This is a genomic window from Cellulophaga sp. RHA19 (genome assembly GCF_002813425.1).
Taxonomy (GTDB): Bacteria; Bacteroidota; Bacteroidia; order Flavobacteriales; family Flavobacteriaceae; genus Cellulophaga.
Window position 1 is genome coordinate 3,640,343 of record NZ_PHUL01000001.1, and the last position, 230,686, is coordinate 3,871,028.

The window sequence follows — 230,686 nt, forward strand, 5'->3', positions numbered from 1 at the left end:
CTACAACATAAATAAAACATACGGCAAGCATTACATATAGTAGGTAAGCCCAAGTTGTTTTCCAAAAAGGAGGTAAAATCTCTATTTTTAGTTTTTTAGGAGCTGTCCATTCATTTAAAGAGTTAGACGCCATTACGCTTAACTCATATTCCCCTGGTTGCAAACCATTATAGTAAATTGTTTTTTGGTTAGACGGTACTTCTATCCATTGTTTATTTATAGGTAACAACCTGTATTTTATACTATGATTTTGAGTATTAGAGAAATGTAAACTGGCAGCCTCTAAAGAAAAAACATTTTCATTGTGTTTTAATTTTAATGTATTAATATCTCCAATACGCTTATCTAACAATACCCTATTATTTACTGTATCACCCGGAAAAATGTTTTTATTAAATATTTTAAAATCATCAAACTGTAATTTAGGTAAGTTTTCTTTGCTTGATATTTTACTAGGATCAAAAAAACAAAAACCATCTAAACCAGAAAATAAAAATTTACCATTGTTTAATTTTGCACTAGCATACCAAAAATCTTCAAAAGGCAATCCATCAGACTTATTAAAGTTTCTAAAGCTCTTGTCTTTAACATTAAACTTACTTAATCCTATGTTTGTAGAAATCCACAGGTTATTATCTTTATCTGACTGAAGACCTTTAACTACGTTATTAGACAAGCCTTGTTTTTCTGTGTAAGGTATAAACTTAGGTTGCAAAGTACTACTTTCTAAAACGTGACTAATACCACCACCTTCTGTACCCAACCAAAGCTCATCATTTGGCAATCTTATTAAAGATGTAACAAAATTGTTAGGAAGAGATAGGCTATCATTTTTATTGTTTGAAAAGTGTTTTACTTCTGCCTCATTTAAGTCTTTTCCAGAGTTATTTATCCTGTACAAGCCATCTAAATCTGTACCCAACCAAACATAGTTATATAACGGATCTACATATACTACCCTTGACAATGTTGGTTTATTTTTTTTAAAGAATGGATTATTAAAAAGATACTCTACCTTTAGAATATCACCATCTTGATTTGTTTTTATTTTAAAAACTTCATCTACAAAAGCCATCCAAATGTTGCCATCCTTATCTTCTGCTATTCTTCTGGGTCTAATAAAATCATTATCCAAATCACTATTAATTAAAATCTTAGATAGTTTTGTTTCTCCTTTTTTTATTCTAAAAAGACCTCTATTAGTAATTTGTATCCATAAATTTTTTCTGGAGTCTACAAAAAAACCGGCTACTTTACGCTCATACTCTTTAGGTAAATTAAAGGGTAAAGGCTCAAACCTATTAGTTTTTGTGTTAAACAAGCCCACACCTCCTCTACTAGCTGTAACATAAACCCTGTCTTCATCTAAAGGAGAAATAGAAGAAATATTATTAGAAAATAAACCGTATTTATAATTTAAGTCTGTATTGTAATTTTTAAAAGGATTTTCATCAACATCAAACTTATAAATACCTTCATTAAAAGTAGCCACCCAACAACCCGTACTAGTTGCTGCTGCAATGGCACTAACACGCATTAAACCTTTTTCAAAATAAAATGATGATGTCTTAGCTTCTTTCTTTTTTATAAAGTCTAAGGTATTATCTATACGAATTATACCGTTTGTAAATGTACCCAACCATAAATTACCAAGTTCATCTTTAGAAATACTGTTAAACTGATTTTCGTTTAACTTTTTCTCTACAAATTTTAAAGAGATTGTATTATTTTCTTTTTGAAATTCAACAATAGAGACTCCGTTAGAACACGCTGCAATTATTGTCTTTTTATTCAGCTTTAAAATAGCTGGACTAGAATTAATGTGTTTACTTAAAACCTTTTTAAACTTTGCTTTTTCTATATTATAAAGCACTAAACCGCCAGAGGTAGCAAAAAGGTAGTTATCCTCATCTAGAGCTACCGCATCAAAAAAAGTAATTTCTTTATTGTCTGAGCTTCCTGGTAAAAAAAACTGATTTAAAAAAGTGTAATCATCCTTAAAAATTAAAATTCCGTTGCCCTCTGTGGCACAAAAGACTAACTTATGCTTTTTGTTTATTAGAATTTTACGAACTACTGGCCCGTTGTTACCTTTGCCTAATTCTTTATTGGAGTATAATTTATTAAAAGCTTCTTTATCATAATTGTAAATAGAAACACCTTGGTCTGTACCAATCCAAATATTACCCTTTAAATCCTCATTAATAGTACGTACACGGTTGCTAGTTAATATATTTTGATCTAGCGTATTTTTGTAAACCTTAAACTCGTACCCATTGTATTTATTTAACCCCTCATAAGTACCAAGCCATAAAAAACCTCTAGAATCCTCTAAAACAGAAGTTACTCCATTATGAGCTAAGCCTTCTGAAATTGTTAATTTTTGAGAATAATTAAGTGTTTTTTCTTGCGCATTAGAAACGCAAAAAACACACAAAAATAATGCTATTAATATGTTTACTTTTTTACCCATATAAAATTTAGAACGTCTTTTCTTTGTTGAAAATACGGCAGCCCACAAGATAAAAATTATACATCACATATTAAGAAAGATTCTCTTAAGGATTGTATTTTATTTTTTGATAAAGGCATAAACTCTTGTGCTACATACCCTTTAAAACCAGTGTCTACAATGGTTTTCATAACTGCAGAATAATTTATCTCTTGGGTATGGTCTATTTCATTACGACCAGGAACACCTGCGGTATGGTAATGACCAAAATACTTATGATTTTCTTTAATTGTTCTTATAATATCCCCTTCTTGTATTTGCATATGATAAATATCAAAAAGAAGTTTAAAACTAGTAGAATCTAACTTTTTGCACAAATTTACTCCCCATTCAGACGAGTCGCACATATAATCTGGATGATCTACTTGGTTAAACAATTCCATTTGTAAAACCACATTATGCTTTTCTGCTAAAGGCAGTATTTTAGACAAGCCATCTATACAATTTTGCAAACCGATTTCCTTATCTAAACCATCATTATTACCACTAAAACAAATTAAATTTGTGTAGCCTGCCACTGCTACCTGTGGTATTAATTCTGTATAGTTTTTTATAAGTTGATGGTGATACTTTGGATTGTTCCAACCTTGTTCCAAACTAATTTCTGCACCATTACACATAGCACAATGTACACCGTGCTTAGCAAGTAAAGGCCAATCTTTAGGTCCTATTAAATCTATAGCAGTAACCCCTAGATCTTTAATTATAATTAAAAAATCTTCTAAAGGAGTGTCGTTAAAACACCATTGACAAACACTGTGGTTTATATTATTTCTCATGGCACTATAGTTTACTTGCTAAACAGGTTTTATATTGTTTTAAATTAAATCTCTTAATCTTGTTGCTGCTTGTTCTGCTGTTATGTCTCTTTGTGGAGAACCAAACATCTCATAACCAACCATAAACTTTTTAACTGTTGCACTACGTAACAATGGTGGGTAAAAACTCATATGCCAATGCCAATGACTATTATCTTTACCATTTGTTGGCGCTTGGTGTATACCACTAGAATAAGGAAAAGAAGTATTAAACAACTTATCATACGCCTTAGTAATTGCAGAAATTGCATCTGCAAACGCTGTAGCCTCTTTATCTGATAATTTACTAATATCCTGAGTTTGTTTTTTAGGTACAATCATAGCCTCAAAAGGCCAAACTGCCCAAAAAGGAGTAAGCACAACAAAGTCATCATTACTATAAATAATACGCTCGTTTGCTTCTATTTCTTGCTTTAAATAATCTCCTAAAAGGCTTCTTTTATTTTTAGCGTAGTACTCTTTTTGCTCCTTCTCTTTTTTTATAATTTCGTTAGGTAAAGTAGATTGTGACCAAATTTGTCCGTGCGGATGCGGATTACTACACCCCATAACAGCTCCTTTGTTTTCAAAAATTTGAACATAATTAATGGTGTCATTACTACCCAACTCTACATATTCTTTTTGCCAAGTTGTAACAACTTTATTAATGTCTTCTACAGCCATATCTGCCAAACTTTTAGAGTGGTCTGGACTAAAGCAAATTACTTTACAAATACCTTGCTCACTCTCTGCCTTAAACAAACCATCATTAACAGAGAATGTTTTTGAGTCTGTTTGTAAAGCAGCAAAATCGTTTGTAAAAACAAAAACGTCTTTATAATCTGGATTTATTTCGCCGTTAATTCTAGTGTTTCCTGCACATAAATAACAATTAGGATCGTGCGCTGGCCTAACTTCATTAGAAACAGCTTCGTTTTGCCCTTGCCAAGGTCTTTTTGCCCTGTGCGGAGAAACTAAAACCCACTCACCAGTTAATATATTAAAACGTTTATGTGAAAAATCTTGTAAATCTGTATTCATTATATAATAGAATTGTGATTGTGTTATTTTATTTTTTGTGTTCCGTCTGATAATTTTACGTTGTAAATAGAGCAATCTTTACCAAACTCTCTTTTAAAAAGACTTGAGATTTCTTTTTTAAACGATTTAACTTCAGACTTTAAAATTAAATTAATTGTACAGCCACCAAAGCCGCCACCCATCATCCTAGCTCCTAAAATATTTGGGTTATTTTTTGTGTGGTCAACTAAAAAATCTAGTTCTTTACAACTTACTTTAAATTGCGTGCTTAACCCATTATGAGACTTGTACAACAATTCTCCTAGTTGCTTTATATCATCTGCCTTTATAGCTTTAGAAAACTCTTTAACACGTAAATTTTCTTCAATTATATACAATGCCTTTTGGTAATCTTCATCTGTAATATCTGACTTAATTGTATCTAAATCTGATATTGTAGCATCTCTCAAAGCTTTTATGTTAAGCTTAGCCGATACTTTTTCACAAACCTCTCTCCTGTCATTGTAAGCACTTTCAGATAGGTCATGCTTTACATTTGTATTAATTAAAAGCAGCTTATAATCTCCAAAATTAATTTTATATAATTTAGATTTTATAGTTCTACAGTCTAACAATAATGCACTTTTTTTAACACCAAACATACTAGCGTATTGGTCCATTATTCCGCATTTAACACCAGCGTAATTGTGCTCTGCCTGTTGTGAAATTAGAATCATCTCCTTTTTAGAAATACCTAACTTAAACAGTTTATTAAGTCCATAAACAACACTGTTTTCTAATGCTGCGGAAGAAGACATACCTGCACCACCAGGAATATTACCTGCAAAAACAATATTAAAATTACCTAGTTCTATGCCTCGCTTTTTTATTTCTGCAACAACACCCAAAATATAGTTACGCCATCCTCCGTTCTCTAACGGAGAAACAGTATCTAAACTAAATTGATATGTCTCTTCTTTATTTAAAGCATAAACTGTAGATACTTTATTTTTACTTTTTTGTATGGCTAAAGCAATACCCTTATTTATAGCTGCAGGAAAAACAAAACCATCATTATAATCTGTATGTTCACCAATTAAATTAATTCTACCTGGAGAAAAAACCATAAGTGGTTTAGTTTTAAATGTCTGTTTAAAACTATTTTTAACCTCTTTTATTAACTTCTTATTCATCTTATAATGAGTTTCTGACTATTAAACTATTTGGGTTCTCTATTTGTATATTTTCATTAGACAAAATCATTTGTGCCAAGCGTGCTCCCATTGTATTAAAATTGGTAGATATTGTAGTAATACCACCTTCTACAACCTCCTTTAAAAGGCTGTCGTTATAACAAATAATACCTATATCCATACCTAAAACAAGCTGTTGCTGCTGTATCTTTTTTAGTAAAAAAATTAGGCTTCTATCATCTAAAATAAAATACAATTCTCCTTTGGCTGGCGTTCTGTTTTGCAAACTACTAAGTTGTTCTTGTGCTATTGTTTTTGTATCACAAAATGCATTAAAACCTTCTAATATTCCTTGTGGTTGCTTGTCTTCAGAAAACAACAATATCATTTTCTGATATTTAGAAATTAACGAAGCACTTTCTTGCAACCCACTAAATACATTCTTTTTAAAATTTTGATAAATAGATGGGTATGAAGCTAACTCTTTATTAGTTTGGTCTAAAATATACACCTTATCCTTTGGCAACTTTTCTACAATATGACCTATATTTTTAAGGTTAGCAGGCATAAGAACATAATAAGAATACGCTCCTATGTTGTCATAAATTAATTTGCTAAAAATATCTGGATTAAAGTGATGAAAAAAGATATCTACTTGCACATTATCTCCTAGGGTTTCTAAAAAAGAATTATATAAATCTTCTTTAAAAGAGTTTAGCTCATCAAATAGCAAAAAAACCTTTTGAGATACAGTAACATCTTCACTAATTAAGTAATACCCTTTACCTGCAACAGACTGTACTATACCACGAGTTTTTAACTCATTAAAAGCCATTAAAACAGTATCTCTAGACAGTTTATGTTTATCTCTTATACTATTTATAGACGGTAATTTACCTCCTTTTTTTAGCACACCGCCACGTATTGCTTCTTCTATAGAAACTATAATTTGCTTGTACTTTGGTATTCCAGAATTACCTTTTATAGAAACTATACCCATAAGGCAAATATAAAATAAAAACTCAAAAAAACAAACTAGTAGGTACTAGTATGGTTAATTGAAAAAAAATTCTTAATATAGCTACTTCAAACTAAATACAACTAAATTCAAAAAAAGATGAAAAACAAAATAATAGTAACTGGAGGCTGTGGTTATATAGGATCTCACACAGTTATTGAGCTACTAGAAAGTAATTTTGAAGTTGTAATTTTTGATGATTTATCTAATTCTACAGAGAAAACAATTGACAGAATTTCACAAATTACAGGTAAAACACCAATTTTTGTAAAAGTAGATTTAAAAGATGAAGCAGAAACAAATAAAGTTTTTAAAGCTCATAAAGATGCATTAGCAGTTATACATTTTGCAGCACACAAAGCAGTAGGAGAATCTGTAAAGGAGCCTTTAAAATATTATCAGAATAATTTTTACTCGTTAATAAATTCACTTAGTTCACAAACTAAAAACAATATTAATAATTTTATATTTTCCTCTTCGGCAACAGTATATGGCTTACCAAAGACATTACCTATTACAGAAAAAAACAAAACTAAGCGCCCTTTTTCCCCTTATGGCAATACTAAAAAAGTAGCTGAAGAAATACTAGAAGATTTAACAAATTCTGACCCTAATTTTACTGCAATATCTCTACGCTACTTTAACCCTATAGGTGCACACGAGTCTGGCTTAATAGGAGAATTACCAACAGGTATACCAAATAACCTAATGCCTTATGTTACGCAAACTGCAGCAGGAATTAGAGAAAAACTAATGGTTTATGGTAATGATTACCCAACTAAAGATGGTACACCTATTAGAGATTATATACACGTTGTAGACCTTGCAAAAGCACATGTATTAGCCGTAAAAAGACTTGTTAATAAGGAGCAAGAAAAATCTTTTGAGTATTTTAATTTAGGTACAGGTATTGGATACTCTGTACTAGATATTATAAAAACTTTTGAAACCGTAACTAACTCTAAACTTAATTATGAAATTACAAGCAGAAGAGAAGGTGATGTACCTAGATTGTATGCCGCTACCAAATTAGCAACCAAAAAATTAGGGTGGACACCAACAAGAGAGCTTAACGAGATGATTAGCTCTTCATGGAAATGGGAACAAAACGTAAGAAAAGAAAAAGAGTAATGATACAAGCAAGACCCACATTATCACAAATTTCTAAAGCCTTAGATTTATCTATTTCTACCATATCTAAGTCACTGTCTGACAGTCCTGAAATTAGTATTAGCACAAAAGAAAAAGTACAGGCTTTTGCACGTAAATGCAACTACAGACCTAATAGTTTTGCTGCTAGTTTAAGAAAAGGATACACCAATAATATAGGTTTAATTATACCTAGTGTACTAAATCCGTTTTACGCAAAAGTATTGGTTGGCATAGAAAAACATTTAGATGAAAATGGTTATAAATTAATAACCAGTATAAGCAATGAGTCTGCCGAAAAAGAATCTAAATACTTAAGTATTTTAGGTGGCGGGTATGTAGATGGTGTAATTATTTGCGTATCTAAAGAAACAGCTATAAGTAACAAGTACAAACAAATAGATACACTTATAGGAGAAGGTACGCCACTTGTTTTGTTTGACAGAATAAGTGATTTAAAACGATGTGATAGCGTTATTGTAGACGACTACAAAGCATCATTTAATGCTACTGAACATTTAATAATTAATAAGAACTGTAAAAACCCTATAATGGTTACTTTAATTCACCAATTACAACACGGTAAATTAAGAGCTAAAGGTTTTATAGATGCACTTAAAAAACATAACTTTTCTACAGACAATTGCATTGTAGACGCCACCAATACTGATGAGTTAAATACCAAACTTAAAGCTATATTAGAACTTAAAAATGTAGATGGAGTTTACGGTGCTAATGATATTGCCTTGGTGCAAGCTATGAACATTAACCGTAGCTTAAATACAGAAGATATTGCCTACACAGGTTTTTGTAATAACTCTAAAATAGCATGGAACCCTGGTCTTAGAATTATAGATCAGAATGCAAAAAAAATGGGTGAAGAAGCTGCTAAATTAGTACTGCAGCGTATAAAAAACAACAATATTAAAGAGTATCATACACGTACAATTACAACAGAATTTGTATAAAATTTAATTAATTAATTAATTAAGCTATTGTAACAAGAGTGTGTTTCCTAAACACTCTTGTTACATATATTTAAAAACAGCTTATATCATTTGTCCTCCAGACACCTCTATACGTTGGGCATTAATCCATTTAGCATCATCTGTGCATAAAAAAGCAACAACACTACCTATATCACTAGCAACTCCTACTCTACCTAATGCTGTTTGCGAACCTATAAAATCGTTTAAATTCTTATTATCTCTAACAGCTCCGCCACCAAAGTCGGTTTCAATAGCACCTGGAGCAACTGTATTTACTCTTATTTTACTTTTTCCTAATTCCTTTGCTAAATATAATGACAATACTTCTACGGCTCCTTTTGATGCTGCATACGCTGCATAACCAGGCAAAGTAAACCTAGTTAAACCTGTAGATATATTTACTATTCCGCCTTCATTATTTAAATATGGCAATACTTTTTGTGCAAGAAAAAATGGTGCTTTAAAATGGATGTTTACCATTTTATCAAACTGATCTTCAGTAGTTGCTTTAATAGACTCATTAATACCAATACCGGCATTATTAACTAAAAAGTCTAATTTATCTACATTAAAAACCTCTCTTAATGCAGTTTTTAAGTCTAAAAAAAACGAATCAAAATTTTTAGTATCATCAACATTTAAGTGTAAAACAGCGGCTTTACTCCCTAATGTTTCTATTTCTTTAACAACAGCTAAGGCACCGTCTTTACTACTATTATAAGTTAAAATAATATCTAATCCCTTTTTAGCTAAACTTATAGCCATATTTTTACCCAAACCACGGCTACCACCTGTTACCAAAACTATTTTATTTTGCATCATAATATTCTATTTTTATTAAATACAAAGGTCTTAAAACAGTAAAAGCGTTAACTTACAAAAAACAAAGAGATAGTTGTAAATTTCAAATAACTAGTTTAATTTCTAAATTTATTAGGAGAAAAAGAGGTTTGCTTTTTAAAGAAGTTTGAAAAATGAGCTACTTCATCAAAACCTAAGGAGTATGCAATTTCTGATACAGTCCAATTTGTTTGTTTTAATAAAAATTTTGCTTCTTGTGTTATTCTTTTAGATATAAAATAAGTTGTAGTATTACCTGTACTCTCTTTTAAAGTTGTGTTTAAGTGGTTTACGTGTATCGCTAATCTATTTGCAAAATCTTTAGCAGACTTAAGCTTTAATTGTTGCTGTGTAATCTCTATAGGAAATTGCCTTTCTAACAATTCTAAAAACAAGGATGTTATTCTTTTTGATGCTGTTTGCGCAGAATACAGAGCAGTGTTAGGCTGCAACTTTTGTCCAAAATGAATAATTTCTAAAATATAGTTCCTAATTAAGTCATATTTATAAGCGTAAGACGAATCTATTTCTGTTTGCATTTTTTTAAATAACACAGCCAATTCTTTATACTCTTTTTTGCTTAATTGAAATATTGGATAACCATTAGAGTTAAAAATAGGTAAGTCATCTAACACCACTCCACTTTTAGATTTTATTAAAAATTCATCTGTAAAAACACAAAACTTTCCTTTTTGTTTATCATCTAATGGCTCGTACTTATAAGGTACTTTAGGAGACCCAAACAACAATGCATACTTATCTATATTTACAACCTTATCTGCGTATTCAGCTCTATTTCTTCCGTTGATAAGGCTAATTTTATAATACATTCGCCTATTGTAGGGCATCACATTATCTGTCTTTAAATTAGCTAACATATCTGCTATATTAAAAATATTAAAGTGTCCAATATACTTACCTATTGCTTCAGGAAGCTCGGCATTTATCTCTCTGTAAAAATCTTTAATAGTAGTAGCCTTCATTCTTAATTAATTGTAAAATTCAAATATAAAAATATTCTTAATAATCAATTTCTAATTATAGATTAAAGCAAATATGAATAGGAAAAATATAACCTTTTAACATTAATTTAAGCTATTAGTTTAAATTCTTTAGTAACTAAATTTTAATTTATAAATTGTACTTGTAAAAAATTGTTCAGCCCCATATGAAGAAATTACTACTTATTGTCTTTTTATTAATTTACTGTACTACCACATATTCACAAGATATTACCAAAGAATATAACTTTGTAAGTATTAAAGAAGGCATATCTAAAGTTGGTGTATCTACTATAATACAAGATCATAATGGTTATGTTTGGATGGGCACTAACGGTGTTGGGCTTTACCGTTATGATGGTATAGATTACACTTACTACAAACATATTTTAAACGACACAACCTCTATAAGTAGTAGTTTAGTTTATTGCTCTTACCTAGATAAAACAAACCGACTTTGGTTTGGAACAGAAGAAGGATTAAATGTATATGACAGAGATAAAGATCAGTTTAAAAAAGTACATTTAACTACCGACGAAAAAGAAAATAAGATAAACATATCTATACGTAGTTTAGAAGGTGATAGTAATGGAAATTTATTTATAGGTACTTATGATTTAGGATTGTTTAAACTAAATCTAAAAACCTTAAAAGCTGAAAAAATTGAAAATCAATACAAATATTTACCTATAAGTATTTATGCTTTAAAACTAGACCATAACAATAAAATTTACGCTGGCACAAATGTAGGTTTGCAAGAGTACGATACAAATACCAACAAACTAAAACAGTCCTTATTAAATACAGATGACAACTCTTCTGCAATAAAAGAAGGCATACAGTCATTATTAGTTGATAAAAAAAATAATATTTGGGTTGGTACTATTAATAATGGTTTGTACAAAATTGATGATTTACTAAACACGCGTAACTACCCTATTGCAAATACTAAGATTTTCTCTATTATTCAGTTACCAGACAATACAATTATGTTAGGTTCTGAAAACAATGGCCTTTTTCATATAAACACAAATGGTAACATTATAAAAAACTACTTATCTAGTAAAACAGATGAAAAAAGTATTCTGTACAATTCTATTTGGTCTTTATTTTTAGATAAAAATGAGCGTATTTGGATGGGGTATTACAACTCTGGCGTTGCTGTTTATGATAAGTTATATGACAAGTTTAATAATATAGAAAGCCTTAACAACACTCCCAATTCACTACAAATTGGTTCTGTTACTGGTATTGCGCAAGATAAAAACGGTAAACTTTGGATTAGTATGGATGGTGGCGGCATAGACATTTTAAATCCAAAAACAAACAAGTTTACCCACATTAATATTAAGGATAAAAGTACATATAGCGGACTAACTAGCGATTATATTGAAGCTATTTTTATAGATAGTAAAGAAAATATTTGGGCCACCAGTTGGGACAATGGTATTTATATGCTAAAAAAGGGCTCTAACAAATTCATTAATTTTAATATAGAAAATACAGCTGGTAAATTAAGCTCTAATACTATTTTAAGTATAGATGAAGATTCTGAAGGAACCATTTGGATTGGATCTTTTTACAAAGGTCTACACTCTTACAACCCTAAAACAGAGAAAATATCCCACCACAACACAGAGATTTTTGTTAAAAATGATATTACCGTTAGTGATGTTTGGAAAGTGTTAGTGGACAAGGAAGATAATATTTGGCTAGGAACAACAGTTGGTTTATTTCGTGTTAAAAAAATGACCAACGGTAATTTTATAGTTACGCCTATGTCTTCACGTATGTCTAAAGAATATAAAAACCAAGCTAGCGCTAACCATATTTTAACATTACACGAAGATACTCTTGGTAATATTTGGATAGGTACCAAAGGAGCTGGTTTAAGTAAATACAATCCAAAATTAGACACCTTTAAATGGTATAATAAATTTAACGGGCTAACCGAAGAAAATGTATGTGGTATTATAGAATGTAAAGAAGGTAATATATGGGTTACTGGAAACTCAGGAATTTCTAAAATAAACGTAACAGACAATAACATTACCAATTACACCAGCAATGACGGCTTATTGTCTAACGATTTTAATATTAATGCAACCTTTAAAGACTATAAAGGGCAACTGTATTTTGGTAATTACAAAGGAGTGGATTACTTTGACCCTAAAAAAATACAGACGAATAAAAACTTAACCTCTATATACTTAACAGACTTTAAGTTATTTAATAAAAAAGTAACTCCTACACAACACAAGTCACCATTAAAAAAAGTTATATCAGAAACAGATAGTATTAGTCTTACCAGTAAACAGGCTGTATTTACTATAGAGTATTCTGGTATAAACTACACAAGACCAGAAAAAAATGAATATGCATATTACTTAGAAGGATATGAAAAAAATTGGAACTATGTAGGTGCAGTTAGAAGCGCAACTTACACAAATTTAGATCCAGGTAATTATATATTTAAACTAAAAGCATCTAACAATGATGGTGTTTGGAACGAAGATCATTTAGAGTTAAAAATTACTATTTTACCACCTTGGTGGAAAAGCGTCTGGGCAGTAATAGCTTATATTCTACTGTTTTTATTGGGCATTTATATGCTTAATAAAATGACACAAAGTAGAATTAAAGAAAAGCAAATAATTAATAATGAAAGAGATAAGCGTTTACAAGAAAAAGATTTAGACGAGAAAAAATTTCAATTCTTTACCAATATATCGCATGAATTTAGAACTCCGCTAACACTTATTTTAAATCCTTTAAAAGATATTTTAAGTGATACTAGTCTTAATTTACCAACAAGAACTAAGGAAAAACTAAATATAATACATAAAAACACAGACCGACTTTACCGTTTAATAAACGAACTTTTAGATTTTAGAAAATTAGAATTAAACAAAGTAAACATAAAGGTTAGAGAACTTAATTTAGTTGCTTTTACAAAAGAAATAGCTAGTCATTTTACAGAGGAAGCCAACTCTAAAAATATAAACTTATGGGTAAGTTCTGTCTTAGATGACATTCCTATTTGGGCAGATGAAAACAAACTTGAAAAAATAATTTTCAATATTTTGTCTAACGCAATGAAAGTTACACCAAACGGAGGCGCAATAAAAATTAAGTTAGAACCTAAAAACAAATTAGCAATACTGCCTTTAGTAAACCCTATAACTCCGGTTAAAGCAATAAAAATTACAGTATCAGATACTGGGCCTGGACTTAAAAAAGAACAAGTAAAACGTATTTTTGAGCGCTTTTATCAGGTAGATAATTTAAACAAGACCTATTATGACGGTACAGGTATTGGTTTAGAAGTAGTAAAAAGTTTTGTGCAATTACACAAAGGAAAAGTAGAAGTTAATAGTACTGTTGGTAAAGGCACCAAGTTTAAAATTATACTACCAGCAGGTAAGTCGCACTTTACTACTGAAGAAATTGTACCAGATATTGCAAACACAACTATTAACAAAAATGACCAAATAAAAAAAGAAAGTACCACAAATGATACTGAAAATGAATTAGATAGTGCTCCTAATTTACACACACTATTAATTGTAGAAGACAACACAGAGTTAAGAAATTATATTAAAAATGAATTTAAACACTTATACAAAGTACTTACTGCTGTTAATGGTGCCGAAGGATTAAAAATTGCAAAAGAATCTTTACCAGACGTTATTATTACAGATGTTATTATGCCAGAAATGAATGGTTATAAGTTTTGTAAAAGCATAAAAAACGATCTTAGAACAAGTCATATTCCTTTATTAATGCTTACCGCAAAAGCAAGAATTGACGACCGTATAGAAGGTATAGAGACCGGAGCAGATGCTTATATGGTAAAGCCTTTTGATATGAGACTTTTAAAACTAAGAGTATCACAGTTAATTACAAGCAGGCAACTTATTTTTAATAAATATTTTAGTTTGATAAATGATGTACCTAAAAATATAAACACTACATCTTTAGACAAAGAGTTTATTCAAAAAGTATTGGTATATATAAATGATAATATAGACGATCCCGAATTAAATGTAGAGTCTTTAGCATCTGAGTTAAATTTAAGTAGAAGTCAGTTTTACCGCAAAATAAAGGCACTCACAAACCAAACCGCTAGCGAATTTTTACGTAACATACGTTTACAAAAAGCAAGACAAATAATAGAAATGGGCAACTCTAACATAAGTGAGGTATCATACAAAGTTGGTTTTTCATCACCATCTTACTTTACTAAATGCTTTAAAAACTATTTTGATTTATTACCTACAGACATTAAACCAACCAATCCTAAATAGCTTAATTGCAGTCTTATTACAAACGAGTATAGTATCATTTTAAAAACAATAATTATGCATTTTAAAGTGGCATAATTCTTCTATTACTACCCTTTTATATCTTAATGTTTTTATAAAATAGGAATAAGTATCTGTTAAAAAACACGTAGAAATATGTTAAAATTAACTGCTTTTTACTTGTTTACTATAACATATAAAGCACAAATTGGTAATTAAACATACTACACAGCTACAACTTTAACATTTTAAAGTACTACAATGCTACAACATACACCTATTCGATAAAACGTATGTTGCATACAATGCTACAAATGTTGCAAATAAGCGTATTTACTAGTGTTTGCTACATATTTTGTAGTGAACGCTTTAAATGTTTTAACAACTAATTTACATCTGTAGGTATATTTGAAAGTATGAAAGTTAACTACACTAAATGGAGGCGCCTTGTAGAAATAGGCTTAATTATTGCAATTATTGCCCTCCTCATATTTATAATAATGTACATCGTATAATACCAAGCATAAACCACAACAATTAAAACCAAACACAATAATTACTAACAACACATAAAAGAAAAAAAACGTATGAAGAACTAAGACAAAATCAAAAAAAAATAAACATTAAAACTAACAAAAAAACTATTTTACTAACTTAAACTTTTTAATATGATAATAAGGTTAAAACACGTGATTGCTACACTTGTAATTATTATTACTCAAACAGCATTTGCGCAGACAAAGACTATTAGTGGTCTTGTTACAGACCAAGCCGGTATACCACTTGGTGGTGTAACCGTTATTGTATCTGGAACCACAAATGGTACCAGTACAGATTTTGATGGTAACTACACTATAGATAATGTAAAAGCTACAGACAAATTAGACTTTACATATATAGGTATGGTTGCACAAACCATAACTGTAGGAGCTAAAACAACAATTAATGTTACTCTACAAGAAGATGCACAAGCCTTAGACGAGGTTGTAATTGTAGGTTATGGGTCTAAGAAAAAGAGCTTAGTAACAGGTGCAATTTCTAGTATAGACAGTAAAGATATTAAAAGCACATCAGGACAAAGGGTAGAACAAGTTTTACAAGGTAGAACTTCTGGTGTTACTGTTTCTTCTTCTTCTGGTGCGCCAGGTTCTGGAGCTAAAATTAGAATTAGAGGTGCTGGATCAAGTGGTAACTCAGATCCTTTATACATTGTAGATGGTATGAAAACTTCTTCAATTGTAGATATTGCTCCTGGTGATATTGCTAACCTTGAAATTTTAAAAGATGCTGCTTCTGCTGCAATTTATGGTACAGAAGGTGCAAACGGTGTTGTAATTATAACTACTAAAAGAGGTAAGCAAGGTGGTTTAAAAGTTGGTTTTAACTCACAACTAGCTATACAAACCGTTAAAACCAATATGGAGTTAATGAATGCTGAACAATTTGTACAGTATATGAATGAAGCCGGACAAGCTAATGTTGCCTTAAATGGTTATGATACAGATTGGATAGACGAAACATTTAATAATGCATTAATGTTTAGAAATGATGTTAACCTTTCTGGTGCTACAGAAAAATTATCATACTATATGTCTGCATCTAACTTAAACCAAGACGGTATAGTTGGTAAAGGCAATTCTTCTTTTGAGCGTTCTACTTTTAGAGCAAACATTAAAGCAGATATTACAGACTGGTTAGAGGCTGGTGTAAATGCAACTTACTCTATTACAGACAAAAACGGTATTCAAGAAAATAGTGATACCAGAGGTGTTATTCAAAATATGCTAATTATAGATCCGTTAACTCCTGTAACTTATTCAAATGGTCAAGTACCACAGTCTGTGTATGACAGAGCTACAGATAATGGTGTTCCTGTATTAACAGCAAATAATGGTAGTGTTTACGGTTACCCAAGCTATTCTACTGGTGAGGTAATTAATCCTGTTGCTTTTGCTAATGATATTAATAAAACTATAACAGACACAGATCAGTTTTTAGGATCTGCTTACTTAAAGTTTAATTTGTTTGAAGGTTTTAACTTTACATCTAGATTTGGTTATGAAAACGGAAAAACAGAAGTTAGAAACAACGTAATTCCTTACTACGTATCTTCTGAAGCTGCAAATACAAAGTATACTACATCACAAACTAAGTATGAAACTAAAAAGTGGTTATGGGAAAACTTTGCTACATACACTAAAGCATTTAACGATCATAACTTTACATTATTAGCTGGTTACTCTGCAGAAGAAACAAGGTTTGAAACTGTTTTGTCTAGAAACGGTTCTGTAGATATAGACCAATTTACTGGTTTTGATTTAGACTTGCCTGGTTACACTGTAGAGGTTAAAGATATTTTACCTGCTCCAGATAATATGGTTTCTATGTACGGTAGATTATCTTATGATTTTGCTGGTAAATATTTATTTGAAACATCTATAAGAAGAGATAAGTCTGATAAATTCCCAGAAGCTAATAGAGCTGGTACATTCCCTGCTTTTTCTGCTGGTTGGGTATTATCTAAAGAAGATTTTTGGAAAGAAGATTCTAAATTAAACTACGCTAAATTAAGAGCCAGTTGGGGACAAAATGGTAGTAGAAGTAACTTAATAGGTAATGCAGATAAAACGTATGTTATTAGAGCTATTAATGGTGTAGGTATTAATTATGAAGGTGCAACGGGTGCTCAAATCTCTGGATACTCTAACCCTAACTTAGTTTGGGAAACATCTGAGCAGTTAGATTTTGGTGCAGACTTTAGAGCTTTTGAAAACAGATTAAATTTCTCTGTAGATTACTACAAAAAAACTACAAAAGATGCTATTGTTAACAATGGTGGTTTAATTACTCCTGGTTCTGCAGGTTTTCAATCTAACGAATTTAACGCTGGTACTATAGAAAATAAAGGATGGGAATTTGAACTTGGTTATGGAGACACAACAAGTGGTGGTTTTAGATATGATTTTAACGCTAACCTATCAACTTTAAAAAATGAAGTAACAGAGATATTATTTGTTCCAGAAGGAGCTTCTATTATTGGTGCTGGTGCACAACAAAATCCAGATGGTGTTACTCGTTTTACAGAAGGGCAACCATCTTGGTATTTCTACGGTTATAAAACAGATGGTATAGATACTGCTACCGGAGAAGTTATAAAAGTAGATACTAACGGAGATAATATTGTAAATAACGCAGATAAAGTAAAGGTAGGTTCTCCTCACCCAGATGTTTTATTTGGTGGTAACATTGCTTTAGGTTACAAGGCATTTGATTTTAACTTACAATTTCAAGGTACAATTGGTAATGATATTTTTGCTACCTACCACCAACCATCTAGACCTATTACTAACAAGCCAGTACATTTTTATAACGAAAGATGGACACAACCTGGTGATGTAGCTACTTTTCCTGGTGCTGCCAATGTAATAGATTCTTATGATACAGATTTAATGGTAGAAGATGGTTCTTATATGAGAATTAAGCAAATACAAGTTGGTTACACACTACCTAAGAAGATTGCAGAAAGACTAAAAATAAACAATTTAAGAATCTATGTATCTTTAGATGACTACTTTACGTTTACAGACTATAAAGGCTTAGACCCAGAAATTGGTAACTTTAGCTATAATTCTATTGGTGTAGATAGAGGTTTTTATCCAACTGCTGCTAAAACAGTATTTGGCTTATCATTAGACTTTTAATAAATAGATATATTATTATGAAAAAAATTATAATCGCAATGGTAACTATCCTTTTTATTGGAGGAGTTACTGCATGTAGTGAGGATTTTACAACAAATCCGCGAGAAGACGGAGAAGATTTGGAAACGTTTTTTCTTGAAGAAGAAAACGTAGACGCAGCCATAATTGGTATTTATGACTTAATGCAACACACCTACTCTGTAGATTGGCATAGTGCATTTTTAGTAAAACAATTACCTGGTGATGATATGAATGCTGCTGGTGGTAATAGCGGTGATCAACCACAATTACAAGATATAGATGATTATGCAAACGTATCTACATCTAACCAATCTATAGAAAGTGTATGGAACTTGTTTTACAGAACAATTTCATTATCAAACTTAGTAATAGAAAACATTAAAGACAGTGATTTAAGTAACAAAGAATTAGCATTAGCTGAAGCTAAATTTTTAAGAGCTTGGTCTTATTTTGAGCTTACTACAATGTTTGGTGATATCCCTTTAAGATTAACAATACCATCTACAGCAGATGAATTTGGAATTGCTAAGTCTCCCAGAGCTGATATTTACACACAAGTAAAAGCAGATTTAACAGATGCAATTGCTGGCCTACCAGATAAAACAGCTTTAGCAGAAGACTTTAGAGTATCTAAAGGTGCTGCACAAGCCTTAATGGGTAAAGTATTAGTTTTTGAAGGCTTATACGGAGAAGCTATTCCGTTTTTTGAAGCTGTAATTTCTAATCCAGCACACGACTTAGAAGCAACTGCTGCAGATGCGTGGGCTATAGATTATGAGTTTGGAAAGGAATCTTTATTTGAAATTGGTTTTATTTCTACTACCGGAAGAGACTGGGGTAACTTTGCTTGGGGCGGAAGAAATGAAAACAACATACATATACAGTTAATGGGACCTAGAGGTGATGGTATTTTTGATGTATCTACAGTAGGTTTAATTAATGGTTGGGGCTTTAACCTACCAACAGCTAAACTTATGGATGCTTTTGATGCAGCTGGTGATACAGACCGTAAATTAGCTACTGTTATGACAGAAGAAGAGTTAATTGCTGCTGGTGGTAGCGTAGATGAGTCTGCAGCAACTGGAGGTTCTATTTGGGATTATGAAGGTGGTATTAGAATTAAGTATGCTACAAAAGAAGAAGATACTAGTGCAGATGGCGTAAAAGAATTAAACTATGGTACAAACTATAAATTATTCCGTTACGCAGAACTATTGTTATTAGCTGCCGAAGCTTATAATAAAGACAACAAAGATGGTTTGGCAAGAGCCGAGTTAAATAAAGTTAGAAACAGAGCTGGTTTAGCAGATGTAGATGCATCTTTAGCTGGTGATGATTTATTTGAGGCTATTGTAAATGAAAAGTTCTTAGAGTTAGCTCATGAAGGACAACGTTTTTGGGATTTAGTTCGTTGGGGTAAAGCTGCAACAGAATTAGCAGGAACAGGATATTCGTCTAAAAATGATTTATTCCCTATTCCAGAAACAGAAATAGAAAAGAATTCTGAATTGACACAAGCAGATCAGAATCCAGGATATTAGTAGTTAGATTTTTAGTTCATTTAATACGGCGGTATAAGTTTTCTTATATCGCCGTATTTTTTTATCTAGTTTTAAATCGCATATAGAGCACGTTACTCTTTATGCGATTTTTTACATATACAAAGGTTAATATGTAAAAAAACAAGCGTTTTATCTTCATAAAATAAACAAAAAAAGTAGTTAAAATTTAGCAATAACACAATTTAATATGCTGATAATTAACAATATAAACAAATAATTTCCTTTAACATTTAATTAACTTCGTTTAGTTCGGAACTTACCGAACCAATCATATCTTTGCACTTCTTTTTAAATCTAAAAAAGAGAAAATAAAATAAATACTAATAAAAAAAAGGGTATTGCAAATGAAGAAGAATATGTGCAGCAAAAAAGGTACACTAGTAGAAAAGCTAGGAGTGCATATAGAATCTAACAATGGATATTCTCCTATAGCTTCTAGGGTGCTTGCTTATATTATCCTAACAGGAAAAACAGGGACAACTTTTGAAGATTTAGTATCATTATTATGCGCTAGTAAAAGTACCATATCAACTCAGCTAAATTATTTAACAGATATAAAAGAGATAGAATATTTTACCAAAACTGGTGATCGTAAAAAATACTATGTTATTACTTCCAATAAAATTAAAAGTCACATTTCTAATATGATTCAGAAATGGGAAGTAGAAAAAGAGCTACACCAAGAAGTTAGAGATTATAAAAATGAAATTAATGATTTAGAAACCACTGCAGAAGATGAAAAATTTGATTTAACATTTCACAACAATTACATACAATTTTTAAACCAAGCAATTACGTCCATTTCAAAACTAAACGTGGACAACATTAACCTATAAAGACAGAATTAAGATGAAAAAGAGAACTATTAGTAGAATTATAATTCCAATGGCAGCATTCCTAGTCATTGTTAGCTGTGGAAGCAAGCAAGAACAGCAAGCACCACAGGCACCACCAGCACCGTTTCCGGTTGCACAATTACAAACTAAAACAGTAACAAGTTACAAAGAGTACCCTACTACAATAGAAGGTATTATAAATAGTGATGTTAGGGCAAAAACATCTGGTTACATACAAAAAGTATTAGTAGACGAAGGGCAAAAAGTACGTAAAGGTCAGGTTTTATTTAGATTAGAAACACAGTCTTTAAGTCAAGATGCTGGTGCTGCAAAAGCACGTATTAACGTTGCCCAAGTAGAGGTTAACAAATTAATACCACTAGTAGAAAAAAATATTATTAGTGCAGTACAACTAGAAACAGCAAAAGCTAATTTAGCACAAGCAAAAGCTAATTACAGTAGTGTAAGTGCAAATATTGGCTATGCTACAATTAAAAGTCCTGTAGATGGTTATGTTGGTGCTATTAATTTTAGAGAAGGAGCGTTAATTAGTCCAAGTGACCCTACTCCACTTACTACAGTTAGTGACATTAGCAAAGTTTATGCATTTTTCAGCTTAAACGAAACACAATATTTAGACTTTTTAGAAAAAGCAGAAGGTAAAACCTTGAATGAAAAATTAGCAAATTACCCAGAGGTAAGCTTAATTTTAGCAAATGGCAGTACGTATTCTGAAAAAGGTAAAATACAAACTAGTACAGGACAAATAAACCCTAACACTGGTACCGTAAGTTTAAGAGCCATATTTAACAACCCTAACCGTTTAATAACAAATGGTAACAGTGGTAAAATACAAATACCAAATACGTTTAAAAATGCAATTGTTGTACCACAACAAGCAACTTACGAACAACAAGGTAATGTAATGATATTTAAAGTAGGAGAAGATAATAAGGTAACTACATCTATCATTAAAATAAAGTCTACTGTAGATAATTTATATGTTGTAGAATCTGGTTTAGATCTTAAAGACAAAATTGTTACAACTGGTGTAGGCAAATTAAAAAATGGTGTGGTAATAGCTCCTCAAGAAACTTCTTTTGATGATGCCATAAAACCTATAGCTACATTATTTAAAAACTAAAAACTCTAAATTTATTTAGTTATGTTAAAAACATTTATTGAAAGGCCCGTTCTTTCAACAGTAATATCTATTATAATTGTTGTACTTGGTGTTATAAGTATAACAAGTTTACCAATAGAAGAATACCCAGATATTGCGCCACCAACAATTAAGGTGTCGGCATCATATACAGGAGCCAATGCAGAAACTGTATTAGAGAGTGTAATTATTCCTATAGAGGAGCAAATTAACGGTGTAGAAGGTATGAGTTATATTACCTCTACAGCATCAAACAATGGTACTGCTGAAATTACAGTTTATTTTGATCAGGAAATAGATGCAGATATTGCTGCTGTAAACGTACAAAACCGTGTTGCAAGAGCAAATCCGCTATTACCGCAAGAAGTAATACAAACAGGTGTAACTACGCAAAAGCAAGAAACTAGTGCTTTAATGTTTATATCTATGTATTCTGAGAATGAAGATTATGATGCTACATTTATTCAGAATTACCTAAAAATAAACGTTATACCAGCAATGCAACGTATTAGTGGGGTTGGTGATGTATCTGTATTTTCTCAGCAAGACTATGCTATGCGTATTTGGTTAAAACCAGAAAAGCTAGCTGCTTATAATCTAATACCATCAGATATTTCTGCTGCTTTAGCAGAACAAAATTTAGAAGCTGCTGCTGGTTCTTTAGGAGAAAATAATGGTGAAGCATTTACATACACATTAACATATAGTGGACGTTTTAAAGAGCAAAAACAATATGGAGATATTATAATTAAAGCATTAGGTAACGGAGAATTTTTACGTTTAAATGATGTTGCTACAATAGAATTAGATGCACAATCTTACTCTTCTAACGCAATGAGTTTAGGAAACCCTGCTGTATTTATGGGTATTTTTCAAACAAAAGGTTCTAATGCTCAGGAGATTATAGAGAATATTAAAACTACTTTAACCTCTGTAGAAAAAGACCTACCAGAAGGTTTAAATATATTTGTTCCTTATGACACAAGTTTATTCTTAAACGCATCTATAGAAAAAGTAATTAGTACACTTGTTGAAGCCTTTTTATTGGTTTTCTTAGTTGTATTTATCTTTTTGCAAGATTTTAGATCTACTTTAATTCCTGCAATTGCAGTTCCTGTATCTATTATTGGTACATTCTTTTTCCTTAATGTTTTTGGGTACTCAATTAACCTTTTAACATTATTTGCTTTAGTGCTGGCTATTGGTATTGTGGTAGATGATGCTATTGTTGTGGTAGAGGCCGTCCACGCAAAAATGGATGAAGGGGTTAAAAACCCTAAAAAGGCTACACTTATAGCAATGAACGAGATTTCTGGAGCCATTATATCTATTACATTAGTAATGGCAGCTGTATTTATTCCGGTAACATTTATTACTGGTCCTACTGGTGTGTTTTATGAGCAATTTGGAGTTACTTTAATTATTGCCATATTAATTTCTGCAGTAAACGCATTAACATTAAGTCCGGCTTTATGTGCTTTATTATTAAAAGAACATAAACATGATGAAGAGTTAAAAGGCAAAAGTCCTTTACAACGTTTTTACACTTTGTTTAACCGTGGTTTTAATGCTACTATAAACAGGTATGGTAAATCGCTTCAATTTTTATACAAGAGAAAATTTGTATCTGTATTATTATTAATAATTGCAGGTGTAGGTATCTACTGGGCTTCACAAACAACACCAACAGGTTTTGTACCAGATGAAGATAGAGGTATTATTTTTGCTAACATAGAATTACCTGCGGGTTCTTCTTTAGATAGAACTGATGCTGTTGCTCGTAATTTATATTCTAAAATAAACGGTATAGAAGGTATTGCCGCTGTTAACTTTATTAAAGGTAGAAGTTTAATTAGTGGTGCTGGTACCAACTACGGTTTTGGTATTATTAAATTAAAAGATTGGACAGAGCGTGAAGATCCTTCTACATCTGTACAAGCAATTACAGGTAAGTTATTTGGTGTAGTATCTACAATGCCAGAAGCTAATATTATTTTCTTTTCTCCACCAAGTATACGTGGTTTTGGTAACTCTGCCGGTTTTGAGGTTAACTTGCTAGATAAATTTGGAGGTGAATTTACAGACTTAGACAAAACAAACAAAGAGTTTGCAATGGCTTTAATGTCTCACCCAGAAATTAAGTATGCACAATCTTCGTTTAATACGAGTTACCCACAGTATGAGATGGATATTAATGTACCACTAGCTAAAGAAAAAGGAGTATCTGTTAGCAGTATCTTCTCTACTTTACAAGGGTATATTGGTGGAGTATACGCATCAGATTTTTCTAGATTTGGAAAACAATTTAGAGTATACATACAGGCATTACCTGAGGATAGAGCTAGTATTGAAAACCTAAACAGTATGTATGTTAGAACAGATGCTGGTGAAATGACGCCTATTACACAATTTGTAAACTTAGAGCGTGTATATGGGCCACAATCTGTAACTCGTTTTAACCTATTTAATTCTACAAAAATAACAGGAGCAACTAATGATGGGTTTAGTACAGGTGATGCTATTAGAATTATTGAAGAAGAAGCAGCCAAATTACCTAGTAATTACACCGTTGCATATTCTGGTTTAACAAGAGAAGAAGTAAGTGCTGGTAACCAAACTACATTTATTTTTATACTAAGTATCTTATTTGTTTACTTTTTATTAAGTGCCCAGTACGAGAGTTACTTGCTGCCATTTGCAGTAGTGTTATCTCTACCATTTGGTGTATTTGGAGCTTATATTAGTACTAAGTTCTTAGGATTAGAAAATAACATATACTTTCAAATTGCACTAATAATGCTTATTGGTCTACTTGCTAAAAATGCCATATTAATTGTGGAGTTTGCTCTGCAACGCAGAAAAGCAGGCGAATCTATTGTAGATGCTGCTATAGACGGTGCTAAGTCTCGTTTAAGACCAATTTTAATGACCTCTTTTGCTTTTATTTTAGGTTTAATGCCATTAGCGTTAGCAAAAGGTGTTGGTGCAGAAGGTAACAATTCTATTGGTACTGGTGCAGCAGGTGGTATGTTAATAGGTACAATATTAGGTGTATTTGTTATTCCAATACTGTTTATTTTATTTCAATGGTTACAAGAAAAAGTTTCTGGTAAACCAGCAATTCAAACTACAGAAGAATAAGAACTATGAGATCTACAATAAAATATAAATTTATTAGCAAAACAGCACTTATAGTAGTTGTTGCTTTTACACTACAAAGTTGTTTTGTTGCTAAGGATTACAACAGGCCAGAGTTACCAGAAACCGAGGCCTTATACAGAACAGACAATTTGCCTACAGATAGTATATCTATGGCAAATGTGTCTTGGAAAAATTTATTTACTGATAATTATTTAGAGCAGTACATTGCAGAAGGTTTACAAAACAATTTAGATATTAGAATTGCTATTCAACAATTGGCTGCTGCAGAAGCTTATGCTAAGCAGGGTAAAGCAGGATATTTTCCAACATTAAGTGTTGGTCCTAATTACACACACCAAGAATTATCTAAAAACAGTCAGTTTGGTTCTTTTTTAAGTAACACATCTACAGACCAGTATGATATTACCGCTAACCTATCATGGGAAGCAGATATCTGGGGAAAAATTAGAAGTAACAAAAGAGCTACACAGGCTGCCTATATGCAAAGTGTTGCAGGTCACCAAGCTGTAAAAACGCAACTTATTTCTAGTATAGCAAATACGTACTATAATTTATTGGCTTTAGATGCTCAATTAGCTATTACTAAAGAAACAATTAAAACTAGAGAAAGTAGTGTAGAAACAATTAAAGCCTTAAAAGATGCTGGTAATGTAACGCAAGTTGCAGTAGACCAAAACATAGCACAATACAATAGTGCAAAAGCTTTAAAGGTAGATATTGAAGCTGCAATATTTAGAACAGAAAATACATTAAGTATATTATTAGGTAAGGCTCCCCAAAACTTTAAAAGAAGTAGCTTAGACATACAAAAAATAGAGACAGATTTGGCTCTTGGTGTACCGTCTACCCTACTTAGCAACAGACCAGATGTTATGGCAGCAGAATATGGTTTAATAAATTCTTTTGAGCTTACAAATGTAGCTCGTAGTAGTTTTTATCCATCTTTAACATTAACAGCTTCTGGAGGTTACCAAAGTTTAGAGTTAGATAAGTTGTTGGATGCTAACTCACTTTTTGCAAATATTGTTGGTGGTTTAACGCAGCCTATTTTTAATCAGCGTAAGTTAAAAACACAAAAAGAAGTTGCATTGGCACAACAAGAGCAATCTTTATTACAGTTTAAAAAGACACTTTTAACAGCTGGCTCTGAGGTTTCTAATGCCTTGTATACTTACAATGCAGAAACTGAAAAATATGAGTATAGACAAAAAGAAGTTGAAGCTTTACGCAGAGCAGAACAAAACTCAGAGGAATTACTTAAAAACGGGTACGCAAACTACCTAGATTTATTAACTGCCAGAGAAAGTGCTTTAAATGCAGAGCTTAATATTATTGATAGCAAATTACAACAACTAACAAGTATTGTAAATTTATATGAAGCTCTTGGTGGCGGTTGGAAATAAGATAAGTAGTAATGATCACTAAAAAAGAACTTTTAGAATGTGCTAAAGCCAGTTTTACAAAATTTGGCAGCAAACGTATTACTTTAGATGAATTAGCAAAAACACTAGGGATATCTAAAAAAACGATTTATGTACATTTTAAAAACAAAGAAACTTTAGTGAACAAAAGTGTTGCGTCTTTAATAAACGATTATAAATTGGATATTAATGAGATTGTTAAAAACAATACTAATGACGATATACTTACTATTATATTAATATACAAACGAGGGTTTGAGTATCTTAGATACTTTAAACCCTCGTTTATTTTTGGTTTAAAAAAATATTACCCACACGCCTATACTACTTTTGATAATTTTAGAAAAGAACTTTCTTATTCTACCATTTTAAATCTTTTAAATAGTGCCAAAGAAAAAGGACTAATTTTACCTAGTGTAAACGTTAAACTTATAACAGAATTATATTTTTTAAGAGTAGAATCTATTGCGTTTTCATCAAATAATCTTTTTACAACTTATGATTCTAAAACAATTTTAGACCATCTAATTGTTCATAATTTAAAAGCAATTACAGTAGACAGTTATAGTAATTCTTATTTTTAGCCTTTTCTCTTCTTTAAAATATTTGCATCTAAAAAGTATGTCATTTTTAAAGATACTGTAGTGCTATTTTTTTCTTCTAAAACACCTTTTAAATTTGTGCCATAATTAGAGTTTACTTCTGTATTGTAATAATTAGAACCTAGTTTACAAACTAAACTAATTTCACTGGCTGGTGCAAACTGCCATTTAGATATAAAATCTATATTAAACTGGTTAAAATTATCATCATAATCATTTGGGTTTATGTTAAAACTATTTGTAGCAAAATCTCCATTTTCTTTTAATGAAAATTGATTGTTATAATCTACAGTAATCCAATAATGACGCAGACGCATATTTAAATTTAATTTAGAGTTTACAGCATAATTTAAAGTAAAGGCATTACTAAGTTGGTTTACTTTTCTACTACCAAAAATTATACTATTATTTTGCTTTGTTAAAAAGCCTACGCCCTGTGGTTTATTTTCTAAATCTTGACTAAAGTATAATGAAAAATGCTGACCAACTCTTGCGTTAAGTCCATAACCTGCTATAAACTCTCTATTATAAATATCAGAATTAAAATATTTTACTAAAACCATATAACCGGCTATAGAAACTGCTTTGTTATCATTTGTTTGGTATTCTAAAAATGTTTCTGCTTGTGCTGGTATATTAAAGTGTTTGTCTTTTGTACGTGCCTCAAAAAAATTTTTACTTTCTTCTATGTATCTAAACTCTGTAAAAAATGTATGGTTGTTTTTTTTAAAGACACCATAGGTTCCCAACTTATAATACGTTTGTTCTTGCTTCATTAAACTGTAATAGTACCTCTGCTGGTGATCTAAAAAAACTTGATATCTAGAGAATATTTTTTTAGGCTTATTATTGGTATAACTTAAATCTCCTCTAAAGCGCAGCTCATTGTTTCTAGACAAATAGCCAAAGTCATTAGAGTCAAATTTATCATCTAGTAATTTAATAGATGCTCCACCTCGCCATTTGCCACTTACTTTGCCTGCATAACCATAATACTCGTGTCCAAATTCATCTTTTTTATCAGAAAAATATTTTTGCGAAAGTGCCTTTTTAAAGTACATAGAGTACGTTCTATTTTTATTGTAATACCTATACAATAATGCTGTTAAATTAGCATCATAAACAGCGCCACTGCGTAATACAGAGTTATTTATAAAGGTTACTGATGAGTTATTTTTTAATGCTTTATCTAAAACAATTGCATTGTAATTGCTTAGTGGATTAGTTTTAAATTTTCTAAAATTATTAGTTGTTGTATTTTTTATGTGAGCTACACTTTTTGCTGTAATTCCGTTTAACACACCAATAGACAATCCGTTTTTAGATTTGCCTGTAAATTTAATTAAGTTAATAATGTTAGATGTAACTGGGTTTTCTACAACATCTTCATTTTCAAATAAATTAATATTATTTTTAGATATTGGCTCACCTCCTATTCTACGTGTATATAAATAGCCTCCTTTGTCAAAAATCTCTGTGCCTTCTACAAAAAACTGTCTATTTTCATTAAACTTTACTTCAAAAGGAGATAAGTTAAAAATTTGATCGTCTGATGGTGCCTGGCTAAAATCTGGAATAAGAGAAACATCTAACGTATATGCATTTTTGTGAACGTACTTTACATCTAAACCTCCATTAAAAGTTGTGTTTTTGGTTCCTGTAGGACTCTTTTCTGTAACTACAGACACAAAAGGGTTAAATGATAAATTTAGTGGCGGTGCTATATTACTTAACCCTTTTAATTCTCCAAGCTGATTTAAATATCCATCTACATCTAACCGTATAGGATTCCAATAAGCATCTTCATTTAAACTATTGGTTATGCGCTGAAAATTAATTTTAAAATTACTTAAATCTTCTTTTGGGAACCTAATACTATTAAAAGGTATTTTCATTTCTACTACCCATTTATTATCATATAATTTTACCTTACTCTGCCACACAACATTGTAATTAGCGTAAGAGTCATTGGCACTTAATTTCTTATCAGATTGCACTCCTGCTGCAGTAACAGAAAAATCGTAACCCTCTCTAGCCTCTCCAAAAGGATCTATTTGTATACCAAAAACATCTGCATTACCAGTATCATCCCTAGCTGTTAATTGGTTGCTTATATCTTTTTTATTATCTACATATAAAACACCTAAGACGTACAAATAACTATCATCAAACAAAATAGCAATATCTGTTTTTTGTTTAGATTGTTTTCCGGCATCTGGTAGTGTTTGTATAAAGTTACCTGCTTGTAAATGTTGTTGCCAAATTGCTTCTGTTGCATCACCATCAATCTTTATAGGCTCGTTTACTTTATGTATTATTATACTTTTTTGAGCAGACATCTTATGCACCATAAGACTTAGTACACAAAAGACAAATAATTTATACGTATTGTTTTTATTTGATAGTTTCATTATTGGTAGTTTTTTAATTGATGCCACAAATGTGAGGTTGTTCTATTAATAAATTGGTTAACCCAAGGTTAAAGGGAGGTTAATGGCAAAACCGCTAAAAAGTTTATTAAATTAACAAAAGAGCAAAAGACCTTTAAATACTGTGAACACAGCATATATTAACGTTAATGAAGGGTTAACGGCTTCTGTTTGTACTACTTAATCTAGGTTTATTGGTACTTTTGACTTGCAGAAAAAAACCAATGAAAAACAAAACAACCATATTAATAAGTACTGCTATACTAGTTTTAATAGCATTATCGTCTATACAGGCATACCTAATAAACAATACCTACCAACTAAAAAAGAAAGCATTTATTAATGAAACTACAGATGTTATTTCTGTAATAGATGACAATCCTAAACTAGATTCTTTGTACAATATTTGGGGAGATAATTTAAAAAACTACATAGCAGATTATAAAAATAATCGTTTATCTAAATCTCAAATTATAAGTAGGTCTAACGAAAAAAGTGATAGCTTAAATACCGAGTTTAAAAAAATATTTAAGGAAGAACTTAAAAAAGTAAATTTAGGATATGATGTAGATTTTAAAATGAATTTAACCAGCGTTGTTCTTTTAGATAAAATTAAAAATGATACCATATTTTATGCTGGCAAAAAACAATCTAGATTATTTGGAGAGGAATTTGATGATAAAAATGCAAAAACCATTAACAATGCAAAGTGGTTTTCTGAGCAAGAATTTGTAGAAAAAGTTGAAGGTGAAATAAAAATAAACACATTTGATTTAGAAGTAAAAACAGAAAACAAAATATTAATTAAAGAGTGGAAAAGTATTGTATACAAAAGAATGGCGTTTCTACTCTTTGCTTCTGTACTTATATTTTTAATAGTTATTGGCCTATTATATTACTCTATAAAAAACTTAATTACACAGAAAAAAATAACAGCAATTAAAACCGACTTTATAAATAACATTACACACGAGTTAAAAACACCTTTAGCTACTTTAAGTATAGCATCTAAAAGTTTAAAAAAAGCAGAAATTAAGAATAACGAAGCTATATTTAACAGTACACTAAATATTGTAGACAGACAAAATGAACGTTTGCAAAAGCTAATAGATCAAGTAATGACTAATAGCCTTAGTTCTAAAGAAATTGTTTTAAATAAAGAACAAGTTATAGATAACGAATACTTTAAGCATTTGATTGAAGATTTTAAATTATCTGTACAACAACAAGATGTTACCATAATAAATAAAGTTTGCACTGCAGAAGTTTTACTACGTATAGACAAGTTTCATTTTACTACGGCACTATTAAATATATTAGAAAATGCGGTAAAGTATGGTACAGAATCTATACAAATCACTATAGAAACCAAACATACAAACGGAGAATATAGTATTGTAATTAAAGACAATGGCATTGGCATTCCACAAAAAAACCTACCCTTAATTTTTGATAAATTCTATAGAGTTACAGATGGTAACCTACATAATGTAAAAGGCTTAGGACTGGGGCTATATTACACAAAACAAATAATAAATGCACACAATGGCTCTATTATAATTGAAAGTCAATTACATAAAGGAACAATATTTACTATTAAAACACCTATAAACTAATGCAAAAGACAACTGTTTTATTAGCCGAAGACGATTTTGATTTTGGAAGTATTTTAAAGCAATACTTAGAAATTCATGATTTTACTGTTACCTGGGCAAAAGATGGAAAAGAGGCTTTAGATTTTTTTATAGAAGAAGCAAGTAACAACAATCCTTTTGATATTTGTGTTTTTGATGTTATGATGCCAAAAATGGATGGTTTTACCTTGGCCGAAAAAATAATAAACAATAGTCCAGAAACTCCTTTTGTTTTTTTAACAGCTAAAAAAATGAAAGATGATAAAATTAAAGGCTTAAAGCTTGGGGCAGACGATTATATAGTAAAACCCTTTGAAGCAGATATACTAATATTACGATTAAAAAATATATTAAAAAGAACACAAAAAATCATTCATCAATCAAAAAACAACAGTAGTTACAACATAGGCGCCTATGTTTTTAACCCTGTTAATTACCAATTACTTTTTAATAACAAAATACAACGACTAACAGAAAAAGAAGCTCAGTTAATAGCTTATTTTTTTGAGAATAAAAACCAAATGGTAAAAAGAGATCATCTGCTTACTGCTGTTTGGGGCACAGACGATTTTTTCTCTGGTCGTAGTATGGATGTTTTTATTAGTAGACTCCGTAAATATTTTAAAGAAGACAACAACATATCTATAGAAAGCGCGCGTGGTGTTGGCTTAACCTTTAAAATTAAGGAGTAAAATGTAACAACAAAAACTTCTGTTTAAAGCAGAAATCAAAAACAAAATCTATGAAAACAAAAGCAATATTAACCGTACACATTATTCTATTTTTGCTAGGAAACACAGTACTGGCACAAACAATACCAACCCCTCCAAAACCACCAACAACACATTCATCCTCTTCTAGTTCTATGTCTTATTCTAGATCTAGCAGCAATAATAGTAGTGGTAGTATTTCTATAGCTATTAGCAATACAAATGATAGTTATAAGTTTAAAGCAAAATTCCCTCAAAAAAGATACTCAGAGTTAGTATCTGTATTAAAAAATGAATTAGAATCTAAAAAAATGACCAAATCTGGTAATTCTTATTCTTGGATTTCTAATGCTGATGAGAATGAAGTTTATAATGTAAACCTAAATTCTAAAAAACTAGTAATGTTTTTAGATAAAAATGTAGCTTCTGATGCGCTTATTACAAAGTTTGAAGCCTTAGGAAAAACATTAAAAACAGTCATATCTGGTAATGATGAAACAAAACGAGAAGCAGAAGAATTACAGCGCGAAGCAGATAGGCTACTTAGAGATGCAGAAAGAATGAAACGTGAAGCTGCAAGAATACAAAGAGAAGCAGAACGTTTAGAACAGGCTAACCTACAAAGCTACAAGGATGATGCTATACATATTGCCGAAGAAGCAAAACGGCTAGCAGAAAAAGCCGCAGATATTAGTACAAAAGCTAGTCATAAAGGAGCAATTAGTGCTCCTTTAAAAATGCTTTTAAGTAGCAGTAAAACTATTTTAAGTAATAGTATACAAAATGCTAATAACTACACTTGGCCAAATGCACAAACAGAACTTATTACCGCTCTTTTAAAAGATAAAATAATACAGTCTAAAAATGATATTGCTTGCAACGCAGACCAAACAGGCGTTTACATTAACGGAACAAAACTTACCAACACACAAATTAACCAATATAAGAGTGTTTTAAAAAAATACAATATTAGCTCAGAAAATACATTTTCATTTTACAAAACTGGTCAAAACATTGTTATATTAAATGACAATGCAAAACTGACTAATTTTCTAAAAACATTAAAAGAAAAAGGATATATATCCTCTTTAAAAGAAAAGTTGCTTTTAGAAATTAATGGCACAACAATTATAAAAAACGGAAAAACTATTTCTGCTAAAGATGTAGCAATTTACAACACACTGCTTTTACAAAATAACATTATACCTGCACCTGGTAAAATTATAGAAATAACAGATGCTAATGCTTATAAATTAGGATACACACTAAACAGCAAAGCACATTTAGGAACTTGGGTTATGCCTTAAGTAAAGCACAACCCAGTTCTTAATTTTTAAAATTATTTTTTTGTTATGGACATTGAGTATGGTTTAGCATTTTTATCCATTCCTCTATTCTTGTTAGGTGTATTTTTCATACCAAAATTATAAGTTGAACCACTCATAATATCATCAAACGTAATGTAGTTTTTCTTATAACTATTTCCGTTTTTCTGTACCTCATCAATATAAATATTTTCTTTACTATTGTTTGGAGCATTAACTGTAAAAGTGTTTCCATTTCTTAAATGCATTTTTACACTTTTAAACAACGGACTGCCCAAAGCATATTCTCCTGTTCCTGGAGTTACAGGATAAAAACCTGCAGCAGAAAACACGTACCAAGCAGATGTTTGCCCATTATCCTCATCACCACACAAACCATCTGGTGCAGAAGAATAAAGCTTATCCATTACATTACGCACATGTATTTGTGTTTTCCAAGGTTGGTCTAACCAATTATATAAATAAATAGCGTGTTGTACGGGTTGGTTTCCGTGTGCATATTGCCCCATATCTGCAACTAACATTTCTGTAATTTCATGTATTTGTTGTCCGTAATAAGAGTCGTTAAAAGTAGGTGCTGCAGTAAAAACATCGTCTAACCTAGAGCGCATTTTAGCTACACCTCCAAAGTCTTCTGCTAAACCTAACGGATCATGAAAAACACACCACGTCCAGTGCCAAGCAGCACCTTCTGTAAAAGCATCTCCCCATTTATCTGGCGTATACGTAGTTGCCCAAGAACCATCTTTATTTTTACCTCGCATAAAACCTATTTTAGGATCAAAGACATTCTTATAATTTAGAGATCGTTCTCTAAATAACTTCACCTCTTTTTTAGGCTTTCCTAATGCTTCTCCCAATTCTGCAATACTCCAATCTGCAAATGCATATTCTAGTGTACGTGCAGCATTTTCATTAACGCCAACATCATAAGGTACATATCCTAAATCATTATAAAATTCAGCACCAAAACGACCAACAGAATTAACTGGTCCTTTGCTTGTAGAATTCTTTTTAACAGCTTCATAAAGAGTTTCAACATCGTACCCTCTAATTCCTCTTAAGTAAGCATCTGCAATGTTTATGGCAGAGTTAGACCCTATCATACAATCTCTATGTCCAGGACTTGCCCACTCTGGCAACCAACCACTTTCATTATACGTATTTACTAAGCCTTGCATTACATTACTTAAATACTCTGGGTACATTATAGTAAAGAATGGAAAAACCGCTCTAAATGTATCCCAAAAGCCATTATCTGTAAACATATAACCTGGTAATACTTTACCATTGTAAGGACTGTAATGCACTATTTCATCTGCAGCGTTTAACTCATAAAACTTTCTTGGAAATAATAGTACTCTGTACAAAGCAGTATAAAATGTTCTGTATTGTTCTACAGTACCACCATCTACTTCCATACGGCCTAATTCTTTATTCCATGCAGTTGCAGCTTTTTCTTTAGTCTGACTAAAAGTGTCTTCTCCTATTTCTCTTTTTAGGTTGATTTCTGCTTGTTCTAAACTTATAAAAGACGATGCCACTTTTGCAGTAACTTGCTCACCATCTTTAGTTGAAAAACTAATTGCAGCACCAACGTGGTAACCTTCTGCTTCTTTATTAAAAGATGTTTGTTCTTTACCTTCTTTTTCTTTTTTCCAAGTTAAAACCTCATCAAAATCTTTATCAAAAACTAATACAAAGTAATTGTGAAAATTCTCTGGTACACCACCGCTATTATTTCTGCAATAGCCAATAATTTTACGTTCTTCTGGTATTATTTTTACCATAGAACCTTTAAAAAAACCATCTACAAGAATATGAGATTTTTTAGATTCTGGAAATGTAAATCTAAACTGTGCTCCTCTTTCTGTTGGTGTAATTTCTGTAGTTACATCATAATCTGCCAAGTAAGCACTGTAGTAATGTGGTTTGCTAATTTCTGATTTGTGTGAATACCAAGAAGCTCTATCATCTTCATTAATTTTTAATTTTCCTGTTTCTGGAAATAATGAAAATGCAGCATAATCATTAATCCACGGACTTGGCTGATGCGTTTGTTTAAAACCTCTAAGTTTAAGGGCATCGTAGGTATATCCCCAGCCGTCTCCCATTTTTCCTGTTTGGGGAGTCCAAAAGTTCATACCCCAAGGCGTAGCAATTGCAGGGTAAGTGTTACCATTAGACAATGCAAACTCGGAGTCTGAGCCCACCAATGGGTTTACATAATCTACATAAGAAACTGCCGTAGTAGATTGTGCTACTACAGCAGTTGTAATAATTGCAATAAGGGGAAAAAGTATTTTAGTTAATTTCATTTTTTGGGTTTGAGTTCTATTTTAAGAATGCTTTTTTAAATATAAGATTATTACAGAAACTAGTGTAATAAAAAAAGAGAAGGAATACTTTTTTCCTCCTCTTTTAAAAAACTAAATAATTACACTAAAAAACTATTTATCCCACCATACTCTTGTGGTAAGTACATCTGGACCTTGAGATGCAATTGCCGCAGCATAGTTATCTGGGTTATTACTTTGTTCGCTAGTAGCGTACGTTAATCTTCTTGGTATAGTACCACCAGTCTCATTACCTGGATAATTTGTAGGTGTTAAATTAGGAAAACCTGTTCTTCTCCAATTAGCAAAAGCCTCGTACTCATTTAAAAAAGTAGCTGCCCAATACTGTGTATTAATTTGCTCTAATGCATTTGCTGCATCAAAAGGGTTAGCTACTAAATAAGCATCTATAGCAGAGTCATCAATTACAGCTGCATCTCCGTAAATAGCTAACATTTTCATTGCTGCTCTTACTCCATTATTATAATGCATAGCTGCATCACCACCAGCTAAGCCCCAACGCTCTGCTGCTTCTGCAAGCATAAATTCTACTTCTGCATAAGTCTGAAAAAACATTGGCGCACCTTCACCAGTAATAATACTTCTGTTAGGTTCTGCATATAAGTCTGTATCTTTTTCTCCTGTAGACTCTTCTAATAATTGACTATCTAAACCGTTTGGTAAACCTTTTAAATCTGCAACATCTGTACTACCATCACTTCTACGAGCTGCTAAAATTGGCAGTCTAGGGTCTCCTTGTAAAAAGTCTATAAACGTTTTGCTCATTCTAGGGTTGGCATCTGCAGTAAAAACCTCTCCATTACCGTTTTTATTTATTCCCTCAGGTCCAGCTGTATGCTGTATGTATGCAATATCATCATTAGATTCCATTACGCCACCAGCTATAGCTTTAGTTGCCCAAGCTTCTGCCGCAGCAGGATCTACTTTTATTAAGCGTAGACCTAACCTAAGCATCATTGAATTTCCAAATTTTTTCCATTGAGATTGATCTCCTTGAAACATTAAATCTGCATCTCCAAAACCAGAAACACCAGTACCTAATGCTGCTACAGACTCCTCTAACTCTTTAAGCATATCTGCATAAATATCACTCTGTTTGTCATATTTTGGAGTTAAGTTTCCTGTTAATACCGCTTTACCAGCTTCAGAATAAGGAACATCACCATACAAATCTGTTAATCTGTGGTAAATAAAAACTCTCATTATTCTAGTAATAGCTTTCATTTCTTCTGGTTGTTCTTCTTGGTCTAACTGAACAAGCATATCCTCTACGGTTTTTATAGCATTACCGTAAATACGATCTATCATAGAAGATGCATAGCCTTTGTTCCAAGTGTATTTATCTCCAGACCAATAGCCTGCTGTTGTAGACAAATGTTGCATCATTGTAGACGAGTAAATTAAATTTGCTCTCCAGTTCTCATAACGCTCACCAGAAGTATATAATTGAGCTGCACTAAGTTTAGTGGTAGCTGGCACCTGATTTGGTGCTGTAGGGTTAACGTTTAGCTCTTCAAAACCTTTATCACAGGCTCCAAGAACTAGTACAAATGATAATATAAATAATATTTTTCTCATGTTCTTAAAATTTTACATTTAGACTAAAACCATAGTTTCTAGTTGATGGCACACCAAAATATTCTAAACCTTGTGAGTTACCTGAGTTGTATGTACTTTCTGGATCTACATTATCTATGCTTCTTGAAATGTAGAATAAGTTTCTTGCTATTAATGATACATTTACACTACTTATAAATGTTTTTTCTAGCATTTTTTCTGGTAATGAATACCCTAAACTAAACTCTCTAAACTTTATATAGTCAGAATCCTCTACAAATTCCTCTGCAATACGACTAACTCTTCCATAGTATGTTTGTAAATCTTCTGGTGCAACAGTAGTTGTAAATGGTTGTCCTGTATCTCCGTCTATACCAGAAACTACTAATCCGTTTTCTCTTCCTTTTAAAGTTTCTTTGTGTAAACCTGTACTATAACCTAAAGCATTAGTACCAGATAATAATTGTCCGCCAAATTTACCGTCAATTAAAAAGCCTAAGCTAAAATCTTTATATCTAAAGGTATTACTCCAACCTAAAGTTAATGGTGGCACACCTTCTCCTAGTATTTTACGCTCTCCTTCTTGTGCAATTGGCACACCTTCAGAGTTTATATCGTATATAATGTTACCTGCATCATCTCTATTATAAGATACACCTACTATAGAACCATAAGGCTCACCTACAACGTGTGTAATTCTTGCGTTTTGTGTTCTTGGTTCATCTAAACTAATAGGTGTACCCTCATCATTAGTAGCAGTAACTTCACTTTTATTGTAAGATCCATTAAAGCTTGTGTTCCATCTAAAATTTTCAGTTTGTATTGGTGTACCAGATATTAAAAACTCTATACCTTTATTTTCTAACTTACCAATGTTAGCAGTTGCGCTATCATAACCAGAGAATACAGATGTTGAAATGTTTACAATATCTTTAGTTGTTTCATTTTGATAGTAAGCAACATCAAAAGATAATCTGTTTCCAAAAAGTCTAAGATCTAAACCTATTTCTGTTTCATCTTTTTCCCAAGGAACTAAATTTGGATTTGGAACAGAACTACCATTAATTCTACCTAAAGTTTGCCCTTGGTGTCCTTGTCCAAAAATTTGGTATGTTGGCGCTAATTGGTATGCTAAATCTCCACCACCAGCTACACCAGAATAACCACCTCTAATTTTTAAGAAGTCTATAAAGCTAGGTAGCTCTAATACATCTGATAAAATAACACTTGTATTTACAGAAAAGTAAAACTCGTTGTTTGGTGTAGTTTTACCTGGGTAAGATAATGTAGAAAACCAATCGTTTCTTCCTGTAAAAGTTAAGTAAGCCCACTTATCATAAGAAAAACCAAGAGAACCATAAATACCAGAAATTTTTCTTTCTTGAAATTCTCTACTTCTACTTTGATCTCTAAGGTTTGATATATCTTCAAAACCTGGAACAACAAAATTATCTCCTCCTAAAATTAAAGTTTCAGTTTTAACGTGGTTTGTATTTGCACCTACCAAACCATCAATAGCAAATTTTTCTGTAATATTTTTGTCTATACCTAACATTACATCAGCATCTATTTGTGTATATCTACCTTCAGTCTCGTTCATACCTCCTAAAAGTTTATATGCTGTTCCCCAAGGCTCTATAGATGTAGATTTTCTTGTGTAATGATCTACACCAACACGGGTAGAAGCGTATAACCAATCTAAAATATCATAACGTAAAGATGTAGAAGCTATAATTCTGTTTTTTAAATCTTGATTACTAAAGTTATAGGCAGAATAATAAGGGTTTTGCGAGTAAATGTTTGCAGAATACCCTCTTTCAGATCCGTCTGGATTTGCACCCGGATTCATATCACGTACATCTACGTTTGGAGACAATAATGCAACCGTATAATTTGCATTTCCTGGTGCATCAGACAATCTTGGTCTGTTATTTACATTTTCTACAATATACTTTACATTAACCTGACTTGTTAACTTGTCTGCTAAAACAGCACTTGTATTTAAAGAAAATGATTTTCTATTTATACCAGAATTAGGAACAATATCTTGATTATCTAAATCTGATACAGAAAGTCTATAACTCATTTTTTCAGAGCCACTAGTAATAGCTATTGTGTTTATAAATGTAGTACCTGTTCTGTAAAAATGATCTCTGTTGTCACCAACATAAGAGTATGGTCTTTCTTCTCCATCCCATTGTACAACGCTAGAACCATCTAGTTTTGGACCCCAAGAAGACAATCCTAAATCAAAAGCTTCAGACTGGTTAGCAGGTACTCTACCTCTAGTACCTTGTCCATATGAAGTTTGAAAATCTGTTAATGAAGTATCTACCTCATCAAAAGTAACAGAACTACTTATTTCTACTCCTAATCCTTTTTTCTGAGAACCATTTTTAGTAGTAATAATTATGACACCATTACCTGCTCTAGAGCCATAAAGAGCTGCAGCTGCACCACCTTTTAATACACTTACAGATGCAATATCATCTGGATTTATACTAGAGATACCATCACCTCCGTCACTACCACCATAAGTGCCAGCTGATCCACTATTTTCATTACCAATAGGAATACCATCTACAACATACAAAGGTTGGTTGTTACCTGTTAATGTGCTGTTACCACGAATAATAACCCTACTAGAACCAGCGGCACCAGTTGAGTTTTGTGTAATATTTACACCTGCAACCTTACCTTGTAAAGAGTTAATTGCACTAACTTGCTTTACATTAGATAGCTCATCTCCTCCAACTTCTGTTAAAGAATATCCTAATGCTTTTGCTTCTTTTTTAATACCTAAAGCTGTCACAACTACTTCGCCTAACTGCTCTGCATCTTCAACCATAGAAACATTAAGTGTGGTTTGCCCTGCTACTGTAGCACTTTTGGCCGTATAACCTATAGAGGTAAACTCTAGTATTGAAGAGTCACCTGCTACAGTTATTGTGTATTTACCATCAAAATCTGTAGATGTACCATTAGATGTTCCTTTTTCTAAAACATTAACTCCTAGTAAAGGTACTCCTGCTTCATCTGTAACCGTACCAGTCACAGTTTTGTTTTGCGCTACCATACCACTAGTAAGGAGAAATAGCACAAACAACAATAAGTAATGTGTTTGTTTTTGCATACTTAAATGAGTTTTAATTGTTAAGTTAGTTATTAGTTAATTTACCTCTAAATTTTACCTATTAATGTTAAATGCAGAAATTAATTCGACTAACAACTTTGTGGAAAAGCTAAGCGACAATATACAGAGGTGTTAAAAATTTGAATACTTTATTATCAATTCCGTAATTAATACACAAACAAATACACATTTTAGAATTGCAGATGCAAAAACCTACAAAGTCAAGGTAATAAGAGACTTACAACAGAGAAAACTTGTTAAATTAAAATTTTACTCCAACCCTATTTCTAAAACAGAGCCATTTAACAAGTCTTTATGAGAAACAAAATACCCTTTAAGTTCTTTATTATTTAAATGAATAGATTTAATTTTTCCATTAACATTTCCTGTTCGCTTAATAATTAACTTTTCTTTTTTATAATAAGTTGTATCTAAATGAATAGTCATAGAAGTAAATCTTGGTGTAGAAATAGTATAAACTGGTGAAGCCGGACTAACAGGGTAAATTCCCATCATTGCATATACTAACCACGCAGACATTGTGCCTGTATCATCATTACCTGGCAAACCTGCAGGCGTATTTGTAAAATATGTTTTTATTAACGCCTGTACTCTTTTTTGAGTTTTCCATTCGTCTCCTTTACTGTAGTTATATAAAAAAGGATAAGCAATATCTGGCTCATTAGCCATATCAAACTGATTATTATCAAAAATATAATCTAGGTGAGAAACAAATTGTTTTTTTCCTCCCATTAGCTTCATTAAACCTTTAATATCGTGTGGTACCATAAAAGCGTACTGCCACGCATTGCCCTCTATATAACCCACATTTTTTTCAAAATTTGCCCCTTTGTAAGGATCAAAAGGTGTGTACCAGCTACCATCACTATTTTTAGGTCTTAGTAGCTTTAAATCACTATCAAATAATTTTTTATAAGATAAAGATTGATTATAAAACTTTTTATAGTCTGCCTTTTTACCCAATTCTTTTGCTAGTTGAGAAATAGCAAAATCTGCAATATTATATTCTTCTGTAGTAGAAACAGGCCCCTCTGCACTACCGCCTACACTTAAATATCCATTCTCCCAATACTCTTTATTTCCTGGCCTTAACGGATTATTTACAATCTTGGTTGCTCCTTTTAACATTGCTGCGTAAGCTAAATCAACATTAAAATCTGTAATACCACGTAAATATGTATCTGCTATAACTACTGGTGCTGGGTCACCAACCATTGTAAAAGTTTCTGTAGAGTTTAACTCCCATTTAGGCAGCCAACCATTTTCTTTGTACATAGACAACATACTTTTTACCATATTAGATTGTTGTGCTGGGTACAAAGTACTCATTAATGGGTGGTAGTTTCTGTACGTATCCCAAAGCGAAAAAACGGTGTATCTAGTACCTTTAGTGTTTCCTATTTTACCAGTTGCAATCTCAGGATAATCGCCATTAAAATCATTTAACGTATTTGGGTGTATTTGTGTGTGGTACAATGCTGTATAAAATATTGTTTTATCATTTGTAGAACCACCTTCTACCTCTACAGTAGACAAAGTCTTGTTCCAAGCAGCTTTTGTAGTAGCATAAACATCATCAAAATTTTTATTAGCTGTTTCCTTTTCCAAATTTTCCCTAGCATTATCTATACTTACGTAAGACACACCAATTTTAACCTCAACAGTAGTTTTCTTTTTAAAATTGTAACGCATATAAGCACCAATACTATCACCTACAACTTCTCTTGTAAACCCTTTCATTAGTCTAGTTTTGCCATTGTAGCCCATCCATTGTGCTTCTACCTCATTGTATTTATGTGGTTTTTTCCAAGCTCCAAACTCATCTGCTGGACTAGAAAATTTAGCAACAAAATATACTGGGTAAGCCTGTTCTGGACTATTATAACAGAAAGAGCCAACTGTGCGCATTCCTTCAATTTCTGTATTAGATACCACTTTTACCATTGCGCCTTGCTCATTAGTTAAGCCAAGTCCTAAATTTAAAAGTATGTTAGATTTTCCTGCTGGAAATGTATACCTAGACACTCCTACTCTTGTTGTTGCAGTAAGTTCTGTTTTTATATTGTATTTAGATAAGTTAACTGAGTAATAGCCTGCTTTAGAAACCTCATCTATGTAAGTGGTTCCGTATTGCATATGGTTTGTTTTTAAGTCTCCTGAAGTTGGCATAGTTAAAATAACTCCCAAATCTGGACAACCAACTCCGCTTAAGTTTACGTGTGTAAATCCTGTTAAAAAATTGTATTGTTTAACATATGGGTTAGATAACCAACCTGCATCTTTTTGCACTGCTACGTTAAATGGAGATACACTAGCCATACCTCTTGGCGCAATTGCACCTGGGTTTGTTGCTCCAAAATTAGAGGTTCCTATAAACGGGTTTACATAGTCTACAGGTTGTTGACCAAAGGCAAAACTTACTACAACTAAAACAATACTTAAAATTTTAAATTTTATACTCATAATTCTATTCTACTATAATTTCATCTACAAACAACCAAGCACCACCACCATTAGGCGGACTTTTTAAATTAGTTGCTACCACCTTTATGTACCTAGCTTTAGTTGGTTTAAAATTGATTTTAAAATCTTTTAATTCTGATGCATTGCTTACTTTAAATGCTCTAGTAACCTCTGCAACTTTGGTAAACTTTTTTCTGTGTTCTGATGTAAAGACTTCTATTTTTACAGGAAAATAAATTCCTGAACTTTGATTTTCTAGTGTACCAACCGTTACTGCAGAGAACTCTGTTTCTACATCAAAATCTATTACCACATCCATATTATTACCCAACCAACCTTGCCACTGTCCGTCGTGAAAATTTTTAGATCCTCTTAATACATTTACCAAACCAAGCTGTTGTTCTCCTTGGTAATTTTTATGATACTTAGTGTTATAAACTATATATTTACCAACCGCATTATGGTAATTAAACTCTTTAGTTAAGGTTTGTCCTAATTGCTTACCATTTTTAAACATTGCAGCCTTTAGTGTAGCTGTTTTATTTAGTTGAATTGGTTTTTGATATTGTAAAGACGACTGTGAAAGCAAAGAACCGTCTATAGAGTATCTAATATCTGCATCTGGAAATTCATTTTTTAATAAGATAGATAATTCGCCTTTTTCTATGTCAACTTTAGCATCTGTAGTTATCTGATAAGCACTTTTGGCATAGTTAACACCCATAACATCATAACGCTTAAACAGCTCTTTTACCCTACCTGAAAAGTTATTCCAATTTTTATTTTCTACTGGTGTCCAAAGAGCCTCAGACATAGCAGCAAGCCTAGGAAAAATCATATACTCAGACTGTTGCTCTGTTGGTATATGCTCTGCCCACAAATTTGCTTGTCCGCCTAACACGTGTTTCTCCTGCTCTGGAGTCATTTTATCTACCACTGGGTTAAACTCATACACTTTACTAAGCGGAGTATAACCACCAAATGCTAAAGGTTCTTGATCTTGATTTCCTTGGTAATGATCAAAATAACAATGTGTACCAGGTGTCATAACAACATTATGCCCTTCTGCAGATGCTTCTAAGCCACCTTTTACACCACGCCAACTCATAACAGTTGCCCCTGGAGCCAAACCGCCCTCTAAAATTTCATCCCAACCAATTAAAACTCTATTTTTAGAACTTATAAAACGCTCTATTCTTTTAATAAAATAGCTCTGCAATTGGTCTACATTTACTAAGCCTTCTGTTTGTAATCTGGTGGTGCAATGTGTACAAGTTTTCCAATTGGTTTTTGTAGCTTCATCTCCGCCAACATGTATGTATTTAAATGGAAACAACTCCATAACCTCTGTTAATACATCTTGTAAAAAGATAAATGTTTCTTCCTTACCTGCACAGTAAATATCTGTAATTGGCCATACTCCACCAGACGGAACCATAATTTGCTCATCTAAACAAGAAAACTCTGGATACGCAGCTATTGCACTACTAACGTGTGCTGGCATCTCTATTTCTGGCACTACAGTTATACCCCTTTCTGCTGCATAAGCTACTACTTCTTTTATTTGCTCTTGTGTATAAAAACCGCCATAAGTAGCTTTTGTTCCTAAAGGTGCATTTGGTCTAGCGTTCCAACCTTTATCTTCTTGGTCTACTCTATAACCACCAACAGACGTTAGTTTTGGATATTTTTTAATTTCTATTCGCCATCCTTGATCATCTACTAAATGCCAATGAAAAGTATTCATTTTTAGCATTGCCATACGGTCTAACGTTTTTTTAATATAATCTACCTCAAAAAAATGTCTAGACACATCTAACATTAGTCCTCGCCATTTAAAACGAGGAGTATCTTTAATTTCTATTACTGGAACTATCCACTCTTTTTGCACAAACGTTGTACTTTCTATACTTGCAGGAAGCAACTGCTTTATAGTTTCTAATCCATATACAAAACCAGAATACGTTTTTGCAGATACTGTTATATGATTAGAATTTATTGATAAATTATAACCTTCATGAGGTAAAGAATCTATTGTTTTAAACTGTAAAAAATTAGTAGAAGGTGCATTATTTACTACATCTAATTTTACACCAGAGACCTGTTTAAAATTTTGAGAAAAAGACGTTAATAATTTTTGCTCATTTTTTGTGCTTGCAACCAATTTTGTGTTTGCATTAAAACTAAAACTACCTTTGTATAACTCTGTAAATACAGGCTTAGGAATAATATTAATTTCTTCTTCTGTAAAGTTTTTTTCTTTTTTAGTTGTACAACTAAACGTTAGTAACAAAAGAAAAATGGTTATGTGGCAGTTAAGTTTTTTCAAAATGAAATACGTTTAATTAAATTTCTTACTAAGTTTTTTTATTACCGCATATTGCTCATCTGTAAGTGCATTACCATCAAAAATAGAGACTCCTTTTGCTCCATTATCTTTTGCTAATAGAATTGCTTTTTCTAAATCTGAAACAGACATATTTGGTACATAAATACCAGTATGCAGTTCTGTATTAGAATTTTTAAGGTCTTTTACACCTTGTCCTGTTGCAAACCCAATCCAGTCTATTTCTTCATTATAAAAGTTATGATAAATCATTGGCAGTACTTTATCTACATTCCATTTGTCCCAGCGTTGGCGCACCATATGATCTGCCATTTCTGGATAAGGAAATACTGCTGCAGTTAATATTTTGTTGTTATTATGCGCAATGATATAAGCTTCATCTACAATAGCTTTTACTTTATTTAACCTAAATTGTTTCCACTCCATATCTATAGCTGGGTTTTTAGACTCTTTAGGGTTTTTATGGTGTTCCTTTTTAAACTCTGCTATACATACATCACAGTAACAAAAATCAAACTCAGGTAACTCTACCTCTTGTTTTAAATTGTATTTTGGTAGTAAACCAATTGGTAAAAAAATATCTGAGTAACGAATATAATCTAAATGTACACTTGCTACATCTTCAACCTTTGCCAAACCTTCTACTAAACTTAATATATGAGCCTTAGACTCTTTTCTTGTTGGGCATAGCCATTTGTAATACCCTACATATGGTGGCTCATCAAAACAAGATTTACCATCTCTACTAACCGCGTACCACTCTGGGTGCTGTTCTGCAATAGCATCTCCAGGCCTGTTTACAGTAAACATCCAAGCGTGTACATTTAACCCTTCCTTTTTTGCAAAAGGAACTATTCTTTTTAGCAACTCTGGATCTGTACCTGTATTAATTAGCACATCTGTAATTCCGTTTGCGCTATATTTAGCAAATTCTTCTTGGTAAGCAGTATCCTCTTTTTCATTACTAGCAGATGTCCAAGTCCAAAATGTAAAACTATTTGTTATAGCATCTTCCTTTTCTACTACATTTTTGTCTTGTTTTTTATTCTCACAAGAAAATAAGACAAAGCCCAACAATAAAAAACTCATTACCCTTAAAAATATCTTATTCTGCTTCATTACTACTAAATTTACCATCTTCTTTAATTACTAATATTTTGTTTGTAAACGGACTTTTTAGCCAGATGTTAAATCCGGTTTTATGCTTCTCTAATTGTGGACTCACTAAAGCTCCTAAAATAGATTTAGATTGTATCTCTTTTTCATCATTATTTTCTACATAATTTAAAAATACTTTATACAAATACCATTTTATCTGTTCATCTTTTGGAATGTTCCAATCTATATTTTCTTCAGTTTTATCAGAAAAATAAACATAACCCCAAGTATTAGGTTTATGCATATTAACTACGCCTTGTGGAGACCAAACCCAATTATACTCTGGTAAATCTTTGCCGTTAGCATCTTTCTTTTTAACATATTTACCGTCTATTAAAGTATGTTGCCATTGTACCCTAGAAAAATTTATACGCCAAAAATCATTTACTGGTATTTCTGCTATTTTAGAAGGTTCAAAAAGTGATTTCCAAGGAATAGCAATTTCTGTAGACCAACTTTTATCTGTATCACCAGCGTTGTTTAAAGTTCCGTTAATATGCACAGCAGTTTTTAACCCGTTTATATCCCAATTATTAATGGCTGCACCACCTTGACTATATGTTTTTGTTAACAACAAATCCCACACAGTATTTAGTGCATTTATCTCTAGTTCCATATAATTATGAGTAGTACCAGGCGGATCTATAAAAATTTCAAAATCGTTGTTATAAAAAATTACAGCATCTCTTTTTGTAATATCTCCCCATACATGAGGCTCCTCTAGCAAGGCAAAGAAATACAAATAAGTATCATCCCAAAGCATTTTTACCCTAGTTATATAAGTCGCTTTTTTATCGCCTTCAATATCTATAAACTCTTTTGTCCATTTAGCAGTTTCCCAAGACTTTTCATTAGCTACGCCATCTATTATTAAACTATCTACTGCCTTGTTTGCTATATATTTATTAGGTGTATTTTGAGCTATTAGTGAAGCACAACCTAGGTAAATTAAAAAAAGAAAAGCAGCAATTATTCTTTTCATTTTTATAGAAGGTTCAATATCCATATTCTTTATTATTAGTAACTTTTTTTTAACATTAATATAATTTAGTTGCTAATTAAATTATTTTTTATACTTTTCAGACGTTCAATTCTGCGTGTTTAGCAAAACGCTATATCTAGTTTTTAAGCTACATAGCAACACTTTATAAATATTCCTTTTTTTATTTGTAATGGAAATAATTTTAGACCAATAACGATAGCCAAATGCTAAACGATAAAATAGTGCAGACAAAAACAAACCGAAACCAAACTAATGAATATAAACACAGATGTAGATTCTTTTTTAAACAAGAATTCTTCTAAAAGCTTTGAAATAAATTACAAACACCATATAATTTTTTGGGTTATATATTTTATTTTTAACAGCTTAAGGTATAGCAACATTCACCAAGATTTTATGCTCTCTTTGCGTATGAATCTTATAGGTTTTCCTATACATATGGCAATTGCATACTTTAACGTGTACTACTTAATGCCTAAGTTTGTTTTTAAGAAAAAATACATTAGTTACACTTTTTCTGTTATTGCCACATTATTTATTATGTTATTGGTTAAGTACTCCTTAACCTATTATTTTATTGGACCAAATGTATGGCCAGAGGGACCTGAAGAACTAAAAGGCTTAACACTTAATTATGCCACTACAATGATGGTTGGTGAACTGTACGTTTCCTCTTTTGTTGCAGCCATAAAACTCACAATAGATTGGCTAAAAGAACACAGCAAACTACATGAGTTAGAAAAGAGACAGCTAAGCACAGAATTACGTTTTTTACGCTCACAGGTTTCTCCACATTTCTTTTTTAACACGCTTAATAATGTTTACTCTTTAACTCTAGAAAAGTCTGATAAAGCTCCAGAAGTTATATTAAAATTATCTGAATTAATGCGATACTTGTTATATGCTACCAAAAAAAACAAACAAGATTTAAAGAGCGAGCTAGACTGTATACAAAACTATTTAGACCTAGAACGTTTACGTTTTGATGAGTCTTTAAATATAAACATTAGTATTTCTGGTGATCTAGAAGGTAAACGTATTTCACCTATGTTGTTAATTCCGGTAATAGAAAATTGTTTTAAACACGGAGCTAGTAAAAACATAGGAGATATGATAATAGATATAGATGTAAAGGTTAGTGAAGATTTGCTTCATTTTAAAGTATCTAACACCATACCCGTACAAAGCGCAGATAGCTTAATACCCATTAGAAGTGGTGGTATTGGACTAAGCAATTTAAAAAAACGCTTAGAGCTAGGGTATAAAAAAGAAGATTATCACCTATCTATTTTTGAAAAAGACAATATGTTTAATGTAATTCTAAAACTTAAAGTATGATTAAATTAAGAACCATAATTGTAGATGATGAACCGTTGGCTATAAATGTTTTAAAAAATTATGTTTCACAAATACAGGAATTAGAGTTACTAGAAACATTCTCTAATGCTGTTACAGCAACTACTTTTGTTCAAAACAATGAAATTGATATCATTTTTTTAGATATTAATATGCCTATATTAGATGGCTTAGATTTTCTCAAAAGCTTACAATCTATGCCAATGGTAGTTATGACAACTGCACATGAAGAGTATGCACTTACTAGTTATGAACTACAAGCTATAGATTATTTGGTTAAACCAATACCATTTCCTAGGTTTTTACAAGCAGTACAGCGCATTATAAAATTAAAACAAGGCAGTACTACAAAAGCCATAACTACCAATACTTCTACAGATAACGCTAGTATTTTTATTAAGATAGATAAAAAGAAGTTGCAAAAAATAGTGTTAGATGACATTATGGTAATTGAAAGTTTAAAGGACTATATCCGTATAAAAACAAAATCAGATAAATACATTATACACAGAACTTTAAGTAGTTTTACAGATGAATTACCTAGTGATAAATTTATAAGAATACACAGGTCTTATACCATATCTATCTCTAAAGTAGATACCATAGAAGGTAATAGTTTAGAAATTGGTGGTATACGGTACACAATTGGGCGTAGTTACATTAATGACGTAAAAGAAACACTTTTGGGACGCGCATAAATTTCAATTTTTAAGAAAAAGCTGTTAGGTTTTCATTTTGTATTTATTAAGCTATTGTTACAAGTTACTGGTCGATTTTTATTGCTAACAATTTAAAGAATAACAATATTTAAGAACAATAAACTAGCTGATTCTTAAAAATTATGATATTATCTAATTGGTTTCTATATCAAAAAAATAATGTAGCAAAAATAGCTTTTGCTGTATTAATTACTATTGGTGCTACTAGTTGCAAAACAGAAAACAAATATTCTGAGGTTGCCATAGCAGAAAATGGTACAGCAGCAATTCCTGATAAAATAGACTTTACATTTCACGTAAAACCTATTATATCTGATAGGTGTTTTATTTGCCACGGACCAGATAAAAATGCTGTTGAAGGTAATTTTTCTATGGTTACACCAGAGGAGGCTTATAAAGCTTTAGGAGAAAACTTAGACCATTATGCTATTGTGCCAGGAGACACAGAAAAAAGCGGAATGCTAGACCGTATTTACTCCAAAGATCCGGGGAGTATAATGCCGCCTCCAGAGTCTAACTTAATACTTACCGAGTACGAAAAAGAAATATTAAAAAAATGGGTAGAGCAAGGTGCAGAATATAAAGACCATTGGGCTTTTACACCTCCAGAAAATCAAAATGTACCTAAAACTAAAGATACTTGGGGAAATAACGAAATAGATAACTTTATTTATCAAAAATTAGAAGAAAACAACTTACAACCTTCTGAGCAGGCTCCAAAAGAAAAATTATTACGTAGAGTTTATTTTGATTTAACTGGCTTGCCACCATCTACAAAAGACATAAACAATTTTTTACAAGATTCTTCTGCTAATGCATATGAAAAAGTAGTAGATAAACTTTTAGAATCACAAGACTATGCAGAAAATATGGCTGCAGAATGGATGGATATTGCTCGTTATGCAGACACACACGGTTACCAAGATGATTTTGAACGTATTATGTGGCCTTGGAGAGATTGGGTAATTAACGCTTTTAACAAAAATATACCTTACAATAAATTTGTTACAGACCAATTAGCAGGAGATTTAATACCGGATGCATCTTTAGAACAAGTTTTAGCTACAGGTTTTAACCGTAACCATAAAATTACTTATGAAGGCGGAGTAATACCAGAAGAATACAGAGTAGAATACGTAGAGGACCGTATTACTACTTTTGGTACTGCTTTTTTAGGATTAACATTAGAGTGTGCGCGTTGTCATGACCATAAATATGATCCTATTAGTCAAAAAGCACATTTCTCATTCTTTAGCTTTTTTAATAATATAGATGAAGACGGATTAGTAAACGGCGGTTCTGGCGTAATTCCTAAACCATATATTACAATTACAGAGAAAGAAAAAAATGAAGTTTTAGATTTTGTTCAATTACAAAAATCAGACATAAAAGAAGTTCCTGTAATGGTTATGCAAGAGATGAAAACTCCTAGACAAGCATATATTCTTAACAGAGGATTATATGATCAGCACGGAGAAAAAGTATATCCAGATACTCCAAAAACTATTTTAACTTACCCAGAAGAGTTTGAAAAAAACAGACTTGGACTGGCAAAATGGTTGTTTCATAAAGACAATCCTTTAACTGCCAGAGTTGCTGTTAACCGTTTTTGGCAACGTATGTTTGGTACCGGTATTGTAGCTAGTTCTTATGATTTTGGCAACCAAGGAGCATTACCTACACATCCAGAATTGCTAGACTATTTGGCATTACAATTTAGAGACAGTGATTGGGATACCAAAAAAATGCTAAAGCTAATGGCTATGTCAAAAACTTATCAGCAAAAAACAGTTATTAGTAAAGAAGCTTTAGAAAAAGACCCAGAAAACAAATGGTTAGCACGCGGACCAAGAATACGTTTGTCTGCAGAAATGATAAGAGACCAAGCCCTTTTTGTAAGCGGACTATTAAATAAAGAAGTTGGTGGACCAAGTGTAAAACCATACCAGCCAGAAGGAATTTGGGAAGAAACTACAGGAGGTGGTGGCGGTAGTACATCTTCTTACGTTTTAAGCGAAGGAAAAGATTTGTACCGTAAAAGTTTGTATACATTTTGGAAACGTACCGTACCTCCACCAAGTATGATAACTTTTGATGCTGCTTCTAGAGATTTATGTTCTGTAAAAAGACAAGAAACCAACACACCATTGCAAGCATTGGTTTTATTAAATGACCCGCAACTAATAGAGGCTGCACGTGTATTAGCTGCTAATGCAATTAAAAAAGAGACAAGTATAGAAAAACAAATTTCATACATTTTTCAATCTTCTACATCTAGACTACCAGATGAAACAGAGGTTACAGAACTTACCAACCACTATAATGATATGTTAAACAGAGTAAAAAGTAACGAAATTAATACAGACGAATATTTAGCCATTGGCTCTTATAAAGTTGATGCTTCTATTACTGTAGATAATTTAGCTGCTTTGTCTTTAACAGCGCATACCATTTTAAATTTAGATGAAACTATAACCAAAGGATAGTTATGAGCGAGAAAAAAATACTAGAAGAAAGGTCTTTAATCTTAAACCGTAGAAACTTTTTAGGCAAAGCAGCTTTAGGAGTTGGTGGTACCGCTTTAGCATCATTAATGGGTTGTAGCTTTTTTAATAAAAGTGAAGCTGGCATACTAACACCTGCAAATACAATAAGCGGGTCTAAAGGCGCTTTAAACAGTTTGCATCATCCTGCAAAAATAAAAAGAGTTATTTATTTGTTTCAAAGTGGTGGTCCGTCTCAATTAGAGTTGTTTGATTATAAACCACTTTTAAATGTACGCAGAGGTGAAGATTTACCAGAATCTATTAGAAACGGGCAACGTTTAACTGGTATGACATCTGGGCAAGACAAGTTTCCTTTAGTTGGCTCACAATTTGATTTTAAACAGTATGGTAAAAACGGAACTTGGATTAGTGACTTATTACCCTACACCGCTAAAATGGTAGATGATTTGTGTTTTATAAAATCTATGCATACTGAAGCAATTAATCATGATCCAGCAGTTACGTTTTTTCAAACAGGATCACAACAACCAGGTAGACCTAGTATTGGTTCTTGGTTAAGTTATGGTATTGGTAGTGAAAATGACAACCTACCTGCTTTTACCGTATTATTATCTAGAGGTAGCGGAAGGCCTCAAGGTCAGCCTTTATATACCAGATTATGGGGCAACGGATTTTTACATTCCTTACACCAAGGAGTACAATTTAGGGCTGCCAAAGATCCTGTATTGTATTTAAATGACCCTAAAGGAACTACTAAAGACACCAAACGTGCTATTTTAGATAAGTTAGCTGCCTTAAACGACAAGCAGTATGAGGAGTTTGGAGATCCTGAAATACAAAGTAGAATTTCACAATATGAAATGGCATACAGAATGCAAACCTCTGTACCAGATGTTATGAATATTGATGATGAGCCAGATTATATTTATAAAATGTATGGCTCAGATGCAAAAATACCTGGCACTTATGCTGCAAACTGTTTGCTAGCAAGAAAACTAGCCGAAAAAGATGTGCGTTTTATACAGTTGTACCATATGGGTTGGGACCAACATGATAATTTACCCGGTGCTATAGAAAAGCAAGCCAAAGATGTAGACCAAGCATCTGCTGCCCTTGTAGCAGATTTAAAACAGCGTGGTTTATTAGAAGATACGCTTATTGTTTGGGGAGGTGAGTTTGGAAGAACCAACTACTCACAAGGAATATTAACAGCAGATAATTACGGAAGAGATCACCACCCAAGAAGTTTTACAATGTGGATGGCCGGTGGCGGTATTAAACCAGGTATTAGTTACGGTGAAACCGATGATTTTGGATATAACATTGTTAAAAACCCTGTGCATGTACACGATTTTCAGGCTACAATGATGCACTTACTAGGTATAGATCATAAAAAATTAACCTATAAATATCAAGGTCGTAGATTTAGATTAACAGATGTAGAGGGCCACGTTATTAAAGATATTTTGTCTTAAACCATAATACCAACCAACTACTTTAACCAACTTATGAACCGACGAACTTTTATACAAACCTCTAGCTTAGCTAGTGCAGGACTTTTTTTAAGTACACCTGCCTTACACGCAATGCAACCCTATAAAGATGCCATAATTGGTCATGGTGATTTTAAATATAAGATAGACTTAAATTGGGGTGCCCTAAACTCTAATTACTACCCTGTAGAAAACTGCCATGAAATGGTGCAAGATTCTAAAGGAAGGATAATTTTACTTACAGACCATACCAAAAACAATGTAATAGTTTATGATAAATCTGGAAATTTAATTGAAGTTTGGGGCACAGAGTTTCCTGGCGCACACGGACTAACATTAAATGTAGAAAACGGAGAAGACTTTTTGTACATAGCAGATAATAACCGTCATGAAGTAATAAAAACAACTATTGACGGTAAAGTTGTTCAAATTTTTAAATTTCCTAAAGGCTCTGGTAGTTATAAAAATATAACAGAATACATTCCTACAGAAACTGCTATTGCTGCTAATGGCGATGTTTATATTACAGATGGCTACGGAGCACAACATATTTTACATTATAATGAAAAAGGTGAGTTATTACACATTTTTGGAGGTAAAGGAAAAGAAGATCATTTATTTGGTAATGCACACGGTATTACAATAGACACACGCAACAATACAGCTCCTACACTACTAATTACTGACCGTATGGAAAATAAGTTTAAGCGTTTTAGTATGCAGGGCGATTATATAAATACAATACACTTACCTGGTGCTTTTGTTTGCAGACCTGTAATACATAAAAATAATATTTACACAGCTACTATTTGGTCTGGAGATGGTGCTATGGATACAGGTTTTGTATCAATCTTAAATAGTGAAAACAAATTAGTTTCTGCTCCTGGTGGCACTGAACCAAAGTATAATAATAATGGTGCTTTGCAGCCAATGCAACAAGCACTAAAAATATTTAAAAACCCACATGATGTTTGCATAGATGATGATGACAACCTGTATGTTGCACAATGGAACTCTGGTAAAACATACCCAATAAAATTAACCAGAGTCTAATTAATTTCTATGAAAAAAATAACATACATATTAATTTTTATAGTTGGATTTTCTTGTACTAAGAACAAGAAACAAAATTATGCCCAAACAAAAGAAATACAGCTAGTTCCCCCAAACTTTACCGTAGATTCTATATTTTTTAAAAACAATGCTACTATTAACTTCTCTAGTACTTTAGCAAATACTACACTAAAATATTCAGTTGGTAATAGTAGCATTACTCACGACTCTAAAATATTAGAATCTCCTTTAAAAATAGAAAAATCATCTACATTGGCTGTTAAAGCTTTTCATACAGATTATAAAGAGAGTGAAACTGTTAAGCTTCAGGTAAAAAAAATAAAACATAACATATCAAATGCATCAATACGTATTTTTCCTGAGCCTAGTGACACTTACTCTGCCAATGGTGCTGCTAGTCTTACAGATTTAAAAAGTGGTTACCCTCAATTCAAAAAAAACAATGCTTGGTTAGGTTTTAATACAAAAGAAATTAGCATTAATGTAGTTTTAGACAAACCTTTATTACTCTCTAAAATAACATTACACATATTAACTGCACAAGGAGACTGGATTTTTGCTCCAGAGCAAATTAGTATTAAAAACAACAATAAAGTTATAGGAGAGCTAGTAAATAAAAAAGCTAGCAAAAAAAGCTTAAGTGGTGCAAACGTAAACTTTACAGAAGTGCCCATTACTCCTAAAACTTACAATGAGTTTACCATTGTAGTTAAAAGCTTAAATGGCATACCAAATTGGCATTCTGGTGCCAATAGTACCCCTTGGTTTTTTATTGACGAAATTATAGTAGAATAATGCAGATACACACACTATACATACATATAGGAAATTTACACCCTTTATTTGTTCACCTTCCAATAGGCATACTAAGTTTTGCTTTTATATTAGAAATTTATTTAAAAATTAAAAAATCTAAAGAAACAGACATTGCTAAACTGGCATTGGGTTTAGCTGCTATTACTGCTTTATTTTCTTTAGGTACAGGATGGCTTTTAGGTGACAATGGTGGCTATGATGAGCAAGCACTATCTAGACATAAATGGATGGCTGTTGCACTTACAGTATGCAGTGTGTTGTTATTTATTTTACGCTCTTTAAATCAGAAATGGAGCTCAAAAATTTTCTTTCCATTATTTATAATTACACTTGTATTACTTGGTATTACAGGTCATTTAGGAGGAAATATGACTCACGGAGATGATTTTCTTTTTCAAGATAACTCTACCAAAGAAGTAGCTATTACAGATATTAATAAAGCTAAAGTATACAAAGATGTTGTACAGCCTATTTTAGATACCAAATGCGTTAGCTGTCACAATGCAAACAAAGCAAAAGGAGAACTTATACTTACTAGTAAAGCCTTTATATTGGCTGGTGGTGAAAATGGCAGTGTTTTAGATTCTATAAACGGAGAACAAGCCTCACTATTAGGAAGAATACATATGCCAGTAGAAGACAAATTGCATATGCCTCCTAAAGGAAAAGTACAGCTTACAACTGAAGAAGTTAATTTGTTAGAATGGTGGATGAAGAACAATAATTGTTTTGATTGTACTGTAAATGAAACTAACACCAGTGCACAAACTAAAGCTATTTTAAAAAATTTAGAAAAAGACACTACATCTATTGATATACTTACAGCAAGTTTAGAACCTGCTCCCTTAGAGTGGATAGCTAAAATGAATGCAAACGGATTTAGCATTCTTCCGCTAGCAGAAAAAAGTCCTTTATTACTTGTAACCCTTGCTAACAGAAAAGGTATTACCAGTAAAGACATTAAAAAACTAGAAGATTATGCAGATAATATTGTAGAACTTAATTTAGGTTTTACAGATTTTAATGATGATATGGCAATGCTATTGCCCAACTTTAAAAATATTATAAAATTACAGCTACAGAAAACAAAAATAACATCTAAAGCTTTAGAGGAGATTGAAAAGCTAGAGTTATTAGAGTCCTTAAATTTATATGGTACAGCCGTTACTAGTGATATTTTTAAGCATTTAAAAAAATTAGATAAATTACAAAAAGTATACTTATACCAAACTAAAATACAAAACAGTGAGCTAGCTAATTTACAAAAAGACAAACCACAGCTTGTTACAAAGCATTTATCTGATACAATTTTTAATGATGCCGAACTAAACAATCCGTTTATTGTAAATGCCACAGATTTTTTTAATACTGAAATTGATATAGAGCTTACGCACGTTTTTAAAACTGCAAACATATTTTACACTTTAGACGGTACTGAGCCAGACACAACATCTACTAAGTATACTGCTCCTATTAAACTTACAGACTCCAAAACCATAAAGTTTTATGCACACAAAGATGACTGGAAACAAAGCAACGTGGTAACAGCCAATATTAAAAAAAGTGGTTTAAAATTAGATTCTATTTGGTTAGATAAAAAACCACATGAAAATTATAAAGGTGATGGTGCAAACTCTTTAAAAGACTTAAAAAGAGGCTCTATAAATTTCCAAGACGGTTTGTGGTTAGCATACCAAGGAGAAAACTTAAATGCTACTATTGCTTTTAATGAACCTAAAGAGATAAGTACAGTTTCTGTTGGTTCTTTAACTAAACCTACTAGTTGGATATTTAACCCTATTGGTTACAAGGTATGGACAAGTACTAATAACAAAGATTATACACTTATAAAAACAATAAAATTACCTGTTCCCCAAAAATATGTAGATGATGCCATTTCTTTTTACGATATAACTTTTGATAAAACAGTGGCTAAATACGTAAAAGTTGAAGTGGTCAATATAACAAAAAACCCAGCTTGGCATCCAAATCCTGGAGGCAAAAGCTGGGTTTTTGTTGATGAAATTCTTGTAAACTAAACTATTTCTGCACTTAAGCCTGCTTGTAATAGTTTGCTACATCTTGGTTCTAAATCTTTATATGAACCGGTTTTAACGGTACATTTACCTTTGTAATGCACCAAAAAAGCGCATTGTTCTGCTTGTATTGGTGTATGGTCGCAAGCATCTACCAGTGTGTCTATAACATGATCAAAAGTATTTACATCATCATTAAACAACACTATTTCATTATTGTTTGCTACCTCTTCTTCAACTAAAAGTTCTTCTAAATATTTTTCCTGATTACTCATAATCTTCTAACATTTATACTAACTAAAATACATATTTTACGGCAACCCAATTATTTTTTTCAAGATTTTTTTCAAACTTTAAACCTACTTCATTACATTTTTCTGTAATTACCGGGATATCTTCTTTGTAAAATCCGCTTAAAAATAAAATACCGTCTTTAGTTAAACACTTTGCATACTCTGGTATATCTGCTAATAAAATATTTCTATTAATATTAGCTATAATAATATTATACTTCTGGTCTTTAAGCAAGCTAACATCTCCCTCAAAAACATTTATTTGGCTACAATTGTTACGTTCTTTATTTTCTAAAGCATTTAAGTAACACCAATTATCTATATCTATTGCATCTATAGAACCTGCATTTTTCATTGCTGCTAAAATTGCCAAAACACCTGTTCCGCTACCCATATCTAAAACAGATTTTCCTGTAAAATCATGTTCTAAAATATGCTGTAACATCATATGTGTAGTTTCATGATGTCCAGTACCAAAACTCATTTTTGGTTCTATAACAATATCAAACTTGGTATTTGGCTTTTCATGAAAAGGTGCACGCACAGTACAAACGTCATCAACTACAATTTTCTCAAAGTTTTTTTCCCACTCTGCATTCCAGTTCTGTTGTTCTATTTCTTTAAAGTTAAAGCTAATATCAAAATTTTCATTAGATAATATTTGCACATTTTTTACATTCTCTTCTGTCCAAAGATCCTTTAAAATATATGCTTGTACTCCTTCTTCATTTTCTACAAAACTATCAAAACCAACTTCGCCTAATTGCGCAATTAATATGTCTGATGCTGGTTGCAATGGTGTAACCTTAAAATTGTATTCTATATAGACTAAATCTGCCATTATGTACGTATTAGTAACTTTTTTTAAAAGTGCAAAGGTACTTTATATTGCGTCTATAATAGCAATAAAATCGTCTGCTTTTAGTGCTGCTCCACCAATTAAGCCACCATCTACATCTGTCTTAGAAAAAATTTCTTTAGCATTTGCAGGTTTTACACTACCACCGTATAAAATAGAAACAGCTTCTGCAATTTCTGTAGTATACTCATTAGCTATTGTTTTTCTAATAAAAGCGTGCATTTCTTGCGCTTGTTCTGGAGATGCAGTTTCACCTGTACCAATTGCCCATACTGGTTCATATGCCAAAACAATGTTAGACCAAGCTTCTGGCTTTAAATTAAAAAGTGCATTTTTTAATTGAGATGCAACAACGTTAAAATGATTATCAGATTTACGATCTTCTAATTCTTCACCAAAACAAAAAACAACACGTATATTTTTTTCTAAAGCAGTAATTACTTTTTTAGCTAAAATTTCATCAGTTTCTCCAAAATAAGCTCTACGCTCAGAGTGACCAATAATTGCTGTATTTATACCAATATCTAACAACATATCTGCAGAAATTTCACCAGTATAAGCTCCGTTTTCTGCAAAGTGCATATTTTGTGCAATTACCTGTATTGTAGATGATTTTACATCTTGTACAGCCGCTGCTAAATTTACATAGGTTGGTGCTACCATAACTTCTGCTTCTGTATCTGGTAATTTACCAGCTAGCTCTGCTAATAAAGCATTTGTTTCTGTTAAGGTTTTATTCATTTTCCAGTTACCTGCAACTATTTTTGCTCTCATTTTTATGTGTTTTAAGAGTTCATTATCAATTTAAAACATCAAATATAGCATATAATATTTGTATCACTTAATGATTTCTCATTAGTAACAAATAACTATCTAATCCTTAAAAAAAAGGCTTTAGTCTGATAAAAATTTAATGTTTTTTGCTTTTTATTGGTATCCAAACTTCCTCTACAGAATCTGGATTTGCTGCTCCTAAATATCTGTGGTCTAAAAACTCAAAATGTGGTCTTTGGTCTAGGTCATAATCTGACTTAGCTAGCCATTCTGAAAATATATATTGAAATGCAGAAGAAAAATCTTTGGCCATACCCTTGTATAAAAACACAGCATACAAACCACCTTTAAGCTCTAACATTTGCATACCGCTAGGAACCTCATGTTTTTTTAACACTGCTACAGCTGCCCATTTATTAAACTTTGCTGCTGGGTTAAAATTTACAAAAGAGTACTCTTTTCCATAATCTTGAACCGAATAATATTCGCCTTTAATATGGTTAGTTACTTCTTCTCTCCTAGTCATAAAACTTTTCCAGTGTGTAACATTATCCATAGTAAGTACAGAAACCTCCTTTTTAATACCTATTAAAATTTTAGGTTCTAATTCTTTTATCTCTGGTGTTATACTTACTAAGTTACCCATTGTTATGCTTCAATAATTTTTATGGAACTATTATGCTTTAAAATTTCTTTGATAAAGCTATTGTTTGTTTTTGGGCTTATGTAAACCTCATCAAACTTATTATATTTTATAATTAAGCCTTTACTTGCTGTAGCTGGCTTAAGACCAACCCATAGTGTTTTACCTTTTATAATTTGGTGTATATCTTTAATAAGAATATCACCTTTAAACGGACCACTTTTATAACTTAAAGTTGTAGAATTAAGCTTGTAGCTTGTACCATAAAACACCCACAATATTAAGCATAATACCAAAACGTTAATTACTGCACTAACTATGTGATTTGTAGTTTTTACTTCATTAAAAATACTAAAGAAAAGAACTGAGCATAATAATAGTATTACAACTATCATAATACCATTGAACAAATTATCTTTTCTACTTTTAAAAATCATTTTAAAACTTTAAATCATCTACATCATTATAATGTACTTTTTGTTTAATTGTACCTTTTTCTAATACCAAAACAGCCGGATTAGAACGAACTACAGTTTTTAACGCAGTTTCATCTGTAAAATAAAAACTAAAATCTAGATTGTATTTTTTTACAATTTGACTAGATAAATCATTGTTAGAAGCAGACATCCCAATAACTTTATATCCCTTAGCTATAGCTTTGTCTGTAACTGTTTTTATTGCCGTAAAAGCATCATAATCACTTTTTGCCAAATCATATGCAATTACCATAACCAAGTTATCTTCTTGCAATAAAGAAGATGCAAAATCTTCATCATCTTTTTCAATTGTAAAATCGTGTATAGGTGGCTCGTACCCTTTTTGTACCTCTGTAGTTTCTACACTTACATACTCGCCATCTACAGTTGGGTAATCTCCTTGTGTAACGTATATTTTTTCTTCGCCGTTTACATTAAACTTCCATTCGTAATCAAAAATTGGCTCTGGCGCACCTTCTGGCACAGACATACCTTCTACTATATTAGCACCAATTTTATAAGGTCTAAAATCTTTAACAGGCAAATGGTCTAGTACGTAGTTTGCAAATAACACACAGGCAAGTAAGCCTAGCAAAACAATGCCTCTTGTTACATTAAAATTAAAAAGTGGCTTTATATGTTTAATTCCAAAGAATAAAAGTAGAATATAAAATAATAGTATTACGTCTTTAATAAAAGACTGAAAAGGAGTAAGTTTTATTGCATCTCCAAAGCAACCACAATCTGTTACTTTATTAAAATAGAAAGAATAGAAGGTTAAAAAGGTAAAAAAGACAATCATCCCCAGTAAGCTATATACTGTAAACTTTGGTCTGTAACCAACCAAAAGCATAATACCAAGTAATACTTCTACAATTACAACTACTATAGAAATTGATAAAGCGTGAGGCTCAAAAAAAGGCATATTTAATACACCAACGCTAAAATATTCTTCTAATTTAAACGAAAAACCAACCGGATCGTTAAGTTTTATTAATCCGCTTATGATAAATAATATTCCAACAAAGACCCTACTTAAACCTACTAAAAACTTCATACAATAATTAAATTTGAAAAATACAACTTAAAAGTACGCCTGCGTAGCTTTTAACTTTTGCTTATAATTTTTACTCATTTAAGTGAATTAGTGCAAAAACCGAATAATTTATAATATCTTGGTAATTAGCATCTATACCCTCACTTACAATAGTTTTTCCTTTGTTGTCTTCTATTTGCTTAACACGCAACAACTTTTGTAAAATAAGATCTGTTAAAGAGCTTACACGCATTTCTCTCCAAGCCTCACCATAGTCGTGATTCTTATTTTCCATTAAGGTTTTTGTAATGGTAATGTGCTTGTTATAAAGTTCTACAGCCTCAGCAACATCTAAATCTGGTTGTTCTACAATCCCTTTTTCAATTTGCACCAATGCCATAATAGCATAATTAATAATGCCAATAAATTCAGATTTTTCACCTTCATCTACCTTTCTAACATCGTTTTCTTGCAAACCACGTATACGTTGTGCTTTTATATAAATTTGGTCTGTTAAAGACGGTAAACGTAAAATACGCCAAGCACTACCGTAATCTTTCATTTTTTTTTGAAAAAGCTCACGGCATTCTTTTATAACCGCATCATATTGTTCTGATGTATTCTGCATTTATCTTGTGTAATTTGTGTAAATTTCGCTTAAAATTTTGAACTAATCAAAAGTAAGGGTTTTATCTTAAATCATTTATTTTTAAAAAGTTTATAAAAATCATTTTAACACACAGTATGACAATTAATTGCAACGGAAATTTAATAGACCTATCTACACCTAAGGTAATGGGAATATTAAACCTTACGCCTGACTCTTTTTATGACGGCGGAAGTTATAAAGATGAAAACGACATTGTAACCAAGGTTGATAAAATGCTTGCAGATGGCGCTACTTTTATAGATGTTGGCGCTTATAGCTCTAGACCAAATGCAACTAACATCTCTGTTGATGAAGAAATTAATCGTATTGTACCAGTAGTAAAACTGCTTGTAAAAAAATTTCCTGGCATTATACTTTCTATTGATACTTTTAGGAGTGCTGTAGCTAAGGCCTGTTTAAATAATGGTGCTGTATTAATTAACGATATTTCTGCTGGTGCTTTAGATGATAAAATGATGAGCGTAATTGCAGAATACAAAGTACCGTATATTATGATGCATATGCGTGGCACTCCAGAAACTATGCAACAACTAACTACATATACAAATGTAACTTTAGACATAAAGCAGTATTTTGCTAAAAAACTTGCTGAAGCAAGAGCTTTAGGTATTATAGATTTAGTAGTTGATCCTGGTTTTGGATTTGCAAAAACTACAGAACAAAACTTTAGCGTATTACAAAACTTAGACCTTTTTAAAACAATGAATGTACCAGTACTTGCAGGTATTAGCAGAAAATCTATGATTTATAAAACGTTAGACACCACTGCTAATAATGCTCTAAATGGTACAACTGCACTAAACACTATTGCTTTAACAAAAGGAGCTAATATTTTAAGAGTACATGATGTTAAAGAGGCTGTAGAATGTATTACTCTTTATACTGCTTTACAGTTAAATGAAACCTTATAATTTAATTACTCATTTTTTTTATAATTTTACAAAAACCCTTTTACTTGGATTTTCTAAATTTTCTTGATTTTAAAATAACAGATATTATAGACATAATTTTAGTGGCTGTACTACTGTACTACATATATAAGCTAGTACGTGGCTCTGTTGCTATTAATATTTTTATTGGTATTGTAATTGTTTGGGCACTTTGGAAACTTACCGAATTGTTAGATATGAAAATGATTAGCAGTATGGTTGGTGGGTTTATGAATATTGGATTAATTGCCCTAATTATTGTTTTTCAGCAAGAGTTGCGTAAGTTTTTATTAATGATAGGTTCTACCAATTTTGCCACAAAACGTAATTTTATAAAACATTTTAAATTTTTAAAGCAAGAAGCTATGACTACAGATACCAATGTAGAAGCCATAGTAAATGCTTGTGATAAAATGGGTAAATCTAAAACAGGAGCACTACTGGTTTTAGAACGCACTAACTCTTTAGACTTTGTAAAAAGCACTGGAGATAAAATGAATATTGAAATTACCCAGCCTATTTTAGAAAGTATTTTTTACAAAAATAGTCCGTTACATGATGGTGCTGCCGTTGTAGAGAATAATACCATTGTTGCCACCAGAGTAATACTACCCGTATCACAAGAGCGTACCATACCATTACGCTTTGGATTAAGACATAGAGCTGCAGTTGGTATTACAGAAAAAACCGATAGTTTAGCACTTGTTGTTAGCGAAGAAACTGGCACCATATCTTACATAAAAAACGGAGAGTTTGTACTTTACAAAGATTTAGACGAACTTACGAGTCTTATAAAAGAGGACTTAATATCTTAAAATGAATTGTAAAAATTGTGCAAATAGTCTACAAACAGACTATTCTTTTTGTCCAGATTGTGGTGCAAAAATTATTAGAAATAGACTTACTATTAAAAATTTACTTAGTGACATTACAGAGCGCTACTTTAACCTAGACAATACTTTTTTACGCACTTTTTTACATTTATTTACAAAACCAGATATTGTTATAAATGGTTATGTAAATGGCACAAGAAGAAAATACGTTAACCCTATTAGCTATTTTGGTATTGCACTAATGTTAGCAGGGTTCTTAATGTTTTTTATGCGCAAGGTTTTTGATTTTGAAATGGATTTTGATGCTTTTGACCAAGGAATGAATCCTGAGTTTACTAAAAAAATGATGGATGTACAATATGATTACTCCTCCTTATTTTTTATAAGCTACATACCTATTTTTTTAATTGTAGGACTCATTACATTAAACAAAAGAAAACACATACTAGCTGAATATACAATTAGTGTAATTTATAGCTTAGCTCAATGGAGTATTTTGTCTTTTTTTACAAGTATGCTTATGATTACCTATTTCCCAGAATCATTCTTAAATTATAGTTTACTGCTTACCCTATTTTTAATTTTGTATTTTTTATACGTACAGCAAAAGTTGAATAAGTATTCTACTTGGCAAATAATTTACAAATCAGTATTGTTTACAGGTATATTTTTTACAATATTTATGGGGCTAATATTTTTTATAATGATAGTTGCTATGGTTACAGGCCATTTAAATCCTGCAGATTTTGTTCCTGCAAAATAATTTAAGCTACTTCATCTGCTACAAACTGTGCTTGGTAAAGATTGTAATAATAACCTCCTTTTTTAAGTAACTCTTTATGTGAACCGCTTTCTATAATATTACCTGCATCCATAACAATAATTTTGTCCGCTTTTTTAATAGTTGCCAAACGGTGTGCAATAACAATAGATGTTCTGCCTTGCGTAATTTTCTCTGTCGCCTTTTGTATTAGTTGTTCTGAGTATGTATCTACAGAAGATGTAGCCTCATCTAAAATTAAAATACTTGGGTTACTTACATAAGCACGTAAAAAAGCTAACAATTGGCGTTGTCCACTAGATAGCATAGTACCACGCTCTTTTACATTATACTGGTAATCATTAGGAAGACTTGTAATAAAATCGTGAACAGATATTTCTTGTGCTGCCTGTGTTATTGTGTCTAACGTTATATCTTCATTCTTTAAAGAAATGTTATTTTCTATGGTATCAGCAAATAAAAATACATCTTGCAATACAACCGCTATTTTATCTCTTAATGATGCTAACTTGTAGTTTTTAATATCAACACCATCAACCAAAATTTCACCAGAATTTATTTCGTAAAAACGGTTTAATAAATTTATAATGGTAGATTTTCCTGCTCCTGTAGCACCAACAATAGCTATTGTTTCACCAGCTTTTACATCAAAAGAAATTCCGTGCAAAACCTCTTCTCCTTCTACATATCCAAAATGCACATTTTTAAAAGAGATGTCACCTTTTATAGATGGTTTCTCAAAAGATCCTTCATTTGTAATTGTGTCTTCTCTGTCTAATATTGCAAACACTCTATTAGCAGCTACCATACCCATTTGTAGTACATTAAATTTATCTGCTATTTGCCTTAATGGTCTAAATAACATTTGTGAGAGTTGTATAAACATAAATATGGTACCCAACTCATCTAGATCATTATTTAAAACAACACGTAAACCACCGTACCATACAATTAAACCAATAGCTACAGATGAAACAATTTCTGCAATTGGAAAAAAGATAGAGTTGTACCAAACTGTTTTTAACCAAGCGTTTCTATGTTTTTCATTTATAACTCTAAACTTTTCTTGCTCTACTTTTTCTCTGTTAAAAAACTGAACAATTTTCATTCCTGTTAAGCGCTCTTGTACAAAGGTATTTAGGTTAGATACTTGCGCCCTAACATCTATAAAAGCAACCTTCATTGCCTTTTGAAAAACGCGTGTAGCATAGATTATTATTGGCATAATAGCAAAAACTATAAGTGCTAATTTCCAACTATAAAATAGCATTACACCCGCTACAACTACCATTTTTAAAAGATCAGAAACAATCATAAAAAAACCTTGACTAAAGATTTCTCCAATACGTTGTATGTCTGTGACTGCACGTGTTACTAGTAAACCTACCGAAGAATTATCATAATACTTCATTTTAAAACTAAGCATATGCTTAAACAGTTTTATTCTAATATCTTTAATAACAGATTCTCCCAACCAGTTAGCGTAATACACAAATGAAAGCTGACTTAACACTTCTAAAATTAACACAACCATCATTAAAACAATAATGTTTAACAACAATCCGTGATCTTTATTTTCTAAAGCTGTATTTACAATTTGCCTTAGTAAAATTGGACTTAAAACTGCAAAAGCAGATAAGGATATTGCAGCAATTACAACACCATAAAAAGTAATTTTATACGGTTTTGTAAACTCTAGCAATCGTTTTAACAGCGTATAGTCAAACGCTTTTCCTGTATCTTTTTCTGTTTTAGCCATTCTTCTTAATAATATTTTCGGGGTACAAAACCTGCGTTAAATATAATGCTTTTGCTGGCACAGAGGTACCTGCCTCTGCCCTACTTTTACTTGCTATAATTGTGCGTATGTGGTCTACAGTAATTTTACCCGTGCCAACATCTAAAAGCGTACCAACAATGGCTCTTACCATATTACGTAAAAACCTATCTGCAGTAATTGTAAACACAAATTTATCTTCTTTTTGTTCCCACACTGCTTTTTTAACATTACAGTAATAGGTTTTAACATCTGTTTTAGATTTAGAAAAACACTCAAAATCCTGTTTACCTAATAATAATTCGGCAGCTCTATTCATCTTTACAACATCTAATTGTTGCTTAACATAGTGTGCTGTAGACAAACTAAAAGGGTCTTTTTTATGTGTAACTAAATATTCGTAAGTACGTTCTGTAGCATTAAACCTAGCATGAGCATCTTCAGGAACCTCATAAATATTTTGCACCGCAATATCATCTGGTAAAAAAGAATTTAACCTACGTATTAGATCTTTAGAGTCTGTTATAGTTACCACATTAAAATGTGCATACATTTGCTTAGCGTGTACACCAGCATCTGTTCTACCAGCACCCATTAAAGAAACTTTTTCTTTTAAAAGTGTACTAAATGCTTTTTCTAACTCTTCTTGTACAGTTATAGCGTTTGGCTGTATTTGCCATCCGTGGTAAACTGCTCCAAAGTATGAAAATGCCACAAAATATCTCAAATTGAATTCCTATTTTTGTAAGCTACAAAGATACTTAATATAAGTAAGATTTTAGCAGCCAGTAAAACGTATTACTTTAATTTAAGATTAAATTATGCCGCTACTTCTTTTCAATTTTATAAAAACTAATTAATTAGAATGACAAAAATTTTATTACTGTCTGATACCCATAGCCATATTGATGATGCTATTTTAAAATACGTTAAGCAAGCTGATGAAGTTTGGCACGCCGGTGATATTGGTAGTTTAGATGTTACTGATAAAATAAAAGCTCTTAAACCTTTAAAAGGTGTTTATGGTAATATTGATGATGACAAAGCTAGACTAGAGTTTCCGTTAGACAATAAATTTATGTGTGAGAAGGTAGCAGTTTGGATTACACATATTGGAGGTTATCCAGATAAATATAATGTACGCATAAGAGAAGAGATAAAAGTAAATTCTCCTAAAATATTCATTAGCGGACACTCGCACATTTTAAAAGTTATGTTTGATAAAAAATTAAACTTATTACATATGAACCCTGGCGCCTGTGGCAAACACGGTTTTCATCAAGTACGTACTATGCTCCGCTTTACAATAGATGGCGAGGACATAAAAGATTTAGAAGTAATAGAACTTGGCAAAAAATAAATTTTAAGTAATATCACAAATTTTGCTTTTAACAGGGTGACAAATAATTATTTATAATTTTTATATAACTCGTGTTTTTTTATATTTACAATAACAAACCATAATATTAATATTAGACGAGTATATACCAAACTTACATTATTAACCACATATTTTCCCCAATTTATGATTAATAACTCTAAAATTACTGTTGTAGATTTAGAAACCTACAAAGTAGACCCTGAAATACATAATAATAAAAATTTTTATAAAATATGTATTATTCACCCCAAAAGTAAATTACATTACCCTAGTAAAACTATAACTATAGATAAAACAGTTTTAGTTTTTACAAATCCGTCATTAGTTTACAAATGGGAACCCATATCTGATGAACAAATAGGATACTCTTGCTTATTTAACCCTACTTTTTTAGCTAAAAACACAAACGATTTAGAAAAAAAATGTCCTTTATTTAAATTAGGATCCAATAATATTTTTTATTTAAATAATGAGCAAGAAAAACACGTTACAACTATTTACAAAAAAATAGAAGCAGAATTAAAAAGTAGCTATAAAAATAAAGATGCTGTAATAAGTAACTATATAAGTTTATTAATACATGAAGCTCTTAAACTAGAGACAAATTCAGAAAACAACAATCCTAAATGTGCAGCATCTAGAATTACTTCTTTGTTTTTTGAACAATTAAATAAACAGTTTCCTATAAAAAATACAAACACATGTATTACTTTAAAATCTCCTAAAGACTTCTCAGAAAACTTATCTATACATATTAATCATTTAAACGACTCTGTAAAAAGTATTACAGGTAAATCTACATCTACTCACATAAAAGAAAAATTAATTGCAGAAGCAGAAAATATGCTTTACAATACAGATTTAAATATATCTGAAGTTGCATATTGCTTAGGTTTTAACTATCCAAATAACTTTAGCAAGTTTTTTAAAACAAACACAGGTAAATCTCCTTTAGAATACAGAACTGTTATTCTTTGATTTTTATATGCTATGGTTTGATTTTGATACTTTTTTATAAGAATCAATATTTAATTTTACTAAACCAAACCCATATATAGTCTTTTATGATTAATGATATTGAACTAAAAGGAAGAACTAAAACCGAAGTTCTTAACCTTTTTGGCTCTCCTACAAAGGGAGCAATTACTAATGTTTGGACGTATAAAATAACGTCTAACAATTTAGATAAAGAAATAACTATTTATTTTGACCCAGAAAACGGAAAAGTGCTTTTATACGATTATGAAAAGGTATAAAAAGTAAAAAACCCGGGAACAACCCCGGGTTTTACGCACTAATATAACTAAGATGTTAGGTTTAACGCAAGCGATCAACAGATTTTACAAGATCTTCATCCTTTTTAATGAACCTATTGGCTAACACTAAAAATACGATAGAAAATAGTGGAATCAACATCCCAATACCCTTCTCAGAAACAACAGTTTCTCCGGATAAGTTTAGCGATCGGGAAACGAAAAATCCTAGTATAAAAAGATTACATATCATATTCAACCTGTTTAAAACAAATTGATTTTTTCTATTTCTAAATAATAAAATGGACAAAAAAGCTAATATAGCAGATATATAAAAAGCAATAGAAATGTACATTTCATCTCTAGCAAAAATAATAGTTCCGTTGTCTAATGTCCATAAGCTAGCAAAAAAAGGAAGCACAGCTGCCAAGACAACTACTACTAATAAAAAAACAGTTTGTATTCTCTGAATCATTTTTTTCTTTTTTTGAAAAAACAAAAATAGCGTCTTTTTAAGATTTATCAATGAAATATTAAAAATAATTTGTAATATTGCTACAGAATATTAGTAATATCGCTTACCGACAGGGACTTTCAAGTCCAAATAAGTACCCAAATTACACACTTCAAGATTTCATATTTTTCAACAAAGTATAACTTATTCAACATTACATGTTTGAGATTTCCGATTTAAAAGCAAAAAAGCTTCCTGAGTTACAGGATATTGCAAAAGGTTTAAATGTTCCTAAGTTTAAAACATTAAAAAAACTAGATTTAGTTTATCAAATTTTAGATGTACAAGCAGCTAACCCTAAAGCGGTAGAAGAAGTTGTTGTAAAAGAACCTAAAAAAACTGAAGAAAAACCTGTTGCTAAGGCAAAAACTGCTGAAAAACCTAAACCACGCCCTGTAAAAAGAGAGCGCGTTTTAAGAGAAAAGCCTAAGCCAAAAGCAAAAGAAGAAACAACTACTGAAGAAGAAAAAAAGGAACCAGCTGCAAAAAAAGCTCCTCTTCCTAGAAAAGCGCCCGTAGCAAAAACTGCTAAGCCAACTACTTCTCCAGAAAAAAAACCTGTACATAGGAACTCACCTCAGCAGGGACTAAAAAATAACAATCAGCACAAAAACCAAAACAAAAAACCACAACATCAAAAAAACCAAAGAGACAAGAGTAATTTTGATAAAGACTTAAAAAATAGGTATAAAGAACCAGAATTTGAGTTTGATAGTATTATTGCTAGTGAAGGTGTTTTAGACATTATGCAAGATGGTTATGGTTTTTTAAGATCGTCTGATTATAACTACCTTTCTTCTCCTGATGATATTTATGTGTCACAATCACAAATTAGATTATTTGGTTTAAAAACAGGAGACACAGTATTAGGAAATGTACGCCCACCAAAAGAAGGTGAAAAGTATTTTCCGCTTATTAAAGTAAATAAAATTAATGGTATAGATCCACAAGTTGTGCGTGACCGTGTTTCTTTTGAACATTTGACACCATTATTTCCTCAAGAAAAATTTAACCTTGCAGACAGGCAAAGTAATATTTCTACAAGAATTATAGATTTGTTTTCACCAATTGGTAAAGGACAACGTGGTATGATCGTTGCACAGCCAAAAACTGGTAAAACGATGCTTTTAAAAGACATAGCTAACGGTATTGCTGCAAACCACCCAGAGGTTTATCAAATTGTATTATTAATTGATGAACGCCCGGAAGAGGTTACAGATATGCAACGAAATGTACAAGGAGAAGTAATTGCTTCTACCTTTGACAAAGAACCATCTGAACACGTACGTGTAGCTAACATTGTACTAGAAAAAGCAAAGAGGTTAGTAGAATGTGGCCATGATGTGGTTATTTTATTAGATTCTATTACACGTTTAGCAAGAGCATACAACACAGTACAACCTGCATCTGGTAAAGTATTAAGTGGTGGTGTAGATGCCAACGCTTTAAACAAACCAAAACGTTTCTTTGGAGCTGCTCGTAATATAGAAGGTGGCGGATCATTATCTATTATAGCTACAGCACTTACTGAAACCGGTTCTAAAATGGACGAGGTTATATTTGAAGAATTTAAAGGAACTGGTAATATGGAGCTTCAGTTAGATCGTAAAATATCTAACAGAAGAATATTCCCTGCTATTGACCTTACATCTTCTAGTACACGTAGAGATGATTTACTACTAGATAAAGAAACTATACAACGTATGTGGATTATGCGTAAGTATCTTGCAGACATGAACCCTGTAGAAGCTATGGAGTTTATAGAGCAACGTTTTAAACAAACAAAAAACAACGAAGAGTTTTTATTGACAATGAATCAATAACAAACAACTTTACTACATACAAAAATCCTACTAATTAATTTTAGTAGGATTTTTTATTTCTTGATTTTCAGAATACTACAAAAAAGTGACTATATTTATGCGACCGTAAAACCCAATACTTATGATGACCAATAAAATGAAAGCTTTTTACTTTATCTTATCATTATCAATACTAGTAGTTAGTAGTTGTGAAAGTCCTAAAAAGCAACAGGAAGAACATCCAGAACCAGCCAAAGAAGTAAAACCACCTTCTGAAATAATAAGCACAAAAAAAGCTCAGACTCTTTTTGATAGCTACTCTAAAAGAAGAGCTCCACTAATACAAGAATATGAAGACAAGTTAGATCCTAGTACAACTTTTGATGTTGCTAGATATGGTTATTACGACCTTGAAACTTTAAAAAATTACATTGCATTTATAGAGCAAGAAGCCAAAAAAGCAGATGTAAAAATTAGCACCTTACGATTTTACCTAGCTAATTACCCGGACAGCAAAGAATATAAGCACCCTAAACAAAATACATTTTTTATAGCACCTACAACCACTGTAGACGGTAAAGAGTATCCATTTTCTGTAATTACAGATGGTAAAACATACAAACCAAAGTTTTTAAAAGATAACTTTATTATAAAACCATTTGAGAAAACTACCACAGAAGAGGCTTCTTTTTTTCCTAATATTTCATTTTTTAATGAAGATGACGAGCAGAGTTTAATTCTGAATGAATTTGGTTTATTTCCACCCCCTTACAATTAGAAATTAATGCCAAATATAACATTATACATTATTTTATTTTTTTACGCTTTAACGTTAGCTATTGCACTATGGCGTTATCCTAAATATTACAATACAGCATTAAAATATTATCCTATCCTAATAGCATATACACTTGCATCAGAAGCAATTGGTATTGCTATTAGGATATATCCAGATTCAATAATGTTACCTATATCCAAGTTTTACCAAAACTACAATAGACCTATTTATAACGTATTTAACATCATATTTTTTTTATATTTTTTTAATCTTTATAAAAACTACACAGATAGTCTTGCTCTAAAAAAATATATAAAAATTGGAAGCTCCTTATTTATAGCAATTAGTATCTCAAATATTTTTACACAAGACTTCCTTACAGACGGACAAATACTAACTTATGTTACTGGTGGGTTTTTATTGATACTGATTATCCTAAACTACCTAAACAAAATAGATTGGCTACAAAACAAAAAAGACCCCATTAAAAATATACTATACTGGCTTAGCTGGGGGTTATTAATTTTTTATTCAGGCTACCTACCTCTTAAATTATCATATCACTTTAAAATAATAAAAACAATGGATAGTTACATAATAACTAGATGGCTTCATTTTAGCCTCATCATAATTATGTATTTATGTTTTGTATATGGTTTTATTAAAATGAAACGCAAATTAGTTAAAGAATAAAACAAACAGTTTAGATTAATACTCATACACCTTAATTACAGAAGCTAGAAGAGGTTTAACTAAACAATGTAAAAAATTATAAAAGCTAAGAATTACTAAACTTAAAAAAGCTCTAAAACAATTATAAACTTTTAGTTTAGTGCCCTAAATATATAACTATTCTACTCATTGTTTTATCAAAATAAAAGATGATAACAAAAATGACAAAACAAAAAAAGCGCTCTTTATAAAAAGAGCGCTTTTAATATTATCACTAAAAAATAGAACTTATAAAGCTGCTACTTGTTTAGTTAATTTACTTTTAAGGTTAGATGCCTTGTTAGCGTGTATAATATTACGTTTAGCTAACTTATCTAACATACTAATAACTGTAGGCAACATAGTTTCGGCAGATTTCTTATCCTCCTCAGCGCGTAACTTTCTCAATGCGTTACGCATTGTTTTGTGCTGGTACTTGTTACGTACACGTGCTGCTTCGTTTCTTCTTATTCTTTTTAATGCTGACTTGTGATTTGCCATTTTATTTCTCTTATTATGTTTTTAACGGGTTTCACCCCAAAAATTGTAGTCCGTAGGGGAATCGAACCCCTGTTACCAGGATGAAAACCTGGCGTCCTAACCCCTAGACGAACGGACCATTATTACCATTTGTATAGTAGCGTACAAAATAAAGAAAACTTTATCTAATTACAAAACTATAACTGCTTTAAGAACTTGTAGTCCGTAGGGGAATCGAACCCCTGTTACCAGGATGAAAACCTGGCGTCCTAACCCCTAGACGAACGGACCATTAACTTTTTGCGTAATGCGGATGCAAAAATACAACTATTTTTAATTATTGCAATACCTAAGTCAATTTTTTTTGAAAATTAATATGCTTTAGCAAATAACACCCTGTGTTTAGAGGGTTTACCTGTTACCATACAACTGCCATTTTCTTCTTTTGCGTCCATAGGAATACATCTAATAGTGGCTTTTGTCTCATTTTTAACCTTCTCCTCTGTCTCTTCTGTGCCATCCCAATGCGCAGATATAAATCCGCCTTTGCTTTCTAAAACTTCTTTAAACTCATCATAAGAGTTTACCTCTGCTATATGGTTGGTTCTATAATCTGCTGCTTTTTTGTAAATGTTCTTTTGTATATCATCTAATAAAAATTCAATTTTACCAACAATATCATCCGCATTTACAATTTGTTTTTCTAATGTATCTCTACGAGCTACCTCATAAGTACCATTTTCTAAATCTCTTTTACCTATTGCAATACGTACCGGAACACCTTTTAACTCGTACTCGTTAAATTTAAACCCTGGTTTGTGTGTATCTCTATTATCAAACTTAACAGAGATTCCTTTAGCTCTAAGTTCTTTTACTAACGGATTTACTTTTTCTGAAATAGCATCTAATTGTTCATCTCCTTTATAAATTGGTACAATAACAACTTGTATTGGCGCTAATTTAGGAGGTAAAACCAATCCATTATCATCACTGTGCGTCATAACTAAAGCCCCCATTAAACGAGTTGAAACTCCCCAAGATGTAGCCCAAACGTGCTCTTGCTTTCCTTCTTTAGACGCAAACTTAACATCAAAAGCCTTAGCAAAATTTTGTCCTAAAAAGTGAGATGTTCCTGCTTGCAAAGCTTTACCATCTTGCATTAATGCCTCTATACAATATGTTTCTACTGCACCTGCAAAACGCTCACTAGGAGTTTTAAGTCCTTTAATAACTGGTACTGCCATAAAGTCTTCTGCAAAGTCTGCATAAACATTCATCATTTGTTCTGCTTCAGCAATTGCTTCACTTTCTGTAGCGTGTGCTGTATGTCCTTCTTGCCAAAGAAATTCTGCTGTACGTAAAAACAAACGTGTACGCATTTCCCAACGCACTACATTAGCCCATTGGTTAATTAATAAAGGTAAATCTCTGTAAGACTGTATCCAACCTTTATAGGTATTCCATATAATTGCTTCACTAGTTGGGCGTACAACCAACTCTTCCTCTAGCTTTGCATTAGGATCTACTCTTAATTTACCCTCGTTATCAGGATCGTTTTGAAGTCTATAGTGTGTAACTACAGCACACTCTTTAGCAAAGCCTTCTGCATTTTTCTCTTCAGCTTCAAACAAGCTTTTAGGTACAAATAAAGGAAAATAGGCATTCTCATGACCTGTTTCTTTAAACATCCTATCTAGCTCTGCTTGCATTTTTTCCCATATTGCATATCCATACGGCTTAATAACCATACATCCACGAACTGCTGAATTTTCAGCAAGATCTGCTTTTACAACTAGTTCATTATACCATTTGGAATAATCTTCGGCTCTTTTAGTTAACTTCTTGCTCATTATTAGTAGTTTGGCACAAATATTGTGTTTTTATCAATAAATAAATTATAGTTCGACAAAACTAACTATTTTTACATTGTACAACAATTAAATTTAATATGATGATATATTCCCAATCCATCCAAAAAATTAAAAAAGTTGCTTTTAGCCTTTTAGTTGGCTCATTAATTGTTTCTTGCGGTTCTTACCAAGATGCATCTTATTATGACAACGACGGCATATATTCTAGCAGCACTCCGCAAACTGTAGAAACAGCTCCTGTTGACAACACTAATGAATATCAGGACTTTTTTGGCCAGCAAGCTAATGAATACAGCGCTATTTTAGATGGTGAGGTATTTACTGATGTTGACGAATACTATAGTGATGTGCAAGATGAAGATGTTGCAAATAACTACAACGGAAATCCAGGATGGGGAGATAACCCTACGCAGGTAAGCATAAACATTCATGATAACGGATGGAATAATTACGGAGGTTTTTATGACCCTTGGGGTTATGGTTACGGTGGTATTGGCTACTACAATACTTGGGGACGTCCTTGGGGATGGAACAACTGGGGATACAGAGGTTATAACAGTTTTGGCTGGGGCGGATTTGGTTATGGCTACGGATGGGGCAATCCTTATTACGGAAGAAGATACTACAACCCTTACTACAATAACAGATATTACAACAATAGATTTTATAATGGCTACGGCAGAAACTCTTATGCTTACAACAATAGCAGAAGAGGTCGTTATGACAATGTTATATATGCCAATAATAGAAACACATACACACGCTCTAGCAGATCTAACCTAAACACGAGCATATCTAGATCTAATGTTAATTACAGATCTGGGAAGTCTGCAACATCATCTAGAAGTAATAATAGTTACAGATCATCTAACACATACAGTAATAGATCTGGTGTTAGTGCAGACGGTATAAACCGTAATAGAACCTACAGAACAAGTCGTAGTACTAGAACGCAACCTAGATACAGCACTAGCTCTAGAAGCAACACATACAACAGAGGCACTAATACAAGAAGTGGAAACACTTATAGCCGTAGCAGCAACAGCAGCGCTAGACCAACTACTACAAGAACTACTAGATCTAGTTCTACGTACACAAGACCATCTTCTACAACAAGAAGCTCTGGTACATACAGAAGTTCTGGTAACAGCTCTAGAAGCTCAGGAACAACTACAAGAAGCAGTGGTTCTTCTAGGTCTTCGTCCGCAAGAAGTTCTTCTTCAAGCAGCAGATCATCATCTAGCAGTAGATCTTCATCAAGTGGAAGATCATCTAGCGGAAGGTCTTCAGGTAGAGGCAGATAACATAGATACACTTTAAAACAAAAACTAATTATAAAAACTCAAAGGATGAAAAATTATATCGCCTTAGCGTTTGGCTTGGTATGTAGTATTGCCAGTGCACAAAACATAAATGATGCATTACAATACAACCAACAAAACTTAACAGGTACAGCCCGTTACCAAGGAATGAGTGGTGCTTTTGGTGCTTTAGGTGGAGACTTATCTGCTTTAAACACAAACCCCGCTGGTGCTGCAGTCTTTAACAATCATTTGTTTTCTGCAACATTATCTAACTACAACAAAAAAAATGATGCAAATTATTTTAGGACAAACAGACAGGCAACAAGAAACGATCTAGAGATTAACCAAGTTGGTGGTGTGCTTGTTTTTAAATCTAACAACTCCGACTGGAAAAAAATTGCAATTGCAGCCAATTATGATTTGGTTCAAAATTTTGATAACAATTTTGAAATATCAGGAAATAGCAACCAAGGTATAGATAAATATTTTTTAAGTTATGCTAACGGTGTTCCCTTTGGCCCTCTATTAAAAAGAGACGGTGAATATTTAGAAGAAGCTTATTTAGATATTGGAAAAAACTTAGGTTTTGTAGACCAACAAGCATTTTTAGGTTACTATGGAGGACTTATTAATCCGGTTGACGAAACTGATGACAACAATACCGCTTACACTAGTAATGCAAATTACAATACTGTAGATCAAAACTACATAGAAAACACCAATGGTTACAACAGCAAATTTATTTTAGATTTTGCTACACAATACCAAGATAATTTATACTTGGGAGCTTCTTTAAACTTCCATAGTATAATGTATGATAAATACACAGAATTTACTGAAACAGGATACGAGTCTGGTCCTATTACAAGAACTACGTTTGACAATTACTTACACACAGAAGGTAATGGCTTTTCTTTTGCTTTAGGGGCAATTGCTAAGTTAAATGAAGTTGTTAGGGTTGGTGCTAGTTATGAGTCTCCTATTTGGTACAGATTAACAGACGATACATCACAACGTATATCTTCAGATGAAGCAGACGACGATATTAGTTTTATCAATTTTAATGTTATAAACTTATACGAAAGATACACTATTAAAACACCTAGTAAATTAACAGGTAGTTTAGCACTTGTTTTTGGAAAAGATGGTTTACTTAGTTTAGATTATGGGTTCCAAGATATGAGCAATGCAGAAATTAAACCAACAAGTGATTCTGGTTTTGCAACTGCTAATGATCAAATATCTAATGAGCTAGGAGCTGTTTCTACAGTTAGACTTGGTGGTGAATATAGAATTGAAGACATTAGCTTAAGAGCTGGTTATAGATATGAACAAAGTCCTTATGAAGATGAAAACACTATTGGAGATTTAAACGGGTTTTCATTAGGTTTTGGATATACATTTGGCCCTAACAGAATAGATATTGCTTACAACAGAACAGAACAAGATGTTAACAAGCAATTATTTAATGCTGGCTTAACTACTCCTGCACAAGTAAATATTGCAAATACAAATGTAACTTTAGGATATACTGTTAATTTTTAAAAAATTAACACAGTACTAAATAAAAAAAGCAGCCGTTGGGCTGCTTTTTTTTATTCTTTATACAATTATTATCTTTTTAAAGTAAAATGATTTTGTAACGTTTTTGCAACAATTACACCAGCTTCTGGCTCTGCATATTCCATACGAAACCAATAATCTGACTCGGGCATTTTTTTACCATTAAATGTACCATTCCAAGTTACTCCTGGCGCAAGTTGTTTTAACAATTTACCATACCTATCGTAAATATAAACTTTAGCATCTACTAATTCTTCAATACCAAGCACATTCCAACCATCGTGAACGCCATCTCCATTTGGAGTAAAGAATTTAGGATACCCAATTACCAAAAACGGAATTTCTTCAGATGTACCACAACCAAACTTATCATTTACAATCAATGTGTTTTGACCTGGAGGAACATCATGAAAAAGTGTTTCATCTTGAAACTCGCCGCCATTTATAGCATACTCATAACTACTTGTTCCGTTTACTACAATATCAATTACATTTCTATCTACTAAATAATCTACAACTGTAATTTCTATGTCTGCAGGATTTGGGGGAGCGTGAAAATTTATTAAAACATCATCTGTTACTAAAGGTGGCGTACCAGAAGCTGTAGTTATTTCTACAAAATACCTACCTGTATTAGGACTTGTAACTGTATACTCTGTACCTGTAGCTAAATTTGGATCATCTATAACACCGTCATCATCATAGTCTACAGACCAAACAACACTTGCTACATCTGGCCCTACTGGAGATCTAAAAGCATTTAAAACTATATCTGGATCACCTTCACAAGCATCTACATCTAAGCCCAAAAACTCATCTCTAAAAGTACAATCCAATGCATCTACATCTTCTGTAAAAGTTAAAGTAAAAGGCTCTGGATCACCATCAAAATTAGTATTGTAATTATTTATCAAAATATAATAGATTTCACCTTCTGCTATATCTAATAACTCATCATAAGTGTTTTTACTACCTTTTACAAAAGCAAAACCATCTTGCCCAGATTCCGGATTTGTTCCTAAACCTGTAAAAGCAGTATTATTAGCTTCGTAATTACAACGAACCGGTTGTGCTGTACCATCGCTTATACTTGCACAGTCTGTATCTGGTCCGTAAACAGCAAAATCCCACTCTGCCGTATCACTATCTGCAGAAATATCAAAACCTATTACACCGTCTTTTAAAGCTCTAAACACGTACCAAGACGTATTATTCTCAATGTTTGCAGAGCTATTACTACCCTTTTCTAAACAACCTGTTTGTCGTATTACATCGGGATCAAAATCATCTATATCCCCTCTTCCATCTGCAATTCCGCTTATTGGTGCATCTCCGCATACTGGTATTGACGATCTACAATCTGGGGTAAATTGCGCGTTACTAAGTAGTGTAAAAAAAAGAAATCCTACAACTAGTTTATATTGTGCTCGCATAAAGTATTTACTTGGTTGGAATGTTACATAACCATATTATAAGCGGCAAATAATAAAATTTATTGCATTACATCGAATATTTTTTTGCATAATCGACGAAATACCAATTTTACTTCTAGTTAAAATTTATCGTTTTAAGGTAAAATGACTACTGATATGTTTTGCAGTGACCATATCTCCTGTAGTATTTATATAGTTTAGTTTAAACCAATAATCAGACTCAGGTAATAACTTACCTCCATAAGTCCCATTCCAAGAGTCGTTTCCTCGCAACTCTTTTAATAATTTACCATATCTATCAAAAATATGTACTACCGGCTGTTGCAAAGATTCCATTCCAACTATTTGCCAAGTATCATTAACTCCATCGCCATTGGGAGTAAAATAATTATCAAAACCCACTACAACAATATCTTCTGTTACAAAACCACATCCGTTTTTATCTATAATAGACACCGTATGTGCACCCGCAGATACATCTGTAAAAACATTACTGTCTTGCACAAGAGAACCATCAATTTGATACTCAAAATCTCCATTAATATCAGTTTCTACAGTCACTTTATTATTCGCATTAAAATCTTCAATTATTATAGTAGAGATTGATGGTGTTTGACCTACAATAACATCTACAGTTACGCTATTGATACAAGTAATACCCATATTGGTATAACTAATATCTAAAACATAGGTTCCTGCTGAAAACACTTGGATAGTAGGTGTTGTTTCTCCACTTTGCCAATTGTAACTATAATTAGTATTTGGATTAGTTTCCCCTATTGTTTCCGAAGTTGCTCCTTCACACAAAAAAACTTCTGTATCTACTGTAGAAATAGGAGTCTCTACATTTGTAAAATCAAACTCCTCAGACACATCAAAACACTTAGGATTTTTTACTGATGTTGTTCTTACATAAACGGTAGTTGCACCAACCGCAGGATTGTATTGCATTGGCAAACTTAAAGCATTATTAAAAGCATCTGAGGGGGTTGCGTGGTAGCTTATAATAAAATCTGATGCAGACTGGCCACCCAGTGCTTCACTATTTTTAGACGTTAAATTAAATGGTAAATCCTCTTGACACAAAGTAACATCTGAAATAGAATTTGTTATTGGTGCTGTAGAAAAAGCAATTTGAACATCACTTATTAAAACATCTGCAGTATTAGAAATCACTTCTACCCTATACATTGCATCTGTAGTTACATCTAAAGTAGCATTTGTTTCACCTAAAATTTCCGTAAACCCTAAACCTACATCTCTGTACCAAGTATATGATGCTGTATTTGGTGTAGTAGCATCTAACCTAACAATATCACCATCACAAGCTGCAATTGGCGGCCCCAATAAATTACTAATAATAGAGCAGTCTAATGCTGTATTTGGGTAGTCTATAAATATTTGTCCAGAAAACTGAATAGAAAAACCAGAGTTTAAATTGCTAAAATTGTTAATTAACAAGTAGTATTCTTCACCGGCTTCAACCGTTAACCAATCTTCATATTGCACATTAGTTGCTCCCGTTGGGTCCTCTCCTACTCCCGTAAAAGCATAACCGTCATCATTATCAAAAAAATTACAACGTACAGGATCTCCTAAACTACTACAATCACTTGCTTTATATAATGCAAAATCCCAATCTTCTGTAGTATCAAAACTAATATTAAAACCTAATTCACCAGCTTCTCCAGTTTTAAACCTATACCAAGCAGAGTTAGATTCTATTGCCCCAGACAAAGTACGCTCTAAACAACCAGTTTCTGCTGCGCCACCAAAATCGTCTACCCCATAACCATCTGTACCACCATTAGTTGGCGTATTATTACAAATAGGTATAGCATTGCTACAATCTGCAGATACTTGCGCACTAACAGACAGCAATCCTAAAGTAAAGAAAAAAAACGCTATTGCGTAAAACCTTTTCATAGATTGGCAAAAGTTTATAATATGTAAAACTAAACCTTAACAAACTTTAGCACTAATTAATGTTGTCAAACACCTTAAACTATAACATTAAGTGCCATAATATGTATATCTTTGCATTTCTAAAAAATTTTAGGCTGATGAAAATAGAAAGCACTATAGAAGGGTTTGATGAAGAAATGGATAACGACCATTTATCTGCAGCTGAAAACACCCCTTTAAGAGAAGACGCTTTTGATCTTAATGATGACCAAAAGATAGAAAAAATACAAGCCAGTGTTAGAGATATATTAACTACACTAGGAATGGATTTAACAGATGACAGTTTAAATGACACTCCTAAGCGTGTGGCAAAAATGTTTGTTAAAGATATTTTTGGAGGCTTAAATCCTGATAAAAAACCAAAATCTTCTTCATTTGATAACAAGTACAAATACGGAGAAATGTTGGTTGAAAAGAATATTACACTTTACTCTACTTGTGAACACCACTTACTACCAATAGTTGGTATTGCACACGTTGCATACATATCTAAAGGTACGGTTGTTGGTTTATCTAAAATGAACCGTATTGTAGATTACTACGCAAAAAGACCACAAGTACAAGAAAGACTAAACATACAAATTGTTAGAGAATTACAAGAGGTTTTAGGAACAGAAGATGTAGCTTGCGTTATAGATGCAAAACACCTTTGCGTAAACTCTAGAGGTATTAGAGACATACAAAGTAGCACTGTTACCGCAGAATACGGCGGTAAATTTAAAGAACAAGCTACCCGTAAAGAATTTTTAGACTATATAAAGCTAGACACCAACTTTTAAACCCCTTTAGCCATAATGCAACTTTACAAAAATCAGACAATAAAAGTTTACAATTCCCTTTCTGGAAAAAAAGAAGAGTTTAAACCTATAAACGACGGACACATTGGTATGTATGTGTGTGGGCCAACTGTTTACAGTAATGTACACTTAGGCAACTGCCGTACGTTTATGTCTTTTGATATGATTTTTAGGTATTTTAAGCATTTAGGGTACAAAGTACGCTATGTACGTAATATTACAGATGCCGGCCATTTGGTTGATGATGCTGATGAAGGTGAAGATAAAATTGCAAAAAAAGCGCGTTTAGAACAAATAGAACCTATGGAAGTAGTACAACGCTACACCGTAGATTTTCATAACACGCTACAAAAATTTAATTTTTTACCTCCAAGTATAGAGCCTACTGCCACAGGACACATTATAGAGCAAATAGAAATTATTAAGGATATTATTGAAAAAGGATTTGCTTACGAGGTTAACGGCTCTGTGTATTTTGATGTTGTTGAGTTTAACAAAACAAACAACTACGGTATTTTAAGCGGCAGAAAACTAGAGGATATGATTGCTAATACTAGAGAATTAGCAGCACAAAGCGACAAGAAAAATCCGCAAGATTTTGCACTTTGGAAAAAAGCAGAACCAGAACATATTATGCGTTGGCCTTCTCCTTGGGGAGATGGTTTTCCTGGTTGGCACTTAGAGTGTACTGCAATGAGTACTAAATATCTAGGTGAAACTTTTGACATTCACGGTGGCGGTATGGATTTAAAATTCCCGCATCATGAATGTGAAATTGCACAAGCACAAGCAAGCAATGGCGCCTCTCCAGTAAATTATTGGTTACACGCAAATATGCTTACATTAAACGGTAAAAAAATGTCTAAATCTACAGACAATAACATTTACCCTAATGAGATTTTTAACGGCGACAACAACATATTAAGCAAGGCATTTTCACCATCTGCCGTTAGGTTTTTTATGATGCAAGCACACTACACAAGTATTTTAGACCTTAGTAATGATGCTTTATTAGCATCTGAAAAAGGATACATAAAACTAATGGAAGCTATTGCATCTTTAAAAGCTATAGAAACTGGCAATAAAACTGAATTTGACGTAGCAGCTTGGCAACAAAAATGTTATGATGCCATGAATGACGATTTTAATTCACCTATTCTAATTGCTCATTTATTTGAAGCCGTTAAGCACATTAACCTAATAAAAGACAGTAAAGAAACTATCACTAAAGAAGACAAAGAACTATTAGAGAATACTCTTAACGCCTTTGTATTTGATATTTTAGGACTTAATGGTATTAATGAAGATTCTAACGGAAACTCAGAAAAACTAGAAGAAGTAGTAAACCTGTTAATACAATTACGTAATGATGCACGTAGCAATAAAGATTTTGCATTATCAGATCAAATACGTGACCAATTATTAGCAATGGGCATACAACTTAAAGACGGTAAAGACGGTACTACTTTTAGTGTATCTTAAAATAAATTAAAATGATAAAAAAAATACTGATAGCACCACTTCTTCTATTAGTAAAAATATATCAAACAGTTATATCACCTTTAACTCCGGCTAGTTGTAGGTATTCACCAACGTGCTCACAATACACCGTAGAAGCTTTAAAAAAGCACGGTTTATTTAAAGGCGGTTGGCTAGCTACAAAACGCATTTTTAGTTGTCATCCTTGGGGTGGCAGCGGTTATGATCCCGTTCCGTAGAACGGTATTAAAAGAATAGGATAAAATTAACTTTTAATCACAGTTTCTTTTTTAACCCCTTACTCAAAATACGTATATTAGCCATTCACAAAACGGAAAATAAATGCATTTTTTAAGTATATTATGGAATCCAAATGAAACTTTATTCAGTCTTGGACCAGTACAAATAAAATACTACAATCTACTATGGATTACCTCTTTTGCTTTAGGCTGGGTAATTATAAAAAAGATTTTTACTAACGAGAAAAAACCAATAGAGCAGTTAGATTCTTTATTTTTATACACCGTTATTGCTACAATGTTAGGCGCACGTTTAGGACATGTTTTCTTTTATGACTGGGCTCACTACCAAAACCATTTAATAGAAATATTATTACCAATTAGAGAAAACCCTAGCGGAAGGCTTTTTGGAATAATAACAGGTTATGAGTTTACAGGTTTTGCAGGTCTTGCTAGTCACGGTGCAGCATTGGGTGTAATTATAGGTATGTATTTATACAACAGAAAGTACCCTGATTATAAAATATTATGGTTGCTAGACAGACTAGTTGTTCCTGTTTCCTTAGGAGCTTTTTTTGTTAGACTAGGCAACTTTTTCAATTCTGAAATTAACGGAAAAATCACAGAGAAAGCATTTATATTCGCCACAAAATTTATAAGAGACTCTGATGATATGCCAGCTTCTAGAGCTATGGCTTTAACAAAAGAAAGAACTGTAAGCGCAGCTTATAAAGCTATAGAAAACAATCCAAAATTTGCTTCAATTTTAGAAAGTATTCCTTTTAGACACCCTGCACAATTGTATGAAGGTGTTTGCTATATATTCGTTTTCATCATATTATCATACTTCTACTGGAAAACAGATAAAAAAGATAAAGCCGGATTTTTGTTTGGTTTATTTTTAATGCTATTATGGACCATCCGTTTCTTTGTAGAGTTTGTAAAGAAAAGTCAAGGTGGATTTGAAGAGTCTTTAGGCACATTATCTACAGGGCAATGGTTAAGTATTCCTTTTATACTAATAGGCGCATATTTTGTATTTAGACCTAAAAAAGCTTAAAATGAAAACATTAAAGAATTATTCTTTTTTATTAATTGCTATTATTTCTTTAGCATCAAGCTGTAAAGAAAACAAAACAGAAGTTATACAAACTCCTGAACCTGCTTTTACAAAAGAAGGTACTTTAGCAATTACAAAGAGTACAGATAACACTAAGGCGTTAACTTTAGATATAGAAATTGCCGAAACAGATTACGAAACGCAAACTGGTTTAATGGAAAGAACTAGTATGAAAGAAAAACAAGGAATGTTATTTATTTTCCCTGATTCTAGAGTACATTCTTTTTATATGAAAAATACTAAAATAGCTTTAGATATTATTTATATTGATGAAAACTTACGTATTGCCAGTTTTCAAGAAAACGCAAAGCCATTAGACGAAACTGGCTTATCTAGTAAAGTACCTGTAATGTATGTTTTAGAAATTAATGCAGGATTATCTGAAAAATATCTGTTAGAAGTAGGCGACAAAATAGATTTTACTAAACTATAATTACAATGAAGTATCTTCTAAATGGCGAATCTTCTGAAAGATTATTATTTAGAAAATTAGTGCAATCTGACTTTAAAGATTGGTTGCCTTTTCATCAAGATCCAAGATCTTCAGAGTTTTGGGATGGCATTCCACAAGATGCCAATACAGCTTGCAAACAACAATTTAACAGAGCTTTTGAGCGCTACCAGTTTAATCTTGGAGGTATGAATGCGCTTATTTGTAAAAAAACAAATAAATTCATTGGCTTGTGTGGCTTACTGGTACAAACAGTAGACGATAAAGATGAATTAGAAATTGGCTACTCTATTCTTCCTAAATATTGGAAAAAAGGATACGCTACGGAAGCAGCTATAAAATGCAAAGAATATGCTTTTTCTAATAACTTTGCAGATTCTTTAATATCTATTATTCATATAGATAATATCCCCTCACAAAAGGTAGCCATAGCAAACGGAATGCACTTAAGCAAAACCACCAGCTACAGTAACAACCCAGTAGACATATACAGAGTATATAAATAAATTACAACTAATGCCGCAGCATTACACCATTTTTACAAGCAACACATCTAATACAAAAGTATTTACTACATCTTTATTTAAAGGAAGTCATAATGCTGAATTTAACTTTTTAAAAGAAAAAAAGGTTGCTTTATTCTCTAAATCAGAAATACATAAATTTATTAGAGAAGAAGAAATTCACGATATAAAAACAATAACAAACAACACCTCTCAACATTTAAAAACAATGTCTAGTGGTGAGCAAAAAAAAGCGTTACTTAACTACATTTTATCAAAAAAGCCCGATTATATTATTTTAAATAATCCTTATGATAATTTAGATGCAGCTTATCAAAAAACATTAAAAGATTTACTAATTAACATAGCTAAAGAAACCAGCTTAATTTTAACAATAAGCAGAATTGAAGATATGCTACCCATTGAGTCTAGCATATATAAATTACAAGAGAGTAATTTAAAAGCATTTTCGTCATTAGAGACATATGTAACATCATTAAGTAATGAGCACACATTAAAACAGCTTAAAATACCTAACAACACTAACGCTATTAACCACAAAAGCAAAGAACTTATTAGCTTTAAAAATGTTTCTGTTTCTTTTGAAGAGAAGCAAGTATTACAAAATATAAATTGGCAAATTAACAAAGGAGATTTTTGGCAGCTTATAGGTAAAAATGGAAGTGGAAAAACTACACTCCTATCTATGATAACCGGTGAGAATAGTAAAGGGTACGGACAAGAGTTGTATTTATTTGGACAAAAAAAAGGAACAGGAGAAAGTATTTGGGATATAAAAAAGAAGATTGGATACTTTACACCATCAATAGTAGACAGTTTTAAAGGAAACCACACGGTTAAAAATATGATTATTGGAGGTTTTACAGATGCTATTGGTCTTTATACAAAACCAACCGAAACTCAAATACAAATTGCTGAACAATGGTTAAGCATAGCGCAACTATTAGATTCAAAAAATAAATTATTTAATGAGATTACTGTGGGACAACAACGCTTAGTAATGCTATTAAGAGCTATGGTAAAACAGCCATTAGTATTAATTTTAGACGAACCAACAGCTGGCTTAGACGATAAAAGTGCATCATTATTTGTGAATCTTGTAAACCATATTGCCAGTAAAAAACAAACAGCAGTAATATTTGTATCTCACAGAAAAGAAAAAAATCTAGAACCCAGAGGCATATTGGAGTTACAAATTACCCCAAAAGGATCTACAGGAGATATTTTAAAATAAAAAAGCTGCTTACAATTTGTAAGCAGCTTTTTTTATCTTTTACAGATTAAGATTATTCTTTGTCTTCTACAACAACATCTTCTTTACCTGATTGTATTCTTTTCTTTAAAGTATCAAACATAACTGGTGTTGCAATAAATAAAGATGAGTACGTACCTACAATAACACCTATTATCATAGCAAACATAAACCCTCTTAAAGATTCACCACCAAAAATAAAGATAGCAAGTAATACTACTAAAGTTGTTAAAGAAGTATTTAACGTTCTACTTAACGTACTATTTAATGCTAAACCTACATTATCACCAGAACTCCATCCTCTTTCTCTTACTATTTCTCTAATACGGTCAAAAACAACAACGGTATCATTTAAAGAGTAACCAATTACTGTTAATATTGCCGCAATAAATGCTTGATCTATCTCCATATTAAATGGCATCACCTTACCTAATAAAGAGAATACACCTAATACTACTAATACATCATGGAATACCGCTACAACAGCTCCTAAAGAGAATTGCCATTTACGGAAACGGAATAAGATATATAAGAAAACTACAAATAACGATCCTAAAATTGCCCAAACAGCATTTTTCTTAATATCATCCGCAATAGTTGGTCCTACTTTTTTAGATTTTAATATACCTATAGACACATCATCTGTACCACCATTATTAAACTCCTCTAGAGTTAAACCACTTGGCAATAAGTTTTGTAATGATGTAAATAATTTTTCTTGAATTTCTTCATCAACAGCTATATCCTCTGCGTCTACTTTGTATGAAGTAGTTATCATTATCTGATTATCTTCACCAAAAGTTTTTACGTTAGTACCACTACCAAATACTTCACTTAAGTTTGAAGAAATTTCAGCTGTATTCACATTCTGATCAAAACGAACCTGGTAAGTTCTACCTCCAACAAAATCTACACCTTGCTGCAAACCATTAGTTGTTAAAGAAAATAATGCTACAATAATTAATAATCCAGAAATGATATAAGCAATCTTTCTTTTCTTAAGGAAATCTATACTTAAGTTCTTGAAAAGGTTTCTTGTTAATCCTGTACAGAATTCTAAAACTTTTCCTTTACTACCTGTATAACCTTCAACAAATAATCTAGTTACAAATATTGCTGTAAATAAAGATGTTGCAATACCTATTAATAAAGTAGTAGCAAAACCTTTAATTGGTCCAGAACCAAATATAAATAAGATGATAGCCGTAAGACCAGTTGTAATGTTTGCATCTAAAATAGAAGACAAAGCATTACTAAAACCATCTGATATAGCTAAAGCCTGACCTTTACCTTTTGCTAACTCTTCTTTTATACGCTCAAAGATAAGTACGTTTGCATCAACAGACATACCTATTGTTAATACAATACCAGCAATACCAGGTAAAGTTAATACAGCACCTAAACTTACAAGTACACCAAATATTAATAAGATGTTTAATAACAATGCAATATCTGCAGCTACACCGGCTTTACCGTAATAGAAAACCATCCAAACTAATACCAATGCCATTGCAATTAAGAAAGACATTAAACCACTATTAATAGACTCATGTCCTAATGATGGTCCAACAACTTCTGACTGAATAATATCTGCTCTAGCAGGTAACTTACCAGCTCTTAGAACATTTGCAATATCTTTTGTTTCTGTGATTGTAAAATCTCCAGAGATTTCTGTACTACCACCAGATATACCACCTACAACAGAACAACCTGGAGCAGTATAAACTCTATTATCTAAAACTACAGCAATACCAGTTTGGTTTAAGTTAACCTCACTTGTAAATTTTTGCCATTGTTTAGCCCCTTTAACGTTCATATCCATACCAACTGCTGGTCTGTTAAACTGGTCAAACTGAGCACGTGCAGCACTAACTACATCTCCACTCATTTTAGGAGCATTATCTCTATTACCTTTTAATGCATATAAGCCAACAACCTCAGAACCCTTAGAAGGACGTTCCCAAGCAAATTTAACGTGCTGTATAGCATTTGGTATTAATCTTTTAATTTCTGGCATATTAAGGTATTCATTAACCTTAGCCGTATCTTTTATGGCAAATTCTGCAATAACAAAACCTGCACTAGGAATTCCTTTTATTAAATCTCCTAAAGGATTTATTTGTGTAGCCACATCTAAAGAATCCTGAGTAACATCTGATAATAAAGAATCTATTTCAGATTCTGGTTTAGACTCAGTATCTTCTGCAGTAGCCGTTTTTGTATCTACTAAAGATCTTAACTTTTCATTAGCTGCATTTATAAATTGCATAACGTTAGGATCGTTTTTAGGATACGTTTCCCAAAACTCTAACTGCGCAGTACTAGAAAGTAACTCTTGTGCTCTTGCTTTATCTTTTGCTCCTGGTAATTCTACCAAAATACGACCAGACGTACCTTCTCTTTGTATGTTTGGTTGTGTAACACCAAAACCATCTATACGTTCTCTTAATACTTCAAAAGCAGATTCTACAGACTCATCAATTTTTTTACGAATGATAGATTTCACTTCTTCATCAGAAGCTTCCATAGATTTTATTTCTTCACTTAATGATTTTGTAAAGAAAATATCAGGAGAAGCATATTTTAAATCACCCTTATTAGCATCAAAAGCTTCAAAAAATAAATCTACATATGTTTTATCACTGCTTTTAGAAGCCTCATCAGCATCTTCTAAAGATTTAAGAAAAACAGGGTTTTTAGTATTATTTGCTAAACCAGATAAGATATCTTTTATCTTAATTTGAAGCGTTACATTAATACCACCCTTAAGGTCAAGCCCCTTGTTTAATTCTTTCTTTTTAGCTTCTTCATAGCTAGTATAACCAAATACAGATTCGCCTCCAATAGAGTCTAAATATCTAGTTTCCAATGCTTCTCTTTTGCTTGCAAAATCATTTTCTGATTCAGAAATTTTGCTAGCTGCATAAGTTGCTGCTTCATTTTCAATCTTACTACTTATAAAAGTATAGGATAATTGATAGATACTTACGATCCCAAATAAAAAAGCAAACAGCTTTATAAGTCCTTTATTATACATTAGTTTTTGTTTATTATTGGTAATTTTATATAGCGTGCAAATATATCATTTAAGATAAGAATTGCCAATATATTTACAATATTATATAAAATAAGGGTGTACAAATAAATTTGTCACCCTTATTCTAATCAATTTCTTATAAATATTATAATTCTAAAAGTGCGTTAGTTTTAGAAACTCCTGCTGCACTTTCTTGCATTTTTGCTTTTTCAGCATCACTAAGTTCAATCTCTACTATTTTCTCTATACCGTTTTTACCTAAAATAACTGGCACACCAATACAAAGATCATTTAAACCGTACTCACCCTCTAACAAAGTAGAACATGGGAACATTTTCTTTTGATCACAAGCAATAGCCTGTACCAAACCAGAAACTGCTGCACCTGGAGCATACCAAGCACTTGTTCCTAACAACTTAGTTAATGTAGCACCACCAACTTTAGTATCTGCAGCAACTTGCTCTAATCTTTCTTCAGATAAAAACTCAGAAACCTTTACACTGTTTCTAGTAGCGTGCGCTGTTAATGGAACCATTCCTGTATCACTATGACCACCAATAACCATACCGTCTACATCAGAAATAGGAGCTTCTAAAGCCTCTGCTAATCTGTATTTAAAACGTGCACTATCTAAAGCACCACCCATACCAATAATTCTGTTTTTAGGCAATCCTGTAGTTTTATGTACTAAATATGTCATTGTATCCATTGGGTTACTAACAACAATTATAATTACCTCTGGAGAGTGCTTAATTAAGTTTTCTGAAACTGTTTTTACAATACCAGCATTAATACCAATTAATTCTTCTCTCGTCATTCCTGGTTTACGAGGAATACCAGATGTTATAACAGCAATATTAGAACCTGCAGTTTTAGAGTAATCATTAGTAGAACCAACAATTTTAGTATCAAAACCATTTAAAGATGCTGTTTGCATTAAGTCCATTGCTTTACCTTCTGCATATCCTTCTTTAATATCTAACACAACAACTTCTGATGCAAAATTTTTAATTGCAATGTATTCTGCACAACTAGCGCCTACTGCACCTGCACCTACTACCGTTACTTTCATAAGTATATATTTATTTAATTTTTAATGATTTGTTTACTGACCGTAAAAATAAAGAATTTTAACATTATAAATAAGGTATACAGCAACTTTAATATTCTTTTATAGGTATTAAAATGATTAAAACTTAGTTTAATGTTAAAGAAAGATGTATTTAAACGAAAAACCACAAAAAAAGGTGCTATACATCGATAATAATGAAATACACAACAAAATACTGCGTTAGAACAATATCCAAATTAATAAAAATACCTACTTATGAAAAAACCCCTACATTTTTTCATAGCGACTTTTGTGTACATTACAATATTTAGTTGCTCTGAAATTCCCGAAAACAATGATCCTATTCTTGGAATATGGGCTAAAACAACAACATCAGAATCTGGCGTAGATTCCAAACAAGAATGGATTTTTAACGATGCATACAAAGGAAGGTTTCATAGTTACACTAATGACAACGTGGCTTTTTTAACTGATTTTAGATGGGTAATAGAGGGCGACACCTACACTATTACGTATCCAGAGACTGATATGCCAAGTGACCAAGTAAAGATTAAAACAACAGAAGCAGCCAATAGCACAGAAAGAACCTCTGAAAATGCTTCTGCTACCGTTATATTAGAAGAAACAAACGGAGAAACTTTGGCCTTTAGAGAATAAAGCATAATAAAGTTTTTCTACCCAAAAAAAGCCCTAGAAACTAATCTAGGGCTTTTTTATTTTTTTAATATTATTAGTTACTATCTAAAACCAAAATTAACACCAAAAGATAAGTTGTTATACTTTGCCATAGAGTAATCTGCGTGTATTCTAAAAAATCCTAACTTTAGCTTTGCACCAATGTTACCTGTAACACCACTAGCATCTGATTTTATAGAAAAAGGATCTGTATAGGTATCTCCTATAAATGGACCAGACTGAACCCTGTAAGTACCTAACACATCTACTGTAGATTTACCCGTTAAGTATCCTAAACCACCATAAAAGTTAATTATTGGCATTTTAGTAGACACAACTGCCTGAAAAACCCAGGTATTCATTTTCATATCTAATCGTTGGTTTTCACCTGCAATTACATCTTGGTCTGTAAAATCATACATACCTGTTAAATGCGTATACCCAATAACACCAGATATTGCAACAGGTAATATTTTATCTGCTGGTAAGAGCTTAGTAAAATCGTGCTGCAGACCAACACCAAACATACCTACTTCTACATCATCAGTCTTTATTTTTGGTAAAAACCTAGCTTTTATTTCTGTTCCTTTTATTAAACCTACACTGGCTTGTATAAATGCAGACGGTACAAAGTTTATATTTTCTGATGCTAAACCAGATGGAAGTTCAAATTCTTCTCTAAATAATCCGTTTTCATCTTCAACAAAAACATTTATACCTTCTATATCTCCTAAACCAGAAGAAACTTCTTTGGAAATACTACCATCTACAAATTGCAAATTTTCATAATCCTCTGTATTTAATATAAATGATTTTTTATCACTTGGAGACTGCGCCATATTACCAATAATAGAAATCTCAAAACCTCCTAAAGGTTTTGCGTCTGCAGTATTATACCATCCTCCAGAGATACTATAAAGCATACCTTCGGACACAGGTGATAAATAATCATTAATAAACTTATTTGCATCATCTACACCTGCAGCAAAAACTTCATTTGCGCTAGATTGGGCAGATGTGTAAGCACTTAACGCCAAGAAAATAACTAAACTAAACTTTTTCATAGAATTGTTTTTTTTATAAAACTAAAAAACTCGCACCAATGGTGCGAGTTTTTGTTGTATAAACTTACTTTATTATGCATCAATGTTTGCATAAACGGCATTTTTCTCTATAAACTCTCTTCTAGGAGGTACTTCATCTCCCATTAACATTGAGAATACACGGTCTGATTCTGAAGCACTTTCAATGGTAATTTGTCTTAATGTTCTAAAATCTGGATTCATTGTAGTATCCCACAATTGCTCCGCATTCATCTCCCCAAGACCTTTATACCTTTGTATACCTACGCTACCATTAAAGCTATCAGCAATTTCATCTCGTTCTTTGTCTGACCAAGCATACCTTTTCTTTGTTCCTTTTTTAACTAAGTATAATGGAGGTGTTGCTATATAAATATGCCCTGCCTCTATTAATTCTCTCATAAAACGGAAGAAAAAAGTAAGAATTAAAGTTTCAATGTGACTACCATCTACATCGGCATCACACATAATAACTACTTTATGGTATCTTAATTTTTCTAAGTTTAAGGCTTTACTATCTTCCTCTGTACCAATAGTTACACCTAGAGCTGTATATATATTTTTAATTTCTTCGTTTTCAAAAACCTTATGTTGCATTGCTTTTTCAACATTTAAGATTTTACCACGAAGCGGTAATATTGCCTGAAAATTTCTGTCTCTACCTTGCTTGGCAGTACCACCTGCCGAATCTCCCTCTACAAGGAACACTTCGCATTTTGTAGCATCTTGCTCAGAACAATCTGATAATTTTCCAGGTAAGCCACCTATACTCATTACCGTTTTACGCTGTACCATTTCACGAGCCTTAGTAGCTGCATGACGTGCTTGCGCAGCCAAAATAACTTTCTGTACAATTACTTTAGCATCATCCGGATTTTCTTCTAAATAATTAGTCAACATTTCTGATACCGCCTGACTTACTGCAGAAGATACTTCTCTGTTTCCTAATTTAGTTTTTGTTTGCCCTTCAAACTGTGGTTCTGCTACTTTTACAGATACAATTGCAGTTAAACCCTCTCTAAAATCATCACCTTGAATTTCAAACTTTAACTTCTCTAACATTCCTGAAGCATCTGCATACTTCTTTAAGGTAGATGTTAAACCTCTTCTAAAACCAGAAAGGTGTGTACCACCTTCATGTGTGTTAATGTTATTTACGTAAGAGTGAAGATTTTCTGAATACGATGTGTTATACACCATAGCAACCTCTACAGGAATACCATTTTTTTCACCTTCCATAGAAACAACTTCACGAATAAGTTGCTCTCTGTTACCATCTAAGAATTTTATAAATTCTTTAAGACCTTCTTCAGAAAAGAAAACTTCTGATAAAAACTCTCCTTTTTCATCGGTAACTCTTTTATCTGTAATTGTTATAGTTACACCTTTGTTAAGGTAAGCTAACTCTCGCATTCTACTAGAAAGCGTTTCATAGCTATACTCAGTAGTTTGCGTAAAAATAGTATCATCAGGATAAAAAGTAACTATTGTACCAGTTTCATCTGTATCACCTATACTTTTTACAGGATACAAAGCTTTACCTTTAGAATACTCTTGTTCCCATATTTTACCTTCTCTAAAAACAGTTGCTTTTAGATGGTTAGATAATGCGTTAACACAAGATACACCTACCCCGTGCAAACCACCAGATACTTTATATGAATCTTTATCAAACTTACCACCTGCACCAATTTTAGTCATTACAACCTGTAATGCAGAAACACCTTCTTTTTTATGAAGACCTACTGGTATACCCCTACCATTATCTTTGGTAGTGATAGAACCATCTTCATTTATTGTTACACTAATAGTATCACAATGACCACCCATTGCCTCATCAATAGAGTTATCTACTACCTCGTAAACTAAGTGGTGCAAACCTCTAACACCAACGTCACCAATATACATTGAAGGACGCATACGTACGTGCTCCATACCCTCTAGGGCCTGAATACTGTCAGCTGAATAATTATTCTTTTTTGCTTCTTCGCTCATTATATATAAATTATTGTGCTTAATTTCATCATAAAAAATACAACCTAACAAATATAAAATATTGAGTTCTTAATTTTAAACGGTTTTAAGACTGTTTTAAAATAGTTATTAACATTTTCTTTGCAACAGAGAACACTGCTTAAACACGCTTAAATTGATTTTTAAGATATATTTGATATAAAACACAGATTTTACAAATCATAAAATAAAAAAAATGCTCTTAAAAGGCTTTAAACGAAAAGGAGCACCAATACATTGGTGCTCCAAAAAGACTAATTATAATTAAAACCCTAGAATAGGCTATAATTCAAGTTATATTTTATTTTTTAATATGCTTCATCATGTACGTTAGCTATTGCTCTACCAGAAGGGTCGTTCATATTTTTAAACGCTTCATCCCATTCTAAAGCTGTTGCCGTACTACAAGCTACACTTGCCTCTTGCGGTACACTTAATGCTGCTGCATCACTAGGAAAATGTCCTTCAAAAATAGTTCTATAATAATACTCTTCCTTGTTTAATGGTGTGTTAATTGGAAAACGGAATGCTGCATTTTCAATTTGCTCATCTGTTATTTCTTTCTCAACTAATTCTTTTAAAGTATCAATCCAGCTATATCCTACACCATCAGAAAACTGTTCTTTTTGTCTCCAAGCTACGCTTTCCGGTATCATATCTTCAAACGCCTTACGAACTACCCATTTCTCCATACGTTCCCCATTAATCATTTTATCTTTAGGGTTAATACGCATAGCAACATCCATAAATTCTTTATCTAAAAATGGTACACGACCTTCAATTCCCCAAGCAGCTAAACTTTTATTAGCTCTTAAACAATCGTACATATGTAACTTATCTAATTTACGTACAGTCTCTTCATGAAACTCTTGTGCATTTGGCGCCTTATGAAAATACAAATAACCACCAAATAGCTCATCTGCGCCTTCACCAGACAATACCATTTTTATACCCATAGACTTAATAACACGTGCCATTAAGTACATCGGTGTAGAAGAACGAATTGTAGTAATATCATACGTTTCTATGTTATAAATAACATCTTTAATAGCATCTAAACCTTCTTGAATTGTAAATTTAATTTCATGATGTACAGTACCAATATGATCTGCTACTTTTTTTGCAGCAGCCAAATCTGGTGATCCTTCTAATCCAACAGAAAAAGAGTGTAGTTGTGGATACCAAGCATCTGCTGTATCACCACTTTCTATACGTTTTTGTGCATATTTTTTTGCAACAGCAGAAGTTACAGAAGAATCTAAACCACCAGACAATAATACTCCGTATGGTACATCAGACATTAACTGTCTGTGAACCGCTGCTTCTAAAGCTTCTTTTACTTCTTGTATGCTAGTTTCGTTTTCTTTAACAGCATCATACTCCATCCAATCACGAGAGTACCATTTTTTTAACTCACCATCTTTACTATGTAAGTAATGACCAGGAGGAAATAATTCTATTTTTGTACAAGTACCTTCCAATGCTTTTAATTCTGATGCAACGTAGAACGTACCGTTTTTATCCCAACCCATATACAAAGGAATAATTCCCATATGATCACGAGCAACAAAATATTCATCTTTATCGGCATCATAAATAGTGAAACCAAAAATACCATTTAACTCATCTAAAAAATCCACTCCCTTTTCATAATACAAAGCCAAAATAACCTCGCAATCAGATTCTGTCTGAAAATCATATGTATCTTTAAACTGCTTACGTAATTCTCTGTGATTATAAATTTCTCCATTGGCAGCTAATATTAATTTACCATTAGGACTTAATAATGGTTGTTTACCAGAAGCCGGATCTACAATTGCCAAACGCTCGTGTGCTAAAATAGCTTTATCGTCTGCGTATATACCACTCCAGTCTGGACCTCTATGTCTAATTTTTTTAGACATCTCTAACAACTGAGGTCTTAAAGCCTCAGTGCTTTCCTTTACATCAAATGCACAAACTATTCCACACATATTATTAATCTTTATATCAATTTGATTACAAAGATGAATTAAAGGTTTCAATTTAAAAACACATACGCTTATATTGATTTCAATTTGAAACATTTTAAACCGTATTACAAGTTATTTAATACGCATAAAGAGTATTGCAATAAAAAAAACAATCATTTTGTAAGTTGGCATAATTTTAGCGACCATATAATTCATTACTGCGAAAATGTCGCTAAATTTGAAAAACACAAAAAACAAACATTTATGAAAAGATTAATTGCATTATCAGCACTTGTATTAACTATGGTATTTACTACTAACGCAACTGCTCAAAAATTTCCTGGCTTAGATAAAAGTCCAGCCGACATTGCCTCTCAACCATCTAGCTACAAAATTTCAAAAAAGAACATACGTGTTGTTTATAGTCGCCCTCAATTAAAAGGAAGATTAGTAAAAGATTTAGCCCCTGCAGGAAAAGTATGGAGAACTGGCGCTAATGAGGCTGCAGAAGTTACTTTTTACGCAGATACAAAATTTGGAGGTAAAACAGTAAAAGCTGGTACTTACTCTTTATTCTCTGTACCTGGAGAAAAAGAATGGACTGTAATTTTAAATAAAAACTTAAACCAATGGGGTGCTTACTCTTATGAGAAAGATGCTGACGTTATTAGAGTTACAGGTAATGTATCTAAAAGCAAAGACACTATAGAAGCTTTTTCTATTACTTTTACAGATACTGATATGGTAATGGGTTGGGGAACTACTATAGTTTCTGTACCTTTTTCTATTTAATTAGCAGTACGCTTTAAATATAAAACCCGAAGCTACATATAGCTTCGGGTTTATTTTTGGGCTTTTAAGTTTTTCTGTAACTATTTTACTTTCTTACCTCCTATAAAAACTTGTTCTGCTGTTATGGTTGGAATATTAGAAGCTTCAACCTCCATAATATTATCACTTAAAATTACAAAATCTGCTTTTTTACCTGGCTCAATACTTCCTTTTTCATTTTCTTCAAAATTAGAATAAGCAGCCCAAATTGTCATCCCTTTTAATGTCTCTTCTCTAGACAAAGCGTTTTCCATTTGAAAACCACCTTCTGGATAATTTTTAGTGTCTTTTCTGGCAACAGCTGCATAAAACGTTAAAAACGGACTTACACGTTCTACCGGAAAATCTGTTCCTAAAGCAACAACACCAGCTATATCTAATAATTTTTTAAATGCATAAGCGCCTTTTACACGCTCTTCTCCCAGCCTGTCCTTTGCCCAGTACATATCACTAGTTGCATGCGTTGGCTGCACAGATGGTATAATTCCTAGTTTAAAATAATCAAAATCTTTTGGCGCAATAACCTGTGCGTGTTCTACTTTCCAACGTCTGCCTTTTGTATTTTTTAATGCCGATTTATAAGCTCGTAAAACCGCTACATTAGCAGAATCTCCAATAGCATGCGTATTCATTTGGTAGTCGGTTTTTGCAATTCTTTTAGCAAGACTATTTATTTTTTCTACAGGAGTTACCATAGCACCATAATGATTGTGCTTGTCCGAGTACTCTTCTTTTAAAGCCGCACCTCTAGAACCTAGTGCACCGTCTCCGTACACTTTTACAGAACGAACATTTAATCCGTCTGTTTTTACAATCCCTTTAGTTAAGTAATAATCTAAATTTTCTTTGTTTGCACTTATCATAGCATAAACACGGATATCCATTTCTCCGTTTTGCTGCAAGCTGTCTATAATTTCTATAGTTTGCTTATCTAAACCTGCATCATTAACCGTTGTTAACCCATAATCAACACATATTTTTTCTGCATCTTTTAATGCTTGTGCTTGAGTTGCTATACTTGGTTTTGGCAAAACATCATCTATTAAAACCATTGGATTATCTATCAAAACACCTGTAAGTTCATTATTAACCTTTACAATTTCACCTCCACTAATTTTAGTGTCCTTTGTAATTTTAGCAAGGTCTAATGCATATTGATTTACAATGTATGCGTGGCCATCTACACGCTCCAAAACAACAGGAATTGAAGGAAAAAGAGAATCTAAAGCCTCTTTTTTTGGAAACTCTTTTACTTCCCAATCATTTTGGTCCCAACCTCTACCTCTTATAAATGTTTTGGTATTAGTTTTTTGAAAAGCAGAAACACGTTTTACCACCTCATCAAAACTTTTGGTATCAATTAAATCTACCACTTGCTGGTTCATCCCTAATCCAAAAAAATGACAATGCGCGTCTATTAAACCCGGAGTAATTGTTTTACCACCGGCGTCTATTGTTTTGTCTGATGCATACTTTTCTGCAATTTCTTCTGCAGTACCAACAGCTACAAATAAATCATCTTTTACAGCAAAAGCTTGTGCTTTTGCAAACGTAGAATCTACCGTATAAACATTTGCATTGGTAACAATATAGTCTACCTTTTCTTTTTTAGGATTACAAGCCGCAATTACCAGCAGTAATACAAGTGTTAATTTTTTCATTAGTTTTTGAGTTTTTTCAAAAATAACGAAATAATAAGATTTAAAATAAATTAATAAAAACGAACACCATAAGTATGGCATTATTTGCTTAACATACCAAGAATATATGTAGTACCAGAATCATAACCTGTACCAAAGAAAAGTTCATCTCTTGTTATAATTGATTCTACAAACAAGTATTTCCTTATTTTACACGTAAGCAAATCATCTTTTAACTCTTGCATTGCTTTTAAGGCAAGTAGATTTAACAGTCCGTTAAACACCAAAACTTTATACTTTTCACTTAGTTTGTGCTTTTCTATAAACACATCTAATTCCTCAAAATTGCTTAGTAACAAGTAGCGCCTTTTTGGTAGATATTTTGTATCAGAATTCCAATCTAAATCTTCATCTGGTTTATTTTTAGAACCTGCTATGTAAATTGTAGTTTTAATTTTTCCATTATCAAATTGTGGAAATGATAAATCAGCAAGTCCAAAATAGATTGATTTAATGTCTTTAGGTATAGATTCTCTTTTTAAAACCTCTACCAACCAATCTTTAAACTCTAAATATAGCTTGTGTTCATCTATATTTAAAATTGGGAAATTACGCCGCAATAAAACTTTTTTAATTTGATTGTAACCAAATTGAATATCTAAGGACTGCTCTATTTGCTTTTCAAATAGAGCATCTATAAGTTTCCAGTTTAATGCTTTGCTTAAATTATTATACAACATTTAATTAATCTCTATTAAATCTCCATATAATTTTAATTACTATTAAAACTACACCTAAAACCCACCACATACTTTCTTTAGAATCCTCTTTTACATATGTAGATACCTTATCTTTTGCTGCTATTTTTTCAGCTTCATTGACATCTAACACAAAAGTATTACAAGTGTCTTCAAAAGTTGGTTTTCTACCAGTTAAAGAACAATTTATTCCTGTATTGGGATCAAATTTTCTTTTTTCACATTTTTTACACAGTACTAATTGTTCTGATAAATTCATTATAAAGTTTTAAATGGTTCATTATTACTTATGAATCATTTACATAAAGTGAAACTTTATAACGTTTAAATATGTGTTTTTATTACCAGTTAAATTTATAAGTTGCCCCTGCAAGTACTTGGAAGCCCTGAACTGGATAATTTGCCCAACGTTGGTAGTTGTTATTTGCTATGTTTGCTGTTTTTATAAAAAGTGATAATTTTTCATCTAAACGGTAACCAACGTGTGCATTAGCATCAAAATAACTATCTAAAGTTACTACTGTAGATACAAAATCTTGTGGTTGTGTACCAGTTGCCGCAACAGAACCTAAATCTTCTCTTTCACCTACAAAGAATAAGTTAGCTCCCATAAACCATTTTTCATTAATTTGATAATCCAAAAATAAAGACCCCTTTACTTTTGGCAAGTTCCAAGCAGGGTTGTCTGTTTCTGTTGTGTAGCTAAAAACCTCAGCATTTATACCTAAAGCAAAGTTTCTGTTTACATCTACATTTAACTCTCCAAAGAATGAAAATGTTTTTATATCGTCATAAAAAATATCAAATGTATTCCCTAAATGATAATCTTTATCTTCATCTGCTCTAAAAGCATTTTCTGGATTTAACTTATATAAAGCTCTATTATTTTCTGCCGTATAAGATGCCTTTACATTGTAACCTAAATTAGTTAATAATTGCCCTTTTAAACCTGCATAGGCATTGTACTGACTATCGGTTGGTAAAATTGTGAGTGTTGGAGATACAAATGGATTCTCATCTACAAAATCGTGATAAGAATTTTGATGTAAATCTCCCTCTATACCACCATATGCAATTGCAGTTTCTCCAGACAATCTGTATGAAGCTGTTACCGCAGGATAAATATATAAGTTACTGTTACTAGCCTCTGTATCTAAACCATATACTACATTAGCTCCTAAATTTAAAGTAAGGTCATCTCTTAATATTACCAAGCTAGGGTTTACACCAAACTGTACCTGACCAAATTTAATTTCGCCAGTATTATCTGTGTTATTTAAACTAGCATTTTTAAATTTACCACCAAGGTAATCTAGTTTTACATTAAAGTTAATTAACTCATTAGAAATTGGCACTTCTACAGCTGCGTTAATAACCGCTCTATTTTCTCCGGATTCTGTTGCATCCCAAAAACGTCTTAACAATACATCACCACCTTTAATTAGGTAATCTTCCATCTTAAGCTCTCCTCCAAGTTCTGCATCAAAATAATGTTGTTTTTCATCTATAAGACTTTCTGGTATTGTACCCAAAGCATCTTCTGTTACTCCATACCAACTGTATAACTTATGTTGTAAAGCTAAATTGGCATTCCATTCTAAATCTCTTTCTCTTCTTGTATAAATACCTTTTACTTTAGTATCGTAAAAAACATTATCTACAGGAGCTTCTTCTATATCTCCACGAGAAGAATGATGGTTTAACCCTATATCTAAAGTTTCGTTTCTGTTAATAGGTCTGCTTGTATAAAAATCTACCAAAGCATTGTTGTAATTTCCCAAACCTAAAGAAGCATAAGAATTAAATAACTCCTCTGGTTTTTTCTTTTTTACAGCAGTGGCTTTACCCTTTGCTGGTGTAAATGTAGAAGCTACAGGCACAGAAAAAATACTATAATTAATTGGCTTTTTCTTTAATTCTACCGCCCCATTAATAACAGGTGTAGATTTTAGTTTAAAAGCATCTGCAATAGTTGGCTTGTATGCTTTTACTACCGTTACAGTCTCTGTTCCTAAATCTTTTTCTTCTTTATCCTTGTCTTTATCTTGTGCAAAGGCAATTGGTGCCAATCCTAAAAATAAAGTTATAGTTATATAGATATACTTTTGCATAGTGTGTTCTTAATATTAGTTGCCTTTTTTTTAGTTGCCATCTGGACTTATAGAAGAGTTGCTACGTGCTTCCTTGGTTTTAATAAGTCGCTGTTCTGTTTGTGCCTCTGCAACTATGTCTGGGTAACTGCTAAAGTTTTTTATAATATTTTCTAAAATATAATTTGCTTGGTACGCATCTCCCAATGCATCGTAATTTTTAGCCATAACTAACAAGCCTTTTCCTGCCCATTCTTTATATCCCGAAAAATCTTTAACCAATGTTTGCACTGCTGCAGAAGAAGCCTCATAATCTTGCTCCTTGTTTTTAAAGTACGCATTGTAATACCAAGCCTCTGCACCTCTTTCACCTGTTGCTATTTTTTGTACCGTAGCATATGCTTCTTTTGCTTTAACCTCATCGTTAGTTTTAATAGCAGAACGCGCTATCATAATATGAGCATCACTTTTAATACGGTTATCTATACTCTCTGTAGCTAACACTTTTTCTGCATAAGCAATAGTTTTGCTATAGTTCTTTTGATTGTAATAACCTTTCATTAAGTTAGACTGTGCAAAGGTTACATTTTGTTTAATATTTGCTGTTTGCTCTAGTTTCTCTAAGTATGGAAAAGCATCTGTGTATTTATTATCTCCAATATAAATTTCACATACACGCGCTATTGCCTGCTCTGTAAATTCTGCAGCTCCTTGGTCTGCAACGTATTTGTAATGTGGTAACGCATTTGCTTTTTGCCCTTTACCAAAATACAATTGCGCTAGTTTAAAGTTTGCATCTAAAATATGAGAACCATTAGGAAATTCTTTAATGTAATTCTCATAACCTCTAATAGCCGCATCTGTTTTATTTTCTATAAATTGTTTTTCAGCAGAATCATAGGTAGCATTATCTAATTCTGAATCTGTAACCTCTACAAAATCTAAATCTCTAACCCAGTCTGCATACTCATCTACCCTACCAAGATCTACATAAACTAGTTTTGCTGTTGCTACAGCTTGTATTGCCTCTTGTGTTTTGGCGTGGTCACGCACAACTGTTTTAAATTTAGCTAAGGCTTTTTCATTTCTACTTGCGTTATAGTGCACTAAACCTTGGCGTAGTAATGCTCTTGGCACTAAACTACTTCCTTTATAGTCGCTAATTAATTTATTATATGCTTGTAAACCTAAATCTTCCTTACCTAATTTAATGTATGTGTTTCCTAACTCATACAAAGCATCATCCTTTAAAGTAGATTTGTTATACTTTGTTACAAAGCTTTTTAGTTCACTAATTTTAGTATCACTCTTACCAACAAAACCATAACTTAGAGCTCTTTGGTAAGCGGCATAATCTTTTTGTCCGCCTCTGTTTTTTAAAGCGATATTATACGTTTCAATAGCTGGCCAATACTTGCTAGTTACAAAGTAGCAATCTCCCAAACGTAAATAAGCATCGTTTAACTTAGCCTCGTCTTCTGGTTTGCTATCTGTATATTTTTTATAATATGATGTTGCATTTACGTAATCATTCAGTTTAAAATAAGTATATGCTAAATTGTAATCTAACTCCTTATTTTCTTCTGTAGAAACAGACATTGGATTCTGTTGAAAAGCTACAAACGATACCAAGGCATCATCAAACTTGTTTAGTAAATAAAGTGATTCTGCTTTCCAGAAATTTGCTCTGGCTTTAAATTTTGGTTCTTCGGCATTATCTAAAGACAAATTAAACGCATCTAAAGCAGTATTGTAATCTTGCTCTAAAAACAATTCTACGCCTCTGTAAAAAGCAACCTTTTGGTACGTTTCTTTACTAGCGTAATTTTTATTCTTCTCTAGCAACTCCAAAGCACCTTTGTAATTTTTAGATGTAATGTAAGAATCTACTAAAAGCTCTTGAATTTCTTTAGCGTGCTCACTATCTGGGTAGTTTTCTAAATATTTAGTTAGTACTGCTGGCACAGGCTCGTATGCATTACCAATTTCATAACTAAGTCTGGCATAGTTTAAATAAGCATCTTTTTTAATTTGCTCAGAATAATCCATCTGAGATGCATTTTTAAATGCATTTAAAGCTTCTTGTTTTTTATCTAGTTTTAAATAACATTCTGCTAAATGGTAATATGCGTTTTGAGACACACTGTTATCTCCATCTATAATATTATTAAACTGGTCTATACCATTTGCGTAATCTCCTTGCTTATAGTAACTGTAACCAAGCAAATAATAATCTGTATTACTCCACTTACCACGTTTACCTTTGTACTCTGTTAAATAAGGTATAGCATTATTGTATTGTTTTAGGTTAAAGTAACTTTCACCTATTATTTTATTTAATTCTGATACCTCATTCCTATCTGCTTTTGGCAACTGTTCTTTGGCAAGTGCTATAGCTTTTTCAAAATTACCAAGTTTAAAATTCATATCTGCTTGGTAGTATGATAGTTTTTCTTTTAACTCGTCCTGATCTGTAATCTGGTCAAAACGCTCATTTGCCTCTTGGTAATTATCTTGCTCATAAGCAATATAACCTAAGTAATATTTTGCTTGAGAACCGTAGGTTGCCGAGTTGGTAACACGATTTAAATAACGTTCTGCGTCTTTGTATTTTTTAGATGAAAAAAGAGCGTATCCGTTGTTAAACTCAAATCGTTCTTTGTCTTTCCTAGACATAGAAGATTGGTCTACTTTAGCATACCATTTTAAAGCGTGCGGATACTTACCCGTTTCAAAATAATAATCTGCCACATCTAAATAAGCTGTATTTCTTTTGGTAGACGTTGGGTAGTCTGCCACAAACTTCTCCATAAGTTTATCTGCACCAAGCTGATTAAGACGTATTGCAGCCGTAGCAATGTAGTAATGACTATTGGCTTTTGTCTCGTAATCATTGGTGCTTTTTGCCACTTCTTTAAAAACGGCTTGTGACGCTTGGTACTGCTTGTCGTTGTACAAAGACAGTGCTTTTACGTAATCTTTATTCTTGTGTGTGTAAATTTCTGTTTTTTGCGAATATCCATAGATAGACATCCCCATAAAACATAGGAGTATTGCAATTTTTTTCATTTTCATATAGACAAGGTCTTATAGTGATATACCTTTGTTAAATTATATAACGTTTAAAATGGCTAAAAGTATATTAAAACTAAGAAAAATATTTTTTACCAAAGCGCATTACTTTTACCCTTAAACTTATTACTTTTATATCAACAATAATACCAGTAAATTTATTTACCTCAAAATTTATGCAAGACACTATTTTAGAACTTAAAGACGTTTCCGTTTTTCAAAAAGACAGCCTTGTGCTTAATAACATCTCTTTAGAGATAAAAAAGGGCGAGTTTGTTTACCTTATAGGAAAAACAGGAAGTGGAAAAAGTAGTTTTATGAAAACCCTTTATGGTGACTTAGCATTAAAAGAAGGTAGCGGTACTATTGTAGATATAGATTTAAAAACAATGCAAGAAAAAGACATTCCGTTTTTACGCCGTAAACTTGGTATTGTTTTTCAGGATTTTAAATTATTACCAGACCGTACTATAAATAACAATTTACTTTTTGTTTTAAAAGCTACAGGTTGGAAAGACCGCACCAAAATGGATACTAAAATTGAAGAAGTTTTAGACAAGGTTGGTATGAAAACAAAAGGATTTAAATTTCCGCATGAGCTTTCTGGAGGAGAGCAACAGCGTATTGCAATTGCACGTGCTTTACTTAACGACCCTGAACTTATTTTAGCCGATGAACCTACAGGAAACTTAGACCCACAAACTAGTGTAGAGGTTATGAAAGTGTTGCAAGATATAAACAAAACCGGACGCACAATTTTAATGGCAACACACGACTATGCACTTATATTAAAATACCCATCTAAAACTTTAAAGTGCGATGACAATAAGGTGTTTGAAGTAGTACAACGCGCCGTTTAAAAACAACTTACAAAGGCCTACAACTATGAATGTTGAAGACACCGCCATTAAAACAACCTATTTTAGTATAATAGGCAACCTTTGCTTGGCTATTATTAAAGGGCTTGCTGGCTTTTTTGGTAATTCTTACGCTCTTATTGCAGACGCAATAGAATCTACTACAGATGTTTTTTCTTCTTTACTTGTTCTAGTTGGTTTTAAATACGCAAAACGCCCTGCAGATAAAAATCACCCATACGGACACGGAAAAATAGAACCCCTAATTACCTTTTTGGTTGTTGCTTTTTTAGTTACATCTGCCACAATAATTGCTTATGAAAGCATACAAAACATACAAACACCGCACAAAATACCCAAAGCCTGGACGCTTATAGTTTTAGGAGTTATTATTATCTGGAAAGAAACCCTATACCGTATAGTTTTAAAAAAAAGTAAGGAAATACATAGCTCCTCTTTAAAAGCAGATGCTTGGCACCACAGAAGCGATGCAATAACATCTGTAATGGCCTTTATTGGTATCTCTATTGCACTTGTTTGTGGTAAAGGATATGAAACCGCAGATGATTGGGCTGCTCTACTTGCCTCCGGTTTTATATTATATAATAGCTATTTAATTTTAAGACCTGCACTTGGCGAGGTTATGGACGAGCAATTGTATGATGATTTAATTGATGAAATAAGAAACAAATCTATACAGGTTGATGGTGTTTTAGATACCGAAAAATGTTTTATACGTAAAGCAGGTATGAAGTTTCATATAGATTTACACGCCATTGTAGACGGAAAAATTACAGTAAAAGAAGGCCATGATATATCTCACAAACTAAAAGATTATCTTATGACTGAGATTCCAAATCTAGAATATGTTTTAATACATATAGAACCAGATACATACGAGTAGCACAAATACATAAAAATGAACAACAAACAACATCATAAGGGCAAACAACTAGCAACATTTGGTATTTGCGGCGTAATAGGTGGTATTGCATTACTTACGCTACAGCAAAAAATACTTGGTATTATTTGTATTGCTAATGGTGCATTGCTTGCTTACACAGGTTACAAAAAGATGAAGACTGCTTCTGAAAACAAAGAATAACCTAAAACTATTTTTTAATAAAAAACCCGATAAACTTTAATAGTGTTTATCGGGTTTTTATTTTATAAAGAGAGATGCTTATTTAATCTCTAAAACTTCTAGATCAAAAATAAGGTCTTTACCTGCTAAAGGATGGTTACCATCTATAACAATAGACTCTTCTTTAACTTCTACTACCATTAAGTTCATTTCTCTACCATCTGGAGCTTTAGAAACTAATCCCATACCTACTTTAGGCTCCATATCTTGTGGTAATTCAGATTTTTTTACTTCTTGTATTAAAGCTTCATTAACCTCACCATATGCTTCTTCTTTAGCAATAGTAATAGTCTTTTTTTCGTTTAGCTTCATATCTATAACACCTTTTTCAAAACCAGGTATTAATTGTCCTTGTCCTAAAGTAAACTCTAGCGGCTCTCTACCTTCAGAAGTATCAAAAACTTGTCCGTCTGCCAACTTCCCTGTGTAATTTACTTTAACCGTGTTGTTTTCCTTAACTATACTCATATTGTATTTTTCAATTTTTAAAATATCCTTTGCATAATTTTTACGCAGCCTATATTTTATTTTAAACTTAGGGTTATAAAAGCACTAAAACCAAGCCAAAGGAATAAAAACCTGACATAAAAGGGTATAAACACTATTTTTATCAAACTAAAAAAAAGAAAAAAACGCTACAGCCCTTTATAAGTAGTACTATAGGGAGTTAGGTAAATGCTAAAAAAATATAAATTTAAAAAAATGAAATCAGCAACTATGTCAGGTTTTGCTATAAAAACGGATATAAATTAATTGTAAACGATTACAAAATCAATAAAAATTAGCCATTAAAAACAATTACATTAGCTAAAATGTTATTAGTAATTAAAGTATGAAGAATAGTCTTGAAGAATTTTCTAACACCTTAAAAGATTTTCAGAGTATATTACTCACCACTAGATTTGGGAGTAAAAACGACTTTTTAACTAGAGAGAACCAAACACCAATAACTCACGTAAAAGAGAAAGTACTTTCTGCAGAACTAAGTTTTTTATACACCAATTATAGTACACTTTTAATTTTACCACACATACATATAAACACCTTTTTTAGCTTACACCCAAAGTTGCATATTTTTGGAAAAGGAACAGCTATGACTAAAAAACACAATCCGTGGAAAGATGGCAAGGTTGTAATAGGACATTCTTTTAATGCATCATCTAAAAAAATATGGGCAGATACCACACAAGAACACACTCCCATTTACGTTACAGATATAGAAGGTAATTTTATACAACTAACACCTACTATAAACCTATTTTTTAAATTATTAATTGAGTTATGCATTAGCTACAATGAGAATAGAGACAAAGAACCAAAATGTGGTAGCCATACAAATTTATGGGATTTACACAGAGAAGAAGTAGTTTCTCCTTACTTTGCTAATCGTATAAAACACTTAGTATCACCATACGAGGCATTTTTAATAACTGCCGTTTTTACACAAGCGTAAACTCTTGCTTTCATTTCTATTTTCAATCAATTTTAAGTAGTATTTTTACCACATATTTTACACCTAAATAAATCTACTCTTATGACTTTAGAAGAAAGAATTGAAAAATCTGTAACTACAATTTTTAAAGCCGTTTTCCCTAATACTACTAACCATTATGACACTCTTTTTGGTGGTACTGCAATGCAACTTATGGACGAGACTGCTTTTATTTGCGCTACAAGATTTAGCAGGCAACAAATGGTAACTGTTAGTAGTGATAAAATAGATTTTAAAATGCCAATTCCGGCTGGTACCATTGTAGAATTATCTGGTTACGTTACTCACGTTGGTAATACAAGTTTAAAAGTTAGGGTAGATATTTATATAGAAGAAATGTACTCTAACTACAGGGAAAAAGCTGTGTCTGGCGAATTTACTTTTGTTGCTATTGATGAGAATAAAAAACCTGTTAAAATACTAAAATAGAAAGACTGCTATAGATTGGCAAACTACACTTATCGCTATTTTAAGTTTAGTACTTGTTTTTCTGTTTTAAAAAATTAATAGTGCTTATATTGTTTTGGGAAGATCTATTTTAGGTTACCTTTTAACTTATATTTAAAAGCATACTTTTTAAAATGACAATAGATACAATACTTAACAATGTTTATACACTACCACAAGCCTCTTTAGCTAAAATTAAAGACAATACAGTAGAGGTGTCATACCCTAAAACACATTTAATTATAAAAGACAATACTGTAGAGCACAATATATATTTTATTAAAAAAGGAATTGTTAGAGCATATTCTGATTTTGACACAACAGAAGTTACCTTTTGGTTTGGTAAAGAATCTGAAACCATAATATCTATGCGTAGCTATATTGAAAACAAAAAAGGCTATGAGAAAATTGAATTGCTTGAAGATTGTGATTTATATAAGCTTGAAACCAGTAAATTAAAACAACTTTTTTTTGATGATATACACATTGCCAATTGGGGTCGTAAATTTGCAGAACAAGAGCTAATTAAAACTGAAGAACGCTTAATATCTAGACAATTTAGAACCGCTACAGAACGCTATCAAGATTTATTAAAAAATAATAGCGACTTAATTAAAAGAGTTCAGTTAGGACATATAGCATCATACTTAGGTATTACACAAGTTAGTTTAAGCAGAATTAGAGCTAGCATAAAATAGTTTCATTTTTTATCATTTGTAAAATTTTATCTAATTACGTTGTTAGACCTTTGTAAAAAAAGAACAACTATGAATTGGGTAATTTTACTAATTGCAGGTCTGTTTGAAGTTGCTTTTGCGTTCTGCTTAGGCAAAGCTAAAGAGGCAACAGGAACTGATATGTACTTATGGTACACAGGCTTTTTTATATGTTCTGCTGTTAGTTTTATTTTATTAATAAAAGCAATGCAAACCATACCTATTGGCACTGGTTATGCTGTATGGACAGGCATTGGAGCTGTAGGCATAGTACTTGTAGGTATTTTTGTTTTTAAAAATCCTGCCAATTTCTGGAGAATATTTTTTATAACTACACTTGTTGGGTCTATTGTTGGACTAAAAGCCGTGACACATTAATTAAAAAGAAAAAAATGTCTGGAAAAACTAATTTATCAGAATTACTAAAAGGTATGACTCCTAAACTTAACAAAGGGGAATACGTTTTTTGCACTATAAAAGACAGTAGCTCGCTAAATCGTAAAAACATAATTTGCGAATTTAAAGAAGCAGAAGGTATTACTATTGTTACAACAAAAAACTATGCTGACGAACAAGGGTTTACTTATAGTTTTATTGCAAGTTGGATTACACTTACTATACACTCATCATTAGAAGCCGTAGGGCTAACAGCAGCTTTTTCTACAGAACTTACTAAACACAATATAAGCTGTAATGTAATTGCTGCATATTATCATGATCACATATTTGTAGATAAAAACGATGCTAAAAAAGCTATTTCTGTACTTAAAGAATTAGCAGAAAAACAATAATAATTAATTTTAAAAAACTGTAAAACAGTCATTTCACGGAAAACAGGGAGTATTTATTTTTATTAGTCTATTAGTTTTGGAGTATTAAAATAAAAAAACAACTAAACCTTTTTTACGATGAATACAGATACTATTAAACAAAGATTAAATTCACAAGGAATTTATCACTCTGATGATAATATACTAGACAAAAGAAGTGTTATTGGCTACGAGAAAAAATTTAAACTAAGTTGGATGGCAACACAACTTAATACGTTTATTGTGGTTACAGATTTTAAAGATGAAAAAATCACCTCTACAATAGTAGACCAACACTTAACAGAATCATTTAATTTTACAAAGAAAAATTATACTGGTTGGCCAAGAGGTTTGCAGTCTGCAATTGGTGTTGTATCAATATTAATTTCTAATAATATTGACGAAGACGCAAAAGAATATTGCAAAAAATTAAAATCTGGTAAAAAATGGGCAGGATTCACAATTCCAGTAATTTTTAATCCAGATACCAAAGAAGTACATCAATTTGATAAAAACCCAATGTGGGGACGCATCTATTATCCTCACTTTAAAAAAATGATTAATAGCCTAAAATAAATTACAAAGAGTTAACCTTTAAACTGTAAAAAGTTAATTAAACATTAAGTTATCAATGCTTTAAAAATAAACAACTTATATGATTAAAAAAGGATGTAAATTTTGCTCTTAAAAAACCCAAATGAAGGAATTGGACGAGAAAATTTACATGCAAATTTTACAATTATCTAAGACAGCAGATTTGCTTATAGAAAAAGAAGAATACACCAATGCATTACAAAAATACTGGCTTGCTTATGATCTAATACCAGAGCCTAAAACAAAATGGGAAACAAGCACTTGGGTATTGGCTTCTATTGGCGATATTAACTTTGTTAATAAAGATTATAAAGCTGGCGTAAAAAACTTATCTGACGCTATGCACTGTCCTGATGCTATTGGCAACCCTTTTATACATTTAAGATTAGGACAATGCCAATTAGAAATTGGAAACAAATACAGAGCAGAATGCGAACTTAATAGAGCCTATGCCATAAAAGGTAAACCTATTTTTATGCAAGAAGACAAGAAATATTTTGACTTTTTAAACACCAGAGTAGATTTAACTCCACAAAAGAAAAAGTGGTGGAAGCTTTTAAAAAGCGAATAAAACAATCAGCTAAAATGGTTTTTTTATCTTTGTACGAGTAAAACTAGACTTGTATAAATGACAAACCAAAATTCTAAAATAAAATTACGAGATGCCATATCTATTGGTATAGGTGGTATGGTTGGCGGTGGCATTTTTGCAGTGTTAGGACTTGCAGTTTCCCTTGCAAAAGGTGGTACACCAATAGCATTTTTATTTGCAGGTATGTTAGCTCTTATAACATCTTATAGTTACGTTAAACTTTCTAAAACCTACCCAGACAGAGGTGGTACTGTAAAGTTTATAAACAAAGGCTTTGGAGTTTCTATATTTAGCGGCGCCATAAATAATTTACTTTGGGTTAGCTATATTATTATGCTATCCTTATACGCTAGTGCTTTTGGCTCTTATGCCCCTAACTTACTAGAAATTACAACACATAAAACATTAGATTTTCATATTTACGCTAGTGGTATTATTATTTTAGCTACCGTTATAAATTACTACAGTATTACGGTTGTGGGTAAAATAGAATCTTACGCAGTAATTATAAAACTGGTAATATTAATCTCTTTTATTTTTGTTGGCGCTTATGGTTTATTTGGCAATCCTAACCTATCACAACTAGCAATATCCCAATGGGAAAATCCTGTTAAACTATTTGCTGGCGGTATGGTTATTTTTGTTGCTTACGAAGGTTTTGAACTTATAGCAAATGCCGCGCCTGACATAATAAATCCAGAAAAAAATATTCCTAAGGCCTATTACTACTCTGTAATTTTTGTAATAATCCTTTATATAATTATTGCTTTTGTTACTGTTGGCTCCCTACCCTTTTCTAAAATCGCAATTGCAAAAGATTATGTTTTGGCAGAAGCTGCTGAGCCAATGCTTGGCAAAATTGGATTTTCAATTATTACAATAGCTGCTTTAATTTCTACTTTTTCAGCTATTAATGCTTCATTGTATGGTGGCAGTCGTGTTAATTTTGAAATTGCTCAGGATGATGAGCTTCCTCATAATTTTTTATCTAAATTATGGAATCAACCTATAGGACTATTAATTACAGCTTTAGCAACATTAGTTTTAGTTAATGTATTGGACTTAGAGAGTATTTCTACAGCTGGCAGTGTTGGTTTTTTAGTAATATTTGGCATTGTTAATTTAGCTGGTTACAGAAGAGCAAAAGAAACTGGGTCTAAAAAAAGTATTCCTTTAATTGGTTTTACACTTTGTATAATAGCTACTTTGGCTTTATTACAACAACAATATACCTCTAATGTTTTAGGAGTAATTATATCTTTAAGTATAATTGCATTATGCTTTGTTTTAGAGTGGATTTACAAAAAAACAGAGAAAAACAAAGTATAAAAAAGAACAGTTTAATAATTGTACATTTCCTTGTAATACATTAACATAAATACATATTTTTATAGAAATTTTACCATTATTTTTGTGAGCTTATAAAAATTAACGCTTGTATGAATTTAACCATTGAAAATATTGTTTTAGTTGGCTCTATTCTTCTTTTTATTAGCATTATAGTAGGTAAAACATCTTATAAATTTGGAGTACCAACCTTACTATTATTTTTAGTAATAGGAATGCTTGCTGGGTCTGACGGCATTGGAGGTATTAAGTTTGATGATCCTAAACTTGCACAGTTTATAGGTATAGTATCTTTAAATTTTATTCTTTTTTCTGGTGGATTAGATACCAACTGGAACACTGTAAAACCTATACTAAAAGAAGGTATTGTACTCTCTACCATAGGCGTCCTTTTAACCGCAGTTACTATAGGTACTTTTGTATTTTATATTACAAATTTTACAATTTATGAAAGTATGCTACTTGGCTCTATTGTGTCTTCTACAGATGCTGCTGCTGTATTTTCTATTTTAAGATCTAAAAACTTAGCATTAAAAAATAATTTAAGACCAACCTTAGAGTTAGAAAGTGGTAGTAATGACCCTATGGCATATGTGCTAACACTTGCCTTTTTAACACTAGTAATAAATCAGGACCAGAGTATATTCTCTATCATACCAATGTTTATACAACAAATGGCATTTGGTGCAATAGCAGGTTTTGGTTTTGGTAAACTTAGCAAGTACATTATAAATAAAATTAAACTAGATTTTGAAGGCCTTTACCCAGTGCTGGTAATTGCATTAATGTTTATTACATTTTCTGCAACAGACTTTGTTGGCGGTAATGGTTTTTTAGCAATTTATATTTGTGCTGTTTATTTAGGTAATCAAGATTTAATTCATAAAAAAACCATTTTAAAAATGTACGATGGTTTAGCTTGGTTAATGCAAATTGTATTATTCTTAACGCTTGGCTTGCTCGTTTTCCCTTCTAAAATTGTTCCTGTTTTTGGCATTGGAATACTTATATCTTTATTCTTAATTTTAGTAGCACGCCCTGTAAGTGTATTTCTAAGTCTACTCTTTTTTAAAATGAAATTTAGACGTCGTTTTTATATTTCTTGGGTTGGTTTACGTGGTGCAGTACCAATTGTATTTGCTACGTACCCTTTATTGGCTGGTATAGACAAAGCAGATATGATGTTTAACATCGTATTTTTTATTTCGGTTTCTTCTGTATTAATACAAGGTACAACACTGTCTGTAATGGCTAAATGGTTAAACGTAGCATTACCTAATGAAGAAAAAAAACTAAGTGCTACAGATCTTCTAATGGAAGACAACCCAAAAGCATTAATTAAAGAAATTCCTGTTACTGCTAATTGCTATGCTGTAAATAAAAAAATTGTAGATCTAGGTTTTCCTAAGCACGCAATTATAGCAATGATACGTAGAGATAACAAATATGTAACACCAAACGGATCTACTGTTATTGAAGATAAAGACATTTTAGTGGTACTTGCAGATAAACAAGAAGCTATAGAAAATGTAAAAAACTGCCTTAACAAGTAACTTTAATATAAATTAACATTTACTTATTTATAGATTAAAGTACATTTGCGGCGTGAAAAAAACAGTAAAATTTATAGGCGCACTTTTACTTACTACATTGTATTGCTTAGCAATAGGTGTTGTAACACAATCTCTTGCGTCTTATAATGTAGAAGAAATTTCTACAGCAAAAGAAGTTCAGTTTTCATACAATGCATCTAACAACTTCTTTACGCAGACTTCACAAACCGAAAACATTGTTGACATTCCTAGTAATAACAGCAATTTTCCTTCTACATTAAAAGATATATTTAAGAATTTTATAGCGTCTAATACCTCTGCTAGTCAGCACAGTATATTATCGCTAAATTCTAATTATTACAGTACTTATATTAACTTTTTAGTACAATTTAAAAAGTTAAAACTCATATTTCCTTTTCATTATTTCTTGTAATTAAGTTGATACATTTTTTATTGCAACCGCAGTAAAACCAATTTAACTAAAGGCTCTGTATATACACATAGCCACACTTTTATTTACATCAACTTTAAAAAATTACATAATGGATTTAGGAACAGATATAATAGCAATTATAATAGTAATAGTATGCATATTACCTTTTATATTAATAGCTAAAGGACGAAAAAAGAAAGAGAAAAAAATGCTAGCAGCACTACAAGAAGTAGCAAATAGAGACAACTGTACAATTAATGATTATGAAATAAGCGCCAACTTTATTATTGGTATTGACCATAAACAAAATAGGGTTTTCTATTACAAAAATGAAGAAGGAGTAATAAACGAGGGAATAGTAAACTTAGAAGGTATTAAAACCTGTAAAATAGGCACAAAAAGTAAAACCATAAATACTAATAAGGATAGAAAAGAGTATATAATACAAGGCTTATATTTAAAATTTATTCCTCGTTTTAATAACAACCCAGAAGCTTTATTTCATGTGTATGATTCCGACTTAAAAATGCAACTAACAGGGGAACTACAGTTAGCAAAAAAATGGGAAACATTAATTAATAAAAAGTTACTACAGTTTAACTAACTTAAAAAGCCCTTTACAACAGTAAAGGGCTTTTTAAGTTTCAATTATTTAAAGGTTAATTATCTTTTAATTCCCAAGATCTAACCCAATCATAATACGTTGTTCTATCAGATTTACTTGCTGTCATTCCTCCATCTTCAGGAACAGGATTCCAGTCATAAGTTTCTACCACCAACCTTAAATACATTTGCAAACTAAACTCAGCTTTAGGAGTTACAGTATAAACTTTTTTACCATCAAGATAAAACTCTATTTCTGTAGGACTCTTCCACCAAGCACCATAAATATGGTAATCTTCCCAAACCTTTTCACCTGTAGTTACATTATTTCCTTCAGATCCAACTGGAGTTTCTTCACAGTTAGTATTTCTACTGTGCGTATTTGAATGCATTGTTTCATCAAAAGTTTTAGCAAAATTTGCTGTTCCTGTAATTTGCCCAACACATTCTTGTATATCCAATTCTGTTACCCTCTTGTCACATCCTTCTCCCTCTCCAACAACATTAATTAACCAAAATGTAGAAGACATAAAAGTTTTATTTGCTTTCATACTACACTCTACATAAGTACCAACCTGCACTGCATTTTTAGAGTAGATATTAGAACCTGCATGAGTAAAAGTATCTCCATTAACCACTTCTGGCTCATTTAACTCATATGGCGTAAGCATTAAATTACCCTCAGCTTGTGATACAGTATTTGCTTTAAAAATTCCTGGAGCTCTTCCTATCCAGCGTGTACTGGTATTTACCCATTTAACTTCATCAAAGTTATTATTATTAAACTCATCTGAAACGTTTTCTATTTTAGTCCATTTTTTTCCAGAAGGAGCAGGATTATTATCATCTACAAAAAATGGAGCCTCTAAAACAATGGCTTTTCCTACAGCACTATTAACAGTATCATCATCACTAGAACTGCTACATGATAAACTACTAAAAACCATTAATACAGCTAAATACTTTAAATTTATTCTAAACATTTATAAATATTTTTCTTACAAATATACAAAAAACAACTAGTGCAGATCTAAAATATACCTAAAACCTGTATCTAATAATTAATTGTAGACTTTTGAGTATTTTAAGAGTATTAATATTTAAATTCTTAAATTACTTACTAATAGTAATTTATAAGAATCTACTATTATTTTAATGACATGTAAAAACCTATTAAATACTACATAGATTTATTTAATAGATACTCTTTAAAGTTTTTTTGTTACTTTGTTAATCTAACTATAAAGCTACTAAATGGAAGTTCTAGGTATAGATATTGGTGGTTCTGGAATTAAAGGAGCGCTAGTAAATGTTAAGACAGGAGAAAAAATTACAGACCGTTTTAGAGTTCCTACTCCGCCTACAAAAAAGCCAAAAGAAATGGCTAAAGTTGTACATAAAATTATAAAGCATTTTAATTATGATGGTCCTGTTGGCTGTGGTTTTCCTACTTTAATTAAAGGTGGTGTTTGCAAAACACCTGGAAATTTACATAGTAAATGGGTTAATAAAGATGTTACTGCTTTGTTTACAGAAACTACAGGCTTGCCGTTTACAGTAATTAATGATGCAGATGCAGCTTGCCACGCAGAAATGAATTATGGTGTAGGTAAAGATCTTAAAGGTTTTGTTGTAATGATTACCATTGGAACCGGTTTAGGTAGTAGCGCTTATTTAGATGGCCAACTTATCCCTAATTTTGAGTTAGGTCAAATACCTTACAAAAAGCATAAAAAAATAGAACTTTGGGCTGCTGATTCTGCTAGACAACGAGAAGATCTTTCATTTAAAAAATGGGGAAAACGTGTAAATACTTTTTTAGAGTATGTAGAGTTGTTAGTCGCACCAGACACCATTGTTATAGGTGGTGGCATATCTAAAGAATTTGAAAAATTTAGTAAGTACATAAAAATTAACACTCCAGTAATACCTGCCGTATTAGAAAACCACGCCGGAATTATAGGCGCAGCATCTGCCACATTAAAAAAATAAAAAAAGCCTTCATCTTATTATAGATGAAGGCTTTTTCTTGTATTACAACTTCAATTTATATACTATTTTAAAATTTTTGCTCCTTCTGGTTTAGAAAAATAATTTTCTTCTACTTCATCAGAAAAACTAATATCACTAACATCTATTTTAGTAATATATTCTCCTAACCCGTTTTCCTCTTCTTCATTAGACCAATAGGTTTTAAAACCTTTAGCAAATACAATACCGTCTACAGTTGTTGTTCCTTGGGTAACTGTAATTTTTTCAGGAGCGTGTCCACCTTCAGGGAAATACTCTGGATAAGAAACAATGTATTTAAAAGCATCCACTAAATTAGTTTCTGCATTTATATACATAATGTAATAATCATCTGGAGCAGAACCAACGCCACCATCATAAGTAACTTTAACTACATTTTCTGTTTTTCCATTAAAAGTTACTTGTGGTAACAACTCTAAGTTAACACCTTTACCATCAAAAACAAATGGTTGACCAGAAAAGTATATTGGAGTTAATGCCCAAAACTTAGTGTCATACTCAAAAGAAGTACTATCTTTTGCTTTAACCCAAGACTCTTTGCCATCCCAACCAAAAAAATTACTCTTGTCTGTTATGCTATTGTGTCTTGCTTTGTTATTCCAAGTATCTATTGTTTGGTAAGAATCTCTAATACCTTTACCATTTAATGGTTGGTAATTAAATCTAAAAGATAAATAACCATTAGAATACCATTTTTTTAATCCGCCGTGCGCATCCATTGCACTCCATAAGACTTTACCTGCCTCTGTAGCATTTAATCTTTTACTGGCAGCAGTAACTCTTTTTTCTATCCAAGAGTTTGGTATTTGATATCCTAATTCTTCTGTTTGTTCTAGTGTATTTTTATCAGCTTGCTTTTTACTTGTTTCCTTACAAGCAACAAAACTTACTATTGCAAATAAACTTACAAGTTTTACTATTATTTTCATTCTCATCTATATTTATGTGTTAATATCTAGTAGTCGTTTTAACTTACAGAACATTTCAAAATTAAATAAAAAAAATCCCAAGACTTACGCCTTGGGATTTTTGTAGTATAAACTTAATTAATTAAGCTATTTTATTACGCTTACGTTCGTTTTCTGTTAAGTAAATTTTACGTAATCTTAAGTGCGCAGGAGTTACCTCTACGTACTCATCTTTTTGTATGTATTCTAAAGCTTCTTCTAAAGAGAATTTAATAGCTGGCACAATTTTAGCTTTATCATCTGCTCCTGAAGAACGTACGTTAGATAACTTTTTAGTTTTAGTGATGTTAACTGTCATATCATCACCTCTAGAGTTTTCTCCAATTACTTGACCTTCGTAAATATCTTCACCTGGATCTACAAAGAACTTACCTCTGTCTTGTAATTTATCTATAGAATAAGGAATTGCTTTTCCTGTTTCCATAGAAACTAAAGAACCATTTTGACGTTGAGGAATATCTCCACGCATTGGTTGGTACTCTAAGAAACGGTGTGCCATAATAGCTTCACCAGCAGTAGCAGTTAATAATTGGTTTCTAAGACCAATAATACCACGAGAAGGAATTAAGAACTCGCATACCATACGCTCTCCTTTTGCTTCCATACTCGTCATTTCACCTTTACGCATAGAAACCATTTCTACAGCCTTACCAGATACAGCTTCTGGTAAATCTATAGTTAAACTTTCTACAGGCTCACATTTAACACCATCAATTTCTTTAATAATAACTTGTGGCTGTCCAATTTGTAGCTCGTAACCTTCTCTACGCATTGTTTCAATAAGTACAGACAAGTGTAATACACCACGTCCAAATACTAAAAATTTATCAGCACTATCAGTTTCGTTTACACGTAATGCTAAGTTTTTTTCTAGCTCGCGCTCTAAACGGTCTTTAATATGACGAGAAGTTACAAACTTACCATCTTTACCAAAGAAAGGAGAATCGTTAATTGTAAACAACATACTCATTGTTGGCTCATCAATAGCAATACTCTCTAATTTTTCAGGGTTTTCAATATCGGCAACAGTATCACCAATTTCAAATCCTTCTAAACCTACAATAGCACAAATGTCTCCTGTATTAACTTCCTCTACTCTTAATCTACCAAGACCTTCAAAAGTATAAAGTTCTTTAATTTTAGATTTAGTAATAGTACCATCTCTTTTTACTAAAGAAATTTGCTGACCTTCTTTTAAGCCACCACGTTGTAATCTTCCAATAGCAATTCTACCTGTAAATGAAGAATAATCTAAAGAAGTAATAAGCATTTGAGTATTTCCTTCTTTTGGTTCAAAAGTTGGAATATGCTCTATAACCATATCTAATAATGGCTCTATGTTTTCTGTTTCGTTTTTCCAGTCGTCACTCATCCAGTTATTTTTAGCTGAACCGTATACTGTTGGAAAATCTAACTGCCACTCCTCTGCTCCTAACTCAAACATTAAGTCAAAAACTTTTTCGTGTACCTCTTCTGGCGTACAGTTTTCTTTATCAACCTTATTAACAACAACACAAGGTTTTAAACCAAGGTCAATTGCTTTTTGCAATACAAAACGAGTTTGTGGCATAGGTCCTTCAAAAGCATCTACTAAAAGTAAAACTCCATCTGCCATATTTAATACTCGCTCTACCTCTCCACCAAAATCGGCGTGACCAGGAGTATCTATAATGTTAATTTTTGTGTCTTTATAGACTACAGAAACGTTTTTAGATACGATTGTTATTCCGCGTTCGCGTTCTAAATCGTTGTTATCTAATATAAGATCACCTGTATTTTGGTTTTCTCTAAATAACTGACAGTGATACATAATTTTATCTACCAAGGTCGTTTTCCCGTGATCTACGTGGGCAATAATTGCAATGTTCTTTGTTGTTGACATAACTGATTTTTAAATGCATTTACCTTCCTAAATGCGCGCGCAAAGATACTCTATTTTTTTTACCCAAAAGCAAAAGATTACAATTTCTTATTATACTGATTTAGAGCTTGTTTACAAAATGTAAAATACTGGTAAAAACTACTATCTTTGCAATTACAAATTTAGAACACAGATGAACTTAGATCTTATACCTCAAATAAAACACACAAAAAGCGACAATTTTTTCTTACTATCTGGCCCTTGTGCTATAGAAGGAGAAGATATGGCTTTGCGCATTGCAGAAAAAATAATTACAATTACAGATAAGTTAGAAATTCCTTATGTTTTTAAGGGAAGTTTTAAAAAAGCAAACCGTAGTAGAGTAGATTCTTTTACAGGTATTGGCGATGACAAAGCACTTAAAATTCTTAGAAAAGTTTCTGAAACCTTTAATGTTCCTACAGTTACAGATATTCATGAAGTATCTGATGCTGAAAAAGCTGCAGAATATGTAGATATCTTACAAATACCTGCTTTTTTAGTTAGACAAACAGATTTAGTTGTAGCTGCTGCAAATACAGGTAAAGTTGTGAATCTTAAAAAAGGACAATTTATGAGTCCAGAAAGTATGCAACACGCCGTTACTAAGGTTACAGATAGCAACAACCAGCAAGTTATGGTTACAGACCGTGGTACTATGTTTGGCTACCAAGATATGATTGTAGATTTTAGAGGCATACCAACTATGAAGCAATATGCACCTGTTTTATTAGATGTAACACACTCTTTACAACAGCCAAACCAATCTTCTGGTGTTACAGGTGGTAGACCAGATATGATAGAGACCATTGCTAGAGCTGGTATTGTAACTGGTGCAGATGGTATTTTTATGGAAACACATTTTGACCCAGCTAATGCTAAAAGTGATGGCGCAAATATGTTACACTTAGACCATTTAGAGCGCGTACTAACAAACCTTGTTGCTATTAGAAAAACTGTAAATAGTTTAAAATAGAACATCAATTCATCAATCAAAAAACCAATCAAACTTACCAAACCAATGTTTAAAAACATCGTATTATTTTGTATTGCTTTAATAAGCACTACACAACTTGTTGCGCAAGAAAGTTACACATTTGGACAATTATCTGATTTTGATAAAAACTTTACTGTTTACGAAAAAGATAGTACAGCTAATGCTGTTGTACTTTATGAAAAAGGGAATAATCAATTCTTAGTAATTGATAACAAAATTTTAATCGAAAAAAAATATTATGTAAAAATTAAAATTTTAAAAAAAGAAGGTCTTGGTAATGCTAATATTATTATACCATTTAAATCTACTGAAAAAATTTCTGAAATAGTTTTTGATATAAACGCAATTACTCACAATAAAGATTCTCAAAATAATCTATCTCAAAGTGATATCTACCGAGTTGGTATCGGACTAAATTTAGGTGCGGTAAAATTTGCTTTCCCTAATGTAAAAGTTGGTAGTATTATAGAGTATGAATATACTTTATTGTCTCCATTTATTTATAATTTTAAAGGATGGGAGTTTCAGAGTAATATTCCAAAAATATATAGTGAATTTAATGCTAAAATACCCGGAAACTATAAATATAACAGAAGTTTAATAGGTTTTTTAAAGTTAGATATTAACGAATCTAAAAAAGAAAAGAATTGTTTTAATGTTGGATTTGCTTATGCTGCAGAATGTGAAGTTTTAAAATATGCTATAAATGATATCCCAGCCTTTGATCTAGATGAAGAATTCACTCTATCACCTCTTAATTATCTTTCTAGAATAGATTTTGAATTAGCTTCTACCGTGAGTTTTAACATAGGTAAAGTTCATAATTACACAGCAAGTTGGGAAGATGTAGACAAAGAATTTAAAAAAGATAAAAACATAGGTAGGCAATTAACTAAAAAAGGTTTTTTTGAAAAAAATGTACCAGAATCACTATTAACAGAGGGTGACTCTTTAACCAGAGCTAAAAACATTTTTAATTTTGTTAAAGATAGGTTTACTTGGAATAACAAGTATGGTATTTATAGAAACATAAGGGTAAAAAGTGCTTTTGATAATAAAACGGGAAATATAGGTGAAATAAATATATCTTTAATAAACTTACTTAATAGCGCCGGTTTAAAAACAGATTTAGTACTACTATCTACCAGAAGTAATGGATTACCAAAAAAATCGCACCCAGTAATATCTGATTTTAATTATGTTATAGCCAAAACAGTAATTGGAGGTAAAACTTATTTACTAGATGCATCTGACAAGTTAATGCCATTTGGTATGCTACCTTACAGAGCATTAAACTACCAAGGTAGAGTAATGGATTTTAAAAACGATAGTTACTGGGAAACTATTACGCCAGAAGAAGATAATCAACTTTATGTTTTAGCTAACTTAGCATTAGATCCAGAAAGTCATAAAATTACAGGTTCCTACAATGAAATGAATAGTGGTTATTTAGCTATTGAAAGAAAAAAAGTTTTAAATAGTACTACAGAAGATGATTATTTAAACGATAAGGAAAAAGAGATTGGAGCTAGTGCGGAAATTGACGAATATAATTTAGTTGAAGAACAAAGCAATGAAAAACGTACTGTTGAAAATTTCTCATACACTAATAACACCATACTAGACCAAAATACATTATACATAAACCCGTTTTTAGTTAAGTCTTTTAGCTCAACTAACCCTTTTACTGCCGAAGAGCGTAAATATCCAGTAGATTTTGGATTTAAACGTACTTATACATATGCAGCCAAAATAACTATTCCAACAGAATATACCATTGAAGAAATACCAAAAAATATTAACTTATCTCTACCTAACAAAGGAGGCAGATTGCAAATGTTGGTCAACTCAAAATCTAACTTAATTACAGTATCTTTTAAATTAATAATAAATAAAGAACAGTACAGTCCCAATGAATATTTTTCATTAAAAGAATTATTTAAACAAGTAACTAATGCTCAAAACAATTCTTTAATCGTTTTAAAAAAAGCATAACTTAATGTTAATTCGATAAAAAAAATCATAAATATTTTAGATTTAACTAGTTATTTTCTTACAAATCCAATACTTTTATCTTTCAATCAAAAATTAGATAAAGGATGAAAATCATAAAATGTTTATTTGCATTAACACTTGTTGTGCTTAGTTTCTCTTGTAAAGAAAAATCTAAAGAAAATGGAGTTACTATTGGCTCTTTATACATTTCTAAAGCTACATTAAAACCTGGTGACTCACTAGATCTTAAATACACAACAGATGCTAATGAAGAAGATATTAGTGCTTTTTATTATTACACTGTAGGCTCTAAAACCTACCCTGTAGATATTACGCTAAATAAAGCAGATAGTCTTTACAAATCTACCATAGTTATACCAGACTCTGCTACTGCCGTAGCTCTAAACTTTAAGAATAAAAAAGAATTTGACACTAACAATGATAAGGGATATCTTTTTCCACTTACTACTTCTACCGGAGATACAATTCCAGGTGCAATAGCTGGTTTGGCTAATTACCAATTAAGGATGGGCAATAACCTTGGTTTAAAGGTTGATGAAAAGATTGCTTTTGAAAAGATAAAGTCAGACCTGCTTTCTAATAAAGATTTACAAAAAGACTGGGATATGGTTTTTCCTAGAACTTATATAGCTAAAGATAAAGCTGGTGCAAAAGACTACATTAATTCTAGAGTAGCTTATTACAACAGTAAAACAGATTTATCTGAATTAGAATATAAAAATCTAGTGTCTTTATACCAGACTATTGAGAAAAAAGAAAAAATAGATTCTCTACAAATTGTAATGGAAGAAAAGTTTCCTACAGGGACTATGGCGCAACAAAAAGCCTGGTCTACTTTTTATAATGAACAAGACTACGATAAAAAAAAGGAATTGTTTGAAGAGTTTAAAACTAAGTTTGGAGCAAAAAGCAGGTTAAAAGATGTTGTAGCTACAAGACTTGCATCAGCTGCTATAGAAAACGGAAAAAAAGAAGAGTATGCAGAAATTATGGATCAAGTATCTGATAAAAGTATGTTGCCAAGCGCATATAATACTCTTGCTTGGAACTATGCAGAGAAAGGTGAAAATTTAGAATTTGCGTCAGAAATATCTAAAAAATCTTTAGACATAACAAAGCATGCAATTAATAATCCGGTTGATAAGCCTGTTTACATTACAAAATCTCAGTACATAAATAATATGACAAGTACTTACAATATGTATGCAGACACTTATGCTTTAATTAAGTATAAACAAGGCGAAATTGCAGAAGCAATTGCATACCAAAAAGAAGCTATTGCAGATGGAAAAGACCCACAATTAAATGAGCGTTATGTTATGTTTTTAAATTCTGATAAAAAACACGATGTTATTTTAAAAGAAGCTGCTTTATTTATTAAAGAAGGAAACACTACTGCTAAAATTAATGACTATTACAAACAAGCGTATGTAGCAAAAAATGGTTCTGAAGATGGTTTTACAGAAAATTTTGAGGCTCTAGAAAAAGTTGGTTATGACAAGTTGGTTGCTAAAACCAAAGAGGAAATGATTGATAAAAAGCCTAAAAACTTTAAATTAAAAAATACAAAAGGAGAAACCGTAGAACTTGCTGCTTTAAAAGGTAAAACAGTAATATTAGATTTTTGGGCTACATGGTGTGGACCTTGTAAAGCTTCTTTCCCAGGAATGCAACAGGCTGTAAATAAGTATAAAGATAATGACAATGTTGTTTTCTTATTTGTAGACACTATGGAAAGTGGAGATTTTGATACAAGAACCAAACTAGCAGGCGACTTTGTAAAAAATAACAACTACAGTTTTAATGTTGTAATAGACAATCCTGTAAAAGAAGGTAGTAGAGCTTACAAAGTAGCATCTAATTTTGAGGTTAATGGTATACCAACTAAGGTAATTATTGGCCCTGACGGAAATATAAAATTTGTATCTGTAGGCTATAGTGGTAGTACAGATAAATTAGTAAAAGAATTATCATTAAAGATTGACTTACTAAACTCGTAACCATTTACATTTAGTTATCAATAAGGCAACTCTAACCAGTTGCCTTTTCTTTTGCTTAGTTTTTAAAAGTAGATTTAGAACTTCTCGTTCCTAACAGCATAAGCATCACTTAAAACTGTTTCCAATACAGTGTTATTTACCTCATCTAAAGAAGTGTAGCGTAAAGATTTCATTTTTTTACGTCCATCAACAACCAGTAGCTCTGTATATTTTGTTAAATGTTGCCCGTTTTTAAAAACTAAGTCTACGTAGTTTTTATTACAGTTTAAATGACAAAACGGTTTGTCATCAATATAAAAATAAGGTAAACTATACTTAAATTTTAAGTCTACACTAGGCAGTGTACGAACTATAACTGCCTGTAAATGCATTAAAATAACTCTGTAATTTTCTGGTGCATTGTATATATACTCTTCTGCTGGTTTCATATTTTAAATATATAAATTTTAAAAAGGCTATTGCAAAATTGATTTATTTTAGTTTACTTTGTTTTTCAAAGTACTTTAAATATGGATTCTAAAAAATACTTAGACGACATTTCTGAGATTAAAAATATGATGAGCAAGTCGTCTCGTTTTATGTCTTTAAGCGGACTATCTGGAATATTAGCAGGTGTATATGCCTTAATTGGAGCATATTTGGCTCATAATATTATACGCCCTATTAAAACAGAACCTAGCGAATTAAAACGTTTTTTTATGACGTTTGGAGCATTAGATAGTTTACTCATAATTGCCTTAAGTGTTATGGTTTTAGCCTTAATTACAGGAACTATATTAACTTATTTTAAAGCCAAAAGAAGTGGTGAAAAAATGTGGGACGTATCTAGCAAACGTTTGCTACTAAACTTTTTATTACCGCTTGTAGTAGGCGGACTTTTCTGTTTGGTACTAATACAATACGAATACATAAAAATTGTAGCTCCTGCTACCCTTATTTTTTACGGGTTAGCCTGTGTTAATGCTAGTAAATATACCTTAGGAGGTGTACGTTATTTAGGTATTACAATAATTGCTATTGGGTTAATATCTACCCAATTTATTGGTTATGGTTTGTATTTTTGGGCTTTGGGTTTTGGAGTTTGCCATATTTTATATGGATCTTTAATGTACTTTAAACACGACCGTAAGTAAATATGAGTATTATAAATAATATTAACAAAGCATTTGATCACCGTATTAGGCTAGGCATTATGTCTATTTTAATGGTGAATGATTATGCCGATTTTAATATGCTTAAAGAATTGCTAGGCGCTACAGATGGTAATATTGCAAGCCACACAAAAGCGTTAGAAAAAGTAGCATATATTAAAGTAGAAAAACAGTTTATAGGAAGAAAACCAAACACTAGATATTCTGCAACAAACTTAGGCAAGCTAGAGTTTAAAAAACATATTAACGCACTAGAAAAATTAATAGGAAAATAACAATTCTATTTTTTTGCATTTTTACTTTGAAATACAAAGTACTTTAAATAAACAACTATGAGAGCATTAGTGTTAGAAAAATTATATGATTGGAGTAAAATACCCTACCAAAAGTTTTTAAAGAAAAACAATGCTTGGAACATAAAAATTAGCACATTGCTAAACTATCCTAAAGACACTTTAGGTAATGGTTTGGGACTTTTTATAACCAAACATAATTTTGAATTACAAGACAAATTAGAAAGTCATGATGTGTTTCATGTACTAACAAATACAGGTATTACAGTGCCAGAAGAAGTAAGTATGCAGTTTTATCTTATGGGTAATGGCAAACGTAGTTTGTATTTATACTCTGTTGTTTTTTTAGGACTACTACTCTACCCAGATTATTTTAAAACATTTAAAAAAGCATACTATAGAGGCAGCAAGGCATTACAATTTCATCAGCTAGATTTTTTAAAAATGCTGCATTTACCAATACAAAAAATTAAAACAACCTTTTTAATATCATAAATATGAAACAAAAATTAATTTTATTTATAAAATCAAATTTTAGCTTATTAGCCGCAATAAGTTTTGCCTTTTTAATTTTAGCGGTACGTATAAAAATTACAGGTTCTTTATTTTTTACTTTTTTAGTGTGGAACTTGTTTTTGGCTGGCTTACCCTATTTATTTTCTCAGCTATTAAAGTACCTAAACAATAGTAATGGTAATAAAATACTGCAATTAGGATTTTTTGCAATGTGGATGCTATTTTTACCTAATAGCCCATATATTATTACAGATTTAGTGCACTTGCAAAATGAAAACTCTATAATGGTATGGTTAGATTTGCTTCTAGTTTTTGTGTACGCAATTATTGGTCTATTACTTGGGTTATTTTCTATGATAGATGTTTACCACGTACTTAAAAGTAAATACAACACTAAAAACGCCAATTTTTTTATGATATACTCATGCCTACTTTGTGGCTACGGCATATACCTAGGTAGGTTTTTGCGTTTTAACTCTTGGGATTTATTTACCAAACCACAGGTACTATTGTACAATATTGCACACAGTTTAACCAATTACAACGTATGGGCAATGACTTTTGCTTTTGGTGGCTTGCTATATATTTTATTTTGGACGTTACAGTCTAAACTAATTATAAAAAAATAAGTTAATCTGTACCATCTACATAGTCTTGCAGATAAGAAAACCTATCGGTTAACTTGCCATCTTTTGTCATTCTAGCACGTTCTAACACTCCGTCTTTATCGTTATTAAAAAAGGCGGGGATAACGTGTTTTATAAAAGATTCTCCAAAACCTACGCTTGCATCTCTTGGCAACTCGCACGGTAAATTATCTACTGCCATTACTGCAATAGCGTTAGGATCTTTATAATCTGTTTCTTGCTCTGTGTTGGGGTTATACCCATATACAGGATCTGCAATAGTAGATGCTTTTATTGTAGATGCTACAGGACCATTAATATCACAACTAACGTCTGCAACTACTTTAATTTTAAAATCTGGTTGCTTGGCATCTTCTCTTGTAAACAAATATGGTGCTCCGTCTCCATAAAAATGACCCGCTATGTAGAAATCTGTTACTTTGGCAAACCTAAAAAAGTTAGATTTATATTCTGATGGATCTGTAAAAAACTCTTGTTTATTACTACGTTCACCATCTTTACGTGTGTTATAATCTAAAACGTCTATTTGGCAATATACTGGTATATTAAAATCATTTTTTAAGTATTCTTTTAAACTTACTTGTTCCAAGCCCATACCGTCTAACATTTCTTTAGCTCCGTTACCTACACGACCTTTACCTGTTAGTAGTATTTTTATATTGGGAAGTTTAATTTTTTTTAATTCTGATATTAATGCTGCTTGGTCTTTTAAAGTTTCAGCTTTTGGCAATGCAAATGTACCGTACTTTAGACCATAGGCTCTAAAACCGTTGTAAGCGCCAACAATACCTGCGTACCTACCAAATGCAACTAAACGTGTTTTTTTAGTGCTTACAATAACCTCATGATCATAAAACTCTATGTTTTTGTCTAAAATTGCTTTTAGTAAGTTTCTGTTGTAAGGCTGCTTTTTGATGGTGTGCGAAAAGAAAAAATATTTTTTATTTGGTATTAATGCGTCTATTGGTACTTCTTTTACACCAATTAACACATCACAATTTTGCATTTCTTGCGTTACGGTTACATTATTATCTGTGTATTCTGAATCTTTATAAACCCTAATGTCTGACGGTTCTACCAATACTTGGGCTTGTGGGTAAGTAGTATTTACTTTTTTACAGGCTTGTGGTGATAGCACTACTCGACGGTCTGGCGGGTTTTTGCGTTCTTTAATAATTCCGAATTTCATAGAAAATTGTTTTGTAACTTAAACTTTAAGTATAGTTGTAAATGTAACATATGACAAGATGACAAGCAAAACTTTTTTTGGAATACTTTTTGAACTACCTTTGCCGACCGCGTTAGGGATAGTAGCGACATCTTTTTTAAGTTCTTCTTTTTTTAGAACTTAAAAAAATATAGCGAATAGCCCGTTAAAACGCCATAATAATTACTTAAAATTGGGGCCGACTGGTTTTGACAGCGAGACTAATTGAACGGTAAGCACGTCGTGTAATGGCATTGAAACACGTTAAAGGCTAGACCAACTTTTTAAACGGCGAGAATAACTACGCTTTAGCTGCATAATCTGAATTATAGTAAGATTGGCCTAGGTACACAAGGTGTACAAGCTTTATGTCTCCGGAAAGCCTTTGTTGACGGCGTTCCATTTTGAGGCATCGTAAATGTCAATATAGATTAGGTAGCGCTTTGATGCCTTTTTGAAACTAAAGAAGATAAGTTATAAGTGGGTTGTCTTTAACCAGCTTATAAACGAAAACCCAAGAAAAGAATAAGCGTGTAGAAAGCTCTTTAATTACTTGTTTGGACGAGGGTTCGAATCCCTCCGGCTCCACAACAACAATTAGGTTGTAAAAACTTAAAAACCTGCTCGTTTAATTGAGCAGGTTTTTTTATTTTAATAACTGTATTTTACTATTAACTAATAGGTTCATTGTATACTGTTGCTTCTAATACATTTTCTATTGCGTCTGGAATGTTCTCTAGAATATCATACCCTGTTAGCTGCTCTATATTGTCTACTGTAGTTAAAAACTGTGTCCAGTCTGTACTAATATATTGGTTGTTAGGTATATTAATGGCTATTACTCTGGTTGATGTTGTTACACGATTTATGTCATTGGTGCCGTTTGGCAATATTAATGCTACTTTCCAAAAAGAATCTGGAACTGTTATTTCTCCGTTAGAAATTGTAGTAAAATAACCATTACTACCTATACCTCCAGTGCCTGTAACTCCTGCTATAATGTGTATCTCGTTTCCGTTTTGTATTAAGGTTCTTAAATAATTCTCGAAATTAGCCCATGACTTTCTGTTATTGTCTGGTGCTTGTGGTGCTATGTTTGTCATGTAATAAGTACTTTCATTAGAATCTGGATCTCCGTTTCTATCTGCTGACGGACAAATATGACCACGGTCAAAACCAGAATTTGTATAGTCGCTACTGGTTGCTTTAAAAAAACTACTTGGTAAATCTTGATCTGATTTAAAACAGTTACAACGTGTTACTGTTCCTGTCCAAGCTGTGCTTAAATGCCAACTTACCCAATTTGGGGTTCCGTTACTATTGTTATATGACAATGCAAAATCTGGTTTAGACAAAAAATAGTTATTGGCTGTACTTGCTGCATTAGATGGGTTACCAAAAGTGATATTACTATCTATATCTGGGTTTGTATTATTTAGTGGAGCTGCATCTATTTCTATATTATCTATATTAATTCTGCTACTACCACCAGATATTTTAAAAATTCCGTAGCGTACACTTGTGGTATCGTTAACCTGAAATGTAACTGTATTTAATGTGGTTGAGTTTGATGTAACTGTTGCTCCTACTAAGTACCAAGAGGCTCCATTGTCATAAGACGCCATTAGCCTCCAGTCTGAAGCACCGTTGGTACCATAAACAGCGTGGCGTATACGGACAGTACTTGCGCCATTATCCATATTAAAATTCATTACAGCATAACCATTATTTCTAATGCGTATAGATTTACTACCATATTTTCTGTCGTTTGATAATGAACCAATAAGCGCATCGTTTAAATACCATATACCAGAAGAAGGTATATTAACAGTATTGGCTGCGTAACTACCCTTAGAGGCAGACTCAAAGGTTTCCATAAAACTCTCTGTTTTTTGAGATTTAGAAATGTGCTTATGAGATCCGTGATTGTCTTGGTGATAACTTTTTACGTCTAGTTCTCCGTTTATAACTATTGTTTGCGGATTGTTAGGCTCATAAACTTGACTAGAATCGTCTGTTGTACAGCTACTAATTAGTAATGATGCTAATACAACTACATAGGTAAACTTAAATTTTGAATGTTTCATTAAAGTAGGTTTTAAATGATTGGGACATCAAATGTAGTTATTTACCTACTTTAAATATGTTTTTACTTATAGTTTAACATTAATATTTTATCATCTTAACATTTAGCATAACACTACATATCAGATATTTACAACAAAAAGAATTATATATAACTGGTAAACAAATTACACTTACCTATTTTTATTTATAAATTTAGTTGGATCTAAATAGCCTTTTTTAGTTTTTGAATATCCTGGGCCTACTGGTAAGTTTATATCTTCTCTTACCTCTAAATGTAAGTGCGCTAAATATTGACCATCTGCATTGCCAATTGTTGCTATTTTTTGTCCTTTTTTAACAAACTCCCCTTTTTTAACTATAATAGTATTGCAGTGTGCGTATAAAGACTCTACTATTTTATCATCTGCTTTAAGGTGCCATACTCTTATTACTTTTCCCCAACCACCTCCTATATCTTCTGCAAAGTTTACATAGCCATTTGCTATGGAATAAATGGGATCTCCTAGGTCTGTGTTGCCACCAGTAATGGCATTCCAGTCGTCTCCTAAATGGTTATTTTCTCCAAATACTTGCGCATTGTAATACCCTTTTGCATTTGGTTTACCAACAGGGAAATTAAAATTAGTTGCTATATAGTCTGTTTTACTTTTAAATATATTTTTAACTTCTTGCTCTTTGCTTACTATAGGCACAACCTGCTCTTTTACTTGCTCATGTTTTAGCTTGTTCTGTTCTTGTTTTTCTTGACCTTTAGAAAAAGTACAAGCAGCGCATAGTAGTAATAGTAGTGTGTATTTTAGAAGTCTATAATTTATCATATTAAATTAAGCAAGAGGTTCTTATAGGTTTAAATATTATTTTACATCCTTAGATTTTATTACCCCATTTATACTTTTATATTTTTTGTATGAGGTAATTTTTCCTGTATCATAAATATATTCATCATAATAATCTTGTGTAATATGATACACAAAATAATGTCCTTGAAACGGTTTATTATTTTTGTATTTACACGTCACAAATTTACCCGTAAACGGATTTAAACTTTTTTTTAGGGTAAGAACATCATTTACAAATGTATTTTCTGTTATTAATTCACCTTCATAAAATATGCTTTGTACTCCGTCTTTTTTTTTGTCCTTGTAATGGGTATATGTAACTTGTAACCAACTCTTTTTAATATCTAATCCATTTATAGGTTCATTATCTTTATATATACCAAATCCTATTTTATTGCCCTTACTAGTGTACCAATACACGCTATCCTTTTCTTTACCATATACTGTTGTAGCTAAAGGGTAAAAATCGTTTGGTGACAAAAATTCTATTCTCTTGGCCGTTACACCATTTTTATACAAATATTTAACTGTTGCAGCCTTATATATACCATTGTATACATCGCCATTTTTATATTCGCTAGTATACTCTATTTCACCGTTTTTTAAATAAACCGTAGTTTTTCCTTCTAATATTCCGTTGATATAGTTAGCTGTATTTGTTTTTCTTCCTTTTATATCATAAAAGGTAATTTCACCTTCCATAACTTCTTTTTCTAGGTTAGAAAAATGACCGTTCATTTGTAGCACACCATTTATAAAATAGTCTTTTACGTGAAAAAGAGAATCGTTTTTTTTGGTTACAAGCCTATAAAATTCAGCTTTATCCTTGGTTGTTTGTTTCCAATTTTTATCAAAATAAATTTTTGATTGGCTATAGGTATTCTGAAAAAGAAACAAGCATACAAATACCATTACAATTTTTTTTAGACCTCTGGTTTTTACAGTGTTCATTATATTTTTTTAAAAAAATTAAGTTGATAGTCCTTCTAAATTTGCCTCATCTATAAATTTTACTAGCTTATACTTTTTTAGCAAAAAAATTAAATATTTCCCCATTTGTTTAGAACAGCTACTTTTATAGTTATTTTTATTTTGAACATCTTCTACATCTATATTTCCTGTAATTGAAGAAATACGTACTTGAACTGCTATTTTACCTTTGTAATACATTAGAAACACTAAATTGTAATGATGCAACAATGCTCTAGATTGATCGTATGATTCTGGCCTTTTCAGCTTTCTTATAAATATATCTTGGTCTTTTTTACTTAAAAAAGCATAACCTAATTCTTTTTTGTATTCCTTAACTTTTGTTCCTGGAGTAGACATTTCTTTAGACTGTATATTCCAAATTGAAAACTGAATACTATCTACTGCAACGGGTATTAAATTTTGTTTAGGTTTATCTACTTGAGAAAAACAAACTGAAGAAATTAATAACAAACATAAAATTAGTATCTGTTTCATATTTTATAAATTAGTTAAAAACATCTATTTCTTTACTTAAATACCAAACTATCTTGTGGTTTACACTCTTGATATGCTTTAAACATTGTAATATAATTTACAACACCTAATTCATTATAAAGAAACAATATTCTAGTTTTTTTTAAACAATATTCCAATGAATAGTTACTTTCACTAATAGGTTTTCCCAGTTTTTCTTTTACTTCTACTATGTTAGACTTACCTAGTATAATTCCGTTATAAAACTTTGCTTTTGCATTGTCTAATTTTATGTTAGTTAATACCTGCTCTTTAGGTTCTGGTGTACTTTCTACCCAGCTTTTATTAAAATTTAATTCTATACCTAAAGTATCATTTTTAATAGTAGTGCTAGAGCTCCACATTGGACTAGAATTTCCGCAACTTAAACTACCGTGTTTGGTTTCCTTAAAAAAAACTTTATTCTGCTTTTTAAAACCTGAGTAGGTTAAAGAGTCAATTTTTAAATAAGATATTGTAAAATCTTTATTAATACGTAAAGTATCTGTCAACTTTGCACTAGAATTAGCTTCTAGCTTTTCTAATTCTTTAATTTCTTGTTTTTCTTTACTACCGCAAGAAATTAGGCAAAAAACCATTATACAAAGCAAGCCAATTTTCATTTGTTTATCATTTTATTAAAACAATAATACACACAGTTGTATAACTACCAATCCGGCAATTAATATTCGTAAGCGTGTGTTGTATATTTAAACTGGTTATTTAAGTCCTTTTGAGTTTTGCTCCTTTACAACTCCGCCAACCAATACACCAACCACGCCTGCAATTATATAAAAAGGCAATCCTAAAAGTAAAAACACAGGAAAATCTTGCCAACTACTTACAGAGCATATTATTAAAAATAATAGTGTCGAAAAAAAAGGGTAAAAAAAAAGTTTTAGTTTAGATCTATATATACCCGTAGTTGCATAACAAACAGGTATTAAACTTATAATAACAGGTGCAACAAAAATGAATATAAAGTTCTCAATAGAAACATCAAAACTCTCTCTTAAAACTCTTAAAACAACTCCGTAAAGCACAGCTAAAAGTATACCTGAGTAACTTTGTATTTGTATCTTTTTTATAAGCATAGTTCTAAAATTAACTACTTACTCTGCTATAAACTTATTCTTAAAACTGACTAAGCTGCTCCATAAAATACTTTTTTAATGCATACAAACGAGAAGTTAAATTAGTATTTACCTCTTCTGTATTTGATATTTCTGTAATGATATACAAATAAAGCTCTAGATCATTTTTATCTAATTTATTGTTAACCTCATCTCCAAAAATTAATTTTCTTAAAGCTGCTGTTTTGGTAGAAGTTGTACTCTCTTTGTTATTTCTTTTTATACGCTCTAAATTTTCAATAAGATTTTCAACCATAAGATCTCCATTTTTAAAATCTTTTATGGCATACGCATTTTTTGCAATAGATGAAATCATAAAACTAATATCTGCGTAAAGGTCTTTTGGATAAAAATTTGTAAATGCATCTAGCACCTCTTTACATCTTTTAATATCTCCTGTTTCTTTGTAATGATTAGTGAGGGTTTCAAAAGAAGATGTATAATTTATTAAAACAGAAAGCTCAGTTTTTGAGCTATTTTTAGTGTTTTTATGATATTGAAAATTATCTACTAAAACAGCATAGGTTTTATCTGCATCTATACCTGCTACATACTTATCATTTTCTATTTTGTTTTTAGGATTAGCTGTTATTTTATATGCAAAACCAGATTTTTCTAAATAGTTAGATACTACAGGCAACTCATTAAATGTACAGTAAACAGGTCTTGTTTTTATATTTGCCCCTATAATATCTAACGCAAGTAATTCTCCTTTAACTATATAATTTTTTTTGTACTTAAGTTTTAAGGTATCTTGATTTATAGCAATAGCTATTTTATTTGTAGACAATTTAGCATTCTCTTTTGCTTTTTTATAAACTACAGATGAGTCTTTTGCATTTATTAGTTGTAGTGTACTTTTTAAACCTAAATACTTATTATCATTTTTATCCTTATCGAAAACCACATAAGACAAATTCTCTTTTGTATATGCATCTGGTTTTAGTGTAAGCCTAATTGGTGATGAAGCCAAAACCATATCATCTCTTAAATGGTTTACATAACTGTTTTGGTTTAGTAAACTCGTATTTACAATAGCAACGTCTTGGCGGTGTTTTAGCTTTGCTTGTGCGTACATAAACGGAAATGTATCATTATCTCCTGTGGTAAATAAAATAGCATTAGGTTCTAAAGAGTTTAAATAGTTCTTTGCATAATCCATAACAAAATCTGTGTACAAACCATCTGGCAAAAATGCTAAAGCCTCTACCTGGTTTTGGTAAATACTAAGGTTTAAATAAGCATCAACATACTCGTTATCTAATTTATTACAAATGGTACCTACAACTGTTGGATAATCTGGATTTTTTTGACAAAGTATGGTATAATTTTCTATAGCCTTTTCTTCATAATTAATATATGTTTTAAGCTGCTCTTTTGTAAATTGATTTTTACCAGATTCTAAAAATTTAAATTGTTCTTTAGTATCTCCAAATTCATAACTATTGTTTAATAAATGACTTGCACTGGCACTGTATGCTCTTCCTAAAGCATAGTATTCTAACTCTGTTAAGTCCTTTTTGTGCTCTAAAAAAGCAATAACATCTTTAGCCCAACCCACATAACCATAGTAAGGCAACACATTAAACCTTTCTTTATAATAATACGTTAAATGATAATTAGCATACTCGGCATTTAACGCTTTACCTTTAGGAAAATTTAACTCTTGGTATGTATTGTTAGAAGCACTCCAGAACAAAGTTGTTTTTTTATAATCATTAGTATCATAATTATACTCTTGAATATAGTAACCCTCTTGTTTTTTAACAAATCTAATCTCATCTGTACCCTGCTCCTTCCGTAGATCATAACTTGTAAAGAACGTAGTTACTACATCATCAAAAGAAGGAAATTTATGTTGTGCGCTCTTGCAGCTAACACAAAAAATGAAACAGAATAAAAGAATGCTTTTTTTAATCATTTGAGAAATGTATTTTTTAAATATATTTTTTAACGAATACCAATACTAACAATAGCAAAGCAATTACCAAAATAGCAATTAATATTCGTAAGCGTCTGTTATATATTTAAAATGCTCCTATTAGTTATTTTTAATAGTTTATCTCCCTAACTTCTAGTTTACCTATATCGTTTTTATTAAAAGAATTTTTAGACAATCTTTTAGTCCAATTACCATTTTTATCAAATGCTAAATACTTGTATTTTATATTAGATATAGTATCCTTATTTTTATTTATGGCTACTTTGTTTTTAATAAATTTATCATCTGTATAATAATAAAAATGTGAATCTATTTTATCTCCGTTTACAAGAGTTACTTTAGAAAACCTATCATTTTGCTTTTCAACTCTAATAGAAAATAATAACTCGCCATTAGTAGCAAAAGATTCCTCTAAAATTAAAGAATCAGACACGTACTTTATTTTGCTTTTGTTACGCAAAACATTGTCTTTGCTATAATGAAAAGATTCATAGTTTTTATCTTTAGTATACTTAGTTGTTGTGCTACTAGTTCTGTTATTTTCTGCGTTTAAAGTAATAGATTTTGTAAACCTTCCTAAACTATCAAAACTAACAATTAAGGTATTTAACAGACTAAGTTCATCTTCTTTAATTACGCTACTACTAAAATTAGCCTTATATGTTTTTTCTTTTAGAGATTTAGCTATACCTGTAAGTTCAAATCTATTCCATTCACTTGTATTTTCGACTTGGTTTTGCTGATTTACAAAAGCACAACTTAATGGCAAAATTAAAAGTAACGTAATTAGCAACTGCTTCATTATTTGTTTTTAATGTTATATTACTTCTTTTTAAAATGAATGTATTTTTCTCCGCAATCATTTAACTTCACATAATAATTCATTGCATTACCGTAATTCTGAATTGTTAATTCTCCTGGACTATATTGGCCCTCTACACCAAGTGTACGCTTGCCTATTTTTTTTAGCGCTGCATACTCTTTTTCTTTTTCGGTATCCTCTTCAGGCAAAGCAACATCAAAATAATCTTCAGCGTATTCAATCTCTGTTAGGTTGATATATAAACCTTCATCCCTATAAAAATTAAGCTTCCCTTTTAAATTTCGTTCTTTAGATTTATAGCTGTAGTAGTACTCGCCTTTAGACTTTGTAAACGTAAGAGTTAGGTTGCAAACTTCATTGTAATATTCACCCAGTATATCTACTGGTAAAGGAGTTACTTTTTTAGCTGCTTGTGTTAAAACTAAAGGGTATTCTTTTTTGTTTTCTGCATTTACCCAAACCCCTTTTATGCCAGAATCTTCAATTTTTCCTTTTAAAATAGCCAGTGTATCATTTTTATAATTTAGCTCGTATGCAAGTAAGCTATCTGCTACAACTGTACCTACTACTTTTATATCTACACCTATTTTTTTGTAATAATAAAACCCATTTATATGGCCTTCCTTATTATCTAAGTCAAAGGCTACCTCTAAATTGTTGTTTATTTTTCCGGTGTAGCTTCCTAAACTTATTTCTTTATTTAGAGGTTTAGATGGTTCTTGTTTTGCATTGGTCTCTTCCGTTTTATTAGAAGTAACTTCTGTAGTTTTAGTGTCTTCAGTTTTTGCTTTTTTGTCTGCACAAGAAACTAAAAATATTGTAAGTGCTGTAAGTAGGATTTTTTTCATTTTAAATAAATATTTAGATTACCGCAATATAAATTATAATTGTATTTATATATTACTATTAATAGTATTTTTTGAGCAAACTTGCCTTTCTATAAAGATCTGTATCGTAAATAAAAGATTTAATAATAAATTAAACTAGTATCAATAATAGCATTATTCCTTTATTGTAAATTGCCTTTCATTAAAAAAAGACTGTTAATTACTTTAAAACTCCTCTAACAAATAAAAAAACACCTATAGCAGTTACACTAAAAGAAACTATACTATTTCCTGCTTTATATAGCAATAATAGGCCTATAAGTAATAATACTATACCAACAATTCTGTTGGCTTTAGACTTCTTTTCTGCTTTTTCTACTTTCTCTTTTAATCCTGGTGCAACTTCAAACATATGTTCCTGAAAGTTATTTATCAGATCTACAATGTTATCAGAACTATTTGCAAGTTTATCCTGAAACTCTTTATCGTTTTTTTCTTTTTCATTTAAAGCATCTGTTAATTCGTTTTGCAAACCTCTTATTACGGCTTCATCCTTAAAAACAGTTAACTCTTCTTCTGCAAATCTATCCATATTGTAAAGTATTATGCTAAACAAATCTTCCTTAGATAATTGTTTAACTGAGTCTATTACACTTCCCTTTCTTGCATTATTAGCTTCTATTGCATCAGCTAATTGCTCCTCTAGACCTCTTTTATGTATTTCTTCTGTATAGGCTCTGCGCTCAGCATTACACAAGTCTCTATGCAATAAGCTACCAAAAAGTACTTCATTAGAAGTTTTTTTAGAAATACTTTTAAAATCATTATAGTTCATATGTAAGAATTGGTTTAGAAAAGTATAAGTCTACTTTACAGATGTAGAATAATACTTTCTAATTTGCGATAATCTAAAGATGCAAAAAACATAAAGAGAAAAGACCCCTAAAACAATTAAAATTGCAATACTATTTAAACTGTTAGAATCATTAAGTATGTATGTAAAAAAAGAAGCAAATACAATGGCATTTATATAGCCAACAGGCTCTAGATACTCTATTATTTTTTTATCGTAAAATTTAGTCTTAACCACTTTTTTTAACATTACTAAATAAACGTAATATGATATTCCACTTAAGAATAATAAAATAACAATTGCCTTAATTGATACATCTTCATATATACTAAAAAGCTTTTCTTTACCCGCCGAAACTGCAATAACAAATGAAGCTGCTGTTAGTAACCTGGTTGTAAAATAAAGAATAAACCATTTTTTTGGTTTATGGCTAAATTTTAAATATTCATTTTTATTCATAGTCCCATTTAGTAATTCACTGTAATGATGCATTAACATATCGTTTGTTAATTTCATTTCATAAATACCTTCCTTGTAGGCGCTACTATTAGCATCATTATAATCAGAAACCCACTTTGTTAAGCTACTATCATCAATTTTTAAAAAGGATTGAGCTTGCTTCTCTTTAAGTTCTAGAAAATCTGACTTTTCTTTAAAATAAAATATAAGACTAATGTTTATAAACGAATAAGAGTCATTAAAATTTAAGCAGATAATTAATGAACTATTTTCTAGATATACACAAGTATCATTAGAATTGTCTATTTTTTTTGCTAGGTTTTGATTAACTGAAAACTTGTACTTTTTAATTACTTCTTTAAAATTTATTTTTACATTTTCAACCAATTTTTTTTTATTGTATTCTATTACCTGCATATATTCTATCCTTAAAAACTAATTAATTTTCCTACAATATAAAACAATTTCTATAGTGTTTTTAGTAAGGTGAAGTTTTTAGATAAAATGCACCAAATCTTTTTATAAAAAAATAGTTCTAATTTTATTTTTAATCCGTTGTATTGGTTGAAAGCAAAAACCAAAAGTTTGTTTTACTAAATAGTCAATGTTAATTTTATCTAGTTTTATTTTTTGATTTTATATTAAAAAATAAAATAGGGTTTGTGAATAAATATAATTTATTTGGCTACAGATTTTAACTCTGCTATATCACTCTTATTAAAAAAGGTTTTAATTTTTTTAATAAAACCCATTTTCAGGTTTAAATTAAGCTCTTTTTTACTACGTATTTCTATGTTGTATTTCTCTGATAATTCACTTAAGTATTTATGATAAGTTCTGTTTAAAACTAGAGAATTAGCACCATCTTCATTAGACATAATTATATCTAAATGATTTTGTTTAAAGTGAAAATTACTTAAATCTATATCTTGGATAATGTTAGCTAATAAAAAACGGTTTTTTACCAGTTTAATTCCTTCATCAGTTTCTTGTAACCTTACAATTATTCCTTTTTTTAGTTTACCAATTTTAGTATTAGTTAAAACCAAAATTGATAAGTTTTTCCCGTCTGTTAACTTTGTTTCTTTGCTTTTAAATATATTTAGTATAGGATAAACAATTAAATATTTTGTTTTATTAATTAGCCTTATTGATCGTTTATAAAAAAATAAAGAAATTAAAAACATTACAACTGCTATAATAACCGAAGTTATAGGACTAACAATACTAATAATTATAAAAATTGCTGCAATAGCAATTTTTGCAATCTCTAAAACAGCATCTATAAATGGTATTGGTGATAAAAAAATTAGAATATCTATAAAAAACTTAAACGCCATTACAACTACTAAAAAATATAAAGAGACACCTAAAATTAATAACGTTTTAAAACTAATTGATAAAAACCCTGCCTGGTAAACAACTTCATTATGTACTGGGTCATTAGAAATAAATGTTGGAGCTAAAATAACTATTGCATTAATTATTAAAGCTGCTTTGTTTGAAAGGTATGTGTCTGCTAAACCAATAGTAGCAGTAGCTTTATTGGTTTTAAAAACTGTACCTACTAATGATGTAAAGAAAAATAGTATACCAAATAAGCATAAAACTATCCAACTGCTAAAAAAAGGATTTGTTCCTACATAATCGTTATGAAAACCTACTTTAGAGCAAACCGATGTTAAAAAAACGGTTAAATAAGGGTTAACACCCATTGGTGCTAATTGTGCAAACTGCTCTACCAAAGCTGTATTTTGACTTAATGTTTCTTGCGCATCTAAACTTTCTGTTTGAGCCTGTAGCAACAAAGGAAGCATAATTAAAACTAGTATAATTTTTTTCATATTAATTATCTATTATATCTGTTATATTTTTTTATCGCTTTTTGTATTAAAAAGCACTTTACTTACTCTTATTTTTAGAATTTAAAATATTCCTAATATCTTTTTTCTTTTAGCGGTGTTAGGCCTATCCACACTAACAATATCATTTACTTTAAATTTATCAAACCCATCAAATAATGCTTCAGTTCCTTTTTTAAGCTTGAGGCTTACCTCTTCTTGGTATAAAGGAATTAGTGCATAAAAGTTAATTGATTTATTTTTTAATTTTAATGTAAAAAAGTCATCTCCAAAAATTACAGAAGGCAATAAAATAGTTGTATTCAATTTAGTATTTTCTGCGAAAGGTTTAGCTGGGTTTCCATTAGGAATTGTATGTCCGTAACCTAACCAAGTACTATATTCATGCGGAAATCTTGCTAAATATTTTAGTAGTCTTATTGGCCAATAATTTTTTTCATCTTTAAAGTCTTCCTCTGAAATTTTCCACTCTTGAGGTAAACATATACTCAACTCTGCATATTCACAGTTAGTAACACCCTCCGGAGTTTCCATAGGTTTATCACTCATTCCTGATGTTACTAATGTATGGTAAGGAAACTCTTTTGTTGGCTTAACCCAATGAACATCTATGTGAACTTGGTCTGAAACTAATTCATGAAAAACCATATCTATTTTTCCTATGTGTTTTTCTATGTGGTCAGATATTTCATTTATTGAAGATTCTCCGGAAGCTATTTCAAATTCTTTTTTTTGAGATTCATTATACCTATAAATTGGTTGTCCAGATTCTGATTTTTCCATTTCTATTAATTATATATACAAGGCAAATTACAAACTAATTTTCCTACAATATATAACTTTTTTTATAGTACGGATATTCGCTACTGCGTTCTAGGTAAAATTGTAAGAATTATAAAACCCCATAAACAAATATGTTTTTGGGGCTTATGATTTTTAATTAATTATTACTTTAATCTTTTGGTTTTTAGATTCTTATTTTAGTTATTTTTTACGCATTTATATTCGTTTTATATAAACCTAAAAGACAAAAACCGTAACTATCCAAAATGTTAACTTTTAAGATATACACACTCTAATACATTTTTTGCTTTATTTTTTTTTAACAGCTGCTTTTGCCCATTCTATAGGTCTATCTCCAAAGCATTCTAATATAGCATCTACGCCTATAACAGTTCCCTTGGCTAACCTACCAAGTAAGGCTATTGGTAATATATTATCTGTGGTTTTTTCTACAAGATAGCCTTCTTTAGTTGTGTGTACTCCAAGATTATCGTTTACTATTTTTATAGACTCGTTATGAAGCAAACTTTTAACTAAGTCAGATTTAACTGCTGTAATATCTGGAGCATCTAATACCGAATTTACCATTATATTGGCAACTATACTTTTATCTTTGGATTTTAAAACCCACCCATTATTAGACAACTCAATTTCGGGATTATTCACAAAATCTAAATTTAAAATACCAGCTTTAACCAACGCCAACATTTGCTGTATACTTTCTACCGGCGGACCATAGGAGTATCTTTTAATTTCTTCATCTAACTTTATAATTTTTGCAAAAACACTATTGCTGCAATTATTATAAGATAACTGCTTATATATTGATGGCTGACAATGCCTCCAAACCTGTCCAACACAAAAGTCTAAACTTATTGCATTTGTAGCTGTAGCCATACCTATATAACTATTAAGCAAGGCCACAATTGGTGTTGCTGTAGGTAATAGTAAGCTATGCTTGTAATTCTGATTCGTTATCCATTTAAATGCGGCTTCTTCAACCTGTTTAAGCGTGTAGTTTTGAGCTTCTAATGTATGTGGTAATGAGACATAAATACTTGCAACAATAGGCGCTATAGCAGATACTAAAAAATCTACTCCTGTAGCATTACTTTGCGCTGTTTTATCTCCTATCTCTTTTTCAAAATTATAAATCTGCTCATCAGATGGTTTATATAAATCATCAATGTTTTTATTTAATGGCTTAGGAACTGGAGGCAAACCATCTAAAGAAAAAGGTACTATTACAGTATTTACATTTTTACCTGTATTAAACTGACACTTTTGGGTACGTTCTTCTGTAATTTTAAAAGTACCTTGCTTGGCAACTGCTGCCCTCATCACATCTAACATAGCTAAACCAAAACCTCTAACTCCTACTGTTGTTTTATTTTTTGTATTGGTAACGTCTATATAATTTTTAACAGGGTAAGGATCTAAAAAAAGCTTTACATTGGTATTGCTTTTAAAGTTACTATGCCATTTAACCAATTGTTGTGTAACATAAGTTGGTTGGTGACCTATGGTAAGTAATACCTCATCTAAATTAGTATAGGTTTTATTAGGAGTAGTTATACTAACTTTAGCATTATTTTCTATTTGTATATTGGTTACTTTTTGCTGATATAAAAAAGCCATTTTATGAAGTAACAGTGGTGTAATAAATGATGTAAAACGTTGCTTTAAGTACGCTCCTATTTTTGCTCTTGGCGGATATGTATCTGCTTCGGCACCATCTATTTCATCATAGTTTAAATTTGCCCATTGGTGGTAACAAGAAAAACCTGGAATAGTAATACCATTGTATACTACCTCTTCTCTTTTAGGTAACGTAAGTATACGCTCTGTTATATTTATCCAGTTAGATTTTACTTGCTCTGTATTGTATACTTGTCCGTTTCCAAAATCTCCTGTTTCTTCAAACAGTAAAAGTTCTACTAAAGTTGAGCTTTCTGTAATACTTAATTGCGTTATAAAATTTTCTGCAGCATACAACCCTCTAGGACCTACACCAATTATTGCTAATTTTTTCTTATTCACCTTTAACTGTTTACTTGTAGTTGCGTTATTATTTTTTAGTAAGATATCTATAAAAACACTTACATCCTTACTTCTAATAATTTATAACTATTAAATTTAACTCATAAAAAACCAACTAAAGGTAACAATAGAAGAAACTAATTTTCACTTTCAAAAATAATATTTCGCTCAGTGCTTTTCTTGTACATATCTTTAATAATAAGCTTATTGCCTGTAGTTAAATTGTAGTTTTTACTACTAGGGTTTAGCATATAATCTAATTGATGCGCTATCATTTTTTCAAAAGGAATAAGAAAACCATCAGTATTACATTCTTCTAAACCACCTTGTTTAAGCAAATTTAAAACGGTGTAGACAGACTCAATAGTACTAAGACAAAGAGATTCTGGCTGCTGTTTAATAATAAATTTTGATTTAATTTTGTTATCAAAACTTACCCTTTTTAGCTCTTGCAAATTTTTACTTAGTTTAAGCATTTTACGGGCACAAGGCCAAGTACCATCTAAAATAAAAATGTATGGGGTATTACCCATAAATGTACTCACTTCAGCACTTTTTCTTGTAGATAGGTTAAAACTATCTTTACCCGGATACAGTAAATAAGAAGCACTATTTTCTATGTTTAGTATTTCATTTACACGTGCATTTGTAGTAAAATCTACACCTACTATAATCTCAGAATTTTTAAGCTGAAGACTAGTCATTAGTCCTGTTCCGTTTTTTTCTTTTTTATACTCCTTAGGGTGCATAAGAATAACAAAACGAGTATTGGTTTGCAATGGGCTAATGTGTGTACAAATACAAGTGCTTTTGGGGTTCATGCACTTGTAACATTGTACTCTTGTTTTTTTTGTTTCTATATGCAAATTGGTTGCTTATTTTTTTAATTTTTGACAAACATTATTAGTTAAACCAAATTTTAACTAACTACTAATGCTACTTTGTAATAGCCTTTTGTACTTCCAATGCTCTATCAGCAGCAAAAATATCAATTCCAAGTTTAGCCCATTCTTTATAAAGATGATCTCCTTTTGATGCGGCTTGTTTATCTAAGTTACCTAAAGTACCTAACATACACATAACACCTTTTTCATGTAGTTTTTTATATAACAAAGGGTCAGATAACCTTGTTCCTGTAAAAGCAACCATATTTTTCCATGGTATACCAGAATTAGCTGCTCTGTTAAACTCTTCCATATTTCTAATACTAACAGATAGTACTACCTTAGGATTTAGTTTATATAGTTTTTGAGCTGTTTCCATTGAGTAGGTAATTATGACCGACTGATTTAAAGCATTGTTTTCTTCTATAAAATGCAATACCTCTTCAGGGTCTACACTTCGTTTAATATCTACAGTAAGTATGGCATTATCTTTTTTTGCCCAGTCTAGTACATCTTTAAATAACGGAATTTTAAAATCTACAATAGAGTCAAAATTATCTTTTAGTTTAAGTTTAGATAGCGCTTCCCAATTGTTTTGGTCTACCCTACCAGATCCTGTAGATGTTCTATCTAACGCATTATCATGCATTAATAACAAAACTCCATCTTTACTTTTAGCCACATCAATTTCAAATAATGCATTAGGTATGTACTTTTTAATGTACTGCATTGTTTCTAAACAATTTTCTGGATAACCCACATAACCTTTTCCTCCACGGTGAGCACTAACTAATAGCTCACGATTCTCTGCATAACTAAAGTAAGTTTGTAACGTTTTCTCCTGTATATTTTTTACTTTACACCCAATTAATAGAAATGAAATTAATAGAATAGGAATTAATAGTTTTTTCATCTTTTTTTTAAATAGTATTAGATTATCTGCCTGTAACAGGTTTTTATTTTTATGCTTGTATTAGAAAAGCATGACTAGTTGTAAACAATACACTTTTAGTGCTACCCTAAAAAACTAATCTTTAACTTTAATAACTATAAAAATATTTTTTTTTTCATCTTTTATAATTTTGTTTTTTGAAAAACGACCAATAATTTCAACCATAGTATTATTTTTAAATAATTCTTCTGTATGTTTTTTTCCTTCTCTAAATTTCACTTTTGATTTTGATAAAGCCAAAACTGTAATATTTTCATTAGAAATATTCACCTCACCAGTTTCATCTTTTAAAATAAAGGGATTACAAATAAATTGATTAGATAAAGTTACATATCTTGGTCTAAAACCACTCATATTACGTTTTAATTTTTCTACTTTATGGTAATAACCAATACATTTTTTTTCTTTTAAGGTAGAATATATAGGTTCTATATATAATGCTTCTCCTTTAACTTTAACCAAACCTTCTTTAAGTTCGTTTATTTTAGAATAATCTAATTGATTACGTATTTTATCTAATTTTATATTTTTAATTAAGAGAAACATAACTAAGTAAATTAGAATAATAAAAAAAGTAGCTATAAAACCAATAATAAAACCAAAATAATCTGTTAGCGAAACTATAAGAACTATTATTAGTATTGAAGATAATATGTTTTTGACATTATTCATAAAGTTAACATTATATATATTATGTTAAAAAAAAAAAATCTAAAAATGCTTTTTTAGAATAACTCAGCGTAAATTTTTCTATTGGTTTATTCTTTTTCTCCAAAGCTACCCCAGAGCATCGGTATAAATATATACACACCTTTGGGTTAAGTCCTAATGTCCTCATTACGTTTAGGCCTTGTTAGCATTAGTTATTTTTTATACGCAATCAATTGTTTTTCTGTCAAATATGTTAAACTTTCATCCACATAGATTTCTCTAATTCCAATTCCAGAGAATAATTCCTGTAAAATTCTTTTTTCCACTTGGGAAAGCCCACCTTCTGACATTTCCATTTGTTGGATAATTCCAACCGAGTTTTTGGTAGAAAGTGCATTCTTTTTAAATACGCTACTTATAAATTTTTCAGCAGTATCAAAGTCCGCAATCAAGAGCCGCAGATTATTAAAATCCATTTGCGATTTATCAGAAATAGATTTTTTATTTACTAAATCCCTGATTTCGATTCGATTTGTATATAATCTGATGTAGTATTTATTTTTACTAAATATTTTCAATCTATTGTATAATTGGTACTAACAGTCTCGTATTACCGTCAGTTACAGGTTTATATGCGTTAATATTCGGTTAGACACTGACTTTAGCAATTCCGAGTGGATTTAGACATAGTCTCCCAAATTGTAGGGATGCCGTAATTGAGGTTATACAGTGCTGGTATTTTGTTAATTGGATATTTCAGATGATTATTGACTTTTTATCTTGTTTAGTTTCTCTTTTGTAAACTTAAAATCTTCACGACCATTGATGTGATTCAAGACCATTATAAATTGACTTTCATTCATTCTTCCTGCTTTATATTCTTTAGTAATTAATGGTTTTATTTCATTCCAATATTGATCTGGCGCATGCCTTAAAATCATAGCTGGAAATTGAGGTCCAACACAATTAGTAATGTCATTTGGAAAGCCTCTTTTTTTAATAATATCAATTAATAATTTCGTGTTTTTAATATCTAGTCCTTTTTGCAATTCCATAATAGAATCTTCTTGCTTTTCAGTAAAATTCTTTTTTTGCTTATTAGCAATGGCTCTCGCAATTTTTCCATATTTCAATTGTTTTTCCTCGGTAAAAGTTGCGTATTCTTTATCAGAAATACCATCTGCTTTTTTAATAGAATCTAAAATGTCAAAAAATGGATCAGCCATCATTTGCCTGTACTTTTGGTCATCCTCATAACTTTTTAAGACTAATTGACACAATTTGTCTTCATCCTTGTAATTCTCTTCTTTCCTATTACAATTAATTAAAATAAAGCTTAGAACTATAATTACTATTTTACCTAGTTTCATGTTTTTTTATGGTGTTCTTGAATTCAATGAATGCCAACGGTCTCGTATAACCGTCAGTTAAAGGTTTATATGCGTTAATATTCGGTTTGGCACTGGCTTTAGCAATTCCGAGTGAATTTGGAAATAGTCTCCCGAACTGTCGGGATGCCGTAATTGAGGTTATACATTGTTGTGTATAGTTTTTTATCCATATTCAAACCAAATTGTTTCTGAATTTCGGTCAATTGCATAGTCAATAAATCTTTTGAAATTCCGCAAGTCTTGTCCAAAATTATTTCCAATATAACCTTCTCCTTTGTCTTTATTGAAGTCCGAAAAATAGTATTTAGAGTTCATTGAGTCAAAATCCGTTTTTATTAATCTTTCGTATAGATTATCAATGTTTTTCAGTTTATTGATTAAATTTTCTACAAGAACTTTTACTTGGTTTATATTTCCATTTAAATCTTCTTTTCTCTTTTCTAAATCAGACTTTAAACGTTCCTTTTCTTCTTCATTTTCCGCAAACTCAATCATATCCACTTCTTCCTCTTCGCTTGGGTATTCTGTCATTTTGTACAAATGAGATATATTGATATTCGTTATTTCTCCAATTTGGTCAAATTCAGGTGTGTGTTCAACTACTCCTGGTCTGCACATTAGATTACAAAATTCCCTACTCAGAGAATAGAGATTGCTATTTTCAAAGTATTCTGACGTGATTACTTCACTATCATTATTTACCCTTAAACTAATGTCTAATCCCATTTTCTCAAATTATGCACAATGTCTCGGCTATGGTTAGTACGGGAATTAAAAAACGATTAATTTCCGATTTAGCACTTAGCCAAAACTTTTTATTTTGTTTTATCTTTTCTTTTTTAAAGCCAAATCAAAAGATTTGGCGGACTTGGTTAAAAGCACTATACTTTGGGTTAAGAACAAACGCCCTATGTTTTTTTTTATATATTGTTGTGTGTTTTCGTATTTTTATGACAAATTAATATTCTATAAGTCACATTCAAAATTTTCAGGCTTCCAGATAATTGTTCCGTTTTGAAGAATATTAAATGGGATGTTTTCTTGATCTTTTCCTATAATCCCTATATTTTTTCCAGTACAATCTTTGACAGGAATTACAGAGTTAATCCTAGGATTACAATTATTGAATATAAAGATAGTTTTATTTTCATATGTATTTTGAACAACTGACTCATATTTTCCAAGTGATTCAATTTCAGATTTTAGCCAATCTAAATCTTCAATAGGGTTTTCAGTAGAGCAAATTAATTCAGTGCTTTTATCATCATCACTATTTGAACAAGAGATGAATAATATTAAACAAAATGATAAATAAATCAATGATTTCATAAATATATAGTTTTCTTTAAGATGTTATTTTTTAAAATGGTTGCGCTAATGAAACACAACTAGTTAGTAACAGCAATTAACTGCATTTATTCAGCCATATTGGAGGTATAAACACATAAAAAAAACTATGAACATATTTGCTTATGGGTTTAGTTCTCTTACTTGCTAAGGTTTAAATTAGGTACTAGCTTTCTCATTTATATATTCTAAATAATCTTCTTCTAGCTTATCTATTTCTGCAATTAAAAAATCGTATATGTTACCTTCAAATATTTCAATATCAGTTTCGTCATATTTGTCGTGTTCTATGGTTATAACCCCATTATTTGTGTAAGCTCTATAGCCATTTCCTGTTTTCTTAAAAAACATCTGCCCAAGGGTTTTCTCTTTACACTCTAATGCCTCTTGGTTTTTCTCTTCATAAGTCATCCAAGCTGGGGTATCTTCATCCATAGATAAACCGTAAACAAAAAAGCCATACCCAAATTTCCAAGCAGGCATAACGTCATACATTTTTGGCCTTCTCCACACCTCTTCTTTCACTTCAAAAAGTAAGGTTCCAAATGTTATTAAAAAATCTTTTACATCTTCACTAAATACATAACCACTACTTTTTTCGTAAGCTAAAATTTGAGCTAAAGTTGAGGGGTTCTCTACAGAACCAAGTACTACAAAATCATCATTTAGTTTATTTTTACGCTCCCAAAAAGTTTCTTTAGTTGTCATATATTAATTTTACTTTGTTGCCTATAGTTTTATATAATTGGTTGGTAATTTAACTCCATAAACTTTTTCCATATACCATAACGGTGTAAGTCCATTTTCAGTTCTTCTTTTGTCGACATATTCTATATCTTTAATTGGATATTGGTCAAAGTAATTAAAATAAAGTCCATAAATCTGCTCTTTATTTTTAATTATAGATTGTTCTTCTTCAAACATTGTCCAAAAACTCTTTTTTATTTTACCTTTTTGTATTTGTTCATTTATGTACGGTTTAAAAAAGTTCCAGACATAGTTATCTTGCCCATAAGTTCCTCGCTGATGCCAAAGTATTAGCCAGCCTTTACTCTGCCAGCCATATTGTTTCGTAATTTCAATTAAGCGTTTAACATTAGACGAATCAATTTGCATAATTTTGTATCTATCAGAGTCATTTTTTCTAACTTTTTGGTCTATTTTAATCAAGCTGTCAATTTCTCGATAAATTTTAGGATGCTCTAATTCTTTATAGAAAATAGAAATATGCTTTTCATAATCTTTTTCAATTTCTGCGAACATACTCTGATCACGAAAATTGTTGAATTCTTCAAAATTCAGAAAGTAACTTTTAGAAGCATTTGTTTTGTGAATTGATGCAATTATTAATTCTTTGGCTTTTTCCAATTTACCAATATTTAATGCAGCTGCAACTGCATAAAAGTAAATTGTTACGTTTTCACTTGGTTTTAAATTAATTGCATTTTGGAAATTTAACAAAGCTTTTTCATATTCTTTGTCTTTAAATTGCAACATTGCTTTTTGCTCAAATTCATTATATATTTCAAATTCATTTTTGCTTTGGGCAAAACTTATAATTGTGAATAAAAAAAGTATGTATGTAATTCTCATTGTTTTGTTTTTCTTTATAAAGCCAAATCAATAAGATTTTGTGGGCTTGGTTAAATGCACTAAAGTCCGTATTAAGTTTAGCTAGTGTTGTGGTAGGTTATTTTTTAAATGAATCAATAATTTCATTAGTATCTTTGAATTCCATTTCAATAAAAAAATTATCCATTAGTGAGTGAATCATACTTGTATAATCATAAAATACATTTTTTAATATATCGAATTCTACTTTTGTTGCAATTATTATGTCTTTTGAGTTTTTTGGGTGAATAAGTTTATCTCGTTTTCCTTTTATTTTTTTTAAGTTTCCATATTTTGAATCAAGATATTTTTTAAAGATTTCATCTTTGCCCCATGTCTTACATATTTGTTTGAATGTTTTTTTGAATTTATCCTGAAAACAATCATTATCTTTATAATCTTTGTATTTGTCAATTTCATTTAATCCGAAAATGCCAGACTCAATAAGTGATAAGATTCCTTTTAAAGACGCTCTGTATAGGGTGTTAAATTTTTCAGAATCATTAATATTTTCTTCTGTAATTTTGAGAAGTAATTCAAAATCTTTTCGAATAATATTATGCCTTTTTTGATATTCTCTAAAAGAAAACGAAGCTTTTTTAAATTCAGCTATATCATTAAATTCCTTAGAATGTTCTTTCATCTTGATTTTTTTGTAGCACAACTAGTTAGTAACCGCACCAATTACATTTTTCCTACAATATAAAACCATTTTTCATAGTACAATTACGTAAATGTGTAATTGGATTAAAAGTGAGTATAAATGACACAAAAAAACCCATAACATACAGTTATGGGTCTTGTTAGTATGTCCATACTAATAAAATATTAAGCTATTTTATAGGGTTAATCTGTTTCACTTAAAGATAAATATTTTCTATTCCACAGAAAAGTCAAAAATTGATTGATTATTATAACCTCCCATTGGTATTGTTCCTTGGTAAAAAAAGCAATATTCACCCGGCTCTAAATTATTTTTTGGTTTTACCTCATATCGCCCATCTCCTAAATCTGTGATAAGCAATTCAATGGAATTCTTAGAATCAACACCCATTTGATTTGAGAAAGTTATACCACCGACTTTTCCTGTTATTAATTCTCTTCTGTTTTTTCTTTGCTTCAATTTAGTCAATGCAAATTCATTTGGAGATGATGCTGTTTTAAACCACCAATTATTATTCCCTAAATCATTTTTCTTTTTATCATCAAACTGAAAAATAAAGGTTGAATTTTTAGAATCAATTACATTAGATGATGATTTTTTATTAATATAAGATTTTATTTTTGTGGATGCTATCCCATAAGAAAATGCTGCTCCAAGCGCATTAGTCTTTGTTCCTGAAAAAACTGAAGGTTCTATCTTTAACAGTTTATCATTCTTTTTGTAAAATACACCACTTTCAATCTCCACCTTTGACTTATTTATCATTAATGCCAAAATTTCGGAGTCAACACCTTTGCTTTTAAGCATTTTTAATTTTTCAATCGATGTATCAAAATCTACTTCTGAAGAATTAATTTTTGCTTTAATAATTTCTTTTTCAAACCCTAAATCTATCAAATCTAATATAGATTCATTTGTCAATTTATTTTGGGAATTTACTTGAATACTGAAAATTAAAAATAATACTAATAGAATTTTGTTACTCATAATAATTAATTTTGAAATTTGTATGTTTAATTGATATAATTGGGTATTATTATTATTTATTATAGTGAATATCTAATACCAAAATTTAGTTTTTTCAAAGAATTAAACCCTAAAAATGGTTCTAAACCATCACTTATAAAGTATCCAATATTTAAACCAAAGCCAACAAGTGTTTCTTTACTATTTATTAAAGAGTAACCTCCATCATTGAATCTTTCATCTCTATAATTAGTAAAATCAGTTAACTTCCCCAAAGACAACTCTGGATTTACAGTTAACTTATTAGTTATCAACCTACTATACCCAATATCTATCATCCATAAATAATCTCCATCTTCAATTTTTGATTGACCGTAATTGGACTCTCTTGACTTAACTATTTCATTCATTTGATTACTAAACTGATAACCATAACCTATATGAAATCTATTTTTTTCTTTAACTAAGAATAAATCAAATCCAATAACATTCTCCGTGGAATATCCTAAAGATGCACCAAAATTATATTGTGCATTACAAAATGTAATTCCTAATAATGTTACGACCAAAAACAACTCTTTTTTCATATTTTCTAAGACTTTTCAAATTACACTTCCAAATTGCTTTAAATAGTTTTATTAATTTTCTCACAATGTAAAACCAATTTTAGTAGTACAATTACGGGAATCCGTAATTGGGTTAAAAAAGAGTATAAATGGCACAAAAAAACCCGTAACATACAGTTACGGGTTTTAATTTGTTTTTAATAGCAGTCCATTAAAATATGGCCTTTGTTTTGGTAGTAACTTAATGGCTTTTTTAGGTGGTTTTTACAAATGGTATCTAAAATCGTAGTAACTTCTTTTTGCATACTTATAGAGCCGCAAATTAAAATATAGCCTTTATTTTTAATAAGTTGGGCAACTTCTTTACCATTTGCCTCTAACAGGTTTTGTACATATACTTTTTGGGCTTGTTCTCTAGACAATGCCAAATGTAAAGAGGTTAGTTTGCCTGCCTGCTGTTGTTCTTCTAATTGGTTTTTGTACAGCTCAAAAGATGCTGCTGTACGCCCACCCCAATACAGGTGTAATTTTTTGTGTGCTGTGTTTTGGCGTATCATCCCTAAATAAGGACCAATACCTGTACCAGTTGCTATTAACAGGGCTTTTTTTGCTTTTTTAGGCAAATGAAACGCTTTGTTTTTTACTATTCCACAGCTTATTTTGTTACCCACAGCAAGGTTTTGTAACCTATTAGATACACTGCCTTTTTGGTGACGTTTAACGCTTATAACAAGCTCGTTTTTATCCCATTTACCAATAGAGTACAATCGTTCTCTTTGGTCTTTTTCGCCCAAAATAGAGAGTAAATCTCCAGAGGTAAACTTCACTTTTTCTACTGGTTTTAAGTATATACAAAAAGTATCGTCCGGATTATTTTCTGCCTTGGTGTGTTTGGTTACGGTAAAAGTATAGGTTTTACGTTTCTTTTTACCACCAATGGCTTTAGGTAAACTTATATTTAAATTTTCTTGCTTACTCCACGCTAACAACCACTGATTAAAAGACTCTAAACTTTGGTTGTTTATGGTAAACACATCTGCCAAACGGTTATTGTTGGGGTGTGCTTGCAACATAGTATCTACATCATAAGCAAATTTGCAATAGTCTGGGTATGCTAAAGAGCCAAAACCTACAACCGAGTAGTTAAACTTTGCACCTTGCTGGTGTGTGTTTAAAAGTGCTTTAAACTTTTTGGCATTTGTTGGCGCTTCTCCTGTACCGTAGGTAGATGTCATGACCACCAAATGCTGCATATTTTTATAGCTCTTGTAGCTGTTTAGTTCTGCTAAATATGCTTTTTTACCCAAACGCAGTAACTCCGAGTATAATGCGTTGGCAAAATAAAAGGTGTTTCCGTTTTCAGATCCTATAAGAATAACATAATCACAGTCGTCCTTTTTGTATTTGTTTTTAATTCTAGATTTTCTACGTTGCAACGTTATGCTAAAGCCCGAATACATAAAAAACAAAATACCAATAGAAGCCAATAACAAAACTATACTCCATACTATACTCCCCTGCCCTGTATGAAAAAGTGTGCTGTAATACGTTAATATTACATAAAACGGATAGTTAACCTGACTAACAATATCACCATTAAATTGGTTTACTAAATACTCCTTGTCTGTTAATTGTAGTAAAAAGTAACTTTCTGGAAAAGGCGCAAAAGGATATTCTATTTTACGAACCTGGGATAATTTAGTGTCTTTAAAAACTTTAAAATCTGCTACAGGAATAACTGGTTCTTCTGCAAACAAGGTATCTTCTTGGTGTACTATTTTGGCAGATGGCAGTACAGAAAATTGTTCTAGAGATAAATACACGCCTGTTAGCGTTATAACTAAAATAGGAATTAGCAACCATTTACCAAAAAGAGTATGGTAATACGGATTAAAGTTTTCTTTAACTATAGGTTTAAAAAAGCCTTTAACACCACCTTGCTTTTTTAAAATTAGAAAAATACCGCTAATGCTTATTAAACATAGTAAAAATGAAGATAAACCTACAAAAAACCTACCTATCCCTTTTAAAAATAAGGAACGATGTAATGTGGTTGCGAACTTAAAAACTGCGCTAGACTCTTTAGGTATGCCTAAACTATCTCCTGTTTTTGGGTTAACGTAAATAATTTTATCGGTACCATCTTTGTCTATTACTGATGCAGTAACCCAATCATTTTTATCAATTTCTACAGAAATAACCTCTGCATACTTTTGCTGTAATGTGCTTGTAAATTCTGCAACGGTAACTTGGTCTAAATCTCCCGTAGTATATGGCTGTATGCGATTGCTAATTGGCTCTAACGCTAATACAGAACCCGTTACAGCTGCCAATAAAATAAAAATAGAAGAAGATACAGCCAACACAAGGTGACTGTATCTCCAAACTGATAATGTCATAAATTAATTATTTCTGTGGTAACATACGTATGTAACGGATGTAACCTGTACCATCTACTTTGCTGTTTACACTGGCAGAAGTAAGCTCAAAAGTTACATCGTCCTCCACATATTTTTGATCCTCAACAGCAGTTTCAAAACGTATTTTGTAACCATTGTTTATTTTATCGTCATCAATTTTAATAACCTTAATAGCACGTTCTCCGCCGCTAATTGTTGCTCCTGTAATGGCATCTATACTTGATTTCTTTTTTTCAAAAAAGTTGTACCATTTGGTTAAATCATGGTACCACTCAGGATCATCTCCCAATACATTTAAAGTCTCTACGTATTTACCTTCTGCATCTAATAAAGAAACTACAACGTAAGCACCCTCACCCTCGTAATTTTTTAACTGAATCATACATTTATATTGGCTAGTTTTAGGTGCCGCTGTAAAAGCTGCCATAACAAACAAACCTAGTACTGCTATAATTGCTACTTTAAATTTCATTACTTATTATTTTAAAAATTCAATTTTGTTTTTGTTCAATAATTCGTTCTCAGAAGCTAAGTCGTACACTGTTTCTTCAAACTCTGTTACAGCATCTTTTTTGGCTCCAACACTAATTAAATACTTAATTAAGTCTACATTATTAGTTGTCATAGCTGCCAAATGTAAAGGAGTAAGTCCGTTTGCATTTTTAGCATTAACATCAATCTTTAATGGTGTAATTTTAGCTAGTAAATCTTTATTATTTTTAGCAACAGCCAAGTGCAAAATATTGTTTTTACCTTCTTGTACGTGAGCCATATTTAAGCCTTTAGCACTTAATAAATTCCACTTTTCTGTAAACGCCTTTTTATTTCTTTTAGAGTAAGAGTTTACCAAGTAGTATGCCAAATTGTTTCCTTTTTCATCTACTACATTAACAGCAGCGCCTTTATCTATTAAATAAGTAACTACATCTGCACCATTATAAGCAACAGCATTAGTTAATGCCGTTTTACCATCTTTATTTTTAGCGTCTAAATTTTTAACTCCAAAAAACTTAACTACATCTAAACTATTACGTCCAGCTGCATACATTAGCGGAGTATTACCTTTTGTATCTGCTTTGGTAGTGCTAACTCCTTTAGCTATAAAGTAATTAAAAATAGCAACATCTTTGTTACGACCAGCTAAGTTGTGTATTGGTGTAACACCATTGTTATCTGTAACATTTGGGTTAATACCTAAGCTTTCTAAATACTTATAAAACGCTAAACTATTACCAGGACCTCTACCGCCTTCTGTAGCTACTAAAATAGCATTACTACCGTCTGCATTAGTATCTTTATAAGCAATTCCTTTTTTAATTAACTGCTCTATAATTGCTTTGTTACCTGTACGTGCAGCATAATCTACAGCGTTATGCCCTTCTTTATCTGTATGGTTTAGGTCTAATCCTTTTTCTAAAAAGTAATTTAAATCTTTAAGATCTTTAGCACCACCAATTAATTTTAAAATAGCATTTGCACCTTTAGGAGAAGTCTCTGTTATTTTAGCGCCATTTGCTAGTAATAAATCATATAATTCAGGATTAGTTTGTCCGCCACCGGCAGCAAAAAGCAATACAGTACTACCTTTATCATCTATAACATCTGTTTTTGCACCAAGTTTAATTAGCTTTTTCATTAACGGCAAATTGCCTTTCATAGCTGTCCAAAATAAGTAAGTACGCCCGTCATGTGTAATTTTATTTACATCATTACCTTTTACACTTAATAGGTAATCTACAACCTCTGCAGATGCACCAGCTAAAATAGCATTTGTAGTAGCATCAAAATTATTAGAGCTTAATGCCGTAGCACTGTTACCTGCAGCCTCTTTTTCTTGCACATCTTTAACTGTAGTATTTGGCGTAAAAAAACCACGAGACCAAAAAACATTTGCGTCTTGTGCGGCAATAGTACCTACAAACAGTAGTAAAACAAGTGTTGTAATTTTTTTCATTTTGATTGTATTTAGATAAATAAAGCTTATTTGTTTATTTAGATTTAGTATTGATAAGGCGCAAATATAAGAACTATTTTTATTTAGAATGATTAAAAATAGATTTTTTATTCAACAATTTTGCAAGGAAGATTACTGTTGTAAAATATGATATTACTTTTAAGTGTTTACATTTGTATACAAACAATAGCTTACGGTAAAGCTAAATTACTACACCTATGAAGATTGAAGAATTACCTGGCACCTATGCTATTATGGGAAACAACCAAAATGCCGAAAAAACAACTTATAAAGGCACACTAGTTTTAGCGTTAGATACAAATAATCGTATAAAAGCAAAATGGTTAATAGGTAATGAGCAATACCAATTAGGTACAGGCTTTTTTAAAGACAATATTTTGGTAATTAACTTTAATTACAAAGGCGAAGATAATGCTACCTACAAAGGTGTTGTGGTATATAAATGTATTAGCAAAGATATTTTAGATGGCTTTTGGTCTGAGAAACACGGAGACCCAAATTACTTAGGTGAAGAACGCTGCTTTAGATTAAAAGAAGAACAAGAATTGGTGAATTAGTGGTTACTTAATTAACTTACTTGGTAAATAACCTATTGTTTTTTTAAAAGCTGCCGTAAAATGTTGTGGATTAGAGTAACCAACCTCGTAAGATACCTCTGCAATAGACATACCTTCTTCTTGTATCAATTGTCTGGCTTTGTCCATACGTAATTGGGTAATGTGCTTAAAAATGGTGGTTTTGTATACTTTTTTAAAATCGCTTTTTAGTTTTGTGGTATTAAAACCCGCTATTTGAGATAAGCCAATTATAGTTAATTTGCTTTTTAAATTTAACCTACAATATTCTTCTACCTTTACAATTGCTAAGTAATCTGCTTCTGGTAGTTTTTTGCTTTCTACAACTGGTTTGGTCTTATCCATTAAAAAATCTACAATTAAAATGGCAAGTCTACTTTGTATATAGTTATGTTTTAAATCTCCTACATACGTACAGTTTATAATTTCGTTTATTTGGTTTCTTAATTTTAAAGGTATTCGCTTGCTCTTTTTAAAGTAGCTAAAAAAATGATCTATATTTAATTTGGTATGCAAACCGTCTATATTAGTTTGGTCTGCTTTACCTATTAACTTCTCTAAAGTATTTTTAGTAAAATAAACCTCTAAAGTTTTAGTTTCTCCTTTTGTAAAAATTTCTGATCCGCTAAGCACAGGAGCATAAAATAAATTACAATAGCCTTGTTGTATTTCTACAGGTGCGTACACACTAGTTGTTGGCATATACACGTAACTACCCTTTAAAGAAAAATGTATTTTAAATAATGGAAAATCACAAAAAACACTATGCTCTATACGTTTTTTAATAGTAGTGTTTTTTGTAAACGCAATAAAGTAATTAGAGTTTAGGCTAATACCTTTGTTTTCTTCATTTACAAAAGTACTAAGGCAATTTTCTTCTAATACATCTGTCAACGCATCATCTACAACAATATGCATACTGCTTGTATTAGAATATGTAAAACTTTTTAATCCTAGACTCATTATTTCTTAATACGTTATTAAAACTTCCGTTTGCGTTATTTGTATCAACAGTTCAAAACTTAGATTTGCAAAACTAAATTAATTTAGACTAAGTCTTAATAAATATAAATATTTTTTTAATTGTATGTTAAAAATAGTGTCGGTTTTAAGCCTGTTATTTACTTTTTCTGTGTTCTCGCAAGCTGCCTATGAGACTAAAACAGGTACTGTTACTGGAGTTATTTCTTTTAAAAATGGAAACCCTGTTGCAGAGGCCACTGTTTTTACAAAAAAACCTATAACACACACATATACTAATGCTAAAGGCTTTTTTACGTTGCAAAATTTACCCTATGGCAGCCACACCATTGCCATAAAATACTATGGCAAGGAAATAGAAAAAGTGACTATTGTAGTTAATAAACAAAACACAAAAATTAAGCATACACTTAGCTACAACCAAGATAATGAGCTAAATGAGGTTTTGGTAAACGGAAAAACTAAAGAAACCGAAATTGAGACTCAAGGTTTTGCCGTTAACGTAGTTAAAACAGAGGAAGCTAGCATCAGAAACATACAAACTAACGAGTTGCTTAACACTACTGTAGGTGTAAAAATTAGACAAAATGGTGGTTTGGGGTCAGATGTTAGTTATAGCCTTAACGGATTATCTGGTAGTGCTGTACGTATTTTTATAGACGGTATTCCTAGTTCTATGTATGGCTCATCATTTAACTTAAACAGCATACCTCCTTCAATGATAAAAAATATTGAGGTGTATAAAGGTGTTGTTCCTGGTCATTTAGCAGATGATGCCTTAGGCGGAGCCATTAATATTGTATTACATAATAATGCTAAAACAAATTTAAACGCTTCTGTTTCTTACGGTTCATTTAACACTTTACAAGCAAGCGTTAATGGTTTGTATAGGTTTAATGATACTGGTTTTACCGTAAAAACATCGCTTTTTCACAACTATTCAGATAATGATTATAAAGTATCTGGCAGAAGTGTTGTAGTTACCGGTTTGGGCGGTGTACAAACCCCAATAACTGCACGCAGATTTAACGATGCTTACAGGTCTACTGGTGGTATGTTACAAATAGGTTATACAGATGTAAAGTGGGCAGATCAGTTTTTTGTAGGTGTTACTGGATCTGATGATTACAAAGAGGTGCAACACGGAGCTTTTATGACTATTACGCCATACAAAGACAGATTTTTAAAATCTAACGCACTACTTGCAAATTTAACATACCAAAAAAAGGATTTATTTACTAAAGGTTTAGATGTAACTGTTAACGGAATTTATGGTAAAAGAAACCGTACTGTTAATGATACTGTTTCTTGGGCTTACAGCTGGAACGGAGAAAGAGCAATAGACTTTAGAGGTGATGAGTACCAATACACCTGGAGGTCTCAGCAAGAAGGCGGACCAACTTTAGCTGCCATAAACAGAAAAGTAGGATCTATTAGAACAGGAGTTTCTTATGCCTTTAATAACAATCATAAAATTTTAGCCAACCACGTATATAGCGGAATTGACCGTGAGGATAGTGATGAGTTACAATCTGTTTTAGAAAACACATTTAAAGGATCTAGAGACTTACATAAAAATATTTTTGCTTTAAGTTATGAGTTGTCTGCTATAGAAAACAGACTAAAAACTAGTGTTTTTGGTAAATTATACCAACAAAAGACTGTAAACATAGATCCAGAAATTGCAGAAGATGAAAATGGCAATTCTGTTATTATTGATGACATAATTAGCAGCAATAAAAAGTTTAATGGTTACGGTTTTGCTGCTTCTTATGCCTTTTCTCCAAACTTTACTCTTTTAACTTCTGCAGAAAAAGCCATAAGATTACCTAATGAAACTGAAGTTTTTGGTAACGATGGTGACAATGTAGTTGCTAACCCAAGTATTAACCCAGAGCAAAGTAATAATTACAATCTAGGTTTTAGGCTTGGAGCATTATCTATTAAAAAACACAAATTTACAATTGGCGCTAATTTATTTACCAGAAATATAAAAGACCGTATTGGTTTGCCTATAGAAACGTCTTTAAATATTGATGACGAACTAATAGTTTATGTAAACCAAGGTAGTGGGACATCTAAAGGTATAGATGCACAATTAAATTACACGTTTAACAACAACTTTAATTTAAACTTTAATGCTTCACGTTTTAGCTTAAACATTGTAAATAACGGTGTAGATATAGCTGTACCAAACACACCATTTTTTACTATGAATGGTAATATACGCTACTCTTTTAAAAATGTGATACAACAAAAATCTAGGTTAAACCTTTTTTATACAATGTACTTTACAGATGAGTTCTCTTACCTACCACCACAAGGAAAAAATACTGTTGGTGATGAGTTTTTTAAAGTACCTACACAACTAGTACAAGATTTTGGATTAAGCTACGCTTTTCCTAACAAAAAACTAGTTGCCAGCTTTGATATTAAAAACATTTTTGATGAACCTGTGTACGACAATTTATCGGTACAAAAACCAGGGAGAGCCTTTTACCTAAAACTTAATTATACAATAAATAAATTTTAATTTTTTAAATATTATATAAAATGAAAAGTAACTTAACACATATTAAATCTTTTGCAGTAGCATTTGCTACTTTAGGGTTATTAGCTTCTTGTAGTAGTGATGACAATGGTGGTGACACACCAACAACTCCAGAGCAACCTACCGAAGGCAGATGGATAACTGTTGCTGCTGCTAAAATGGGAGACAATCCTGGAGATGGTAATGGTGGTACTTTAATTTATTCTTTAACTAGTGAAGATGCTAAAGACCCAACTGTATCTATAGCTCCTTTTGATAACGGATTTATTGTACCGTCTAACAGAACAGCAAGGTTACAATCATCTGAAGATGGTAGCACTGTATTTAATATTAGTTATGCTGGTGACACTGGCGGTAATTACACAAAATATACTGTAAACGGCGGACAAGATTTTACGCCAACTGGTTCTGAAGTTAGTATTGCTCCTTACGTTGGTACTGCTCCAAGATGGATTAAACTTTTTGATGGTGACAACACTGGCTCTGCAGTTTATGTATCTACAGAACACCAAGTAGACGATAACGGCACACCTAATGACGTTACAGATGATAGCTACATACGCACAAGCCAGACTATTGGTATTGTTACCTTAGACTTAGTAGACTCTAAAATTAATGCATTTGAAGAGCACGAAATAGGATTAAGTACAGAAGAGGAAGCTTTAGGATATTACATTTCTAGAATTGATATGCCTACATTAAATGCTGCCGGAGATAAATTATATATTGGAGCACGTGTTAGCAAAATAAACCCAGCTACTTTAGAATCTGACAGTGATTATGAAATTTTAGGATCTAAAACTATTGTATTAGATTACCCTTCTTTATTAAACCCTACTGTTATTACATCTACTGTTGGATTTGGAAATACAAACGGTTACCGTAGTATAAACTCTTTTGAATATAATGGTAGTGTTTACCAAGCTAACCAAAGCGATCCTGATGGTTCTCACATCTTAAAAATTGGAGCGGATAATTTATATGATAACTCTTATGACTTTAACTTAGATGATGCTTTAGGTGTAACAGGTGCTTACGTTTTAGCTTGGAGACCAGCAGCAAACGGAAAAGCAGTATTAGCTTACCGCCATGATGGATCTGCAGAAGGTATTTCTGGTAGAGGAGAAAGCTTTTTTGCTTTGGTTGATTTAAATGCTAAAACAGCAACAAAAATAAATGACATTCCTTACAACGTTAATTTTGAGTTGTTTCAATACCAAGGATATGCTGTAGATGGAAACGAAATTTACCTTACACAAGCTCCTGTAGGTGAAAACGGAAATATTTACATTGTAGATACAGAAACTGGTGCCGTAACTAAAGGTGCAGAATTGGTTAACACAACTGGTAGTCACTTTATTGGTGCTTTCTAGTAATAATACAAGCGCAAAAAAAAGTCCCTTGTCTTTAATTAGATAAGGGACTTTTTTTTGCTAGTTAACACAAGCTTATTATATTTTTTTACTGATACCACATTCATTTATAATTTTAAAGTCAACTCTTAAATTAACTTTTTCTTTTGTACTAACTCTTAATAACAGCACTTCTAAATTCCCTTTTAGTAATTGTTTGCCCATTTTATAAAACTCACCATCTTCCTCGTCTGTAAGATTACCTGAAGACTCTATAATTAATTTATTTGCTCCTTCTGGCAGAATAACAAAGTTATCTTCCAGATCATCTAAAATATTAGCGTCAATGGCATTTTGGTAAGATTCCATATCAACTACATTTCCAATAATATCAAAATAAGAAACTAAACCTTCATCAGGAGCCATTAGACCTTTTATAGGGTAAGTTCCTGTATTTAATTTTGGTGAATTAGATTTATTATGCATCATAAGCTCAATATCTAAAGGAGTATTATTATACATTTCCTCCGCTAAACTTATACTAAAAGTGGTTGTAATAAAGCCTTTTTTAAGTGTATTAGAGCTTTTTAGGTCATAACTTAAGGCTTCCTTCTCTGTACTACCTATCTGTACTTTACAATATAAATCTGATTGGTCTAAGTTTAAATTTTCTTTTGCTGATGCATCAACAATTTCTTGAGTATCGTTATAACTCTCAGAAGTTTTATTCTCTTTGCAAGAAGTTAAAATAGTAAATATTAATATCAGGAAAGCAATACTTTTTTTAGTCATGATTGTTGATTTAATTAAAACTTAATATACTTATATAGTGATGATTATAATAAATATATTTAAAATATACATCAGAAACAAAATTAAGCAGTTATTAGAGAGTAAACTTTGTTAGCGCTCTTCAAAATACAAACCTTCCGTATCATCTTCAAGTATACCTGCTCCTAAAATGTAATTTTTTCCAGCTTCAACAGATATATGTATTTGTGTAGTTTTGGTCTGGTATGTTGCGCCATGAGCAAAAACCTCATAGCCTCCTTCTTCTAGATAAATAATTTCTAATTTACCCGCAAATAAACCCTTTCTCTGTTTGCTATATTCCCAAAAAAAAGTCTCCAGAGGTTTTCCGTTTATTGCATCAATTTTTATGTAATTAAGTACTCTAGCGTACCTTTCTTTATCTGCAGGTACATTTTCTTTTTTCTTTTTGCCAAATAAGCCCATTTTTATTTTTTAAATAGATTTCACTTAAACTGATAACTATAATTAATCAACATCCTTAACATTAAAATTAACAAATAAATTCTTAATAAAAACACAAACTATACTAATATTTAACCTAAGTATAAGTGCATTCTTTTTGGGCTGTAGAATAATCTTAAAAATGTATTAGTAAGTTCAATTATAAACTGATTGAAACTACATATGTAACTTTTGTAATTTCCCTCATAAAAACCACTCGCTATTTTTTTTTGATAAACATCTTTGACTAATTTGCTGCTCAAACGTTATTTTCTTATCACAAGAAACAATTATAAGAAAGAAAAGAATAACTGATAGTGAGTGGTTTGTATTTTTGATATTTAAATTTGATGACTTGGTCACAATAATCCCTGTACAACAAATAAAAACAAATACAATTATGAAGGCTAATACTAAAATTTAAAACATAATTTTTATAAAGTAGTTTTTTCTATAATTGATAAAAAATCGTTTCTGGTTTGTTCATTTGCAAAGCAGCCACCATACTCTAGTGTTGTAGTGTAACTACTTTTGTCTTTTATTCCTCTAGATGACACACACAAATGTTTGGCGCTAATCATTACAATAACATCTTCTGTTTCTAATGTATTTTGCAAGTCTTTTAATATTTGTAAAGATAGCCTTTCTTGTACCTGTGGCCTGTGCGAATAATAATCTACCAAACGATTAATTTTAGACAATCCTATAACCTTATCCTTTGGTACATATGCAATATGTGCAAAACCTGTTATTGGTAAAAAATGATGCTCACAAGAGGAGTCTATAGTTATGTTTTGCTCTACCAACATTTTTTTATAGGCATACTTGTTTTCAAAAACCGATAATTTTGGCTTATTCTTAGGGTCTAAACCATAAAAAAGCTCTTTTACATACATTTTAGCAAACCTATACGGTGTACCAGATAAACTATCATCTGTTAGATCTAAACCTAGCTCTTCCATTATTTTTTTAAAATGATGCTGAATAACTTCTATTTTTTCATCAGCTGTCTTATTAAAAGCATCTGCACGTAAAGGAGTATCTACGCTTGTAGCTATATGGTTGTCTCCTAGTATTTCTTTTTTAGTATTATCCATTATTCACACAACATTTATCGGTTTTACACTGGCAAAATTTTAAATTATAAATATGTAATGCTGCAAGTACAAGCGCAACAACATAGGTTACTGTTTCTGGTAAAGAAAGTAACTGTATTTTTTCGTTTACAATTAAAAAAAACAGGCTAAACCAACTTAACCACAACAAGGGTTTCATAAAACTTTTAGATGTATTTTTTGTAGATTGTAATACCGCAAAAAACGAAACAATTAAAAAGATATAATCTAAGCTTTTCCACCACACAGGACTGGTTTCACAGCCACCTGCAGCACAAGTATGGGCTATAAAAATAAAAGGTGTGGCAACGCAATGAATTACACACAACGTACTGGCAACTGCACCAAAAGTATCTGGTTTAATTAAAGTTAATTTCAATATATATTTATTTAATGCGACTAAGTTGCAAATATAAACATACATTTTACTAATGCAACATAGTTGTAATAAATTTCTGTGGTACTAAAAAAACAATATTTGTACGTTTATTCTGTAATTGATGCTATTACTTGTAGCGTGTGATAACAATTAGTTAGTTTTTATTTTTTTTTAAGATAGAACAATAAATTTTGTCGAAATAACAAAACCAACTTATACAGCATAAAGGATGAGAACAACAACAGTATTGGTGATAAAAAATCCCAAGCACCATATTTAGAGCCTTTTTTAATTCCATTAACCTCAAATATAGTATTACCTCCAGTTCCTCTGTAATTAACTTTCACTTTATCTCCTATATCATATCTAGTTAAACTTCCGCCATAAATGGTATCGGTTCTAACATCTGTGAGTATGGTATTTAAATATGTACCTCTTTCTGCGTCAGATTCGGACCCTTTTCTGTAATCTGTATCTATTATGATGCCGGATTTAGTTTCTCCAAAGTGTTTTAAATTTAGATAAATCACTTTTATACTTGACAACCATAAAATCAATAAAAGAATTATAAAAATAAAGCCCGTGAATATATTAAAGATTTTATGTAGCATTTTTTTTATTTACCTATTAATATCAAAGGAATAGTGAAAGAGGTTGCTCTTTTTATATTATTTTGTTTATTCGGAATCATTTGAGGAAACTTTTTAAAAGATTTTTTAATTTTTCTATCAATTTTCTTGTGTTCAGAATCCGTAATTGTTTCTGAAATATTACCTTCTCTATCAATTTTAATAGTAACTTTAATTTTATATTTACCCTTTATTCCCTCTTTTATAGCTAATTTACTATCGATATTTTTACCTATATATTCATAGATCTTTTGGTACGTGCATTTTTCTCTTGCAGTTTTTCCACCTATTTTTTCACAACCAAAAAAAATTGCCTGTTCTTCCTTAACCACAAAAATAGTTTCTTCTGATTTTTTTTCCTGTCCAAAGACAGTAAGACAACATATTAACAAAGTAGTTGTGAGTAGTTTTTCCATATTTGTTTATTTTTAATAATCCAGATTTATTATAGTTGCTACTTTTTTCAGCTATTTGTTTAAAAAGTTTTGCATCTGGTTTTAAATTCAATTGCAGGTATTATATACCCTTCTTTATCAGTCTCATAGAATAGTATTTTGTCTATATATTCAATTCCGCTTTTTTTTAATACCCTTTATAACAGCTCAAGATTTAATTCCTATTAGTACAAATAAAGAACCTAGAATTAAAAAACAAGTACAATTAGTATTGTATATTGTTTATTCTGTATAAATTCCATTTGTTACTCTTGTACTTAATTATGATTAAGATAAATCTAGATCTGTATCTATTTTAAAAAGCATTATCCTATTTTTTGTAGGTAAACAAATTATATTTAAATACCTATCTCCTTTACTAGTTTTCACAAATAACCTTATCTCCATATTAGCCTCATATCTGTATTGTTTTTTGTGCCATCTAACCTGTGTTTTTTCAGGTATAATTGACTCTAAAATTTCTAACTTATATAAACCCTTATTTAATTTAGCCTTATTTTCCCGTAAATAATTAGGAAGTTCTCTTACTGACCACATTGGAGCATCTAATAAATCATATTCTTTTTCCTGAGGGTATTCTTTACTTAATTTTTTGAAATCTTTATTCTTAATTAGATTAAAAATTTTGACGCCATAAGTATAAAAGTCTTCATTTAACTCATTAATAAAGTACGTTTTTTGAGAAGAAATTTTACTAAGTTTATAATTTTCTAATTCTAATTTATTTTTAGAAACCCACTGGTTATTATATCTATGCAATTTATAGTAATAGGGAGAAATGGTAATCAATAAAGAATCTTTTAAGAAATTAAAACTTACGCTAGCTGTTCTCTCATCTGGTTCATTATTTGCATTTGGTTTTATATAATATTTAAATGTATTATAATATTGATTATCAAGTTTTAGATTATACTTTTTTATAGTATCTCTTATATCCCTGTAATTCTTTGCTATTATCTTTTCTTGATTATCTACATAAAGAATAAAATTCTCAAGCATTTTACTTCCTTTTTGTGTTTTCTTCAAGTGGTCAATCCTTTTTAATTCACTAGAGTCAAACTGTCTTCTAAATTTTTTAAAATCATTATTTTCTACAGCACTAAAAATACTATCTATATAACTTGAGGGAGTTACAAATGTTTGCTGAGATTTTACAATATAACTTTGTAACATTAGAATAATAAAAAGGAGAAGGAATGTTTGTTTTTTCATCAGTTTTTTTTGAATAATCATTGCTTGCATAATAAGCTAATTTGCCTTAATTATAGTTATAAACCAGTTTGTTCTATCTCTTTTAATTTCACTATCAATTCCTTAATCTGAACTGTTGGTATTTTAATAGCTGATTCTATTTTTTTACTTTCATCCCCTATAACCAATGTTCCTATTTTTTCTTCTGCGTATCCTATTTTATTTATAAAAAAATCTATCTTATTAAATTTTATAGTTTTGGTTTGATCCTTAAACCATCCATAATTTGCTTCGTATTTTAATGTTGATGAATTCCAGATAATAGTCTCTTTACCATAAGTATTCCAAAGAGCTATTTTTAAAAGTCTAAACCCTATAAGTCCAAATAAGAATAAACCAATAAAGTACCCTATCTGTAATCCTTTTCCAATTGCAATTGACATAATAGTAGCTACTAATGGTATAAGAAATGATGTAAAAGCAAAAAAGAACATAACAACTCTAATAAAGAGTGGGCTTTTTTTTGCCTTAAGTACTATTATCTTTTCATTTAAACTGTACTGTTTCATTTAACTGTAGTATTTATTTCCCTACGAATCCTAACTCATTTTTTATGTCTGTCCGTTCCAATAGTTTTGTTGGATTAACACTACATTTTTCTGCTATACTCATCACTAACTTTTCTTCCATCAAATAATAACTTTAATATAATGCTTAAATGATGTACAACGTATTTGTATATAGTTAGTGCGTGGTTAAGCACCTAATTTAGCAAATACAAACCGAATGGAAAATCCGCTATTCCCAAAGCTTAAGAATTCGTAAGTAAGCTATAACTAGCAATAAATTATATGCGTTGTTAGCACAAGTTTTTTAGTCCTTAAAAGTTTTAATTAGTCTTTTATTTATCTCATCTTTTTCTCTTACAAAATCAAAAATTGGCCATTCTAAATAAGAATCAATAATTAATTTATCAACGATTATTGCTTGAGTAAAAAGTTCTTCTAAATCATCGTATTTATCGCTCAAAATATTGTGAGCAATTTTAAAAATAGGTGTTGCAGTTCCGACTTTTATTTTCTTTAAAACTTTCTTTACCTCGATATCTTTATTTTGCTTTTTAAGTGAAATGGCATTATTAACCTTAATTCGAAGAATATAATCTTCTTGGTCTTCATTCTTTGGCTCGATTTGTTCGGAATATTTACAAGTTTTACAGACAAGATCATAATTTTTTGCATTTAAGTCCGCGAAAGTTTGAATCATTATCTCATATATTGCATTATCAATGTTGTCCTTGTCCCAATTTCCCCAACAGTTAAAAATTAATAGTTGTCCTGCAAGTTTAAATTGGGACCAAGATTTAAAAAAATAGTCCTTATCAATATGAACTAAATCTCCAATTTTATAATTAAAAGGGTTTTTTGTTCTTGAAATGTATTTTTTGTTTACAACAGAAGAATTGTGAACTATTAAATGTCTTCGTTCCCTGATTTCAATTATTTCATCCCATTTTATTAATTCTTTTTCGAGCGAAATAGAGAGTTTATCTTCAAAATGTTCAAGAATTTCATTAAACGATTTATCGATAATCAAACTTTCTACTTCTTTTACAATTAAATCTTTAGTTGCTTCTTCAATACTATCATATTCATTAAGCTCTTTGAGTGTGAATTTAAATTCCTTTTCGTTAAGAGAGTTTTTAAATTTATTGTAATAGTAACTAAGAAGGTCAGCGATTAAATATTCGAAATAATTATTAAGCATTAGGAAAGAACTTCGAGAAAGTATTTCGTAGTTCCTTGGTGATATTCTTGGCTGTTTTTTTATTTTTCTTGCGAATTTAGTTAGATAAGTTTCAACTTGCTCTTTTGATAAAGTGTTATCCTCTTTATTTTCAACAAATTTCAATTCTTCCTTTATTTCAGATAGTGCTTGGTCAAAAAATTCTTTAGACTTTTCTTTTATAGATTCGTCTTCGCCAGATGCTAAATTTCCAAACTTATTAAAGTATAGTTTGACACTATTAAGATTTTCAAAATAAGTTTCATAAATAGACTCAACATTATAAACTTTTTCTTTCTTTTCTTCCTTTGATGTTGAAACTTTAGAATCTTTTTCTTCTTTCATAAGGTGTTTTTCAAATTTGTGCTAACTACATATAAACTCAAATCATTGCGTTTATTCCGCCAATATGGTTGTATAAACGCACATATTACACTTATAGCTGTTATTTTTCTTACAATATAAAAACATTTTTTATACCTTAATTACGGATATGTGTAATTGCCCTAAAATAGTTTACCTGTGGTATATTTTTAATAGTAAGTTGCTAAAAACAAAAAAGCAACACTAAAAATAGTGCTGCTCTTTTTAAAAGAGAGGTTCTCTTGGGGAACAGTCTCGACTCTTACAATAAGTTTTAATATCTATAAAATAGGTTAATTGTGTTTATACATTGCATAACTATGTTTAATAAACAAATTAACGTTTAGTAATTTTCTTACAATTTATAACTATTTTTTTTACCCCAATTACGGATATGTGTAATTGTCTTAAAATAATTTATAAATGGTTTGTTTTTAGGTGTAATTTACATTTTGCTGTTATTAACAAACTGTATTATACAAAAAAGCAACACCATAATAGTGTTGCTTTTTTTTACTGTGGGGTTGTATTGGGGACAGTCTTAACTTTTATAATTTTGTTTAGGTATATCTTTAAAAAACTCTGCCGCGTTTAAATTACCTGTTGGGCCATAACCAATTAAGGCTGTACCTTTATTGTTGTCTTTTGTTTCTATAACGTATAGTATAGACATATCAGACGGGTTACTCATACCCTCGTACCTGTGCTCTTGTACCACAAAAACTTCTTGTGGCGTATATTTGGTTTTCTCTTCTAGATCTACCAATTTGCCATTTACCACGCTAAAGTTACTTTTGTACCCTTGGCTTTGGTATTTTTCTATGTTGTCTCTTTCGTTTTTTGCATATTCATTACTCATAGTCTCTGTTTTTTTTGTGTTACAAGTCCAGTAATACTTACTATTTAAATAGTTTTTTTACCAAAAGTAGTGCACCGTATTTACGGGCTAATTTATACGCCCAGTTTACCCAGTTGTAAGGTTTTAAATCTTCTGCAACTTGGTGTTTTTGTGCTTTTAATTCTTCTACTAAAATTTGTCGTTCTAAACTAAGCCTTTTTAAATCTACCTCTATTTGTCTAAATGATGTGTATTGCATAGTCTGTGGTTTAATCAAAATAAGTCTTAGACATATTTTTAATTAATATTTTATCTATAAACGTTCTTCTGCTATATACCAACAGGCCAAACAGTATAAAAATTCCTCCTACTGCCAAATACCCTAGTGGTACGCTGTTAAACAATTCTCCTAAAGCTATTGCAGCGGATATTGCCATAAACAAAAATGCTAACAATAATAAGCCTCCTATTATAACTGTTTTTACAACATAGGATGATGTACTTGTTAACTGCTGAAAAACTTTTAACTCGTAGTATTTTTTAGTTACATCTACGTATTTTTTTCCAGTCGCTGCAGCTTCAGTTGCCGTTTTGTCTATGGAGTTTATTACACTCATTATGACTTCTGTAATTTTTTGTTCTTAGCTTTTAGCTCTTTTAATTTACCTTCTAATTGGTTAATTACATCGTCTGCTTTGTAACTGGCATCAGAAACTAAGTTTTCTATTTTAGTATCTAATGTTTCTTTATTTGTTGCTACAGTTGCAGCTACTGTGTTTCTTAAGTCTAAAGCACTATCTGCAATAGATTCTTTTGTTGCTACCGCTTCATCTACAAGTTTTCTTCTTGTGTTTATACCTTTATCTGGTGCAAACAAAATTCCTAATGTTGCTCCTACTGCGGTTCCGGCTAATACTCCTAATAATGTGTTGCTATTGTTACTCATGTCTTTATGTTTTTATTTGTTTGTTATACAAATGTCCTATTTCTTTTACGCTTGTATTGACGTAATTAAACAAAAACTTAACTCATTTAATACAAAGCTTTTGCGCTATTTTTTAAATGATTAGCGCTAATAATTGACTCTAAAATCTTGTATAATTGTGTACAAACTAAAAACAAGAACAATGAAGAAAGATGTAAAACAAGGAGAAGAAGATATTAAGTTTATTAAGGATAAAGAGAAGAAAACAAGTAATTACTTTTTTCAAAACAACAAAATAACTATTGCCGCTTTTGCAATTGTAACTATTATACTTATACTATTACTAATAGCAGTATTTAGTACTAGTACAGCTATTTAAGTTGTACTTTTTTTGTAACCTGATAAATATCATATTATAATTTGTACATAGCTAATACCTTTACAGTATTAAACTTAAATACAACACCAGACTATGAATTTATCTATAATATTATCAAACTTAAATAATGGTAAAATAATGATTGCCATTTTTGCTTTAGTATGTGTTATACTAGTTGCAATAGTTGTAGGTTTTTTAATGAATAGCAATAAGAAGAAACAATGATTAGTGGTTAATGATTGGTTAAAAATTGAAAAAGCAGGTTTTTTACAACCTGCTTTTTTTATGCTTATATTTTAAATGTTACTACGGGTACACTTGCGTGGTTGGCAATATCTTCTCCTATACTGCCCATAAAAAAGTGAGATAATCCTTTTCTGCCATGTGTTGCCATTGCAATTAAATCTGCGTTGGTAGTACTGCTGTAATTAAGAATTCCTTTTTCTACCGTATAGTCATTATAAATTTCTACTTCTACTGCTGCGTTGGCTGTAGATATAAACTCTGCTATTCTTGTATATGTATCTTCTGTACTTAAAAAGTTATCTCCTGGTGTGTTTATATACACATAATTAACCTGTGCTTTTAAAAGATCTGCAAAGGCTTTTACCTTGTGAAAAGCTTTAACACCTTCTACTTCAAAATTAGATGCGTATACTATAGACTGTACATCAAAATCTTTTATCTGCTCTTTTATAATTAATACAGGTATGTTTGCATTACGTACCACACGTTCTGTGTTGCTACCTATAAAAATTTCTTCTAAACCATCTACTCCGTGAGAACCCATAACAATTAAATCTGCTTTGTGGTCTTCTGCAACCTCATTAACCTCACTAAAAACCTTGTAATGTTTTATAATAGGTGTTACGGTTATATCTTTTAAAAATGGTTTGTCTAAAAATTCGTTTAACCTTTTTTCTGTTAACTTTAGTAAAAATACAACTTGCTCTTGCGGCATACCTTCAGAAGAAATCATAACAGAGTTAAGCTCTAGCATATGCAAAATAATAATTTCTGCACTATGCGTTTTAGCTAAAGATGCTGCTACTTCTAGCGCATAACTAGATTGATCTGAAAAGTCTACTGGTACAATAATTTTTTTCATAGTTTACATTTATAGGTTATAATTATATTGTCATTGAAAATAGTCTTGTTTGGGGCGCTTTTTTATGCATTAAAACATCAAAAGCCATACATATATTTCTAATAAAGGGTCTACCCTTATCTAATACTGTAAGTTTTGTAGCAGAAATTTCTATAAGACCATCATGTTCCATTTCTTCTAATTTTTCTAAAGTACTTGGCAACAGCTCAAATTCTTCATCATTAGTACTCCAAGAAGTCTCTAGCCTACACATCAAATTTAAAATATGTTTTCTAATTACACGATCTTCTTGTGTTAAAATATGCCCTCTATAAATAGGAATTATATTATTAAATACTAAATGATTGTATTCTTCTAAACTTTTTACATTTTGAGCAAAACTATACCAGCTATCGCTAATACTAGATACACCCAAACCTATCATTACTTGGGTTTTAGATGCTGTATAGCCCATAAAGTTTCTATGTAAATTATTGTTTTCCATAGATGCATATAAGCTATCGGTTTTTAAAGCAAAATGGTCCATACCAATTTCCTTATACCCTACTTTGGCAAGTAAGTCTTTTCCTTTTTCATACTGTTCTCTTTTTTCTGTAGCAGTTGGCAAATCTTCATCTCTATAACCACGTTGTCCATTACCTTTTAACCACGGCACGTGTGCGTAACTGTAAAAAGCCAACCTGTCTGGTAACAACTCTTTTGTTTTTAAAATGGTTTCTTCTACGTGTTCTAATGTTTGGTGTGGCAATCCAAAAATAATATCGTGCCCAATAGAGGTATACCCAATTTCTCTAGCCCACTCTGTTACATTTTTTACATTCTCAAAAGACTGTACTCTGTTTATTGCTTTTTGTACCGTACTGTTATAATCTTGCACGCCATAACTTACACGTCTAAAACCTACGTTATATAATGCTTGTAAATGTTCTTTTGTAGTGTTGTTTGGATGTCCTTCAAAACTAAACTCGTACTCCGCCGCTTTGTCTGCTTTTCTAAAAATACCTTTTATAAGTGCTTGTAAATTTTCTGGAGTAAAAAATGTTGGTGTACCACCACCCAAATGCAATTCTTTTACAATTGGTTTTTCTGGCAACATAGCACAATACAACTGCCATTCTTTTAGCACTGCTTGTATATAAGGTGTTTCTACTTCATGACGTTTGGTAATACGCTTATGACAACCACAAAACGTACAAAGGCTTTCACAAAAAGGTAAGTGTATGTATAAACTTATACCCTCTGTAGCGTTACTTTCTTTAAAAGATTTAATTAAAGTGTTCTCCCACTCCTTACCAGAGAACGTATTTATATCCCAATACGGAACTGTTGGGTAACTAGTATATCTTGGACCTGGAATATTGTATTTCTGAACTAAATTGCACATGTATATAGCGTATTTTAGGGTAAAAATACTGGCTATTTTAAGCAACAACTATGACAAATGTCATACTACAAAAAAACAACTTTTAACTAAGCCTTATGCCAAAGTACGCAAGTAGGCGTGTTTAGTTCTTTTATTTTGTGTGATAGTGATAGGGTTCCTAAATCCTCATTACGCTTAAAAACAGTAACATCGTCAGAACTTTGCCCTGCTACCAACAACCATTTTTCAGACGGAGATAAGTTAAAATCTCTTGGTACTTTTCCGCCTGCATCTACACGCTCTACCAGTGTTAATTCTCCTGTTTTTTTATCAATTTTAAAAACAATAATTTGACTAGTGGTTCTTTCTGATGCGTATAAAAATTTTCCGTTATCTGTTATTCTGATGGCTGCCGCACCTGGTAAATCTGTAAACGATTCTGGCAATAATTTTATGGTTTGCAACAAACTACTGTCCTTGGTAGAAAACACACTTACAGTACCAAACATTTCGGTTAATACATACACAAAATCTTTTTTAGGATGAAAAACACAATGTCTGGCTCCGCTACCAGCTGCTACTTTAAAGTCTAAGTTAGCTCTGTTCATGAAACCTGTATTACTACCTTTTTCATAGGTTTTAACAGCATCTAAACCTAAATCTGTTACATACATTCTGTTTTTATGGTACAAACACATATGCGCATGCGGACCTTCTTGTCTGCCTGGGTTTACACCTTTGCCGGTATGCTGTAAAATTTGTGCATTTTGCACAAAGCCGTTTTTTTGTATGGCATAGATCTCTGCGTTTCCTGTACCGTAATTGGCAACAGCAACCTCTTTACCGTTTGGTGATATGGCTATATGGCAAGGGTATGCACCGTGAATGTATTTTTCATCTATATTGGTATAACTACCATTACCGTTGTGTTTAAATACTTTTAGTTTTGGAGTATCTTCATATGCTATTTCTTCAATAACATACAAACAATCATTTTTAGTATTGTACGTAAAATAACTAGGATTTTTTAGTGGTAAGTGCCCTATTTGGGTAGTAGTTCCTTCGTCTTCATTCCAATTTAAAATGTAAATACCTTTACTTTTACCTATTAGGGTTTCAGACATTTTTTCTGTGTAACCACCAACCAATACTATCATAGTTTAAATGCTAATTATTTAAAACCCAAATTACAAATAAAAGAGAAACATTACTTTATATGTAACTTTAAATTTACAACATCACTAAAAATGTTTGTGTAATTAAACAGTTGTTGCCACTTTATTTTCGTGCTTTTTGTACACTAAATACCCATACCAAGCTATGTAGACAAAGCATATTAATGGTAGTACAAAAGAGAAATTAATTTCTGACACACCAGCTATTGTGGTATCTGATACTCCTGTACCTCCCATATCTATAATTAAACCCTGTAAAGGTGGCATTAAAGCACCGCCTACAATTGCCATAATTAAACCTGCAGAACCAACTTTAGACTGGTCTTCTGTTAAACCTTCTAAAGCAATACCATAAATTGTTGGGAACATTAAAGACAAACAAAATGATATACCCACTAAGCTATACAAACCAAACATACCATCTATAAAAATAGTACCTAAAACAAATGCAATTGCCAATACTGCAAAGCCAGATAGTAGTTTACCTGCACTCATAAAACGCAACATTGCTGTACCAATAGCTCTACCAACTACAAAAAGTAAAAAAGCTATAATTTGATAATAGAATCCGTCTTTTAAAATTTCTGTTCCAAATATGGTAATGTAACTTTCTTTAAAAACACCAGTGTTTACCAAACCTTCTACGTATTGATAAATATACGTCCAACACATAATTTGTGCACCTACGTATAGTATTTGCGCTAAAACACCCAATGCATATTTTTTATTTTTAGCTAAGTCTTTAAATGTGTCTTTTATACTTGGCATTGTACCTTCTGTAGTATTTTGGGGCATTTTACTAACCAAAAACAAGATAAAAAAGCCAATTAAAACTAGTCCTAAAATTACATACGGATCTCTAATTACAGCTAAATCTGATGCTGTTATGGCTGCTTTTTTTACGGAGTCTAATGCTGCAAAATTATCAAAATCGTCTGACTGTAATTTTTCGGCAACAAAAAACTTAGCTATTAAAATACCTGCAATTAAACCAACAGGATTAAATGCTTGTGCTAAATTTAAACGCTGTGTAGCTGTTTCCTTGGCTCCCATTGCTAATGCATATGGGTTTGCAGCTGTTTCTAAAAAAGCCAAACCAAAAGTTAAAATATACAAGCCCAAACAAAAAAACCAAAACTGCTCTGTTACTGCTGCCGGGTAAAACAACAAGGCACCTGTAGCAAACAAACCTAGACCAATTAATACCCCTACTTTATATGAGTATTTACGCATAAACATTGCTGCTGGCAATGCCATACAAAAGTAACCACCATAAAAAGCCATTTGCACCATAGATGCTTGCGTATTACTTAACTCTAACACTTTTTTAAACGCAGAAACCATAGGATCTGTAACTGCATTTGCAAAACCCCACAAGGCAAATAAAGAAGTAATTAAAATAAACGGAAGCAACATTTTTTTGGTTACAACAGGTATTTTCTCGGTAGTTTTCATTTAATAGTTTGTTTGTTTGTTGTTAATATACTGTACAATGTATTTAAAACACTTTAACTACGCTATTTTTTTTCGACTAACAGATACTTTTGGGGCAATTATGACGTAGCAACTAATAAAAACAAAAAAGGCTAAAACAACTTGGAAAGTACCAAACTGTTTTAACCTTTTGTAAATTATGTTATTGTACTACTATAATGTAGACGGACAAACGTATTTTGTAATATTCATATCTGCATTACGCATAGCAGCAAAACCACCAGCAATATCTACCAAGTTATGAATTCCTCTACTTTTTAAAATAGATGCAGCAATTACAGATCTGTAACCACCTGCACAGTGTATATAAAAAGGTGTTTCTTTAGGAAACTCTGCCAAGTGACTATTTAACATACTAAGTGGTGTGCTTTTAGCATCTACTAAATGCTCTGACTGGTACTCGCCTACTTTACGAACATCAAAAACCTCAGCACTTTTTTCTTTAATCTCTACTTTAGCTTCATCTGCAGATATAGAACGTAAACTATCTATTTCTTTACCTGCCGCTTTCCAAGCTTCTATACCTCCTTTTAAAAAGCCAATAGTATTATCAAAACCAACACGAGATAAACGTGTAATTGCTTCTTTTTCTAAACCTTCTGGTACAACCAAAACAATAGGCTGTTTAACATCTGCAATTAAAGCACCAACCCAAGGAGCAAAACTACCGTTAAGACCAATAAAAATAGATCTTGGTATGTGTTCCTTTACATATTCATTTTGGTGCCTAACATCTAAAACAATTGCACTAGTTTCATTAGCTATAACCTCTAATTCGTCTGGTGATAATGGTCTTGTACCTCTTTCTTGTACAACAGCTATATCATCATACCCTTCTTTATTCATTTTTACATTAAGCGGAAAGTATTTTGGAGGTGGTGCTAAACCATCTGTTACCTCTTTAATAAATTCTTCTTTGGTCATATCTGCACGTAACGCATAGTTCATACCTTTTTGGTTGCCCAACGTATCAACAGTTTCCTTCATCATATTTTTACCACAAGCAGAACCTGCACCGTGAGCTGGGTATACAATAACATCATCTGCTAAAGGCATAATTTTAGTGCGTAAGCTATCAAACAAAAAGCCAGCTAAATCTTTTTCTGTAATTTCACCTGCCTTTTGTGCTAAATCTGGTCTACCAACATCGCCTAAAAACAACGTATCTCCAGAAAAAATTGCATGATCTTTACCGTTTTCATCACGTAGTAAATACGTAGTACTCTCCATTGTATGTCCTGGTGTATGCAACACAACTATAGTTACATTACCAACTTTAAACTCTTGTAAATCTTTAGCTATAAGAGCGTCAAACCCAGTAACAGCATTAGGTCCAAAAACTATTGGTGCTCCTGTTGCTTTAGATAAAGAAACGTGCCCACTAACAAAATCTGCATGAAAATGAGTTTCAAAAATATACTTTATAGTTGCATTGTCTGCTGTTGCTCTTTTAATATAAGGATCTATTTCTCTTAAAGGATCTATAATTGCAACCTCACCGTTACTCTCTATATAATAGGCGCCCTGTGCCAAGCATCCTGTATAAATTTGTTCTATATTCATAATCATTTTCAATTTTGTAAACGCGTAAAACTACGTTAATTATTTTTTTTAGATACTGATATTTATCAGTTAAAGTTTTTTTGGTGTGCTACCTTTGCTCTTAATATTGATATTTCCTTGGGTTCATCAAAATAAGTAACCGCTTCGGAAGTTTTTACAAATAAAAACTCTCTATGCAGCTCCGTTATAATTCCGCTTGTAAAAATAATATCTCTTGCAGGGCCAATAGCACCAGCTACATAAAACTGTATGTTTTTTTCGTGAATTTCTCTTATTACTTTTTCTAACATTTGTGCAGCACTAGAATCTATATAGTTAATAGCCTCTGCATTTAAAATTACACCTTTTAGAGCAGGTCCTTTTTTTTCTATATGCTTGTATAATTCTGACTTAAAAAAACTAGAGTTACCAAAATACAATTGGGCATCAAACCTAACAATTAATAAATCTTTTCTTGTAATAACTTCTGATCCAAACCTGCTTACATTTTTGTAATAATCTGAGTCTTTTACATTACCTAACACGGCAAAATGTGGTTTAGATGTTCTGTACACCATTAACAATAAAGAAAATAAAACACCTACTAATATACCTTCTTTTATACCTATAAAAACAGTACAAATAAATGTGGCTAGTAAAACTAATAGTTCATCTTTACGGTGTTTCCATAATTCTTTTGGATAAGCTACATCTATTAATCCAAATACAGAAACCATTATTATAGACGCTAATATTGCTTTAGGTAGATAGAAAAATAATGGCGTTAAAAAGAGTAATACTACCACCACCATTATAACACTAAATAAAGATGCTAAATTTGTTTTTGCACCAGCTTCATAATTTATAGCAGACCTAGAAAAACTTGCTGTAACAGGAAAAGAACTAAAAAAAGACCCTACCATATTAGCAGACCCAATAGCCTTTAATTCCTGATTTGGATTTATGGTTTCTTCACCACTTTTTTCTTCTAGCGCCTTACCTATAGATATAGCTTCTAAATACCCAACAAATGCTAGTGTTACTGCAATTGGCCAAATATCTAATATATTTTTAATAGTTATGTTTGGTACTCCAAAAGAAGGTAAACCATCTGGAATAGCACCTACTATTTTTACTCCATACTGATCTAACTTAAAAAAGTACACAGACAATATACCTAGCACTACCACAAATAAAATTGTGGGTAATTTTTTATTTACCTTTTTAAATACTACTATTAAAATTATGCCCACCAAACCAATTGCAAAGTCGTACATATTGGTTTCTCCTATTTTAGAAAATACATTTTTTAGTAACTGTATAAATTTACTACTCCCCTCTATATTTGCACCAAGTAAGTGTTTAAGCTGACTAAACATTATTATAATTGCCGCACCAGAAGTAAAGCCACTAATTACAGGTTTAGACATAAAATTAACCAAAAACCCCATTCTAAAAAGTCCTAGCAGAAACTGAGTAGCACCAACCAAAAAAGCAAGTACAATTGCCATAGCAATATAGTCTTCTGTAGTAGCAAGTGATAATGCTCCTAACCCAGCAGCAACAAGTAAAGAATCCATAGCAACAGGACCAACAGCCAATTGCCTAGATGTACCTAAAAACACATACATAAAAGTAGGAAACAAAGCTGCATACAAACCATATACGGGTGGTAAACCCGCAATCATAGCATACGCCATACCCTGAGGAATTAAAATAATACCAACTGTAAAACCAGCTAGTAAATCTTTTATAAAATCTCCTTTTTTATAGGTTTTAAGCCACGCAAGTATGGGAAAGAAATTCTGCATTAAACAAATTTACTATTATTGTTAATAGTAGCAATAAAAAAATTAAAATTGGGTCAAAAACATCTTATTAAATTACAAATTACTAGGCTTTAAAAACACTTTATATTCTGCTGGCACTTTGCCCATATTGCTATATCCTTTAAACAATTTGTCTTGGGCAACATCATAAGGGTAAAATGTAATAGGCTCTACACACAACATAGTATCTACCTCTGTCCATAACATTAACTCTTTAAAACCTTGGGTTTCTATAGTAATGGCATTTGTATTTTGTAATTCTGCCTTAGTCATATCTCTTAAAGGATAAGCTACACTACCTGCAGCTTTAATGTCTTTTACAGCAGCTTTAGCATTTTCTCCGTAACTAACTTCTGTAACGTTACTTTCTGTTTTAAAAGCTGGGTGATAGCCTAACATATACGGCATACCTTCTTCTGCAGTAATTAAAAAAGTAATTTCTACACCTGTGGTAGTTAATTCAAACTTTTTTTGAAATTTAAAATCATACGGCCAGTACAATTCACTTACGGTAGATTTATTTGGATATTTAGAATTGGCTACGTTATTATTTGCCTTGTATTCCTTTTGAAAAACTGCAGCAGTACTATCTGCACTTAACAACGTATAAGTTAACTCTCTTAACAAACCGTGTTGGTCTTGTATAGCATCACCTTTTGGTGTCCAAACCTTAAAACCTGCTTCTGCAGTTGGGCCAATAAGCGGAAACATTTCTGTGTCTGCATTACGCCATCCTGGATCTCCTTTTTGGTGTATATATTCAACCTTATCTACAAGGTAATTTACAAGTTCACCTTTATCAATCTTAACAATTTGGTTTGCTAATTCTAGTATTATCATGCTAAAAAATTATAACACACAAGTTACTATTTTATATCAAAATAGACTTTATCTTCTTGGGTAATTTGTCTTTTAACCACACAAGGATTTCCTACGGCTACTACATTACTTGTAATATCTTTAGTAACCACACTACCAGAACCAATAACCGTATTATCTCCAATAGTTACCCCTGGATTAATAACCACGTTACCACCAATCCAAACATTATTGCCAATAGTTATTGGCAAAGCGTGCTCATACAATCTATTTCTAATGCTATGGTGTATTGGGTGGGCTGCGGTATACAATGCTACGTTAGGCCCCAACATTACATTGTCTCCTATAGTTACCTTGGCACAGTCTAGTATAACAAGGTTATAGTTAGAAAAGAAGTTAGCACCAATTTCTATGTTATAACCATAATCGCACCTAAAAGGCGGCTCTATATAGAACCGCTTAGGTGTTTTATTTAAAAGCTGAATTATATCTTGCTTTTTTTCTTTTTCTTCTAGCGGAGAGCGAGTGTTAAATTTAAAAACAATTTCCTTTGCTTTAAACCGATCTTCAGCCAATTGTTTATCATAAGGCGAATATGGTTTACCAGAAAGCATTTTGTCTTTTTCACTCTGCATAGGCTTTATTTTTATTCGATAAAATTTTGTTCTCTCATCCAATCATCATTAAACATTTTACCCACATACCTACTTCCGTGGTCGTGAAAAAGAACCACTACTACATCGTCTTTTGTAAAATGTTCTTTTAACTGCAATACACCTTTTATGGCTGCACCAGCACTGTTTCCTAAAAACATACCTTCTTCTTTAGCCAAGCGTTGTGTATAAACAGCAGCATCTTTATCGGTTACTTTTGTAAAACCATCAATAATACTAAAGTCAACATTTTTAGGTAAAATATCTTCACCAATACCCTCTGTTATGTATGGGTAAATCTCGTTTTCATCAAACTCACCTGTCTCATGATATTTTTTAAATACAGAACCATAGGTGTCTACACCCCAAACTTTTACATTAGGATTTTTAGACTTTAAGTATTTACCAACACCAGATATAGTACCACCTGTACCAACACCAACAACAAAGTGTGTTATTTTGCCTTCTGTCTGTTCCCAAATTTCTGGACCAGTACTTAAAAAGTGTGCTTTAGCGTTAGACGGATTATCGTATTGGTTTACATACCAAGAGTTAGGTGTTTCTTCTCCTAGTCTTTTAGAAACTGAGTAGTATGATCTTGGATCGTCTGGTTCTACTGCAGTAGGACAAACAACAACCTCTGCTCCTACAGCTTTTAATATATCTACTTTTTCTTTAGACTGTTTGTCTGCCATTACAAAAATACATTTGTATCCTTTTATAATAGCCGCCAATGCCAAGCCCATTCCTGTATTACCAGAAGTACCTTCAATAATAGTTCCGCCTGGTTTTAATCTTCCGTCTGCTTCTGCATCTTCAATCATCTGTAAAGCCATACGGTCTTTTACAGAATTTCCAGGGTTAAAAGTTTCGTATTTAGACAATACCAAACAAGGTAATTCTTCTGTTAGTTTATTTAATTTAACTAATGGTGTATTACCAATAGTCTCTAAAATATTCTCTGCGTAATTCATTTAAATAATTTCTATTTAAGTGCAAAGATAAATTAATGATATAGAAAAATAACTAAACCTGTTGTTATTGTTAGATTATGTAAGTTGTTAGTCTACTCAAACTTAATAGACTTAACAGGGCTTATTCTTGTAATTATGTATGATGGTAGTAACAACATAAGCAAGCAAAGCAGCATTACACCTATGTTTAACACCAGTACTGTTACAAAACTTATATGCACAGGTATATACTCTATGTAATATTCTTTTGGATCTGCAAATTTTAAAAATTTAAACTTGTCTTGTAACCACAGTAAGCCCAAGCCTATTAAATTACCCCAAAAAAGGCCAATTGCAATTAGGTAAACAGCATTGTATAAAAATACTTTACGCACGCTCCAATTTGCAGCACCAAGGGCTTTTAAAATGCCTATCATTTGGGTACGCTCTAGAATTAAAACTAAAAGTGCAGTAATCATATTAATACCACCAACAATTATCATTATTCCTATAATAAGCGTCACATTAAAATCAAACAAACCAATCCACTCAAAAATGCTACGGTATTTATCTTTTATATTGCTAGAATCTAATGTAGAAACCGTAGTACCGTAAATTTCTTTACTTTTTTGGTCTATAGCATCAAAACTATTTAAAAAGACTTCAAAACTACCTACTTGGTCTTTGTTCCATTTATTAATACGTTGTATATGGCGTATGTCTACAAAAACATACGTACCATCAAATTCTTCAAAACCGCTATCGTACAAACCAATAATAGTAAAGTTTCTTCGGTTTGGTGTTTGTGACGGATTATTATCTTTTAAGAAAAAAGTAGAAAAAGTATCACCTACCTTTAAATTTAACCTATTTGCAATTAAAGAAGAAATCAAAACTTCTTCATTTAATTTATCTTTATAATTAGGTAATTTACCAGCAACCAAATACTCTTTAAAAACATCCCAATTATAATCTTTACCAACTCCTTTGGCTATTACACCTTCAAAAGTATCATCTGTAATAATTATACCTCCTTTATTAGCAATAGCTTGCACGTGTGTAATGCCATCTACATTTTTAAACTCTGGGTAAAACTCTTGATTTATGGATACTGGTACAACAGAAACATCTGACGTATTATTATCGTAATTAAAAATTTGAATGTGACCATTAAAAGCAGCAACTTTTTCTCTTACCTTCTCTTTAAGTCCTTCTCCTGTGGCAATAGCAAAAAGCATCATAATAACGCTCAACGCAATTGCTACAATGGCAATTTTTATAATTGGAGCAGATATACTACTTTTATTCTCTTTACCTTTAATTAGGCGTTTAGTAATAAAAAATTCTAAGTTCAATTTATGGCTATTTTATCCGGTTTCAAAAGTACAGTTTTATTATGGTTTTTAATACTTTCTGCGTGCGGAAACGCCCCAAAAGCTAATTTTACAGCCAATATAGAAGAAAAAGCAAAAGCTATTACTCCTAAAAAAATTGTAGTTGCGGCTAATAAAACTAACGACTATTTGCCGTTATTAAAAGGTGAAAAAGTTGCTATTGTTGCCAACCAAACCAGTGTTATATTTAAGACTGATGATACGTATACCCATATAGTAGACTCTCTACAAACACTAAATGTAGATATTAAAAAAGTTTTTGCTCCAGAACACGGTTTTAGAGGTAAGGTTGATGCTGGTGAACACGTAAAAGATGGTGTAGACACTAAAACTGGTTTGCCTTTAATATCACTATACGGTAAAAATAGAAAGCCAGATAACGCACAATTAAAAGATATTGATGTGGTGCTTTTTGATATACAAGATGTTGGTGTGCGTTTTTACACTTACATAGCTACATTGCAGCTGGTAATGGAAGCTTGTGCAGAAAACAATATTAAAGTTGTTGTGCTAGACAGGCCAAACCCAAACGGACATTATGTAGACGGACCAACTATGGAAACTGAACATAGAGGTTTTTTAGGAATGACAAATATTCCGTTAGTATACGGAATGACTATTGCAGAATATGCAACAATGATAAATGAAGAAGGCTGGTTAAATGGTGATAAAAAAACAGATTTAACTGTGGTAAAACTTGATAATTATGAGCATAACAGCGATTACAACTTACCTATTAGACCTTCTCCTAACCTGCCAAACAATACCGCAATTACATTATACCCAAGTTTAGGGTTGTTTGAGGGAATGGATATTAACGCTGGTCGAGGCACAGAATTTCAGTTTCAGCGTTATGGAGCACCTTTTTTAGACAGCACAAAATATAGTTTTACATACACACCACAACCAAACTTTGGTTCTAAATACCCAAAACACAAAGGAAAAATTTGTTATGGTAACGATTTGTCTAGCATAGAAAGAATGAATAGTATGACATTAAAATGGATTATTGATGCATATACAAACAGTACAGATAAAAGCAAAGTGTTTTTAACAAGTGGTTTTACAAAACACGCTGGTACTAGTAAGTTACAAAAACAGATAGTAGAAGGTATGTCTGAAGCTGAAATTAAAAAAACGTGGCAACCAGCTATTGAAGAGTTTAAAAAAATAAGAGCAAAATATCTTATGTATAACTAAACTTCTGTTGTAGGTTTTCTGTACTTATGAAAAGGTTGTTTTAGCAATCCTTTTATACTTGCATTTTCTACCTCATCAGGAAAAGTGTCTACACCGTACACAATACTATCACGATCTAGTTTCATAAACGTACCAAACAACCTATCCCATACCGAGAAAATATTTCCGTAGTTAGAGTCTGTGTAAGGTAACACATAATGGTGGTGTACTTTGTGCATATCTGGAGACACTAAAAAATAACTTATAACCTCATCTACTTTTTTAGGTAATTTAATATTTGCGTGTCCAAATTGGGTTGCTACCAAAGATAAAGACTGGTATAACATAACCACTCCCATTGGTGCCCCAACTATAAAAACACCAGCCAAAGTAAACACAAAGCGTATAACACTCTCTAACGGATGATGCCTGTTTGCAGTAGTTGTATCTACATTATGGTCTGTATGATGAACCAAATGCACCATCCATAAAGGCTTTACTTTATGCTCTGTAAAATGAGCCAGGTAAGCTCCAAAAAAATCTAATAGCATAACACCTATTGTCACATACAACCATAGCGGCATTTGCGGTAGCCAGTTTATTATTCCATAATTATGTACAACTGTCCAGTCACTAGTTTTTAGTAATAAAAAAGCGAGTAAAAAGTTAATTACAATAGTAGTAAACGTAAAAAATAAATTAGGCAGTGCGTGTCGCCATTTTTTATACGTAAAACGTTGTAATGGTAAAACACCTTCTAAAAGCCAAAAAAACGTTATACCGCCAATTAAAATTAAACTCCTATGTGCAGACGGTATGGTTTCAAAATATGTAATAATACTTTCCATCTTCTAAATATAAAAAAAACCGTTAACTTTTTGGTTAACGGTTTATATATAAAAATAGAAATACTATACTTTAATTCTCTTTTTCATTTCTTCAACAATGTTGTAAGCAGCCGGACAAATAGCTACATTTTTCATTGTTAAATTACTTATCTGCTGAAACTTTTTACGATCTGTATGCGGAAACTCTCTACACGCCTTTGGCCTTACATCATATATAGAGCAATAATTATCTGGCCCTAAAAAAGTACACGGTACACTTTGCAGAACATAATCGTTTTCATCATCTACACGTAAATAGTTTTTTATAAACTGCTGTGGTTTTTGCCTAAAAGATTTTGCTATACGCTCTACATCTGCATTTGTAAATAATGGTCCTGTTGTTTTACAGCAATTGGCACACGTTAAACAATCAGTTTTTTTAAACTCATCTTCGTGTAACTCTTGCATTACGTAATCTAAATTCTTGGGTGGCTTCTTTTTTAATTTGGTAAAAAACTTTTTGTTTTCGTTTTGTTTTTCTTTTGCCTTTTTTGGCAATTCCTTTAAAATCTCTTTCATTACTTTAACAAGCTCATAGCTGTTTCATACAAATCTCTGCTCCAAGCTTCAGAAGCAGATCCTATCTCTTTACTAAGAACTTGTTGCTTAGATATTATCTTTTTACCAACTTCAGAGTTGTAGTAAGCATTTAACTGTTGCTTTTGCTCTTCAGTCATTTTTGTTCTGTCTTTTAGCATTTGCTTTGCAGCCTCGCCTCTATAAAAACCTAACATTTCTTTAATATCATCTTTAGTAAAGTGCTTTGTGTACACAACACCTAAAGAATCTAAAATTTCACCTACAGCTTTACTTTTATTATCGTTTAAGTATTTATAAGCGTCTGTATTTGCAGCTGTTTTAGGATGATTTTTATGTAACATTGTTAGTAATTGGTCGTATGCATACTCATACTGTGCTGCAGAACCATTTGCTTTTAAATACGTATTAATTAAACTAGTGTCCTTTTTTGTTTGTGCAATACCATTTGTTGCAAAAAAAAGAACTAAAACCAATGCAATACCAAGTTGTTTCATATAAAATACTTTCTAATGTTGTTAAAAAATGCCACTTTTGTTGGCTAAAATACAAATAAAATGGGAAGCGATATTTTTGGTGCTGCAATGTTAGACTATCTTAACAAAACCTACAAAGAAGACATTGTTACGCTTTCATCTATTTCTGAAGATGATACAATTCCTGTGCCATATCTTTTTAGAGACTATACAGAAATGCCAATTATAGAACAAAAAGCACTACAACTAAGCAAAGGAAAAGTTTTAGATATTGGTTGCGGAGCCGGAAGCCATAGCTTGTATTTGCAAGAAAAAAATATAGATATTACCGCATTAGACTCATCTAAAGGAGCTATTGAAACTTGCAAAAAAAGAGGTGTAACCAAAACTGTTAACGCTAAAATACTAGAATATAAAGACGTTACTTTTGACACACTTTTACTTTTAATGAACGGTATTGGAATTGTTGGCAACCTTAACAAACTAGGTGACTATTTACAACATTTAAAATCTCTTTTAAATGCAGACGGACAATTACTTCTAGATTCTAGCGACATTATTTATATGTTTGATGAGGATGAAGATGGAGGTTATTGGATTCCTCCAGGAAAAGAATATTACGGTGAAGTAGATTATGTTATGCAATATAAGCAACAAAAAAGCGATTCTTTTCCTTGGCTTTATTTAGATTATAATACACTGCAACGTGCTGCAATTTTAAATGGCTTTAATTGTGAGTTGATAGTTGAAGGCGAACATTACGACTATTTAGCTAAACTTACACTTGCAAAGCAATAGAGCAGCTACTTTTTACGTTAAATAGTAGGGTTTTGTGACAATCAATTGTTAGTTATAAAAAAGAAAGAGGTTTATGAAGAATTTTAGCGTTTTATTACTTGCTGCTTTATTTTTAATTGGTTGTTCTAACACAGATGATTCTGATTCATCGGAAAAAGGAGGAAGTAAAACAGCCAACTTACAAGGCTCTGGAGATTCTGCTAATGATATTTTATCTAATACAAAATTCTCTAAACTAGCATTAGAAATTGCTTATGTTGAAGGTTTTAGACCCAACGAAGAATCATTATCTGCATTTTCTGATTTTATAAATGATATTAGTTTTAAAGATGAAATAACTGTTACTTATAAGCAGGTTTCCTCTCCTAATAAAGAAGATTTAACAATTGAAGAAGTAGCAAAATTAGAAACCGAAAACAGAACTGTTTACAACTCTGATGATACTTTAGCTATTTATATTTATTTTGCAGATGCACCGTCTAACAATGATGACATAGAAAAAAACTCTGTTACACTTGGTGCTGTTTACCGCAACACATCTATGATTATATATGAGTCTACAATTAAAGATTTAGCTGCTAAAAGTGCTTTAGTATCTGAAAAATCTATAGAAACAGCAACATTACAACATGAGCTTGGCCACTTAATGGGCTTGGTTAATTTAGGGTCAGAAATGGTTCATCCGCACGAAGGCGAAGCTACAAATGATGACGGAGAAATTATAGGCAGTAACCACTGTAATGTAGACAACTGTTTAATGAACGCCGAATTAGAGTTTGGAGCCGGAATGAAAAAAATGCTTATTGCAAGTAAAAACGGATTACCTACTTTAGATGCTGAATGTATAGCAGACTTAAAAGCTAATGGAGGCAGATAGTTAAAAACTACACTACTTAGCAAACAATTGGTGTACATCTTTAAACGCTTTAAACTCTAAAGCATTACCTGCAGGATCTAAAAAAAACATAGTTGCTTGCTCTCCTACTTCTCCTTTAAACCTAACATAAGGTTCTATTACAAAATTAACTCCCTTATCTTTTAATTCTTTAGAAAAGGTCTCAAAAGTTTCCCAAGGCAGTACAACACCATAATGCGGTACTGGTACATTTTTACCATCTACAGAATTGGTGTGTAAATCTTCTGCTGTAGTTTTCTCTTTGTAATGTATTACTAACTGATGACCAAATAAGTTAAAATCTACCCAATGGTCACTACTTCTTCCTTCTGGGCAACCTATTACGTCTTTGTAAAATGTTCTACACTCCTCTAAATTATGAACAGGAATTGCGATATGAAAAGGTGCTATTGGATATTTCATAGTTGTATTTTTAATCTTCTTTTAAAAATGATATTACTGCATTACTAACCTCATCTTGGTGTAGTGAATGTCCGTAACCTTTAGTTGTTATTAATTTACTGTTAGTCCAATTTTTATGTACTAACTCTGAGTCGGAACAAGGTGCAATAAAATCTAACTTATCATGCACAAGTAACCCCTTCTTTTTATTCTTTTTTACATATTCAGATATAGAAAAATCTTCAGCCTTAAAACCAAATTGCTCTATTATAAATTTCTTTAACTCATTAAAGACTTTATTATTAAACTTAAGCATATTTTGGTAGTTAAGCAAAATAGTATAAAATTCTGATGGCGCTCCAAGAATTACTAGTTTATCTACACTAGGATTACTGTATTTGTAATTGTTATACAAGGTTGTCATTCCCCCAACACTATGCCCTACAATATGTTTTGGCTTATATTTATCTATAAGTGTTTGTGCTACTTCTGTGTAAATAGGCACATGCAATACTTGCCCTTTAGAGTTACCATGTGCAGGCGCATCAAAAGCAATAATATTATACCCTTCTTCTTTTAAAAAAGAAATTAAATTACGCCACCTAAACACATTACTTTCCCAGCCGTGTAAAAGTAAAATAGTTTCTTTTTTGCCAGTCCACTCGTACACCTGTAAATCTATATTATTACTATGTACAACCTCTTTCTTTGCACTATTTAAAAATTCTGACTGAAAGGGTAGCACTTTTCCTTTTCTAGGCGTACAAAAAAGATAAAATGCTTTTTTTGCAGCTTTCTTTTTAGAAAACACAGAAAGCACATTAAAATATGCACCATAAACTTTGGGGATAATTTTACTTAGCATTTTTTTCATAAAATGAGGTGTAGGATACTATAAAATAAGGGTTAATCTTCTTCTCTGTGTACTGTGTCTATAGAAAAAGCTGGTGTACAAATAGATATATACTCACAAGGAGCATCAAAAGGGTTTGCATATTGTACACGTGTATTTTTCTCTATGCGTATAGATTGTCCTTGTTCTAAAACAACAACTTCATCATCTATAATAAATTGTTTTTTGCCCTTTATTACATAAGTGTACTCTGTAAACTCTGGTGTCTGAAAAGGCTCTGACCAACCCGGAGGTGCAACCATATGAGCTATACTTAACTCTTGTTGCTTGTTAGTTGCGCCACCAAAATGTTCTTCTATTAATTTACCATCTGTAGTAGGTACCACAAAAGGTTGTGTTTGTATGGTATACTTCTTTTTCATACTACTCCCAATCTATCATTAAATACTTAATTTTAGCAGCATCTGGTATTTGTATTGCTTCAATTTTTGTAGTGTTGCTATAGCGTAAGTTTTCTGGTAGTTCTTTTTTATCAATTGTAAAATAAACATCACTATCTTTTATAAACAACACAACATTGTTCATAGAAGTTAATACTTTACTAATGGTATAATTATCTTTAATATCTTTAAAAGTACTAAGTAAGTTAACACCTTTATCTGTTGTATAACGCGCATCTAAAACCCTAATATTATCTATAATAGAGTCATTACTAATACTTACTGTAAACAAAGGTTTACCTCCTTTTTCGTATATATGCTCTTTACGCATATTAGCACTTAATTGTACTGCATTATCTTTTACTATAGAGTCTGTTGCGTATATGGTTTCTATATCACTAGCCAGGTTTTCTTTGGTTAGTTTACCAAAACCATTTGCAGAAATTAAAAAATCTGCATCTGTACTTTTTGCACATTGCGTTAATAATGTTGCAGCTGCAACTATACAGGTAATTGTAATTTTCTTCATTTAAAATATGTAGTTAGTAAATAGATTTGGTTTTAATTTGTTTAGCGTAGTACTTTTTTAAGTACACCCAACATACCTCTAATAAAAGTAGCACTGGTTAACACTTTTACAATTGGGTTTTGTCTTGTGCTTTTAGAACGACTACTTGTACGCTTTGCCGCTGGTTTTTCTTTTTCTTTTGCTGCTATTTGCTCTGCCTTTTCAATTTTCTTATTCAGCATTTCATAAGCACTTTCCCTATCTATAATATCATTGTATTTTTTAACTAAAGAAGAAGCGTCTATTACTTCCTTTAATTCTTTATCTGTTAAAATATCCATACGGCTCATAGGTGCACGTAACATAGTAGCTGCTAAAGGCGTTGGTCTTCCTTTTTCATCTAAAGCAGAAATTAAAGCTTCTCCAATACCCAAAGAAGTTAACACATCTTCTGTGTCATAATACTCACTATCTGGGTAATTTTGTGCCGCTAATTTAATAGCTTTTCTATCTTTAGCTGTAAATGCACGTAAAGCGTGTTGCACTTTTAACCCTAATTGAGCCAAAACATCTTCTGGAACATCAGCAGGGTTTTGTGTTACAAAGTATACACCAATACCTTTAGAACGTATTAATTTTACAATACTTTCTATTTGATTTAACAAAGCTTTAGATGCTTCATCAAAAATTAAGTGAGCTTCATCTATAAACAACACCAACTCTGGCTTGTCACTATCTCCTTGCTCAGGAAAAGTATCATAAATTTCAGCTAAAAGACTCAACATAAAAGTTGAAAACAATTTAGGTCTGTCTTGTATATCTGTTAACCTTAAAATATTAATGTAGCCTCTTCCGTTTTCATCAATCCTGGTTAAGTCATCAACATCAAAAGATTTTTCACCAAAAAATAAATCGGCTCCTTGCTGTTCTAGTTCTATTACTTTTCTAAGAATAGTACCTGTAGATGCAGAAGAAATTCTTCCGTAGCTCTCTTTAAATTCGGCCTTACCTTCATCTGTAGCATATTGCAGTACCTTTTTAAAATCTTTAAGATCTAAAAGCGGTAATTTATTATCATCGCAATACTTAAAAATAACAGCAACAATACCTTCTTGTGTTACGGTTAAGTCTAAAATTCTAGAAAGTAATACTGGTCCAAATTCTGATACTGTAGCTCTTAATTTTACTCCATCTTGCTCAGACAAAGACAAAATTTCTACAGGAAAACTTTTAGCTTCAAAAGGCAAACCAATTTGAGCATGGCGTTCGTCAATTTTAGGATGTCCTGCACTTGGTTGCGCTATACCACTTAAATCACCTTTTAAATCCATTAGCATTACTGGCACACCTTTATCAGATAAATTCTCTGCCAATACCTGCAATGTTTTTGTTTTTCCGGTACCTGTTGCACCAGCAATTAAACCGTGACGGTTAAGAGTTTTTAAAGGTATTTTTACAAATGCATTAGTAACGGTTTCCCCTTCTACTATACCAGCACCCATAGTTATAAAGTCTCCTTTTGTAGTATACCCTTTTTCTATGTCTGCTAAAAATTTTTCCTTGGTGCTCATTTCTTAAAATTTTGATAAAAATAGCTTAAATTTAAACAACTAAAAAGAGAAGTTTTACTGTAAACACAATAAAACTCTAAGTTATTGATGCTATTTTTTTATTTTTTTTTGACGAACAAGTTAACCAGCTGCTATCTTTTACTTAAAGTTAGATAGTAAAAAACAAAAAATGTATCTTTGCATAATGGTTAAAAATGAGGTATTAGCATTAGTAGACAAAGGAGAAATGCTTCCATTAATGGAAGAATTTTATACCATACAAGGAGAAGGTTTCCATAAAGGAACCGCTGCATATTTTATACGTGTAGGTGGTTGCGATGTTGGTTGCCATTGGTGTGATGTTAAGGAGAGTTGGAACGCTGCTACGCACCCACCAACAACTATAGACGCTATTGTAGATAACGCTGCAAAATACTCTAACACAATTGTTGTTACTGGTGGCGAGCCTTTAACTTGGAATATGGCTCCGCTTACAGAGGCTTTAAAGGCTAAAAATTTACAAACACATATAGAGACATCTGGCGCATACACTTTAACAGGTATTTGGGACTGGATTTGCTTATCTCCTAAAAAAAATAAATTACCACAAGGTATTATTTATGATAAGGCAGATGAGTTAAAAATGATAATTTACAATAAAAACGATTTTAAATTTGCTGAAGAACAAGCAGCTAAAGTAAATAAAGATTGTATTTTATATTTACAACCAGAATGGAGTGTTAAAGATAAAATGACTCCGTTAATTGTAGACTTTGTAATGAAAAATCCGCAATGGAAAGTATCATTACAAACACACAAGTATTTAAATATACCATAAAAACATAAAAAAGAAGCTAGTATAAATTATACTAGCTTTTTTAGTTTATAGCTTTTGTATGCGTAGCTAATGCTGATGAAAAGCTGCCGACACAAATTTTAAAACCTCTGGTAAAGACTCCCTCCAGTACGTCCAATTATGTGCCCCATCACGAACTCTGTATTCGTGTGGTATTTTCTTTTTCATCATAGAAATATGAACTAAGCTATTGCCTTCAAACAAAAAATCTTCATCACCACAATCTATAAACCAACGCACAGATTTTACATCACTTAAAGGTATAGTATCTAATAAAGAAATAACCGAGTGTTTCTCAAAATACTTTCGCATTTTATCAATAGACTTATTTTCGCTTTCTGCAAAATCTTTTATTTTTACTGTGTCTTGTGGCAACATACCTACAGAAGCACTAAGTGGACAAGCAGAAGAAAACAACTCTGGTCTATGCAAAGCATACATAAAAGTACCGCCGCCACCCATAGATAGTCCAGATATAGCGCGGTATCTTTTTTCACCTTTAATTCTGTATTTACCCTCTACATAAGGCATTAACTCATTAAAAAAGAAATCTTCATAAAGCCAATTATCAGTATTAAAATACCCACGTTTGCCTGTGTTAGCATCTGGCATTACAATAATCATTGGTGTTGCTTTACCTGCCTTAATGGCTTTGTCTGCTATATGTAAAACCTCTCCAAATTGAACCCATCCAGTATGGTCATCCCCTGCTCCGTGCAGTAAATACAACACAGGGTAATCTCTTTTAGAAGTTTCGTAATCTGGTGGAAGGTAAATAGAGAAGTTACGATCGCTTTTTAAAATTTCACTAGTAACTTTTAGGTTATCAAAAACCTTACCTGTTTGCGCTTTGGTTATAAAACCAAACAACAAACAAAAGCAAATAGTAGGTATTAACTTTTTCATAAAACAATATTTAAGTAGGCTAATGCTTCTTAAATATAAAAAATGTAGTCCTGTTTTGGACTACATTCTCTTTAAAGCTTGTAATATATTGGTTAACCTACCAAGAAGTAACAAACATAAATTTTAAAATCTTTCTTTTTTTAGCGATACTAAATCTTCTTCCGTAACTACTCTAAAAGCAAATTTATATCCTTGAAAAGCAGCAAAACCATAAAATAAAATATCTATAGGACTAAATGATTCCGTCATTAATGAAAAAACTTCATCTAAGTTAAAAGCCGTTACTACATCTAAATAACCAACACTTGCGTAATCTGCCATAAAGCCTACAATACTAAAATAGTTTCCTAAAACACAGCTTAAGATTGCAATAATTGCACCTGTAAACCCAAAAATAGGATCTATTCCTTTACCAAAATAACGCATAGCAATACCAACTCCTGCCCCTATAGCTATTGCCATATACCCTATTTGATACCCGGTAACAACAGTAATTAAACCCCAAAGTAAAGCTCCCAAAAGACCAACTACCAAACCAGCGGTTAAAGCTAATTTATAATTTTGATGCGTTCTTAATTTTTCTAATTCTTTTTCTGACACTGCAATAGTGGCTTCCTCCCCACCTATTTCTTCAGTTTTACTAAGACGTTCTTCTGCTTCTTCATCTAAATTAAAAGTACTACACTTTAAGTTAAAGTCTGCTTTTTGGTTAGTTAAACCGCATAGTAAACCTTCTTGCATATCTAATTTACGATTGGTGCATTTTTTACAAAATACAAGTTGTTCTTCTCTGGTCATTGAGTTTTGGTTTGGTTTGATTTGATTTTAAAAATAGAAAAAATCTTACCAAAGAGACAAACAAAACTTAAAATACATAGGAATTTTCGTTAAACTAAAAAAAATCACCCCTTAATAGCTATAAAAATGGGAACCTCTGCATTTTCTGGATTACTTGCTGCTTCACCATAAATTTCAAAGTCCGAAGTATATAAACGAGCTTCTTTTGCTTCCCAAATTTCTAACCACTTATTATACACTACGTTTTTAGACAAGTCTCCTTTTGCTATGCATTTTTTATAGGTTGATGCCTTAACAGTATGTGCTACCATACCATTTGGAACCTCATCTACACTAGCAACTTTACATCCTAAAATAGTATCATACGGCTTTGTATAATCGCCCTCATAATTGGTATAAATTGAAAAAATTTCGGTACTTATTTTATTAGGAATTTTGTCTAAAATTTGCTCAGACATAAAAGTATTCCATAATACAACAATATCTTTTGCTGCTTGTGCATTTTCATTTGTAGTACGCACTTTAATACCTATTACATTAAAAGATGCTAGAGTTTCAGTTTTCATAATTCTTATTTTATATTGATTTTCATCAAAAATAAACCAGCTCTATGTCATAGGTATGTCAGGGGTATTTTCCCATTTTTTTCTTTCAATGTCAAAATACTCTTGCAATGTAATTTTATGGGGCTCAAAAGAACTTGGCAACATTGCTAGTTGCTGAATACAATCTACCCTAAATGCTCTAAAATCTTCACGTAACCTACAAAAGGCTATTAATACCCAATTGTCATTGTTATGTATAAGCGCAAAAGGCTCTATTATTCTTGTAGTCTTATTACGTTCTAACGATAAATAATCTATTTGTAATAACTTATAATTAGTTAACGCTATTTGCAACTGCATTAAATAGTTGCTTGTAATTTTTTGCTCTAAATTTGTTCTAATATCTATACGCTCTGTTAGTAAAGACGATTTATCTCTTTGAGAATATCTTAAAACCGATTTTATTTTTTCTACAGCACTACTATATTTTTCTACAAAGGAGATGTCTTTATTTCTACTAACAATTTGTTCTGCAGTAATTAATGCATTTGCCTCTTCCTCTGTAAACATAACAGGTGGCAACTTATAACCGTCTACTAAAGAATAGCCTTTACCTTCTTCTGTATAAATAGGAATCCCAGATTGTTCTAAAGTTCGTATATCCCTATAAATAGTTCTAACACTAACTTTATGCTTGGCAGACAATTCTGTTGCTGTTACAACTTTTTTTGTTTGTAACTGCGTAACAATTGCTGTAAGTCTAACCAATCTAGGCTTCCCTTTTTCCATTTACTCCTCTTCTTCTCTGCTTATCTCTTCATTATTCAAATCTTCATCATCATTTAATTTTCCTGCTTTATTAGCTTCTTCTTGATTAGTTTCACCTAAAACCTCATCTTTTGTTTCTGAGTCTTCTTCTTCTTCATCTGTTTCCTCTTTATACAACTGTACCCACTCTGTCCAAGAACCATCATATACAGATGTATCTTTAGTATCATCTACCAATTTACTTGCTAATAATATAACGCAAGCTGTTAAACCAGAACCACAACTAAAAACCAACGGTTTATCTTCTGCAAAAATTGGCTCTAAAATAACCTTTAATTCTTCTTTTGATTTAAATTTACCATCCTCTAAAACATCTGTAAAAGGAAGATTAACAGAACCTGGTATACTGCCACTAGCCAATTCTGCTCTAGGTTCAGGCTCTGTACCATTAAACCTGCCTGCAGAGCGTGCATCTACAACCAAAGCAGTGGTGCTCTCTGTGTTTTCTTTAACCATTGAAAAATTTACAACAGCAAACTCTTTTTGATTTGCTATAAAATTACCCAATGGCACCCTTTTTTTAGCTGTTTCTTCTGTTGGTAAACCTTGAGCTACCCACTCTGGCAAGCCACCATCTAAAACTGTTACAGTATTATGACCAAATGTAGCAAACAACCACCAAACTCTTGGTGATGTGTACACACCTAAATTATCATACACTACAATTTTACTCGTTTTTTTTATGCCCAATTTACGTGCTTCTTCCTGAAACTGTTTTGCACTTGGTATTGTATTAGGAAAGTCACTAGATGCATCACTAAAATTAGCTTTAATATTAAATTTACGAGCTCCTTTTATTTGCAAATTTTCTAGGTCACTACTTAATCCTGATACGTTTGTAGCCGGACTAGCATCTAAAATTATAATGTTGGTTTCATCTACCAATAAGGCTTCTAATTCTTTAGCCGAGATAAGGGGTGTTTTCATTTTTATATATTTATGCGGCCTTAAAATTACCCAATTAATTGGTTGGTTTGGCGCTAACTTATTAACATAAAAAAAACCATTACACAGAATGCAATGGTTTTATATAATTACTAAGAATAGCTAAATTTATTAAGCTAAAATTCTATTTTATTTTTATCTATTAGCGTTTCTATGACGTTCTCTTGCTAGTAACGTATTTTTTAACAACATAGCAATTGTCATTGGTCCAACACCACCAGGAACAGGTGTTATAAAAGAGGCTTTTTTACTTACGTTTTCAAAATCTACATCACCAGTAATATAATATCCTTTTGGTTTTGTTTCGTCTACTACACGTGTAATACCAACATCTATAACTACAGCATCATCTTTTACCATTTCTGCCTTTAAAAAATTAGGCACTCCTAATGCAGAGATAACAATATCTGCCTGAGAAATAATTTGTGTAATATTTTTTGTTGCACTATGCGTTAAGGTTACCGTAGAATTTCCTGGCCAACCTTTACGCCCCATTAAAATACTCATTGGTCTACCAACAATATGACTACGACCTATAACTACAGTATGTTTTCCTTTAGTATCTACTTTGTAACGCTCTAACAACTCTAAAATACCAAATGGAGTTGCTGGTATAAATGTACTCATATCTAAAGCCATTTTACCAAAGTTAGTAGGGTGAAAACCATCTACATCCTTGTCTGGATCTACCGCTAAAAGTACTTTTTGTGTATCAATTTGTGGTGGTAAAGGTAACTGTACTATAAAGCCATCAATTTCATCATCTTGGTTAAGCTCTTCAATTTTACGAAGCAATTCTATTTCACTAGTTGTACTTGGCATTTGCACCAAAGTAGACTCAAAACCAACACGCTCACAAGAACGTACTTTACTACCAACATACGTTAAGCTAGCCCCATCACTACCAACAATAATTGCTGCTAGGTGTGGTACTTTTTCTCCACGCTCTCTCATTTTGGTTACCTCAACGGTAATTTCCTCTTTAATTTGGTTTGATACTTTTTTCCCGTCTAGTAATTCCATTATCAGATTGTTAGTTTGATGGTTTTATATTGAAAATATTTTTATTTAATTATGGGCGCATTCCTTTCATACCACCCATCATTTGCATCATTTTTTTGCCGCCACCGCCTTGCATCATCTTCATCATTTTACTCATCTGGTCAAACTGCTTTAGTAATTGGTTTACTTCTTGCACAGTTCTACCACTACCTTTTGCTATTCTCTTTTTACGACTAGCATTAAGCATTGTTGGAGTTTCTCTCTCCACAGGAGTCATAGAATGTATAATTGCTTCTACGTGTTTAAACGCATCATCATCTATATCCATACCTTTTAATGCTTTACCAGCACCAGGTATCATACCCATTAAATCTTTAAGGCTACCCATTTTCTTAATTTGCTGAATTTGCTTTAAGAAATCATCGAACCCAAATTTATTTTTGGCAATCTTCTTTTGTATTTTACGGGCTTCTTCCTCATCAAACTGCTCTTGAGCACGTTCTACTAAAGACACAACATCTCCCATACCTAGGATACGTTCTGCCATACGAGAAGGATGAAAAACGTCTATTGCATCCATTTTTTCACCTGTACCAATAAATTTAATTGGTTTAGTTACTACAGATTTAATAGATATTGCTGCACCACCACGAGTATCACCATCTAATTTTGTCAGTATTACACCATCAAAATTTAAAACATCATTAAAGGCTTTTGCAGTGTTAACAGCATCTTGCCCAGTCATAGAATCTACAACAAATAATGTCTCTTGTGGTTTAATTGCTTTGTGTACGTTAGCAATCTCGGTCATCATTTCTTCATCTACAGCTAAACGACCAGCGGTATCTATAATAACCACATTATGTCCGTTTGCTTTTGCGTGTGCTATACCAGCCTCTGCAATTGCAACAGGATTTGTGTTTCCACGATCTGAAAATACATCTACCCCTATTTGCTCACCAACTACATGTAACTGGTCTATAGCCGCAGGACGATAAACATCACAAGCTACCAATAGTGGATTTTTAGTTTTTTTGGTTTTTAAATAATTTGCAAGTTTACCAGAAAAAGTTGTTTTACCAGAACCTTGCAAACCAGACATTAATATTATAGATGGTGTACCAGAAAGGTTTATACCTTCTGCGTCGCCCCCCATAAGCTCTGTAAGCTCATCTTTTACCAACTTAACCATTAACTGGCCAGGCTGTAATGTTGTTAGTACATTTTGACCTAGTGCTTTTTCCTTTACTCTATTTGTAAATTCTTTTGCAATTTTAAAGTTAACATCGGCGTCTAATAAAGCCCTACGAACTTCTTTTAAAGTTTCGGCAACATTAATTTCTGTTATTTGTCCGTGTCCTTTTAAGACGTGGAACGCTTTATCTAACTTTTCACTTAAATTATTGAACATAAGTCTACTTTTTTCTGGAATTGCAAATTTAATAATTACATTGGGAAGTGTGTGGTTTAAGCCAAAAAATATAGTATAAAAAAAGGGCTACTTAAAAAAAGTAGCCCTTTAGCATAATTATTATGTACTATTACTAGTCACATACTTTGGTTAAGACAATAATTTCTTCTCCTTTTTCTAACTTAAATGAATCTGTACCACATTCTATTACTTTCCATTCTCCATTATAGTTACCTAATTTTAAGCTTAAGGCTAAAAAACTTAACACCCCGCTTTGTAAAGACCAAGCACCTTCATCTGCTATTGTATTGTTAGCATCGTAAGCGTGAATATTGCTGTTAGAAAAATCTATTAACAACTCTTCAGAAAAAGTACCATCTACATTTGTGATTTTAAATTTACAACCTCCCGATAAAGCTTCATTTATATCAGCATCACTGCAAGCACCTGCATCATCACAATTTCTTTCTAATACATTTTGGTATATTCTCTCATCTTCATTGTAGATATCTACAAACATTTGATTTTCTGAGTATGATGCTATTTTCCATTTTTCAGAAATCATCTCTTGATTAATATTGTAAAAAACAATAATGTTACCCTCTAAAGCCCAAGTTGAAAAAGTATCTATAGTAAAAACACTTCCGTTATCATCTACAAACCTAACATCTCCGTTTTCTAAAAACTTAACATTATAATACCCAATAGAAGAACTACTTGGCACAACAAAATTCCACTTACAACCGTATAACAAATTCTTAAGCTCTTCACTTGACCCATTATCAGATAACTCACAGTGTTTTTCCAATATAATTTTATCACTTCCGTTATTTGCTAATAATTTTATCTTGTTATCATTTAACTCATAAACGTACCAATCTAAGTTAAAATCTGCCATAGTTTCAAACTCCATTTTTAACTCAACTCTATTGCTATTGGTATTAACAACTGTAGACCAAGTACCTTCTACATAATTACCTTGATTGTTTTTAGTAACTACACTTCCGTTTTCATTAAAGTCCATTACAAACTCTAAATACTGCTCTGTTTGCTCTTGATTGTTTCTAAAAATTTCTTGTATTAACCAAGGACAATCAATTAAAAATGTATCTAATCTCTCTTTTGTAAAATCGTCATCATTATAATCATTGTCATCATCTTCATCACACATATCTTTAGCGTTTTCTAACACAGCAGCCAATTCTGCATTGCTATTTACAACAACTTTAGTGTTATCGTATTTTTCTAAAGTGATAGGAAAATCTAATCCAACAATATCATTATCTCCTAAATTTGCAAAAAACAATCTAAATTCTTTGTCGCTTTTAACTGTTGTTGTACTAGTAATTTCTAAATTAGTATTAAAGCTAAAAACATCTATTGGGTATACAAAATCTATACATTCAATATCATCATCTTCACCACCTTCTACACACTCTTCAGCTTTAGCCATTAACTCTTCTTTACTGTTTATAGTTAATTCTGTGTAATTAGATAAAGTAATTTTTATAGGAAAAGTAATTTGTAAGTTGTAATCATCAGAATCTATTTCATCTAAAATTTCTTCAATTAATTTTAAATCATCAGTAGAATCTATTGTAATGTCTAACCCGTTTACACTAACGGTGTAAGGAAATTGTATTGCAAAACAACTAGCGCCATCAACTATATTATCATAAGAACCATCTTTTGAGGATGTCCCTTTAATTAAAGATGCTGTTGCAGAAGTAGATTCAATAGCTTTACCATCGTTATTGTTTGGTAATTCTTCAAACTCTTCTTGACAAGAGGTTAGACTAAATGTTCCCATAAGTAGGATTGCGAACATAAATTTTGCGAAAACTTTTTTCATAATAATTTGGTTTATTTTTTGTTTTTATACCCCTATAACAATTCAATTAAAAAAAACCCTACCAACAAAATATCATTTTTTTAAAATACCTTTGAAAAAAATAAACCTATCTAGTTTTGAATATAGAGAATGACACTAACGTTTGCGAAGAAAAGGTATACAACCAAATCTTTACCACCAATTCTAAAACGGTATTTAATTACATATATTATAAGTTTGGGAATGAAGAAAAGGCTTATGATGCGGTACAAGAAGCTTTTGTAAAATTATGGGAAAATTGCGCTAAGGTATTACCTTCCAAAGCAAAATCTTATGTTTACACGATAGCCAATAATTTATATTTAAATATGATTAAGGCTGATAAAGTAAGGTTAAAATATGCACACCTAAATACAGATGTTACTAATGAAACTCCAGAATTTTTACTTGAAGAAAAAGAATTTCAAACAAAATTAGATAACGCCCTTGCTAATTTACCCGAAAACCAACGAACTACTTTTTTATTAAATAGAATTGACAAAAAGAAATATGCAGAAATTGCAGAATTAGAAGGTGTTAGTGTTAAAGCTATAGAAAAAAGAATGCATTTGGCTCTAAAATCACTTAGAGAACATATAGATGGAATTTAATATATTGATTCATAATTATATAAATTGATAAAAATTAAAATATAAAGTAGGGTTTTTTACTTATTGATTGTTATACCTACGTAAAGCAAAAGTTATGCAAGAGAATTACCTAGCTAAATGGCTAAATAACGAATTAACAGAAGAGGAAATTATTCAGTTTAAAAAAACCGAAGAATATACCACTTACCAAAAAATAATAGCTACATCTAATAAGATGCAGGCCCCAGAGTTTAACCAAGATAAAGCTTTACAGGCAATTAACAATAAACGTAATGCTGCTAAAGAAACTAAGGTTGTTAAATTAAATCCGTTTAAAAAATACATAAGTATAGCTGCTGCTGTAGTACTAATTTGCGGTTTAGGCTATTTTTACACCACTACTTTAGACCAAACCATAAGTACAGATTACGCCCAAAATAACGAACTTACTTTACCAGACAACTCTGAGGTTTTTTTAAATGCCGAGTCTAAAATAGCTTACAATAAAAACAGTTGGGATAAAAATAGAGATGTTTCTTTAGAAGGTGAAGCCTTTTTTAAAGTTGCTAAAGGAGAAAAATTTACAGTAACTACAAACCACGGAACCATTAGTGTTTTAGGAACACAATTTAACGTAGAAACTAGAGCTAACTTTTTTGAAGTTACTTGTTATGAAGGGCTTGTAAATGTAAACTACAACGGTACAGACTACAAAGTACCTGGTGGCACTTCTTTTATGGTTATTAATGGTAAAGTAGCACCACTTAGCCATGTTAAAACACTAGTACCATCTTGGACGTTAAACGAAAGTACATTTAAAAGTATACCATTAGAATTTGTTTTAAACGAACTACAAAGACAATTTAATTTAACCGTAACTACCAAAAACGTAAATACAGAACAACTATATACAGGATCTTTTAACAACAAGGATTTAAATCTTGCGTTAAAGAGTATAAGTATACCCTCTAAAATAAGTTATACATTAGAAGAGGATAAGGTGTTGTTTTATGTTGAGGAATAACTGTCTAAAAATTACTTACTGTTGTTTGTTTTTTGCCTTTAGTTTTATAACTAATGCGCAAAAAACTAATAACACCTTACCTTTAACTAAGTATTTGCATCAAATAGAGGAGCAATTTAATATTAGAATATCTTTTGCAAATAAAGATACAGACACTTTAACTATTACACCTGCTACAACAAATAATTTAGAAAGCATTCTAAATTTTGTAGCAGAGAAAACATCGTTAACCTTAACTAAGTTAAATAAACGGTACTATGCATTATCTAAAGACAACACCATTAGTATACACGGTAAATTTTTAGATAATTACGAGCAAAACACTGTAAATGGCGCTACAATTGAAGTGTTAGATAATGAACTTGCAACAGTTACAGACTCTACTGGATATTTTTTATTAAATAATGTACCACAAGACGCTATAATAAAAGTGCGTTTTATTGGCTATAAGACTATGCATTTTAATGCATTGGAATTAAATAAAAACAAACCTGTTAAAACTTTTTTACTACGTGAACATTATGTAGAATTAAAAGAGATAATACTTTCTAAATTTTTAACTACAGGATTAAACAAATCTTTAGATGGGAGTATTGTTTTAAAAACAAATAATTTTGGCATATTACCAGGACTTATAGAGCCAGACGTGTTGCAAACTGTACAAGCATTACCTGGTATAAAAAGTAGTAACGAAACAGTCTCTGACATTAATGTACGTGGTGGTACAAACGACCAAAATCTTGTTTTATGGGAAGATATCAAAATGTACCAATCTGGACATTTTTTTGGTTTAATATCTGCTTTTAATCCATATTTAACTAATAGTGTTACTATAACTAAAAACGGAACAAGTCCGCAATATGGCGATGGTATTAGTAGCGTTATAGATATGCGAACTAATAATAACATAGATGATTCTTTTTTTGGCACAGGTTTTAATATGATAAGTGCAGATATTTATGCACAAGTACCTATCACAAACAAAGGAGCTTTTCAATTTTCTGCAAGAAGATCTGTAACAGATTTTTTAAACTCCCCTACATACAACAGGTATTTTGATAAAACTTTTCAGGATAGCGATATAGAAAGCGATACAAAAGATACTGAAATAACCAGAAAAGAAGATTTTTATTTTTATGACATTACCGCTAAAGCAATGTATAACTTAAATAAAAATCACAAATTGCGTTTTAGTTTTATACAAATGAACAACGCATTAAAATATGCAGAAACAAGTACTAACGAGGAAAATAGTAATAGTAATTTAGATCAACAAAACACTTCTTTTGGAGGTAGTATGGAAAGTACTTGGAACAACAAACTAAGTACAAAAGTTAATGCGTACCGCACATATTACAATTTAAATACGTTAGCAGTTTCCAATAAACAAGAACTACAACAAAACAATAAAGTATTAGAAAGTGGTTTAAAATTAAACATAAACTACAAGTTAAATAATAACGTTAATGTTTTAAGTGGCTACCAACTTATAGAAACCGGTATCTTAAACCTAACCAACGTATCACAACCACCTTATAGAAAAAACATTAAAGGCGTTATTAGAACAAATGCTATTTTTAGCGAGATAAATTACAACACAACAAAATTAAAAGCTAAAGCAGGTGCAAGATTAAATTATATAGAAAATTTAAACACCTTTAAAAGATGGATTTTAGAACCACGTTTAAATGTAAACTACAACATTGCCAAAAATTTAAACGCATCAATATTAGGAGAGTACAAAAGCCAATCTACTAACCAAATTATAGATTTAGAACAAAACTTTTTAGGAATAGAAAAAAGAAGATGGATTTTAGCTAATGAGGACGAGTTGCCAATAACTACTAGCAAACAGTTATCTGTTGGACTTAATTACGACAAAAATAGCATCTACATTGGTATTGAAGCTTTTTACAAAAATGTAGAAGGTATAAGTACACTAACACAAGGTTTCCAAAACCAAGACCAGTTTAATGGCGAAATAGGAAAATACAACATTAAAGGCATTGAGTTTTTAATTAATAAAAAAACCACAAATTATAGTACTTGGTTAAGCTATACCTATAATTTAAATAATTACACTTATAATGACATTAGTCCAACAACATTTCCTAACAATCTAGATATTAGACACACTGTTACTTTTGCTGGTACATACAACTACAAAGATTTTAAACTTGGTATAGGTTTAAATTACAACTCTGGAAAGCCCTATACAGAACCAGAAGAAGGTGAAAACGCTTTAAACATATTAAGCTTTCCTGCAAAAATAAATTACAAAGAACCAAACAGTAGTAGGCTACCCAATTATGTTAGAGCAGATATCTCTGCACTATACAACTTTAAAATTGGTAGCACATGTAAGGCCACTTTTGGTGCATCAATCTTAAATATTTTAAACAAAGAGAATATTTTAAATAGATATTACAGAGTTACTAATGATAATGAAATAGAAACCGTAGAAAGCGTATCCTTAGGAATAACACCAAATGCTAGTTTTAGAATTAGCTTTTAAAGTTTATGGTGAAAGCTAAACTCTTCAAAATTTAACATACGAGTTATTATATTATACAGCTCCGGAAAAGTAGCTGCAAAATCCGATGGAGTTTCTACATAATTCTCTAATGTTACCGCAAAAAACTCATGAATATTTGTTGTTGCGTACGGTCTAAAGTATTTTGTTCTTTCTACACGTTCTAAAAAAGCCTTATCATTTAAAAGCTTTTCCATTTTAGCCATTCCTTTTCTAAACTTAACAGCTGTATATTTTAAGTCTTTTTTAAAATGAAAAGCTAACGCATGCGCAAACTCATGCACTCCTAAATTTAAATTATCTGTAGCGTCTTCAAAACCACTTAGTACATGTTCTGCAGAAAAAACCAATGTTTTTAATTGCGGGTTATATTCTCCTAAATGATTTTGTTTTGTTATTGTAGAAAAATAAGCTGAAGGATAAATAAGTATTTTATGAATAGTTGCTATTCTGTAATCCTTAAAGCCAAGCATTAAAAAAGCTGCCGTTGCAGACAATAGCAGCTTAATTTCTTCATCTTTAGAGCTCTTTTCTGAGAAAATAAATGTTTTATTTGCTCTAAACCTAGATACTCTATTTCTAAACTTTTGTTTTTGTTTTGGAGATAATAAAGAATATGCTGGTAAATACTTTACTATTAAATGCTCATCTGCAGCAGATAGTTTAATATTCTTTTTAGAAGGTGTAAAAAAGTATAAATCTGCTATGTAATATAAAATATAAATAAAATATCCAAAAACACACGCTAAAGCAACAATACCAAATATACTAACTCCTAAATCATCATTCATTTAATATCTTTATAATTACATACGGTTAGGTACCTCTATACCTAACAAGGCAAATGCAGATTTAATAATCTCACCTACTTTCTTAGACAACTGCACTCTAAATATTTTCTTTTGCAAGTCTTCTTCTGGTAAAATTGGTACATTTTGGTAAAAAGAATTAAACTCTTTAACTAAGTCATAGGTGTAATTTGCTATTAAAGCCGGACTAAAACTCTGTGCTGCATTTTGAACAACAGAAGGGAACATTTGCATTTGCTTTAATAACTCCTTTTCTTTTTCATGCAAGTCACCAGCCTTTACAGTTGCCGTATAATCAAAATCAGACTTTCTTAAAATAGACTGTATTCTTGCATAGGTGTACTGTATAAAGGGTCCTGTATTACCTTGGAATTCTACAGATTCTTCAGGATTAAACAAAATGCGTTTTTTAGGATCTACTTTTAGTATATAGTATTTTAAAGCCCCTAAACCAATTACCCTGTAAAGCTCTTCTTTTTCAGTATCTGTGTAACCGTCTAACTTTCCTAATTCTTCAGAAATGCTAGCTGCTGTAGCTGTCATATCTTTCATTAAATCATCAGCATCTACAACAGTTCCTTCTCTACTTTTCATTTTTCCGCTAGGTAAATCTACCATACCATAACTTAAATGATACAATTGTTCTGCCCAAGAAAAGCCTAATTTTTTAAGTATTAAAAACAATACATTAAAGTGGTAATCTTGCTCATTACCAACAGTATAAACCATACCATTTACATCTGGATGATCTTTAGTACGCTGTATTGCAGTACCAATATCTTGCGTCATATAAACTGCTGTACCATCTGCACGTAATACAATTTTTTCATCTAAACCTTCGTCAGACAAATCTATCCAAACACTACCATCTTCTTTTCTGTAGAAAACACCTTTTTCTAGACCTTCATCTACAATATCTTTACCTAAAAGATAGGTATTACTCTCATAGTAATATGAGTCAAAATCTACTCCTAAATTTTTATAAGTAACCTCAAAACCACTATAAACCCATTGGTTCATCATTTTCCAAAGTGAAACCACTTCTTCATCACCAGCTTCCCACTTACGTAGCATTTCTTGTGCCTCTAATAAAAGTGGCGCTTGCTTTTCTGCTTCTTTTGCATCTGTACCAGCAGCAACTAAATCTGCTATTTGTACTTTATACTCTTTATCAAACTTAACATAGTAATTACCTACTAACTTATCACCTTTAAGACCAGTACTTTCTGGAGTTTCACCGTTACCAAAAAGTTTCCAAGCCAACATACTTTTACAAATATGTATACCACGATCGTTAATAATCTGGGTTTTGTATACTTTTTTACCAGATGCTTTTAAAATTTCTGCAACAGAATAACCTAATAGGTTATTTCTAATATGCCCTAAATGCAATGGTTTATTAGTATTGGGAGAAGAATATTCTACCATAACAGCATCTGCCGTTTCTGCTACAAAACCATAGTTCTCTGTATCTTTAACACTATTGAAAAAGTTTACATAAAAAGCATCACTAATTACAATGTTTAAAAAACCTTTAACTACATTAAAGTTTTCTACTTCTTCTACATTTTCTTTTAAATACAATCCTATTTGTTCTCCAATTTGTGCAGGATTACCTTTTACAAAGCGCAGAATAGGAAAAACAACTACAGTTATATCACCTTCAAAATCTTTTCTTGTTGGCTGAAATTCTACTGTTGGCAGCTCTATTTTATAAATAGATAAAACCGCATCTTTTACCTTTTGCGTTAACACTTCTTGGATATTCATTATAAATTGTATTTAAGCCTGTAAAATTACGGCTTTTATCTTTTTCTATAAGATAGATTTTAGTTTGTTTTTGGTAAAAATACTTCTGCCATCATACATCTTGCACTACCACCACCACAAGTTTCTATAGTTTCTAAAGAACTATGTATAATTTCTGATGTTTTTTCTATTGCTTCAATTTGCTTTTCTGTTAAACTATGGTATGCTGCAGAACTCATTACCAGGTAACGCTTATCTTTTGCTCCCATTACCTGAAGCATATTACCTGCAAAAGAATGCATTTGCTTTTCTGTAATAGCTATAACTTCTTTACCATCTTCTTTTAAATGCTTAACTACATTTTTACGCTCTTTTTTATCGTCTATAGTATCTAAACAAATTACAGAAAAATCTTCTGCTAAGCACATCATAACATTGGTATGGTATATAGGTAAACGCTTACCTTCTACAGATTGGTTTGCAGTAAATATAACTGGAGTATACTCAAAATCTTCACAGAATTCTATAAATAAATCTTCATCTGCTCTTACAGATAGTGCGCAGTACGCTTTTTTATTTACTCTATCCAATAAAATACTACCTGTACCTTCTAAATAAAGCTCTTCATCCTCTGCACTAGTATAATCTATAGTATGGTCTATACTAAAACCTTTTTCCTCCAAGATGTCTAAAATATCTTCTCTACGTTCATTTCTTCTATTCTCTGCATACATAGGATATAAACCTACAGTACCATTTTCATGAAAAGAAACCCAGTTATTAGGAAAAATAGAATCTGGTGTATCTGGCTCTTTAGTATCATCTACAACAACCACATCTACTCCTTTAAAACGTAATTGTGTAACAAAAGCATCAAACTCTGCCTGAGCTTTTTTGTTTATTTCTGCATTTTTAATGTCAAGGTCTTCTTGAAAATAATTGTTTACAGCTGTTTGTTCGTTTTTACGAAAACCAACTGGTCTTATCATTAAAATTGTATTAGTAACCTGCATAGTTATATTATAAATATATTATTCTCTTAGTAATGGTAATGTGCTACAACGTAACAAACCTTCTTGTTTAGAAATTTCTGAATATGGCACCTCTTCTACCGTAAAGCCTTGTGCTCTTAGCCAATCATTTAATCTTGTAAAGTTTTTTTCTGATACAATAACCTCTTCAGAGATTGAAAAAATGTTACTAAACATATTGTACATTTCATCACTTGTAATTTCAAACACATTTTCTTTACCAAAAAAGTCTACCAACCACTGGTATTCTTCTTCTACTAAAAAACCGTTTTTATGAAGAATAGCTTTGCCTTTACCAATTGGCTGAAAACAACAGTCTAAATGCAGTGCATTTTCTCTTGCATTGGTAGATTTACGTAGCTCAAAAGACTTTACTGTTTTATTAGGAAAAAGCTTTGTTATATGATCTACTGCTAATTTATTTGTTCTGGCAGTTATATGGTGAGAGTAATTTTCTGCAGTATAGGTACCAATAAAAATATGGTCGTTCCAAGGCATAACATCACCGCCTTCTATATGCGCTTCTTCAGGTAGTTCTATAACCTTATCAGGGTTTATTTGATCTACAATGTATTGTATTGCTAAATATTCTTCCTCCCTATCTGGTAAAATATTTGCTCTAAAAAAAACATCGTCAATAACAAAAGCTATATCTCTAGAAAAAATCTGATTACAATCTTTTAGCAGTTTTGGCCTTAATACTTCTACATTGTATTTTTTAAGAACAGCCTCAAAAGCATTCATCTCTGTAACCATATCCTTTTCTACCGGATATGTACCCGCTAAAATATGCTCTAAAGATTTAGGATCATAAGCTTCTTCTGCTGTGGGCGTAGATCCACAACTCTCTGCGGTTCCCAAAACAACTGTTTTTAACCTAGAAGTTTCGTTTTTCACATTTATTTGACGCATAAACTAATTTTTATGCAAATATGAAACGAATTTTTCTAAATAAAAATAAGAATCCCTAAAATAATAAAAGCCTTTTTGAAATATCAAAAAGGCTTTTATAAACAATGTATGTTATTACAGTTTATCTTTTGTTTACTTCTACAAAAGATCTGTGATTTTCACCAACGTAAACCTGTCTTGGTCTACCAATTGGTTCGTTATTTAATCTCATTTCTCTCCATTGAGCTATCCAACCTGGTAATCTTCCTAATGCAAACATAACTGTAAACATTTCAGTAGGTATACCTAATGCTCTGTAAATAATACCTGAATAGAAATCTACATTAGGATATAATTTACGATCTACAAAATAAGGATCTTCTAAAGCCTCTTTTTCTAAACCTTTAGCGATATCTAAAATTGGATCGTTAATACCTAAATCATTTAATACTTCATCAGCAGCTACTTTTATAATTTTAGCTCTAGGATCAAAGTTTTTGTATACTCTATGTCCAAAGCCCATTAATCTAAAAGGATCATTTTTATCCTTAGCTTTAGCCATATATTTTTTAGTATCTCCACCATCAGCTTCTATAGCTTCTAGCATTTCTAATACTGCTTGGTTTGCACCACCATGTAATGGACCCCAAAGAGCAGAAATACCCGCAGATAAAGATGCAAATAAACCTGCATGAGAAGAACCTACAATTCTTACAGTAGATGTAGAACAATTTTGTTCATGATCTGCGTGTAAAATTAATAATTTATCTAAAGCATCTATAACAACTTTATTTGACTTGTACTCTTCACTAGGTCTCTTAAACATCATTTTATGAATGTTTTCTACGTAACCTAAAGAATCATCTCCGTAATCTAACGGAAGACCTTTTTTCTTTCTTAATGTCCAAGCAACTAAAACAGGGAATTTTGCTAAAATTCTTACTATTGCGTGGTACATATCATTTTCTGAAGTAACATTTACAGAAGATGGGTTAAATGCAATTAAAGCACTTGTTAAAGATGATAACACGCCCATTGGGTGTGCAGACTTAGGAAAACCATCTAAAATCTTTTTCATCTCCTCATCTACGTGAGACTCCTTTTTTATATCTGAGTGAAATTTAGCTAACTGCTCTGCGTTAGGTAATTCTCCAAAAATTAATAAATAAGCTACTTCTAAAAAGTCTGCTTTTTCAGCTAACTCTTCAATAGAATATCCACGGTATCTTAAAATACCCTTTTCACCATCTAAAAATGTAATAGCACTCTCACAAGAGCCTGTATTTTTATATCCTGGATCTATTGTTGTTAAACCGGTTGCAGAACGTAATGTTTTTATATCTATGGCCTGTTCTTTCTCTGTGCCCTCTACTACTGGGAAATCATATTTATTCCCGTTAAATTCTAAAGTAACTTTATCTGACATTGGTATAATTTACTAATATTATTAATCGAACTGTAAATTTAAGAAAAAGACACTAGTTTATCAATTAGTTAGCACTATTTATACATTTAATAACATTAATTCTTTTAAAAATATAAGCCTAAAAATAGGTTTACAATAAAAAGAGAATTGAATTTGCTATATATTATATTAATTTGACAATTAAGCACAAAAAAGCCGCTCTTATACAGAGCGGCTCAATAAACTAAAACTAGTTTTTTTTATTTTATTTTAAAGGCATCCATTTGCGGGTAGTATGCAACAGTACCTAATTCCTCTTCAATACGCAATAATTGATTGTATTTAGCCATACGGTCAGATCTAGAAGCAGAACCTGTTTTAATTTGCCCTGTGTTTAATGCAACTGCTAAATCTGCAATTGTATTATCTTCTGTCTCTCCAGAACGGTGAGACATTACAGATGTATAACCTGCATTTTTAGCCATAGTTACAGCTGCTATAGTCTCTGTAAGCGTACCTATTTGATTTACTTTAATTAAGATAGAATTTGCTATATTATTCTTAATCCCTTTAGATAAACGCTCTACGTTTGTAACAAATAAATCATCACCAACTAATTGCACTTTATCGCCAACTTTTTCAGTTAAAGATTTCCAGCCATCCCAATCATTCTCATCCATACCATCTTCAATAGAAATAATAGGATATTTAGCAGACAAATCTGCCAAATACTGTGCTTGCTCTTCAGATGATCTAATTACACCTTTATCGCCTTCAAACTTTGTGTAATCATATTTACCATCTACAAAAAATTCTGCAGCAGCACAATCTAAAGCAATCATAATTTCATCACCCAACTTATAACCTGCATTAGAAACAGCTTTTGCAATAGTATCTAAAGCATCTTCTGTACCACCTGCTAAATTTGGGGCAAAACCACCTTCATCACCAACAGCTGTACTTAAACCTCTATCATGTAATACTTTTTTTAAGTGGTGAAAAATCTCAGTTCCCATTTGCATAGCATGCGTAAAGTTTTTAGCTTTTACAGGCATTACCATGAATTCCTGAAAAGCTATTGGCGCATCTGAGTGAGAACCTCCATTAATAATATTCATCATAGGAACAGGCAACGTATTTGCACTTACACCACCAACGTATCTGTATAATGGCATTCCCATTTCATTAGCTGCAGCCTTAGCAACCGCTAAAGAAACACCTAAAATTGCATTAGCTCCTAATTTAGATTTATTTGGCGTACCATCTAAATCTATCATTGTTTGGTCTACTAAGTTTTGTTCAAAAACAGACATTCCAATAATTTCTTCAGCTATAGTAGTATTTACATTTGCAACGGCATTTAAAACACCTTTACCCATAAAAATATCTCCACCATCTCTTAACTCAACAGCTTCATGTTCACCCGTAGAAGCACCAGAAGGAACTGCGGCTCTACCTAAAACACCATTTTCTGTATATACGTCTACTTCTACAGTAGGGTTACCTCTTGAATCTAATATTTGCCTTGCATGCACATTTATGATAATACTCATAGAATTTTTTATTTTTTAGGTTGATATAATCTTCTCGTAAAGATACAAAAGTGTACCATTACCCGTGAGTTTTACGCCATAACTATACCAATAATTAACTATAATTTAAACGAAAACGATATCGTATTATTTAGTTCTAACTGTTTTTAATTAATTCGAAAAAATTATCAAACAAATAATTAGAATCGTTAGGACCTGGACTTGCTTCTGGGTGATACTGTACAGAAAAAACATTTTTATTCTTCATTCTTATACCAGCAACAGTGTTATCGTTTAAGTGTTTGTGTGTAATTTCTAAATCACTATTAGCCTCTGCTTGATCTCTATTAATAGCAAAACCGTGGTTTTGAGAAGTAATTTCTCCTTTACCAGTAGTAATATTCATAACCGGATGATTAATTCCTCTATGCCCATTATGCATTTTATATGTAGAAACTCCATTTGCTAAAGCAATCACTTGATGACCTAAACAAATACCAAATAAAGTTTTATTGTTAGCAATGATATCCTTAGCTGTTTGTATAGCATCAGTTAAAGGTTCTGGATCACCAGGCCCATTAGAAATAAAATAACCATCAGGATTAAAAGAACTTAACTCACTATAAGATGCGTTGTAAGGAAACACTTTTATATAAGCATCTCTTTTAGCTAGGTTACGCAATATATTTTTTTTAATTCCTATATCTAAGGCAGCAATTTTATATTTTGCATTTTCATCTCCATAAAAATAAGGTTCTTTAGTAGAAACTTTAGAAGATAATTCTAAACCTTCCATACTAGGAACATTTGCCAATTGCTCTTTTAAACTCTCTATATTATCTACATCTGTAGAAATTACCGCATTCATAGCACCATTATCTCTAATATAGCTAACCAAAGCTCTTGTATCTACATCAGAAATAGCAAAAAGGTTACTGTTATTTAGAAACTCTTGTAAACTAGCATCCGCATCTACTCTAGAATAATCATAACTAAAATTTTTACAAACCAGCCCAGAAATCTTAACAGAATTAGACTCTACCTCTTCTTTATTGGTACCGTAATTACCAATATGTGCATTGGTAGTAACCATAATTTGCCCAAAATAAGATGGATCTGTAAAAATTTCCTGATACCCTGTCATACCAGTATTAAAACAAACTTCACCAAATGCTGTACCATCTGCATCACCAACAGCTTTACCGTGAAAAATTGTACCGTCTGCTAATAATATTAGCGCTTTTTTTCTTGCTTGATATTTCACCCTATAAAAATTTAATCCTTAATATTTCTATTATACAAATTTAACATAAAAAAAAGGGACAGACTATAAGTCTATCCCTTTTGAATATTTAAAAAATAAAATCATTATTTTATTCTTCTGAATCATCTGATTTTGTTTCTGCTACAGGCGCTACAGCCTTTTTGCTTCTACCTCTTCTAGATTTCTTCTTCTCTTTTGGTTTACCAGCGTTATAAACTTCATTAAAGTCTACTAACTCTATTAAAGCCATATCAGCATTATCACCTAACCTGTTACCAAGCTTAATAATTCTTGTATAACCACCTGGTCTGTCTCCTACTTTAGAAGAAACCTCACCAAATAAAGTTGTTACTGCGTACTTATCTCTTAAGTTTTTAAACACTATACGTCTGTTGTGAGTACCTTTCTCTACAGACTGGTTGTTTTCTGCCTTTGATTTAGTAATTAAAGGCTCTACAAATTGTTTTAAAGCTTTAGCTTTAGCAACAGTAGTGTTAATTCTTTTGTGCTCAATTAAAGAACAAGCCATATTTGCTAACATAGCTTTTCTATGCGCTGCTTTTCTTCCTAAATGATTAACTTTTTTACCGTGTCTCATTATATTATCTTATATATCTCCTTAGTGGAAATAAAATTAATCTTTATCCAATTTATATTTTGACAAGTCCATTCCAAAACTCAATCCTTTATTAATCACTAATTCTTCTAATTCTGTTAATGATTTTTTACCGAAGTTTCTAAACTTCATAAGATCGTTTTTGTTGAAAGAAACTAAGTCTCCTAATGTATCTACTTCTGCTGCTTTTAAACAATTTAGTGCACGAACCGAAAGATCCATATCTACTAATTTTGTTTTAAGCAACTGACGCATATGTAATGATTCCTCATCATAAGTCTCAGTCTGAGCTATTTCATCAGCTTCTAATGTAATACGCTCATCAGAGAATAACATAAAGTGATGAATTAAAACCTTTGCAGCTTCAGTTAAAGCATCTTTAGGATTTATTGATCCATCGCTACTAATTTCAAAAACTAATTTTTCATAATCAGTTTTTTGTTCAACACGATAGTTCTCAATACTATACTTTACGTTTTTAATTGGCGTAAAGATAGAATCTATTGGAATAGTTCCTATAGCAGCACCAGGCTTTTTATTCTCTTCTGCCGGCACGTATCCTCTTCCTTTTTCAATAACAATTTCCATATTAATGCTAACTTTAGCATCCATATTACAAATTACTAAATCAGGATTTAATACTTGGTACCCAGAAATAAATTTCTGAAAATCACCCGCAGTTAACTGATTTTTACCACTTACAGAAATTGAAACAGTTTCAGTTTCAACATCTTCTATTTGTCTCTTAAAACGAACTTGTTTTAAGTTTAGAATCATTTCTGTAACGTCTTCAACAACACCTGGAATAACAGAGAACTCATGTTCTACTTTATCCATTCTTACAGAAGTAATTGCAAAACCTTCTAATGCAGAAAGTAATACTCTTCTTAATGCGTTTCCAACAGTCAATCCATAACCAGGCTCTAAAGGACGAAATTCAAATTTCCCTTCAAAATCTGTAGAATCGATCATTATAACTTTATCGGGCTTCTGAAAATTTAATAATGCCATAGTTGAATTAGGTTGTTTATTTAGAGTATAACTCGACGATTAGTTGTTCCTTGATATTCTCTGGAATCTGAACTCTTTCTGGAATTGATACATAAGTACCTTCGTTTTTCTCAGAATTCCAAGTAATCCACTCGTATACTCGACTGTTAGCAGCCAATGCATCTTGTATAGCAGATAATGATTTAGACTTTTCTCTAACACCTACAACATCACCTGGCTTTAAAGAATAAGATGGTATGTTTACCAATTGACCGTTAACTGTAATGTGACGGTGAGAAACTAATTGTCTTGCTCCTCTTCTTGAATTAGAAACACCCATTCTGTAAACAACGTTGTCTAAACGAGATTCACATAATTGAAGTAAAACTTCACCAGTAACACCTTTACTGCTGTTTGCTTTAGCAAATAAGTTTCTAAATTGTTTTTCTAAAATTCCGTAAGAATATTTAGCTTTTTGCTTTTCCATTAACTGGACAGCATATTCAGATTTTTTACCACGTCGTCTATTGTTACCGTGTTGTCCTGGAGGGTAATTCTTTTTTTCAAAAGACTTATCTTCTCCAAATATCGCTTCTCCGAATTTACGTGCGATTTTAGTTTTAGGTCCTGTATATCTTGCCATTTTCTATTATTTTGAAAGTGAGATTATGAATTAAGGCTTATCCTTCGATAATCGTAACTACACTTTCTGTGAAACGCCCATAGGGCTATTAAATTAATTAAACTCTTCTTCTTTTTGGAGGTCTACAACCGTTGTGTGGTAATGGAGTAACATCAATAATTTCTGTTACTTCAATTCCTGAGTTGTGAATTGCACGTATTGCAGATTCTCTACCGTTACCAGGTCCTTTTACATAAACTTTAACTTTTCTAAGTCCTGCTTCATGTGCAACTTTAGCACAATCTTCAGATGCTACTTGCGCAGCATAAGGTGTATTCTTCTTAGATCCTCTAAAGCCCATTTTACCGGCAGATGACCAAGAGATTACATCTCCTTTTTTGTTTGTTAAAGAAATAATAATGTTGTTAAAAGAAGCTGTTACGTGTGCTTCTCCAACTGATTCAACTATAACTTTACGTTTTTTAGCTGTTTTTGTATTTGACTTTGCCATATTTTTCTAGTTTTTAGTTGTTAGTTGTTAGTATTAGAATCCTAAACTTTAACATTTCAGACAGATTCAATCCAACTTCTAAATACTAATGACTTTTAATTATTTAGTTGCTTTCTTCTTGTTAGCAACAGTTTTTCTCTTACCTTTTCTAGTTCTAGAGTTGTTCTTAGTTCTTTGACCTCTTAAAGGTAAACCTGACCTATGACGAATTCCTCTGTAACATCCGATATCCATTAAACGTTTGATGCTTAATTGAATTTCTGAACGTAATTCACCTTCAATAGTAAACTCAGATACAGCATCACGAATACGACCTATTTCGTCATCATTCCAATCTGATACTTTTGTATCTTCACTAACTTGGGCTTTAGCTAAAATTTCTTTAGCTCTACTTCTACCTACACCAAATATGTACGTTAAAGCTATAACTCCTCTTTTCTGTTTTGGTATATCTACACCTGCAATTCTTGCCATAATTACCCTTGTCTTTGTTTAAATCTAGGATTCTTTTTATTAATTACGTACAACCGTCCTTTTCTGCGCACTATTTTGCACTCGGCACTTCTCTTTTTTATTGATGCTCTTACTTTCATCTTAATATCTATATGTAATTCTTGCTTTAGTCAAGTCATAAGGGCTCATTTCTAATTTCACCTTATCACCTGGTAATAATTTAATATAATGCATTCTCATCTTTCCAGATATATGCGCTGTAACCACGTGTCCGTTTTCTAACTCTACGCGAAACATTGCATTAGATAATGCTTCAATTATAGATCCGTCTTGCTCTATCGCTGCTTGTTTAGCCATAACTTATGCTACTTTTCTATTTTTACCACTTTTCATTAAGCCATCATAATGTCTATTTAACAAATATGAATTCACTTGTTGAACCGTATCAATTGCTACACCCACCATAATTAGTAGTGATGTTCCACCATAAAACATTGCCCAATTCCCTGTAATTCCCAATAGCTGAACAACAATAGCTGGTAAAACAGCCAGCAAAGCTAAGAAAATAGATCCGGGTAACGTAATTAATGACATAATTTTATCTAAAAAATCTGCAGTTTCTTTCCCAGGCCTTGTTCCTGGTACAAATCCACCACTTCTTTTTAAGTCATCTGCCATTTTATTTGTTGGTACAGTAATAGCAGTATAAAAATATGTGAATATTATAATTAGAAAAGCAAATAATAAATTATATGCTAATCCAAAGGGATCTTGAAAATTAACCTCAAACCATGAACCTACTGCAGAAGTATTAAAATACTTACCAATCATACCTGGCAAAAACATTAAAGCTTGTGCAAATATTATTGGCATAACACCAGATGCATTTAACTTAAGAGGAATATACTGTCTAGATCCAGTAATGTTTTTCTCATAACCACCAGATGCGGTTCTTCTTGCATACTGAACAGGTATTTGACGTGTAGCTAATACTATTAGTACAGATGCCAAAATAACTAAGAACCATAAAATAACTTCAACAAGGATGAACATTGGTCCACCAACATTGTCACCTGTTCTAGAAGCTACTTCCTGAATAAATGCTTGAGGCATAGTAGCAATAATACCAATCATGATTAATAATGAAATACCATTACCAATACCCTTATCTGTTATTTTTTCTCCTAACCACATTGCAAACACAGTACCTGTAACTAATATAATTACAGCTGGAATCATAAAATCTAGCCCTTTACCTAATACAAAAGCACTATCTGGAACTCCAAATGCACCTAAACCTAAAAGATAAGCAGGAGCCTGTACAATACATATTGCAATAGTCAACCATCTTGTAATTTGGTTAATTGTTTTTCTACCACTCTCACCTTCTTTTTGTAATTTTTGAAGGTAAGGGATAGCAATACCCATTAATTGCACTACAATAGATGCAGAAATATAAGGCATAATACCCAATGCAAAAACAGATGCCTTGGCAAAAGCCCCACCTGTAAATGCATTTAATAAACCAAATATACCTTGTTCTGTACCTGTTTGTAAATTACCCAATTCCTGAGAATCAATCCCTGGTAGTGCAATTTGAGCACCAAAACGGTATACTAATAGTAAAGTAAGCGTAATAATTATTCTGTTTCTTAACTCTTCTATTTTCCAAATATTGGATATGGTATCAAAAAATTTCTTCATCTTCTGTTTAGTGATTAAAGACTTATTGCTTCTCCTCCAGCAGCCTCAATAGCTTGCTTTGCAGACGCAGTAAATTTGTGAGCAGAAATTTTAAGAGTAGCTTTTAATTCACCACCACCTAAAATCTTAACCAAATCATTTTTTCTTACTAATCTATTCTCTAAAAGAGTTTCAAAAGTAACTACATCTTTTATAGCTCCTTTATCAACTAACTCTTGTAGTTTCTCTAAATTAATTCCTTGGTAATCTTTTCTATTGATATTTGTAAAACCAAACTTAGGTACACGTCTTTGCAACGGCATTTGTCCACCTTCAAAACCAATTTTCTTAGAGTAACCAGATCTAGATTTAGCACCTTTGTGCCCTCTAGTAGCAGTACCACCTTTACCAGAACCTTGTCCTCTACCTACGATTTTACCTGCCTTATTGACAGCACCTTCTGCAGGTGTTAAATTACTTAAATTCATCTTGATAAATTTATAATTAAGCTTCTTCAGTAGAAACTAAATGTTCAACTTTATTTACCATACCAAGGATATTTGGCGTAGCCTCATGCTCAACAACTTGACCAATTTTTCTAAGCCCAAGAGCCTCTAAGGTTCTTTTTTGTCTTTGAGTCTGTTTAATATTACTCTTAACTTGCTTTACTTTAATCTTTCCCATTGTATCCTATTTATCCTTTAAATACTTTTTCTAAAGATACTCCTCTTTGATCTGCAATTGTTTTTGCATCCCTAATTTGTAATAAAGCATCAAAAGTTGCTTTAACTACGTTATGAGGGTTAGAAGATCCTTGTGACTTTGATAATACATCATGTACACCAACTGCTTCCAATACAGCTCTTACAGCTCCACCAGCAATTACACCTGTACCGTGAGATGCAGGTTGGATATATACACGAGCACCACCAAATTTACCTTTTTGTTCGTGAGGTATAGTTCCTTTGATTAGAGGGATTCTAATTAAATTCTTTTTTGCGTCTTCAACAGCTTTTGCAATAGCAGTAGCTACATCTTTAGATTTACCTAAACCGTGTCCAACAACACCGTTTTCATCTCCTACAACTACTATAGCAGAAAAACCAAAAGCTCTACCACCTTTTGTTACCTTAGTAACTCTTTGTACACCAACCAAACGATCTTTTAGATCTAATCCACCTGGTTTAACTGTTTCTACGTTTTTATATCTTTGGTACATAATATATTAGAATTTAAGTCCGCCTTCTCTAGCACCTTCTGCTAATGATTTAATTCTTCCGTGGTATAAGTTACCACCTCTATCAAAAGCAATAGTTTCTATACCAGCCTTTAAAGCCTTTTCAGCGATAGCTTTACCTACTTGGTTAGCTATTTCTATTTTAGTTCCTTTTGCATCTAGCCCGTTATCTCTTGAAGACGCTGAAACTAATGTAGTTCCTGCATTATCATCAATAATTTGAGCATAAATCTCTTTGTTACTTCTAAATACAGCTAATCTTGGTTTAGTTGCAGTTCCAAATGAAACTTTTCTAATCCTTCTTTTAATTCTGTATCTTCTTTCAGTCTTTGATAATCCCATATTGCTAATTATTAAGCTGATTTACCTGCTTTTCTTCTTAATACTTCTCCAACAAACTTAATACCTTTTCCTTTGTAAGGCTCTGGCTTACGAAAAGCTCTAATTTTAGCCGCTACTTGACCAACTAATTGCTTGTCAAAAGATGTTAATTTTACAATTGGATTCTTTCCTTTCTCAGAAACTGTTTCCACTTTTACCTCTGGAGCTATATCCAAAACTATGTTATGTGAAAAACCTACAGCCAAATCTAATTTTTGTCCTTGGTTGCTAGCTCTATAACCAACACCAACCAATTCTAATTCTTTAGTCCAACCTTTAGAAACTCCTTCTATCATATTAAAAAATAAAGCTCTATACAAACCGTGCTTTGCTTTATCTTGTTTATGCTCAGAATTTCTCTTTACAATGATTGACCCTTCTTCTATTTCTACCGAAACTCCTGAAAACTCTTGAGTTAATTCACCCAATTTACCTTTCATTGTAACTACATTATCGTTAACCTCTACGGTTACACCCTCAGGAATTGTTACTGGATTATTACCTATTCTAGACATTATTCTTATTCTTTATAGATTAATAAACGTAGCATAAAACTTCACCACCAACTTTTTCTAACTTAGCTTGCTTGCTAGTCATAACTCCATGAGAAGTAGAAACTATAGCGATACCTAAACCGTTAAGTACTCTTGGCAAGTCTGAAGAACCAGCATACTTACGTAAACCTGGCTTACTTACTCGTTGTATTTTTTTTATTACAGGCTCTTTAGTTGCTTTATTGTATTTCAAAGCAATTTTGATTGAACCTTGTACTGCGTCTTCAATGACTTTATAACTTAAAATATATCCTTGATCGAACAATATTTTAGTTATCTCTGTTTTTAGATTTGAAGCAGGAATCTCTACCACTCTGTGACCTGCACGACTGGCATTTCTAACTCTTGTTAAATAATCTGCTATAGGATCTGTTACCATTTAAAATAATTTGCGGTGACGGTTTTTAACTTTTAGCTAAACCTGAAACCAATTTATATTGATTGTTTATTTTTACCAACTTGCTTTTTTAACCCCAGGGATTAAACCATTGTTAGCCATTTCTCTAAATGTTACCCTAGAAATTCCAAAAGTTCTCATATAACCCTTTGGTCTTCCAGTTAACTTACATCTGTTATGCATACGAACAGGTGAAGCATTTTTTGGTAATTTTTGTAAAGCTTCATAATCTCCAGCTTCTTTTAAAGCTTTCCTTTTTTCAGCATATTTTGCAACTGTTGCGGCTCTTTTTCTTTCGCGGGCCTTCATTGATTCTTTAGCCATACTAATTCTTTTTAAAAGGTAATCCTAGTTGAGTTAATAATGATTTAGCTTCTTTATCAGTTTCAGCTGTAGTTACAAAAGTAATATCCATACCATTGATTCTATTAATCTTATCAATGTTAATTTCTGGGAATATTATTTGCTCAGTAACACCTAAGTTATAGTTTCCACGACCATCAAAACCTGTAGCTTTAATACCTTGAAAATCTCTAACACGCGGCAAAGCACTTGTAATTAACCTATCTAAAAACTCATACATTCTTTCACCTCTTAACGTAACTTTAGCACCAATTGGCATACCCTTACGTAATTTAAAAGAAGCAACATCCTTTTTAGACATTGTAGAAACTGCTTTCTGACCTGTTATAAGTGTTAACTCATCCATTGCATGGTCAATAAGCTTCTTATCTGCAACTGCAGCACCAACACCTCTACTTAAAACTATTTTAGTAAGTTTTGGCACCTGCATAACGTTCTTATATTCAAACTCCTCTGTAAGAGCAGAAACAATACGTTCTTTATATTCTTGTTTTAATCTTGGAGTGTAAGTCATAATTAAATTACTTCATTAGATTTTTTAGAAAATCTCACTTTCTTACCATCTCTTACTTCATAACCTACCTTTGTTACTTCTCCAGATTTTGGATCAATTAAAGATAAATTTGAAATGTGTAATGGAGCTTCCTTTTTAACGATTCCTCCTTGAGGATTGTTTGCGCTAGGCTTCTCATGTTTAGATACCATATTAGCACCTTCAACAATTGCCTTATTCTTTTCACGGTCAACACTAACAACTTTACCCTCTGTACCTTTATGGTCTCCGGCAATAATTCTTACTGTATCTCCTGTTTTAATTTTTAACTTCATCATTTTTCTGAATATTAAAGTACCTCAGGGGCTAATGAAACAATCTTCATGAATTGCTTATCACGAAGCTCTCTTGCAACAGGTCCAAAAACACGTGTACCTCTCATTTCACCCGTTGGGTTTAATAATACACACGCATTATCATCAAAACGAATGTAAGATCCATCTTGTCTTCTTACTTCTTTTTTAGTTCTTACAACTACTGCAGTAGAAACAGCACCTTTTTTAATACCTCCGTTTGGAGTAGCATCTTTAACAGACACTACTATTTTATCTCCAACTGATGCATATCTTCTTTTGGTACCGCCCAATACACGTATAGTCAAAACTTCTTTTGCCCCTGTATTGTCTGCCACTTTTAGTCTAGATTCTTGCTGTAACATATTATTTAGCTCTTTCTAAAATTTCCACCAATCTCCAACACTTAGTTCTACTCAATGGACGTGTCTCCATTATTTTTACTGTATCACCAATATTGCAATCGTTTGTTTCGTCGTGCGCAACATATTTCTTTGTTTTTAACACGAACTTACCGTACATAGGGTGCTTAACACGCTTAACTTCTGAAACCACAATTGATTTCTCCATTTTGTTGCTAGTTACAACTCCTATTCTCTCTTTTCTTAAATTTCTTTTTTCCATAAAGCAGAACCAATTATTGGTTATCCCTTTTAGTTAATTCAGTTGCTAGTCTAGCCACCGTTCTTCTCGTCTTTCTGATTTGAAGTGGATTCTCCAAAGGCGTAACAGAGTGGGCTAATTTTAAATCCCCATACTGCTTTTTAAACTCAGCTAATTTATTTTTTAAATCTTCAACTGATAATTCTTTTACTTCTGATTGTTTCATGATTCCTTAAATTATAAATTAAGCTGAATAATCTCTAGCAACAATAAATTTAGTCTTTACCGGTAATTTTTGAGCCGCAAGACGTAAAGCCTCTTTAGCTATGTCCATAGGAACACCCGCTATCTCAAACATAATTCTACCTGGTTTCACAACAGCAACAAAATATTCTGGCGCACCTTTACCTTTACCCATACGTACTTCTAATGGCTTTTTAGTAATAGGCTTGTCTGGAAATATTTTTATCCATAACTGTCCTTCTCTCTTCATATATCTAGTAGCAGCAATACGAGCCGCCTCTATCTGACGTGAAGTAATAAACTTAGAATCTAAAGATTTTATACCGAACATACCGTTAGAAAGCTGGTGCCCTCTTTGCGAAAGTCCTTTCATACGGCCTTTCTGCGCTTTACGAAATTTGGTTCTTTTTGGTTGTAACATTTCTCTATCTCTTTAAATAATTACTTTCTACGACGTTGTTTCTTAGGCCCTTCGTTTCTTCCACCTTTGCCTTGCCCTTTAGACATACCAACTAATGGAGAAAGCTCTCTTTTACCATAAACTTCGCCTTTCATAATCCACACCTTAATACCTAATCTTCCATAAGTAGTATGAGCTTCATTTAATGCATAGTCTATATCTGCTCTAAAAGTAGATAACGGAATTCTACCATCTTTGTAAGCTTCAGAACGAGCCATTTCAGCACCGTTCAATCTTCCAGAGATTTGAATTTTTATACCTTCTGCATTCATTCTCATTGCAGCAGCAATTGCCATCTTAATAGCTCTTCTATAAGAAATTCTATTTTCAATTTGACGAGCAACACTAGCAGCTACAAGATTAGCATCTACTTCTGGCCTCTTAATTTCAAATATATTAATCTGAACTTCCTTACTTGTAATTTTCTTAAGCTCTTCTTTTAACTTATCAACTTCCTGACCACCTTTACCGATAATAATACCAGGTCTAGCAGTAGTAATAGTTACAGTTACAAGCTTTAAAGTACGCTCTATAATAACTCTAGAAACACTAGCTTTTGCTAAACGAGCATGAACATACTTACGTATTTTATCATCCTCTGCTAATTTGTCTCCGTAATCATTTCCACCATACCAGTTAGATTCCCAACCTCTTATGATACCTAGACGATTCCCGATTGGATTTGTTTTTTGTCCCATAGTAATGTCTTAGCTTTGAGTTTTATTGTTAGATTCTAAAACCAATGTTACGTGGTTAGAACGTTTTCTAATTCTATGTGCTCTTCCTTGTGGCGCCGGTCTCAACCTTTTTAACATTGCACCACTATCAACTCTTATTTCCTTAACAATAAGATCTGCCTCTTCAATATCTGCATCTTCATTTTTAGACTGCCAGTTAGCAATAGCAGAAAGCAACAACTTCTCTACTCTTCTTGAAGCTTCTTTTTGACTAAACTTTAATATAGCCAAAGCCTTCTCTACCTGTACACCTCTAATTAAATCTGCAACAAGACGCATTTTTCTTGGTGAAGTTGGACAATTGTTCAACTTCGCAAAAGCAATCTTCTTCTTTTCAGCCTTAATTCTTTCGGCCATCTGTTTTTTACGAACTCCCATAGCTTACTTTTTTCCTTTGTTCTTCGCACCCGCATGACCTCTAAAAGATCTAGTTGGTGAAAATTCTCCTAATTTATGCCCTACCATATTCTCTGTTACATAAACAGGAACAAATTGTCTACCGTTGTGTACTGCTATAGTTTGACCAACAAAATCAGGAGTAATCATAGAAGCTCTAGACCAAGTCTTAATAACTGCTTTTTTACCCGACTCAACATTTTGCTGAACTTTCTTATCTAAACTATAATGAACGTAAGGTCCTTTCTTTAGTGAACGTGCCATTTTTTTCTAATTTTATTTCTTTCTACGTTCTAATATATATCTATTTGTATCCTTAGTTTTAGAACGAGTTCTAAATCCTTTAGCAGGTATACCATTTCTTGATCTTGGATGACCACCTGAAGCTCTACCTTCACCACCACCCATTGGGTGATCCACAGGGTTCATTGCTACCGGTCTTGTTCTTGGTCTTCTACCCAACCATCTACTTCTACCTGCTTTACCAGATACTAGTAATTGGTGATCAGAATTTGATACTGCACCTATAGTAGCCATACAACCTGCTAAAACTAACCTAGTCTCACCAGATGGCAACTTAACAGTTACAAATTTTCCATCCTTTGCCATTAATTGAGCAAAAGTACCTGCACTTCTAGCCATTACAGCTCCTTGTCCAGGACGTAGTTCTATACAAGAAATAATTGTTCCCAAAGGAATTGCACTTAACGGTAAAGCATTACCAACTTCCGGAGAAGCTGTTTCACCAGAAGAAATCTTCTGACCTACCTCCAAACCATTTTGAGCAACAATATATCTCTTTTCACCATCAGCATACTCCGCCAATGCAATAAATGCTGTTCTGTTAGGATCGTACTGAATAGACTCAATAGTCGCAACAACACCCTGCTTATCACGCTTAAAATCTATTACACGATACCTTCTTTTATGACCTCCACCTTTTTGGCGCATTGTCATTTTACCCTGACTGTTTCTACCTCCAGACTTTTTTAACGGAGCAAGCAAGCTTTTCTCCGGCTTATCAGTAGTAATCGCGTCAAATCCGTTTACTACTCTAAATCGCTGTCCTGGAGTGATTGGTTTTAATTTTCTAACTGACATGTTTTGTCTTTATAGATTATTATAAAAATCAATTATATCCCCTTCTACCACGTCAATAATAGCTTTTTTATAACTATTAGTTTTTCCGTGCTGCACACCTGTCTTAGTGTGACGTGTTTTACGTTTTGGTCCGTAAATCATTGTTCGAACATTTTTTACCGAAACCCCATAAGCCTGCTCTACAGCATCCTTAATTTGAATTTTATTGGCTTTTAAATCCACAACGAAACCATAACGATTATACAACTCGCTATCAGCGGTCATTTTTTCCGTAATTATTGGCTTAACTATTATACTCATTGCTTTTTTATTTGTTTAAGTTCGATACAATTCCCTCTAATGCACCCTCAAATAACACTACACTAGAAGCATTAAGTATTTTGTAAGTGCTTAATTCTGAGTTAATTACAACTTCGGAACGCTTTAAATTGCGCGATGACAAATATACATTATTATTTGAATCACCCAACACAATTAAAGATTTTTTATTTTCAATACCCAATGACTTAAGAACTTCTTTAAATTCTTTAGTTTTTGGAGCATCAAAATTAAAGTCTTCAACTACTAAAATTGCTTTCTCATTTTGCTTAATACTAAAAGCAGATTTTCTTGCCAAACGCTTAACGTTCTTATTTAATTTCTGCTTATAATCTTTAGGACGCGGGCCAAAAATACGACCACCACCTCTAAAAACCGGAGATTTAATACTACCCGCACGAGCAGTACCTGTTCCCTTTTGTTTCTTTATTTTTCTTGTACTACCAGCAATCTCAGCTCTTTCCTTTGATTTATGGTTTCCTTGCCTCTGATGCGCCAAATACTGCTTTACATCTAAATATACAGCATGGTTATTAGGCTCTATTGCGAATACCGAGTCAGTAAGGTCTACCTTTCTACCCGTATCTTTTCCTTTACTATCTAAAACTGCTACTTTCATTACTTCTGAATAGTTACGTAAGCGTTTTTATGACCAGGAACACAACCTTTTACTACTAAAAGATTTTTTTCTGGAACTACTTTATAAACTCTAAGGTTTTGAACAGTGACTCTTTCACCACCCATTCTACCTGCCATCTTCATACCCTTAAAAACTCTTGCAGGATAAGAAGCTGCACCAATAGAACCCGGAGCTCTTAATCTATTATGCTGACCATGCGTAGCCTGACCAACACCTCCAAAGCCATGTCTTTTAACAACACCTTGAAAACCTTTACCTTTTGACGTACCAACTACATCAACAAATTCACCTTCTTTAAACTGATCAACACTTATAGAGTCACCAAGCTTAAATTCACCATCAAAACCTTGAAATTCAACGACTTTCTTTTTAGGAGAAGTACCTGCCTTTTTAAAATGACCCGATTGAGCCTTATTAGCACGCTTTTCTGCCTTGTCATCGAAACCTAGTTGAAGAGCACTATACCCATCAACCTCCTCAGTTCTGACTTGGGTAACAACACATGGCCCAGCTTCGATTACTGTACATGGAATATTCTTTCCATTTTCATCAAAGATGCTGGTCATGCCAATCTTTCTTCCAATTAACCCAGACATATTTATTAATTATTAATTATTAATTACTTATTTATTACTTAACTTTTTGACAAAAAAACAGGGTCAAAAATAACTCAACCCTGAATTTATTTTTTCCGTCTTTCCTTCGCGAAACGCTTAGGACATGTCATCTACCCCCATCAGAGGCAGACATAGATACTTAAACTTTAATCTCTACTTCTACACCACTTGGCAACTCTAACTTCATTAGAGCGTCAATAGTTTTTGAAGAAGAACTATAAATATCTAATAATCTTTTATAAGAACTTAACTGAAACTGCTCTCTAGATTTTTTATTTACGTGCGGTGAACGCAATACTGTAAATATCTTCTTGTGAGTTGGTAACGGAATTGGTCCAGTTATAACCGCTCCAGTAGTCTTAACAGTCTTAACAATTTTCTCAGCAGATTTATCTACTAAATTGTGATCGTAAGATTTTAATTTTATTCTAATTTTTTGACTCATTTTACTAAATTTAAGCGGTTGCTCCTTTTGCTGCCTTAATTACTTCTTCAGATATGTTAGATGGAGTTTCTGCATAATGAGAAAATTCCATTGTAGACGTTGCTCTACCAGAAGATAATGTTCTTAACGATGTTACATATCCAAACATTTCCGATAAAGGAACTTCACCTTTAACAACCTTAGCACCAGCTCTGTCATCCATACTACTGATAACACCTCTTCTTCTGTTAAGATCACCAACTATATCACCCATATTTTCTTCTGGAGTTAACACCTCCATTTTCATTATAGGCTCCATTATAACAGCTCCAGCAGCTTTACCCGCAGCCTTATAACCCATTTTTG

225 protein-coding genes, 2 tRNA genes and 1 other RNA gene (2 of these 228 cut by a window edge) are annotated in these 230,686 nt (G+C 31.7%); 75 read left to right on the forward strand and 153 right to left on the reverse strand.

Annotation, left to right across the window (positions count from 1 at the left end; genetic code table 11):
• The 5 genes in view from AX016_RS15775 to AX016_RS15795 are tightly spaced (at most 56 nt apart) and all read right to left on the reverse strand, a layout consistent with a single transcriptional unit that may run on beyond the window.
• On the reverse strand, window positions 1-2,473 hold the 5' portion of the coding sequence (locus AX016_RS15775; protein WP_100896526.1) for a hybrid sensor histidine kinase/response regulator transcription factor. The gene continues 1,664 nt to the left of window position 1, outside the view; only the first 2,473 of its 4,137 coding nucleotides appear in the window; its start codon is at window positions 2,471-2,473; the stop codon falls past the left edge of the window.
• A gap of 56 nt (window positions 2,474-2,529) precedes the next feature.
• A complete protein-coding gene (locus AX016_RS15780) occupies window positions 2,530-3,291 on the reverse strand; it encodes a hydroxypyruvate isomerase family protein (protein WP_100896527.1) in 762 nt (253 codons plus the stop codon).
• A gap of 39 nt (window positions 3,292-3,330) precedes the next feature.
• Window positions 3,331-4,350: a UDP-glucose--hexose-1-phosphate uridylyltransferase gene (locus AX016_RS15785; protein ID WP_100896528.1), complete on the reverse strand. Its 1,020-nt coding sequence runs from the start codon at window positions 4,348-4,350 to the stop codon at window positions 3,331-3,333.
• 23 nt (window positions 4,351-4,373) lie between these two features.
• The gene (galK, locus tag AX016_RS15790; RefSeq protein ID WP_100896529.1) at window positions 4,374-5,522 is read right to left on the reverse strand and encodes a galactokinase; all 1,149 of its coding nucleotides are present in this window, start codon (window positions 5,520-5,522) and stop codon (window positions 4,374-4,376) included.
• A 1-nt stretch (window position 5,523) separates the two neighbouring features.
• On the reverse strand, window positions 5,524-6,522 hold the full coding sequence (locus AX016_RS15795; protein WP_100896530.1) for a winged helix-turn-helix domain-containing protein: 999 nt from the start codon (window positions 6,520-6,522) through the stop codon (window positions 5,524-5,526).
• Between the two features lie 117 nt (window positions 6,523-6,639).
• On the opposite strand from AX016_RS15795, the gene galE reads away from it, so the two are divergent.
• A complete protein-coding gene (gene galE, locus AX016_RS15800) occupies window positions 6,640-7,671 on the forward strand; it encodes a UDP-glucose 4-epimerase GalE (protein ID WP_100896531.1) in 1,032 nt (343 codons plus the stop codon).
• Window positions 7,671-8,657 (forward strand): LacI family DNA-binding transcriptional regulator, encoded by a 987-nt coding sequence (locus AX016_RS15805; protein ID WP_198519450.1) that lies wholly within the window; start codon window positions 7,671-7,673, stop codon window positions 8,655-8,657. Before galE ends, AX016_RS15805 begins: the two co-directional genes overlap by 1 nt.
• 81 nt (window positions 8,658-8,738) lie before the next feature.
• On the opposite strand, the gene AX016_RS15810 is transcribed toward AX016_RS15805, so the two are convergent.
• Both AX016_RS15810 and AX016_RS15815 read right to left on the reverse strand, forming a co-directional pair.
• Entirely contained in the window at window positions 8,739-9,500 is a 762-nt protein-coding gene (locus AX016_RS15810; RefSeq protein ID WP_198519451.1) for an SDR family NAD(P)-dependent oxidoreductase, read from the reverse strand.
• 95 nt (window positions 9,501-9,595) lie between these two features.
• A complete protein-coding gene (locus AX016_RS15815; protein ID WP_100896534.1) occupies window positions 9,596-10,501 on the reverse strand; it encodes a helix-turn-helix domain-containing protein in 906 nt (301 codons plus the stop codon).
• A gap of 185 nt (window positions 10,502-10,686) precedes the next feature.
• Between AX016_RS15815 and AX016_RS15820 the strand changes: the two genes are divergently transcribed.
• From AX016_RS15820 to AX016_RS15855, 8 genes are all read left to right on the forward strand, one after another.
• Window positions 10,687-14,826 carry a hybrid sensor histidine kinase/response regulator transcription factor gene (locus AX016_RS15820; protein WP_100896535.1) on the forward strand — a complete coding sequence of 1,380 codons (4,140 nt, stop codon included), beginning with the start codon at window positions 10,687-10,689 and terminating at the stop codon, window positions 14,824-14,826.
• Between the two features lie 665 nt (window positions 14,827-15,491).
• Window positions 15,492-18,524, forward strand: coding sequence for a SusC/RagA family TonB-linked outer membrane protein (locus AX016_RS15825; RefSeq protein ID WP_100896536.1), 3,033 nt, complete (start codon window positions 15,492-15,494; stop codon window positions 18,522-18,524).
• Between the two features lie 17 nt (window positions 18,525-18,541).
• On the forward strand, window positions 18,542-20,086 hold the full coding sequence (locus tag AX016_RS15830) for a RagB/SusD family nutrient uptake outer membrane protein (protein ID WP_100896537.1): 1,545 nt from the start codon (window positions 18,542-18,544) through the stop codon (window positions 20,084-20,086).
• A 365-nt stretch (window positions 20,087-20,451) separates the two neighbouring features.
• Window positions 20,452-20,943 carry a GbsR/MarR family transcriptional regulator gene (locus AX016_RS15835; protein ID WP_100896538.1) on the forward strand — a complete coding sequence of 164 codons (492 nt, stop codon included), beginning with the start codon at window positions 20,452-20,454 and terminating at the stop codon, window positions 20,941-20,943.
• 13 nt (window positions 20,944-20,956) lie between these two features.
• Window positions 20,957-22,087, forward strand: a complete 1,131-nt coding sequence (locus AX016_RS15840; RefSeq protein ID WP_100896539.1) for an efflux RND transporter periplasmic adaptor subunit — start codon at window positions 20,957-20,959, stop codon at window positions 22,085-22,087.
• A gap of 21 nt (window positions 22,088-22,108) precedes the next feature.
• On the forward strand, window positions 22,109-25,246 hold the full coding sequence (locus tag AX016_RS15845) for an efflux RND transporter permease subunit (RefSeq protein WP_100896540.1): 3,138 nt from the start codon (window positions 22,109-22,111) through the stop codon (window positions 25,244-25,246).
• Between the two features lie 5 nt (window positions 25,247-25,251).
• Window positions 25,252-26,670, forward strand: coding sequence for an efflux transporter outer membrane subunit (locus AX016_RS15850; protein ID WP_100896541.1), 1,419 nt, complete (start codon window positions 25,252-25,254; stop codon window positions 26,668-26,670).
• 11 nt (window positions 26,671-26,681) lie between these two features.
• Window positions 26,682-27,272, forward strand: a complete 591-nt coding sequence (locus AX016_RS15855) for a TetR/AcrR family transcriptional regulator (protein WP_100896542.1) — start codon at window positions 26,682-26,684, stop codon at window positions 27,270-27,272.
• On the opposite strand, the gene AX016_RS15860 is transcribed toward AX016_RS15855, so the two are convergent.
• Entirely contained in the window at window positions 27,269-29,701 is a 2,433-nt protein-coding gene (locus tag AX016_RS15860; protein ID WP_100896543.1) for a DUF5916 domain-containing protein, read from the reverse strand. The two genes, AX016_RS15855 and AX016_RS15860, sit on opposite strands and share 4 nt — an antisense overlap.
• Window positions 29,702-29,943: 242 nt before the next feature.
• Between AX016_RS15860 and AX016_RS15865 the strand changes: the two genes are divergently transcribed.
• Genes AX016_RS15865 through AX016_RS15875 form a run of 3 tightly spaced genes read left to right on the forward strand, consistent with a single transcriptional unit; the run spans window position 29,944 to window position 33,370 of the window.
• Window positions 29,944-31,335: a sensor histidine kinase gene (locus AX016_RS15865; protein ID WP_100896544.1), complete on the forward strand. Its 1,392-nt coding sequence runs from the start codon at window positions 29,944-29,946 to the stop codon at window positions 31,333-31,335.
• Window positions 31,335-32,045: a response regulator transcription factor gene (locus AX016_RS15870; RefSeq protein WP_100896545.1), complete on the forward strand. Its 711-nt coding sequence runs from the start codon at window positions 31,335-31,337 to the stop codon at window positions 32,043-32,045. The genes AX016_RS15865 and AX016_RS15870 overlap by 1 nt, the downstream gene beginning before the upstream one ends.
• A gap of 50 nt (window positions 32,046-32,095) precedes the next feature.
• On the forward strand, window positions 32,096-33,370 hold the full coding sequence (locus AX016_RS15875; protein ID WP_100896546.1) for a hypothetical protein: 1,275 nt from the start codon (window positions 32,096-32,098) through the stop codon (window positions 33,368-33,370).
• A 32-nt stretch (window positions 33,371-33,402) separates the two neighbouring features.
• Here the strand turns inward: AX016_RS15875 and AX016_RS15880 are convergent, their stop codons facing one another.
• The 7 genes from AX016_RS15880 to AX016_RS15910 all read right to left on the reverse strand — a co-directional run bounded on the left by AX016_RS15880 (window position 33,403) and on the right by AX016_RS15910 (window position 47,406).
• Window positions 33,403-35,706 (reverse strand): GH92 family glycosyl hydrolase, encoded by a 2,304-nt coding sequence (locus tag AX016_RS15880; RefSeq protein ID WP_100896547.1) that lies wholly within the window; start codon window positions 35,704-35,706, stop codon window positions 33,403-33,405.
• 132 nt (window positions 35,707-35,838) lie between these two features.
• A complete protein-coding gene (locus tag AX016_RS15885; RefSeq protein WP_100896548.1) occupies window positions 35,839-37,323 on the reverse strand; it encodes a SusD/RagB family nutrient-binding outer membrane lipoprotein in 1,485 nt (494 codons plus the stop codon).
• 4 nt (window positions 37,324-37,327) lie between these two features.
• The gene (locus AX016_RS15890) at window positions 37,328-40,435 is read right to left on the reverse strand and encodes a SusC/RagA family TonB-linked outer membrane protein (protein WP_100896549.1); all 3,108 of its coding nucleotides are present in this window, start codon (window positions 40,433-40,435) and stop codon (window positions 37,328-37,330) included.
• A gap of 270 nt (window positions 40,436-40,705) precedes the next feature.
• The gene (locus AX016_RS15895) at window positions 40,706-42,919 is read right to left on the reverse strand and encodes a GH92 family glycosyl hydrolase (protein ID WP_100896550.1); all 2,214 of its coding nucleotides are present in this window, start codon (window positions 42,917-42,919) and stop codon (window positions 40,706-40,708) included.
• Between the two features lie 4 nt (window positions 42,920-42,923).
• Window positions 42,924-45,248, reverse strand: a complete 2,325-nt coding sequence (locus AX016_RS15900) for a glycoside hydrolase family 20 protein (protein WP_232732642.1) — start codon at window positions 45,246-45,248, stop codon at window positions 42,924-42,926.
• Between the two features lie 12 nt (window positions 45,249-45,260).
• Entirely contained in the window at window positions 45,261-46,385 is a 1,125-nt protein-coding gene (locus AX016_RS15905) for a family 10 glycosylhydrolase (RefSeq protein WP_232732643.1), read from the reverse strand.
• A complete protein-coding gene (locus tag AX016_RS15910; protein WP_232732644.1) occupies window positions 46,372-47,406 on the reverse strand; it encodes a carbohydrate-binding family 9-like protein in 1,035 nt (344 codons plus the stop codon). The genes AX016_RS15905 and AX016_RS15910 overlap by 14 nt, the downstream gene beginning before the upstream one ends.
• A 273-nt stretch (window positions 47,407-47,679) precedes the next feature.
• Here AX016_RS15910 and AX016_RS15915 point away from each other — a divergent pair, with 273 nt between their 5' ends.
• From AX016_RS15915 to AX016_RS15945, 7 genes are all read left to right on the forward strand, one after another.
• Window positions 47,680-48,765, forward strand: a complete 1,086-nt coding sequence (locus AX016_RS15915; protein WP_100896554.1) for a sensor histidine kinase — start codon at window positions 47,680-47,682, stop codon at window positions 48,763-48,765.
• Complete coding sequence (locus AX016_RS15920) at window positions 48,765-49,481, forward strand: LytR/AlgR family response regulator transcription factor (RefSeq protein ID WP_198519473.1); 717 nt, start codon at window positions 48,765-48,767, stop codon at window positions 49,479-49,481. The genes AX016_RS15915 and AX016_RS15920 overlap by 1 nt, the downstream gene beginning before the upstream one ends.
• 143 nt (window positions 49,482-49,624) lie before the next feature.
• Window positions 49,625-51,988, forward strand: a complete 2,364-nt coding sequence (locus tag AX016_RS15925) for a PSD1 and planctomycete cytochrome C domain-containing protein (protein ID WP_100896556.1) — start codon at window positions 49,625-49,627, stop codon at window positions 51,986-51,988.
• A 2-nt stretch (window positions 51,989-51,990) separates the two neighbouring features.
• On the forward strand, window positions 51,991-53,484 hold the full coding sequence (locus AX016_RS15930; RefSeq protein WP_100896557.1) for a DUF1501 domain-containing protein: 1,494 nt from the start codon (window positions 51,991-51,993) through the stop codon (window positions 53,482-53,484).
• Window positions 53,485-53,517: 33 nt separating this feature from the next.
• Window positions 53,518-54,555, forward strand: coding sequence for a 6-bladed beta-propeller (locus AX016_RS15935; RefSeq protein WP_100896558.1), 1,038 nt, complete (start codon window positions 53,518-53,520; stop codon window positions 54,553-54,555).
• Window positions 54,556-54,564: 9 nt separating this feature from the next.
• Window positions 54,565-55,371 (forward strand): hypothetical protein, encoded by an 807-nt coding sequence (locus AX016_RS15940; protein ID WP_100896559.1) that lies wholly within the window; start codon window positions 54,565-54,567, stop codon window positions 55,369-55,371.
• Window positions 55,371-57,431, forward strand: coding sequence for a chitobiase/beta-hexosaminidase C-terminal domain-containing protein (locus AX016_RS15945; RefSeq protein ID WP_100896560.1), 2,061 nt, complete (start codon window positions 55,371-55,373; stop codon window positions 57,429-57,431). Before AX016_RS15940 ends, AX016_RS15945 begins: the two co-directional genes overlap by 1 nt.
• On the opposite strand, the gene AX016_RS15950 is transcribed toward AX016_RS15945, so the two are convergent.
• The 7 genes from AX016_RS15950 to AX016_RS15980 all read right to left on the reverse strand — a co-directional run bounded on the left by AX016_RS15950 (window position 57,428) and on the right by AX016_RS15980 (window position 62,137).
• Complete coding sequence (locus AX016_RS15950) at window positions 57,428-57,703, reverse strand: ATP-dependent Clp protease adaptor ClpS (RefSeq protein ID WP_013621890.1); 276 nt, start codon at window positions 57,701-57,703, stop codon at window positions 57,428-57,430. The genes AX016_RS15945 and AX016_RS15950 overlap by 4 nt on opposite strands.
• A gap of 22 nt (window positions 57,704-57,725) precedes the next feature.
• Entirely contained in the window at window positions 57,726-58,562 is an 837-nt protein-coding gene (gene prmA, locus AX016_RS15955) for a 50S ribosomal protein L11 methyltransferase (protein ID WP_100896561.1), read from the reverse strand.
• Between the two features lie 42 nt (window positions 58,563-58,604).
• Window positions 58,605-59,354 carry a triose-phosphate isomerase gene (gene tpiA / locus AX016_RS15960; RefSeq protein WP_100896562.1) on the reverse strand — a complete coding sequence of 250 codons (750 nt, stop codon included), beginning with the start codon at window positions 59,352-59,354 and terminating at the stop codon, window positions 58,605-58,607.
• Window positions 59,355-59,490: 136 nt separating this feature from the next.
• Window positions 59,491-60,000, reverse strand: a complete 510-nt coding sequence (locus AX016_RS15965) for a GyrI-like domain-containing protein (RefSeq protein WP_100896563.1) — start codon at window positions 59,998-60,000, stop codon at window positions 59,491-59,493.
• 2 nt (window positions 60,001-60,002) lie between these two features.
• Window positions 60,003-60,434, reverse strand: a complete 432-nt coding sequence (locus AX016_RS15970; RefSeq protein WP_100896564.1) for a PH domain-containing protein — start codon at window positions 60,432-60,434, stop codon at window positions 60,003-60,005.
• A 1-nt stretch (window position 60,435) separates the two neighbouring features.
• A complete protein-coding gene (locus tag AX016_RS15975) occupies window positions 60,436-61,530 on the reverse strand; it encodes a BT_3928 family protein (RefSeq protein WP_100896565.1) in 1,095 nt (364 codons plus the stop codon).
• Window positions 61,531-61,600: 70 nt separating this feature from the next.
• Window positions 61,601-62,137: a DUF1599 domain-containing protein gene (locus AX016_RS15980; protein WP_100896566.1), complete on the reverse strand. Its 537-nt coding sequence runs from the start codon at window positions 62,135-62,137 to the stop codon at window positions 61,601-61,603.
• 116 nt (window positions 62,138-62,253) lie between these two features.
• Between AX016_RS15980 and folP the strand changes: the two genes are divergently transcribed.
• The 3 genes from folP to AX016_RS15995 are packed head-to-tail and all read left to right on the forward strand — an operon-like array spanning window position 62,254 to window position 64,704.
• Window positions 62,254-63,090 carry a dihydropteroate synthase gene (gene folP / locus AX016_RS15985; protein WP_100896567.1) on the forward strand — a complete coding sequence of 279 codons (837 nt, stop codon included), beginning with the start codon at window positions 62,254-62,256 and terminating at the stop codon, window positions 63,088-63,090.
• Window positions 63,091-63,134: 44 nt separating this feature from the next.
• On the forward strand, window positions 63,135-63,923 hold the full coding sequence (gene cdaA / locus AX016_RS15990; protein WP_013621882.1) for a diadenylate cyclase CdaA: 789 nt from the start codon (window positions 63,135-63,137) through the stop codon (window positions 63,921-63,923).
• Between the two features lies 1 nt (window position 63,924).
• A complete protein-coding gene (locus AX016_RS15995; protein ID WP_100896568.1) occupies window positions 63,925-64,704 on the forward strand; it encodes a DUF3667 domain-containing protein in 780 nt (259 codons plus the stop codon).
• Window position 64,705: 1 nt separating this feature from the next.
• Here the strand turns inward: AX016_RS15995 and AX016_RS16000 are convergent, their stop codons facing one another.
• Window positions 64,706-66,481, reverse strand: a complete 1,776-nt coding sequence (locus AX016_RS16000; protein ID WP_100896569.1) for an ABC transporter ATP-binding protein — start codon at window positions 66,479-66,481, stop codon at window positions 64,706-64,708.
• Entirely contained in the window at window positions 66,474-67,226 is a 753-nt protein-coding gene (gene truA / locus AX016_RS16005; protein ID WP_100896570.1) for a tRNA pseudouridine(38-40) synthase TruA, read from the reverse strand. The genes AX016_RS16000 and truA overlap by 8 nt, the downstream gene beginning before the upstream one ends.
• A 138-nt stretch (window positions 67,227-67,364) precedes the next feature.
• Here truA and AX016_RS16010 point away from each other — a divergent pair, with 138 nt between their 5' ends.
• The 3 genes from AX016_RS16010 to AX016_RS16020 all read left to right on the forward strand — a co-directional run bounded on the left by AX016_RS16010 (window position 67,365) and on the right by AX016_RS16020 (window position 69,136).
• Window positions 67,365-67,859 (forward strand): metallophosphoesterase family protein, encoded by a 495-nt coding sequence (locus AX016_RS16010; RefSeq protein ID WP_100896571.1) that lies wholly within the window; start codon window positions 67,365-67,367, stop codon window positions 67,857-67,859.
• A gap of 165 nt (window positions 67,860-68,024) precedes the next feature.
• Window positions 68,025-68,858: a helix-turn-helix domain-containing protein gene (locus tag AX016_RS16015; RefSeq protein WP_100896572.1), complete on the forward strand. Its 834-nt coding sequence runs from the start codon at window positions 68,025-68,027 to the stop codon at window positions 68,856-68,858.
• Between the two features lie 86 nt (window positions 68,859-68,944).
• Window positions 68,945-69,136 (forward strand): hypothetical protein, encoded by a 192-nt coding sequence (locus tag AX016_RS16020; protein ID WP_100896573.1) that lies wholly within the window; start codon window positions 68,945-68,947, stop codon window positions 69,134-69,136.
• A gap of 61 nt (window positions 69,137-69,197) precedes the next feature.
• Here the strand turns inward: AX016_RS16020 and AX016_RS16025 are convergent, their stop codons facing one another.
• Complete coding sequence (locus tag AX016_RS16025; RefSeq protein WP_100896574.1) at window positions 69,198-69,608, reverse strand: DUF4293 domain-containing protein; 411 nt, start codon at window positions 69,606-69,608, stop codon at window positions 69,198-69,200.
• Window positions 69,609-69,805: 197 nt separating this feature from the next.
• On the opposite strand from AX016_RS16025, the gene rho reads away from it, so the two are divergent.
• The 3 genes from rho to AX016_RS16040 all read left to right on the forward strand — a co-directional run bounded on the left by rho (window position 69,806) and on the right by AX016_RS16040 (window position 72,920).
• Complete coding sequence (gene rho / locus AX016_RS16030) at window positions 69,806-71,470, forward strand: transcription termination factor Rho (RefSeq protein WP_100896575.1); 1,665 nt, start codon at window positions 69,806-69,808, stop codon at window positions 71,468-71,470.
• Between the two features lie 121 nt (window positions 71,471-71,591).
• Window positions 71,592-72,227 (forward strand): hypothetical protein, encoded by a 636-nt coding sequence (locus tag AX016_RS16035; protein WP_157811145.1) that lies wholly within the window; start codon window positions 71,592-71,594, stop codon window positions 72,225-72,227.
• 6 nt (window positions 72,228-72,233) lie between these two features.
• Window positions 72,234-72,920 carry a hypothetical protein gene (locus AX016_RS16040; RefSeq protein WP_100896577.1) on the forward strand — a complete coding sequence of 229 codons (687 nt, stop codon included), beginning with the start codon at window positions 72,234-72,236 and terminating at the stop codon, window positions 72,918-72,920.
• Between the two features lie 267 nt (window positions 72,921-73,187).
• Here AX016_RS16040 and rpsT read toward each other — a convergent pair whose 3' ends face one another.
• From rpsT to proS, 4 genes are all read right to left on the reverse strand, one after another.
• Complete coding sequence (rpsT, locus tag AX016_RS16045) at window positions 73,188-73,439, reverse strand: 30S ribosomal protein S20 (protein ID WP_013621871.1); 252 nt, start codon at window positions 73,437-73,439, stop codon at window positions 73,188-73,190.
• 46 nt (window positions 73,440-73,485) lie between these two features.
• A tRNA-Glu gene (locus tag AX016_RS16050) sits at window positions 73,486-73,557 on the reverse strand.
• A gap of 80 nt (window positions 73,558-73,637) precedes the next feature.
• Window positions 73,638-73,709 (reverse strand) — tRNA-Glu (locus AX016_RS16055).
• Window positions 73,710-73,789: 80 nt separating this feature from the next.
• Window positions 73,790-75,268: a proline--tRNA ligase gene (gene proS, locus AX016_RS16060; protein ID WP_100896578.1), complete on the reverse strand. Its 1,479-nt coding sequence runs from the start codon at window positions 75,266-75,268 to the stop codon at window positions 73,790-73,792.
• Between the two features lie 98 nt (window positions 75,269-75,366).
• On the opposite strand from proS, the gene AX016_RS16065 reads away from it, so the two are divergent.
• Together AX016_RS16065 and AX016_RS16070 are read left to right on the forward strand one after the other, a co-directional pair.
• Window positions 75,367-76,593, forward strand: a complete 1,227-nt coding sequence (locus AX016_RS16065) for a hypothetical protein (protein WP_232732645.1) — start codon at window positions 75,367-75,369, stop codon at window positions 76,591-76,593.
• A 45-nt stretch (window positions 76,594-76,638) separates the two neighbouring features.
• On the forward strand, window positions 76,639-78,138 hold the full coding sequence (locus tag AX016_RS16070) for an OmpP1/FadL family transporter (RefSeq protein ID WP_100896579.1): 1,500 nt from the start codon (window positions 76,639-76,641) through the stop codon (window positions 78,136-78,138).
• 68 nt (window positions 78,139-78,206) lie between these two features.
• Here the strand turns inward: AX016_RS16070 and AX016_RS16075 are convergent, their stop codons facing one another.
• Window positions 78,207-79,589 carry a T9SS type B sorting domain-containing protein gene (locus tag AX016_RS16075; RefSeq protein WP_100896580.1) on the reverse strand — a complete coding sequence of 461 codons (1,383 nt, stop codon included), beginning with the start codon at window positions 79,587-79,589 and terminating at the stop codon, window positions 78,207-78,209.
• Between the two features lie 126 nt (window positions 79,590-79,715).
• Window positions 79,716-81,515 (reverse strand): T9SS type B sorting domain-containing protein, encoded by a 1,800-nt coding sequence (locus AX016_RS16080; RefSeq protein WP_100896581.1) that lies wholly within the window; start codon window positions 81,513-81,515, stop codon window positions 79,716-79,718.
• Window positions 81,516-81,652: 137 nt separating this feature from the next.
• Here AX016_RS16080 and folE (AX016_RS16085) point away from each other — a divergent pair, with 137 nt between their 5' ends.
• The 7 genes from folE (AX016_RS16085) to AX016_RS16115 all read left to right on the forward strand — a co-directional run bounded on the left by folE (AX016_RS16085) (window position 81,653) and on the right by AX016_RS16115 (window position 87,398).
• Entirely contained in the window at window positions 81,653-82,333 is a 681-nt protein-coding gene (gene folE, locus AX016_RS16085) for a GTP cyclohydrolase I FolE (RefSeq protein WP_100896582.1), read from the forward strand.
• Window positions 82,334-82,348: 15 nt separating this feature from the next.
• Complete coding sequence (cysS, locus tag AX016_RS16090) at window positions 82,349-83,833, forward strand: cysteine--tRNA ligase (RefSeq protein WP_100896583.1); 1,485 nt, start codon at window positions 82,349-82,351, stop codon at window positions 83,831-83,833.
• A gap of 11 nt (window positions 83,834-83,844) precedes the next feature.
• Window positions 83,845-84,069, forward strand: a complete 225-nt coding sequence (gene yidD, locus AX016_RS16095) for a membrane protein insertion efficiency factor YidD (RefSeq protein WP_100896584.1) — start codon at window positions 83,845-83,847, stop codon at window positions 84,067-84,069.
• A gap of 103 nt (window positions 84,070-84,172) precedes the next feature.
• Window positions 84,173-85,129 (forward strand): prolipoprotein diacylglyceryl transferase, encoded by a 957-nt coding sequence (gene lgt / locus AX016_RS16100; protein WP_100896585.1) that lies wholly within the window; start codon window positions 84,173-84,175, stop codon window positions 85,127-85,129.
• A gap of 1 nt (window position 85,130) precedes the next feature.
• Complete coding sequence (locus tag AX016_RS16105) at window positions 85,131-85,622, forward strand: DUF192 domain-containing protein (RefSeq protein WP_100896586.1); 492 nt, start codon at window positions 85,131-85,133, stop codon at window positions 85,620-85,622.
• Between the two features lie 5 nt (window positions 85,623-85,627).
• Entirely contained in the window at window positions 85,628-86,146 is a 519-nt protein-coding gene (locus AX016_RS16110; protein ID WP_100896587.1) for a GNAT family N-acetyltransferase, read from the forward strand.
• 10 nt (window positions 86,147-86,156) lie between these two features.
• Window positions 86,157-87,398, forward strand: a complete 1,242-nt coding sequence (locus tag AX016_RS16115) for an ATP-binding cassette domain-containing protein (RefSeq protein ID WP_100896588.1) — start codon at window positions 86,157-86,159, stop codon at window positions 87,396-87,398.
• Window positions 87,399-87,450: 52 nt separating this feature from the next.
• On the opposite strand, the gene secDF is transcribed toward AX016_RS16115, so the two are convergent.
• Together secDF and AX016_RS16125 are read right to left on the reverse strand one after the other, a co-directional pair.
• Window positions 87,451-90,453 (reverse strand): protein translocase subunit SecDF, encoded by a 3,003-nt coding sequence (secDF, locus tag AX016_RS16120; protein WP_100896589.1) that lies wholly within the window; start codon window positions 90,451-90,453, stop codon window positions 87,451-87,453.
• 145 nt (window positions 90,454-90,598) lie between these two features.
• Window positions 90,599-91,525, reverse strand: coding sequence for a malate dehydrogenase (locus tag AX016_RS16125; protein ID WP_100896590.1), 927 nt, complete (start codon window positions 91,523-91,525; stop codon window positions 90,599-90,601).
• Window positions 91,526-91,780: 255 nt separating this feature from the next.
• Between AX016_RS16125 and AX016_RS16130 the strand changes: the two genes are divergently transcribed.
• On the forward strand, window positions 91,781-92,182 hold the full coding sequence (locus AX016_RS16130; protein WP_198519452.1) for a hypothetical protein: 402 nt from the start codon (window positions 91,781-91,783) through the stop codon (window positions 92,180-92,182).
• Window positions 92,183-92,262: 80 nt separating this feature from the next.
• Here AX016_RS16130 and AX016_RS16135 read toward each other — a convergent pair whose 3' ends face one another.
• The 3 genes from AX016_RS16135 to asnB all read right to left on the reverse strand — a co-directional run bounded on the left by AX016_RS16135 (window position 92,263) and on the right by asnB (window position 97,268).
• On the reverse strand, window positions 92,263-93,264 hold the full coding sequence (locus AX016_RS16135; RefSeq protein ID WP_100896591.1) for a DUF6588 family protein: 1,002 nt from the start codon (window positions 93,262-93,264) through the stop codon (window positions 92,263-92,265).
• A 72-nt stretch (window positions 93,265-93,336) separates the two neighbouring features.
• Window positions 93,337-95,277: a DNA topoisomerase (ATP-hydrolyzing) subunit B gene (gene gyrB / locus AX016_RS16140; protein ID WP_100896592.1), complete on the reverse strand. Its 1,941-nt coding sequence runs from the start codon at window positions 95,275-95,277 to the stop codon at window positions 93,337-93,339.
• A 326-nt stretch (window positions 95,278-95,603) separates the two neighbouring features.
• Entirely contained in the window at window positions 95,604-97,268 is a 1,665-nt protein-coding gene (asnB, locus tag AX016_RS16145; protein ID WP_100896593.1) for an asparagine synthase B, read from the reverse strand.
• A gap of 243 nt (window positions 97,269-97,511) precedes the next feature.
• Between asnB and AX016_RS16150 the strand changes: the two genes are divergently transcribed.
• Window positions 97,512-98,039: a DUF2911 domain-containing protein gene (locus AX016_RS16150; RefSeq protein ID WP_100896594.1), complete on the forward strand. Its 528-nt coding sequence runs from the start codon at window positions 97,512-97,514 to the stop codon at window positions 98,037-98,039.
• An 80-nt stretch (window positions 98,040-98,119) separates the two neighbouring features.
• Here AX016_RS16150 and AX016_RS16155 read toward each other — a convergent pair whose 3' ends face one another.
• The 5 genes from AX016_RS16155 to AX016_RS16175 form a co-directional block, all read right to left on the reverse strand.
• Complete coding sequence (locus AX016_RS16155; protein WP_100896595.1) at window positions 98,120-99,739, reverse strand: amidohydrolase; 1,620 nt, start codon at window positions 99,737-99,739, stop codon at window positions 98,120-98,122.
• Window positions 99,740-99,819: 80 nt separating this feature from the next.
• Window positions 99,820-100,458 (reverse strand): hypothetical protein, encoded by a 639-nt coding sequence (locus AX016_RS16160; RefSeq protein WP_100896596.1) that lies wholly within the window; start codon window positions 100,456-100,458, stop codon window positions 99,820-99,822.
• 4 nt (window positions 100,459-100,462) lie between these two features.
• Window positions 100,463-100,735 (reverse strand): hypothetical protein, encoded by a 273-nt coding sequence (locus AX016_RS16165; RefSeq protein WP_100896597.1) that lies wholly within the window; start codon window positions 100,733-100,735, stop codon window positions 100,463-100,465.
• Between the two features lie 82 nt (window positions 100,736-100,817).
• Window positions 100,818-102,587 (reverse strand): TonB-dependent receptor, encoded by a 1,770-nt coding sequence (locus AX016_RS16170; protein WP_100896598.1) that lies wholly within the window; start codon window positions 102,585-102,587, stop codon window positions 100,818-100,820.
• A gap of 30 nt (window positions 102,588-102,617) precedes the next feature.
• Window positions 102,618-105,641, reverse strand: a complete 3,024-nt coding sequence (locus tag AX016_RS16175) for a tetratricopeptide repeat protein (protein WP_232732646.1) — start codon at window positions 105,639-105,641, stop codon at window positions 102,618-102,620.
• Window positions 105,642-105,814: 173 nt separating this feature from the next.
• Here AX016_RS16175 and AX016_RS16180 point away from each other — a divergent pair, with 173 nt between their 5' ends.
• From AX016_RS16180 to AX016_RS16190, 3 genes are read left to right on the forward strand one after another with little or no spacing between them, the layout of a single operon-like run.
• Window positions 105,815-106,498, forward strand: coding sequence for a cell division ATP-binding protein FtsE (locus AX016_RS16180; protein WP_100896600.1), 684 nt, complete (start codon window positions 105,815-105,817; stop codon window positions 106,496-106,498).
• Between the two features lie 25 nt (window positions 106,499-106,523).
• Window positions 106,524-107,399 carry a cation diffusion facilitator family transporter gene (locus AX016_RS16185; RefSeq protein WP_100896601.1) on the forward strand — a complete coding sequence of 292 codons (876 nt, stop codon included), beginning with the start codon at window positions 106,524-106,526 and terminating at the stop codon, window positions 107,397-107,399.
• 15 nt (window positions 107,400-107,414) lie between these two features.
• The gene (locus AX016_RS16190) at window positions 107,415-107,600 is read left to right on the forward strand and encodes a hypothetical protein (RefSeq protein ID WP_100896602.1); all 186 of its coding nucleotides are present in this window, start codon (window positions 107,415-107,417) and stop codon (window positions 107,598-107,600) included.
• 78 nt (window positions 107,601-107,678) lie between these two features.
• On the opposite strand, the gene AX016_RS16195 is transcribed toward AX016_RS16190, so the two are convergent.
• Window positions 107,679-108,107, reverse strand: a complete 429-nt coding sequence (locus AX016_RS16195) for an FKBP-type peptidyl-prolyl cis-trans isomerase (protein ID WP_100896603.1) — start codon at window positions 108,105-108,107, stop codon at window positions 107,679-107,681.
• Window positions 108,108-108,471: 364 nt separating this feature from the next.
• On the opposite strand from AX016_RS16195, the gene AX016_RS16200 reads away from it, so the two are divergent.
• The 11 genes from AX016_RS16200 to AX016_RS16250 all read left to right on the forward strand — a co-directional run bounded on the left by AX016_RS16200 (window position 108,472) and on the right by AX016_RS16250 (window position 116,226).
• Window positions 108,472-109,092 carry a hypothetical protein gene (locus tag AX016_RS16200; RefSeq protein ID WP_100896604.1) on the forward strand — a complete coding sequence of 207 codons (621 nt, stop codon included), beginning with the start codon at window positions 108,472-108,474 and terminating at the stop codon, window positions 109,090-109,092.
• Window positions 109,093-109,173: 81 nt separating this feature from the next.
• Window positions 109,174-109,560: an acyl-CoA thioesterase gene (locus AX016_RS16205; protein ID WP_100896605.1), complete on the forward strand. Its 387-nt coding sequence runs from the start codon at window positions 109,174-109,176 to the stop codon at window positions 109,558-109,560.
• 152 nt (window positions 109,561-109,712) lie between these two features.
• Complete coding sequence (locus AX016_RS16210; RefSeq protein ID WP_100896606.1) at window positions 109,713-110,276, forward strand: Crp/Fnr family transcriptional regulator; 564 nt, start codon at window positions 109,713-109,715, stop codon at window positions 110,274-110,276.
• Between the two features lie 69 nt (window positions 110,277-110,345).
• Entirely contained in the window at window positions 110,346-110,672 is a 327-nt protein-coding gene (locus AX016_RS16215) for a DMT family transporter (RefSeq protein ID WP_100896607.1), read from the forward strand.
• Between the two features lie 14 nt (window positions 110,673-110,686).
• Window positions 110,687-111,085, forward strand: a complete 399-nt coding sequence (locus AX016_RS16220; protein WP_100896608.1) for an ACT domain-containing protein — start codon at window positions 110,687-110,689, stop codon at window positions 111,083-111,085.
• A 117-nt stretch (window positions 111,086-111,202) separates the two neighbouring features.
• The gene (locus tag AX016_RS16225; protein WP_100896609.1) at window positions 111,203-111,679 is read left to right on the forward strand and encodes a hypothetical protein; all 477 of its coding nucleotides are present in this window, start codon (window positions 111,203-111,205) and stop codon (window positions 111,677-111,679) included.
• 121 nt (window positions 111,680-111,800) lie between these two features.
• Window positions 111,801-112,268, forward strand: a complete 468-nt coding sequence (locus AX016_RS16230) for a hypothetical protein (RefSeq protein WP_100896610.1) — start codon at window positions 111,801-111,803, stop codon at window positions 112,266-112,268.
• A 57-nt stretch (window positions 112,269-112,325) separates the two neighbouring features.
• Entirely contained in the window at window positions 112,326-113,618 is a 1,293-nt protein-coding gene (locus AX016_RS16235; protein ID WP_100896611.1) for an APC family permease, read from the forward strand.
• Between the two features lie 110 nt (window positions 113,619-113,728).
• Window positions 113,729-115,189, forward strand: a complete 1,461-nt coding sequence (locus tag AX016_RS16240) for a potassium/proton antiporter (protein ID WP_100896612.1) — start codon at window positions 113,729-113,731, stop codon at window positions 115,187-115,189.
• 52 nt (window positions 115,190-115,241) lie between these two features.
• Window positions 115,242-115,622, forward strand: a complete 381-nt coding sequence (locus AX016_RS16245; RefSeq protein WP_100896613.1) for a hypothetical protein — start codon at window positions 115,242-115,244, stop codon at window positions 115,620-115,622.
• A 109-nt stretch (window positions 115,623-115,731) separates the two neighbouring features.
• Window positions 115,732-116,226, forward strand: a complete 495-nt coding sequence (locus tag AX016_RS16250) for a hypothetical protein (RefSeq protein ID WP_100896614.1) — start codon at window positions 115,732-115,734, stop codon at window positions 116,224-116,226.
• 55 nt (window positions 116,227-116,281) lie between these two features.
• Here the strand turns inward: AX016_RS16250 and AX016_RS16255 are convergent, their stop codons facing one another.
• Window positions 116,282-117,208, reverse strand: coding sequence for a family 16 glycosylhydrolase (locus tag AX016_RS16255; RefSeq protein ID WP_100896615.1), 927 nt, complete (start codon window positions 117,206-117,208; stop codon window positions 116,282-116,284).
• A gap of 271 nt (window positions 117,209-117,479) precedes the next feature.
• Between AX016_RS16255 and ppgK the strand changes: the two genes are divergently transcribed.
• On the forward strand, window positions 117,480-118,217 hold the full coding sequence (gene ppgK / locus AX016_RS16260; RefSeq protein ID WP_100896616.1) for a polyphosphate--glucose phosphotransferase: 738 nt from the start codon (window positions 117,480-117,482) through the stop codon (window positions 118,215-118,217).
• Window positions 118,218-118,279: 62 nt separating this feature from the next.
• Here ppgK and AX016_RS16265 read toward each other — a convergent pair whose 3' ends face one another.
• A complete protein-coding gene (locus AX016_RS16265) occupies window positions 118,280-119,185 on the reverse strand; it encodes a DUF6503 family protein (RefSeq protein ID WP_100896617.1) in 906 nt (301 codons plus the stop codon).
• A gap of 121 nt (window positions 119,186-119,306) precedes the next feature.
• On the reverse strand, window positions 119,307-121,106 hold the full coding sequence (gene typA / locus AX016_RS16270; protein WP_100896618.1) for a translational GTPase TypA: 1,800 nt from the start codon (window positions 121,104-121,106) through the stop codon (window positions 119,307-119,309).
• 172 nt (window positions 121,107-121,278) lie between these two features.
• On the opposite strand from typA, the gene kdsA reads away from it, so the two are divergent.
• From kdsA to AX016_RS16285, 3 genes are all read left to right on the forward strand, one after another.
• On the forward strand, window positions 121,279-122,100 hold the full coding sequence (kdsA, locus tag AX016_RS16275; RefSeq protein WP_100896619.1) for a 3-deoxy-8-phosphooctulonate synthase: 822 nt from the start codon (window positions 121,279-121,281) through the stop codon (window positions 122,098-122,100).
• A gap of 45 nt (window positions 122,101-122,145) precedes the next feature.
• A complete protein-coding gene (locus AX016_RS16280; RefSeq protein WP_100896620.1) occupies window positions 122,146-124,116 on the forward strand; it encodes a DUF3858 domain-containing protein in 1,971 nt (656 codons plus the stop codon).
• Window positions 124,117-124,220: 104 nt separating this feature from the next.
• Window positions 124,221-126,137 (forward strand): TlpA family protein disulfide reductase, encoded by a 1,917-nt coding sequence (locus AX016_RS16285; RefSeq protein ID WP_100896621.1) that lies wholly within the window; start codon window positions 124,221-124,223, stop codon window positions 126,135-126,137.
• Window positions 126,138-126,211: 74 nt separating this feature from the next.
• Here AX016_RS16285 and AX016_RS16290 read toward each other — a convergent pair whose 3' ends face one another.
• Window positions 126,212-126,565, reverse strand: a complete 354-nt coding sequence (locus AX016_RS16290; RefSeq protein ID WP_100896622.1) for a DUF1801 domain-containing protein — start codon at window positions 126,563-126,565, stop codon at window positions 126,212-126,214.
• Between the two features lie 81 nt (window positions 126,566-126,646).
• Here AX016_RS16290 and AX016_RS16295 point away from each other — a divergent pair, with 81 nt between their 5' ends.
• The 4 genes from AX016_RS16295 to AX016_RS16310 are packed head-to-tail and all read left to right on the forward strand — an operon-like array spanning window position 126,647 to window position 128,726.
• Entirely contained in the window at window positions 126,647-127,270 is a 624-nt protein-coding gene (locus AX016_RS16295; RefSeq protein WP_100896623.1) for a hypothetical protein, read from the forward strand.
• Between the two features lie 2 nt (window positions 127,271-127,272).
• Complete coding sequence (locus AX016_RS16300) at window positions 127,273-127,563, forward strand: winged helix-turn-helix domain-containing protein (RefSeq protein WP_100896624.1); 291 nt, start codon at window positions 127,273-127,275, stop codon at window positions 127,561-127,563.
• A 57-nt stretch (window positions 127,564-127,620) separates the two neighbouring features.
• Window positions 127,621-128,076, forward strand: a complete 456-nt coding sequence (locus AX016_RS16305; RefSeq protein WP_100896625.1) for a hypothetical protein — start codon at window positions 127,621-127,623, stop codon at window positions 128,074-128,076.
• 2 nt (window positions 128,077-128,078) lie between these two features.
• Window positions 128,079-128,726, forward strand: coding sequence for a DUF1361 domain-containing protein (locus tag AX016_RS16310; RefSeq protein ID WP_100896626.1), 648 nt, complete (start codon window positions 128,079-128,081; stop codon window positions 128,724-128,726).
• A gap of 1 nt (window position 128,727) precedes the next feature.
• On the opposite strand, the gene AX016_RS16315 is transcribed toward AX016_RS16310, so the two are convergent.
• Complete coding sequence (locus tag AX016_RS16315) at window positions 128,728-129,933, reverse strand: NAD(P)-dependent oxidoreductase (protein WP_100896627.1); 1,206 nt, start codon at window positions 129,931-129,933, stop codon at window positions 128,728-128,730.
• Window positions 129,934-130,146: 213 nt separating this feature from the next.
• Here AX016_RS16315 and ssrA point away from each other — a divergent pair.
• Window positions 130,147-130,542: a transfer-messenger RNA gene (gene ssrA / locus AX016_RS16320) on the forward strand.
• 80 nt (window positions 130,543-130,622) lie between these two features.
• Here the strand turns inward: ssrA and AX016_RS16325 are convergent.
• The 29 genes from AX016_RS16325 to AX016_RS16470 form a co-directional block, all read right to left on the reverse strand.
• A complete protein-coding gene (locus tag AX016_RS16325) occupies window positions 130,623-132,038 on the reverse strand; it encodes a DNA/RNA non-specific endonuclease (protein ID WP_100896628.1) in 1,416 nt (471 codons plus the stop codon).
• A gap of 171 nt (window positions 132,039-132,209) precedes the next feature.
• Complete coding sequence (locus tag AX016_RS16330) at window positions 132,210-132,857, reverse strand: M23 family metallopeptidase (RefSeq protein WP_100896629.1); 648 nt, start codon at window positions 132,855-132,857, stop codon at window positions 132,210-132,212.
• Window positions 132,858-132,893: 36 nt separating this feature from the next.
• Window positions 132,894-133,829 (reverse strand): hypothetical protein, encoded by a 936-nt coding sequence (locus tag AX016_RS16335; RefSeq protein ID WP_100896630.1) that lies wholly within the window; start codon window positions 133,827-133,829, stop codon window positions 132,894-132,896.
• Between the two features lie 18 nt (window positions 133,830-133,847).
• Window positions 133,848-134,345 (reverse strand): hypothetical protein, encoded by a 498-nt coding sequence (locus tag AX016_RS16340; protein WP_100896631.1) that lies wholly within the window; start codon window positions 134,343-134,345, stop codon window positions 133,848-133,850.
• A gap of 32 nt (window positions 134,346-134,377) precedes the next feature.
• Window positions 134,378-134,986, reverse strand: a complete 609-nt coding sequence (locus AX016_RS16345; protein ID WP_157811146.1) for a hypothetical protein — start codon at window positions 134,984-134,986, stop codon at window positions 134,378-134,380.
• 96 nt (window positions 134,987-135,082) lie between these two features.
• Window positions 135,083-135,457, reverse strand: a complete 375-nt coding sequence (locus AX016_RS16350) for a hypothetical protein (RefSeq protein ID WP_100896633.1) — start codon at window positions 135,455-135,457, stop codon at window positions 135,083-135,085.
• Between the two features lie 40 nt (window positions 135,458-135,497).
• Window positions 135,498-137,417 carry a hypothetical protein gene (locus AX016_RS16355; protein WP_100896634.1) on the reverse strand — a complete coding sequence of 640 codons (1,920 nt, stop codon included), beginning with the start codon at window positions 137,415-137,417 and terminating at the stop codon, window positions 135,498-135,500.
• Window positions 137,418-137,547: 130 nt separating this feature from the next.
• Entirely contained in the window at window positions 137,548-138,240 is a 693-nt protein-coding gene (locus AX016_RS16360; RefSeq protein ID WP_100896635.1) for a hypothetical protein, read from the reverse strand.
• Window positions 138,241-138,260: 20 nt separating this feature from the next.
• Window positions 138,261-139,109 carry a hypothetical protein gene (locus AX016_RS16365; protein WP_100896636.1) on the reverse strand — a complete coding sequence of 283 codons (849 nt, stop codon included), beginning with the start codon at window positions 139,107-139,109 and terminating at the stop codon, window positions 138,261-138,263.
• A 199-nt stretch (window positions 139,110-139,308) separates the two neighbouring features.
• Complete coding sequence (locus AX016_RS16370) at window positions 139,309-139,923, reverse strand: hypothetical protein (RefSeq protein WP_100896637.1); 615 nt, start codon at window positions 139,921-139,923, stop codon at window positions 139,309-139,311.
• Window positions 139,924-139,953: 30 nt separating this feature from the next.
• The gene (locus tag AX016_RS16375; protein ID WP_100896638.1) at window positions 139,954-140,817 is read right to left on the reverse strand and encodes a hypothetical protein; all 864 of its coding nucleotides are present in this window, start codon (window positions 140,815-140,817) and stop codon (window positions 139,954-139,956) included.
• Between the two features lie 260 nt (window positions 140,818-141,077).
• Complete coding sequence (locus AX016_RS16380; protein ID WP_100896639.1) at window positions 141,078-142,244, reverse strand: hypothetical protein; 1,167 nt, start codon at window positions 142,242-142,244, stop codon at window positions 141,078-141,080.
• Window positions 142,245-142,325: 81 nt separating this feature from the next.
• Window positions 142,326-143,045 carry a suppressor of fused domain protein gene (locus AX016_RS16385; protein ID WP_100896640.1) on the reverse strand — a complete coding sequence of 240 codons (720 nt, stop codon included), beginning with the start codon at window positions 143,043-143,045 and terminating at the stop codon, window positions 142,326-142,328.
• 309 nt (window positions 143,046-143,354) lie between these two features.
• The gene (locus tag AX016_RS16390) at window positions 143,355-145,085 is read right to left on the reverse strand and encodes an FAD/NAD(P)-binding protein (protein ID WP_100896641.1); all 1,731 of its coding nucleotides are present in this window, start codon (window positions 145,083-145,085) and stop codon (window positions 143,355-143,357) included.
• Between the two features lie 137 nt (window positions 145,086-145,222).
• Window positions 145,223-145,951: a tRNA-uridine aminocarboxypropyltransferase gene (locus AX016_RS16395; protein WP_286142091.1), complete on the reverse strand. Its 729-nt coding sequence runs from the start codon at window positions 145,949-145,951 to the stop codon at window positions 145,223-145,225.
• Between the two features lie 70 nt (window positions 145,952-146,021).
• Window positions 146,022-146,882: a glycerophosphodiester phosphodiesterase family protein gene (locus AX016_RS16400; protein WP_100896643.1), complete on the reverse strand. Its 861-nt coding sequence runs from the start codon at window positions 146,880-146,882 to the stop codon at window positions 146,022-146,024.
• A 114-nt stretch (window positions 146,883-146,996) separates the two neighbouring features.
• A complete protein-coding gene (locus AX016_RS16405) occupies window positions 146,997-147,593 on the reverse strand; it encodes a hypothetical protein (protein ID WP_100896644.1) in 597 nt (198 codons plus the stop codon).
• A 191-nt stretch (window positions 147,594-147,784) separates the two neighbouring features.
• A complete protein-coding gene (locus AX016_RS16410; RefSeq protein WP_157811147.1) occupies window positions 147,785-148,150 on the reverse strand; it encodes a hypothetical protein in 366 nt (121 codons plus the stop codon).
• A gap of 186 nt (window positions 148,151-148,336) precedes the next feature.
• Window positions 148,337-148,942 (reverse strand): hypothetical protein, encoded by a 606-nt coding sequence (locus AX016_RS16415; protein WP_100896646.1) that lies wholly within the window; start codon window positions 148,940-148,942, stop codon window positions 148,337-148,339.
• 183 nt (window positions 148,943-149,125) lie between these two features.
• Window positions 149,126-149,689: a hypothetical protein gene (locus tag AX016_RS16420; protein WP_100896647.1), complete on the reverse strand. Its 564-nt coding sequence runs from the start codon at window positions 149,687-149,689 to the stop codon at window positions 149,126-149,128.
• Window positions 149,690-149,929: 240 nt separating this feature from the next.
• Complete coding sequence (locus tag AX016_RS16430; RefSeq protein ID WP_100896649.1) at window positions 149,930-150,292, reverse strand: hypothetical protein; 363 nt, start codon at window positions 150,290-150,292, stop codon at window positions 149,930-149,932.
• Window positions 150,293-150,469: 177 nt separating this feature from the next.
• Window positions 150,470-151,018, reverse strand: coding sequence for a hypothetical protein (locus AX016_RS16435; protein WP_100896650.1), 549 nt, complete (start codon window positions 151,016-151,018; stop codon window positions 150,470-150,472).
• 21 nt (window positions 151,019-151,039) lie between these two features.
• Entirely contained in the window at window positions 151,040-151,903 is an 864-nt protein-coding gene (locus AX016_RS16440; RefSeq protein WP_100896651.1) for a hypothetical protein, read from the reverse strand.
• 97 nt (window positions 151,904-152,000) lie between these two features.
• On the reverse strand, window positions 152,001-152,564 hold the full coding sequence (locus tag AX016_RS16445; protein ID WP_100896652.1) for a hypothetical protein: 564 nt from the start codon (window positions 152,562-152,564) through the stop codon (window positions 152,001-152,003).
• 234 nt (window positions 152,565-152,798) lie between these two features.
• A complete protein-coding gene (locus tag AX016_RS16450; protein WP_100896653.1) occupies window positions 152,799-153,572 on the reverse strand; it encodes a hypothetical protein in 774 nt (257 codons plus the stop codon).
• A gap of 59 nt (window positions 153,573-153,631) precedes the next feature.
• On the reverse strand, window positions 153,632-154,120 hold the full coding sequence (locus tag AX016_RS16455) for a hypothetical protein (protein ID WP_157811148.1): 489 nt from the start codon (window positions 154,118-154,120) through the stop codon (window positions 153,632-153,634).
• 194 nt (window positions 154,121-154,314) lie between these two features.
• Window positions 154,315-156,516: a PepSY domain-containing protein gene (locus tag AX016_RS16460; protein WP_100896655.1), complete on the reverse strand. Its 2,202-nt coding sequence runs from the start codon at window positions 156,514-156,516 to the stop codon at window positions 154,315-154,317.
• Between the two features lie 7 nt (window positions 156,517-156,523).
• Complete coding sequence (locus AX016_RS16465) at window positions 156,524-157,009, reverse strand: DUF2271 domain-containing protein (protein ID WP_100896656.1); 486 nt, start codon at window positions 157,007-157,009, stop codon at window positions 156,524-156,526.
• A gap of 6 nt (window positions 157,010-157,015) precedes the next feature.
• Window positions 157,016-158,491 carry an ankyrin repeat domain-containing protein gene (locus AX016_RS16470; RefSeq protein WP_100896657.1) on the reverse strand — a complete coding sequence of 492 codons (1,476 nt, stop codon included), beginning with the start codon at window positions 158,489-158,491 and terminating at the stop codon, window positions 157,016-157,018.
• 218 nt (window positions 158,492-158,709) lie between these two features.
• On the opposite strand from AX016_RS16470, the gene AX016_RS16475 reads away from it, so the two are divergent.
• Complete coding sequence (locus AX016_RS16475) at window positions 158,710-159,069, forward strand: hypothetical protein (RefSeq protein WP_100896658.1); 360 nt, start codon at window positions 158,710-158,712, stop codon at window positions 159,067-159,069.
• Window positions 159,070-159,072: 3 nt separating this feature from the next.
• Here the strand turns inward: AX016_RS16475 and AX016_RS16480 are convergent, their stop codons facing one another.
• Window positions 159,073-160,050 carry a helix-turn-helix domain-containing protein gene (locus tag AX016_RS16480; protein ID WP_100896659.1) on the reverse strand — a complete coding sequence of 326 codons (978 nt, stop codon included), beginning with the start codon at window positions 160,048-160,050 and terminating at the stop codon, window positions 159,073-159,075.
• Window positions 160,051-160,174: 124 nt separating this feature from the next.
• On the opposite strand from AX016_RS16480, the gene AX016_RS16485 reads away from it, so the two are divergent.
• Complete coding sequence (locus tag AX016_RS16485) at window positions 160,175-162,601, forward strand: TonB-dependent receptor (protein WP_100896660.1); 2,427 nt, start codon at window positions 160,175-160,177, stop codon at window positions 162,599-162,601.
• A gap of 20 nt (window positions 162,602-162,621) precedes the next feature.
• Window positions 162,622-163,992: a hypothetical protein gene (locus tag AX016_RS16490; RefSeq protein ID WP_100896661.1), complete on the forward strand. Its 1,371-nt coding sequence runs from the start codon at window positions 162,622-162,624 to the stop codon at window positions 163,990-163,992.
• 78 nt (window positions 163,993-164,070) lie between these two features.
• On the opposite strand, the gene AX016_RS16495 is transcribed toward AX016_RS16490, so the two are convergent.
• The 13 genes from AX016_RS16495 to AX016_RS16555 all read right to left on the reverse strand — a co-directional run bounded on the left by AX016_RS16495 (window position 164,071) and on the right by AX016_RS16555 (window position 172,926).
• Window positions 164,071-164,763: a hypothetical protein gene (locus AX016_RS16495; protein ID WP_100896662.1), complete on the reverse strand. Its 693-nt coding sequence runs from the start codon at window positions 164,761-164,763 to the stop codon at window positions 164,071-164,073.
• A gap of 111 nt (window positions 164,764-164,874) precedes the next feature.
• On the reverse strand, window positions 164,875-165,207 hold the full coding sequence (locus AX016_RS16500) for a hypothetical protein (RefSeq protein ID WP_100896663.1): 333 nt from the start codon (window positions 165,205-165,207) through the stop codon (window positions 164,875-164,877).
• Between the two features lie 452 nt (window positions 165,208-165,659).
• Window positions 165,660-166,322 (reverse strand): GTP cyclohydrolase I FolE, encoded by a 663-nt coding sequence (folE, locus tag AX016_RS16505; protein WP_198519453.1) that lies wholly within the window; start codon window positions 166,320-166,322, stop codon window positions 165,660-165,662.
• Complete coding sequence (locus tag AX016_RS16510) at window positions 166,315-166,719, reverse strand: MerC domain-containing protein (protein WP_232732648.1); 405 nt, start codon at window positions 166,717-166,719, stop codon at window positions 166,315-166,317. Before AX016_RS16510 ends, folE (AX016_RS16505) begins: the two co-directional genes overlap by 8 nt.
• A gap of 161 nt (window positions 166,720-166,880) precedes the next feature.
• Entirely contained in the window at window positions 166,881-167,249 is a 369-nt protein-coding gene (locus AX016_RS16515; protein ID WP_157811149.1) for a hypothetical protein, read from the reverse strand.
• An 86-nt stretch (window positions 167,250-167,335) separates the two neighbouring features.
• Complete coding sequence (locus AX016_RS16520; protein WP_100896667.1) at window positions 167,336-167,764, reverse strand: hypothetical protein; 429 nt, start codon at window positions 167,762-167,764, stop codon at window positions 167,336-167,338.
• Window positions 167,765-168,070: 306 nt separating this feature from the next.
• Window positions 168,071-169,045, reverse strand: a complete 975-nt coding sequence (locus AX016_RS16525) for a hypothetical protein (protein ID WP_100896668.1) — start codon at window positions 169,043-169,045, stop codon at window positions 168,071-168,073.
• A 26-nt stretch (window positions 169,046-169,071) separates the two neighbouring features.
• Window positions 169,072-169,563 (reverse strand): hypothetical protein, encoded by a 492-nt coding sequence (locus AX016_RS16530; protein WP_100896669.1) that lies wholly within the window; start codon window positions 169,561-169,563, stop codon window positions 169,072-169,074.
• Between the two features lie 304 nt (window positions 169,564-169,867).
• Window positions 169,868-171,124 (reverse strand): hypothetical protein, encoded by a 1,257-nt coding sequence (locus AX016_RS16535; RefSeq protein WP_100896670.1) that lies wholly within the window; start codon window positions 171,122-171,124, stop codon window positions 169,868-169,870.
• A gap of 559 nt (window positions 171,125-171,683) precedes the next feature.
• The gene (locus AX016_RS16540) at window positions 171,684-172,001 is read right to left on the reverse strand and encodes a hypothetical protein (RefSeq protein ID WP_100896671.1); all 318 of its coding nucleotides are present in this window, start codon (window positions 171,999-172,001) and stop codon (window positions 171,684-171,686) included.
• Between the two features lie 40 nt (window positions 172,002-172,041).
• Entirely contained in the window at window positions 172,042-172,239 is a 198-nt protein-coding gene (locus AX016_RS16545; protein WP_198519454.1) for a hypothetical protein, read from the reverse strand.
• Between the two features lie 10 nt (window positions 172,240-172,249).
• Window positions 172,250-172,597: a hypothetical protein gene (locus AX016_RS16550; protein ID WP_100896673.1), complete on the reverse strand. Its 348-nt coding sequence runs from the start codon at window positions 172,595-172,597 to the stop codon at window positions 172,250-172,252.
• A complete protein-coding gene (locus tag AX016_RS16555) occupies window positions 172,597-172,926 on the reverse strand; it encodes a YtxH domain-containing protein (RefSeq protein ID WP_100896674.1) in 330 nt (109 codons plus the stop codon). The genes AX016_RS16550 and AX016_RS16555 overlap by 1 nt, the downstream gene beginning before the upstream one ends.
• Window positions 172,927-173,107: 181 nt before the next feature.
• On the opposite strand from AX016_RS16555, the gene AX016_RS17240 reads away from it, so the two are divergent.
• On the forward strand, window positions 173,108-173,284 hold the full coding sequence (locus AX016_RS17240; RefSeq protein ID WP_157811150.1) for a hypothetical protein: 177 nt from the start codon (window positions 173,108-173,110) through the stop codon (window positions 173,282-173,284).
• A 93-nt stretch (window positions 173,285-173,377) separates the two neighbouring features.
• Window positions 173,378-173,509: a hypothetical protein gene (locus tag AX016_RS17400; RefSeq protein WP_286142092.1), complete on the forward strand. Its 132-nt coding sequence runs from the start codon at window positions 173,378-173,380 to the stop codon at window positions 173,507-173,509.
• Between the two features lie 64 nt (window positions 173,510-173,573).
• On the opposite strand, the gene AX016_RS16560 is transcribed toward AX016_RS17400, so the two are convergent.
• The 10 genes from AX016_RS16560 to AX016_RS16605 all read right to left on the reverse strand — a co-directional run bounded on the left by AX016_RS16560 (window position 173,574) and on the right by AX016_RS16605 (window position 185,575).
• Complete coding sequence (locus tag AX016_RS16560) at window positions 173,574-174,392, reverse strand: universal stress protein (protein WP_100896675.1); 819 nt, start codon at window positions 174,390-174,392, stop codon at window positions 173,574-173,576.
• Between the two features lie 22 nt (window positions 174,393-174,414).
• A complete protein-coding gene (hemN, locus tag AX016_RS16565) occupies window positions 174,415-175,776 on the reverse strand; it encodes an oxygen-independent coproporphyrinogen III oxidase (protein ID WP_100896676.1) in 1,362 nt (453 codons plus the stop codon).
• 86 nt (window positions 175,777-175,862) lie between these two features.
• A complete protein-coding gene (locus tag AX016_RS16570) occupies window positions 175,863-176,912 on the reverse strand; it encodes a lactonase family protein (protein WP_100896677.1) in 1,050 nt (349 codons plus the stop codon).
• 102 nt (window positions 176,913-177,014) lie between these two features.
• Entirely contained in the window at window positions 177,015-178,385 is a 1,371-nt protein-coding gene (gene fucP / locus AX016_RS16575; protein WP_100896678.1) for an L-fucose:H+ symporter permease, read from the reverse strand.
• A gap of 192 nt (window positions 178,386-178,577) precedes the next feature.
• Window positions 178,578-179,987 (reverse strand): MBL fold metallo-hydrolase, encoded by a 1,410-nt coding sequence (locus AX016_RS16580; RefSeq protein ID WP_100896679.1) that lies wholly within the window; start codon window positions 179,985-179,987, stop codon window positions 178,578-178,580.
• Window positions 179,988-180,052: 65 nt separating this feature from the next.
• The gene (locus AX016_RS16585) at window positions 180,053-181,777 is read right to left on the reverse strand and encodes a SulP family inorganic anion transporter (protein ID WP_100896680.1); all 1,725 of its coding nucleotides are present in this window, start codon (window positions 181,775-181,777) and stop codon (window positions 180,053-180,055) included.
• 72 nt (window positions 181,778-181,849) lie between these two features.
• Window positions 181,850-182,635 (reverse strand): aldose epimerase, encoded by a 786-nt coding sequence (locus tag AX016_RS16590; RefSeq protein WP_100896681.1) that lies wholly within the window; start codon window positions 182,633-182,635, stop codon window positions 181,850-181,852.
• A 26-nt stretch (window positions 182,636-182,661) separates the two neighbouring features.
• On the reverse strand, window positions 182,662-183,249 hold the full coding sequence (locus tag AX016_RS16595; RefSeq protein WP_100896682.1) for a sugar O-acetyltransferase: 588 nt from the start codon (window positions 183,247-183,249) through the stop codon (window positions 182,662-182,664).
• A gap of 11 nt (window positions 183,250-183,260) precedes the next feature.
• The gene (locus tag AX016_RS16600; RefSeq protein ID WP_100896683.1) at window positions 183,261-184,241 is read right to left on the reverse strand and encodes a PLP-dependent cysteine synthase family protein; all 981 of its coding nucleotides are present in this window, start codon (window positions 184,239-184,241) and stop codon (window positions 183,261-183,263) included.
• A gap of 92 nt (window positions 184,242-184,333) precedes the next feature.
• On the reverse strand, window positions 184,334-185,575 hold the full coding sequence (locus AX016_RS16605) for an ABC transporter permease (protein ID WP_100896684.1): 1,242 nt from the start codon (window positions 185,573-185,575) through the stop codon (window positions 184,334-184,336).
• A gap of 3 nt (window positions 185,576-185,578) precedes the next feature.
• Here AX016_RS16605 and AX016_RS16610 point away from each other — a divergent pair, with 3 nt between their 5' ends.
• Window positions 185,579-186,814 carry an exo-beta-N-acetylmuramidase NamZ family protein gene (locus AX016_RS16610; protein WP_100896685.1) on the forward strand — a complete coding sequence of 412 codons (1,236 nt, stop codon included), beginning with the start codon at window positions 185,579-185,581 and terminating at the stop codon, window positions 186,812-186,814.
• Here the strand turns inward: AX016_RS16610 and AX016_RS16615 are convergent.
• The 3 genes from AX016_RS16615 to AX016_RS16625 form a co-directional block, all read right to left on the reverse strand.
• Window positions 186,811-187,641, reverse strand: a complete 831-nt coding sequence (locus tag AX016_RS16615) for a sterol desaturase family protein (protein WP_100896686.1) — start codon at window positions 187,639-187,641, stop codon at window positions 186,811-186,813. The two genes, AX016_RS16610 and AX016_RS16615, sit on opposite strands and share 4 nt — an antisense overlap.
• 63 nt (window positions 187,642-187,704) lie before the next feature.
• Window positions 187,705-188,199 (reverse strand): YkgJ family cysteine cluster protein, encoded by a 495-nt coding sequence (locus tag AX016_RS16620; RefSeq protein ID WP_100896687.1) that lies wholly within the window; start codon window positions 188,197-188,199, stop codon window positions 187,705-187,707.
• On the reverse strand, window positions 188,199-188,714 hold the full coding sequence (locus AX016_RS16625; protein ID WP_100896688.1) for a DUF2059 domain-containing protein: 516 nt from the start codon (window positions 188,712-188,714) through the stop codon (window positions 188,199-188,201). The genes AX016_RS16620 and AX016_RS16625 overlap by 1 nt, the downstream gene beginning before the upstream one ends.
• 60 nt (window positions 188,715-188,774) lie before the next feature.
• Between AX016_RS16625 and AX016_RS16630 the strand changes: the two genes are divergently transcribed.
• Both AX016_RS16630 and AX016_RS16635 read left to right on the forward strand, forming a co-directional pair.
• A complete protein-coding gene (locus tag AX016_RS16630; RefSeq protein ID WP_100896689.1) occupies window positions 188,775-189,491 on the forward strand; it encodes a class I SAM-dependent methyltransferase in 717 nt (238 codons plus the stop codon).
• A 73-nt stretch (window positions 189,492-189,564) separates the two neighbouring features.
• Window positions 189,565-190,368, forward strand: a complete 804-nt coding sequence (locus tag AX016_RS16635; RefSeq protein WP_100896690.1) for a hypothetical protein — start codon at window positions 189,565-189,567, stop codon at window positions 190,366-190,368.
• 12 nt (window positions 190,369-190,380) lie between these two features.
• On the opposite strand, the gene AX016_RS16640 is transcribed toward AX016_RS16635, so the two are convergent.
• From AX016_RS16640 to AX016_RS16660, 5 genes are read right to left on the reverse strand one after another with little or no spacing between them, the layout of a single operon-like run.
• Window positions 190,381-190,809 (reverse strand): VOC family protein, encoded by a 429-nt coding sequence (locus tag AX016_RS16640; RefSeq protein ID WP_100896691.1) that lies wholly within the window; start codon window positions 190,807-190,809, stop codon window positions 190,381-190,383.
• Window positions 190,810-190,819: 10 nt separating this feature from the next.
• A complete protein-coding gene (locus AX016_RS16645; protein WP_100896692.1) occupies window positions 190,820-191,662 on the reverse strand; it encodes an alpha/beta fold hydrolase in 843 nt (280 codons plus the stop codon).
• A 32-nt stretch (window positions 191,663-191,694) separates the two neighbouring features.
• Window positions 191,695-192,063 carry a cupin domain-containing protein gene (locus AX016_RS16650; RefSeq protein WP_100896693.1) on the reverse strand — a complete coding sequence of 123 codons (369 nt, stop codon included), beginning with the start codon at window positions 192,061-192,063 and terminating at the stop codon, window positions 191,695-191,697.
• 1 nt (window position 192,064) lies between these two features.
• Complete coding sequence (locus AX016_RS16655) at window positions 192,065-192,610, reverse strand: hypothetical protein (RefSeq protein ID WP_100896694.1); 546 nt, start codon at window positions 192,608-192,610, stop codon at window positions 192,065-192,067.
• A gap of 41 nt (window positions 192,611-192,651) precedes the next feature.
• Complete coding sequence (locus AX016_RS16660) at window positions 192,652-194,160, reverse strand: helicase HerA-like domain-containing protein (RefSeq protein WP_100896695.1); 1,509 nt, start codon at window positions 194,158-194,160, stop codon at window positions 192,652-192,654.
• A 169-nt stretch (window positions 194,161-194,329) separates the two neighbouring features.
• Between AX016_RS16660 and AX016_RS16665 the strand changes: the two genes are divergently transcribed.
• Complete coding sequence (locus AX016_RS16665) at window positions 194,330-194,977, forward strand: 7-carboxy-7-deazaguanine synthase QueE (protein ID WP_232732649.1); 648 nt, start codon at window positions 194,330-194,332, stop codon at window positions 194,975-194,977.
• A gap of 66 nt (window positions 194,978-195,043) precedes the next feature.
• Here the strand turns inward: AX016_RS16665 and AX016_RS16670 are convergent, their stop codons facing one another.
• The 8 genes from AX016_RS16670 to AX016_RS16705 all read right to left on the reverse strand — a co-directional run bounded on the left by AX016_RS16670 (window position 195,044) and on the right by AX016_RS16705 (window position 203,282).
• The gene (locus AX016_RS16670) at window positions 195,044-195,901 is read right to left on the reverse strand and encodes an alpha/beta hydrolase (RefSeq protein ID WP_100896697.1); all 858 of its coding nucleotides are present in this window, start codon (window positions 195,899-195,901) and stop codon (window positions 195,044-195,046) included.
• 123 nt (window positions 195,902-196,024) lie between these two features.
• Entirely contained in the window at window positions 196,025-196,699 is a 675-nt protein-coding gene (locus AX016_RS16675) for a hypothetical protein (RefSeq protein ID WP_100896698.1), read from the reverse strand.
• Window positions 196,700-196,803: 104 nt separating this feature from the next.
• Window positions 196,804-197,265 carry a GyrI-like domain-containing protein gene (locus AX016_RS16680; RefSeq protein ID WP_100896699.1) on the reverse strand — a complete coding sequence of 154 codons (462 nt, stop codon included), beginning with the start codon at window positions 197,263-197,265 and terminating at the stop codon, window positions 196,804-196,806.
• A 42-nt stretch (window positions 197,266-197,307) separates the two neighbouring features.
• Window positions 197,308-198,033 carry a helix-turn-helix transcriptional regulator gene (locus AX016_RS16685; protein ID WP_100896700.1) on the reverse strand — a complete coding sequence of 242 codons (726 nt, stop codon included), beginning with the start codon at window positions 198,031-198,033 and terminating at the stop codon, window positions 197,308-197,310.
• Window positions 198,034-198,999, reverse strand: coding sequence for a sulfurtransferase (locus tag AX016_RS16690; protein ID WP_100896701.1), 966 nt, complete (start codon window positions 198,997-198,999; stop codon window positions 198,034-198,036).
• Window positions 199,000-199,152: 153 nt separating this feature from the next.
• Window positions 199,153-200,040: a bifunctional 5,10-methylenetetrahydrofolate dehydrogenase/5,10-methenyltetrahydrofolate cyclohydrolase gene (locus tag AX016_RS16695; RefSeq protein ID WP_100896702.1), complete on the reverse strand. Its 888-nt coding sequence runs from the start codon at window positions 200,038-200,040 to the stop codon at window positions 199,153-199,155.
• A gap of 49 nt (window positions 200,041-200,089) precedes the next feature.
• Entirely contained in the window at window positions 200,090-201,430 is a 1,341-nt protein-coding gene (ffh, locus tag AX016_RS16700) for a signal recognition particle protein (RefSeq protein ID WP_100896703.1), read from the reverse strand.
• A 133-nt stretch (window positions 201,431-201,563) separates the two neighbouring features.
• Entirely contained in the window at window positions 201,564-203,282 is a 1,719-nt protein-coding gene (locus AX016_RS16705) for a hypothetical protein (protein WP_100896704.1), read from the reverse strand.
• A gap of 116 nt (window positions 203,283-203,398) precedes the next feature.
• Between AX016_RS16705 and AX016_RS16710 the strand changes: the two genes are divergently transcribed.
• The 3 genes from AX016_RS16710 (at window position 203,399) to AX016_RS16720 (ending at window position 207,429) form a co-directional block, all read left to right on the forward strand.
• Window positions 203,399-203,911, forward strand: coding sequence for an RNA polymerase sigma factor (locus AX016_RS16710; protein WP_100896705.1), 513 nt, complete (start codon window positions 203,399-203,401; stop codon window positions 203,909-203,911).
• 94 nt (window positions 203,912-204,005) lie between these two features.
• Window positions 204,006-204,914: a FecR family protein gene (locus AX016_RS16715; RefSeq protein ID WP_100896706.1), complete on the forward strand. Its 909-nt coding sequence runs from the start codon at window positions 204,006-204,008 to the stop codon at window positions 204,912-204,914.
• Window positions 204,915-205,008: 94 nt separating this feature from the next.
• Complete coding sequence (locus AX016_RS16720; RefSeq protein WP_232732650.1) at window positions 205,009-207,429, forward strand: TonB-dependent receptor; 2,421 nt, start codon at window positions 205,009-205,011, stop codon at window positions 207,427-207,429.
• On the opposite strand, the gene AX016_RS16725 is transcribed toward AX016_RS16720, so the two are convergent.
• The 37 genes from AX016_RS16725 to fusA all read right to left on the reverse strand — a co-directional run.
• The gene (locus AX016_RS16725) at window positions 207,426-208,238 is read right to left on the reverse strand and encodes a zinc-dependent peptidase (RefSeq protein ID WP_100896708.1); all 813 of its coding nucleotides are present in this window, start codon (window positions 208,236-208,238) and stop codon (window positions 207,426-207,428) included. The two genes, AX016_RS16720 and AX016_RS16725, sit on opposite strands and share 4 nt — an antisense overlap.
• 15 nt (window positions 208,239-208,253) lie before the next feature.
• Window positions 208,254-210,026, reverse strand: coding sequence for an arginine--tRNA ligase (gene argS / locus AX016_RS16730; protein ID WP_100896709.1), 1,773 nt, complete (start codon window positions 210,024-210,026; stop codon window positions 208,254-208,256).
• A 59-nt stretch (window positions 210,027-210,085) separates the two neighbouring features.
• The gene (ctlX, locus tag AX016_RS16735; protein WP_100896710.1) at window positions 210,086-211,018 is read right to left on the reverse strand and encodes a citrulline utilization hydrolase CtlX; all 933 of its coding nucleotides are present in this window, start codon (window positions 211,016-211,018) and stop codon (window positions 210,086-210,088) included.
• A gap of 18 nt (window positions 211,019-211,036) precedes the next feature.
• Window positions 211,037-211,948 carry a dimethylarginine dimethylaminohydrolase family protein gene (locus tag AX016_RS16740; RefSeq protein WP_100896711.1) on the reverse strand — a complete coding sequence of 304 codons (912 nt, stop codon included), beginning with the start codon at window positions 211,946-211,948 and terminating at the stop codon, window positions 211,037-211,039.
• A gap of 121 nt (window positions 211,949-212,069) precedes the next feature.
• Window positions 212,070-213,353 (reverse strand): citrate synthase, encoded by a 1,284-nt coding sequence (locus tag AX016_RS16745; protein ID WP_100896712.1) that lies wholly within the window; start codon window positions 213,351-213,353, stop codon window positions 212,070-212,072.
• Between the two features lie 239 nt (window positions 213,354-213,592).
• A complete protein-coding gene (gene eno / locus AX016_RS16750) occupies window positions 213,593-214,885 on the reverse strand; it encodes a phosphopyruvate hydratase (protein ID WP_100896713.1) in 1,293 nt (430 codons plus the stop codon).
• 136 nt (window positions 214,886-215,021) lie between these two features.
• Complete coding sequence (carA, locus tag AX016_RS16755; RefSeq protein ID WP_100896714.1) at window positions 215,022-216,128, reverse strand: glutamine-hydrolyzing carbamoyl-phosphate synthase small subunit; 1,107 nt, start codon at window positions 216,126-216,128, stop codon at window positions 215,022-215,024.
• Between the two features lie 109 nt (window positions 216,129-216,237).
• Window positions 216,238-216,726, reverse strand: a complete 489-nt coding sequence (rplQ, locus tag AX016_RS16760) for a 50S ribosomal protein L17 (RefSeq protein WP_100896715.1) — start codon at window positions 216,724-216,726, stop codon at window positions 216,238-216,240.
• A gap of 36 nt (window positions 216,727-216,762) precedes the next feature.
• A complete protein-coding gene (locus AX016_RS16765) occupies window positions 216,763-217,755 on the reverse strand; it encodes a DNA-directed RNA polymerase subunit alpha (protein ID WP_072303176.1) in 993 nt (330 codons plus the stop codon).
• A 16-nt stretch (window positions 217,756-217,771) separates the two neighbouring features.
• Window positions 217,772-218,377, reverse strand: a complete 606-nt coding sequence (gene rpsD / locus AX016_RS16770; protein WP_100896716.1) for a 30S ribosomal protein S4 — start codon at window positions 218,375-218,377, stop codon at window positions 217,772-217,774.
• Between the two features lie 97 nt (window positions 218,378-218,474).
• Window positions 218,475-218,867 carry a 30S ribosomal protein S11 gene (gene rpsK, locus AX016_RS16775; RefSeq protein ID WP_013621735.1) on the reverse strand — a complete coding sequence of 131 codons (393 nt, stop codon included), beginning with the start codon at window positions 218,865-218,867 and terminating at the stop codon, window positions 218,475-218,477.
• Between the two features lie 99 nt (window positions 218,868-218,966).
• On the reverse strand, window positions 218,967-219,341 hold the full coding sequence (gene rpsM / locus AX016_RS16780; RefSeq protein WP_013621734.1) for a 30S ribosomal protein S13: 375 nt from the start codon (window positions 219,339-219,341) through the stop codon (window positions 218,967-218,969).
• Between the two features lie 2 nt (window positions 219,342-219,343).
• A complete protein-coding gene (ykgO, locus tag AX016_RS16785) occupies window positions 219,344-219,460 on the reverse strand; it encodes a type B 50S ribosomal protein L36 (RefSeq protein ID WP_013621733.1) in 117 nt (38 codons plus the stop codon).
• Between the two features lies 1 nt (window position 219,461).
• On the reverse strand, window positions 219,462-219,677 hold the full coding sequence (gene infA / locus AX016_RS16790; protein WP_013305172.1) for a translation initiation factor IF-1: 216 nt from the start codon (window positions 219,675-219,677) through the stop codon (window positions 219,462-219,464).
• 3 nt (window positions 219,678-219,680) lie between these two features.
• Complete coding sequence (gene secY / locus AX016_RS16795) at window positions 219,681-221,024, reverse strand: preprotein translocase subunit SecY (RefSeq protein WP_100896717.1); 1,344 nt, start codon at window positions 221,022-221,024, stop codon at window positions 219,681-219,683.
• 14 nt (window positions 221,025-221,038) lie between these two features.
• Window positions 221,039-221,491, reverse strand: coding sequence for a 50S ribosomal protein L15 (rplO, locus tag AX016_RS16800; RefSeq protein ID WP_100896718.1), 453 nt, complete (start codon window positions 221,489-221,491; stop codon window positions 221,039-221,041).
• 16 nt (window positions 221,492-221,507) lie between these two features.
• A complete protein-coding gene (rpmD, locus tag AX016_RS16805) occupies window positions 221,508-221,687 on the reverse strand; it encodes a 50S ribosomal protein L30 (protein ID WP_013621730.1) in 180 nt (59 codons plus the stop codon).
• A 10-nt stretch (window positions 221,688-221,697) separates the two neighbouring features.
• Window positions 221,698-222,222 (reverse strand): 30S ribosomal protein S5, encoded by a 525-nt coding sequence (gene rpsE / locus AX016_RS16810; protein WP_100896719.1) that lies wholly within the window; start codon window positions 222,220-222,222, stop codon window positions 221,698-221,700.
• Window positions 222,223-222,228: 6 nt separating this feature from the next.
• The gene (gene rplR / locus AX016_RS16815) at window positions 222,229-222,582 is read right to left on the reverse strand and encodes a 50S ribosomal protein L18 (RefSeq protein ID WP_100896720.1); all 354 of its coding nucleotides are present in this window, start codon (window positions 222,580-222,582) and stop codon (window positions 222,229-222,231) included.
• 11 nt (window positions 222,583-222,593) lie between these two features.
• A complete protein-coding gene (gene rplF, locus AX016_RS16820) occupies window positions 222,594-223,136 on the reverse strand; it encodes a 50S ribosomal protein L6 (protein ID WP_100896721.1) in 543 nt (180 codons plus the stop codon).
• A gap of 19 nt (window positions 223,137-223,155) precedes the next feature.
• Window positions 223,156-223,554 (reverse strand): 30S ribosomal protein S8, encoded by a 399-nt coding sequence (gene rpsH / locus AX016_RS16825; protein WP_100896722.1) that lies wholly within the window; start codon window positions 223,552-223,554, stop codon window positions 223,156-223,158.
• A gap of 72 nt (window positions 223,555-223,626) precedes the next feature.
• Complete coding sequence (gene rpsN / locus AX016_RS16830; protein ID WP_013621725.1) at window positions 223,627-223,896, reverse strand: 30S ribosomal protein S14; 270 nt, start codon at window positions 223,894-223,896, stop codon at window positions 223,627-223,629.
• Between the two features lies 1 nt (window position 223,897).
• Window positions 223,898-224,449, reverse strand: a complete 552-nt coding sequence (rplE, locus tag AX016_RS16835; protein ID WP_100896723.1) for a 50S ribosomal protein L5 — start codon at window positions 224,447-224,449, stop codon at window positions 223,898-223,900.
• Between the two features lie 2 nt (window positions 224,450-224,451).
• Window positions 224,452-224,766, reverse strand: coding sequence for a 50S ribosomal protein L24 (gene rplX / locus AX016_RS16840; protein WP_198519455.1), 315 nt, complete (start codon window positions 224,764-224,766; stop codon window positions 224,452-224,454).
• An 11-nt stretch (window positions 224,767-224,777) separates the two neighbouring features.
• The gene (gene rplN, locus AX016_RS16845) at window positions 224,778-225,146 is read right to left on the reverse strand and encodes a 50S ribosomal protein L14 (protein ID WP_034642780.1); all 369 of its coding nucleotides are present in this window, start codon (window positions 225,144-225,146) and stop codon (window positions 224,778-224,780) included.
• A gap of 1 nt (window position 225,147) precedes the next feature.
• On the reverse strand, window positions 225,148-225,405 hold the full coding sequence (gene rpsQ / locus AX016_RS16850; protein ID WP_072303188.1) for a 30S ribosomal protein S17: 258 nt from the start codon (window positions 225,403-225,405) through the stop codon (window positions 225,148-225,150).
• 13 nt (window positions 225,406-225,418) lie between these two features.
• Window positions 225,419-225,610 carry a 50S ribosomal protein L29 gene (gene rpmC / locus AX016_RS16855; protein WP_100896725.1) on the reverse strand — a complete coding sequence of 64 codons (192 nt, stop codon included), beginning with the start codon at window positions 225,608-225,610 and terminating at the stop codon, window positions 225,419-225,421.
• Window positions 225,611-225,628: 18 nt separating this feature from the next.
• Entirely contained in the window at window positions 225,629-226,048 is a 420-nt protein-coding gene (gene rplP / locus AX016_RS16860) for a 50S ribosomal protein L16 (RefSeq protein WP_013621719.1), read from the reverse strand.
• A gap of 20 nt (window positions 226,049-226,068) precedes the next feature.
• The gene (gene rpsC / locus AX016_RS16865) at window positions 226,069-226,785 is read right to left on the reverse strand and encodes a 30S ribosomal protein S3 (RefSeq protein ID WP_013621718.1); all 717 of its coding nucleotides are present in this window, start codon (window positions 226,783-226,785) and stop codon (window positions 226,069-226,071) included.
• A 9-nt stretch (window positions 226,786-226,794) separates the two neighbouring features.
• Window positions 226,795-227,202 (reverse strand): 50S ribosomal protein L22, encoded by a 408-nt coding sequence (gene rplV, locus AX016_RS16870; protein WP_013621717.1) that lies wholly within the window; start codon window positions 227,200-227,202, stop codon window positions 226,795-226,797.
• Between the two features lie 3 nt (window positions 227,203-227,205).
• Window positions 227,206-227,484 (reverse strand): 30S ribosomal protein S19, encoded by a 279-nt coding sequence (gene rpsS / locus AX016_RS16875; RefSeq protein WP_072303192.1) that lies wholly within the window; start codon window positions 227,482-227,484, stop codon window positions 227,206-227,208.
• 12 nt (window positions 227,485-227,496) lie between these two features.
• Window positions 227,497-228,321, reverse strand: a complete 825-nt coding sequence (gene rplB / locus AX016_RS16880; protein WP_100896726.1) for a 50S ribosomal protein L2 — start codon at window positions 228,319-228,321, stop codon at window positions 227,497-227,499.
• A 9-nt stretch (window positions 228,322-228,330) separates the two neighbouring features.
• Window positions 228,331-228,621, reverse strand: a complete 291-nt coding sequence (gene rplW / locus AX016_RS16885; protein ID WP_100896727.1) for a 50S ribosomal protein L23 — start codon at window positions 228,619-228,621, stop codon at window positions 228,331-228,333.
• Window positions 228,622-228,628: 7 nt separating this feature from the next.
• The gene (rplD, locus tag AX016_RS16890) at window positions 228,629-229,258 is read right to left on the reverse strand and encodes a 50S ribosomal protein L4 (RefSeq protein ID WP_100896728.1); all 630 of its coding nucleotides are present in this window, start codon (window positions 229,256-229,258) and stop codon (window positions 228,629-228,631) included.
• Window positions 229,258-229,875, reverse strand: coding sequence for a 50S ribosomal protein L3 (rplC, locus tag AX016_RS16895; protein ID WP_100896729.1), 618 nt, complete (start codon window positions 229,873-229,875; stop codon window positions 229,258-229,260). The genes rplD and rplC overlap by 1 nt, the downstream gene beginning before the upstream one ends.
• A gap of 160 nt (window positions 229,876-230,035) precedes the next feature.
• Window positions 230,036-230,341 (reverse strand): 30S ribosomal protein S10, encoded by a 306-nt coding sequence (gene rpsJ, locus AX016_RS16900; RefSeq protein WP_013621711.1) that lies wholly within the window; start codon window positions 230,339-230,341, stop codon window positions 230,036-230,038.
• A 10-nt stretch (window positions 230,342-230,351) separates the two neighbouring features.
• On the reverse strand, window positions 230,352-230,686 hold the 3' portion of the coding sequence (gene fusA, locus AX016_RS16905; protein ID WP_100896730.1) for an elongation factor G. 1,798 nt of this gene lie beyond the right edge of the window; the window shows 335 of its 2,133 coding nt (coding positions 1,799-2,133); the start codon falls outside the window, past its right edge; it ends in the stop codon at window positions 230,352-230,354.

Excerpts from the sequence above, each read along its gene's own strand:
- AX016_RS15890 (WP_100896549.1), bottom strand. The coding sequence starts at position 40,435 with ATGCAAAAACAAACACATTACTTATTGTTGTTTGTGCTATTTCTCCTT.
- AX016_RS16655 (WP_100896694.1), bottom strand. The coding sequence starts at position 192,610 with ATGAAGAAAATTACAATTACCTGTATAGTTGCAGCTGCAACATTATTA.
- AX016_RS16765 (WP_072303176.1), bottom strand. The coding sequence starts at position 217,755 with ATGGCATTATTAAATTTTCAGAAGCCCGATAAAGTTATAATGATCGAT.
- AX016_RS16405 (WP_100896644.1), bottom strand. The coding sequence starts at position 147,593 with ATGAATAATGTCAAAAACATATTATCTTCAATACTAATAATAGTTCTT.
- AX016_RS16065 (WP_232732645.1), top strand. The coding sequence starts at position 75,367 with ATGATGATATATTCCCAATCCATCCAAAAAATTAAAAAAGTTGCTTTT.
- AX016_RS16375 (WP_100896638.1), bottom strand. The coding sequence starts at position 140,817 with ATGCAGGTAATAGAATACAATAAAAAAAAATTGGTTGAAAATGTAAAA.
- AX016_RS16625 (WP_100896688.1), bottom strand. The coding sequence starts at position 188,714 with ATGAAACAACTTGGTATTGCATTGGTTTTAGTTCTTTTTTTTGCAACA.
- AX016_RS16040 (WP_100896577.1), top strand. The coding sequence starts at position 72,234 with ATGCCAAATATAACATTATACATTATTTTATTTTTTTACGCTTTAACG.
- ffh (WP_100896703.1), bottom strand. The coding sequence starts at position 201,430 with ATGTTCAATAATTTAAGTGAAAAGTTAGATAAAGCGTTCCACGTCTTA.
- AX016_RS16445 (WP_100896652.1), bottom strand. The coding sequence starts at position 152,564 with ATGAAAGAACATTCTAAGGAATTTAATGATATAGCTGAATTTAAAAAA.
- AX016_RS16355 (WP_100896634.1), bottom strand. The coding sequence starts at position 137,417 with ATGATTAAAAAAAGCATTCTTTTATTCTGTTTCATTTTTTGTGTTAGC.
- AX016_RS16305 (WP_100896625.1), top strand. The coding sequence starts at position 127,621 with ATGAGAGCATTAGTGTTAGAAAAATTATATGATTGGAGTAAAATACCC.
- gyrB (WP_100896592.1), bottom strand. The coding sequence starts at position 95,277 with ATGAGCGAAGAAGCAAAAAAGAATAATTATTCAGCTGACAGTATTCAG.
- AX016_RS16330 (WP_100896629.1), bottom strand. The coding sequence starts at position 132,857 with ATGATAAATTATAGACTTCTAAAATACACACTACTATTACTACTATGC.
- AX016_RS16315 (WP_100896627.1), bottom strand. The coding sequence starts at position 129,933 with ATGAAATTCGGAATTATTAAAGAACGCAAAAACCCGCCAGACCGTCGA.
- AX016_RS15880 (WP_100896547.1), bottom strand. The coding sequence starts at position 35,706 with ATGAAATTAACTAAAATACTTTTTCCCCTTATTGCAATTATTACAACT.
- AX016_RS16675 (WP_100896698.1), bottom strand. The coding sequence starts at position 196,699 with ATGACCAGAGAAGAACAACTTGTATTTTGTAAAAAATGCACCAATCGT.
- AX016_RS16300 (WP_100896624.1), top strand. The coding sequence starts at position 127,273 with ATGAGTATTATAAATAATATTAACAAAGCATTTGATCACCGTATTAGG.
- AX016_RS15975 (WP_100896565.1), bottom strand. The coding sequence starts at position 61,530 with ATGAAGTTTTTAGTAGGTTTAAGTAGGGTCTTTGTTGGAATATTATTT.
- rplX (WP_198519455.1), bottom strand. The coding sequence starts at position 224,766 with ATGATGAAGTTAAAAATTAAAACAGGAGATACAGTAAGAATTATTGCC.
- AX016_RS16595 (WP_100896682.1), bottom strand. The coding sequence starts at position 183,249 with ATGCAGAGTGAAAAAGACAAAATGCTTTCTGGTAAACCATATTCGCCT.
- rplF (WP_100896721.1), bottom strand. The coding sequence starts at position 223,136 with ATGTCTAGAATAGGTAATAATCCAGTAACAATTCCTGAGGGTGTAACC.
- AX016_RS16650 (WP_100896693.1), bottom strand. The coding sequence starts at position 192,063 with ATGAAAAAGAAGTATACCATACAAACACAACCTTTTGTGGTACCTACT.
- AX016_RS16600 (WP_100896683.1), bottom strand. The coding sequence starts at position 184,241 with ATGAATTACGCAGAGAATATTTTAGAGACTATTGGTAATACACCATTA.
- rplD (WP_100896728.1), bottom strand. The coding sequence starts at position 229,258 with ATGAAAGTAGCAGTTTTAGATAGTAAAGGAAAAGATACGGGTAGAAAG.
- AX016_RS16170 (WP_100896598.1), bottom strand. The coding sequence starts at position 102,587 with ATGCAAAAGTATATCTATATAACTATAACTTTATTTTTAGGATTGGCA.
- tpiA (WP_100896562.1), bottom strand. The coding sequence starts at position 59,354 with ATGAGAGCAAAAATAGTTGCAGGTAACTGGAAAATGAATAAAACCTTA.
- AX016_RS15835 (WP_100896538.1), top strand. The coding sequence starts at position 20,452 with ATGAAGAAGAATATGTGCAGCAAAAAAGGTACACTAGTAGAAAAGCTA.
- AX016_RS16160 (WP_100896596.1), bottom strand. The coding sequence starts at position 100,458 with ATGTTGTATAATAATTTAAGCAAAGCATTAAACTGGAAACTTATAGAT.
- AX016_RS16035 (WP_157811145.1), top strand. The coding sequence starts at position 71,592 with ATGATGACCAATAAAATGAAAGCTTTTTACTTTATCTTATCATTATCA.
- rpsD (WP_100896716.1), bottom strand. The coding sequence starts at position 218,377 with ATGGCAAGATATACAGGACCTAAAACTAAAATCGCACGTAAATTCGGA.
- ykgO (WP_013621733.1), bottom strand. The coding sequence starts at position 219,460 with ATGAAAGTAAGAGCATCAATAAAAAAGAGAAGTGCCGAGTGCAAAATA.
- folP (WP_100896567.1), top strand. The coding sequence starts at position 62,254 with ATGACAATTAATTGCAACGGAAATTTAATAGACCTATCTACACCTAAG.
- AX016_RS16500 (WP_100896663.1), bottom strand. The coding sequence starts at position 165,207 with ATGGGCTTATTTGGCAAAAAGAAAAAAGAAAATGTACCTGCAGATAAA.
- AX016_RS16530 (WP_100896669.1), bottom strand. The coding sequence starts at position 169,563 with ATGAAACAGTACAGTTTAAATGAAAAGATAATAGTACTTAAGGCAAAA.
- AX016_RS15830 (WP_100896537.1), top strand. The coding sequence starts at position 18,542 with ATGAAAAAAATTATAATCGCAATGGTAACTATCCTTTTTATTGGAGGA.
- AX016_RS16440 (WP_100896651.1), bottom strand. The coding sequence starts at position 151,903 with ATGAGAATTACATACATACTTTTTTTATTCACAATTATAAGTTTTGCC.
- AX016_RS16385 (WP_100896640.1), bottom strand. The coding sequence starts at position 143,045 with ATGGAAAAATCAGAATCTGGACAACCAATTTATAGGTATAATGAATCT.
- AX016_RS16725 (WP_100896708.1), bottom strand. The coding sequence starts at position 208,238 with ATGAATGATGATTTAGGAGTTAGTATATTTGGTATTGTTGCTTTAGCG.
- rpmD (WP_013621730.1), bottom strand. The coding sequence starts at position 221,687 with ATGGGAAAGATTAAAGTAAAGCAAGTTAAGAGTAATATTAAACAGACT.
- cysS (WP_100896583.1), top strand. The coding sequence starts at position 82,349 with ATGCAACTTTACAAAAATCAGACAATAAAAGTTTACAATTCCCTTTCT.
- AX016_RS16210 (WP_100896606.1), top strand. The coding sequence starts at position 109,713 with ATGACAATAGATACAATACTTAACAATGTTTATACACTACCACAAGCC.
- AX016_RS16280 (WP_100896620.1), top strand. The coding sequence starts at position 122,146 with ATGTTTAAAAACATCGTATTATTTTGTATTGCTTTAATAAGCACTACA.
- AX016_RS16070 (WP_100896579.1), top strand. The coding sequence starts at position 76,639 with ATGAAAAATTATATCGCCTTAGCGTTTGGCTTGGTATGTAGTATTGCC.
- AX016_RS16230 (WP_100896610.1), top strand. The coding sequence starts at position 111,801 with ATGAAGGAATTGGACGAGAAAATTTACATGCAAATTTTACAATTATCT.
- AX016_RS16475 (WP_100896658.1), top strand. The coding sequence starts at position 158,710 with ATGAAGATTGAAGAATTACCTGGCACCTATGCTATTATGGGAAACAAC.
- argS (WP_100896709.1), bottom strand. The coding sequence starts at position 210,026 with ATGAATATCCAAGAAGTGTTAACGCAAAAGGTAAAAGATGCGGTTTTA.
- folE (WP_198519453.1), bottom strand. The coding sequence starts at position 166,322 with ATGGATAATACTAAAAAAGAAATACTAGGAGACAACCATATAGCTACA.
- AX016_RS16015 (WP_100896572.1), top strand. The coding sequence starts at position 68,025 with ATGATTAATAACTCTAAAATTACTGTTGTAGATTTAGAAACCTACAAA.
- AX016_RS16020 (WP_100896573.1), top strand. The coding sequence starts at position 68,945 with ATGATTAATGATATTGAACTAAAAGGAAGAACTAAAACCGAAGTTCTT.
- AX016_RS16640 (WP_100896691.1), bottom strand. The coding sequence starts at position 190,809 with ATGAAATATCCAATAGCACCTTTTCATATCGCAATTCCTGTTCATAAT.
- AX016_RS15810 (WP_198519451.1), bottom strand. The coding sequence starts at position 9,500 with ATGATGCAAAATAAAATAGTTTTGGTAACAGGTGGTAGCCGTGGTTTG.
- rplE (WP_100896723.1), bottom strand. The coding sequence starts at position 224,449 with ATGACTTACACTCCAAGATTAAAACAAGAATATAAAGAACGTATTGTT.
- AX016_RS16715 (WP_100896706.1), top strand. The coding sequence starts at position 204,006 with ATGCAAGAGAATTACCTAGCTAAATGGCTAAATAACGAATTAACAGAA.
- AX016_RS15940 (WP_100896559.1), top strand. The coding sequence starts at position 54,565 with ATGAAAAAAATAACATACATATTAATTTTTATAGTTGGATTTTCTTGT.
- AX016_RS16685 (WP_100896700.1), bottom strand. The coding sequence starts at position 198,033 with ATGGAAAAAGGGAAGCCTAGATTGGTTAGACTTACAGCAATTGTTACG.
- AX016_RS15905 (WP_232732643.1), bottom strand. The coding sequence starts at position 46,385 with ATGAAGCAGAATAAGATATTTTTAAGGGTAATGAGTTTTTTATTGTTG.
- AX016_RS16225 (WP_100896609.1), top strand. The coding sequence starts at position 111,203 with ATGAATACAGATACTATTAAACAAAGATTAAATTCACAAGGAATTTAT.
- AX016_RS15935 (WP_100896558.1), top strand. The coding sequence starts at position 53,518 with ATGAACCGACGAACTTTTATACAAACCTCTAGCTTAGCTAGTGCAGGA.
- rpsS (WP_072303192.1), bottom strand. The coding sequence starts at position 227,484 with ATGGCACGTTCACTAAAGAAAGGACCTTACGTTCATTATAGTTTAGAT.
- AX016_RS16525 (WP_100896668.1), bottom strand. The coding sequence starts at position 169,045 with ATGCAAGCAATGATTATTCAAAAAAAACTGATGAAAAAACAAACATTC.
- fucP (WP_100896678.1), bottom strand. The coding sequence starts at position 178,385 with ATGAAAACTACCGAGAAAATACCTGTTGTAACCAAAAAAATGTTGCTT.
- AX016_RS16130 (WP_198519452.1), top strand. The coding sequence starts at position 91,781 with ATGAAAAAACCCCTACATTTTTTCATAGCGACTTTTGTGTACATTACA.
- AX016_RS16075 (WP_100896580.1), bottom strand. The coding sequence starts at position 79,589 with ATGCGAGCACAATATAAACTAGTTGTAGGATTTCTTTTTTTTACACTA.
- AX016_RS16250 (WP_100896614.1), top strand. The coding sequence starts at position 115,732 with ATGGATTTAGGAACAGATATAATAGCAATTATAATAGTAATAGTATGC.
- AX016_RS16480 (WP_100896659.1), bottom strand. The coding sequence starts at position 160,050 with ATGAGTCTAGGATTAAAAAGTTTTACATATTCTAATACAAGCAGTATG.
- AX016_RS16080 (WP_100896581.1), bottom strand. The coding sequence starts at position 81,515 with ATGAAAAGGTTTTACGCAATAGCGTTTTTTTTCTTTACTTTAGGATTG.
- AX016_RS16450 (WP_100896653.1), bottom strand. The coding sequence starts at position 153,572 with ATGAGTAACAAAATTCTATTAGTATTATTTTTAATTTTCAGTATTCAA.
- rplQ (WP_100896715.1), bottom strand. The coding sequence starts at position 216,726 with ATGAGACACGGTAAAAAAGTTAATCATTTAGGAAGAAAAGCAGCGCAT.
- AX016_RS15870 (WP_100896545.1), top strand. The coding sequence starts at position 31,335 with ATGCAAAAGACAACTGTTTTATTAGCCGAAGACGATTTTGATTTTGGA.
- AX016_RS15895 (WP_100896550.1), bottom strand. The coding sequence starts at position 42,919 with ATGAGTATAAAATTTAAAATTTTAAGTATTGTTTTAGTTGTAGTAAGT.
- AX016_RS16705 (WP_100896704.1), bottom strand. The coding sequence starts at position 203,282 with ATGAAAAAAGTTTTCGCAAAATTTATGTTCGCAATCCTACTTATGGGA.
- AX016_RS16165 (WP_100896597.1), bottom strand. The coding sequence starts at position 100,735 with ATGAATTTATCAGAACAATTAGTACTGTGTAAAAAATGTGAAAAAAGA.
- AX016_RS16690 (WP_100896701.1), bottom strand. The coding sequence starts at position 198,999 with ATGAAAACACCCCTTATCTCGGCTAAAGAATTAGAAGCCTTATTGGTA.
- AX016_RS16195 (WP_100896603.1), bottom strand. The coding sequence starts at position 108,107 with ATGAGTATAGTTAAGGAAAACAACACGGTTAAAGTAAATTACACAGGG.
- AX016_RS16745 (WP_100896712.1), bottom strand. The coding sequence starts at position 213,353 with ATGTCAGATAAAGTTACTTTAGAATTTAACGGGAATAAATATGATTTC.
- AX016_RS16485 (WP_100896660.1), top strand. The coding sequence starts at position 160,175 with ATGTTAAAAATAGTGTCGGTTTTAAGCCTGTTATTTACTTTTTCTGTG.
- AX016_RS15860 (WP_100896543.1), bottom strand. The coding sequence starts at position 29,701 with ATGAAACTATCAAATAAAAACAATACGTATAAATTATTTGTCTTTTGT.
- rpsJ (WP_013621711.1), bottom strand. The coding sequence starts at position 230,341 with ATGAGTCAAAAAATTAGAATAAAATTAAAATCTTACGATCACAATTTA.
- AX016_RS16545 (WP_198519454.1), bottom strand. The coding sequence starts at position 172,239 with ATGCAATACACATCATTTAGACAAATAGAGGTAGATTTAAAAAGGCTT.
- AX016_RS16345 (WP_157811146.1), bottom strand. The coding sequence starts at position 134,986 with ATGAAAATTGGCTTGCTTTGTATAATGGTTTTTTGCCTAATTTCTTGC.
- AX016_RS16585 (WP_100896680.1), bottom strand. The coding sequence starts at position 181,777 with ATGCAGAATTTCTTTCCCATACTTGCGTGGCTTAAAACCTATAAAAAA.
- yidD (WP_100896584.1), top strand. The coding sequence starts at position 83,845 with ATGATAAAAAAAATACTGATAGCACCACTTCTTCTATTAGTAAAAATA.
- AX016_RS16470 (WP_100896657.1), bottom strand. The coding sequence starts at position 158,491 with ATGAAAAAAATTACAACACTTGTTTTACTACTGTTTGTAGGTACTATT.
- AX016_RS16010 (WP_100896571.1), top strand. The coding sequence starts at position 67,365 with ATGACAAAAATTTTATTACTGTCTGATACCCATAGCCATATTGATGAT.
- AX016_RS15915 (WP_100896554.1), top strand. The coding sequence starts at position 47,680 with ATGAATATAAACACAGATGTAGATTCTTTTTTAAACAAGAATTCTTCT.
- AX016_RS16150 (WP_100896594.1), top strand. The coding sequence starts at position 97,512 with ATGAAAAGATTAATTGCATTATCAGCACTTGTATTAACTATGGTATTT.
- AX016_RS16620 (WP_100896687.1), bottom strand. The coding sequence starts at position 188,199 with ATGAAAGAGATTTTAAAGGAATTGCCAAAAAAGGCAAAAGAAAAACAA.
- galK (WP_100896529.1), bottom strand. The coding sequence starts at position 5,522 with ATGAATAAGAAGTTAATAAAAGAGGTTAAAAATAGTTTTAAACAGACA.
- AX016_RS16180 (WP_100896600.1), top strand. The coding sequence starts at position 105,815 with ATGCAAGACACTATTTTAGAACTTAAAGACGTTTCCGTTTTTCAAAAA.
- AX016_RS16295 (WP_100896623.1), top strand. The coding sequence starts at position 126,647 with ATGGATTCTAAAAAATACTTAGACGACATTTCTGAGATTAAAAATATG.
- rpsE (WP_100896719.1), bottom strand. The coding sequence starts at position 222,222 with ATGTACCAAAGATATAAAAACGTAGAAACAGTTAAACCAGGTGGATTA.
- AX016_RS15980 (WP_100896566.1), bottom strand. The coding sequence starts at position 62,137 with ATGCAGAATACATCAGAACAATATGATGCGGTTATAAAAGAATGCCGT.
- rpsC (WP_013621718.1), bottom strand. The coding sequence starts at position 226,785 with ATGGGACAAAAAACAAATCCAATCGGGAATCGTCTAGGTATCATAAGA.
- AX016_RS16370 (WP_100896637.1), bottom strand. The coding sequence starts at position 139,923 with ATGAACTATAATGATTTTAAAAGTATTTCTAAAAAAACTTCTAATGAA.
- AX016_RS16105 (WP_100896586.1), top strand. The coding sequence starts at position 85,131 with ATGAAAACATTAAAGAATTATTCTTTTTTATTAATTGCTATTATTTCT.
- AX016_RS16590 (WP_100896681.1), bottom strand. The coding sequence starts at position 182,635 with ATGATAATACTAGAATTAGCAAACCAAATTGTTAAGATTGATAAAGGT.
- hemN (WP_100896676.1), bottom strand. The coding sequence starts at position 175,776 with ATGTGCAATTTAGTTCAGAAATACAATATTCCAGGTCCAAGATATACT.
- typA (WP_100896618.1), bottom strand. The coding sequence starts at position 121,106 with ATGTCAACAACAAAGAACATTGCAATTATTGCCCACGTAGATCACGGG.
- eno (WP_100896713.1), bottom strand. The coding sequence starts at position 214,885 with ATGAGTATTATCATAAATGTGCATGCAAGGCAAATATTAGATTCAAGA.
- AX016_RS16555 (WP_100896674.1), bottom strand. The coding sequence starts at position 172,926 with ATGAGTAACAATAGCAACACATTATTAGGAGTATTAGCCGGAACCGCA.
- galE (WP_100896531.1), top strand. The coding sequence starts at position 6,640 with ATGAAAAACAAAATAATAGTAACTGGAGGCTGTGGTTATATAGGATCT.
- AX016_RS16415 (WP_100896646.1), bottom strand. The coding sequence starts at position 148,942 with ATGAAACTAGGTAAAATAGTAATTATAGTTCTAAGCTTTATTTTAATT.
- AX016_RS16205 (WP_100896605.1), top strand. The coding sequence starts at position 109,174 with ATGACTTTAGAAGAAAGAATTGAAAAATCTGTAACTACAATTTTTAAA.
- AX016_RS16570 (WP_100896677.1), bottom strand. The coding sequence starts at position 176,912 with ATGATAGTATTGGTTGGTGGTTACACAGAAAAAATGTCTGAAACCCTA.
- lgt (WP_100896585.1), top strand. The coding sequence starts at position 84,173 with ATGCATTTTTTAAGTATATTATGGAATCCAAATGAAACTTTATTCAGT.
- AX016_RS15970 (WP_100896564.1), bottom strand. The coding sequence starts at position 60,434 with ATGATTTTTAAAAGTAGAAAAGATAATTTGTTCAATGGTATTATGATA.
- AX016_RS16460 (WP_100896655.1), bottom strand. The coding sequence starts at position 156,516 with ATGACATTATCAGTTTGGAGATACAGTCACCTTGTGTTGGCTGTATCT.
- AX016_RS16520 (WP_100896667.1), bottom strand. The coding sequence starts at position 167,764 with ATGGAAAAACTACTCACAACTACTTTGTTAATATGTTGTCTTACTGTC.
- AX016_RS16670 (WP_100896697.1), bottom strand. The coding sequence starts at position 195,901 with ATGAAAAAGTTAATACCTACTATTTGCTTTTGTTTGTTGTTTGGTTTT.
- AX016_RS15815 (WP_100896534.1), bottom strand. The coding sequence starts at position 10,501 with ATGAAGGCTACTACTATTAAAGATTTTTACAGAGAGATAAATGCCGAG.
- AX016_RS16215 (WP_100896607.1), top strand. The coding sequence starts at position 110,346 with ATGAATTGGGTAATTTTACTAATTGCAGGTCTGTTTGAAGTTGCTTTT.
- AX016_RS16255 (WP_100896615.1), bottom strand. The coding sequence starts at position 117,208 with ATGTTTAGAATAAATTTAAAGTATTTAGCTGTATTAATGGTTTTTAGT.
- AX016_RS16535 (WP_100896670.1), bottom strand. The coding sequence starts at position 171,124 with ATGAAAGAAGAAAAAGATTCTAAAGTTTCAACATCAAAGGAAGAAAAG.
- AX016_RS16380 (WP_100896639.1), bottom strand. The coding sequence starts at position 142,244 with ATGAAAAAAATTATACTAGTTTTAATTATGCTTCCTTTGTTGCTACAG.
- AX016_RS15855 (WP_100896542.1), top strand. The coding sequence starts at position 26,682 with ATGATCACTAAAAAAGAACTTTTAGAATGTGCTAAAGCCAGTTTTACA.
- ppgK (WP_100896616.1), top strand. The coding sequence starts at position 117,480 with ATGGAAGTTCTAGGTATAGATATTGGTGGTTCTGGAATTAAAGGAGCG.
- AX016_RS16200 (WP_100896604.1), top strand. The coding sequence starts at position 108,472 with ATGAAGAATAGTCTTGAAGAATTTTCTAACACCTTAAAAGATTTTCAG.
- AX016_RS15825 (WP_100896536.1), top strand. The coding sequence starts at position 15,492 with ATGATAATAAGGTTAAAACACGTGATTGCTACACTTGTAATTATTATT.
- AX016_RS16115 (WP_100896588.1), top strand. The coding sequence starts at position 86,157 with ATGCCGCAGCATTACACCATTTTTACAAGCAACACATCTAATACAAAA.
- rpmC (WP_100896725.1), bottom strand. The coding sequence starts at position 225,610 with ATGAAACAATCAGAAGTAAAAGAATTATCAGTTGAAGATTTAAAAAAT.
- AX016_RS16000 (WP_100896569.1), bottom strand. The coding sequence starts at position 66,481 with ATGGCTAAAACAGAAAAAGATACAGGAAAAGCGTTTGACTATACGCTG.
- rpsM (WP_013621734.1), bottom strand. The coding sequence starts at position 219,341 with ATGGCAAGAATTGCAGGTGTAGATATACCAAAACAGAAAAGAGGAGTT.
- AX016_RS16350 (WP_100896633.1), bottom strand. The coding sequence starts at position 135,457 with ATGCTTATAAAAAAGATACAAATACAAAGTTACTCAGGTATACTTTTA.
- rpsK (WP_013621735.1), bottom strand. The coding sequence starts at position 218,867 with ATGGCAAAGTCAAATACAAAAACAGCTAAAAAACGTAAAGTTATAGTT.
- AX016_RS15840 (WP_100896539.1), top strand. The coding sequence starts at position 20,957 with ATGAAAAAGAGAACTATTAGTAGAATTATAATTCCAATGGCAGCATTC.
- AX016_RS15945 (WP_100896560.1), top strand. The coding sequence starts at position 55,371 with ATGCAGATACACACACTATACATACATATAGGAAATTTACACCCTTTA.
- AX016_RS16635 (WP_100896690.1), top strand. The coding sequence starts at position 189,565 with ATGAAGAATTTTAGCGTTTTATTACTTGCTGCTTTATTTTTAATTGGT.
- AX016_RS15780 (WP_100896527.1), bottom strand. The coding sequence starts at position 3,291 with ATGAGAAATAATATAAACCACAGTGTTTGTCAATGGTGTTTTAACGAC.
- AX016_RS16665 (WP_232732649.1), top strand. The coding sequence starts at position 194,330 with ATGTATCTTTGCATAATGGTTAAAAATGAGGTATTAGCATTAGTAGAC.
- AX016_RS15995 (WP_100896568.1), top strand. The coding sequence starts at position 63,925 with ATGAATTGTAAAAATTGTGCAAATAGTCTACAAACAGACTATTCTTTT.
- rplC (WP_100896729.1), bottom strand. The coding sequence starts at position 229,875 with ATGTCTGGGTTAATTGGAAGAAAGATTGGCATGACCAGCATCTTTGAT.
- AX016_RS15845 (WP_100896540.1), top strand. The coding sequence starts at position 22,109 with ATGTTAAAAACATTTATTGAAAGGCCCGTTCTTTCAACAGTAATATCT.
- AX016_RS16430 (WP_100896649.1), bottom strand. The coding sequence starts at position 150,292 with ATGAAATCATTGATTTATTTATCATTTTGTTTAATATTATTCATCTCT.
- prmA (WP_100896561.1), bottom strand. The coding sequence starts at position 58,562 with ATGGCAGATTTAGTCTATATAGAATACAATTTTAAGGTTACACCATTG.
- AX016_RS16560 (WP_100896675.1), bottom strand. The coding sequence starts at position 174,392 with ATGAAAAAAATTATTGTACCAGTAGACTTTTCAGATCAATCTAGTTAT.
- AX016_RS16135 (WP_100896591.1), bottom strand. The coding sequence starts at position 93,264 with ATGAAAAAGTTTAGTTTAGTTATTTTCTTGGCGTTAAGTGCTTACACA.
- secDF (WP_100896589.1), bottom strand. The coding sequence starts at position 90,453 with ATGTATAATAAAGGACTTATAAAGCTGTTTGCTTTTTTATTTGGGATC.
- rplP (WP_013621719.1), bottom strand. The coding sequence starts at position 226,048 with ATGTTACAACCAAAAAGAACCAAATTTCGTAAAGCGCAGAAAGGCCGT.
- AX016_RS16400 (WP_100896643.1), bottom strand. The coding sequence starts at position 146,882 with ATGAAAAAACTATTAATTCCTATTCTATTAATTTCATTTCTATTAATT.
- AX016_RS16680 (WP_100896699.1), bottom strand. The coding sequence starts at position 197,265 with ATGAAAACTGAAACTCTAGCATCTTTTAATGTAATAGGTATTAAAGTG.
- AX016_RS16540 (WP_100896671.1), bottom strand. The coding sequence starts at position 172,001 with ATGAGTAATGAATATGCAAAAAACGAAAGAGACAACATAGAAAAATAC.
- AX016_RS16695 (WP_100896702.1), bottom strand. The coding sequence starts at position 200,040 with ATGGAATTACTAGACGGGAAAAAAGTATCAAACCAAATTAAAGAGGAA.
- infA (WP_013305172.1), bottom strand. The coding sequence starts at position 219,677 with ATGGCTAAACAAGCAGCGATAGAGCAAGACGGATCTATAATTGAAGCA.
- secY (WP_100896717.1), bottom strand. The coding sequence starts at position 221,024 with ATGAAGAAATTTTTTGATACCATATCCAATATTTGGAAAATAGAAGAG.
- AX016_RS16110 (WP_100896587.1), top strand. The coding sequence starts at position 85,628 with ATGAAGTATCTTCTAAATGGCGAATCTTCTGAAAGATTATTATTTAGA.
- AX016_RS16265 (WP_100896617.1), bottom strand. The coding sequence starts at position 119,185 with ATGAAAATAATAGTAAAACTTGTAAGTTTATTTGCAATAGTAAGTTTT.
- AX016_RS16465 (WP_100896656.1), bottom strand. The coding sequence starts at position 157,009 with ATGAAATTTAAAGTAGCAATTATAGCAGTACTAGGTTTGTTTGTTATG.
- AX016_RS16580 (WP_100896679.1), bottom strand. The coding sequence starts at position 179,987 with ATGAATATAGAACAAATTTATACAGGATGCTTGGCACAGGGCGCCTAT.
- AX016_RS15910 (WP_232732644.1), bottom strand. The coding sequence starts at position 47,406 with ATGAAAAGAATAATTGCTGCTTTTCTTTTTTTAATTTACCTAGGTTGT.
- AX016_RS15925 (WP_100896556.1), top strand. The coding sequence starts at position 49,625 with ATGATATTATCTAATTGGTTTCTATATCAAAAAAATAATGTAGCAAAA.
- AX016_RS15850 (WP_100896541.1), top strand. The coding sequence starts at position 25,252 with ATGAGATCTACAATAAAATATAAATTTATTAGCAAAACAGCACTTATA.
- kdsA (WP_100896619.1), top strand. The coding sequence starts at position 121,279 with ATGAACTTAGATCTTATACCTCAAATAAAACACACAAAAAGCGACAAT.
- AX016_RS16235 (WP_100896611.1), top strand. The coding sequence starts at position 112,326 with ATGACAAACCAAAATTCTAAAATAAAATTACGAGATGCCATATCTATT.
- AX016_RS16660 (WP_100896695.1), bottom strand. The coding sequence starts at position 194,160 with ATGAGCACCAAGGAAAAATTTTTAGCAGACATAGAAAAAGGGTATACT.
- rplB (WP_100896726.1), bottom strand. The coding sequence starts at position 228,321 with ATGTCAGTTAGAAAATTAAAACCAATCACTCCAGGACAGCGATTTAGA.
- AX016_RS17400 (WP_286142092.1), top strand. The coding sequence starts at position 173,378 with ATGAATTTATCTATAATATTATCAAACTTAAATAATGGTAAAATAATG.
- AX016_RS16285 (WP_100896621.1), top strand. The coding sequence starts at position 124,221 with ATGAAAATCATAAAATGTTTATTTGCATTAACACTTGTTGTGCTTAGT.
- AX016_RS15965 (WP_100896563.1), bottom strand. The coding sequence starts at position 60,000 with ATGGGTAACTTAGTAAGTATAACACCAGAGATAAAAGAATTAGAACCT.
- AX016_RS17240 (WP_157811150.1), top strand. The coding sequence starts at position 173,108 with ATGAAGAAAGATGTAAAACAAGGAGAAGAAGATATTAAGTTTATTAAG.
- AX016_RS16645 (WP_100896692.1), bottom strand. The coding sequence starts at position 191,662 with ATGAAAAAAATGCTAAGTAAAATTATCCCCAAAGTTTATGGTGCATAT.
- rplR (WP_100896720.1), bottom strand. The coding sequence starts at position 222,582 with ATGGGATTATCAAAGACTGAAAGAAGATACAGAATTAAAAGAAGGATT.
- AX016_RS16155 (WP_100896595.1), bottom strand. The coding sequence starts at position 99,739 with ATGAAAAAATTAACACTTGTATTACTGCTGGTAATTGCGGCTTGTAAT.
- AX016_RS16185 (WP_100896601.1), top strand. The coding sequence starts at position 106,524 with ATGAATGTTGAAGACACCGCCATTAAAACAACCTATTTTAGTATAATA.
- AX016_RS16420 (WP_100896647.1), bottom strand. The coding sequence starts at position 149,689 with ATGGGATTAGACATTAGTTTAAGGGTAAATAATGATAGTGAAGTAATC.
- folE (WP_100896582.1), top strand. The coding sequence starts at position 81,653 with ATGAAAATAGAAAGCACTATAGAAGGGTTTGATGAAGAAATGGATAAC.
- ctlX (WP_100896710.1), bottom strand. The coding sequence starts at position 211,018 with ATGCAGGTTACTAATACAATTTTAATGATAAGACCAGTTGGTTTTCGT.
- AX016_RS16175 (WP_232732646.1), bottom strand. The coding sequence starts at position 105,641 with ATGAAAATGAAAAAAATTGCAATACTCCTATGTTTTATGGGGATGTCT.
- AX016_RS16490 (WP_100896661.1), top strand. The coding sequence starts at position 162,622 with ATGAAAAGTAACTTAACACATATTAAATCTTTTGCAGTAGCATTTGCT.
- AX016_RS15885 (WP_100896548.1), bottom strand. The coding sequence starts at position 37,323 with ATGAGAAAAATATTATTTATATTATCATTTGTACTAGTTCTTGGAGCC.
- AX016_RS16240 (WP_100896612.1), top strand. The coding sequence starts at position 113,729 with ATGAATTTAACCATTGAAAATATTGTTTTAGTTGGCTCTATTCTTCTT.
- AX016_RS16290 (WP_100896622.1), bottom strand. The coding sequence starts at position 126,565 with ATGAAACCAGCAGAAGAGTATATATACAATGCACCAGAAAATTACAGA.
- AX016_RS15820 (WP_100896535.1), top strand. The coding sequence starts at position 10,687 with ATGAAGAAATTACTACTTATTGTCTTTTTATTAATTTACTGTACTACC.
- AX016_RS16550 (WP_100896673.1), bottom strand. The coding sequence starts at position 172,597 with ATGAGTGTAATAAACTCCATAGACAAAACGGCAACTGAAGCTGCAGCG.
- rho (WP_100896575.1), top strand. The coding sequence starts at position 69,806 with ATGTTTGAGATTTCCGATTTAAAAGCAAAAAAGCTTCCTGAGTTACAG.
- AX016_RS15785 (WP_100896528.1), bottom strand. The coding sequence starts at position 4,350 with ATGAATACAGATTTACAAGATTTTTCACATAAACGTTTTAATATATTA.
- rplW (WP_100896727.1), bottom strand. The coding sequence starts at position 228,621 with ATGAGTATAATAGTTAAGCCAATAATTACGGAAAAAATGACCGCTGAT.
- AX016_RS16335 (WP_100896630.1), bottom strand. The coding sequence starts at position 133,829 with ATGAACACTGTAAAAACCAGAGGTCTAAAAAAAATTGTAATGGTATTT.
- AX016_RS16615 (WP_100896686.1), bottom strand. The coding sequence starts at position 187,641 with ATGGAAAGTATTATTACATATTTTGAAACCATACCGTCTGCACATAGG.
- proS (WP_100896578.1), bottom strand. The coding sequence starts at position 75,268 with ATGAGCAAGAAGTTAACTAAAAGAGCCGAAGATTATTCCAAATGGTAT.
- AX016_RS15930 (WP_100896557.1), top strand. The coding sequence starts at position 51,991 with ATGAGCGAGAAAAAAATACTAGAAGAAAGGTCTTTAATCTTAAACCGT.
- AX016_RS15805 (WP_198519450.1), top strand. The coding sequence starts at position 7,671 with ATGATACAAGCAAGACCCACATTATCACAAATTTCTAAAGCCTTAGAT.
- rplV (WP_013621717.1), bottom strand. The coding sequence starts at position 227,202 with ATGGGAGTTCGTAAAAAACAGATGGCCGAAAGAATTAAGGCTGAAAAG.
- AX016_RS16325 (WP_100896628.1), bottom strand. The coding sequence starts at position 132,038 with ATGAAACATTCAAAATTTAAGTTTACCTATGTAGTTGTATTAGCATCA.
- AX016_RS16435 (WP_100896650.1), bottom strand. The coding sequence starts at position 151,018 with ATGACAACTAAAGAAACTTTTTGGGAGCGTAAAAATAAACTAAATGAT.
- rplN (WP_034642780.1), bottom strand. The coding sequence starts at position 225,146 with ATGTTACAGCAAGAATCTAGACTAAAAGTGGCAGACAATACAGGGGCA.
- rpsT (WP_013621871.1), bottom strand. The coding sequence starts at position 73,439 with ATGGCAAATCACAAGTCAGCATTAAAAAGAATAAGAAGAAACGAAGCA.
- AX016_RS16190 (WP_100896602.1), top strand. The coding sequence starts at position 107,415 with ATGAACAACAAACAACATCATAAGGGCAAACAACTAGCAACATTTGGT.
- rpsN (WP_013621725.1), bottom strand. The coding sequence starts at position 223,896 with ATGGCTAAAGAATCAATGAAGGCCCGCGAAAGAAAAAGAGCCGCAACA.
- AX016_RS16365 (WP_100896636.1), bottom strand. The coding sequence starts at position 139,109 with ATGAAAAAAATCCTACTTACAGCACTTACAATATTTTTAGTTTCTTGT.
- AX016_RS16220 (WP_100896608.1), top strand. The coding sequence starts at position 110,687 with ATGTCTGGAAAAACTAATTTATCAGAATTACTAAAAGGTATGACTCCT.
- asnB (WP_100896593.1), bottom strand. The coding sequence starts at position 97,268 with ATGTGTGGAATAGTTTGTGCATTTGATGTAAAGGAAAGCACTGAGGCT.
- AX016_RS16025 (WP_100896574.1), bottom strand. The coding sequence starts at position 69,608 with ATGATTCAGAGAATACAAACTGTTTTTTTATTAGTAGTAGTTGTCTTG.
- rpsQ (WP_072303188.1), bottom strand. The coding sequence starts at position 225,405 with ATGGAAAAAAGAAATTTAAGAAAAGAGAGAATAGGAGTTGTAACTAGC.
- AX016_RS16610 (WP_100896685.1), top strand. The coding sequence starts at position 185,579 with ATGGCTATTTTATCCGGTTTCAAAAGTACAGTTTTATTATGGTTTTTA.
- AX016_RS16360 (WP_100896635.1), bottom strand. The coding sequence starts at position 138,240 with ATGAAGCAGTTGCTAATTACGTTACTTTTAATTTTGCCATTAAGTTGT.
- AX016_RS15865 (WP_100896544.1), top strand. The coding sequence starts at position 29,944 with ATGAAAAACAAAACAACCATATTAATAAGTACTGCTATACTAGTTTTA.
- AX016_RS16495 (WP_100896662.1), bottom strand. The coding sequence starts at position 164,763 with ATGACTAAAAAAAGTATTGCTTTCCTGATATTAATATTTACTATTTTA.
- AX016_RS15795 (WP_100896530.1), bottom strand. The coding sequence starts at position 6,522 with ATGGGTATAGTTTCTATAAAAGGTAATTCTGGAATACCAAAGTACAAG.
- AX016_RS16125 (WP_100896590.1), bottom strand. The coding sequence starts at position 91,525 with ATGAAAGTAACGGTAGTAGGTGCAGGTGCAGTAGGCGCTAGTTGTGCA.
- AX016_RS15875 (WP_100896546.1), top strand. The coding sequence starts at position 32,096 with ATGAAAACAAAAGCAATATTAACCGTACACATTATTCTATTTTTGCTA.
- AX016_RS15950 (WP_013621890.1), bottom strand. The coding sequence starts at position 57,703 with ATGAGTAATCAGGAAAAATATTTAGAAGAACTTTTAGTTGAAGAAGAG.
- AX016_RS16740 (WP_100896711.1), bottom strand. The coding sequence starts at position 211,948 with ATGCGTCAAATAAATGTGAAAAACGAAACTTCTAGGTTAAAAACAGTT.
- AX016_RS16340 (WP_100896631.1), bottom strand. The coding sequence starts at position 134,345 with ATGAAACAGATACTAATTTTATGTTTGTTATTAATTTCTTCAGTTTGT.
- AX016_RS16310 (WP_100896626.1), top strand. The coding sequence starts at position 128,079 with ATGAAACAAAAATTAATTTTATTTATAAAATCAAATTTTAGCTTATTA.
- rpsH (WP_100896722.1), bottom strand. The coding sequence starts at position 223,554 with ATGGTAACAGATCCTATAGCAGATTATTTAACAAGAGTTAGAAATGCC.
- rplO (WP_100896718.1), bottom strand. The coding sequence starts at position 221,491 with ATGAATTTAAGTAATTTAACACCTGCAGAAGGTGCTGTCAATAAGGCA.
- AX016_RS16630 (WP_100896689.1), top strand. The coding sequence starts at position 188,775 with ATGGGAAGCGATATTTTTGGTGCTGCAATGTTAGACTATCTTAACAAA.